Origin of the sequence: Fibrobacter sp. UWB12, from assembly GCF_900142485.1 — a bacterium.
GTDB lineage: Bacteria > Fibrobacterota > Fibrobacteria > Fibrobacterales > Fibrobacteraceae > Fibrobacter.
Window position 1 is genome coordinate 1 of record NZ_FRAZ01000005.1, and the last position, 230,686, is coordinate 230,686.

General features: G+C 45.4%; 178 protein-coding genes, 5 tRNA genes and 1 riboswitch (1 of these 184 cut by a window edge). Of the genes, 108 read left to right on the forward strand and 75 right to left on the reverse strand.

What is annotated here, in order from left to right; genetic code table 11:
- Positions 1-119: 119 nt before the first annotated feature.
- The 4 genes from BUA34_RS08455 (at position 120) to BUA34_RS08470 (ending at position 28,241) form a co-directional block, all read left to right on the forward strand.
- Complete coding sequence (locus BUA34_RS08455) at positions 120-1,388, forward strand: FISUMP domain-containing protein (protein ID WP_072828301.1); 1,269 nt, start codon at positions 120-122, stop codon at positions 1,386-1,388.
- A 124-nt stretch (positions 1,389-1,512) separates the two neighbouring features.
- Positions 1,513-23,955 carry a calcium-binding protein gene (locus BUA34_RS08460; RefSeq protein WP_072828302.1) on the forward strand — a complete coding sequence of 7,481 codons (22,443 nt, stop codon included), beginning with the start codon at positions 1,513-1,515 and terminating at the stop codon, positions 23,953-23,955.
- A gap of 134 nt (positions 23,956-24,089) precedes the next feature.
- Positions 24,090-26,252: a zinc metalloprotease gene (locus BUA34_RS08465; protein WP_072828303.1), complete on the forward strand. Its 2,163-nt coding sequence runs from the start codon at positions 24,090-24,092 to the stop codon at positions 26,250-26,252.
- 18 nt (positions 26,253-26,270) lie between these two features.
- Positions 26,271-28,241, forward strand: a complete 1,971-nt coding sequence (locus tag BUA34_RS08470) for a preprotein translocase subunit SecA (protein WP_072828304.1) — start codon at positions 26,271-26,273, stop codon at positions 28,239-28,241.
- A 98-nt stretch (positions 28,242-28,339) separates the two neighbouring features.
- On the opposite strand, the gene BUA34_RS08475 is transcribed toward BUA34_RS08470, so the two are convergent.
- From BUA34_RS08475 to nadB, 3 genes are read right to left on the reverse strand one after another with little or no spacing between them, the layout of a single operon-like run.
- A complete protein-coding gene (locus BUA34_RS08475; RefSeq protein ID WP_072828305.1) occupies positions 28,340-29,074 on the reverse strand; it encodes a CvpA family protein in 735 nt (244 codons plus the stop codon).
- 12 nt (positions 29,075-29,086) lie between these two features.
- Positions 29,087-30,136, reverse strand: a complete 1,050-nt coding sequence (locus BUA34_RS08480; protein WP_072828306.1) for a serine/threonine protein kinase — start codon at positions 30,134-30,136, stop codon at positions 29,087-29,089.
- A 22-nt stretch (positions 30,137-30,158) separates the two neighbouring features.
- Complete coding sequence (gene nadB, locus BUA34_RS08485; protein ID WP_072828309.1) at positions 30,159-31,739, reverse strand: L-aspartate oxidase; 1,581 nt, start codon at positions 31,737-31,739, stop codon at positions 30,159-30,161.
- A gap of 157 nt (positions 31,740-31,896) precedes the next feature.
- Between nadB and BUA34_RS08490 the strand changes: the two genes are divergently transcribed.
- A complete protein-coding gene (locus BUA34_RS08490) occupies positions 31,897-33,831 on the forward strand; it encodes a peptidylprolyl isomerase (RefSeq protein ID WP_072828312.1) in 1,935 nt (644 codons plus the stop codon).
- A gap of 107 nt (positions 33,832-33,938) precedes the next feature.
- Positions 33,939-34,011: transfer RNA gene (locus BUA34_RS08495), tRNA-Glu, on the forward strand.
- Positions 34,012-34,200: 189 nt separating this feature from the next.
- Here BUA34_RS08495 and BUA34_RS08500 read toward each other — a convergent pair.
- Positions 34,201-35,256: a hypothetical protein gene (locus tag BUA34_RS08500; protein WP_072828317.1), complete on the reverse strand. Its 1,056-nt coding sequence runs from the start codon at positions 35,254-35,256 to the stop codon at positions 34,201-34,203.
- 121 nt (positions 35,257-35,377) lie between these two features.
- Between BUA34_RS08500 and BUA34_RS08505 the strand changes: the two genes are divergently transcribed.
- Positions 35,378-36,076, forward strand: a complete 699-nt coding sequence (locus tag BUA34_RS08505; protein WP_072828321.1) for an OmpA family protein — start codon at positions 35,378-35,380, stop codon at positions 36,074-36,076.
- A gap of 121 nt (positions 36,077-36,197) precedes the next feature.
- Here BUA34_RS08505 and BUA34_RS08510 read toward each other — a convergent pair whose 3' ends face one another.
- Positions 36,198-37,031: a CvfB family protein gene (locus BUA34_RS08510; RefSeq protein WP_072828325.1), complete on the reverse strand. Its 834-nt coding sequence runs from the start codon at positions 37,029-37,031 to the stop codon at positions 36,198-36,200.
- A gap of 139 nt (positions 37,032-37,170) precedes the next feature.
- Positions 37,171-37,707: a DUF5662 family protein gene (locus tag BUA34_RS08515; protein ID WP_072828329.1), complete on the reverse strand. Its 537-nt coding sequence runs from the start codon at positions 37,705-37,707 to the stop codon at positions 37,171-37,173.
- Between the two features lie 337 nt (positions 37,708-38,044).
- Here BUA34_RS08515 and BUA34_RS08520 point away from each other — a divergent pair, with 337 nt between their 5' ends.
- From BUA34_RS08520 to BUA34_RS08570, 12 genes are all read left to right on the forward strand, one after another.
- Entirely contained in the window at positions 38,045-39,895 is a 1,851-nt protein-coding gene (locus BUA34_RS08520) for a BspA family leucine-rich repeat surface protein (protein WP_072828333.1), read from the forward strand.
- 609 nt (positions 39,896-40,504) lie between these two features.
- Positions 40,505-41,581 (forward strand): FRG domain-containing protein, encoded by a 1,077-nt coding sequence (locus tag BUA34_RS08525; protein WP_175545434.1) that lies wholly within the window; start codon positions 40,505-40,507, stop codon positions 41,579-41,581.
- Between the two features lie 41 nt (positions 41,582-41,622).
- On the forward strand, positions 41,623-43,233 hold the full coding sequence (locus tag BUA34_RS08530) for a zinc-ribbon domain-containing protein (protein WP_072828340.1): 1,611 nt from the start codon (positions 41,623-41,625) through the stop codon (positions 43,231-43,233).
- Between the two features lie 10 nt (positions 43,234-43,243).
- A complete protein-coding gene (locus BUA34_RS08535) occupies positions 43,244-43,525 on the forward strand; it encodes a hypothetical protein (protein WP_139255909.1) in 282 nt (93 codons plus the stop codon).
- Positions 43,526-43,540: 15 nt separating this feature from the next.
- Entirely contained in the window at positions 43,541-45,718 is a 2,178-nt protein-coding gene (locus BUA34_RS08540; RefSeq protein ID WP_072828349.1) for a zinc-ribbon domain-containing protein, read from the forward strand.
- Between the two features lie 32 nt (positions 45,719-45,750).
- A complete protein-coding gene (locus BUA34_RS08545; protein WP_072828352.1) occupies positions 45,751-46,863 on the forward strand; it encodes an AbiH family protein in 1,113 nt (370 codons plus the stop codon).
- A gap of 77 nt (positions 46,864-46,940) precedes the next feature.
- Positions 46,941-48,632 carry a BspA family leucine-rich repeat surface protein gene (locus BUA34_RS16010; protein WP_072828353.1) on the forward strand — a complete coding sequence of 564 codons (1,692 nt, stop codon included), beginning with the start codon at positions 46,941-46,943 and terminating at the stop codon, positions 48,630-48,632.
- Positions 48,633-48,828: 196 nt separating this feature from the next.
- Positions 48,829-48,960: a hypothetical protein gene (locus BUA34_RS16175; protein ID WP_256375022.1), complete on the forward strand. Its 132-nt coding sequence runs from the start codon at positions 48,829-48,831 to the stop codon at positions 48,958-48,960.
- Between the two features lie 544 nt (positions 48,961-49,504).
- Positions 49,505-50,116, forward strand: a complete 612-nt coding sequence (locus tag BUA34_RS08555) for a hypothetical protein (RefSeq protein WP_254794394.1) — start codon at positions 49,505-49,507, stop codon at positions 50,114-50,116.
- Positions 50,117-50,207: 91 nt separating this feature from the next.
- Positions 50,208-50,420, forward strand: coding sequence for a hypothetical protein (locus BUA34_RS08560; protein WP_139255910.1), 213 nt, complete (start codon positions 50,208-50,210; stop codon positions 50,418-50,420).
- Between the two features lie 207 nt (positions 50,421-50,627).
- On the forward strand, positions 50,628-51,185 hold the full coding sequence (locus tag BUA34_RS08565) for a hypothetical protein (protein WP_072828360.1): 558 nt from the start codon (positions 50,628-50,630) through the stop codon (positions 51,183-51,185).
- Positions 51,172-51,363, forward strand: a complete 192-nt coding sequence (locus tag BUA34_RS08570; protein ID WP_072828364.1) for a hypothetical protein — start codon at positions 51,172-51,174, stop codon at positions 51,361-51,363. The genes BUA34_RS08565 and BUA34_RS08570 overlap by 14 nt, the downstream gene beginning before the upstream one ends.
- Positions 51,364-51,423: 60 nt before the next feature.
- Here the strand turns inward: BUA34_RS08570 and BUA34_RS08575 are convergent, their stop codons facing one another.
- Positions 51,424-53,019 carry an ABC-F family ATP-binding cassette domain-containing protein gene (locus BUA34_RS08575; protein WP_072828368.1) on the reverse strand — a complete coding sequence of 532 codons (1,596 nt, stop codon included), beginning with the start codon at positions 53,017-53,019 and terminating at the stop codon, positions 51,424-51,426.
- 155 nt (positions 53,020-53,174) lie between these two features.
- Here BUA34_RS08575 and BUA34_RS08580 point away from each other — a divergent pair, with 155 nt between their 5' ends.
- From BUA34_RS08580 to BUA34_RS08600, 5 genes are all read left to right on the forward strand, one after another.
- Positions 53,175-53,966 carry a CAP domain-containing protein gene (locus tag BUA34_RS08580; protein ID WP_072828371.1) on the forward strand — a complete coding sequence of 264 codons (792 nt, stop codon included), beginning with the start codon at positions 53,175-53,177 and terminating at the stop codon, positions 53,964-53,966.
- Between the two features lie 77 nt (positions 53,967-54,043).
- Entirely contained in the window at positions 54,044-54,859 is an 816-nt protein-coding gene (locus tag BUA34_RS08585) for a hypothetical protein (RefSeq protein WP_072828373.1), read from the forward strand.
- Between the two features lie 9 nt (positions 54,860-54,868).
- Positions 54,869-56,557 carry a PCMD domain-containing protein gene (locus tag BUA34_RS08590; protein WP_072828375.1) on the forward strand — a complete coding sequence of 563 codons (1,689 nt, stop codon included), beginning with the start codon at positions 54,869-54,871 and terminating at the stop codon, positions 56,555-56,557.
- Positions 56,558-56,620: 63 nt separating this feature from the next.
- Positions 56,621-58,114, forward strand: coding sequence for an ABC transporter permease subunit (locus BUA34_RS08595; protein ID WP_072828378.1), 1,494 nt, complete (start codon positions 56,621-56,623; stop codon positions 58,112-58,114).
- Positions 58,104-58,850: an amino acid ABC transporter ATP-binding protein gene (locus BUA34_RS08600; RefSeq protein ID WP_072828380.1), complete on the forward strand. Its 747-nt coding sequence runs from the start codon at positions 58,104-58,106 to the stop codon at positions 58,848-58,850. Before BUA34_RS08595 ends, BUA34_RS08600 begins: the two co-directional genes overlap by 11 nt.
- Positions 58,851-59,013: 163 nt before the next feature.
- Here BUA34_RS08600 and BUA34_RS08605 read toward each other — a convergent pair whose 3' ends face one another.
- The 8 genes from BUA34_RS08605 to BUA34_RS08640 form a co-directional block, all read right to left on the reverse strand.
- Positions 59,014-59,391, reverse strand: a complete 378-nt coding sequence (locus BUA34_RS08605) for a hypothetical protein (RefSeq protein ID WP_072828382.1) — start codon at positions 59,389-59,391, stop codon at positions 59,014-59,016.
- A 66-nt stretch (positions 59,392-59,457) separates the two neighbouring features.
- Positions 59,458-60,672 carry a formylglycine-generating enzyme family protein gene (locus tag BUA34_RS08610; protein WP_072828384.1) on the reverse strand — a complete coding sequence of 405 codons (1,215 nt, stop codon included), beginning with the start codon at positions 60,670-60,672 and terminating at the stop codon, positions 59,458-59,460.
- 14 nt (positions 60,673-60,686) lie between these two features.
- Positions 60,687-61,529: a diadenylate cyclase CdaA gene (cdaA, locus tag BUA34_RS08615; protein ID WP_072828386.1), complete on the reverse strand. Its 843-nt coding sequence runs from the start codon at positions 61,527-61,529 to the stop codon at positions 60,687-60,689.
- Positions 61,516-62,430, reverse strand: a complete 915-nt coding sequence (folP, locus tag BUA34_RS08620) for a dihydropteroate synthase (protein WP_072828388.1) — start codon at positions 62,428-62,430, stop codon at positions 61,516-61,518. The genes cdaA and folP overlap by 14 nt, the downstream gene beginning before the upstream one ends.
- A gap of 8 nt (positions 62,431-62,438) precedes the next feature.
- Positions 62,439-64,538: an ATP-dependent zinc metalloprotease FtsH gene (gene ftsH / locus BUA34_RS08625; RefSeq protein ID WP_254794395.1), complete on the reverse strand. Its 2,100-nt coding sequence runs from the start codon at positions 64,536-64,538 to the stop codon at positions 62,439-62,441.
- Positions 64,525-65,835 carry a tRNA lysidine(34) synthetase gene (locus BUA34_RS08630; RefSeq protein ID WP_072828390.1) on the reverse strand — a complete coding sequence of 437 codons (1,311 nt, stop codon included), beginning with the start codon at positions 65,833-65,835 and terminating at the stop codon, positions 64,525-64,527. The genes ftsH and BUA34_RS08630 overlap by 14 nt, the downstream gene beginning before the upstream one ends.
- Positions 65,832-66,863: a hypothetical protein gene (locus BUA34_RS08635; RefSeq protein WP_072828392.1), complete on the reverse strand. Its 1,032-nt coding sequence runs from the start codon at positions 66,861-66,863 to the stop codon at positions 65,832-65,834. The genes BUA34_RS08630 and BUA34_RS08635 overlap by 4 nt, the downstream gene beginning before the upstream one ends.
- 103 nt (positions 66,864-66,966) lie before the next feature.
- On the reverse strand, positions 66,967-67,983 hold the full coding sequence (locus BUA34_RS08640) for a hypothetical protein (protein ID WP_072828394.1): 1,017 nt from the start codon (positions 67,981-67,983) through the stop codon (positions 66,967-66,969).
- Between the two features lie 59 nt (positions 67,984-68,042).
- On the opposite strand from BUA34_RS08640, the gene BUA34_RS08645 reads away from it, so the two are divergent.
- From BUA34_RS08645 to BUA34_RS08650, 3 genes are all read left to right on the forward strand, one after another.
- Positions 68,043-68,258, forward strand: a complete 216-nt coding sequence (locus BUA34_RS08645) for a hypothetical protein (RefSeq protein WP_072828396.1) — start codon at positions 68,043-68,045, stop codon at positions 68,256-68,258.
- An 86-nt stretch (positions 68,259-68,344) separates the two neighbouring features.
- On the forward strand, positions 68,345-68,656 hold the full coding sequence (locus tag BUA34_RS15620; protein WP_083579759.1) for a nuclease-related domain-containing protein: 312 nt from the start codon (positions 68,345-68,347) through the stop codon (positions 68,654-68,656).
- A 10-nt stretch (positions 68,657-68,666) separates the two neighbouring features.
- The gene (locus BUA34_RS08650; protein WP_254794396.1) at positions 68,667-69,308 is read left to right on the forward strand and encodes a topoisomerase DNA-binding C4 zinc finger domain-containing protein; all 642 of its coding nucleotides are present in this window, start codon (positions 68,667-68,669) and stop codon (positions 69,306-69,308) included.
- 74 nt (positions 69,309-69,382) lie between these two features.
- Here the strand turns inward: BUA34_RS08650 and BUA34_RS08655 are convergent, their stop codons facing one another.
- The 3 genes from BUA34_RS08655 to metK form a co-directional block, all read right to left on the reverse strand.
- Positions 69,383-70,951, reverse strand: coding sequence for a DUF4832 domain-containing protein (locus BUA34_RS08655; RefSeq protein WP_072828398.1), 1,569 nt, complete (start codon positions 70,949-70,951; stop codon positions 69,383-69,385).
- Between the two features lie 57 nt (positions 70,952-71,008).
- Entirely contained in the window at positions 71,009-71,572 is a 564-nt protein-coding gene (locus BUA34_RS08660) for a hypothetical protein (RefSeq protein ID WP_072829010.1), read from the reverse strand.
- Positions 71,573-71,648: 76 nt separating this feature from the next.
- Positions 71,649-72,842, reverse strand: coding sequence for a methionine adenosyltransferase (gene metK, locus BUA34_RS08665; RefSeq protein ID WP_072828400.1), 1,194 nt, complete (start codon positions 72,840-72,842; stop codon positions 71,649-71,651).
- A gap of 233 nt (positions 72,843-73,075) precedes the next feature.
- Here metK and BUA34_RS08670 point away from each other — a divergent pair, with 233 nt between their 5' ends.
- The 5 genes from BUA34_RS08670 to BUA34_RS08690 all read left to right on the forward strand — a co-directional run bounded on the left by BUA34_RS08670 (position 73,076) and on the right by BUA34_RS08690 (position 77,713).
- On the forward strand, positions 73,076-73,840 hold the full coding sequence (locus BUA34_RS08670) for a Nif3-like dinuclear metal center hexameric protein (protein WP_072828402.1): 765 nt from the start codon (positions 73,076-73,078) through the stop codon (positions 73,838-73,840).
- A gap of 137 nt (positions 73,841-73,977) precedes the next feature.
- Positions 73,978-74,898, forward strand: a complete 921-nt coding sequence (locus BUA34_RS08675; RefSeq protein WP_072828404.1) for a M23 family metallopeptidase — start codon at positions 73,978-73,980, stop codon at positions 74,896-74,898.
- Positions 74,899-74,946: 48 nt separating this feature from the next.
- On the forward strand, positions 74,947-76,182 hold the full coding sequence (locus BUA34_RS08680; protein ID WP_072828406.1) for a hypothetical protein: 1,236 nt from the start codon (positions 74,947-74,949) through the stop codon (positions 76,180-76,182).
- Positions 76,154-76,954: a hypothetical protein gene (locus tag BUA34_RS08685; RefSeq protein ID WP_072828408.1), complete on the forward strand. Its 801-nt coding sequence runs from the start codon at positions 76,154-76,156 to the stop codon at positions 76,952-76,954. The genes BUA34_RS08680 and BUA34_RS08685 overlap by 29 nt, the downstream gene beginning before the upstream one ends.
- Positions 76,955-76,963: 9 nt before the next feature.
- Complete coding sequence (locus BUA34_RS08690; RefSeq protein WP_254794397.1) at positions 76,964-77,713, forward strand: hypothetical protein; 750 nt, start codon at positions 76,964-76,966, stop codon at positions 77,711-77,713.
- Positions 77,714-77,875: 162 nt separating this feature from the next.
- On the opposite strand, the gene BUA34_RS08695 is transcribed toward BUA34_RS08690, so the two are convergent.
- The 7 genes from BUA34_RS08695 to BUA34_RS08725 form a co-directional block, all read right to left on the reverse strand.
- Positions 77,876-77,951, reverse strand: a tRNA-Asp gene (locus tag BUA34_RS08695).
- Between the two features lie 24 nt (positions 77,952-77,975).
- Positions 77,976-78,050 (reverse strand) — tRNA-Val (locus BUA34_RS08700).
- Between the two features lie 6 nt (positions 78,051-78,056).
- Entirely contained in the window at positions 78,057-78,248 is a 192-nt protein-coding gene (locus BUA34_RS08705; RefSeq protein ID WP_072828410.1) for a hypothetical protein, read from the reverse strand.
- A 304-nt stretch (positions 78,249-78,552) separates the two neighbouring features.
- Positions 78,553-78,628: transfer RNA gene (locus BUA34_RS08710), tRNA-Asp, on the reverse strand.
- A 168-nt stretch (positions 78,629-78,796) separates the two neighbouring features.
- Complete coding sequence (locus BUA34_RS08715) at positions 78,797-81,073, reverse strand: HD family phosphohydrolase (RefSeq protein ID WP_072828412.1); 2,277 nt, start codon at positions 81,071-81,073, stop codon at positions 78,797-78,799.
- A gap of 11 nt (positions 81,074-81,084) precedes the next feature.
- Positions 81,085-81,879 carry a PhoH family protein gene (locus tag BUA34_RS08720; protein ID WP_254794398.1) on the reverse strand — a complete coding sequence of 265 codons (795 nt, stop codon included), beginning with the start codon at positions 81,877-81,879 and terminating at the stop codon, positions 81,085-81,087.
- A gap of 148 nt (positions 81,880-82,027) precedes the next feature.
- Positions 82,028-82,381, reverse strand: a complete 354-nt coding sequence (locus tag BUA34_RS08725) for a hypothetical protein (RefSeq protein WP_072828416.1) — start codon at positions 82,379-82,381, stop codon at positions 82,028-82,030.
- An 83-nt stretch (positions 82,382-82,464) separates the two neighbouring features.
- On the opposite strand from BUA34_RS08725, the gene BUA34_RS08730 reads away from it, so the two are divergent.
- From BUA34_RS08730 to BUA34_RS08775, 10 genes are all read left to right on the forward strand, one after another.
- Positions 82,465-83,841 carry an aminopeptidase P family protein gene (locus BUA34_RS08730; protein ID WP_083579761.1) on the forward strand — a complete coding sequence of 459 codons (1,377 nt, stop codon included), beginning with the start codon at positions 82,465-82,467 and terminating at the stop codon, positions 83,839-83,841.
- A 54-nt stretch (positions 83,842-83,895) separates the two neighbouring features.
- Positions 83,896-87,321 carry an MFS transporter gene (locus BUA34_RS08735; RefSeq protein ID WP_072828418.1) on the forward strand — a complete coding sequence of 1,142 codons (3,426 nt, stop codon included), beginning with the start codon at positions 83,896-83,898 and terminating at the stop codon, positions 87,319-87,321.
- Between the two features lie 130 nt (positions 87,322-87,451).
- Positions 87,452-89,134, forward strand: coding sequence for an FISUMP domain-containing protein (locus BUA34_RS08740; RefSeq protein ID WP_139255911.1), 1,683 nt, complete (start codon positions 87,452-87,454; stop codon positions 89,132-89,134).
- A 92-nt stretch (positions 89,135-89,226) separates the two neighbouring features.
- Positions 89,227-90,147: a hypothetical protein gene (locus BUA34_RS08745; protein ID WP_072828421.1), complete on the forward strand. Its 921-nt coding sequence runs from the start codon at positions 89,227-89,229 to the stop codon at positions 90,145-90,147.
- Between the two features lie 114 nt (positions 90,148-90,261).
- On the forward strand, positions 90,262-92,556 hold the full coding sequence (locus tag BUA34_RS08750; RefSeq protein ID WP_254794399.1) for a DUF6055 domain-containing protein: 2,295 nt from the start codon (positions 90,262-90,264) through the stop codon (positions 92,554-92,556).
- Between the two features lie 96 nt (positions 92,557-92,652).
- Positions 92,653-94,122, forward strand: coding sequence for a hypothetical protein (locus tag BUA34_RS08755; protein WP_072828431.1), 1,470 nt, complete (start codon positions 92,653-92,655; stop codon positions 94,120-94,122).
- A gap of 92 nt (positions 94,123-94,214) precedes the next feature.
- The gene (locus tag BUA34_RS08760) at positions 94,215-96,182 is read left to right on the forward strand and encodes a PEGA domain-containing protein (RefSeq protein ID WP_139255912.1); all 1,968 of its coding nucleotides are present in this window, start codon (positions 94,215-94,217) and stop codon (positions 96,180-96,182) included.
- 13 nt (positions 96,183-96,195) lie between these two features.
- Positions 96,196-100,173, forward strand: coding sequence for a cadherin repeat domain-containing protein (locus BUA34_RS08765; RefSeq protein ID WP_072828435.1), 3,978 nt, complete (start codon positions 96,196-96,198; stop codon positions 100,171-100,173).
- 5 nt (positions 100,174-100,178) lie between these two features.
- Entirely contained in the window at positions 100,179-101,366 is a 1,188-nt protein-coding gene (locus BUA34_RS08770) for a hypothetical protein (protein ID WP_072828437.1), read from the forward strand.
- Positions 101,363-101,914: a TlpA disulfide reductase family protein gene (locus BUA34_RS08775; protein ID WP_072828439.1), complete on the forward strand. Its 552-nt coding sequence runs from the start codon at positions 101,363-101,365 to the stop codon at positions 101,912-101,914. Before BUA34_RS08770 ends, BUA34_RS08775 begins: the two co-directional genes overlap by 4 nt.
- A 149-nt stretch (positions 101,915-102,063) precedes the next feature.
- Here the strand turns inward: BUA34_RS08775 and BUA34_RS08780 are convergent, their stop codons facing one another.
- Positions 102,064-103,449 carry a TrpB-like pyridoxal phosphate-dependent enzyme gene (locus BUA34_RS08780; protein WP_072828441.1) on the reverse strand — a complete coding sequence of 462 codons (1,386 nt, stop codon included), beginning with the start codon at positions 103,447-103,449 and terminating at the stop codon, positions 102,064-102,066.
- Between the two features lie 155 nt (positions 103,450-103,604).
- Here BUA34_RS08780 and BUA34_RS08785 point away from each other — a divergent pair, with 155 nt between their 5' ends.
- On the forward strand, positions 103,605-104,201 hold the full coding sequence (locus tag BUA34_RS08785) for a beta/alpha barrel domain-containing protein (RefSeq protein ID WP_072828443.1): 597 nt from the start codon (positions 103,605-103,607) through the stop codon (positions 104,199-104,201).
- 100 nt (positions 104,202-104,301) lie between these two features.
- On the opposite strand, the gene BUA34_RS08790 is transcribed toward BUA34_RS08785, so the two are convergent.
- Positions 104,302-106,116 carry a glycoside hydrolase family 43 protein gene (locus BUA34_RS08790; RefSeq protein ID WP_072828445.1) on the reverse strand — a complete coding sequence of 605 codons (1,815 nt, stop codon included), beginning with the start codon at positions 106,114-106,116 and terminating at the stop codon, positions 104,302-104,304.
- Positions 106,117-106,286: 170 nt separating this feature from the next.
- On the opposite strand from BUA34_RS08790, the gene BUA34_RS08795 reads away from it, so the two are divergent.
- Positions 106,287-107,372 (forward strand): HD-GYP domain-containing protein, encoded by a 1,086-nt coding sequence (locus BUA34_RS08795; RefSeq protein ID WP_072828446.1) that lies wholly within the window; start codon positions 106,287-106,289, stop codon positions 107,370-107,372.
- On the forward strand, positions 107,369-111,352 hold the full coding sequence (locus tag BUA34_RS08800) for a response regulator (protein ID WP_072828448.1): 3,984 nt from the start codon (positions 107,369-107,371) through the stop codon (positions 111,350-111,352). Before BUA34_RS08795 ends, BUA34_RS08800 begins: the two co-directional genes overlap by 4 nt.
- A 43-nt stretch (positions 111,353-111,395) precedes the next feature.
- On the opposite strand, the gene BUA34_RS08805 is transcribed toward BUA34_RS08800, so the two are convergent.
- From BUA34_RS08805 to BUA34_RS08825, 5 genes are all read right to left on the reverse strand, one after another.
- Positions 111,396-111,632, reverse strand: coding sequence for a zinc ribbon domain-containing protein (locus tag BUA34_RS08805; RefSeq protein WP_072828450.1), 237 nt, complete (start codon positions 111,630-111,632; stop codon positions 111,396-111,398).
- Positions 111,633-111,634: 2 nt separating this feature from the next.
- Positions 111,635-112,840, reverse strand: a complete 1,206-nt coding sequence (locus BUA34_RS08810) for a hypothetical protein (RefSeq protein WP_072828452.1) — start codon at positions 112,838-112,840, stop codon at positions 111,635-111,637.
- A 108-nt stretch (positions 112,841-112,948) separates the two neighbouring features.
- Entirely contained in the window at positions 112,949-113,950 is a 1,002-nt protein-coding gene (locus tag BUA34_RS08815) for a class II fructose-bisphosphate aldolase (RefSeq protein WP_072828454.1), read from the reverse strand.
- 196 nt (positions 113,951-114,146) lie between these two features.
- On the reverse strand, positions 114,147-115,031 hold the full coding sequence (locus BUA34_RS08820; protein WP_254794401.1) for an OmpA family protein: 885 nt from the start codon (positions 115,029-115,031) through the stop codon (positions 114,147-114,149).
- A gap of 12 nt (positions 115,032-115,043) precedes the next feature.
- A complete protein-coding gene (locus BUA34_RS08825) occupies positions 115,044-115,427 on the reverse strand; it encodes a hypothetical protein (RefSeq protein WP_072828456.1) in 384 nt (127 codons plus the stop codon).
- Positions 115,428-115,569: 142 nt separating this feature from the next.
- Between BUA34_RS08825 and BUA34_RS08830 the strand changes: the two genes are divergently transcribed.
- The 3 genes from BUA34_RS08830 (at position 115,570) to BUA34_RS15895 (ending at position 118,544) form a co-directional block, all read left to right on the forward strand.
- Complete coding sequence (locus tag BUA34_RS08830; RefSeq protein ID WP_072828458.1) at positions 115,570-116,727, forward strand: RICIN domain-containing protein; 1,158 nt, start codon at positions 115,570-115,572, stop codon at positions 116,725-116,727.
- A 551-nt stretch (positions 116,728-117,278) separates the two neighbouring features.
- The gene (locus tag BUA34_RS08835; protein ID WP_175545436.1) at positions 117,279-118,310 is read left to right on the forward strand and encodes an Rpn family recombination-promoting nuclease/putative transposase; all 1,032 of its coding nucleotides are present in this window, start codon (positions 117,279-117,281) and stop codon (positions 118,308-118,310) included.
- A gap of 69 nt (positions 118,311-118,379) precedes the next feature.
- Positions 118,380-118,544 carry a hypothetical protein gene (locus tag BUA34_RS15895; protein ID WP_175545437.1) on the forward strand — a complete coding sequence of 55 codons (165 nt, stop codon included), beginning with the start codon at positions 118,380-118,382 and terminating at the stop codon, positions 118,542-118,544.
- A gap of 131 nt (positions 118,545-118,675) precedes the next feature.
- Here BUA34_RS15895 and BUA34_RS08845 read toward each other — a convergent pair whose 3' ends face one another.
- The 5 genes from BUA34_RS08845 to BUA34_RS08865 form a co-directional block, all read right to left on the reverse strand.
- Positions 118,676-118,990, reverse strand: coding sequence for a hypothetical protein (locus BUA34_RS08845; RefSeq protein WP_072828464.1), 315 nt, complete (start codon positions 118,988-118,990; stop codon positions 118,676-118,678).
- 23 nt (positions 118,991-119,013) lie between these two features.
- Positions 119,014-119,098: transfer RNA gene (locus tag BUA34_RS08850), tRNA-Ser, on the reverse strand.
- Positions 119,099-119,245: 147 nt separating this feature from the next.
- Complete coding sequence (locus BUA34_RS08855) at positions 119,246-120,940, reverse strand: M3 family oligoendopeptidase (protein WP_072828470.1); 1,695 nt, start codon at positions 120,938-120,940, stop codon at positions 119,246-119,248.
- An 18-nt stretch (positions 120,941-120,958) separates the two neighbouring features.
- The gene (locus BUA34_RS08860; protein WP_072828472.1) at positions 120,959-121,636 is read right to left on the reverse strand and encodes a hypothetical protein; all 678 of its coding nucleotides are present in this window, start codon (positions 121,634-121,636) and stop codon (positions 120,959-120,961) included.
- Positions 121,637-121,691: 55 nt separating this feature from the next.
- Complete coding sequence (locus BUA34_RS08865; protein ID WP_175545438.1) at positions 121,692-124,088, reverse strand: response regulator; 2,397 nt, start codon at positions 124,086-124,088, stop codon at positions 121,692-121,694.
- A 416-nt stretch (positions 124,089-124,504) separates the two neighbouring features.
- On the opposite strand from BUA34_RS08865, the gene BUA34_RS08870 reads away from it, so the two are divergent.
- The 4 genes from BUA34_RS08870 to BUA34_RS08885 all read left to right on the forward strand — a co-directional run bounded on the left by BUA34_RS08870 (position 124,505) and on the right by BUA34_RS08885 (position 129,571).
- A complete protein-coding gene (locus BUA34_RS08870; RefSeq protein WP_072828485.1) occupies positions 124,505-125,113 on the forward strand; it encodes a PadR family transcriptional regulator in 609 nt (202 codons plus the stop codon).
- A gap of 257 nt (positions 125,114-125,370) precedes the next feature.
- Positions 125,371-127,899 (forward strand): glycoside hydrolase family 94 protein, encoded by a 2,529-nt coding sequence (locus tag BUA34_RS08875; RefSeq protein WP_072828487.1) that lies wholly within the window; start codon positions 125,371-125,373, stop codon positions 127,897-127,899.
- A gap of 247 nt (positions 127,900-128,146) precedes the next feature.
- The gene (locus BUA34_RS08880) at positions 128,147-128,815 is read left to right on the forward strand and encodes a TonB family protein (RefSeq protein ID WP_175545439.1); all 669 of its coding nucleotides are present in this window, start codon (positions 128,147-128,149) and stop codon (positions 128,813-128,815) included.
- A 63-nt stretch (positions 128,816-128,878) separates the two neighbouring features.
- Positions 128,879-129,571, forward strand: coding sequence for a DUF2314 domain-containing protein (locus BUA34_RS08885; protein ID WP_072828491.1), 693 nt, complete (start codon positions 128,879-128,881; stop codon positions 129,569-129,571).
- 13 nt (positions 129,572-129,584) lie between these two features.
- Here the strand turns inward: BUA34_RS08885 and BUA34_RS08890 are convergent, their stop codons facing one another.
- Positions 129,585-130,877: a PAS domain-containing protein gene (locus BUA34_RS08890; RefSeq protein WP_072828493.1), complete on the reverse strand. Its 1,293-nt coding sequence runs from the start codon at positions 130,875-130,877 to the stop codon at positions 129,585-129,587.
- Between the two features lie 129 nt (positions 130,878-131,006).
- On the opposite strand from BUA34_RS08890, the gene BUA34_RS08895 reads away from it, so the two are divergent.
- A complete protein-coding gene (locus tag BUA34_RS08895; RefSeq protein ID WP_072828495.1) occupies positions 131,007-132,182 on the forward strand; it encodes a nucleotidyltransferase domain-containing protein in 1,176 nt (391 codons plus the stop codon).
- Positions 132,183-132,277: 95 nt separating this feature from the next.
- On the opposite strand, the gene BUA34_RS08900 is transcribed toward BUA34_RS08895, so the two are convergent.
- Positions 132,278-133,972, reverse strand: coding sequence for a proline--tRNA ligase (locus BUA34_RS08900; protein ID WP_072828496.1), 1,695 nt, complete (start codon positions 133,970-133,972; stop codon positions 132,278-132,280).
- Positions 133,973-134,031: 59 nt separating this feature from the next.
- On the opposite strand from BUA34_RS08900, the gene BUA34_RS08905 reads away from it, so the two are divergent.
- The 8 genes from BUA34_RS08905 to thiH all read left to right on the forward strand — a co-directional run bounded on the left by BUA34_RS08905 (position 134,032) and on the right by thiH (position 142,172).
- Positions 134,032-135,183 carry a DUF2914 domain-containing protein gene (locus BUA34_RS08905; RefSeq protein WP_072828506.1) on the forward strand — a complete coding sequence of 384 codons (1,152 nt, stop codon included), beginning with the start codon at positions 134,032-134,034 and terminating at the stop codon, positions 135,181-135,183.
- 75 nt (positions 135,184-135,258) lie between these two features.
- Positions 135,259-136,578, forward strand: a complete 1,320-nt coding sequence (locus BUA34_RS08910) for an FKBP-type peptidyl-prolyl cis-trans isomerase N-terminal domain-containing protein (protein ID WP_072828508.1) — start codon at positions 135,259-135,261, stop codon at positions 136,576-136,578.
- Positions 136,579-136,685: 107 nt separating this feature from the next.
- Positions 136,686-138,587, forward strand: a complete 1,902-nt coding sequence (gene mnmG, locus BUA34_RS08915) for a tRNA uridine-5-carboxymethylaminomethyl(34) synthesis enzyme MnmG (protein WP_072828510.1) — start codon at positions 136,686-136,688, stop codon at positions 138,585-138,587.
- Positions 138,588-138,751: 164 nt separating this feature from the next.
- Positions 138,752-139,060 (forward strand): hypothetical protein, encoded by a 309-nt coding sequence (locus tag BUA34_RS08920; RefSeq protein ID WP_072828512.1) that lies wholly within the window; start codon positions 138,752-138,754, stop codon positions 139,058-139,060.
- Positions 139,061-139,176: 116 nt separating this feature from the next.
- Positions 139,177-139,280: riboswitch (TPP riboswitch) on the forward strand.
- Positions 139,271-139,477 (forward strand): sulfur carrier protein ThiS, encoded by a 207-nt coding sequence (gene thiS / locus BUA34_RS08925; RefSeq protein ID WP_072829037.1) that lies wholly within the window; start codon positions 139,271-139,273, stop codon positions 139,475-139,477. It overlaps the preceding riboswitch by 10 nt.
- Positions 139,477-140,121: a thiamine biosynthesis protein ThiF gene (gene thiF / locus BUA34_RS08930; RefSeq protein WP_072828514.1), complete on the forward strand. Its 645-nt coding sequence runs from the start codon at positions 139,477-139,479 to the stop codon at positions 140,119-140,121. Before thiS ends, thiF begins: the two co-directional genes overlap by 1 nt.
- A gap of 16 nt (positions 140,122-140,137) precedes the next feature.
- Positions 140,138-140,908, forward strand: a complete 771-nt coding sequence (locus BUA34_RS08935; RefSeq protein WP_072828516.1) for a thiazole synthase — start codon at positions 140,138-140,140, stop codon at positions 140,906-140,908.
- 1 nt (position 140,909) lies between these two features.
- Positions 140,910-142,172, forward strand: coding sequence for a 2-iminoacetate synthase ThiH (thiH, locus tag BUA34_RS08940; RefSeq protein WP_072828518.1), 1,263 nt, complete (start codon positions 140,910-140,912; stop codon positions 142,170-142,172).
- Between the two features lie 95 nt (positions 142,173-142,267).
- On the opposite strand, the gene BUA34_RS08945 is transcribed toward thiH, so the two are convergent.
- Entirely contained in the window at positions 142,268-143,056 is a 789-nt protein-coding gene (locus BUA34_RS08945) for a type II secretion system protein (protein ID WP_072828521.1), read from the reverse strand.
- Positions 143,057-143,227: 171 nt separating this feature from the next.
- Here BUA34_RS08945 and thiE point away from each other — a divergent pair, with 171 nt between their 5' ends.
- From thiE to BUA34_RS08980, 7 genes are all read left to right on the forward strand, one after another.
- Positions 143,228-143,866, forward strand: coding sequence for a thiamine phosphate synthase (thiE, locus tag BUA34_RS08950; protein WP_072828523.1), 639 nt, complete (start codon positions 143,228-143,230; stop codon positions 143,864-143,866).
- Positions 143,867-143,972: 106 nt separating this feature from the next.
- Positions 143,973-144,797 carry a type III pantothenate kinase gene (locus tag BUA34_RS08955; RefSeq protein WP_072828525.1) on the forward strand — a complete coding sequence of 275 codons (825 nt, stop codon included), beginning with the start codon at positions 143,973-143,975 and terminating at the stop codon, positions 144,795-144,797.
- Positions 144,798-144,820: 23 nt separating this feature from the next.
- Positions 144,821-146,311 carry a hypothetical protein gene (locus BUA34_RS08960; RefSeq protein WP_072828527.1) on the forward strand — a complete coding sequence of 497 codons (1,491 nt, stop codon included), beginning with the start codon at positions 144,821-144,823 and terminating at the stop codon, positions 146,309-146,311.
- 73 nt (positions 146,312-146,384) lie between these two features.
- Positions 146,385-148,325, forward strand: a complete 1,941-nt coding sequence (locus BUA34_RS08965) for a polysaccharide biosynthesis protein (RefSeq protein WP_072828529.1) — start codon at positions 146,385-146,387, stop codon at positions 148,323-148,325.
- 54 nt (positions 148,326-148,379) lie between these two features.
- Positions 148,380-150,398, forward strand: coding sequence for an OmpA family protein (locus BUA34_RS08970; protein ID WP_072828531.1), 2,019 nt, complete (start codon positions 148,380-148,382; stop codon positions 150,396-150,398).
- Between the two features lie 123 nt (positions 150,399-150,521).
- On the forward strand, positions 150,522-152,660 hold the full coding sequence (locus tag BUA34_RS08975) for a polysaccharide biosynthesis tyrosine autokinase (RefSeq protein WP_072828533.1): 2,139 nt from the start codon (positions 150,522-150,524) through the stop codon (positions 152,658-152,660).
- A gap of 190 nt (positions 152,661-152,850) precedes the next feature.
- Positions 152,851-154,860 (forward strand): glycoside hydrolase, encoded by a 2,010-nt coding sequence (locus tag BUA34_RS08980; RefSeq protein WP_072828535.1) that lies wholly within the window; start codon positions 152,851-152,853, stop codon positions 154,858-154,860.
- Between the two features lie 15 nt (positions 154,861-154,875).
- Here the strand turns inward: BUA34_RS08980 and BUA34_RS08985 are convergent, their stop codons facing one another.
- A complete protein-coding gene (locus BUA34_RS08985; RefSeq protein ID WP_072828537.1) occupies positions 154,876-155,463 on the reverse strand; it encodes a flavodoxin family protein in 588 nt (195 codons plus the stop codon).
- 88 nt (positions 155,464-155,551) lie between these two features.
- On the opposite strand from BUA34_RS08985, the gene BUA34_RS08990 reads away from it, so the two are divergent.
- Positions 155,552-155,896 carry a hypothetical protein gene (locus tag BUA34_RS08990; RefSeq protein WP_072828539.1) on the forward strand — a complete coding sequence of 115 codons (345 nt, stop codon included), beginning with the start codon at positions 155,552-155,554 and terminating at the stop codon, positions 155,894-155,896.
- 75 nt (positions 155,897-155,971) lie between these two features.
- Here the strand turns inward: BUA34_RS08990 and dnaJ are convergent, their stop codons facing one another.
- Together dnaJ and dnaK are read right to left on the reverse strand one after the other, a co-directional pair.
- The gene (gene dnaJ / locus BUA34_RS08995) at positions 155,972-157,117 is read right to left on the reverse strand and encodes a molecular chaperone DnaJ (protein WP_072828541.1); all 1,146 of its coding nucleotides are present in this window, start codon (positions 157,115-157,117) and stop codon (positions 155,972-155,974) included.
- Between the two features lie 110 nt (positions 157,118-157,227).
- Entirely contained in the window at positions 157,228-159,129 is a 1,902-nt protein-coding gene (gene dnaK, locus BUA34_RS09000; RefSeq protein WP_072828543.1) for a molecular chaperone DnaK, read from the reverse strand.
- Between the two features lie 530 nt (positions 159,130-159,659).
- On the opposite strand from dnaK, the gene BUA34_RS09005 reads away from it, so the two are divergent.
- The 11 genes from BUA34_RS09005 (at position 159,660) to BUA34_RS09055 (ending at position 164,477) form a co-directional block, all read left to right on the forward strand.
- Positions 159,660-160,187, forward strand: a complete 528-nt coding sequence (locus BUA34_RS09005) for a hypothetical protein (protein ID WP_254794403.1) — start codon at positions 159,660-159,662, stop codon at positions 160,185-160,187.
- Between the two features lie 73 nt (positions 160,188-160,260).
- Complete coding sequence (locus tag BUA34_RS15900) at positions 160,261-160,404, forward strand: hypothetical protein (RefSeq protein WP_175545440.1); 144 nt, start codon at positions 160,261-160,263, stop codon at positions 160,402-160,404.
- A complete protein-coding gene (locus BUA34_RS09015) occupies positions 160,401-160,703 on the forward strand; it encodes a type II toxin-antitoxin system RelE/ParE family toxin (protein ID WP_072828547.1) in 303 nt (100 codons plus the stop codon). The genes BUA34_RS15900 and BUA34_RS09015 overlap by 4 nt, the downstream gene beginning before the upstream one ends.
- A gap of 126 nt (positions 160,704-160,829) precedes the next feature.
- Positions 160,830-161,321 carry a hypothetical protein gene (locus tag BUA34_RS09020; protein ID WP_139255914.1) on the forward strand — a complete coding sequence of 164 codons (492 nt, stop codon included), beginning with the start codon at positions 160,830-160,832 and terminating at the stop codon, positions 161,319-161,321.
- Positions 161,322-161,354: 33 nt separating this feature from the next.
- Positions 161,355-161,801: a hypothetical protein gene (locus BUA34_RS09025; protein WP_072828551.1), complete on the forward strand. Its 447-nt coding sequence runs from the start codon at positions 161,355-161,357 to the stop codon at positions 161,799-161,801.
- The gene (locus BUA34_RS09030) at positions 161,801-162,040 is read left to right on the forward strand and encodes a hypothetical protein (RefSeq protein ID WP_072828553.1); all 240 of its coding nucleotides are present in this window, start codon (positions 161,801-161,803) and stop codon (positions 162,038-162,040) included. Before BUA34_RS09025 ends, BUA34_RS09030 begins: the two co-directional genes overlap by 1 nt.
- Positions 162,041-162,058: 18 nt before the next feature.
- On the forward strand, positions 162,059-162,409 hold the full coding sequence (locus BUA34_RS09035) for a DUF2019 domain-containing protein (RefSeq protein WP_072828555.1): 351 nt from the start codon (positions 162,059-162,061) through the stop codon (positions 162,407-162,409).
- A gap of 11 nt (positions 162,410-162,420) precedes the next feature.
- A complete protein-coding gene (locus BUA34_RS09040; protein WP_139255915.1) occupies positions 162,421-162,828 on the forward strand; it encodes a hypothetical protein in 408 nt (135 codons plus the stop codon).
- A 68-nt stretch (positions 162,829-162,896) separates the two neighbouring features.
- Positions 162,897-163,766 carry a hypothetical protein gene (locus BUA34_RS09045; RefSeq protein ID WP_139255916.1) on the forward strand — a complete coding sequence of 290 codons (870 nt, stop codon included), beginning with the start codon at positions 162,897-162,899 and terminating at the stop codon, positions 163,764-163,766.
- Between the two features lie 154 nt (positions 163,767-163,920).
- Positions 163,921-164,049: a DUF4160 domain-containing protein gene (locus BUA34_RS16285; protein WP_083579762.1), complete on the forward strand. Its 129-nt coding sequence runs from the start codon at positions 163,921-163,923 to the stop codon at positions 164,047-164,049.
- 11 nt (positions 164,050-164,060) lie between these two features.
- Positions 164,061-164,477, forward strand: a complete 417-nt coding sequence (locus tag BUA34_RS09055; protein ID WP_072828561.1) for a DUF2442 domain-containing protein — start codon at positions 164,061-164,063, stop codon at positions 164,475-164,477.
- 63 nt (positions 164,478-164,540) lie between these two features.
- Here the strand turns inward: BUA34_RS09055 and BUA34_RS09060 are convergent, their stop codons facing one another.
- Positions 164,541-164,786, reverse strand: a complete 246-nt coding sequence (locus BUA34_RS09060) for a type II toxin-antitoxin system prevent-host-death family antitoxin (protein ID WP_072828563.1) — start codon at positions 164,784-164,786, stop codon at positions 164,541-164,543.
- Between the two features lie 164 nt (positions 164,787-164,950).
- On the opposite strand from BUA34_RS09060, the gene BUA34_RS09065 reads away from it, so the two are divergent.
- Both BUA34_RS09065 and BUA34_RS09070 read left to right on the forward strand, forming a co-directional pair.
- Positions 164,951-165,283, forward strand: coding sequence for a type II toxin-antitoxin system RelB/DinJ family antitoxin (locus BUA34_RS09065; RefSeq protein ID WP_072828565.1), 333 nt, complete (start codon positions 164,951-164,953; stop codon positions 165,281-165,283).
- On the forward strand, positions 165,280-165,690 hold the full coding sequence (locus tag BUA34_RS09070; protein ID WP_014545035.1) for a putative toxin-antitoxin system toxin component, PIN family: 411 nt from the start codon (positions 165,280-165,282) through the stop codon (positions 165,688-165,690). Before BUA34_RS09065 ends, BUA34_RS09070 begins: the two co-directional genes overlap by 4 nt.
- Positions 165,691-165,785: 95 nt before the next feature.
- Here BUA34_RS09070 and BUA34_RS09075 read toward each other — a convergent pair whose 3' ends face one another.
- Complete coding sequence (locus BUA34_RS09075) at positions 165,786-167,888, reverse strand: family 43 glycosylhydrolase (protein ID WP_072828567.1); 2,103 nt, start codon at positions 167,886-167,888, stop codon at positions 165,786-165,788.
- A gap of 259 nt (positions 167,889-168,147) precedes the next feature.
- Here BUA34_RS09075 and BUA34_RS09080 point away from each other — a divergent pair, with 259 nt between their 5' ends.
- Together BUA34_RS09080 and BUA34_RS09085 are read left to right on the forward strand one after the other, a co-directional pair.
- On the forward strand, positions 168,148-168,429 hold the full coding sequence (locus BUA34_RS09080; RefSeq protein ID WP_072828569.1) for a type II toxin-antitoxin system RelE/ParE family toxin: 282 nt from the start codon (positions 168,148-168,150) through the stop codon (positions 168,427-168,429).
- A gap of 9 nt (positions 168,430-168,438) precedes the next feature.
- Positions 168,439-168,735 (forward strand): HigA family addiction module antitoxin, encoded by a 297-nt coding sequence (locus BUA34_RS09085; RefSeq protein WP_072828571.1) that lies wholly within the window; start codon positions 168,439-168,441, stop codon positions 168,733-168,735.
- Positions 168,736-168,854: 119 nt separating this feature from the next.
- On the opposite strand, the gene grpE is transcribed toward BUA34_RS09085, so the two are convergent.
- The 4 genes from grpE to BUA34_RS09105 all read right to left on the reverse strand — a co-directional run bounded on the left by grpE (position 168,855) and on the right by BUA34_RS09105 (position 171,793).
- The gene (gene grpE, locus BUA34_RS09090) at positions 168,855-169,547 is read right to left on the reverse strand and encodes a nucleotide exchange factor GrpE (RefSeq protein WP_072828573.1); all 693 of its coding nucleotides are present in this window, start codon (positions 169,545-169,547) and stop codon (positions 168,855-168,857) included.
- A 407-nt stretch (positions 169,548-169,954) separates the two neighbouring features.
- Entirely contained in the window at positions 169,955-170,617 is a 663-nt protein-coding gene (locus BUA34_RS09095) for a hypothetical protein (protein WP_072828575.1), read from the reverse strand.
- Positions 170,601-171,173, reverse strand: a complete 573-nt coding sequence (locus tag BUA34_RS09100; RefSeq protein WP_072828577.1) for a hypothetical protein — start codon at positions 171,171-171,173, stop codon at positions 170,601-170,603. The genes BUA34_RS09095 and BUA34_RS09100 overlap by 17 nt, the downstream gene beginning before the upstream one ends.
- A 2-nt stretch (positions 171,174-171,175) precedes the next feature.
- The gene (locus tag BUA34_RS09105) at positions 171,176-171,793 is read right to left on the reverse strand and encodes a hypothetical protein (protein ID WP_072828579.1); all 618 of its coding nucleotides are present in this window, start codon (positions 171,791-171,793) and stop codon (positions 171,176-171,178) included.
- Positions 171,794-171,945: 152 nt separating this feature from the next.
- Here BUA34_RS09105 and BUA34_RS09110 point away from each other — a divergent pair, with 152 nt between their 5' ends.
- From BUA34_RS09110 to BUA34_RS09120, 3 genes are read left to right on the forward strand one after another with little or no spacing between them, the layout of a single operon-like run.
- Entirely contained in the window at positions 171,946-172,365 is a 420-nt protein-coding gene (locus tag BUA34_RS09110; protein ID WP_072828581.1) for a hypothetical protein, read from the forward strand.
- An 8-nt stretch (positions 172,366-172,373) separates the two neighbouring features.
- Positions 172,374-172,949: a flavin reductase family protein gene (locus BUA34_RS09115; protein ID WP_072828583.1), complete on the forward strand. Its 576-nt coding sequence runs from the start codon at positions 172,374-172,376 to the stop codon at positions 172,947-172,949.
- Positions 172,950-172,970: 21 nt separating this feature from the next.
- Positions 172,971-173,981: a hypothetical protein gene (locus BUA34_RS09120; protein ID WP_072828585.1), complete on the forward strand. Its 1,011-nt coding sequence runs from the start codon at positions 172,971-172,973 to the stop codon at positions 173,979-173,981.
- A gap of 114 nt (positions 173,982-174,095) precedes the next feature.
- Here the strand turns inward: BUA34_RS09120 and BUA34_RS09125 are convergent, their stop codons facing one another.
- From BUA34_RS09125 to BUA34_RS09140, 4 genes are all read right to left on the reverse strand, one after another.
- On the reverse strand, positions 174,096-175,733 hold the full coding sequence (locus BUA34_RS09125; protein ID WP_072828587.1) for a cellulase family glycosylhydrolase: 1,638 nt from the start codon (positions 175,731-175,733) through the stop codon (positions 174,096-174,098).
- A 125-nt stretch (positions 175,734-175,858) separates the two neighbouring features.
- Entirely contained in the window at positions 175,859-176,725 is an 867-nt protein-coding gene (locus tag BUA34_RS09130; RefSeq protein WP_072828589.1) for a TIGR03915 family putative DNA repair protein, read from the reverse strand.
- Positions 176,726-176,788: 63 nt separating this feature from the next.
- Positions 176,789-178,120: a putative DNA modification/repair radical SAM protein gene (locus BUA34_RS09135; protein WP_072829047.1), complete on the reverse strand. Its 1,332-nt coding sequence runs from the start codon at positions 178,118-178,120 to the stop codon at positions 176,789-176,791.
- A gap of 216 nt (positions 178,121-178,336) precedes the next feature.
- Positions 178,337-179,122, reverse strand: a complete 786-nt coding sequence (locus BUA34_RS09140; RefSeq protein ID WP_072828591.1) for a hypothetical protein — start codon at positions 179,120-179,122, stop codon at positions 178,337-178,339.
- A gap of 179 nt (positions 179,123-179,301) precedes the next feature.
- Between BUA34_RS09140 and BUA34_RS09145 the strand changes: the two genes are divergently transcribed.
- Positions 179,302-180,921, forward strand: a complete 1,620-nt coding sequence (locus BUA34_RS09145) for a glycosyl hydrolase family 8 (RefSeq protein ID WP_072828593.1) — start codon at positions 179,302-179,304, stop codon at positions 180,919-180,921.
- 215 nt (positions 180,922-181,136) lie between these two features.
- Here BUA34_RS09145 and BUA34_RS15905 read toward each other — a convergent pair whose 3' ends face one another.
- Positions 181,137-181,289 (reverse strand): hypothetical protein, encoded by a 153-nt coding sequence (locus BUA34_RS15905; RefSeq protein ID WP_175545441.1) that lies wholly within the window; start codon positions 181,287-181,289, stop codon positions 181,137-181,139.
- 11 nt (positions 181,290-181,300) lie between these two features.
- Entirely contained in the window at positions 181,301-182,950 is a 1,650-nt protein-coding gene (locus tag BUA34_RS09150) for a hypothetical protein (protein WP_072828595.1), read from the reverse strand.
- A 510-nt stretch (positions 182,951-183,460) separates the two neighbouring features.
- On the opposite strand from BUA34_RS09150, the gene carA reads away from it, so the two are divergent.
- Positions 183,461-184,591: a glutamine-hydrolyzing carbamoyl-phosphate synthase small subunit gene (gene carA / locus BUA34_RS09155; protein ID WP_072828597.1), complete on the forward strand. Its 1,131-nt coding sequence runs from the start codon at positions 183,461-183,463 to the stop codon at positions 184,589-184,591.
- Positions 184,584-187,847 carry a carbamoyl-phosphate synthase large subunit gene (gene carB, locus BUA34_RS09160; protein WP_072828599.1) on the forward strand — a complete coding sequence of 1,088 codons (3,264 nt, stop codon included), beginning with the start codon at positions 184,584-184,586 and terminating at the stop codon, positions 187,845-187,847. Before carA ends, carB begins: the two co-directional genes overlap by 8 nt.
- Positions 187,848-187,996: 149 nt before the next feature.
- Here the strand turns inward: carB and BUA34_RS09165 are convergent, their stop codons facing one another.
- A complete protein-coding gene (locus tag BUA34_RS09165; RefSeq protein ID WP_072828601.1) occupies positions 187,997-189,493 on the reverse strand; it encodes a glycoside hydrolase family 30 beta sandwich domain-containing protein in 1,497 nt (498 codons plus the stop codon).
- A 154-nt stretch (positions 189,494-189,647) separates the two neighbouring features.
- On the reverse strand, positions 189,648-190,445 hold the full coding sequence (locus tag BUA34_RS15760) for a hypothetical protein (RefSeq protein WP_139255917.1): 798 nt from the start codon (positions 190,443-190,445) through the stop codon (positions 189,648-189,650).
- 92 nt (positions 190,446-190,537) lie between these two features.
- Here BUA34_RS15760 and BUA34_RS09175 point away from each other — a divergent pair, with 92 nt between their 5' ends.
- On the forward strand, positions 190,538-191,422 hold the full coding sequence (locus tag BUA34_RS09175; RefSeq protein WP_072828605.1) for a DMT family transporter: 885 nt from the start codon (positions 190,538-190,540) through the stop codon (positions 191,420-191,422).
- 55 nt (positions 191,423-191,477) lie between these two features.
- Here the strand turns inward: BUA34_RS09175 and BUA34_RS09180 are convergent, their stop codons facing one another.
- Positions 191,478-194,426, reverse strand: coding sequence for an alkyl/aryl-sulfatase (locus tag BUA34_RS09180; protein ID WP_072828607.1), 2,949 nt, complete (start codon positions 194,424-194,426; stop codon positions 191,478-191,480).
- Positions 194,427-194,708: 282 nt separating this feature from the next.
- The gene (locus BUA34_RS09185; protein WP_072828608.1) at positions 194,709-195,188 is read right to left on the reverse strand and encodes a methyltransferase family protein; all 480 of its coding nucleotides are present in this window, start codon (positions 195,186-195,188) and stop codon (positions 194,709-194,711) included.
- A 120-nt stretch (positions 195,189-195,308) separates the two neighbouring features.
- On the opposite strand from BUA34_RS09185, the gene BUA34_RS09190 reads away from it, so the two are divergent.
- On the forward strand, positions 195,309-196,244 hold the full coding sequence (locus BUA34_RS09190) for a hypothetical protein (protein ID WP_072828610.1): 936 nt from the start codon (positions 195,309-195,311) through the stop codon (positions 196,242-196,244).
- Complete coding sequence (locus BUA34_RS09195) at positions 196,213-197,154, forward strand: hypothetical protein (RefSeq protein ID WP_072828612.1); 942 nt, start codon at positions 196,213-196,215, stop codon at positions 197,152-197,154. The genes BUA34_RS09190 and BUA34_RS09195 overlap by 32 nt, the downstream gene beginning before the upstream one ends.
- Before the next feature lie 196 nt (positions 197,155-197,350).
- Here BUA34_RS09195 and BUA34_RS09200 read toward each other — a convergent pair whose 3' ends face one another.
- Positions 197,351-199,213: a phosphoenolpyruvate carboxykinase (GTP) gene (locus BUA34_RS09200; protein WP_072828614.1), complete on the reverse strand. Its 1,863-nt coding sequence runs from the start codon at positions 199,211-199,213 to the stop codon at positions 197,351-197,353.
- Positions 199,214-199,497: 284 nt separating this feature from the next.
- Between BUA34_RS09200 and BUA34_RS09205 the strand changes: the two genes are divergently transcribed.
- A complete protein-coding gene (locus BUA34_RS09205; protein ID WP_072828616.1) occupies positions 199,498-200,556 on the forward strand; it encodes an MBL fold metallo-hydrolase in 1,059 nt (352 codons plus the stop codon).
- A 26-nt stretch (positions 200,557-200,582) separates the two neighbouring features.
- Here the strand turns inward: BUA34_RS09205 and BUA34_RS09210 are convergent, their stop codons facing one another.
- The 3 genes from BUA34_RS09210 to queC are packed head-to-tail and all read right to left on the reverse strand — an operon-like array spanning position 200,583 to position 202,256.
- Entirely contained in the window at positions 200,583-201,257 is a 675-nt protein-coding gene (locus BUA34_RS09210; RefSeq protein ID WP_072828618.1) for a 7-carboxy-7-deazaguanine synthase QueE, read from the reverse strand.
- A 14-nt stretch (positions 201,258-201,271) separates the two neighbouring features.
- Complete coding sequence (gene queD / locus BUA34_RS09215; RefSeq protein ID WP_072828620.1) at positions 201,272-201,601, reverse strand: 6-carboxytetrahydropterin synthase QueD; 330 nt, start codon at positions 201,599-201,601, stop codon at positions 201,272-201,274.
- Position 201,602: 1 nt separating this feature from the next.
- The gene (queC, locus tag BUA34_RS09220; protein WP_072828622.1) at positions 201,603-202,256 is read right to left on the reverse strand and encodes a 7-cyano-7-deazaguanine synthase QueC; all 654 of its coding nucleotides are present in this window, start codon (positions 202,254-202,256) and stop codon (positions 201,603-201,605) included.
- Between the two features lie 115 nt (positions 202,257-202,371).
- Between queC and BUA34_RS09225 the strand changes: the two genes are divergently transcribed.
- Entirely contained in the window at positions 202,372-203,463 is a 1,092-nt protein-coding gene (locus BUA34_RS09225) for an FISUMP domain-containing protein (RefSeq protein ID WP_072828624.1), read from the forward strand.
- Positions 203,464-203,541: 78 nt separating this feature from the next.
- On the opposite strand, the gene bioD is transcribed toward BUA34_RS09225, so the two are convergent.
- The 3 genes from bioD to BUA34_RS15915 are packed head-to-tail and all read right to left on the reverse strand — an operon-like array spanning position 203,542 to position 206,162.
- Positions 203,542-204,207 (reverse strand): dethiobiotin synthase, encoded by a 666-nt coding sequence (gene bioD, locus BUA34_RS09230; protein ID WP_072828626.1) that lies wholly within the window; start codon positions 204,205-204,207, stop codon positions 203,542-203,544.
- Entirely contained in the window at positions 204,204-205,409 is a 1,206-nt protein-coding gene (gene bioF / locus BUA34_RS15910) for an 8-amino-7-oxononanoate synthase (protein WP_175545442.1), read from the reverse strand. Before bioF ends, bioD begins: the two co-directional genes overlap by 4 nt.
- A 3-nt stretch (positions 205,410-205,412) precedes the next feature.
- The gene (locus BUA34_RS15915) at positions 205,413-206,162 is read right to left on the reverse strand and encodes a 6-carboxyhexanoate--CoA ligase (RefSeq protein ID WP_175545443.1); all 750 of its coding nucleotides are present in this window, start codon (positions 206,160-206,162) and stop codon (positions 205,413-205,415) included.
- A gap of 109 nt (positions 206,163-206,271) precedes the next feature.
- Between BUA34_RS15915 and BUA34_RS09240 the strand changes: the two genes are divergently transcribed.
- Entirely contained in the window at positions 206,272-207,585 is a 1,314-nt protein-coding gene (locus tag BUA34_RS09240; protein ID WP_072828638.1) for a GGDEF domain-containing protein, read from the forward strand.
- 8 nt (positions 207,586-207,593) lie between these two features.
- On the opposite strand, the gene bioA is transcribed toward BUA34_RS09240, so the two are convergent.
- Both bioA and BUA34_RS09250 read right to left on the reverse strand, forming a co-directional pair.
- Positions 207,594-208,904: an adenosylmethionine--8-amino-7-oxononanoate transaminase gene (gene bioA / locus BUA34_RS09245; protein WP_072829050.1), complete on the reverse strand. Its 1,311-nt coding sequence runs from the start codon at positions 208,902-208,904 to the stop codon at positions 207,594-207,596.
- Positions 208,905-209,039: 135 nt separating this feature from the next.
- A complete protein-coding gene (locus BUA34_RS09250; RefSeq protein ID WP_072828640.1) occupies positions 209,040-209,621 on the reverse strand; it encodes a flavodoxin family protein in 582 nt (193 codons plus the stop codon).
- A gap of 251 nt (positions 209,622-209,872) precedes the next feature.
- Between BUA34_RS09250 and BUA34_RS09255 the strand changes: the two genes are divergently transcribed.
- The 4 genes from BUA34_RS09255 (at position 209,873) to BUA34_RS09270 (ending at position 213,575) form a co-directional block, all read left to right on the forward strand.
- The gene (locus BUA34_RS09255; protein WP_072828642.1) at positions 209,873-210,925 is read left to right on the forward strand and encodes a glycoside hydrolase family 16 protein; all 1,053 of its coding nucleotides are present in this window, start codon (positions 209,873-209,875) and stop codon (positions 210,923-210,925) included.
- A gap of 188 nt (positions 210,926-211,113) precedes the next feature.
- Positions 211,114-211,593 carry a single-stranded DNA-binding protein gene (locus BUA34_RS09260; RefSeq protein ID WP_072828643.1) on the forward strand — a complete coding sequence of 160 codons (480 nt, stop codon included), beginning with the start codon at positions 211,114-211,116 and terminating at the stop codon, positions 211,591-211,593.
- A gap of 14 nt (positions 211,594-211,607) precedes the next feature.
- The gene (locus BUA34_RS09265; RefSeq protein ID WP_072828644.1) at positions 211,608-212,564 is read left to right on the forward strand and encodes a hypothetical protein; all 957 of its coding nucleotides are present in this window, start codon (positions 211,608-211,610) and stop codon (positions 212,562-212,564) included.
- 21 nt (positions 212,565-212,585) lie between these two features.
- Positions 212,586-213,575, forward strand: coding sequence for an aspartate-semialdehyde dehydrogenase (locus BUA34_RS09270; RefSeq protein WP_072828645.1), 990 nt, complete (start codon positions 212,586-212,588; stop codon positions 213,573-213,575).
- Positions 213,576-213,720: 145 nt separating this feature from the next.
- Here BUA34_RS09270 and BUA34_RS09275 read toward each other — a convergent pair whose 3' ends face one another.
- The 3 genes from BUA34_RS09275 to BUA34_RS09285 all read right to left on the reverse strand — a co-directional run bounded on the left by BUA34_RS09275 (position 213,721) and on the right by BUA34_RS09285 (position 217,222).
- The gene (locus BUA34_RS09275) at positions 213,721-214,959 is read right to left on the reverse strand and encodes a hypothetical protein (RefSeq protein WP_072828646.1); all 1,239 of its coding nucleotides are present in this window, start codon (positions 214,957-214,959) and stop codon (positions 213,721-213,723) included.
- 76 nt (positions 214,960-215,035) lie between these two features.
- On the reverse strand, positions 215,036-216,151 hold the full coding sequence (locus BUA34_RS09280; RefSeq protein WP_072828658.1) for an aminopeptidase: 1,116 nt from the start codon (positions 216,149-216,151) through the stop codon (positions 215,036-215,038).
- A gap of 102 nt (positions 216,152-216,253) precedes the next feature.
- The gene (locus BUA34_RS09285; RefSeq protein ID WP_072828660.1) at positions 216,254-217,222 is read right to left on the reverse strand and encodes an AgmX/PglI C-terminal domain-containing protein; all 969 of its coding nucleotides are present in this window, start codon (positions 217,220-217,222) and stop codon (positions 216,254-216,256) included.
- Between the two features lie 576 nt (positions 217,223-217,798).
- Here BUA34_RS09285 and alr point away from each other — a divergent pair.
- Entirely contained in the window at positions 217,799-219,022 is a 1,224-nt protein-coding gene (alr, locus tag BUA34_RS09290; protein WP_072828661.1) for an alanine racemase, read from the forward strand.
- Between the two features lie 17 nt (positions 219,023-219,039).
- The gene (locus BUA34_RS09295; protein WP_072828662.1) at positions 219,040-219,600 is read left to right on the forward strand and encodes a methylated-DNA--[protein]-cysteine S-methyltransferase; all 561 of its coding nucleotides are present in this window, start codon (positions 219,040-219,042) and stop codon (positions 219,598-219,600) included.
- 50 nt (positions 219,601-219,650) lie between these two features.
- On the opposite strand, the gene BUA34_RS09300 is transcribed toward BUA34_RS09295, so the two are convergent.
- Positions 219,651-220,064: a Rossmann-fold NAD(P)-binding domain-containing protein gene (locus BUA34_RS09300; protein ID WP_072828663.1), complete on the reverse strand. Its 414-nt coding sequence runs from the start codon at positions 220,062-220,064 to the stop codon at positions 219,651-219,653.
- Between the two features lie 316 nt (positions 220,065-220,380).
- Here BUA34_RS09300 and BUA34_RS09305 point away from each other — a divergent pair, with 316 nt between their 5' ends.
- On the forward strand, positions 220,381-222,042 hold the full coding sequence (locus BUA34_RS09305) for a diphosphate--fructose-6-phosphate 1-phosphotransferase (protein ID WP_072828666.1): 1,662 nt from the start codon (positions 220,381-220,383) through the stop codon (positions 222,040-222,042).
- Between the two features lie 216 nt (positions 222,043-222,258).
- Here the strand turns inward: BUA34_RS09305 and prfB are convergent.
- Both prfB and BUA34_RS09315 read right to left on the reverse strand, forming a co-directional pair.
- Positions 222,259-223,369 (reverse strand): peptide chain release factor 2 gene (gene prfB, locus BUA34_RS09310; protein ID WP_139255919.1). Its coding sequence is split into 2 segments (ribosomal slippage): positions 222,259-223,296 and positions 223,298-223,369, totalling 1,110 coding nucleotides; the frame shifts between segments, so codons are not numbered across the junction.
- A gap of 147 nt (positions 223,370-223,516) precedes the next feature.
- Positions 223,517-224,524 (reverse strand): peptidylprolyl isomerase, encoded by a 1,008-nt coding sequence (locus BUA34_RS09315; protein WP_072828668.1) that lies wholly within the window; start codon positions 224,522-224,524, stop codon positions 223,517-223,519.
- A gap of 159 nt (positions 224,525-224,683) precedes the next feature.
- Here BUA34_RS09315 and BUA34_RS09320 point away from each other — a divergent pair, with 159 nt between their 5' ends.
- Together BUA34_RS09320 and BUA34_RS09325 are read left to right on the forward strand one after the other, a co-directional pair.
- Positions 224,684-225,547: a carbon-nitrogen hydrolase gene (locus BUA34_RS09320; RefSeq protein ID WP_072828670.1), complete on the forward strand. Its 864-nt coding sequence runs from the start codon at positions 224,684-224,686 to the stop codon at positions 225,545-225,547.
- Positions 225,548-225,664: 117 nt separating this feature from the next.
- Positions 225,665-226,687 (forward strand): agmatine deiminase family protein, encoded by a 1,023-nt coding sequence (locus tag BUA34_RS09325; RefSeq protein WP_072828674.1) that lies wholly within the window; start codon positions 225,665-225,667, stop codon positions 226,685-226,687.
- A 115-nt stretch (positions 226,688-226,802) separates the two neighbouring features.
- Here the strand turns inward: BUA34_RS09325 and BUA34_RS09330 are convergent, their stop codons facing one another.
- Positions 226,803-227,390, reverse strand: coding sequence for a ribonuclease H1 domain-containing protein (locus BUA34_RS09330; RefSeq protein WP_072828680.1), 588 nt, complete (start codon positions 227,388-227,390; stop codon positions 226,803-226,805).
- Between the two features lie 205 nt (positions 227,391-227,595).
- Between BUA34_RS09330 and BUA34_RS09335 the strand changes: the two genes are divergently transcribed.
- The 3 genes in view from BUA34_RS09335 to BUA34_RS09345 are tightly spaced (at most 2 nt apart) and all read left to right on the forward strand, a layout consistent with a single transcriptional unit that may run on beyond the window.
- Positions 227,596-228,003 (forward strand): hypothetical protein, encoded by a 408-nt coding sequence (locus BUA34_RS09335; protein ID WP_254794406.1) that lies wholly within the window; start codon positions 227,596-227,598, stop codon positions 228,001-228,003.
- 2 nt (positions 228,004-228,005) lie between these two features.
- On the forward strand, positions 228,006-228,878 hold the full coding sequence (locus tag BUA34_RS09340; protein WP_072828682.1) for a PHP domain-containing protein: 873 nt from the start codon (positions 228,006-228,008) through the stop codon (positions 228,876-228,878).
- Positions 228,878-230,686: the 5' portion of a hypothetical protein gene (locus tag BUA34_RS09345; protein WP_254794407.1), read on the forward strand. 276 nt of this gene lie beyond the right edge of the window; the window shows 1,809 of its 2,085 coding nt (coding positions 1-1,809); its start codon is at positions 228,878-228,880; its stop codon lies off the right edge, out of view. The genes BUA34_RS09340 and BUA34_RS09345 overlap by 1 nt, the downstream gene beginning before the upstream one ends.

Genomic DNA, 230,686 nt, shown 5'->3' on the forward strand with positions numbered 1-230,686 from the left:
CCTACGGTCTCAGGGCCTCTTGAGGTGCTTAATAATAAATTTCTAATATTTATTGGGTATATGGAAGAGGTCTGCGGCATGTGCTTGTTTTGCGCCTGCTGCTGAAAAAGGAGTACAGAATGAGAAAATTTGGAATGAATAGCGTTATTGCGAGCGTAGCGAAGCAATCTCTGCTAGCTCTTTTCTTGTCCATAGCCCTCATCGCTTGTGGCGGCGATAGCGGTACGTCACCTAATAGCGAAGAAAAAGATTCTTCCAGCAGCGTCCAAAAGGATGAATCTTCTTCCTCGGTCAAGAAGCAGTCTTCATCAAGTGTGACGAAGACGTCTTCTTCAAGCAACAAGAAGGAAGTTTCTTCTTCTAGTAGTCAAAAGATTGCTTCGTCGTCTTCGACTCCTCGCAATGACGTGAAATCGTCATCCTCGAAGCGTAGCGAAGGGAATCCGTCAAGTTCTAGTCAAAAGATTACTTCCTCCTCGTCCTCGACTACTCGCAAAGACGTCTCGTCTTCGTCTGTTAAAGCCGTCTCCTCTTCATCATCTGTAAAGGCTGTATCCTCCTCGTCCTCTGTCATTCCCGCCTCGAGCGGGAATCTCCCTTCATCTTCTAGTAAAAAGGTCGAGTCTAGCTCCAGTCAAAAGACTGCTTCTTCTTCGAGTCTGAACAATGATGTATCCAGTGGTGTTGAGTATAAACCGTATGCTCATGATACATGCCTTGCTGGAAACTGGAATATTCACAAGAGTGTTTACAAACAGTTTACCGACCCACGTAATGGTCGTAGTTACTACTACTATACAGCCATTTCTTCAAAAACAGGAAGAAAAGTGACCGTCATGGCCGAAAACTTGAATATCGGTGAAATGGTTCCTGGCGAAAATGACCAGAATGACGATACGAAGATTGAACGCTATTGCTACAATAACGATACCACGAATTGTGACAAGTATGGTGGTTTGTACCAGTGGGCTGAAATGATGCAGTTGCCGAGCCGTTGCAATACAGAAAGTTGCTATAAAAAAATCAGACGAGATCATCAAGGAATTTGTCCTGAAGGATGGCGCTTGTTTACTTGGGATGATTACGAAATAATAAGAGATTATAATGACAAATATGGTGATGGAATAAAAGGCCTTCGTTCACAATGCTTCCAAGGAAAAAATACAAGTGGATTCTCCTTAATCGGAGGTGGTCTGAGAACTGAAGATGGTGTGTTTGAGGAACTAAACACATTTGCTACTTGGTTCCGTCCTGAGGAATATATGGATGATAAAGAAGTTAGGGCTCATCATACGATTATTTCGAGTCTTGTGGATGATCCTGTTAAACAAAATGGCCGTGAACTGAAGGTTAAAGGTTTTTCTGTTCGCTGTACAAAAATAGAATAGAGTCCTTATAAATATAGGGCGGATTGAATCCGCCTTTCTTGCGTTTTTCCGACATGGTGTCGGAATTTCCCTCAAAAAGTTTAATTAAAAATCGGTGTATGGATATACACCAAAGGCAATCCTTATGTCAAAAATGAACAACAACTCCCGTAAAAACTCCAAATCCTCTAAAAAAACGACAAAAAAGGCAATTCGTTCAAAATCAAGTTCTAAGAAGAATTTCAAGATTGAAAATCTCGAACCGAGATTGATGATGGATGCTTCGGCGGGATTTGATGTCGAAAAAATTGATGATAATGTTTATTCTAGTCAGTTTGAAGCGATTGCGGCTACAATTAGTACAAACGCTTCGTCTGTAATCAGTTCTTTTAGTGAATTTGATGTAACTGATGTTGGAGTGCCTAAAAAATTTAATCCTCCCATCCAACTTTTTTGTGAAGCTATTGATGATTTTGAAGTTTCCATTACAAATCAAGTAAAGGGTGCTCTTAATGGAGCTTTGCAATATTCCAAAACAAAAATTTCAGAACAAAATATAACCAATATTTCCTTATCTGAGTTTGTTGTTTTCGCTAATGAATATGTACAAAGTGAGTCCGGTAAGGATTATAAGGATATTGGTTTTGCCGTTGATGGAGAAAATGAAAGCAAGTTAATTGTAAATGTTAAGCTTTCTAATACAACGGATGTTAACGGTATCGAATTCAATTTGGGTGATATTGCTAAAATCAATGCGGCTGGTAGCCGTAATTTGTCTTCGTCTCTTGAATTCCAGGTTGCAATTGATCTAGATAAAAATTCTGATGGAAATTATCTTGAAAGTTTTGAAGACTTCAGTGTCGGAGATGTTGTTGTAAAGAAACTCAATGCTGTTGTAAAAGATTTTGGCGGTAGTGCCGAATTTATGGGTCTCACAATTCAAGAACAAGCGAATTCCGACGAAACGAGTAATGACCTTGTTTTGTCCTTTGATGACTCCGCAGAGACATCGAAGGTGACAGCTTCCGCCGATTTGGAATTTGCGCTTGCTGGAGCTGAAAGTTTGCCGTTCTCGTTTGCAGAAGGGCAAATTATGAAGGTCTCGTTAATTAATGGTAAATTTGTCGCCAACGTTCCGACGATCCAGATGAAAGAAGGCTTCTTGCTTTCTCCAAAAGTATCCGCATTGATTCCTGAAGATTCTTTTGTGAATGGCTTGAGTCTGAAAATTGATGGCAAGGATGCATCTGTAGCAGAAGCTGCTAGTAGCTTCAACGAACTCATGGGAAAATCCATGATTGCGTTGAAGGGTGCTGTCAAAAAAGAAACGATTGGTATGGGTGATGAAATTCGTACCGTTTTTAAATTAGATGCCACCGCCTTGCATGATAGCCTAAAAATTGTTGCCGGTGAAACGTACTTTAAAGAAATTGCGGTTTCGGGGAAAAATGGTGCGAGTCTTGTTGATGAAAGTATCGAATTAGCTCAGGGTACAAGTAAGGTTATTGTAACATTTACTCAATCAGCAGCATCTTTGAATGGGTTAAGAATATATTCGTTTGATCAAAATAATCTCAAAGCACAGTTGTCTTTGGGGGTTGAACTGACAATTGATATTGATGCCGAAGGAAAAGTTTCCTTTACTGGTGCTGATATTTGCAAGTTTAATTTGGATGCTTATGGAATCGAAATTCCAAATGATCAGGGTTATCCAATTAATGGAAATAAAAATGAATTGCATATTTCTAAAGAAAATGATAAGCTTGTAGGGGCGCTTAAGCTAGGTGAAAACCTTACGATGGATTCCGTATTCAAGGGCTTTTCTGCGGCGGATCTTCCTGTTTTTGAACGCTTAAGAATTCCTGTAGGCTCGAAGGAATTTACTGTCGCTGATGTTGCTTCTAAGATGGATGTGCTATGGAATTTTATTCCAGGAGCAATAAACGCAAATTTGACAGAAAATTCGTTGGACATATCGGGCTTTGCATCGTCTCTCAATTCTGCTTTAGCTGTAGATTATGCGGGCCTGGAAAAGGTCTTTAGCGCTGTTGAACTTGATGGTTCTGATTCGGCTTTGAATCTTGTTGATGGTGAAAATAATCTTGCCTTAAAGATTGTACTCAATTCGGGAATTCTGGAAAAACTTGATTTGGATCTTTTTGATTTAAATGATATCAAAATGGATACCAGCTTTGTTGTCAATGTCGTTTTGTCGAAGAAAAATGGTGTAGTCTCTTTTGCAAAAGTGTCTTTGCAAAGACTTGACATGGCAGTAAATGATCAGAGTGTAAATGCTGCGTTGTTTAATGGCGTGGATGCTGAATTAAAAGATGGAAAGTTTAATTTTGATGTTTCCGTAGTTAATGAACAAAATCGCTTGAAGGTCGAAAAGTGTATTGCAGAACTTGATTATTCTGAAATTACATTTAAATCGGGATCTTCGAATCTTTTGCATACTGGGAAGGGTAATTTCTCGTATTCTTATATTAACAGTGAATGGAATTTGCCAAGTGATGTTGTTGGTGTGATTACACACTTGGAAGAAAATTCTTTTTCCGTTGCTAATGTAATTGAAAATGCTGAAAAAGCGCCATTCTTTGAAGAAACCCTTGTTTCGAATATTGCGTCTAAGGTTGATGAATTTAGAAACGTTATTTCATTTGCGCTTCTTGGACAAATTCAAGAGACCGGTGAATCAATGGGAATATCGTATTATATCGATATTTCAGCTTTGAAAAGTAAAATCAATGATAGTGTAGATTCTTCGTTGAAGGCCAAATTCAAATCTGTAAAAATTGAATTCGAAAATTCGGAAGTAGAGGCGTTCGATATTTTTGATGATGAAGACCCCGAAGAGTACAGTATAGTTGGGTTGTTAAACGGTCCTAATTCCATTAAAGTAACTTTTGAACTTTCGCAAGAAATTTTGAATAATCTTCGTGTTTATAGTAATGTTTTTTCTAATCTGACTCTTGATACCGATATTTGTGTAAAGTTTGATGTTAATGTCGGTGATGGTGAAGGCAACTATATTAGCGATTATTCTTTGAAAACATTTAGGCTTACTGTAAAGGATTCTAATCCTACTGCTGGTACGTCAATAACGATTGATTCAACTGATGGTCTTGTTGTCTCCTATGGCAGTCATGATGGATCTTGGAGCGTGAGCGGCGTTATCTTTAATGCTCCAAAAATTTCTTTTGATTCCGCTGAAGATAAATTGGCAGAAAAATCGTATTCTGACTTGAAATTTGATGAAAACTATAGAAAAGCTGTTGATGCGGTGGAATTTCTTGAACCGGTTTCTGATTTTTGGAATACTTATGTATTCAAGGCTTTGATGTCTACCGTTAAATGGAGTGATGGAAAAAATTGTGTTGTTGATACTGGAATGTTAAAAACATCATTAGAAAAAATTTTGAATAAAGACAAAGTCAGTGCTTCAACATGGTTTTCTTCCGTAAAGATTGTCAAGGCAAATTCAAAGTTGTTTGGTTCTGAATCAAATGGATTTGATATTTGTGGCGGAACTTCTGACAGTGATGCAAAACTGACTGATAATGTTTATTTTATTGTATTTACATTCAATACAGCGAAATTGAATGAACTGAATCTATTTTCTCAATCTTTGAAAAATCTTGATGTTGATGTTTCGGTAGCTTTGAAAATAACGTTGTCGGCTGGTGAAAAAGCTCTTGGTTGTGAATCTACGTTGGAATCTGTGCTTTATGATGTAGATTTGAAAAATGTAATTCCCGAAAAATACGACCCTGAGAATGAAAAGCACACGAATGTTGGTTTGACTGGTAACGTTCAGATTCTTTGGGATGGTAATGATTGGCGTATCGAAAAGCCTGATTTTGTCTTAGATGGTGGCGTTTCTCTTAAAAATGAGCTGTCTAAGCTTGGTAATGTGGAAATTGCGGCATTGCATGATAAAAAGCTGAATATTGGTTCTAAAGAGCGCGATATTTCTGATGTTACTGAACAAGCTGAAGAATGTTGGAATTGCTTAATGGAGGTTCTGTATTCGAAGCTTGCTGAAAAGAAACAACTGATTACTACGGATGCCGGTATAAAAGAAATTACTGCTGCTTATAAAACAGCCTTGGCTGCCCGAATAAAAGATACAAGTAAGCGATTGTTTAATGATGATATTGTCGTTACAAATAATGGTGGAAAGTATACAGCTACCTTTACTTTGAAAACGAGCTCTATCAAAGCGTTGGGAATTGGTGGCGTAAATGTTGGCGATGTGTCTAATGTTACTTGTAAATTAACGTTAAGTGTTGATACAAGTGTTGAAAAGAATGCTGTTGTCGATACGGGTATTAAAAAGGATGTTGTTGTCTTTAGTAAGGCTACACTTGATGGATTTTATCTGGAATTGACAAAAACATTCACGGAAACTAAATCTATTGAGGTTGTAAAAGACAAATATAATGCTGAACTGAGTGGCGCTAAGTTCAAATTGTCGGTGTCTATGGATGGAATTGATCAGACTCCTGAGACTGATTGTAGTTTGTCATGTACATCGTATGATTTAAAGAAAAATGATTCTACTAGCGTTTATTTGTTTGCAAATGCAGGAACATTTGCTTTTGTTAATGACTCTTGGCAGCAGCCTTCTGATCTGAAGAATTATCTTACTATTGCAGATTCTGATCAATACTCTTTGAAAAAACAGATTAATTTAGCGGATAATTATCAATTGCCGTATGTTGGGGATAAGTTGTCCGTTGGTGGGAGCTCTTGTTCTGTAACTGAGATTATTGATAAGATTGATGCCATTAGAACGATAATACTGCTGGCTTTGCAAGAAGATGTTAATCAAAATAAGACGGAATTTGATTTATCTAAGGTTAAGAGCCGCATTGACAATACTGATAATTTCTTGTCATCTTTAAAATTAAATGACGTTGACTTGTTGACATTGACGTCAACAACATCGAATATAGGAATTAATGAATTAAAGAATATTGAATTTAAGCTTAATGTCGATAAGCAAAATGTTGAATTTGGTTCTGAAACATTTGCTGATACAGAAATTAATTCATCAATTTTGTTTAAAGTAGAATTTGTTACAGAAGATAATAATAGCTTGTTAAAAACGGTTTTTGCCGATTTTAAATTGGATTTTCCAGAAATAAATGCGAATACAACATCTGAGGCTTCTAACCCTGATTTGACGCTTCGTATTGAAAATGGTAATTTGAACTATTCGATAACTAAGAACGGAGTTGAGACGTCTTCTAATGTAACTCTTGATGATTATATCAATGATGTTTATATGCCTTTAGGCTTTGATTTGTTTGTTCTGAATCAAGTTGAAATACCGTATATTGATAAATTAGCTTTTTCCTTGGGTGGAAAAAATGTTGAGTTAAAGGAGATGCTTAATGCAGTTGATAATTATAGCCGAATTACACAAAACTTCTTGGATTGGGCGATAGATTTTGATCCTGAAGATCCTAGTGCTAAGGAACCTGGTATAAATCTTGAAACTATAAAAAAAGGTATTGCTAATATCAATAGCGTTATTCCTTTAGGGAATGTTGGCATTCTTATTGCGGAAAATGGTGGATATAAAGATGAAAATTTTGAAATTTTGAAAGGGAAAAATACAACTAGCAAAGATACCCTCGACTTGAAAAAGGGACAGTATAATGAGATTATATTTAAAATTTCACTTACGGGGCTTGAATGTTCAAAAAAATTGAATTTAGGCTTGTTGGAGTTAGATAAATTTGGGGTTGAATTTAATGCTTATGTAAAGTTGAAGCTGTATGTAACGACTTATGGGTGGATTATCTTTGATGGTTGCAGTCTTGATAGGCTAAATGTTGATCTATATACAAATGTTGAACGTTTAAATTTGGGGTTATTTGACGTTTCGTTTGAAAATGGTGGCGAAAAAGCTGGAAAATTAAGCTTTAAAGTTGATGTTGATCCTAATGCTGATTCTTTTAGCGGAATTCTTAAAGATAAAACGATTGGCCTAGAGTTTGATAAGGTTAAGGTTGGTAACATTGATGTTCCGTTATCGTTAAAGTCGGGCAAAAAAGAATACCTTTCTTACAACTTTGATACTAATGAATGGACTCTTCCTGAATCGATTCGAAAGTTTGCCTCATTCTCTAGCGATAATCTTATAACCAAAGTTCATACGGTGTTGGATACAACGCAGTCTGCGTTGCGTAATCTTGTAGAAAGCAAGACAAAACTTGATTTCCTTGATGGCTCTATTGAAAAGGTTGTTGATGTTGTTGATAAGGTTGAAAAAGTTGTTTATGGTGATGGTGAGAGTGGAAAAAGAGCCAATGAACTTTATGGCCTTTGTAAAGAGGTGAACGGACAGTATCAAGCCAATTTTGGTGATGTTCAGGGATTTGTTGATAAATTTAATGAATCGTGGTGCTATTTCGTTCTTGAAAAGAATCCATTGACTTATAAAGAATTGAATAAAATTTGTGCTGTGCAATATTATTATTTGGACAAAAATAATAATAATAAAGAAACTCTATATGAAGACGGTGTTGCTAAAGAAAATGGTATTTCATCTGTTCAATTTACATTTAAATTAGGCTTTGAGTTAGGACACGATTTTGGCCTTAATTTTGCAAAATCGCTTGGTGAACAATTGGCGAATATATCGACATGTGGTAGTATTCATGTCGGTGCCGACGCTAAGATGAATTTTACTTTGAAAATAGATTTTGAATCGCAGAAGAATATAACAGATGATTCATCTTTGTCTGATTTAGGCTTTGACGATTTGAAGAATGAAAAAGGAGATAAAATCAATGTAACAGCAAATGATCAGTATATCACTTATGAAACCGGCCTTACACGTTCGTTTGATGAAGATTTGTATATCAAAATTGTTAAGGAAAATAAAAGTGAATGGACTACGTTTGTTGTTGGTAATTCGAAAATTTTAGGTGAAACAGATTGGGCTTCCCAGCCTACTTCATCGGGTGTCGATATCAATTATATTTTATCGTCAAGACAAATCTATGTTACTGCAAATGAAAAATTTAACATAGAAAATGCCGCTTCGACTGGCTCGTCAACGGTTAATGTGAAAAAGACATCTTCTGGTGGAGACTCCTTTGCCGAACTGAAACTCACTGGTGCCAATCTTCAGACTGTGTTTGATGTAGATCGCAATAGTTCAGAGTGGAATTTAAAAATTATTGAAGATTGTAAAGAAATATACAATGCGGATGGAACTCTAAAAGCTGATTTGGATATTAATAATACGATCTCTATTAAGAATGATGATATTCAAAGCCTTTATAATGATAAACTTATTTTAGCGAAGAAATTGAAAGAACGCATTAATGAATATCTTAGCTTGCAGGCGGATGATGATGACGGAAATGTTACATTGTCCAATGGTACTACTAAGATTTTATTGTCTGATAAAGTTAAAAATGGCCGTTCTATCATGAATACATACGGCTTGTATGTGGTTGATGTTGATGAAGATAATCACAAAGTTATTTTTGGATGTGATTCTAGATTAATTCAATCGGGTGAAGAAAAACAATATTTGTTGTGTAGAGCAAAGCAAATAGATGCCAAAAAAGTTGACCATGTTACCTATATGCGCATTTCTGGCGAAATAAATCCGTCAATGAATACGGCTGGCATGAAGGGGGCGCTTGTTTACGAAACAGAAAAAGATACTGATAGCAATGTTGTGAATATATACTATGTCAGTTTTGATAGAAGTAAAAAATATAATGATGAGGGAATTAAGTCATTAAATAATAACTTAGATTCTTCTTTAAAGGATAAGATTGAATTTAAGAAAGTTAATGATGAAGATGAATCAATTGTTAACATAGTCAGTAAAAATGAGTCTCTGAATCAGTATATCGTAAAATATACAGATTCTATCCTTAAAATGAAAATCGGTACAAGGGAAGTCCTTGTTGATGTTGAAAAATGTTTGACGGTTGAAAATCTTGCCGAAACGATTTATAAAACGATAAAATCTTATAAAAATCTTTCTACGGATATCTCATCTGTAAGTGTTATTGATGGAAAAATTGTATTTACTGCGGAAGATAAAAGAAGTAATTTAAGCGACTCTTTGAATAGTATCACTATTGATGTTTATGAAGATAATAAAGATAGTTCTCCTACTATAGAATCGCTCAAAAGTGAGACTGGTGATTTTTGGATTGTTGATGAAGATAAACCGATTGATTTCCAAAATTGCATAACAAATGCATTGAAAGGTAAGTCATCTTTAAAAGATGTAAAGATTTCTGAACTTCTTGATGAAATTAATAATGACAGCAATTTTAGTGGTTATGTCATTAAGCTTGTCAATGACCATTTTGAAATTATAGGATCTGATAAAGATGTTTTGTTTACATTGAATTCTATTGGAACAAGCAAGGTTCTTGAATGGCTTGGCTTTACATCGGGTCAGGAATCTAAACTTGTCAATAAAGAAATGAAAATTGTCGGATCGTCCGTGATTAGTTTTGATTGGGCGAAGGCTACAAGTCTTGAAAAAATTGAACTTATAGCTAACTTGTCTCTTAAAATGGGACATTCAATTGCTCTTAAGAAAGTTTCTAATTCTAAAGATGATCGCATAACACTTTACATTGACAACGACAATGATACGAATGATTTCAAGGTAGATGGATTTATCGATGTTGATGGTAAGTTTTGCAGGATTCTCAATGTTGAAAAAATTGTTGATGCTAATGGAAATGCGAAAATAAAATCTATTGATGTTTCTCTAAATCCTATTAATGATGAAAGTAACATCGCTAATGCTTTGAAGTTGGCAACCTGGAAGAATGCTAAATATGTGGCAAGCGCCTCTGCTTCTGTTGGTTTCTTGGGCGTAGATATTATTGCAAATGGCGATGCAGGTTTGGTTGCTGAATTTGGTCTTGAAAAGGCTGATAATCCTGAGAAAGCGAGTGTTTTCGGGTATAATGTTACAACAAAATTAGATTTTGATTCTGATTATTTAAATAAATTCTCGTTACAATCTTATGCTGATGTGTTTGGTGATAGTGTTTATTTGGGTGATGCTAAAATTGGTATTGAAGCAAAAGAAGATGATATTGAAAATGAAAAGCAAATTCGTTATAAAGTTGTAAGTGAATTTAATACTAGTAGTGAAGCTTGGAAGAATATTGTTGATAAATTTAAAGATTTTTCGATTGAAAAACTTTATGCTGTTCTTGAAACATTATTACAGCGTCTTGACGATATTACTCAAAATTCGGATGTTAAGATTCCTGTTATTAATAAATCCGTAAGAGATTTGGTAAATGTCGCCAATGATTTGCGTGATATAATTGCAAGATTGCGTGCCGAAAAGGTGACGACTATTCAAAAGTTCGGTGATCTTTTAAACACATATCTTGAAGAATTCCATCTTACATCGCATACGCCGAATGAAAAACTTTTCAAATTAGAACCTGATATAGAAGGAACAGAATTTAAAGGTCTGAAACTTACATTTAATATTCAAAAGAATTTCTCGACACGTCACAGATTTAGTTTTGGTACAGGAACAAGTGGTGTTCATGGTAATATAGACTTGGATGTTTCTGGTGATTTCTGGTTTGCACTGTCTGCAAAACTTGATATTAGTGAACTTGATTTGATGCTAAACAATGATGGCTTGATGTTTGGCGCAGATATTGGCATTGCTGGCGATAAACTTCGCTTTGATTTGGGCATTAACGCTGGGGATGGTAAGGAAAATCTCCTTAGCAACTTGATTTCTGTGGGCTCTGATAAAAATGAAGCTTTTATTTATGGTAAGGTGGGTTTTGCTGGATCGTATGGCAAAACTGGTGTTGGATTGTCTAAATTTGATGATAGCTCATTCGAATATATTCTTCCTGTTGCCATTTTTGGTAAGCTCCCTGTTTATGCTTGCAATATGTCGCTTGGCGATGTGTATATTGGCAAATGCGTGAACGGCAATGTTGCGTTCAAGAATTGTAAAGATTATGCAACTGCAAAGAAAGCCGTTGAAGATGAGATGAAGGCATACTTGGATGTACACAATTCAAATAAGAGTAATAAGCTTTATGTTCTTTCTGGTAGCGGTTCTTCAGATTCTTTCGATATAGATATAAAAACAGGAACCGAAGAAAATCTGAGTGAATTGAATGATAAGTTTATTGTTGATTTCTCGGATGCTTATCAAAAGATTTCGGATCTTGCAGATTTTGCCAACATGGATTGGTTTAGCAAGATTAAACTTGCTGTTGCTGGTTTGAACAACCTGTTTGAAATGCTTGAAAGTAGCATGAACAGCAATATGGGTAGCAAGCTCAAGTCTGTGCCCGTAGTGGGTTCTGCGTTAAGTACAGGTGTTGATTTCTTGAGTGTGTTGAGAGACAACATCTTGGATCCATTCTCGAAGTTTGTCTATGAATCTACAGGTCTTACGGCTGAAATGGTTGCTAAGAAGATGAACTCGTTATTGAGTGGTTATTTGCTTAATGTCAATATTGATACTGATGATGACTACTACTTTAATTGGGGTCTGATGGACAAATCATGGACTCAGTCTGGTGAAAATGGCAAGGGTGCATGGTATCGTAGTGATAACAAGTCGGCGGAATGGTTCTTTAATTTAGGCGGAACATACGATTATGGTAAATCGATTGACTTTGATTTAGGATTCCCTGGACTTGGGCTTAAGTCGAATGCTGGATTGGATCTTTCGCTTACATGGGCGCTTGAATTTGGCTTTGGTATATCGCAAGAAAAGGGATTCTACTTTATCTTTGGCGATGGTGATGAACTTTCTGTTAAAGCCAATGCTTCTTTGAATGGTGATATTGAAGGGGCTTTAGCAGGTCTTGGACTTAAGCTGGATGTGAAACCTGAAAATAATCATTGTGCTGAAATTAAACTTGGATTTGGTGTCGATTTGAATGAATCCAAGAATCTAGAATATGATGCTGCTTCTGGGATTAATCCTAATTTAAAGGGAGATAATCCCGATGGCTTAACTGCGGATGAAATAAAGGAACGTATTGATAAAAAACAACTTTCTAATAAGAAGTATGGTATCGTTGAACTTTCGAGTGCCTTTGCAAAGCCTGAATTTGATTTCAGTGCTAGTGTAAATATTGTTGCTGGCATGACTGTTGGTGTTACGAAGGATTTGGATAGAAATACACCGAAGTTCCCGAATATTACTGGTCGTTTTGATTTTAATTGGGAAGCTGGCGCCGGAGTTAAAAAGCTTGGATTCTATGAAATCAAGCTTGACATGGGCTCCTTTATCGGAGGCGTGCTTGGACCGATTATCTCCAAGATTCAAAAGGTGATTGAACCGCTTGAACCGCTCATCGACTTCTTGACGACTCCGTTCCCTGTGCTTAAGGATTTGGGTATCAAAATTACTCCGCTTGACTTGGCCAAGAAGTATAGTAATGGTAAGTTTGATGACTCGATGGTTTATGCCATCAAGGATTTGATTGCTATTTCTAAGACGATTTCTGCCGTTAAGGGTAGTGGATTGTCAATTTCGATTGGTGATTTTGAGTTGGTAAACGGCTCTGATTCTAATGAGGATAGAAAAGCTCAATCTTTCCTTCAAGGTAAATCGTCAACCTCCTCGTTTATAGGGAAAGATGATGATTTTGATAAAAACGTAACGAAATACGCCAAGGGGTTGGATAACGATAAAATCAAAGGTGATGCTAATAATGCTTTGAAGAAGCAAGGCCTCAATATGGATGATAAAGGAGGCTGGTATTTTGTTTGGAATGACCCATCGAAAATCTTCAAACTCCTGCTTGGTGAGGATATTGACCTTGTCAAGTATACCATGCCAAAGCTCAGCTTTGATTTTGACTGGAGTACATTTGTCCGTATTTGGGGCCCGCTTGGTGCACGTATTGGCGTGAATTTCAATGCGTCTATTCAACTTTCCTTTGGTTACGATACTCTTGGAATACGCCAGTGGGTCAAGAGCGATTACAAGGACTTTGGTCGTTTAGTAAATGGTTTCTATGTAGGCGATTTGGACGATAATGGTGTTGATATCAACGAACTTTCGTTCTATGGCGGCCTTAATGCGTCTGCAGAATTGAATGCTGGTATTTCTGCTGGTGTTGGTGGCGGAGTTGGCATTAACGTTGGTTTTAACCTTTACGATCCGAATAAGGATGGTAAAGTTCGCTTGAGCGAAATGACGCAAATCATCAAACGTGATGGCTTGTTTGGCATGTTCGACGTGAATGGAAAGATTACTGCCAAACTCTATGCTTACGTGAAATTGCTCTTCTACAAAAAGAAGTGGAATATTACTGGTGATATTACGCTGTTTGAGTTTAGCTACGAACATAAAACAGCTCCGGTAATGGCTTCGAAGAACGATAATGGTGACGTTGTCGGTCATGTAGGCCCGAATGCGGGAGACCGTATTTCTACAGATAAGAATAACCCGTCGCTCAATGATGGTGATGAAATTATTTCTCTCACTATAGAGGACAGGAAAGTTTCTTGGAATGGTGATTCGGCTACTGTTGACGAAGGTAAGAAACTTATTATTGATGGCGGTGCCGGCGTTGACAAGATTACCGTGAAAGGAAACGCTAAATGTGATGTCGAAATTTTGGGTGGTGATGGCGACGATGTTATTGACCTTTCTGAATTGACTGTTGAGGATGGTTATGCTGTCATTATTTGGGGTGGCTCCGGAAATGATAAAATTTTTGGAGCGAAGGGCTTGAATATTATCTTTGGTGATACAGGTATTGCCCGTATTGAAGATGACAGAGAAGATAAAGATGATCCGAATGATGTTAAAATAACTAACCGTAAGTTTGTTGTCGATGCCGATGTTGTCGCCGATGGTGCAGGAGATGATATTATTATTGGCAATAATGATCCTGCAACAACTCGAAATATTATTGCAGGTGGTGCTGGTAGCGATAAGATTTATGGTGGTGCAGGTAAAGATATCATCTTCGGTGATGGCGGTAAGGTTGAATTTGAAATCGTAAATAAAATTGAACCCAAGAATGTTGATAATATTGAAAAAAATGATCTCGCTAAACAAAAAGAATATAAGGAACGAGCGACATCAAAAGAATATTCGTTCGTTGCAGGTAGGCCTGTTGATGGTGAAACTGTAAAAATTTCTCGTACTGATATCAGCGCTGATGGCGGTAACGATGTAATTCTCGGTGGTGCAGGCGATGACTACATTTATGGCGGTGCTGGCAATGACCATGTTGATGGGGGCGCTGGTGAAGACCGTATTTATGGTGAACGCGGCCACGATATTATGCTTGGTGGTTCTGATAAGGATTATATCTATGGTGGCTCCGGCCATGATATCATCTTTGGTGACAAGATTGAATCTGATGTTGATATTGATAAGGACTTGTTGCTTTATAAGGAGTTCTTCAGTAAAGAATTTAGAGAGGCTCAGTTTGCTGCTGATACCATAATTTCAAAGTCGGAATTCGAATTTAGTGCCAATAATAATAGTGATAAAACAGTATCGATAACTATTGATTCGAATGGTAGTGCTGGTGTTGACCATATCTATGGTGAAGAAGGCGATGACCTGATTTTCGGTGATAGCGGTACAAACGATGGTGCTGGTGATACTATAGAAGGTGGTATCGGTAACGATGTCATTGATGGCAATGGTGGTGACGATACCATTAGCGGTGGCATTGACAACGATATTATCTATGGTGGCTCTGGTAACGATACCATTGATGGCGGTGCCGGTAATGACAGCTTGTATGGCGATAATGGTATTCGTGCTTATGATAAAAAAGGCGATGCTTTTGAAGGTGCACAGATTACCTTTGGCGAAAATATTGGCCTTCTCGATAAAATTTACAAGAGCATAACGCCTAAGTCTGGTCTTAAAGATGGTAATGACAAGATTATGACTGGTCCGGGTATGGACTTTGTTGATGGTCAGGGAGGTAGTGACCAAATAATTGTCAACCTGATGGGTGAAAGCGAAACGAATTACGCAAATATTACGGATACTGGTGCAGGTGAATTTGATACGGATACACTTACCATCGAGGGTACGGAATACAACGATACGTTGCTCATGCGTACGAATAAGGACGAATCTCTTGGATTTGTAGCTTTGTTACCCGATAGAAATCTTGGTCAAAATGAGGTTGGTAACAGAAATATTGAACGAGTCAACTTTACAAATGGCATTGATGTCGTTAACTTGAATGCAAACGGCGGTGATGACAAGATTTACGTTGATGGTACTGCCAAGATGACGAATATTGATGGCGGTGCTGGTGATGATTCGTTCCAAATTGGCCAATTCTATAATTCTGAACGTGTATCTACAGGCAATCAAGGAATTAAGAAAGACGATGAGTTTAATGTAACTCAGACTCTTGGTAATGATAAGTTCTTGAGTGACGGTGTTACTAAGGATACGACTTTGAATGTCGAAGGCGGTATTGGAAATGACTCGTTTATCGCTTTGCGCAATGCTGGTGCTTTAAGTATGGCTGGTGGCAGAGGCAATGATACATTCTCTGTTTATACTTATGAAAATAAGATTGAAAATCCCAAATATGATGCAGATGATAAGGATTCTAAAGAACCTCAATATATTGGTGAAACATTTGATAGTGGCTCGATGTCTGTTGACGGCGGAGCCGGCATCGATTTGTTGAATGTAGCAGGTTCGACAGGAGACGATACTGTTATTATTACTAAACAGGGTATGCTTAGTGATTCTACCGGTGTCAAGATTGCTGGTGTCGAAACAACGAATTTTGACGCAGGTGCTGGCGATGATATGTTCTTTGTCCTTGGCAATAACAAGGGTGATTCTACCATTATCAATGGTGGACATGGAAATGACACTGTTTCTGTTGGTGGTGGCCCGGACGAATCAAAGAATTTGCGTAGTGCCGATACTGATGGTCAGAAGAATCACTTGAAATACGAAATTGTTACAACGGCAGAACAGGGTCTTAAAGAAAATCAGGTTAAGCTTGTTGATGAAAAAGTTGAAAGTGCTTTCTTGTATGATGAAGAGTATACGGTAATCGATACAAGTAACGAACCGACCGTATTCTATTCTATTGATGACAAATGCATTAAACTTGAAAATATTACGGTCAAGGAAGATGGTGAAATCAAGACATTCTATATCGGATGCTCTGGTGATTTGAAGGGGAAAACGATTTCCGTTAAGTTGACAGTTCCGATGCTTTCTTCTACGGCTTTACAGCACGGGGATAGAGGTATCCTTATTAAAAAAGTAAGTGATACAGAATTTTCGAATGAAGTGACTTTTGATTTAACAAGTAGTGGTTCTGTTGTTGCTGTTCAAGTTAAGGCTCTTTCGGATAGCTTGCTTGAAGAGGCTCTTGTATCTTCGATTACTGTGCAGAGTACTTGGAACAACGCTAAATTGAAACGCTCTGTAAATGTTATTTCGGTGAATGTTGAAGATGATGCTAAAGAGAAGAATAATGAGTATAAGAATTTGTTGACTCGAACGGATGAATTCCGCGTTCAAACGGCTGAAATTAACCTAGGCGAATTCGTTAAAGAATTTGATGGTGATATTCATGTTTATGTTCAGAATAGCGATGAAGAGTTGGCAGAGGGCGATAGTAAGGATTATACCATTAACAAAAAAGATGGCGTTTTGACTCTTAAGAATTTTGATAAATTTGAGGGTAAGAATAAAGTCTTGGTTGTCAATTATCGCTCCAATAAAATGCAATTGGACGGCTCTAAGATTCGCTTGGTTTATGACAATCTTGCTGCAACGAAGAATGGCGAAATTGTTAATGAACTGAAGTCGGTAACGTATTATAAAGATGGAGATACTAAAGGAACCAAAATAAAGTCAAAGGCTGAAGCTACAGATAAAGATGAAATCTATTATGCCCTGTATGGCGATAGCTTGGTATTCTTCTATAAGGCTAATAACCGCTTGGCTTCATTGCATGGAAAGATTGAAGTTAACGCTGATACACGAATTGTTGATGTTCCTGAAAATCGTGATTCTAAAACAGAAAATAAATTCAATAGCGATAAGTTTAAGATTGAATCTGTAAGTAATGATCATGTGATTGCGGAAAAGGGATCTGCTGCAGAAGCTGAAACGAACTTTAATACCACAAAGTTTAAGTTAAAGTATACAGGTTCTGATGAGGAATTTACAGAAGGAAAGAGTGTTTTTGTTAAAATATATGCAGAAGATGTTGTTTCTGTGAAGGATGCCACTCCTAGTAAACAGCTTCGAATTTATAAAGATAATGAATCAGATCAGGCCGAAAACTATTTAATCCTTGAATTTAATAAGGATCATTTGGAATACTCAATCACTGTTTATGCGGACAATGATAATGTAAATGAAGAATATGGCTATACAACGATTCCTGCTAATGACAAGAATCAGTACATTAGTGATATTGAAGGTAACATCTATGCATATGGTGAAGGTGCTAGCATGGAATCGGATTTTGACGATCCGGCCGTACTTCGCTATAACCATAAGTTTAAAGATGGCTCTAAGGTTGTAAATGCTTCGAAATTCAACGAGAAAAATTCCTATGATACCGGCAAAATGGGCAAGGTCTCAAGTATCGATGGTACAACAATAGTATTTGATGGTAAAAATGCTAATGGACTGAAGAAAGGTAGTACCGTTAAGTTTATCAAGGGTGATCTTGAATCTGATTGGTTCTATGTAGAGTCATACGATGAACAAACGCATACATTTACTGTTCAGGCTCCTGTTGAAGGTTTTGGCAATGGTTCTGGTGTTTATGCTTTGTTCTCGGAACCGAAGGATTACCTGTTTACGCCTGAAGCTGATAATACTGACCGCATTTTTGTGAACAATCAAATGTCTACTACGGATGCAACGACCACGTTCGAAAGTGTCGATAATGCCCCGGATTCTGTCAGATTTACAAATAAGGTTAATGATAAAGATAAGCAATGGCAGGGCGAACTCGTCGCAAATAACTTTGAATTCGGCGAGTACAACCTTGGCTCTGGTGTGGATAAGGTCGATATTTATAAGACTCATTATCGCAATGATGAGGGAACCAAGTTCCAGACCTTTACCGTTGTAAATACGGGTGATGGTGAAGACGATATAACGGTTCATAGCTATACGGAAAATTCTGATGGTCAACTTGTCATTAATGCTCAAGAAGGCGGTGATGACACGGAAGGTCGTGGCGACAAGATTAATGCTACATCAGATAAGATTACCAAAAATGGTATGATTATTTTCGGTGGCGAAGGTCGCGATAATATTGATGTAAAACAGGGCGTGATTGCATTCGGCGATAAGGGTAATATCCAGTATAAGAATGCTAAGGGTGAAATTGTTACGAATTTGGGTTATGAAGAAGTTGATGTAAATAACGGAAAGACTGGTCAAATTATTCGTACCAAAATTTCCAAGGAAAATGGTGTACTTCAAAAGCAGACCGATGGTGTAGCTCGTGGTGCAACTTCCATTAAGTCTGTTGATTACAATAATGGTAAACGAGATGTGATTCTTGCCGGTGGCCGTGACAGTATTGTTGTTGGTGGTGCCAAAGACGATTATATCTCTGTAACGGGCGGTAATAATGTTGTCCTTGGCGATAATGGTGAAATCAAGTTTGTAACCGATGAAAAAGAAAATACTACCTGGCATGAAAATGGAACCCTTCATAGCTATCGTTCGTCAGTGCAGACTATCGAAGACGAAATCGGTGAAAAGGATATAATCAATATTACTGGTAGTGATAATGTAGCTATGGGTGGTAATGGTGGTGATGAAATCACGATTTCTGCAATTGAAGGCGAAGAAAATAGTGGTAGCAATAACGTTGTTCTCGGTGATGGTGGCTTAGCTGAATTTAATTTGGATGGAACGCCGCATAAAGTTGAGACAACTAAAAATGGAACCGGTGGAGTCGATACGATTACAATCCATGGTGGCAATAACGTTGTCATGGGTGGTGCGAAGAATGATGAAATTACCATTGGTATCGAAAATAAACCTGATAGTGCTGCTAAAAATATTGTTCTTGGTGACGGCGGTAAATATGTCGAAAAGGCAACCGAAAACGTTATCAAGACGATTGATAATGACATTGGCGGTGTAGATACAATCAAAATCTATGGCGGTGATAATGTCGTCATGGGTGGCTTTGATGGCGATAAGATCTATATTGGTGCCTCTGAAAGCGTGAAGAGTGACAACAACATTGTTCTCGGTGACGGTGGCGTTGCTCACGTCAATAAGGATGGCTCGCCCAATAAGGTAAAGACGATTGAAAATGATATTGGTGGTGAAGATACCATTGAAATCTATGGCGGTAATAACGTCGTCATGGGTGGCGCAATGGATGATGAAATTACCATTGGTATCGAAAATAAACCTGATAGTGCTGCAAATAATATCGTTCTTGGCGATGGCGGTAAATTTGTCAATAATGAAACCCAAAAGGTTGTCAAGACGATAGATGATTCCATTGGCGGTGTTGATACAATCCATGTCTATGGTGGTAGCAATGTTGTCATGGGCGGTGCTGAAGGCGATGAAATATTTATCGGTACTTCGGAAAGCGTTAAGAGCGATAACAACGTAGTTCTTGGCGATGGTGGTAAGTACAATCTCAAGAAGGATGTTTCTCTCGAAATCCGCACAACCAGTAATGAAGTTGGTGGTACAGATACCATTGAAATCCATGGCGGTAAAAATACTGTTATGGGCGGCTTCAAGAATGATGATATTGATATCTTCGGTAATGATAACGTTGTTCTCGGTGATGGCGGTTCGGCAAACTACGATAAGCGCCCTGAAGTAGTCAAGGGTGATACCAATGTCAATGCCGGACTTATCAAGGTCGAAACGCAGGCTGATGAAATTGAAGTTGTTATGCCGAAGGATGATAATCCTTCTGGAAAGTCTGTCCGCCTGAACGATGATATTGATATTCATGGTGACATCAATATCGTTATGGGTGGTGTCGATGCCGATAAGATTATCATTGATGGCGCAGACAACGTTGTCGTTGGTGATGCCGGTGTCTATACTGTTCGTGAAAATTGCTTGACGGTTGAAACGAAGAGTGAACCGTTTGGTGGCCATGACATCATCACTACGGGTGACGGCAAGAATACGATTCTTGGCGGTACAGATGTTGATGAGATTACTACTGGAAACGGTAATGACATTATCGTCGGTGACGGTGGCTTGGTTATCATGGACAATGACCATAACCCGCTCATTGTGACGAACTCCGGCAAGAATGTTGCCGAAGAAAATGAGGAAACAAAGTCTGCTGGTGGTGATTTCATCATAACAGCTGGTGGTGACAACGTTATCTTCGGCGGTCTTGGCGAAGACAAGATTGATTCGGGCAATGGCGAAGATGTCGTGTTTGGCGATAACGGCTATGCGACATTCCGTGGAAATGCTGGCTTGGCAAATGATTTGCACGAAAAGTTCACTGATCTTAAGGATGTGTTTACGTTCGAAAATGCTCCTGAAGTTCGTGATTCTGCAACACTCAGCTTCAATTTCCAGGGCCCTGCCCAGTGGGGTATTGGTGCTAACGAACAGGCTGGTGTGCTAACTGAAAGTGAAAATCATCGTGTTGGCAATTGGAACAATATCAAGACTCAGTCTGGCCAAGAAGCTGGTACATACGGCAATGATGACAAGGAATTGGTCTACTTTGACGATGGTACGCGTGCAAGTGCCGTGAGCGTGACTTACGGTGCCTCTGAATCTCACCGCGTTAAGACCTCTGATGGTGCCAATATCCGCTTGCATGGTTATGATCAGTCTCAGTTTGTGACTGGCTCGAATCCGGGTGATGTAAACTTGATGAAGAGCGGTCTTGAAATTAGCGGCAATAACGCTCGCAATACGCTCTTGACGCAGATTGATGGTCTTGACCAGTATTTCACAGAATACGATGTGATTGTCTATTTGGATATGGTCCGTGAAAACTCCATGCCCGAACATAGTGTTCGTATGGTTACGTTGTTCATCGATACTTTTGATGAAGATGGTAACTGGGTGAGCAAGGAATTTGACCGCTTCTATGTCAACGATCCAGACAATAATACATTTAATGGTTCTTGGACTGTTGCAACGGGTAAGTCTGTAGAGACTGCGATTGTTTCTAACTGTGTTATCTTCAAGTCTTATACTGATGCTAATGGCGTTGTGCATACATTGAGTGGTGACCGTTTCCATGTCGAAATTACTGACCCGCTGAATGGTACGAATGGTAAGGATCGTGCTGGTATTGCTGGTATCCAAGTTTGTGGTAAGCTCCACAAGCAAGATATCGCTGCCTCTACGGATATCGATTATGGTAGCAAGGACACGATAAAAACAAGTGGCGGTAACGATATTGTTGTTGGCGGTACTGGTGGCGATGAGATTACGACTTATGGCGACGAGTATTACGGAATTAACGATTTCGATGTCGTGTTTGGCGATAATGCCAAGATTTTGCTCACTGACCGTGATAGTAAGGATTCTACGGCTTCGACGCTGACGCATGCGGAATCGATTGCTGCAACGAACTATACTGCAAATTACGACGATATTATCAATACTGGTGACGGTAACGATGTTGTCGTTGGCGGTATTGGTCATGATGATATAAATGCTGGAGCAAAAGAAAAGGCTCAGACGACGATTGATGGCGTTACGGTTACTTCGTTTAACTTCGTAAAGGAGTCTACGAACCAGTCAATGCTCATCAATGAGGGTGAATCTGCGGGCGTTGTTGTTGACAATCACTGGAAGAACGTTTACCTGCGCAATCATGAAATGCGTGACCGTGCTACAGGCAATGAAGTTGCCCCGAAAAAAGGCGCGATTACATTCGACTACACGTCCATCGCTCAATGGAGTAACAACAATCCGAGCGAACAGGAAGATCCTGCAATGGATGCTGATACTGGCAATAACAAGATGATGAAGACTCTTGTGATGGGCCAAAAGCTTGAAACGCTGTCGCTGTCGTTGCATAACTTGCCGGGATCCGAAAGCAACCCCTGCGATGTGTATGTCTATGTGGGTGGTAAGCTTGAACATGGTGATGCTTATGATTACGTCTTTGAAATCACTGGCTCCGATAATAAGAAGTTCTATTTGAACGATTGGGCGGGCAATAGCTTTGAAGGCGAATTCAAGGAAATCACATGCACGAGCTATACTCCGGACATGCTTGTTTCTGGTGTAACGCCGAGTGTTTCGATGATTGGCAACTACGTGGTATTCCGTGGAATCAAGACTGCTGAATATACGGTACAAATTCGTTGCGTACAAACTGGAGTCGGCAACCAGCAACCCAATGACATTCCGGTGTTTACGGGTGTGCAGATTGTTTCTGGTGCAAAACGTACAGGCGATATCGCAGTTGGTGGCGATCATGACAAGGACCTTGTCTTTGGTGATGATGCCATGCTTGATTTCGATCTCGATATTCCTTTTGCGGGTAACGAAAATCTATCGGATTACAAGAATCGCGTGATTTCTGCAACATCGATGAGTGTATCTGCTGATGCTGCAAGGAATGTCCGTACTGATGATGTAATTCATACAGGTATAGACCGCGATGTTGTCGTTGGCGGTGATGGTAAAGATTATATCAGAACTGGCGATGGCGATGATGTGGTTTTGGGTGATAATGCTTCGCTCAAACTCGAAAATAATAACCCGATTGGTGTGTTCCGCCCGGATGTGGAAATTGTTCTCGAAGATAATCAGTATTTCCAGGGAACGAACGAAGCATATCTCGATAATGATGGTGTGCAGGTTCAGACTATGGAACAGAAGTACTATCAGGGTAAACTTTCTGGTATTGCTTTGCAGAATACTGAAAATGGTCGTCGTGACGATATCGATGGTGAATCTGGTAAGGACCTTGTGTTTGAAGGTGAATACAATGATGCTCCGCTTTACGTGGAACAACAGCAATCTTCAAATAACTCCGGCAACAACCAGGGTAACACGAACCAAGGCGAGAACAACACCAATAACCAGGGTAACACGAACCAAGGCGAGAACAACACTGGCAACAACCAGGGTAATACGAACCAGGGTGAGAACAACACCGGCAACAACCAGGGTAACACGAACCAAGGCGAGAACAACACCAATAACCAGGGTAACACGAACCAAGGCGAGAACAATACTGGCAACAACCAGGGTAATACAAACCAAGGTGAAAATAACCAGGGTACTTCTAACAACACAAATACGGATGTGCGTGTAGAAACTATTGGTACGTTGTCTCAGATTATTGTCTTTGAAGCGGGCAAGACAATTAAGCTTGTTTGCTCGGATTATCCGCAGGGCAATCCTTACTGGACTCCGAATATCTGCATTAGAGGCAATAACAGTGGTCCTAATCAGATTCCGGAACTCGAATGGTCTTGGGATGGAAAAACTCAAGCCCATACGAACACATGTACTGATTTCCGTGTTGATATTCCTGACCATCCGAATGGAGAAAATGGCATGTACGAAATCTATGTGACGGCAAAGACTTCGGGCGAGGCTCTTCTCTATGTTGATCAGTAATAAAATGTTGTAATAAAATCATCCTCACCTTCGCAAAAAAGGTGAGGATTTTTTTGTTTAATAATGGAGGCGAATTTGCTATATTTGCTTGCAATGTTTAATAATGGAATGAGCTTGCTTTGCAAGGTTTTTAGATGATTCTAGACCAACAGCGAAAGATTTTTCATGAATCGTGGTACCGGCTTGCAGAGAGTAAAATTACTTTGCGTTCGAGTGTCCACGTTCATCGCCAAGTTTATCGTGGCGTTCTGTGGTACGTTCTTTATGAACCGTTTACAAATCAGTATTACCGTTTGCCTCAAGGGGCGTACGAATTTATTTCTAAGCTGAGTTCGCATAAAACGGTGGGCGAGGTCTGGAACGAACTTTTGAATAGCGGTGCCGAGAGCGTTCCTAGCCAGGGCGAGGTCATCGAAATGCTTTCGCAGTTGTATCAGTCGAACATGCTCTTGTACGAGGGCGTGGATGATGGTACGATGTTGTTTGACCGTAACAAGAAGAATGTTCGCAAGAAGGTGAAAGCGACTCTTTTGAATATCTTCTTTTTGAAGGTCCCTGTTTTTGATCCTGAATTTCTATTGCGTAAGCTCAAGTGGCTCATCAACATTTTGTTGAGTGTGCCGTTTGCGCTTGTGTGGCTTGCTGCGATTATCGTTGCGACAAAATATGGCATTGAAAATTTCGATACGCTCAAGGATCAGACACACGGATTTTTATCGCCGTCGAATATCGGTTGGGTGTATGTCTGTACGGTGGTTGTTAAGCTGCTCCATGAATTCGGGCATAGCGCCGTTGTGAAAAAGTATGGTGGCGAAGTTCACACGGTGGGCATCATGTTCATGCTCTTGGCTCCGCTTCCGTACATGGATGCTACTGCGAGCTGGTCTTTCCGCAAAAAATGGCAACGCGTTTTTGTGGGTGCTGGCGGCATGCTCTTTGAATTCTTTATCGCTGCGGTGGCGCTCATATTATGGGCGAATCTTGGCGGTGGAATTTTAAAGGCTCTGGCATACAATGTGTTTATCATTTGTTCCATATCGACGGTGTTGTTTAACGTGAACCCGTTGATGCGTTTTGATGGATACTACATTCTCACGGACTTGTTGGATATGCCCAATTTGCAACAACGTTCTGTTAGTCATTTGAAGTATCTGCTTGAACGTTATGTGTTCCGCAAGTACGATGCCGAAAACATTGCGGATACATGGAGCGAACGCTTTATTTACACGTTCTACGGTGTGGCGAGTGCTATTTACAGGTTCTTCTTGTTCGCAGGGCTTGTCATTGCGATTTCGGAGCATTACTTGATTTTGTCGTTCATAATGGGGACTTTGCTTTGCTTGACCATGCTTGTTATCCCGTTCGGTAAGTTTATCAAGTATATATTTGCGGGGCCCGCTCTTGCGCAGGTCCGTAGTCGAGCGATTTTATTGACGCTCCTTGTATTTTCTTCTCTTGTGGGCGTGTTGTTTTATTTGCCTGTGCCCGATACGTTTACGGCGCCGGGTGTTATCGAGGCGAGCCGTTTCGAAAACAGCATTGTGGGCGAGAGCGGTGTCGTTGTTGGCGTGAACCATATTTCTAACGATTTTGTGCATGTGGGTGATACGCTCATGGTTCTCGAAAATCCAGAGTTGACTTATAAAATCGAAGAAAAACAGGGTGAAATTAGGGAAACGAACCAAATGTACTATCAAGCCTTGGAACGTTCTCCAGAAAATATGCATCCTATAAAAATTCGGTTGAATGTTTTGAATCAAGGTTTGGATGATCTTATAGAAAGGCAGAACAGGTTGACGTTAGTGGCCGGAATGGATGGCGTCCTTAGCACGGGTGATATTCAGAATTATGTGGGGCGTCATGTCAAGAAGGGGGATTCGATTGGAATTTTGCTTGATACGACTTCGTATGATTTTGTAGCGGTCGTAAGTCAAGAAGATGTTTCACGCTTGTTTTCGGGGACTCCGCATAAGACGAGTGTTCGCTTGAACGGCGAAGCGTTTACGGAAATTTTGACGGATAAAATTCAAGTGATTCCCACGGCCCAAGATAAGCTCCCTTCGAATGCGTTAGGCTGGCATGGCGGTGGTGATATTGAAACGAAAACGAACGGTTATTCGGAGCAAACGGCTGAACCTGTTTATTTGGTGAGAACAACGCTAATGGCCGATGACAAGCGCGCTCTTATGAAACATGGCCGTTCTGGAAAAATCCGCTTTGATTTAGGAAAGAAGCCGATTGCGTTGCAGGGAATTCGCAAGGCCCGCCAGGCTTTGCAGAAGTATTACAGGCTGTAGTCTTCTAGAGTTGCTATCATGAACTTGACGGATAATTACAGGTTGACTTCGCTCAAGCGCATCAAGAAAATCCCTTCGGGGTTAGATGCGGTTGTTTATCGTTTGGTAGGAAAGTTCAAGGAACGTTCTAGTGTCCGCCGCAAGCTGCTTAGGACTGCACGAAAAATCGATGCCATGGGGAAGGAATTTGCTTCTCTTGAATCTTCTGAATTGAAAAAAAAGCTTTTTGATATTCGTGAAAAGTTTAAGCGTCCTGTAAATGATGATGTATTGGCCGAGGCTTTTGCTCTTGTGCAAGAATCTGTTTTGCGAGTTCTGGGATATCGCCCTTATGTAGAACAAATTGCAGGTGCCCTTGCTTTGTACAACGGCTATATCGCTGAGATGTCTACAGGAGAAGGTAAAACGGTAACGGCGGCAATGTGCGGTGTTATTCGCGGGTGGAGCGGTCGCCCTTGCCATGTGATTACGGCAAACGATTACCTCGCATCTCGTGACGCGCAGATTATGGGAGGCCTTTATAATTTCTGTGGCGTTTCTGTCGGTGCGGTTACCGGGACCATGAAACCGCCTGATCGACGCGCAGGCTATGCTGCCGATGTGACTTATTCTACGGCGAAAGAAGTGCTTGCGGATTTTTTGCGTGACCGTATAGCTATGGGCAAAAGCCAAAATTTTTCGAAGAGAATTTTGGATAGCTTTACTTTACAGCAAAATGCGTTTTCGGATAAACTTGTACAACGCGGACTTTTTACTGCTATTGTGGACGAAGCAGATAATGTGCTTATTGATGAAGCCGTTACTCCTTTGATTATTTCTCGTGAAAAAGAAAACAAGGGCTTTAATAGAACCTGCGAAATCGCTTTTGGACTTTCTAACAATTTGGTCCGCGATGTTGATTATAAAGTCGATATCAAGTTGCGAACGATTCGCTTCTTGGTCGATATGGATGAGCGCCTTGAAGAAATCCAAGATGAACTTGCCGAAAAAAATGGTGGAAATGGAGGCTTTTGCAGAGCTTCGTTCTTGAAGGATTTGGTGCGACAGGCTTTGATTGCTAGGGAACTCTTTTTCCTCGGACGTCAATATTTGATTGAAGAAGGCAAGGTTGTTATTGTGGACGAGTCTACCGGCCGTAAAATGCCGATGCGTTCTTGGAATGGCGGCTTGCACCAAATGATAGAGTTGAAAGAAGGTCTTGAATTGACGGGCCTTAAGGAAACCGAAGCAAGAATGAGCTTCCAGCGTTTCTTTAGACTGTATAAGCATTTCTCGGGAATGACCGGAACCGGGAAAGAAGCTTCCAATGAATTCTGGATGGTCTATGGAACGCCGGTGCTATGTATCCCGAACCATCGCAAGAATAAACGTAAAATTTATCGTCTAAAGACTTATTCCACTAAGGAAAGCAAACGCAAGGCTATTATGGATGAAGTTGTTCGTATCCATAAGTTGGGCCGACCAATTTTGATTGGTACAAAGGATATTGACGAAAGTGAAACTTTCGGACGGATGCTGTCGGAATCGGGTCTTTTTTGCAAAATTATTAATGCTGTGCGCAGTGATGACGAAGCGAATATCATTGCCGAAGCTGGGAAGGCAGGCGCAATTACCGTGGCTACAAACATGGCCGGGCGTGGTACGGATATCAAGATTCCGGCTGGTGTAAAAAAAGTTGGCGGGCTCCATGTGATTGCGACGGAATGCAACATGTCGTCACGAATTGACCGTCAGCTCTTTGGGCGTTCGGCGCGTCAGGGCGACCCGGGCAGCGCAAGCCATTATGCCAGTTTTGAAGATGAAGTGCTTCGTCGAAATTTGCCTTCGCCATTGATGACGCTCTTTCGACATGCTGGGCCATTGGCTTCTTTAGCGGTAAAGTGGGCGCAATATCGTGCTGGCCGTAAATCGTATCAAAGTCGTGTGGCTGTACAGCGCACCGATACCTGGCTTGAAGAATCGCTAGGGTTTAGCGGTGGCGATGTGTAAAACAATAATGAATGCGGCTGCGTTACTTGAAATTGCGCCGCTTGTTTCGAAATAACAATTGTCATGCCCGCCACCGTGCGGGCATCTCCCTTTTTCGGCTACTTTTTAGCAGAGCTTGAAGACGAAGCGGAATTGCTTGACTTTCCTTCTTCGAAGGTCTTTATTGCAGCGTCCTTGGCTGCAATGGCGGCATCCTTGGCTTTCTCGGCTGTTTCTGAGACTTTGGTTGCTACACTATCCGCTGCATTTTTGGCGGCGCTTTTGAGCGAATCTGCGGTCTCTTCTGTCGAGCCTTTTGCTTTGTCTGTAATCGTCTTGGTAAGTTCGCTTGCTTTTTCTTTTGCCATCTTGCGGAGGTTTACTTCGTCAGATGAAAATCCCATTGTTTCGAGCGAAGACTTGTAGACGCTGTACGAAATCGCATCGTTTCTCAATTTCTTGAGATTACCTTCGACGGGGAGCAAATGCAAAATTGTGAGCAAAATAAAGCAGGCGAGAGCCGCCTTGACGAGTCCGAATAAGAGCCCCAGAATGCGGTTGGTCTTTCCGACAATCGTGTTCTTGATAGAATCGCCGACTAAATGCCCGATAAACGTAAACAGCAGGAATGGAACCAAAAAGCCGATGCAAGTGCAAATAAGGTGAGATGCAAAGTCGCCAAAGGCGAAGTTCCTTGCGAAAAAATCACCGAAAAGACTTTGTGCAAAGTATGCTCCAAAAATCGCAGAGACCCATGCGCAAAATCTGAACACGCTGCCGAGTAGACCACGCCATAATCCGAGGGCGCCGAAAACAAGCAGGCAAGCGCTGCAAGCAATGTCTATCCAATTCATTGGACTAATCCTCTAAGTCGCAAGCTGGATGGCAATAAAAGCTGCCGTCGCAACACTCACTCCAAGTATAAATCCTATTCCATACTTAAATGTAGTTTTTTGCGGCTTCGGAGACATAACGGTATCAACGGGTTGGTCTTCGTTTACCGTATCAGCCCACTCGGCAATGTATGGCGTCATGTCGCGTGGGTATTCTTTCATGATGTCGGCAAGCTCGTTTGCTGCATCGCATGCTGAGGACGGGCGTTTGCTTGCTCGCTTGTTGAGCAACTTCAGCACGAACTTGCGGAGTGGCTTGGGAACGTCGTCCGGGAAAACTTCGAGCTTGAATTTCATCTTGAGGATGTTTTCGCGCGTTTCTTCGAAGTCCTTGCCGCGGAAAAGATTTTCGCCGATGAGCATTTCACTTGCGATGATGCCTACGCTATAGAGGTCACTTGCGTAATTGACCTTTTCTCCCATGATTTGCTCGGGGCTCATGTAGGCGGCGGTGCCGATGATGCAGCCGGTCTGCGTAAGTTCCTTGCCAATTTCGAGAGGCGTTTCGGTATGGGCGATTCCAAAGTCCAAAAGGCGTACGCGGCCGTCTTTGTCAATCATCATGTTTGCGGGCTTTAGATCGCGATGAGTGACTCCGTTGCGGTGGGCGTGGCTTAATGCACTTAAAAGTTCGTACAAGATTGTCTCGACAACCCAAATAGGCGGTCGCTTGTTCCTTAAGAGCAAGTCCTTGAGGCTTGAACCTTGTACGTATTCCATGGACATCGTATAATTGCCGTCGCTATCTTTCCAGAGGGCATACGGTTGGATGATGCTAGGATGGTTCAAGTGGGCGAGGATGCTCCCTTCTTGCAGGAACCGCTTGATATACACATCTTGCTGGTTCAAGTTCGAATGGAGTCTTTTGGCAACGACAAGTCGGTCAAGCGAAGGGTCTCTGCAAAGCCACAGACTGCCCATGGCTCCACTGTTTAGAGCTTGTATGGGTTTGTATCCGCCAATTTTGGACGGTAGTTGATCCTTTACTTTTTTCCTCGATTGTGTTGCCTTGACTTCTTCCATGCGTCCCTATATAGAAAAAGATTTATTTCTTGTCGCTCAAGTAAATGCTCTGGTGCTTTGTCTTCGGGTCCTGATTGGGGTAATCGAGGATGTAGTGAAGTCCGCGAGATTCCTTGCGACGGAGGGCTGCAATGAGGATCATCTTGGAAACCTGCAATGCGTTGAGGAATTCCAGGAAGTGCAAGTTTTCTGTTTCTTTGTTCTTGATGGCCGCATCGACATCTTTCTGGAGTTCTTCGATGACCTTGAGACCTTGGTTGAGGCCTGCCACCGTGCGCACGATGCCGCAGTGCGTCCACATCATGTCCTGGAGCATCTTCTTGCGCTTCTTCCAGTAGGCGGCCTTTGCAAAGCTGACCGATTCCTTCTTGGACTTGGATACGTTCAACTTTTCCTTGGCGATGCCGCTCTTTTCGATGTCATCGACAGCGCGGATTGCGAATACGACGCTTTCCAAGAGAGAGTTCGATGCGAGACGGTTTGCTCCATGAACGCCCGTTGCTGCGACTTCGCCGCAAGCATAAAGTCCCTTGATTTCGGTGCGAGACCAAGTATCGACGAGAACGCCGCCGCACATGTAGTGGGCTGCCGGAACGACCGGGATCCATTCCTTGGTGATATCGATGCCTGCGTCCAAGCATTTAGAATAAATGTGCGGGAAGTGGCTCTTGATATCCTTCGGGGTACGGCCGGAAAGGTCGATGTACATGTGGTCCTTGCCGAGACGCTGCATTTCGCTGTGGATGGCGCGTGCAACGATGTCGCGGGGGGCGAGGGAGTGCAGCGGGTGCACCTGGTTCATGAATTCTTCGCCCTTGTCGTTCTTGAGGATGCCGCCGAAACCGCGAACCGCTTCGGAAATGAGGAACGGCTTCTTGAACTTCGGTGCGTACAAACTCGTGGGATGGAACTGCATGAATTCAATGTCTTGAAGGGCTGCACCTGCGCGTGCTGCAATCGCCATGCCGTCGCCACAGCTGTCGGGCGGGCAAACGGTGTACTGCCAAATGCGACCTGCACCACCTGTAGAAAGGATGGTGGCCTTTGCAAAAATGCTTTCGACTTCGCCGGACTTCTGGTGGATAATCTTTGCACCGATGCAACGCTTTGCCTTGCCTTCGCCTTCGCAAATCAAGTCCTTGATGTAGCAGTTTTCAAGGTAGTCGATGTTCTTTTGCTTGTGAAGTTCGCAAAGGAGCGCGCGCATGATTTCTTTACCGGTGAGGTCTGCGGCGTGCAAAATGCGGTGGTGGCTGTGTCCGCCTTCGAGGTGGAGGTCGAATTGCGATTTATCCTCGGGCGATGGTGTGAACTCGACACCCCACTTGACGAGCTGCTTGATTGTCGCAGGGCCGCTCTTGGTGAGGATGTTGACCGGTTCTTTTTTGCAGAGGCCAGCGCCAGCTTCGAGCGTGTCTGCAATGTGAAATTCAAACTTGTCTGTTTTTTCGGTAACGGTAGCGATACCGCCCTGTGCATAGTTTGATGAGCCGTCCGGTTTTGCTCCTTTGGTTAGGATAACTACGTGGAAACCTTTTTCTGCCGCGTGGAGAGCTGCGCTCAATCCAGAAATGCCGGCACCCAGAACCAAAATATCGTACATGAGATACTCCAAAGGAATTGATGTATTTTTTATGTCCAATAAATAGAAAAAATAGGGCTTTTCGGCATTATATTTGGCTTGCAATTTCGATAAAATAAAATGCAAACATTTTTTTTTGCTATTTTTCGTGCGACAAAATTTTAATGGAGTTGTCTCTATGTTAACGTGGATTAATGAAAAAGCCAAGTGGGTAATTGTGATCTTTGCTGCCGGTATCGCCATCGGTCTTTTGGCCATGGACCGTGTTCCGGATCAGGGACGTAGCTATCCTATCGGCGTTGTCAATGATACCAAGATTTCTTACACGGACTTTGATTCTCGCGTGAAGATGATCGTGCAGAATCAGTACCAGAATCAGCACTTGGACGACGAACAGTACTCCCAGCTCCGCGCTCAGGTGTTCTCTAGCTTCGTCCGTCAGGCTCTTTTTGCTGAACAGTTCGAAAAGGCCGAACTTAACGCCTCGGTTGCAGAACTCAAGAACGAGTTCAAGCGCAATTCCGACGCTGTTCGCGGTCGTTTGGTTCAGGAAGCTCAGGCTCGCCTCTATGCTATCCAGCAGCAGGCTACCTCTCAGGAAGACTTGATGCAGCGTTCTCAGGCCTACATCGCTTCTTTGCCGAAGTTCCTCACGGATACGACTTTCAACAAGGCTGATTATGACGCTTGGATTGAAACTCCGGCTGCATACCGCTGGAGCGCAATGCTCATGCTCGAAGACGAAATGAAGAACAACACCATTCCGGCTCGTCAGCTCCAGACTTTGATTGGTGCTTCTGTTCATCCGACTGCTCTCGAAGCCAAGTGGAGTGTTGAACGTCGCTTGACGGATTACGAACTGCAGGTGGCGGTCGCCCCGAGTGCATCGTTTGTTGTGGATAGCAACTCCGTGGATAGCGTGATGGTTGCTGGCTACTTCAAGGCTCATGCAGATAGTTTCTTTGTGCAGAAGGACATTGCTCAGTTCCAGTATGTTTCCATTCCGGTCGAAGCTACTGCAGGCGACGATGCTAGCATCCGTGAATATGCAATGACTCTTTACTACCAGCTCACCGATTCTTCTTCGACAACGACGTTCGAAGACATGGCCCGCGTTTCTTCTGAAGATCCGGGTAGTGCAGAAAAGGGTGGCATCTTGAGCGATGATTTCGTTGGCCGTGGCGCTTATGTCAAGCCGTTCGAAGACGCTGCTTTCGCTCTTGATTCTGGCAAGATTTCTGAACCGGTCCGCTCTCAGTTCGGTTACCACATCATCAAGTCTTATGGTAATGTGAAGAATGCCAAGGGTGAAGTCGAAAAGGTCAAGGTTGGCCACATTCTCCTTACGGTGACTGCTTCTTCTAATACTATTGACAGCCTCGAAAAGATCCTCACGAACATCAAGAAGGATGTCGATGCTGGTTCTGACTTGCTCACCGAAGCTCAGGCTCGCGGTCTCGAAGTCAAGACTTCTGAATGGGTTTCTCGTGATGGCAACATGGCTGCCTTTGGTTACCTCAAGGGTCTCGCTTCTTTCGCATGGCCGAACGAAAACCTCCCGAAGGAAGACAGTGAAATTTCTGGCGTGCTCAGAAACAACAAGTGGGTTGTCATTGCTAAGAAGGTTGGTTCCTTCAAGGCTGGCGAACGTAGTCTCCCGCTCTACTACGATAATATCAAGGAAACTCTCCTCAAGCAGAAGGCTGCTAAGGCTGCTGAAAACTACTTGAATTCTGTTGCCGCTCAGGTGAAGGCTTACAATCCGGCTGATACCGCTGCAGCCAAGATCGAAAAGGTCGAAATCGAATCCAAGAATGCTTCTGTTGAAGGTTTCGTTCCGGGCTTTGGTTACGGCAATGCTCAGGTCGCACGCGTTGTGGGCAAGGCTAAGGTCGGTGAATGGACCGCTCCGGTTGTCGCTGAAAATGGCGCCGTGATGCTCAAGGTCGTTTCCAAGAAGGCTCCGAAGATTGAAGACGTTGAAGACGCTATCAAGCAGGATGTTGACAATGCATACCGCTTTGGCGTGATGACTGCATTCAACGACTATGTTACGAATCTCGAAGCTTCTACGCCGGTTAAGAGCAACCTCGACCTCTTCTACAGAGACTAAGGGCTTTCGCGAGAGCAATGCTCTCGAGCGCGCACAAAATCCGTCAGCAAATAAATTCAATTATTGGTTGACGGATATGGCTTAAATTGCTATAATGTGCCGCACTTGCCCCCATCGTCTAGTGGCCCAGGACTCGGGATTCTCATTCCCGCAACAGCGGTTCGAGTCCGCTTGGGGGTACTAAAAACGACCAACGAAAAGTTGGTCGTTTTTATTTTCCGCATTTCGTCATCCTGAGCGTCAGCGAAGGATCCATTATTTCTCGTATGGGTAAAATAAAAGCCAGGGTGTTTGTACCCTGGCTTTTCAAATGCTTTTCACGAATTTCGCGCAGTTTAGTTAATATGCCCGCGCGTTTTGGCGCGTTTATTACTTGATTGTGCTGGTCAAGCGGAATGCAAAACCGACATCGCTGATTTCGTTGCCGCTATAAACACTGAACTGGAGTTTGGAATTTGCGATTTTCTTGGCCCAAGCCACTGTCCATGCCCAGTTGTCGATGTTCTTGCCACCAGTGAGAGCTGCACGGTCGTTGATGTGTTCCCATTCAACGTAGAGGCTGCTCATGAGAGTATTCATGAAGCAATCCTTTTTCGGGGTGTATTCAGCACCGAGATAGAACGGATGGTAAGAGTCACCCGGCTTCATGTATTTATATTCCTGAGCGACATAGTTTTCTTCTTTACCATTGATGTGGCTGTCTTTTTGCGTATGGATATAGCCATATTCACCATAGAAACGTAAAAATTCAATCGGCTTGTAGCTCAAGTATGTTGCTATACGGTGGGTGATGTATGCCGAATTTTGCACGACGTCAACAGCGTTCACGCGGTAGGCGAGCTTAGCTTCGAGCGGGAAGTCGAACTTGAGGCCTTCTTCTAAGCGGAAGTAACCCGTGTTAGCCTTGTTGTCACGTGTGGCGAGCATGGCTGTGAAGTTGGAGTAACCTGTCTGCCAGCCGAGTTCAATAGCGTTGTGGCTGTAGTCGCGCATCCAGAGACCGCGTGCCGTGAGGTCCTTGTCGATATAGGTACCGAAGTGGGTAGACTGGGACCAGTCCGTTTTCCAGTGACCAATCTTGAGGTTCAACTTATAGGTTTCAAAATTCCACTTGTAGTTTGCCCAGTAGAGGTCGGCGAGAATCTTGTCGTAGCTCGTGGTCTTGCCGTCACCATCTTTAATCTTGTTGCCGAATTGCGGGGCAAAAATACGAAGCATCACGAGAGCATCGAAGTTTTCACTCTTGTACTGCCCACCAATGTTGGCGCGGATCCAGAGGGAACTCAAGTTGTTGTCGCGGTCTGCGATCATCTTGGTAGCTTGCATCTGGACGTTGCCTTTGAGGCTGAATTCGCCATCGGCTGCAGCGGCTGCAGAGACGAGGCCTGCAACCAAAAGTGCGCTTGTGAATTTTTTGAAGTTCATGGAATCTCCTTGTATATCGTACGGGCGCAAATCTAGAAATTTCAAAAAATATTTAAAGATAATTTGAAACTCCGTCTATCAATTTTTATTTTTGGCTCGAAAAATCAATTGGAGTACAAGAATGAGAATGATTTCACGCACCCTGCTTTCGGCGATGGTAGCCGTTTCGTTTGCTTCTGCCGGAAAGCTTGCCCCGAACAAGACTCACGCTGTTTTGAATGTGACTTACACGAACAACGAGGACGTTCCGCATGCAAAGAAGAAACTCACGTTTGTGGGGCAGAACAAGGGCAAAAAGGTGGTGATTACGACGGACGTGTATGGCGAAGCCAGTTTCCATATTCCGCGTGAAGATACTTACACGATTCTCTGCGAAAGTTTGACGGGTCCGTTCGAATGTGGCGAAACGCCTTATGTGTCGCGCACGGCAAGCACGGGTGGAATTACAGTCGTCTTTGATGATACTCGTTCTGAACTCACGGGTGTTACGTTCAAGGCTGGTAGTGCTGAACTCGTTCCGGGTTCTTTGAAAACGCTCAATGCTGCCATTGCTGGCCTCAAGCGCAATCCGAAGGCTAAAATCGAAGTGGAAGGCCATACGAGTAGCGAAGGCGGTGATGAACTGAACCAGAAACTTTCTGAAGACCGCGCCAATAGCGTCCGCGATTACATGATTGAAAATGGAATCGAAGCAGAACGCGTGACTGCTGTGGGTTATGGCCCGAGCCGCCCGAGGGAAAGCAATGCTACCGAAGCTGGGCGTCGTGCTAATCGCCGCATCGAGCTCAAGGTGCTCAACGCCGACGAAGTGAATTTCTAAAAATGAGATCTAAATAACCGAGATGCGCGGCCGTTGAGCCGCGCGAATCTTGAAAATGAAGAAAGCCGCAAATCGCGGCTTTTTTTGCTTGTATGGACGCGCCGATTATACTGCGCGATTTTTAAACCGCGCGAATTCCGTCTTCTTCGATCACGATTTTTTCTTCGCGGAAAAGTGTCCCGATAATTTTCTTGAACGTCTTTTTGGACATGCCGAATTCACGACGGATAGTTTCCGGATCGGTGTGGTCACCATAGGGGAGGAATCCGCCCGCAGCTTCGAGCTTTTGCAGAATGGCATTGGGGCTTTCGCTCTTCATCATGCCCTTGTAACCGACCGGTGTTAAGTTGAGCGTAATCTTTCCGTCGCTCGTGAAACGTTGGATGTAGCCCGGCATTGTATCGCCGATGTAGATACGTTCCATGCCCGGTGTTGTCATGATGCGGCCCGTGTAGCGGTAATCCACAAGGCAATCGACGTAATCGGGCGTGACTTCGTATGCGGCAAGCTCCACGCGCTGGCCGATGTGCAAGTCGTTCGTGTCCGGGTCGATAAAGCTCTTGATTTTTTCAGTAGCGATAATGCGTCCGCTCTTTTCGTCTTCGAGAACAAAGACTACGCAACGGTCGCCTTTCTGCAATTCGCCGAGCTGTTGCTTGAAGGGGAGGAACAAGTCCTTGTTGAGGCCCCAGTCCAAAAATGCGCCGACGCGGTTGACCTCTTTCACGGTGAGCACTGCGAATTCGCCTACTTGGGCAAGCGGCTTGTCGAGCGTTGCAATCGGGCGGTCCTCAGAGTCCGTGTAAACGAACACGTCAATGATTTCGCCTTCGACGAGCGTGAATTTGTTGCGGTTGCCGGGGAGGAGCACGCTTCCGCCAGTTTCGAGTTCCAGGTAATACCCCTGTGGCGTGATAGATTCGACGCGTGCGCGGTTAATTCTTCCAAGTTCCATAATTTGCCTTTCCGTTCAAGTGCTGCCGCGAACAATCGCGGTTCATTATTGTTATGCCCGCCTTCGAACGGGCATCTCCTTTAAATATACTTTTTTGCGCTAGTTGTCGCAAGGGCTCTCGTAGTTCGAAAGCTTAGCTTTACTCCGTCGGCAGTTCCTTGCAATGCCGCATAAACCTAAGCGTTTCTTTTTCGCCATCCGTCGCAAGTTTCTTGAGCAAGAACAGCAATTTCTTGTAAGTCGTCTCCGTCATCTTCTCGTGCGCGGTGCTTTTCGTCAAATAAAGGAGCGGCGCTTCTTGCGTGTATGTCTCCTTGTTGTACGTCTTGGAGGCGGCCACGCGGTCGCAGAACATTTCCTTGATATAGCGGTCGGGCATATCCATCGGCACGATTTTCTTGGTCTTCATATCATAATCGTACCAAAATTCAAAATGGTGCTTGTTGCGCCCCTTGTGGTGCATCCATGCGAGGCTCATGCCCGTATCGCGACGTTCTCCGTTGTTTGGCGATTCCTTGCCCGTGTAATATTTTGCACCCGGAATAAATTCGGTGGGGCTGTACTTCGATAAATCGTGTAGCAACCCCTGCAACCCGATACCCGCTTTAAAACAAAGTCTCATGACTTCGTTCTTGTGCTTGGTAATCGTGATGAAATGACGAATCGGATGGAACATGCCGGAAAATTAGCAAAAGCCGGGAATCCCGGCAATGTTTATTGCAAAATCCGATTCCCGTACTTCTTCTCGAATTCCGTCACGAGCTTGTGCGGTTCCGGGAAGTAGTGTCTGTGGGCGATACCCCATCAGGGAACAGCTCAAAATCCTTAGCTTTGTAGTTTTCGAATTCGTAAATATTCGTAAATGGAACCGACGGTATCGCCGATAATTGCTCCGATCATAAAAAAACTCTTTATTCTAATAATAGTATCGTTTAGTGCGTGCGAATTGTAAAATGAAATTTTTTTTATTTCAAAAGTGTATATTATCCCATTGGATATCCTAAGAGGTTTTTATGAACGGTAAAGTTGTTGCCCAAGACTATGTGCATCTCCGAAAACTCATTAATAAGGCTATTGAAGAAAAAGGTCCCAAGTGTGACTTGAATTTTATCGATGTATCGAACATTACTGATATGAGCTATCTTTTTCTTGGATCAGAATTCAATGGAGATATCAGTGATTGGAATGTCTCAAATGTGAGTGACATGAGCGAAATGTTTAAACGCTCTCAGTTTACAGGTGATATTAGCCGTTGGAATGTATCAAATGTTACTGATATGGGCTCTCTTTTTCTTGAATCACAATTCAATGGAGATATTAGTGGGTGGAATGTCTCAAATGTGAAAAATATGAGACGTATGTTTGAATTCTCTCAGTTTACAGGTGATATTAGCCGTTGGAACGTATCGAATGTAACTAATATGCGTTCAGTGTTTTGGAAGAGCCGTTTTAATGGAGACATCAGTCAATGGAATGTGTCGAATGTTGTAGATATGTTTTGTATGTTCTGGGATTCTTGTTTTACTGGCGATATTGGTCAATGGAATGTGTCTAAAGTAACAAATATGGATAGCATGTTTAAAGGCTCTGAATTTTCAGGTGATATTAGTTGTTGGAATGTATCCAATGTTGAAAATATGAGTGGCATGTTCAGGGAGTCTCGCTTTACAGGCGATATAGGTCAATGGGATGTGTCTAAAGTAACAAATATGAAGGGCATGTTTGAAGATTCTCTGTTTAATGGAGATATCAGTGGCTGGAATGTCTCAAATGTGAAAGATATGAGCGGTATGTTTAAAAGCTCTCGGTTTACAGGTGATATCAGTCGTTGGGACGTATCCAATGTTGAGAATATGAGCGGTATGTTTGAAAGCTCTGAATTTAATGGAGATATTAGTGGGTGGAATGTTTCTAATGTTAAGAACATGAGCAGCATGTTTGAATACTCTCGATTTACAGGAGATATCAGTCGCTGGGATGTATCTAAAGTAACAAATATGCATGGCATGTTTGAACGCTCTCGCTTTAATGGCGATATCAGTCGCTGGAACGTATTGAATGTTATTGATATGAGTAATATGTTCTATGAGTCTCGCTTTAATGGCGATATTAGTCAATGGGATGTCTCTAATGTGACGAATATGGGTCACATGTTTCAATATAGTGTATATAACGGAGATATCAGTGGGTGGAATGTATCTAAGGTAACAAATATGGAGGGCACGTTTGCGGATGCTCAATTTACTGGCAATATTAGTCACTGGGATGTATCGAACGTCACGGAAATGAACATTATGTTTGCTGGTTCTCATTTTACTGGTGATATCAGTGGATGGAATGTTTCAAATGTGAAAAGTATGTGGTGGATGTTTAAGGAATCTCAGTTTACAGGTGATATTAGTCGTTGGAATGTATCGAATGTTACTAATATGACAGGCATGTTTTTGGATTCTGCTTTTACTGGTGATATCAGTGGATGGGATGTTTCCAATGTGAAAAGTATGTGTTGGATGTTTAAGGGATCTCAGTTTACAGGTGATATTAGTCGTTGGAATGTGTCTAAAGTAACAAATATGCACGGCATGTTTGAACGCTCTCGATTTAATGGCGATATTAGTGAATGGAATATTTCTAATGTGATACATATGACGGAGATGTTTAAGGAATCTCAATTTAGAGGTGATATTAACCGGTGGGATGCATTCAAGGTGATTAACATGAGGGACATGTTTAAAGAGTCTGCTTTGGAAAAAGAAAACCGTTTGCCTACTTGGTACGCGGAAAGAGGAGAGCGTAGGAGTTTGGATTATTCACGTCCAAGCTATTGCACCTGCTGTAATTTTGATTTCAGTCGGATGTTCTAAGGCTGTTTTTAGCTCAAAATCGGCAAAAAATGATTTTTTGTAATAAAAAATTATACAACTTATGCCTTTTTCAAAAAATTAATGTTATCTTTCTAATCGTAAAATAGAGTTTTGCAGAAACTCCGGACGCTCGGTTATAAAAAATATCGAGCAAGCTCGAATTTTTTGCAACACTCGCTTGAAGAGTTTTTGCTCTTGCCCTCTAGATGAAATCTCGACAATTTCCAAAAGCGAGGACGAGGCAGACGCTCACGTAGATACGTTTTGAGCCATATTTTTTATGGCTTGTTTGGGCGTATTTCAACAAACGGTAATGATTCGTTGCCGTTTGGTTGCCCGTATTGGGGCGTGGGTCGTTTGCGTTTATCGCTTTGAGGCTGTCGAGAGCCCCGTGTAGGTAAGTGCAACGATCTGCGCCTTTTTTGTATTTCCACAAAATTTGGCATGACTCTTTTGCAGTGCAGGGGAAAACTCTGGAAATTTCATTGAAGGAGAATATATATCGCTGTATCTGCGTTTTATTCAATGAAAGATTTGAGCCTTTGCGAATGCAAAACTCACTATGCCGAAACCCGCACGGCATGGCGCGTACTTTGTGAGGTGAGAAATATGGATTTGTCAGTATTTAATACAATTGAACAAAAAAGAAATGCGTATGAATATAGACAAGCGTTTTCTTTTGAAGATGTTCAAAAAACATTACAGCAAGTCTCGACTGAAGGGGATGGAAAGACTTTCTTTCGAGGTGTCGCAGAAGGGGCTTGGAAAATTTACTCTTTTGCTCAACGCGAATGGATAACGAAAGAATTAAATTATCGCTTTGGTAGTTTTGAAGACTTTATGTCCTTGTTTCTTGAATATTCAAAGACAACCGAAAGTATTCGATTGAACCATTTCTGCAAAGTCGTTGCGGATCCAAGCGTCTTTTCTGTTCTACAACATTATGGTGCTCCAACACCATTTATTGATTGGACTTCTGATTACAATGTTGCTTTGTATTTTGCTACTCATTCTTCCAATGGAATTTGCTCTGGTTATGAAACGAACTCATTTGTTTCTGTTTATTGGATTACTCCGGGGAAAGGTGCTTATACACCAAATAATGATTTGACTCGTTTTTCTGATGTGATAAAAGAACATAAGCAAAATATGAATGCTGTCATTGAAGAAAATGGCAATATTTCTGGAAGTAATTACGCTGATGCAACATCCTATAACATATGGAAAAATGAAGTGTTTTGGATGGAAGAAACCAAAGATGAAATATTTATGCAAATTTCAAATCCTCGTTCTGATTTGCAAAGAGGATCTTTCGTATATACACCGGAAAGTGCCAAGCCTCTGAATGAGGTTTTTCTTGGAACGAAAAGCACCGATGATGATTGTACGACATCGGGAACATGTTATCTTCCGCCTAAAGCTCCAAATGATGAGTATTTCATACCCACAGCGCCACTTTGTGAAACAGGTGATTCTGTTGCAATATCATATTATCCTAAAATAAATTGTCTTGATATTCATAAATCAGTAGTTCCACAAATTCAGAAATACTTACGAGGTAGAAATGTAAATACATCATTATTGGGACTTGATTCTGATAATTGGGGAATGAACACATATAAATCTTTCTTAGAAGATTATAATCGTCCAGTAGATCCCGTTACTGCAATTCTCAGCGAAATATAAGATGATCCTAGTTTTGATGTGGTGCTAATTTAGGGATTCCTATGCCATACTGCGAAAATTGTGGAAATAAACTGTCTGATGGAGCTAACTTTTGCGAGGAATGTGGCGCAAAGGTCTATCCTGAGCTGAGTCCTTTGGATGAAAATTCTAGAGGCGAGGAATCTTCTTCTGCTGAAGATTCTATTTCCACATTTGTCAGTAATTGGCAATTGCAATGGCTGAAGGCTTCGTTGTCATCGGGGTCTTCTGAACTTGGTATCATAATGACCGACGTGTCAGCATTGGCAAATCAACTTTCTTGTTCTCCGACACAGCTGAAAAACGAAATTGCGGGTTATATCAACAAGGCCAAGATTAGAGACGTTTGCTATCATCTTCTTGATATTGGTAATAATGAAATTAGCTCAGCTAAATCAAATGATGTGCGGGGTGTTGTAGATTTACTCAAACAAATAATTCTTGTAGCGTGTCCAAAATACCTTTTTATTTTGGGCAACGAAGAGATTATCAATCTAATGTCTTGGGAGAATGAGTGTATAGATAGTGATGAAAATGTTCTTGCTGATTTACCCTATGTCACATTAGACGTGGATTCTCCGTGGAACGGTCAACAATATGATTTTTCTCAAGTTTTACGAACAGGTCGTTTGCCTAGCTATACGGGAGAAACTTTAGACGAATTTGTTAAGTATTTTGCAACGTCTTCGAGTTATTCTCTTGAATCAAAAATAGAACCATTTGGTCTTTCAGCTTTTGTTTGGCAAAAGGCCTCTAATGCGCAGTATAGAGAAATTTCACAGAATGAAGTCAAAACATCGCCAAGTATCACTTTGGCCAATGTTGGTCAAGTAATGCCTCAAAATGTAAATCTTCTTTATTTTAACCTTCACGGAAGTAATCAAACCGAATTTTGGTACGGACAACAGGGGCATAGTTACCCTGAAACATTCTCTCCTGAAATTGTTAAACAGATAAAAAATCCTTTTTTTCTTGGTGTTGAAGCTTGTTATGGAGCTAGGTACACGCAAGGATTATCTCCAAACGACAGCATTGTGCTTACGGCAATGCAAAATAGATGCCTTGCGCTTTTAGGCTCCAGTAAAATTGCTTATGGACCTTGCGAACCTCCTGGATTTTGTGCTGATATTATTATTGGTGTTTTTCTAAAGAATGTTCAAGATGGGAAAAGTGCGGGAGATGCATATTGTGAAGCTTTAACAGTATTGATGTCTGAAAAAGATCCAGACGATTCTACGATTAAGACACTGGCAGAGTTTTCGTTGTATGGAGACCCGTCAATCAAATTAGTTTGTAATACTCATCCAAAAGATGCGAGAACATTCAATAAGACTGTTTCGAGAATGATTGTTCCTATGCCTGATGTTCATCGCGCTGTGAAATCGGTATTGATCGAAAAGGATTGTAATGTGGTTAAGGCTTTTTTGCCAAAATTGGAACAATATCAAGTGAAAATGAAGACATCATTTGATATGTCGGACTATATGCAGGGGGTTGAACCAAAGTACTATAAAGTTGGTTCAAATAATTTGTATCAGGCTATTTATGAAAAGTATTCTAGCGGATGGAAATCACTGTTGAAGATTTATTTTGATGCTCAAGGGAATATTAAAAAGCAACTACTATCTAAATGAGGTCGCCACAATGGTAGTGAATAATCCTAAAATGAAAAATTTTCAATTTAGTCAAGAACAAGAAATCTTGCAAGGGACTGTCATATTCCGTCAGAACGACTGCGGTAGTAAAAGTGAACGAGTGAAACCGTTTTTGTATTGTAATAAGGATATGATTGTTCCATTATTTAAAAAAGGAGATAATCCTTTTGAAAATAATATTCTTCAAGAATATGATGGCAAGCAGGTGGAAATAATTGGCGAAGTTCGAAATGACGTTTTTGAAATAACAAACATCAAAAAGGTTTTATAAAAGAGGGAATATATTATGAAAAAATGTACACATTGTGGTGAAATGTTAAATGACTCTGCAAAATTTTGCAAAGCTTGCGGAACAAAGGTAGAATTTGTTTCTGAAAGCCTTATGTCAAATGATTCTGCAAAAGATAATTTTACTTTACTTGGTTCCTATATTCGTTGGAACGTTTTGAATGGTCAGATTGCAGTAAAAATTGATGAAAATGACTTTGCTGCTTATGGCAAGGTGAAGGGATTACAGATTCAAGATGGCGTAAAAGCTTTATTCTTTATTGAAGGAAAATTTGTTGCTGAATTAAATGCCGGTAGCTATTCTTTCAAGGAATTGGGGGTGGATGAAAATTCTCCTCACGTGGACAAACCTGGTATTGTTAGACGATTCTTAAGCAATATTGTTGGATTCTTCTCTGGTCGTAGTCGAGAACGAGCTGAAGCTGCGGGCCTTTCCTCATCGGTGAATGCAAATGTTCCTCGAGTATCGATTGTGCTTATTCGAGATACCAAATTCCCACTGTTGTTTGATTTGAAAAATATGCCTACAGCGAATTTGCAGAGTGATGTTGTTCTGCATATCTTGTGTAAGATTTCTAATGTGAACGAATTCTATCGTGCCTTACTTTTGGACAAAAAGTTCATTTGCTATGATGAATTTTCTAAGAAAATAGATTCTCTTGTGCAAACAACTTTTCGTAATGTTGTGGTAAATGTATCGCCAGAACAGGTTGTGGGTAATATGACGCTTCATAGCGAAGTATTGCGAAAAATGCAGGATGTCATGGCTCAGGTGTATCCTTTTGTGACTGTGACGGATGTTTTGGATATGAGTGCTTCTCGCGAAGATTTGAATAAAATCCGAAAACTAAAGGAAGAACTCTATGTTTCGGAGCTTGAATTAGAACAACTTACGAAACGAAATGCTTTTTTGAATCGCTTGAAAGACGAAACGAACGCGCAAACTCTTCACGATGCTCAGACTCAGATGGAGTTTGTGGATGCTATTGCGAAAATTGACGAACAGAATGAACTGAATAAGTTTGAACGCGAAAAATTTGCGACAATGCTTGCTGGACAACGCCTGTTGCATAATGCAAAGTCTGAAGAAGAAATCCAAACGGCGCTTTTGGAACTAAAGAAAAGCCAATTGCTCAGAGAAGAAGAACTTGATAATCTTGAACATAATAAGCGCCAGCGTACCGATTTACGTAATTTGAATGATGCTCAGATTCTTGCTTTGGCAACAATGAATAATGAACAAACCTTTGAACGCCAAAAAATGCTTTGGGCTTTCGAAGTTGGTCAGAAACGTCTTGAAAACGAGTTGCAGTTACGTCGTTCGCAGGATGCATACAACGATGAACGTCGTCAGAAAGATGATGATTATGTTGATGTTCGTCGTGAAAAAGATCTTGAGTTTAGTACTCGTAGACGGAACGCCGACATTGATTTGGATAAGGAAGAACAGCTTTCTCAGTTGGAAATTCTCAAACAGGCTCAGGCGATTCGTCAAGAACGTGAAGAGGCGGAACATCGTCGCCAAGAAGAATCCTTGGCTTCTGCTAGGGCGCATGAGGAAGAAATGCGCCGTATGTTCCAAACGATGTCTGTGGAACAGATTATTGCCGCAAATCCGGACCTTTCCCCTGCCGCTGCTGAAGCGATGAAGGCTAAGTTTACAGCTGAAGCTGCCGCCACTGCGGAAAAGTACAAAGCAGAAGCCGCTCATGCACAGAATGGGAAGCTTGAAGCTATGATGCAGAATGTGTTGCAGACAACTCGCGAAGATCGAGCCGCAGAAATTGAGCGTTTGATGCAGACTAATAGTACGAATAATGCCAATATGCAACAGATGATGCAGATGTTTGCCCAAATGGGTATGACGGGAATGCAGACTGCCGCTGGAGCAAATGCTTCCATCAATCGTCAAAAGGCGGAGCATCAGGCAGAGTTGGTTGATGTTTATAAGCAACAAGCCAATCAGGCTCATGCTGATGCTCAAAAAGAAAATGACCGTATGCTGGAAGGTATGCAGACAACACTTCGTGCTGTTGCAGGGATGAAAGATTCGAAAAATCAGCAGAATAATCGTCGCAAGGACGTTGAAGATTCTGTTGAACGTAAGTGTCCGAATTGCGGGGCTATTCTTGACGATGGCGCGTCCTTCTGTGAAGAATGTGGTGCTAGTGTGTGATTTAAATTAGAACACCTCAAAAGACTAAAAACATGCAAAAAATTACTAATCCATATTTCGAATTGTTGAATAAGAAAATTGCGTTGAGAAAGCAGCCTTTAAAAAATCCGGCAATGGATTATCAATCGAAATGGACTCCTAATTCGCAAATTTACGGCAAGGATGCTTGTGCCGACAATACACTGTTTGTTATCGGAAACGGCTTTGATTTATACCATGGCGCAAATACTTTTTATGCAGCCTACAAAGAATTCTTATTGTGTAATTTTCCATTGTTAGTTAGAATTTTTGACGATAATTTAAATTGGTCTGATACAGCTAAGGTGAGTCGATTCACTAAGGTGTTAGAAGATTCTGTATTTAATGATTTTGATAATAGCTGGAACAATGTTGAATATGTGCTAGGTCGCCCGAATATTCCGATTGATAGAGATTTTATCAAACAATATCAAATTTCGCCTAGTTTGTGGTCTTGGCTATTTACTTTTTTAGTTGGTTTCTGGATAAAAAATGTCGTGAACTCGGAAGAGTTTAAAAAAATACAACCCAAGCCAAATCTTCATTTTTCTCAAAAATCTTTTTACCTAAACTTTAACTATACGCCCACATTAGAAACTGTATATGGCGTGCCGCATAATGTAATAAAATACATTCATGGCTTTTATAAGGATAATTGTCTTTTGTTTGGACATTCTGACCAGGACTCGATAAAAGAAACGAGAGGAGATTTACAGGCGTTCTACAAGAATTCGTTCAAGGACGTTCATGGTAACATCGCAAAGAATGGCGCATACTTCGAAATGCTTAAATCTATCCATATTGAAAAAATATGGGTTTTAGGGCATTCTCTTAATGATGTTGATTATCCTTATTTTAAAATGGTTAAGGACTTTTTCCCTAATGCGTATTGGATTATCGCCTATTATAAAGATGAGGATTTTGAAAAAATTCAAAAAACAAGAGTGTATTCAGAAATTAGAGATGATTCCAAAGAATTGAAGTCTTGGTCTGACATTTCAATTGCATCGGAGGATGATAATCAGGATGGAAAAATTTCTTCATTAAAGGAGAAGTCAGAAGAGACAGAGACGGATCCGCTTTTGACTGCTTTAAATGAAATTCAAGATTTGGGGATGATTTTATGAAGGATTTAGAGAATCTTTAGATGTTGACTTTATTGCGTAGTAAAATTAATATGAGGCTTATTTAAATAGGTATGTAAATGAACAAGTGTTCAAATTGTGGTGCTGAGTTAGATGTCGGAGCAAAGTTTTGTATGGAATGCGGGACTCCTGTTCCGCAAGTGAAAAAATGTGCTCAATGTGGAACGGAACTGCCGCTCAAGGCGAAGTTCTGCTTTGGGTGTGGCGCTCCTCAAGATGGCTCTGTCTCTCAAACGACTGACATTAGTATGGGCGACAAGAATGTCATTGCTGGCGATGTTGTTGGACAAAAAGTGGCGGGCGACAATGTACAGAACAAAATTATGGGCAACGCCATTTACAATACGATTCAGGACGATACTAAGCGCGTGAATAGTTGCCATGTGTGCGGTAAGCACCTGACGAATGTTAATGGGCATACCTGTCCCTGTTGTGGTAATGTCGTGTGTGACGAACATTTTGATGCGAAGACTAATTTGTGCTTGAAGTGTGTCGAAGTCAAGAAACAAGATGCATTAAAACAATACGAATCGGCTTTGCTGTCAATTGGTGCAAATGGTCGAATTGATATCATTGAACGTAATAAACTTGATGTGCTTGCAAATACCTTGGGGCTTTCGAAAGCGGAAACATTGCCGCTAGAACAAAAATTCAAGCTGAAAGTTAATGTTTCGACTTTGACACGTACAGAACGGATGACATTGGAATCGGTGCAAAAAGCTTATTTTGAGGGAAAACTTGAAGATTATTTTGACGATATAAAAAAACTATTTGAATGCAATCCTAATGATGAGGAAGTTGTTAATTGGTACTTGCGTTTTGCCCGTGTATTGGAACCGGATGAAACAATAGATGTAATTGCAAAGTTGCAAGGCGAATTTTGTGAAAGTTATCTGTCGTTGGTTTGTATTTATCTCTTCAAGAAGGAGTTGCCGGAGGCTGAACTAGCTTTGAACAAAGCGAAACAGGTCTGGCCGGATGTGCCGATTGTTAAGCTTGTGGAAGTTTTGTTTCTGATAAAATTGTATCTGCAAACTGATAAGTCGGCTTTTCTTGATGAAGCTAGAGGCGCTTTGCAAAAGATTGAATCCACAAGTGATGAATATGAATCTTTTTTACTAAAAAATGAGCGAATACTATTGGCATGTCTTTGTGGCGACAAGTCTGATTGGGATGATTTTGAAAATGTGTTCTTTAAACTATTCGAAGTCCGTTTGGTGGTTGCGTCTAATAGAAATCATTTAATTCAGCTTATTGATGAAGCAATTGAAGAAAATGGCTTAGAATGTGATTTGAATTATATTGATGTTTCTAATGTTAAAGATATGAGCAAATTATTCTGTTTTGAGCCAGGTCCCCGTCACCCGGCGAAGTTCAATGACGATCAGGCGTTTAAACGATCAAAATTTAATGGTGACATCAGCCAATGGAATGTGTCAAATGTGACAGATATGAGCTTTATGTTTCTGGAATCACGATTCAATGGGGATATTAGCCAATGGAATGTGTCAAATGTGACCAATATGTACTATATGTTTGGGTTTTCCAAGTTCAAAGGCGACATCAGTAAGTGGAATGTGTCAAATGTAACAAATATGAGTATGATGTTTTGGTGGGCGCGAGAGTTTGATGGCGATATTAGTAAGTGGGATGTGTTGAATGTGACTGATGTGGGATACATGTTTTCTGGATCGAGATTAGAACAGAATGGAAAAATCCCTTATTGGTATAAGGCCACTTCTAAAAAATAATTTTTTTTTGAAAATAATTATGTCTATATGTTCAAATTGTGGTGCCGAACTTGATGTCTGAGCAAAGTTTTGTATGGAGTGCGGAACGCCTGTTCCGCAGGTAAAGAAATGCGTCTAGTGTGGGCTGAAATTGCCTCTCAAGGCAAAGTTCTGCTTTGAATGAGGACTCCCGCAGGTGGACCCGTCTTCCTTTGGCATGGGTACTAGCGTTAGCATGGGCGATAAAAACGTCATCGCAGGTGAAGTCGTTGGGCAGAAAGTGGCAGGTGATAATGTTTGCAATAAGATTTTTGGCTGTGCTACGTTTACCACAGTACAAGATATCTAGCCAATGCCGTTCCGGGGCTTTTCTTAGATGTTTCTGATGTGCAGAATCAAAAACCTCCGTAAAAGGCTACCATGTTCCGTATTAAACTCATTTTACAACGATTGTGCACCAGGTATTCTTGATAAAATTATCTAGTTTATAGATGAGACAACCATGAGGTTTTCGAAGATGACTATTATCGCCCGGTAATCACCAATGGAAACGATTCTGACAAGCATGGCGAACGCTCCGCCCATTATGCTTGCTCCGCTGTAGATCTTCGAATCAAGGATGTGGAAGATGTTAAGATTCGAAGGCTCTTGCAAAGGCCATCACCGAAGACCTTGACCCCCGTTATTTCGTCCTCCATGAAGACGTCGGTATGTCAAATGAACATCTGCACATTCAACCGAAAAGTGGCTCTTACAATAGAAACGAGGTGTGGAAATAGTCCACTAATCTGCCCAATTCCCTTTTACAAATCCTCCCAGATTAGCGATATAAATAGAGAGGAGCTGAATGACCTCTACTTCGCTTTATACAGGAGATTTGTATGGCATCGGTTTTGGGTTGTCTTGTTATCGCGGCGATCGTTATCGTCTTGGCTACTATCGCTATCCAGATTCTTATAGCGCTTTTGCCGGTTCTCCTAGTTATTGGCGGAATGTGCCTTGTGTTTTTTATTGTGGGAGGCGCAAGTGGTGGCGTGAAAGAGTTTAAAAAGGAAATCGCATATACTCAGAATACCGTTAGGGAGCACATGGTCCAATTTCGGGATGATGTCCAGCGCGATTATCATGAGGAGATGCTTTCGATGACATTACAGAAATCGGGCGTGAATTTCAATAAGCTTCGTCCTGAAATGGACAGTGCGATTTCTGTGGTCGTAAGTGTTTATCATACAGCAATGAATGACGACAAATACAAACCACTAATTACAAGCGCCAATGATTATGAGGGGCATTCTGAAAGGTCTGCTCATTATGTGGGTGCTGCACTCGACTTTAGAATCAAGGATATGGGGAGCCTTGAAACTCGTAAACAGATAGCGCAAATGGTGCGAGATAATTTGGGCAATCGTTATACAGTTCTACACGAAGATATCGGGCAGGAGAATGAACACTTGCATGTCCAACTGCGTAACGGAACATACAATCGTAATGCAGTCTGGAAGTAGAAAAAAGCTCAAATTCTACAAAACTTCGCCCTCTTGCCGACAAATTCTCGAAAAAGGTATATTAAATGGGCTGATGATGGAGGCGACGAGTATGATCGATAGAGACGAATTTAATGCGTGTGTGAGTACCGCTCGCCATGAAGGTTTAGCGGAAGGCGAAGCAAAGGGTGAAGCCCGAGGTTTTATTAAAGGCGAAGCAAAAGTGAAAGAAAGGTATGCTGCTCGTTATAAGAAGATTGCTGAATATCTTCGCTCTCATGGAGTGCCTGAGAAATTGCTGAAAGCCGCTTTTGCTATCAAGTAGTAAGTGTAAAAAAAACGATTATACTTTTTTACGGGATGAATCCATATATTTTTTTTTGTATTTACTCTTGACAGCATCTTTTTTATGATTTATATTTTTAGTGCTTTAATGTGCAGTTGATGGGCTAGCGAAAACTTTGCTTTGCTCATTATTATTACAAAATGTTAAACCTCGCCTTTTTATGCGTGTAGGCGGATGGAGTAAAAGATGAATACAAAAGTGATGACTGGTGTCGTTAGCATATGGCTTGACGAAATTGTCCCTTGTCTTAAAGATACAGAAACAGGCGAAATTAAGGAAACGGTTGTTTTTAAGATTGAAAGCCGTTCGTTTCTGAAAAAATTCACAGAACAAAATGGATGGGGAATAAATTGGATTGATGTTCCTAAGGAAGTTGAGGTCTTTGCTCTAGCTTTAAAAGAAAATAACGATATTCAGGGGCTAGTTGCTGTGAAAAAAGATGCTGATGCAAAGGCTGCTTATTTGCATTGGGCTTGCACTGCACCTCATAACAATAAAAAAATTGCAAAAAAGCCCAAATACAGTGGTGTTGGTGGTCATCTGTTTGCTGTTGCCGTTGATAAATCTATGCAATGGGGATTCGAGGGTACAGTTCATGGATTTGCCCTTAACAAAAAGCTCTTGAATCACTATATTGAAGTTTTAGGAGCTGTTTATTTGGGTGCTTTGCATCCCTATCAATTCTTTCTTGATGGCGAAGCTTCGCAAAAACTCATGGAGGTCTATACGTATGAGTGGAATTAGAAAACCAGCCGTTATTTTAGCGGATTCTATGGAAGAATATATGGCGCCTCCAAATCCGTATAAAAATCCCCCGAAAAGCAAATTAAATCTGTTGGAGTTAGGACGGTATGCAAGGCGCGTTGGGAAAACCGTTGATAAACTAACTGCCGAAGAAATTTTGCAGTTTAAGATTGGTTAGCATATCAAAAAAAATCCCTGCCACTTGCTGTGACAGGGATTTCATAAATCCAAAGTAGTTTTACTTCTTCTTCGTCTTCTTGCTTTCGAGCCATTCGTCGAAGGTAATGCTGCGGTCAACAACTCCGTTCGGCGTGAGTTCCAAAACGCGGTTTGCGACAGTTTGGACAAATTCATGGTCCTGAGAGCAGAAGATGACCGGGCCCTGGAATGATTTGAGGCCGTTGTTCAAAGCGGTGATGGCTTCCAAGTCGAGGTGTGCGGTCGGTTCGTCGAGGAGCAAGCAGTTTGCGTTCGAGAGCATCATCTTCGAAAGCATGCAGCGCACCTTTTCACCACCACTAAGCACGTTCGCGCTCTTGAGGGCTTCTTCACCGGTGAAGAGCATACGACCGAGGAATCCGCGGATGAAGGTTTCGTCCTGTTCCTTGCTGTACTGGCGCAGCCAATCCACGAGGGAGAGGTCCGTCTTGAAGTAAGCGTCGTTGTTCTTCGGGAAGTAGTTATAGCTAATCGTGTTGCCCCACTTGAGCACGCCATCCGGAGCCTTGATTTCTTCGGCAATGAGCTGGAAGAATGCCGTCTTGAGTGTGTCGTATTCACCGACGAGAGCGACCTTGTCCTGGTTGCCGAGCGAGAAGTCGAATCCCTTGCAGATAATGCCGTCGCCGCCATCAACGGTGGCGTTCTTGACTTCGAGCACAATCTTACCCGGTTCGCGGTCCATCTTGAAGTTCACCCACGGGAACTTACGGCTAGAGGCCGGCATTTCTTCGACGGTCATCTTGTCCAAAAGCTTCTTACGGCTGGTGGCTTGCTTGGCCTTAGCGGCGTTAGAAGCGAAGCGGCGGATGAACGCCTTGAGTTCTTCAATCTTTTCTTCGGCGCGGCGGTTCTGGTCCTTGCGCTGCTTCTGGGCGAGCTGGCTTGCTGCGTACCAGAATTCGTAGTTACCGCCGTAAATGTTGATCTTGCCGTAGTCGATATCGCAAGTGTGCGTGCAGACGGCGTTCAAGAAGTGACGGTCATGGCTCACCACGATCACGATGTTTTCGAAACGTTCGAGGTAGTCTTCGAGCCAGCCGACGGTTTCCAAATCAAGGTGGTTCGTCGGTTCGTCCAAGAGCAAAATGTCCGGGTTGCCAAACAAGGCTTGTGCCAAGAGCACGCGGATCTTCTGGCCGCCATCGAGTTCGGACATCAAGTTGTAGTGGAATTCTTCGGGAATACCGAGGCCCTTGAGGAGCACAGCTGCGTTGGAATCGGCTTCGTAACCGCCGATTTCGCCAAAGCGAGTTTCGATTTCCATGGCCTGCATGCCCTGTTCTTCGGTCATTTCCGGGAGCGCATAAAGTTCATCGCGCTTCTTGCTGAGTTCATAAAGTTCAGGGTAGCCCATCATCACAGTTTCGAGAACCGTGTTGTTTTCGTAGGCGAAGTGGTCCTGCTTAAGGACGGCGATACGTTCGCCCGGGTCCTTCGTGACTTCACCCGTGTTCGGTTCGAGTTCGCCCGAAAGAATCTTGAGGAATGTGGACTTGCCGGCACCGTTTGCGCCGATAACACCGTAGCAATTGCCGCGCTTGAAGGAAAGGTTTACTTCCTTGAAGAGAACGCGGCTACCATATTGAAGACTGACATTAGAAACATTAAGCATGGCGCCAAAGATAGTAAATTATGGGTCGTGATTGTAGGGGGCAAGGGCTTCTTCTGCCCGAAAAAGCTATAATTAAATAAACGAGTCATCCTGAGCGGACCCTGGAGCCGCAGGCGATAGGGGTAGTCGAAGGGTCTAAAATATTAGGGCATATTATGAAAGTTAATTTGTTTATGAAAACGGCCGGATTCGCAATCTGTGCATCGCTTGCTTTTGCATTTACGGCATGCTCCGATAATGTTTCGGTTGTGAAGTATGAATCCCATGAAGTAGAAAAACAGCCTTCTCCTTCCGAAGTAATAAATTCCTCGTCTAGCGCAAAGGGCAAGGCTAGTTCTTCATCAAAGAAATCCGAAAGTTCTTCGTCTGTTGCGCAGTCTTCTTCGGCAAAAGCATCGAGCTCCTCCTCGGCAAAAGCTTTGAGTTCATCTTCTGAAAAGAAACCTGCAAGCTCTTCTTCTGAAACACCGAAATCATCTGCAGCATCGTCTTCGTCTGCGGGCACATCGTTCTTTAGCGAAAATTGGCGTCAAACTTGCCTCGACAAAATCAACGAATACCGTGCCACAGAAAATTTGGAACCGCTTACCTTAGCTCCTGAAGAAAAGCAGACCTGCACTGACAAGCAAGCGGGTGACGACCTTGCCTCGAATAAAGCTCACGGCCACTTTGGCGCTTGCGGCGAAGGTGCTCAGAACAGCGGCCCGAATTTCAATACCTCTTGGAGAAAAACGGCTATTGAAGTGTCCGATGCTTATCTTAAGATGATGTGGGAAGACGAAAAGGCGCTTGTGACAAGCGGCGAACGTGACCCGAATAAAGACGAGGATTACTCCTACATTGGCCATTACCTCAATATGAAAGGCAACTATAAAACTGTCGCTTGTGGCATTACACTCAGCGAAGATGGCAAAAAAGGCTGGTTCAACGTAAACTTCTTTAGGTAGTAATCGTCTTTTACTGTCTAAAAATTACGCTTTTTGTAGTATTTGGTTTTTAAAATCAATTTTTTATCTTTGGGCCTATGAATATTAGGCCTATTTTTTTTGTTATTTCGCTCATTGCTGTGCATGTTCTGGCGAAAATGCCGGAAACAACGGCTTATCTTGAAACCCATCAGCCGGATGTTTCTGTTACGGATTCTACAAAATCGCCCGCGAAAAAAGGTGGACTTCTTGGTAGCCTTTTCCCTGTCGAAAAAGATGAGGCGATTCATCGCGGAAATATCCTTACAGGTGCAACGCTTTTTTTGCTCCAGGGAAATTCTGATGAAGATGCATTGAACATTCTCTTTGGTGATATTTACAAGGCTGAAGGTTATACATTTACGGCGGAGGCCTTTGGCGGATATTTTGTTCGTGATGCAATGGCTGTGGGTATGCGTGCTGGTTATAGTCGCACTTATGTCGATGTCGATTATTCGATTCTCGAAGATTTGGCCGATGTTAAGGAACGTCGCAAGTATGTGAGCAATGGCTTTTTTGTCCAGCCGTTTCTTAAAAATTATTTGAAAGTTTTTGATTCCAGAACGATTTACTTTTTTAACGAGACTTCGCTTACGGTTGAATATTCTTATGGAATTTCGCAGTCGGATGATGGCGAAGATGTCGCAAAAACTCGAAATCACGGGTGGACTTTTAAATTCGGCATCAATCCCGGGCTTTGCATTATGGTGCTTGACCGCTTGGCGTTTGAAACATCTGTTGGGCTTTTGGGCCTGAATTCGTCTTGGATAGTCGTAGAAGAAAATGGTGAACGTCGTAGTGAAGTTTCTTATAACATTGTGAATTTTAAGATAAACTTACTAGCGCTTGATTTTTCGCTAGTTTATTTCTTCTAGGAGCTTGTTATGTCGTTTAAAAATAAAGTTTTTTGGCAAATCATCGCGATGTGTTCTTGTGCCGTTTATACGCTCATTTCGTTGAATGGTTGCTCTGCAGATTACGATACTTTTGGAAAATCGGATTATTGCGTGTTGAGCGAAATAACATTTGCTGAACAAGAATCTTCGCCTGCAGTTTATTCGAATAATCATCGAATGGAATTTGATTTGGTGGCTCCGCCGGAATCGCTTGAAACATGGAATTCCGTGACGATTGATGCTATTGACATGAGTCATTTCGCTTCGCTCCATTTGGTTAAAGGTAAAGTTGAAGAATTTCCGACGGATTCGGTTGCGCTCGATTCTTTAGCGCAAAAGCTTTCTGTATCCGATGAATCCATTAAGATGGGCGAGAAAATTGCAATTCCTTCTAGCCATGTTATTTACGTTGTAATTGTTTCAGAAAGCGGCAAGAAGGCTATTTGGCAGTTGACTTTTGACATCCCGAATGTGAAACCGAAATCTTCTTCAAGCAATTCGGTTAAGTCAAGTAGCTCGGCAAAATCAAGCAGTTCAGTTCAGTCTAGTAGTTCAGTCAAGTCCAGTAGCTCGGTCGAGTCTAGCAGTTCGGTAAAGTCGACGACTCCTTCTACGTCCAGTTCTGCGGCATCTGTTGCGTCAAGCTCTTCAGCGGCAAAGTCTTCTCAACCCCCGAAAATCCTTGCGCTTTCTATTGCCGGCCAGGCGGCAGTAGTCGATGAAGAAAGCAAGTCTATTCATGTTGACGATCTCGAGTTCCGCACTGATTTGACATCGCTTGAACTTTCGGATTTGGAACTTTCGGAGGGCGCTACTGCAAATGTTAAAGTGGGCGAGTCTTACGATTTTGGCGCAGGCGTTCAAGTGACCGTCACGAATGAAAAAGACGAAAGCGAAACGTACTCCGTCAAGGCGGGCTATCAATTGCCGGGCTCCAATTTTAATTCTTGGAAAGGTGATGACGTGACCCCGGATTCTATTTGGGGTAATGCCAACACGATTTTGACGACGACGAAAAAAATTACTTCGGGTTCCTTGATTGGTGCGCAAATTCAGACCAGTTCCGTGCTCGGAAAAGTCGCAAGCGGTAGCCTTTACACGGCAGATTTCAACCCCAAGGGCGTCGGTACGCTCTCGATGGCAAATGCATCGACATGGCCTGATGGCAATGAACTCCTAGATTTCGGCAAACCGTTTGCGGCACGTCCCGAATTTATGGAAGTCAAGTTCAGTTACGAAGGCAAGGGCGATAGCTGCGACATTTATATTCTGCTCGAAAACCGTACGGGCGATATGAATATAAACCGCAAGGCCGGTGACGTGAACAAGCTGGTGGCTTCGGCTTGGTTCCGCTCTACAAAGGCTGACAATTCTGGCCGCGAAAATCCGGATGTCGTGAGCGTTTCGGAACCGGACGAAAATGGAATGCGCACGCTTCTTCTCAAACTCAAGTATGGAGAACCGCTGGCGGGTTCTCCAATTGAGAACTCTTCGACATTCAATACCGAACTTGAATCCTCGAACAAGTCTGCTGTTAACAATGGCTTAGAGCAGGGCTCGGGTGAGGAGCCGGTAACGCATATCCGCGTGGTCTTTGCCTCAAGCGCTAATGGAAACCACTATGAGGGAACAAAGGGCGCGACCCTTATCGTTGACGAAATGAGGTTGATTTATTAAATAAAACTCACAAGGGTTCCCAAACTTTCGGCTTTTAACTAACTTTAAAATTAAGGTTAAAAAATGATACGAAAGTTACTACTCCCAGTTCTCATTGCGTTTTATTCGCTGGCCTTGACCTCTTGCGATAACAAGCAGGCGGTCATCCCCAATAAGGTTCATTCCATTAGCGATCTCGGCCACAAAAAAGTGGGCGTGCAGATTGGCAACACCGCCGATATCTATGCTTCCGAATATGGTGGCGATACGGCGAAAATCGATGTCGAACGCTACACGAAACTTGCCGATGCCGTGCAGGCCTTGATGCAGGGGAAGATTGATGCGGTCATGAGCGATGACCAACCGGCCAAGGCTTTCGTGCGCCAAAATCCGTCACTTCGCATTCTCGAAGAAGTCTTCGTCGAAGAGATGTATGCGGGCGTTGTCGCAAAGGGCAACGAATCGCTGCTTGATTCTGTGAATCAGGCGATTGCGCAAATGAAGTTCGACGGCGTCTACGATTCAATTTTCAATAATTACATCAATCACACTAGCGATTATCATTACCAGAAGAAAGTGACTGAAGGTCCGAAACTTATCGTTTCGACCAATGCTCAGTTCCCTCCGTACGAATTCTACAAGGACAATAAGATTGTCGGTCTTGATATCGAAATCGTCAATTACATTGCCGATTATTTGCATCGAACTGTCGAAATTCAGGATATAGAATTCGATGCGATTATCAATGCGGTCGCATCGGGCAAGGCTGATGTCGGTTTCGCGGGCTTCACGGTTACTGAAGAACGCAAAAAGTCCATCAACTTTACGACCCCTTACACGCTTTCTAAAGTTGTCGTGATTGTCCGTGGCGACAAGGCTATTGAAAATGACGAAAGCTTTGGGGATCATTTCTACAAGAACTTTGTGAAGGAGTCTCGCTGGAAGTTTATTCTCGAAGGTCTTCGCAACACGCTTGTGATTTCGTTCTTTGCTGCTCTTCTTGGTATTTTAATAGGCTTTGTGATTGCGCAAATCCGCACGAACAATGAATTTAACGGTCGCTGGAAGGTCCTGAACTGGTTTGCAAAAGCTTACCTCGCCGTGATTCGCGGAACGCCGATGATGATCCAGTTGCTCATCATTTACTACATCGTTTTCTCGTCAGTGAACGTGAATAAGATTCTTGTGGCGATTGTCGCATTCGGTGTGAACTCCGGTGCTTATGTTTCTGAAATTATCCGTAGCGGTATCAAGGGCGTGGATCCGGGCCAGATTGAAGCGGGCCGCAGTCTCGGCCTCCGTTTCCGTACGGTGCTTTATCACATTGTCTATCCGCAGGCCTTCAAGAATTCTCTCCCTGCGCTCACGAACGAATTTATATCGCTCATCAAGGAAACTTCCATTTGCGGTTACATCGGCCTTACCGATTTGACGCGTGGCGGTGACATCATCCGCAGTATGACTTACGAAGCCATGCTCCCGCTCCTTGCTGTGGCTGCAATTTACTTTATTCTTGTCGCCGGGCTCTCGGCTTGTGTTGCAAAACTTGAAAAGAGGTTGAAGAAAAATGAACGCTAATGCTGAAACTTTAATCCAGGTCAAGGACCTTTGCAAATCTTACGGTGACAAGCAAATCCTCAAGGGCATTTCTCTTGATATCCATCGTGGAGACGTTGTTGCCATTATCGGACCTTCGGGGTGCGGCAAGTCGACGTTCTTGCGCCAGCTGAATTTGCTTGAGCAGCCAACGAGTGGCGACATTCTTTTGGATGGCAAGAGCATTTTGGCCAAGAATGTTTCGAAGCCTGAAATTCGCGAACGCGTTGGTATGGTATTCCAGCAGTTCAACCTGTTCAAGAACATGACTGCTCTCAAGAACATCATGTTTGCTCCGGTAAAGCTCGGACGCCTTTCTAAAGCCGATGCCGAAGCTCGCGCGAAAGACCTCTTGAAGCGCGTGGGACTTTTGGAACGTGCCGACCATTATCCGGCACAGCTTTCTGGCGGTCAGCAACAGCGTATTGCAATTGCTCGTGCGATGGCGATGCAGCCCGAAGCGATTCTTTTTGACGAACCGACGAGCGCTCTGGACCCCGAAATGGTGGGCGAAGTGCTCAAGATCATGAAGGATCTTGCAAAGTCTGGCATGACGATGATTGTTGTGACACACGAAATGAGCTTTGCACGCGAAGTGGCGAACCGCGTGCTCTTCTTTGCCGACGGTTACGTCAAGGAAGATGGAACGCCCGAAGAAATCTTCGACAATCCGAAAGACGCCCGCCTCAAGGAATTCCTTTCGGCACTCAAGAAATAACGTAGTGCCGCGGCACTCCCGCATTAAGTTGTTATCCCCGCCTCTGAGCGGGGACCTCCTTTAAAAAACGAGAAACCCCGGCTTTTAAACCGGGGCTTCTTGCTTTAAATTTTAGCTTTTTTGCGGTTGCGCTTTGCGCGGCATTTTGCCGACGTTTCAGCGCTTAGTTATAGCTATTTCTTGCGTCCGTTTGGGCCTTGAAAATCTTGTCGTATTCGTCCTTAGTGATTCTCATGTAACCCGTGACAATCTTGCCAGATTCGTCTTCGCCGAATTCATAGTAAGCGGAGTCGCCCTTGACGCGCATCAAGATGTCCATGTTGAGGGAATTCTTGCCACGGAGAGCGTTGTCTTCGTATTTGGCGGTAAGATCGCCATTCACGTTTCTGATGGTGAAGTCGATATTGTTTTCAGTGAAAACTTCAAAAATCATATCGGCTTCGCCTTTCCAATAACCGGTGTATACGGGTTGGTCGTCGCTGCATCCGAAGAATGCAAAAGTCGAAAGAACAAGTGCGGAGAGAATAAGTTTTGTTTTCATGGTTTTAAATTAGATTTTTTTGCGGGGGTGAGCTAGTGAAAGTGTGTAACGATGTTTTAACAAATTCTATTTGCAGCACCTGAAACCAACGCTCGGGTACTGGTTTTGCGGGTAGAAACTGAATTTGCTCTCGGAACAGCTGCTTTCGTTATTGGTATTCCATGCGCCACCTGCGACCAGGTATTTGTCGGGGTGTTGCTTGCTTGTGGAACTCGTCCATTCCCAAAGGTTTCCGTTCATGTCGTTCATGCCCCACCAACTGCGGCACTGAGTTTTGCGGCCACTTCTCTTGGCCGATTTTGTATTGGTGTTGCACTTGCTTTGCTTATAGCTATTGCCGTAAGAATATTTGAATCCGTCCTTGCCACGGCAGGCGGCTTGCCATTCTTCGATAGAGCAGAGGTGCTTGCCTTCGTTCTTGCAAATGCGGGCGGCTTCTTCCTGGCTTACCATGTCCTTGGGCGTTGCATCCGGCTGGTTCGGGTATTCGTATGCGTCAACGCAAACCGTTTTTCCGCCGACAGGGACGGGGTAGGCGTTCTTGCCACAAATATTGTCGCTTGCCATGTCGTATTTTGCTTCTTCCCAAGCGGTGCGGTTGCCGACGGAATCTTCAGCAAGGAAGAATACGGAACCGGTCTTGTTGTAGTCAATGGGTTTGCTTGCATCCTGCGGATTCAGCGTATCACCAATGGAAACAAATGTCTTGCACTTGATTTCATCGCACTTGACTTTAAGTTTGATGGGGGAGTAATAGCGACCTGCTGGGGGTGTGATTTCTGCGGTAGGCGGGACCTTGTCCGAGTTGCGGAGATTTTCGGCTTCGCGTAATTTGTCCAAGGAATCCTGCTTAGCTTTTTCGTTTTTTGCAAGGGCGTCTAGGCTATCCCTGCGAGCCTTTCTTTCGGCACGGATGCTGTCGCGCGCATGCTTGAGGCTATCCTTGTTGACCTTCGGCAAATTGGCGAGCGAATCTGCTGTGCGGAGGCTATCGGCACGGCGCAAGCTGTCTGTGATTCGTGCGTCTTCGATGGCCTTCAGGCTGTCGGCCTTAGCTTGTTCAGCACGGAGGCTGTCGAGAATTTCTTTTTGGCGCAAAGCGAGTTCTGCAAGCTTTTGTTCTTCAAGAGCCTGTTGCTTTACCTTGTTGAGCTGGCATTGTACAACGAACAAGCATACAAGTAAAAGGAACATTAAAATCAAGATGACGAGATTGCGTTTCCCGTTTTTCTTGTTTTGTTTATTTGGAGCGTTTTTGGGTGTATTGGTGTTTTTTGCCATAACTTTCCTGCATCTTAATTTTCAACAGCTTCGTTTTCGCCTTCTGTTGGTTCTTCATCAATCACTTCGTTGAAGAGGTCGTGCCAGTGGCGGAAAATTTCTGCCTTGAGTTCCTTTGGAGTGAGACCGCGTCTCAGGTTGTTTCTGTATGCGGTCGAAATTTTACCCGTTTCTTCGGAGACGATGATAATCAGGGCGTCACTTTCGGCTGCGAGAGCCTTTGCTGCGCGGTGGCGCATGCCATAGCCTGCATCACCTTCGGCATTACCTGTCGGCATCGGCAAAATACATCCAGCTGCAACAATTTCTTTGCAGTTCAGGATTACGGCACCGTCATGCAAAGCTGAGTTCGGGAAAAAGAGTGCGCGTAAAAGTCTGGAGCTGATGCGTGCATTCAAAAGCTCACCTGTGTCGGCGTAGTTCTTGAGGCCAACGCGTTTTTCAAGCACGATAAGAGCACCGGTCTTTGTCTTGGCGAGGTCTTGGACAGCACTGCAAATTTTTTGGGAAATATCGTCGAGACCACTTGCGTGGAAGAGAATATTGCGCAAATCCACCTTGCTTACGCTCTGGCCGATACGTGTAAGAGCGCTTCGAATTTCGGGCTGGAACAAAATCACGATGGCGATAATTCCGAGCGTGGCGAGGTTACTGAGCATCCAAACGAGTGTGTGGAGTTCCCACCATTGTGCGATGAGCCATGCGAGAATAAGCAAAAAGCCGCCGAAAATCATCTGTGCTGCACGCGTTCCGCGGAACAGCAAAAAGATATAGTACAGAATGACTGATATGAGGAGAACGTCCAGAATGTCAGCCATACGAACATCGATGATGCCGAATAACTTAAACAGAGTCATGGGACTTCAATGCCTCCAAATATAAAAGTGATTCTTTTGCTTCGCGCACGTCGTGAACGCGGATAACGCTTGCACCGCCGAGGGCTGCCACAATGCCTGCGGTTACCGTCGGAATCAATCTGTCGCTGGATTCGAGACCCGGCATTTTTCCGATGTAGGACTTTCTCGAAGTGCCTATCAAGACGGGGTAACCGTCCTTGAGCATAACCTCGACGGATTTCATCAAGTCTATGTTGTCTTGAACCGTCTTCCCAAAACCGATACCCGGGTCAATGCAAATGCGTTCTTTTTCTACACCTGCTTCAAGGAGCTTCTTCACCTGAGCCAATAGTTCTTCCTGAACTTCCTGCACCACGTTTGTGTATGGCTTGAAGTCTTGTTGCATTGTTCCGAAGTTTCCGCGCATGTGGTTCAGCACGACGCTAGCCTTGGTGCGGGCTACCGTGTCGATCATGTTCGGGTCCATCATGCAGGCGCTGATGTCGTTGATGATGTGCGCACCGAGCTTCATGCATTCTTCGGCGACTTTAGCCTTGACCGTATCGACCGAGATGTAGAATTTGCGGTATCCCGGATTGTCGAGGTCTTCCGAAATAGTTGCGGTCTGTGCGAGCGCTTCGACAACAGGGCAAACGCGGTCGATTTCTTCTTGCTCGCTTACATGCTCGCTTCCCGGACGGCTGCTTTCGCCACCGATATCGAGAATCACGGCACCTTGTTCAACAAGAGAAATTGCGTGTTCGTAAGCCGCTTCGGGGGTATTATGCTTGCCTCCATCAAAAAAACTGTCGGGGGTAACGTTTACGATACCCATGACAAGCGGCATCCTCGAAGCTGGAATGATGTCGTTTCCGATTTTCCAGGAGATTGCACGAGTGGATTCAAGAATAGAGTGGAGCATAATCGCGGTTACTGTTGTTCGGTTTCTTTAACGGAGTTAGTGGCTGTTTCGTTACCTGTAGCGGGAGCGGGCTGCACGTCGGTAATCGGGGCTACCGGAGGTTGGTCACCCGGATCAGGAGGTGGAGTATTTTCTTCTTCGCGCTTCTTTGCGAGTTCTTCCATGGCCTTGTACTGGCGGCTCTTCTTTGTGCCGGTGAGCTTTTCGCCCGCCATGACCTTGTCGATTTCTTCGCGGTCGAGGACTTCAAATTCAAAGAGTGCTTCGGCGAGGTCGATTAGCTTGTCCTTGTTTTCTTCAAGGAGCTTGCGGGCCGCTGCATCCATGCGCTTGATTAGGCCGTTGATGGCATTGTCAATTTTTTCGGCCATCATTTCGGACATTTCCTTCGGCTTCGAAATCTCACGACCGAGGAATACTTCGCCATCGGCGCGACTGTAGCAGACAGGTCCGATTTCTTCGTCGAATCCCCATTCCGTGACCATCTTGCGGGCAAGTTCTGTGGCGCGCTGGATATCGTTCGAAGCACCGGTGCTCTGGTGGTTGAAGAAGATGAGCTCGGCAAGGCGGCCAGACATCATAATCATGATGCGTTCTTCGGCGTATTCGCGGCTGTAGCTTACCTGGTCGCGTTCCGGCAAACTCATGGTCACGCCGAGAGCGCGTCCGCGCGGGATAATCGTAATCTTGTGGAGTGGGTCCGAGTGCTTGCAGAGCAAGGTCATGAGGGCATGGCCCGCTTCGTGGTATGCGGTGTGGCGCTTTTCTTCGTCGGTCATGAGGAGCGTGCGGCGTTCAGCACCCATGCTGAGCTTGTCGCGGGCTTCTTCAAAATCGAGCATCGTCACTTTCTTGTTGTTGAACCTTGCGGCAAGGAGCGCAGCTTCGTTCACCAAGTTTTCGAGGTCTGCACCGGCAAGTCCAGGCGTGCCCTTAGCAACAGCCTTCACATCCACATCGTCGCCGAGAGGTACCTTGCGTTTCTTTAAGTGAACTTTCAAAATTTCTTCACGGCCCTTGAGGTCGGGGAGTCCCACCACAATCTGGCGGTCAAAGCGGCCCGGACGCAAAAGCGCCTTGTCGAGCACGTCAGGACGGTTCGTGGCGGCTATCAAAATCACGCCTTCGTTAGCGGTAAAGCCGTCCATTTCCACGAGCAATTGGTTCAATGTCTGTTCGCGTTCGTCGTGACCGCCACCGAGACCAGCACCACGCTGGCGACCTACGGCATCGATTTCGTCGATGAACAAAATGCACGGAGCGTTCTTCTTGCCTGTTTCAAACAAGTCACGCACGCGGGATGCACCCACGCCAACGAACATTTCCACAAAGTCAGAACCCGACATGCTAAAGAACGGCACGCCAGCTTCGCCAGCAACAGCGCGGGCGAGGAGCGTCTTACCCGTGCCCGGAGGGCCAACGAGCAAAGCACCCTTCGGAATGCGTCCGCCGAGTTTGTCGTACTTCTTGGGGTCTTTCAAAAATTCGACAAGTTCCTGCAAGTCCTGCTTGGCTTCATCGCAGCCGGCTACATCGTTGAATGTTGTCTTCTTTTGCGAAGTCAGCTGGCGAACCTGACTCTTGCCAAACGAGAACGGGCTCTTTCCGCCACCGCCCATCTGACGGCTCATCATGATATAGAAGAATGCGATGAGCAAAATGGCCGGCAAAAATCCGATGAGCGTCTCTATCCAGGTAGTTGATTCATGAATGACCTTGACTTTTACGCCTTTGAACGTTTCCCATGTCGAAATCTGTTCGTTCGAGACCTCGAGCATGTGGCTCTTGAAATGCTTGTGCTTCGTATCGCTACTGGCGCGAGTGAACCTTGCAATGGCGCTCTGGTTCTTTTTCGCTTCGGCAATTTCTTCCGGAGTCATCTCGTAAGCGCCTTCGATAATTACGCCATCAGGAGTCTTCTGGAGCGAAAGTTCCGTAATGACCTTGGTGGAATCTCCCATCAATGCCAAAAAATCCGTACGGGTAATTTCCTTGTTGTAGTCGTTCCCGGTCTTGGGGAACAAGACAAAAAGCATGAGGAGCATGACGAGAACAATAATGAAATTTTTGTTCTTAAACGGGGATGTAGGCTTCTTAGGTTGGTTCATTATAATCCTTTTCTTTCATCTCGCAAGATACAAATTTTGCAGCGGATAGCGCGTCTTTGAACTCGCAAATCCAGACAGTATTGCGTATTTTGACGATAGATCGCTTGCGATATACGGTACGAATAGGAATTTTTACATGGGCGGGTTCCTTGGGGCCGTAGAAAAAGCCTGTTGGGAAGCGGAAACCCTTCTCTGAGAGCCACAATCGGAATAATTCGGAAAGGTCTGCATCGGCATGTGCACGCAGAACCTTGTTGAGCTTTTTCTTGTCCAGCGCAATCGTACGTATTGCATTGTCATCCCGGACTCTGTTCCGGGATCGCCACGTGTCATGCCCGGCTTGACCGGGCATCTTCTTCTCGTCTAATAAACATGGTGCAAACGCCTCGTCGCATTTCCCTATCACTTTCGCATACGCCCTGTCTGCAATCCCGGCAATTCTGCAAAGCTGTTTTATTGCCCCCGGACATTCGCTTTCCAAATTCGGCAAAAACTCGTGCCTAATCTTGTTACGAGCGAACTTCACGTCGGTATTGCTTTCGTCTTCGCACCAATCGAGATCGTGCTCACGAGCGTAGGCGAGTAATTCGCTTCGTGTGACATTTAAGAATGGACGGTAGAGATATGGGGTATGGGGTATGAGGTTGCAACCTTCTTTTCCGTTGTCATTCCCGCCTCCGAGCGGGAATCTCCCTTTTTCACTCTTGTCTTCTTGGGTGGGGGAGGCTTCGTCTAGAATGCGGACTTCTTGAATCCCGCGGAGCCCTGCGAGAGTTGTTCCGCGCTTGAGTCGCATGAACATGGTTTCCGCCTGATCCCCTGCATGATGCGCCGTCACGATGGCAATAGAGCTATGGGATATGGGGCCGCAGCCTTCGGCTGCTTTGGGGTATGAGCTATGGAGACTGTCATGCCCGACTTGATCGGGCATCTCCCTTTTGTCATCCTGAGCGGAGTGTAACGAAGTCGAAGGATCTAGAGCAATTTCGAATAGCGCTTTATATCTTGCATCTCGTGCATTTTCTTCGAGCGATCCATCGGCGCTTTTCAGTGCTTTGCCATCCAAACGTCTCAAGAAAAACGGAATGTCGTACGATTTCGCAAACTCTTCCACAAATTTTGCGTCCCTGTCTGCGGTCCCTTCGCGTAACCCGTGATGCACATGCGCAATCCCAAGCCATTCGATTCCGAGAGTCTCGCGATTCTTGATAAAATAATGCGCTAAGCAAATAGAATCAAGGCCGCCCGAAACAGCAAGCAACAGACGTTTAAAACTATGACGACAAATTAAAGTCATTTTTTAGTAGGCTTACGACGTTTGGGCTTCTTTATTTCGTCTAGTTTTATCAACGCCGTTCCTGTATCATTTGTGTTTAATGATGTTGAATCCACACCAAATGATGTAGACATTTGTGGTAGATGTTCATTACATTTCTTATCTACTTTTATAGAATCATTGAAATCAATCAAATTCAAACCGAGATTGACAATTTCCTTGGCTTTAGGAACTTGGTCTTCGTAATTTGTTGCGTTATCGAGGCTCAAATTACGAACTGTTTTTTTGTTGTAGTCAATCATGTCTACGCTAAATGTATAGCCATCCAAGACAAAGCCAATTTTGTATTCTTTTGTATAATTTTCAGCAAGTTCTTTGAATTTAAAAAGATTTGCTTTTTTGTCGTTAGGGAACAATTCCCACTGGCAACGAATTCTTTCAGTCGGTAAGACCTTTTGTGTATCACGGCTTGCGGAATCCTTTGTAGTAAATTTTGCACCGGCACAGAGCTTAACCTGCTTGCAAAAGATAATGGAATCAGCTTGGACGTCTGTAGCATTTTTTCCACGTATGGTCATAGTGTAATTGTTGTTACCCCAAGCATCTGCGTAATTGATTCTGATTGTGTAGTCGTGATTACTTTTTGCATGGTCTGGTAAGGGGCGATCTTCAACGCTTCCGAATGTTTCCCTCGAATCAATGTATTCAAAAGCTGCAAGGAACAGATAGGAACAAGCTAAAATAAAGGGGACCGATAAGCAAAGAACGATTTTATTTTCTGCAAAACGTTTCCCAATTGCAATCGTTGCCGCATACAGAATCGCGAAAATAAGGAAAATCGCAATCGTGTATGCGTATGTATAAGAGGAAAGAAATCGCAACTTGCAAATGATGATTAAGGGGATTACCCACAATAATATTTTGCAAATTTTTTTGTGCTTGTTCTTTTTATATAGCAGGGTAAGAATTAAGGCTAGAACACATGGGGCAAAAATATTCAGCCCATAATTCGCTACGTCTTCTAAAACGATTTTAAAAATTTCAAGCATATTTTACTCCTTTCCATTTCAAATCTAAAAAATAAATTTGAGTTTAAGGATGCCTTTGCGGCTAAATATGCTGTTCTATCTATGCACTAAACAGAATTGTGTTCTATTCTCGTGAGTACTGTCTCAACAATTGCTTCGTTTCTTCTGTCGGGAGTTCTTTGGCGCATTTGTTGAATTCATCATCGTTGCCTATGCTGAATCCTTCTACAGGTCCTTCTTTATAGTAAGATTGATCATCGCTTTTATCACGTGCGCTCAATAAAAATTCTGCGGTTTCTTCTTTGCACAATTTCTCGTTGATGAATCCCAATCTTTGTGTGTTTGTGCAAGTCTTTCCATTGCTGGATATCGTTGAAATGTAGTTCATCCCTGTGGCGTCGAATTTAGGAGTCGAAGTAACTTCAAAGAGCTGGTTACCGATAGAGAAGGATTGCTTTAAAAAGTCTTTGGATTCCTTCTTTATCGTATTTTCAATCATCAGCTGTTTGATGATGGCGTCGCCGATATCAAAACCAAAACTACGATTTATAATTTTTTCGATGTTAACGTCGTTTGGCTCTAAGTTGTCTGTTTCAACAGTTGTGGTAATATAAATGGAGTCTTTTGTAATTTGCATTGTTCTTGCAATTCCACTTATGCCACCGATGTATTTTGAACACTTGATTTCTGTATCTCCAAGGTTTCTTCTGCAACCGGTGACTTTCCACGTTCCATAAATATCATTGTGGTCATTGCTCAATGACAAAGTTTCATAGTTGTAGTATGTGTCAAGAAATTGTTGTTCATCGGAATCTTCAGAAACTTGCTTTTCGGTTGGTCCCATCCAAAGCGAGTCGCCAACAACCTTGTAAGTGCCTGGATCCAATGATTCTGGATATTCTTCCCAAGCAAAAGTCTTTGTGTCGGGGTGGTAATTGCAAGCGTACGTTCCTTGATAAACACGTCCCGTTGCTTCGTCGTATTTAATTGGGATGGCATATGTGTAACCTTCACCGAAATCAACATTTGACTGAACGGATGGATTTTTGTTTTGTGTGTTGTCGAGACCCGATGTCGGATTGTCATCGCTGCAAGCGACGAACATGAACATGCCAAATAAGAACGTGTAAGCTTTTTTCATATTAAATACCTTTTCTATTCAAATCGAATATATTAAATTTGATCGATAAGGAGGCTGTCATGGCTAAAAATAAAGACAAAACGTTCAGCAAGGTTGCTGAAACAGCCAAAGAAAGCGATATGATGCGCATGCGACGCATAGACGGCTCCCAAAACGGAGCCACGTTACGGACAAGAGTTGTCCGAGACAAGACAAAGTATAACAGAAATTTGAAACACAAGAAGTCCTTCGCTGATGCGGGGGACTTCCCTTTTTATGGTGAAAAATGGAACTAATATGCTAAGTTGGAATGTGCCTTTTTTTAATATTTCTTTAAATACAGTATATATTTGGAATTGAATTATTATGCAAGGAGTTTGATATGTCTATTATTGATGCTTTTTTCAACAAACGCCTAGGTCCTGTATTTTTAAAGGAAAACAGTGATGCTGAAAACTTTATTGCAAAAATGAAGACTCTTTCAGAAAGAGCTTCTGGAAGTTTAAAAAGTGAAATTGAAGAACAGATTAAGCTTGCTGAAATTGGATTACTTGGTGAAAAACAGATAATTTATGAACTAAAAAATAGCGGCTTAGATATGTATATATTGCATGATATTTATCTTGAAAAAGGTGATTTGTCTGCACAGATTGATTTTTTTGATTTGTACACGCCAACATATTTATGCAATTGAGTGTAAGAACTTGTTTGGTGATATCGAAATAGACGATAAAGGAAATTTTATTAGACGCTTTAATTTTGGAAAATTTTATAAGCGAGAAGGTTTGTATTCTCCTGTTACACAAAATGAAAGACATTTGAATGTCCTTAGAGAAGTTCGTCGTGATGCCAAAACAGGTAGTTTTCTTGGACTCGCAGAAAAAGTTTTTGATGAAAATTTTTCAAGTAATTACAAGTCTATTGTTGTTCTTGCAAATCCAAAAACAGTTTTGAACGATAAAAAAGCCCCTAAAAATATTAGAGAACATGTTATTCGTGCAGACCAATTGGTTGCTTTTATAAAAAATATGGATAATTCAAGGAATGCTGATTGGTCTGATTCTTCCATGTTGGAAACAATGCAGTATTTCTTGAATTGCAATCGACCAAATAAATCGGACTATGCAAGAAAATACGAGGACATTTATTTGATGTCCGTTATCGGTAAAATTAAGGAAGAACGTGGTGATCAAACACCTGTCGAACCTGCTAAAAATCCATCAACTGAAAAAATTTGCCCCAAGTGCGGAAAACCTTTAGTTCTGCGAACCGCTAAAAAAGGTGAAAATGCAGGTAATCAATTCTGGGGCTGTAGTGGATTTCCTAAATGCTGGTATAGAGAATAAAACGCTTCCAAACCTTAAATGGGCGAGAATTGTATAAAGTTTCGCATTTTGCGTAACGCATTTTGCGAAAAATGTTATTTTCCATTCACTTTATAGTACGCTTTGCGCACAGTTCCTGTGAAGTTTTGTGCTTCGGCGTTGTTTATGGTACGGCCTTTGAGATCTACGATTTGTGAGTTCTTGGCGCGGTTTTCGTGAACTTTGCTCGCGGCACCTTTATTCCAACGTGCGCCTGCGATTGATGTGGTTCCGTTTTCGTCGACGAGTCCTTCGATGACAGCTGCGCTTCCGTTGAGGCTTGCGTTATAGGGGATTGTCGCATTTTGCAAAAGCTTATTGCTGGTGATGGTGAGTTCGGGCGTTTCGCTGTCGGCGATAGAAATTCCTGAAATGGTATAGGTGGCTTCTTCACCGGGCAAAAGACCTTTGAGCGATTTTTCGCTGCGAATGCCTTTAATGGTCACATAGGCGTTGTGGTAGAGCGGGGCTATACCCACGTTTTTCACGCGGATTGCGGCTGAAACTTTGTTGACCGCAAATCCTGTGACTTCGAATTTGTAGCCAGCATTGGAACTTGCCTCATAGACGCGGCTCCTGGTGGCGTACTTGCCTTCAGGCGCGTCGTTGCCGATGACGTATGTCATGTGGTACTTGGCTGCGGCATCTTCCCAGGTTACTCCGTAAAGTCCGGCGGGGTTCAGAAATTCTTTTTGGTCCTTGTCTTCGTAGTAGCTGATTTCGCCGCCGGCGGGTGATGTTTTCCAGCGGTCTTTGCCCATTGTTTGCCAGTTCTTTTCGTTGTCGCCTTCGCCTTGTGAAATATCGTGCTTTTCGTGCATAAATGAATCGTCAAAAAGTCCGAAATTAAGTGCAAGCAGAGTCTTGTTCCTGGCGATAGGTGTGTATTCATCGTCTGCGGCGTCAATAGAAATGCTCCAAGGTGTTTCTTTGAATAAAGTATCAAGATGTGTCAGAAAATCTCTTTGATAGTCCTTGGATGGGAAGTTCGAGCCGAGCTTGAGTTTGGTGCCGTAGATGTGGTATTCTGCCCAGTGGCCGAAACCCGCTTGTACAAATGCGATGCGCGGGTCTTTATCGTATTTGGCGGCGAAGTCGGCGTAGAATTGTTTGTAGAACCACTGTAATGCTGTGCTGCTCCAGTCGGCATAGAATGTGGGGCCGTCACCGCCCGGATTTTCAGAGAACGTCTCCAAATAATTGCTGTTGGTAACGAAGTAATTGGGAACAGCGGTTGCGCCTTTCACGTTTTCGGTGCAGTTCGGGGCGTTCTTGATGGTTTCATTCGGGTACTCGATGCGGAACCGCACGATGGCTTGGTGCCCACGACTCTTGATATCTTCAAGTAACTTTTCGAAACTGCTCCAGTCGTAGCTAATTTTACCGCCGTATTCCCCAGTGACAACAGCACAGGGGAGGCAATATGAAAATTCTAACGAGATGGATTTTTGCAAGTCTTTCTGGCTTTTGGCTTGATCGGGCCAAAATACAATGCCTTTCATCGGTTCAAGTGTTTCAATGCTTTTGTTTAGCGCGACGGAACGCGCTGCCGCCAAAGAACTTGTTGCGCACAAACCTGTCGTGAGTGCTGCGATTACAGCGCCTTTGAAAAAAATCTCTTTCACCTAACACACTCCTTTAGGGAATAAATCCTACCTAAAGGTAAAAATAATCTGATTTAATCAAAAAAGGATGTTCAAATTCAACCCGGCGGTGGCTCCGAGAAGGTCTACGGTTGGCGTCAAGATGACTTTTGCACCATCTGTTCCGTCCTTGAGTTCGGAACGTCTGCGTTTGTAAATCTCGTAGGCATGTTCGTACGAGGCGCGTTTGCTGTTTTCGCCTGTACTAGTGACAATTGTATAAATGCTGCGGATGAGTCCGATTGTTCCGATGGCGGTGAAGGCGATGCCTCCGACTTGAAGTAATTGCCTGTGAGTCTCGGCGTATGAATTTTCTTTAGTCTGGTCCTTGTCTCTAAATGCGATGACTGTCGCAAATACCCCAAATCCGGTAACGACTCCGCTTGCGATGCCTATGGTTGTGGCGTTGCGGACTGCATCTTTTTCGGCTTGGATCAAGTTCTCGTAGTATCCGTCAAAATCGACTTGCGTGAGCGTTGCATGTTGCTCGGCTTGAACGGAATCTTTTGCAAAATAGGGAGGGCGTAAATCGCTAGACGGATTTGCGTGGGCTGAGCATAATACAGCCGCGATAAGCAAAAGTGCAAATATTCTTTGTATCATATTTCCTCCTCGAATAAAATACAAAAACAGACCGCTAAAGTGCGGTCTGCTTTGTAAAGTTTGTTCGCGATTTTTATTAAACCGCTTCAGCATCCTTCTTCAATGCTTCGGCCTTGTCTGTCTTTTCCCACGTGAAGCGAGCACCCGTGCGGCCAAAGTGGCCGAGGGCTGCGGTCTGCACGTAACCCGGCTTGCGGAGGTCGAGCATCTTTTCGATGCCGGCCGGAGAGAGGTCGAAGTTCTTAGCGACAATTTCTTCGATCTTGCGGTCGTCGATCTTGCCTGTGCCAAACGTGTTCACGAGCACAGAAACCGGCTTGGAGTAACCGATAGCGTAAGCAAGCTGGACTTCGCAACGGTAGGCGAGGCCTGCTGCAACAATGTTCTTTGCAACGTAGCGTGCTGCGTATGCTGCACTGCGGTCGACCTTGGATGGGTCCTTGCCGCTGAATGCGCCACCACCATGACGGCCCATGCCACCATAGGTATCGACGATGATCTTACGGCCTGTGAGACCGCAGTCGCCGTGCGGGCCACCGACAACGAACTTGCCGGTCGGGTTCACGAGGTAACGGGTCTTCTTGTCCAAGAGCTTGGCCGGGATGACCTTCTTGATAAGCTTTTCGATGATTTCCTTTTCAATCACGGAATGCTTGAGTTCCTTGCCGTTCACCTTTTCGTCGTGCTGAGTGGAGATAACGACGGTGTCAACGCGGACCGGCTTGTCATTTTCGTCGTATTCGACGGTGACCTGGGACTTGGCGTCCGGACGGAGCCACTTGATCTTGCCCTTTTCGCGGAGGTTCTGGATTTCTTCCATGAGCTTGTGAGCGAGGCTGATCGGAAGCGGCATGAGTTCCTTGGTTTCCTTCACGGCGTAACCGAACATCATACCCTGGTCGCCAGCACCCTGCTTGTCGTCTTCCTTGCCTTCGGCTGCCTTGGCATCAACGCCCTGGGCGATATCCGGAGACTGCTTGTCCATAGCGACGAGCACGGCGCAGCCCTTATAGTCGAACTGGAGGTCCGGGTTCACGTAGCCAATGTTCTTGATGGTGTTGCGTGCAACTTCCTGGAAATCAACAACAGCCTTGGTAGTAATTTCACCAGAGATAACGACGAGACCGGTGTTCACGAGGGTTTCGCAAGCGACGCGGCTCTTCGGGTCTTGGGCGAGGCAGGCGTCGAGGATGGAGTCGGAAATCTGGTCGGCGACCTTGTCCGGGTGACCTTTAGAAACAGATTCAGAAGTAAAAAGATAATGTGCCATTTGGGGCTCCTATAATAATTCTTTAAATTCAATCTATGCGTAAATTTAGTTAAATGCATAGATTGTGGCAACGAGAAAATAATCCGAATGGCTTTTTTACGCTCTAAAATAGGGGGGTGTGTTGTAAATTAAAATTATATATTTATATTTCCTATAGCTACTAATAGAAAGTTGGATGGCGGAGAGTAAATTCTGGCATGGTGTCAGGATGTCTTGACTAACAAGGAGCGAATATGGATTTGCCTTTTATAACTGCATGGCTTGATGACCTGCTCGACCCGAAATCTTTTAATGATTACTGTGTTAATGGTCTTTGTGTTGAAGCTAATGATAAAGTCACCAAAATCGTGACGGGCGTGAGCCTGCGCGACCAGTTGATCGATGCTGCCATAGAAGAAAAGGCGGATTGCATTATCGTTCATCATCCGAATGGCTTTTGGAAAGGCGAAAACCAGCTCCCGGTAGGGAAATTCGGGGCACGTCTTCGCAAGCTTATGAATAACGGAATTTCTTTGTTCGGCTTCCATCTGCCGCTCGATGGCCATCGTGAAATTGGAAACAATGCCGTTATCGCCAAGAATCTCGGCTTGAACCCGGTCCGTGAATTTGCGTACGAAGGCATGAGGGCTATTGGCGTGATTGCCGAATGGAATACTCCTGCAACAAGAGAAGAATTCTTGGATTGCTTGGATACTGCTTTTGAACATGGTGTGCAGAATAAATTCTTCTACGGTTCCGAACAGATTAAGCGTGTTGCCATTTGCAGTGGCGGTTGTAGCGCATCTGCGGTCAGGGAAGCTATGGAAATGAACTGCGATGCTTATGTGACCGGTAGTATCAAGGAAGATATTCCTATACTCTGCCAAGAAAACGGCGTGAACCTTGTATCTTGCGGGCACCACAGGACCGAAATCTTTGGCGTAAGCGCACTTGCTGCAAAAATCCAGGCTGAACTGAATATTCCGTCAAAGTTCATTGACTTGGATAATCCGGTTTAGAATATTTTTGTGTAAATGAAAAATAACGGGAAAAAAGGTCTAAAAAACGACAAATTGTTGCATAAACAGGACTTGTAATAAAAAAATAGGGATAAATCCTTTGAAATTTTTGTGCCATTTATTTACATTATCCCTTGATGAATTTCGTTAGGGCCTCCATACATTTCCAGAAATCGTCACGGATGTTGACCGTGAAGGTGCCTTCGTTCATTCTGCGCGGTTCGCTTTTAGCGCGAATCGTCGTTGTTGTTGGTTTTATTCTCTTCTTGGTTCAGGTCCTTTCGACCTCTGTCTACGATGGCTTTTTGAAGCACGCTTTTGCAAGTCGTCAGAAACTGAACAAGGAACTGACCCAAATCCAGAATACCGTGGATTACATTTCCAGTACGTCCAAGGACTTCTTCAAGGCCGAAAAAATGCTCCATGCTAAGCTCGGTCTGCCGCTGCCGGATGAAGCTTCCCGTAAGCTCTCGACAGGTGGCCATATCGAACCGAATGTCCAGCTTTTGCGCAATAGTTCTCCTGTGTTCGAACGTACGGCCAAGATGCACGAAGATGTCTGGCGTATTTTTGGACAGATCCAGAATAACGAAGAATCTTTTAATGCTCTGACTAAGTATATCGACCAGAGCCGCTCTGTTTTACGCTACATTCCGTCGATTTCGCCGACCACGGGGCGTTATGCATCTGCCTTTGGGCCGCGTATCCATCCGGTTACCGGTGAAAAGGGAAAGATGCATCAGGGCATCGATATCGGTAATGACCGCTGGACTCCGATTTATGCACCGGCGGATGGCGTTGTTGAAATTTCCCAGCTGAGTTCCTCTTTTGGGAATTTTGTAGTCCTGAATCATGGCAATGGTCTCAAGACCCGTTATGGACACATGCAGATGTCTGCCGTGACTCCGGGACAGTTTGTACATCGTTATCAAATTCTTGGCTATATGGGCAATACTGGACGTTCCGTCGGTCCGCACCTCCACTATGAGGTCTGGAAAAACGGTGTGCCGGTGAACCCTCTTCCTTATATTCTCCCTAACGACTATGAAGTCGACTAAATCTCGCTAGCGTTTTACGCTTAGAGGGGCGCGCCCAGGGAGGGTGTCGTGAATAATTGTTGCTGTGTGCCGGCGTTAGGCTTGGCATTTTTCTCGTGGGCTTTTTCATGTCCGCAGTTTGTTGAATTTTTCCCTGATCCTAAAAATGTTTCAGACCAGGAGGGCGAGTACGTTGAAATTCGCTTGGATGAATTTCGTGCGGATTCGCTTTTTGTGCGGTTCGAAAACAAGGAAATCTTGGCATTTGAATGGCCGGAGGCTGAGCGCTTGGTGCTGGTGCATGATTCCTCGCAGTGTCCTATGCGAAAGAATGTCGCGTGTGGCATGCTAGGGAAGGTCTCGCTCCCGAATTCTAGAGAGTCTATCTGGAAGGCTTGGTCGGGCGTGTGCATGGATTCGGTGACGGTTCCGCAGCCTAAGCCGGGTAAGGCAATTCAGCGCGTGGGTCTTACGGATGAATGGGTGTTTGTTGCTGGTACTTTTGGTGCTGGCGATCCTGAATACGAACTTGGCGTTGAAGAAGATTCGCTTTTGGCTTTGGTGAGTGAACTGGGCAAGCAGGGGCGAACGCTCCGCATGACGGAGATTCATCAATGTCCGGAAGAGCCTATGCCGGAGTGGGTGGAACTTTATAATGCGAGTGCGTATACGCTCCCGTTGCAGGAGTTCCGCTTTTGCGATCGTGGTAGCGTTTTGGGGAATGTAAATGATTCGATTCTGCCATTCCAGACATTACTGGTGAGCAAGGATACAGCGGCTTTGCGGGAGGTCCTTGGAATTCCCGATATTCACATGGTTCAGGTATCGCTAGGGTATTTGAATAACATAGAAGGCTCGCTTCGTCTCTGCTTTAGGAACGAGGTTGTCGATAGTGCTTTTTGGAACAAAGGAACGGTTTCTTGTCCGTCGGGATTCAACCCGTTGACGGGAAAGCGAGAGTTTACGCCAGGGTATCAGCCTAAAAGTGTTGGAATCGGTGGAGGTCGAACTTCGACAAATGCTTCTATAAATGTGCCTATAAATGCGCCGCTTACATATAAACTTTCTTCGAGGGTGGCTTCGAAAAAAGGTGCTGCGCTTCGTGTGCGAGTCGATTCCGAGCATGATGTGATGCTTGCATTGTTGGATTCTGCTGGGCGGCGCGTGTGGAAATCCGTTGTTTCTGCAATGTCTAACGAATGGGTCAAGGTGCCTGCACAGGAATATCTTGGAGTTGGTGTAGGCTATGTCGCTTTTTCTGTGGGGGAATACGAAGATGTCGTCGGTATTCTTGTTCGCCCTTAAACGTTTGTATGTATTTTCGGCAGTTGTTGTGATGCTTGCTGCATTGGGGTGCTTTGAGCTTTGCTATGCGGCTGAGGGGCACGCCTCGTTTGCGTCTCTCCTTGCGGGTGGGCTTTCTCCTGTTGGGCTTGGTGGTTATCATTCGACACCGGCTCGTTTTGCAGACCCGTCGTACGGGCTTTCGTATTACTGGATGGATGAAGTCGAAGAAACCTCGTGGAATATGTCGCTTGAATTTGGAAATCACGACCATCGTGTGGGAGCCTTTGTCGCGTACCTGTCTATGGATTCCTTGTACCGGAACTTGTACTCGGAACTTTCGTATGCGCGTTCGTGGAATCGTTTTGTAATCGGTGCTAGCTATGGGGTAGATATGGAATGGATTCCTGGCGGGGATTTTTGGGCGCGTCACCGTTTTAAGGGTGCTCTTGATTACCGATGGCGTGAAATCCATTTGGCAGGAATGTTGAGCGGCTATACGGATGAAGGCGTTTCGCCTATGGTCGGAGTTCATTGGATTTCGGATGAATCCATAGCTGCTTTTGCGGAATGCGATTTTGATTATTTGTACATAGGGACTGTTTTTAGATGGAAATTTGCTGAAATTAGCTCATCATACCGGTTTCCTGACTTTGCGGTGGCGTTACAGCTGTCTTTTGAAATTTCTCGTTACGGAATATCGTTTGCGCGGGGCTTTAAGCACAATTCAATAGCATGGAATGGCCTCCATGTTACGCGTTGGCTTAAAGATGAAAGGAGGAAAATTAACTAACTTTGACATATGAAAAAAGTCGTCCTTTTATTGATTGCTTTGTCTGTATTGTGTGTGGCTAAACCGGCAAAGAAGCAACCCAAAGCGAGTGCTGAAAAAGCTGTAAAAACGGAAGTGGTCGAAAAGGACGAAACCCAAGCTGCCGAAGAAAACGCTATTGCTTTGGAAACGCCTGCATCTGATTCTACTGGACAGGACGAATCAGAGATTATGGATTCGACGGTTACCATTTATATCCATCCATTTAACTTTATGGTGCCGTATTCTCATTTCTGGGGTGGCGTCAATGTACCGAATGGATTTACGGATTATCCGTTGTATTATTTGACGGTGGAATGGAAATTGATGGAAAAAATTTCCCTTATTTCGATGCCGCATTATGTGCGTGTGGACCGAAAAAGAAAAAGCGACCGCTACAAGATTCATGATATCGGTTTGCAGGAAAGTTTCCGTTTGTATGGTGTCGGTGGCAAGCGTTGGCGCTATTTCCAGGTAGGCTTCTTAGTGGATCATCTGCATATCCATTCGAACCGCGATGGTGGCTTTGATGGTTGGCTTTACGGCTTTATGCTTAATGGTGGCGTCAAGAAGGTCTTGAACGGCGGGGAAGGCTTCTTGGGGCGCTTCGCCGTGTTTCTTGACGTAGGATTAGGTTACGTCTGGACTAGTGATTTTGATGCGGACCGCAAAGATCGATTCTTTGAGATGGACAAGGGTCTTGTCATCGACGTGAACGCTGCGATAGGATTCCAGATTTAAAATCAATTAGGAATTAGGAGTCCGGAATTCGGATTTAAGTCGTCATTGCGAGCGCAGCGCGGCAATCTAAAAAAGAAGAAGCACTTCTCAAAGAGAAGTGCGGTTTTTGTTTCGCTATCGTAAAACAAACGAAAAGTCCTCTCTTTCGAGAGGACTTCTTCGCGGGATAGACGAGGCTTGAACTCGCAACCTCCGGCGTGACAGGCCGGTGCTCTAACCAAAATTGAGCTACCACCCCAAATCGTTTCCGATTCTTCGGTAGTGGACGATAACGGATTCGAACCGCTGACATTCTGCTTGTAAGGCAGACGCTCTGAACCAGCTGAGCTAATCGTCCAAATGATTACTTCTTTTCTTCCTTGCCGTTGAAGAGAATTCCAAGCGGAATAATTACAACGTAAGCAATTGTCAAAATAATCGGTGCAACCGAGAGGCTGATTGGATTATCTGCAGGACCTGTGCCCAAGCAAATGAAACCGATGACGAGTAGTAAAATGCCAATAGCTATAAGAACAAGATTCTTTTTATTTAACATTTTCTACAACCTCAAGATTACGTGCCAAATATACAAATATTAAAAGTCTTGTCAACCGAAAACGGGCTTTTTTGCAAAAAAAAATGAAATTTTTTTGAGTATGTTTTTGGGGAGTTTGGAACAAAGTGCTGACATCGCTTTTGTGCCGTGTGGAACTATGTATGGTGATCCCGTCCCCATTCGCGGATCATGACCACATAAGAGCAAAAGCTCTAAGTGGTCAAAGACATCGAGTGCGGGGTGACAGTAAGGGTGAGTGCGCACAGCAAACGAAAAGCGCTTCTCAAAGAGAAGCGCTTTTTCGCGGGATAGACGAGGCTTGAACTCGCAACCTCCGGCGTGACAGGCCGGTGCTCTAACCAAAATTGAGCTACCACCCCAGTGGTTTGTTTTTGTTTGTTAGGTCTTTCAACCGAACGACCCAAATATAAAAAGATTTAAATTAAGTGTCAAGGGTCATGTGCAAAAAAAGTGAAATTTTTTTGAAAAAAAAGATGCTCGAGAAAGTCGAGCATCTAAATCCCTAATTATGCATTTCAAATTCCGGATTATCTCTGTCCTGGGTATTTGACACGGGTATGGTATGTTCCGTCCAAACTATGCAAGAACGCTTCTTCGAGCTTTGAAAGTTCCTTTACGGACAAATTACTTTCGTTGAACTGCCCGTCCATGAATTTGTCGAGAATCGTCTTGTGGATCATGGATTCAAGAGCTTCGGAAGATGTATCTGCCATGGAGCGGCTTGTGGCTTCGATAACGTCTGCAAGCATGAGGATTGCTGTTTCCATGCTTTGTGGACGCGGGCCCTTGTAGCGGAAATCCTCTTCCTTGACTTCTTTTCCTGTTTCCTTAGCGAGTTCTTTAGCCTTGTGGTGGAAATACTGGATGAGCGTCGTGCCGTGGTGTTCCTGGATGCCGGTAGTAACAAGTTCCGGAATCTTGTATTCCTTCGCAAGCAAAATGCCTTGAGAGACGTGGCCCGTCAGGATTTTTACGGATTGGTACGGATCAAGGTTGTTGTGCGGGTTCACGCCTTGCTTCTGGTTTTCTGTGAAGTATTCCGGGCGCATTGTTTTGCCTAAATCGTGGTAGAGTGCCATGACGCGGACTAGGAGCGAATTGGCGCCAATGCTTTCGGCAACGCCTTCTGCAAGGTTTGAAACTTGAATGCTGTGGTGGAATGTGCCCGGTGCAAGTTCAGAAATGCGCTTGAGTGCAGGTCTGTTGAAGTCGGACATTTCCATGAGCGTAAGCACTGTCGTGATGCTGAATACTTTTTCGACGACGTGAATCAAGAGCACTGATGCAACTGCGGTAAAGATGATGATGTTTGCGCTTGCTGCGATGAGCGTCTGGTAGAATGTCACGAAGTTGAATCTGTTGCGGAGGAGAAGCATTATGCTGATGGATGCTGCTGCTGCAACGACACCTGCAATCATACTCCAAGCAAACTGAACACGGTAACGCATGCGGAAGAGCGGTGCGATGACTGCGATATTGACAAGAAGGCTCGTGAGCGTTGCGGCAAGGTCGTATCCGTTCAAAATTCCATAGAATCCGGCGGAGAATGTTGCAAAAGCAAGTCCCATGCGGAAATCATAGAGCACAACGGCAATCACGGGCGTAAAGGTAATGGGGTAGAGCCACATGAAGTCGATGGCATCGGGGAGGATGCTGTCGGGCCTGTTGAGTGTTCCAGAAAGGTTATGGATAATCCAGAATGCAAGGAGCTGCAATACGGTCAAGAATACAAGGCTCCACAACTGGCGCGGTGTCTTGAACATGGTGCGCGTCGGCGTGTAGAGGCAGAACATGATGAGCAGCGTAATGATAATGACAAAGACGAGCACGTTACCATAAGGAGCGGTGAGCATCTTCGAATTTTCTTCGTTCTGTTGAGCAAGCTGGAGTGCGTCAATCTTTTCGAGGATTTCCTTGGTGATGGGTGCGCCTTGTGCAACGATTTCCATGCCGCGGGGAACCATGCCCTTGATGAGCGTGACCTTGTTGCTTGCATCAAGCTTGCGGGCTTCGGTTTCTTTTTCGAGATAGAAAACGTTCGGGCTGGTAAATACGTAAAGAGCTTCGTAGAAAGCGCTCTGCAATCCCTGCTCTGTAGAGAACGAACTCTGCAATTGACCGAACGCTTCGTCGATTCGGCGCTGCATGGGTTGTATTTCGTTGATATCCAGCGTGTTTTCTTCGTTTTCCTTGATGAGAGAAATCGTCGGCTTGTTGTAAATGAGATTCTTGATTTGCTTGATGTTGTAGCTGTTGCAGAACAGGTTCACTTCGGTTTCTGTTTTTGCAAGGAGCGTGTTCGAAACACCTTTTTGCATCATCTGGTAGAATACGGACATCAACGAATCGCGTGCGACTGCGTTTGTGCTCAAGGGCTTGATAGCTGTAATCGAAAGACGCTGTTTGAGCTGGTCGTAAATGCTGGAGGCTTCCTTGATTTTCTCCTGCATGGAGGCGCTGCCATCGTCTTTGCTGGAACTGATGACGGACTGCATCTTGCCGTACTGTTCCAGTTTTTTGAGGTACTGTTCCAGTTCGCGTAACAGGCGCGTTGTTTCATCGGCGTTGAACTCGAAAATGGCATTCACCTTCTCGGCTGCACGAGCTTTTTCGTTCTGAATTTCCTGTTCTGTTTTGGGAACTTCAAACTTGAACGGAGCGACTATCGTTCTCGTACTGAGCTGGCCCAGGTGCGGGCGTTCGGCGCGGAGTGCGATATTCTTGTCGGGAAACAAGATAATGGCAATGAGGATTAAAATAACCCAGCCGATAAACAGATGAATTTTTTTCTCTTTCTTGTTCATTTAACACTCTTCTATTTTTTGAGCTCGTTCTGTTCGTAAGCTAGCAAAATGTCTTTGACTAAATGATGTCGAAGAACGTCAGTGGCGCTAAATTCGACTTCGGCGATTCCCCGGATCCCCTTGAGAATTCTCATGGCGTGTTCCAGACCGGAAACTTGCCCTTTGGCGAGGTCAATTTGGCTTGTGTCACCAGTGATGATAGCCTTGCTGTGGGGGCCGAGTCGGGTGAGGAACATCTTCATCTGGGCGGTTGTCGTGTTTTGCGCTTCGTCCAAGATAATGAATGCCCGTTTTAGAGTGCGTCCACGCATGTAGGCAAGCGGTGCGACTTCGATGGCTCCGGTCTCTTCGTAACGGCGCAACTTTTCTGTAGACAGAAGTTCGGAGAGGCTGTCGTGGATGGGGCGGAGGTAAGGCGCAATTTTTTCTTTCAGGTCGCCTGGCAAAAATCCGAGCGATTCGCCTGCTTCAACTGCTGGGCGCACAAGGCAGATGCGTTCGGCTTCACCGCGTTCGAGGCTTGCAACGGCAAGTGTTACAGCGAGGAATGTTTTACCTGTGCCGGCAGGGCCTTTCGCAAAGATGATATCGTTTGTTTCGACTGCCTTGACCAGTTCGGCCTGTGCAGGAGTCTTTGCGGAAACGCTTATCCCGAACCTGTTCCTGAAGATGGGACTGTCGGGGATGGCTTCGGTAAAGGGGGCTTCCTTGGGGCCGAGCATGCGTTCGAGCTGCTTAGCATCCAAAACTTCGCCGTTGCGCGCGGCGATTTTAAGCTGGTCGAGGACTGCTAGTATGCCTGACATGTCAGCATCTTCGAGCGGGACAATGTCGAGTCCCGGAAGTCGGGTGCGTATTTCAACGCAAAAACGGCTCTCCAGTAATCGGAAAACCGTTTCACGTTCGCCTGAAATAACTCGTTTCAGGTTGTCAGACAGCGAGTAATGCCTTATACTACTCTGCATCTGTAGAAGGTTGCTGAATCGGAAGACCAAGCTTGGTTCTTGCTTCGAAGATTTCCTTGCGGAGCTTGTGGTTGTCTTCGTTTGCTGCAGAAGCTTCGTCCTGAGTCTTCTTCAAAGTCTTTTCGTTGATGACTTCCTTGGGCGGTTCCTTCTTCACCGGTGCGGCCGGCTTTGCAGATTCAGTGTTGTCACTGTAGCCTGTATAAGAAGAGGATTCGGTGGAGGAATCGTTGCTTCCCGTATAGCCAGTGTCACCGCTGTCCGAGTTAGAAGAACCTGCGCAAGCCGTGAAAAGTGCTACAGAAAGAGAGGCGAGAACTAATTTCCATTTTTTAAGAGACATTATTTAAGCTCCATTCTAGTCTTTGATGGCTAAAATATATATAGTTGTGGCAGAAAAAATGTTAAAAAAGGTAAAAATTGACTATGCAATCACGAAAAACCGATGTTCAGGCCTATTCTCAGGTCTTTTTATCGTCTAAAAATTACGATTCCAAGAAAATTTATGCGAAAAGACGTCTGTCTTTGATGAAAAAATTGGATTCGTTCTGCGTTTTTGCAGGAATGCCTGTTGAACCAGGGGGCGAGGAAGCCTTTGTTCAAACTTGGACTCGCTTTGTGCAGGATCCGGCCTTTTTGTACATGACCGGCGTGAACCAGGCGGGGTGTTTTCTGGTTTTGGACCCGCGGAAAAGCTCTACGACACTGTTTGTACCTAAAAAAGATCCGTTCAAGGAATTCTGGAACGGTAAACGTCTCGGTTTTGTGGATGGCGAAAATGTTGTTTCTCGGTTGACGGGGATTGATGATGTTCGACCGGTTGATGATTTATGGCCGTTTGTCGAATCGCTTGCTGCGGCTTATTCGAATGGTAAGGCTGCCGTGGATCACGCTTTTGCTTTCTTCTATGAAAAATTCAAGGGCGACCACAACGAAAAGTTTATGCTTAAGATGAAAAGCGTACTCCGTCGCCATAAGATGAAGGTCAATAGCTGTGCCGACATGCACTTTGAGGACCGCTTGGTGCTAGAACCGGAACGAATTGGCGATGCCCACATGGCGCAAGAGATTACGGATGAGGCTTTCCGTGCGCTTTTGCCTGCGATGAAAAACATGAAGACAGAACGCGATGTGGCGCTCTATCTGAACTACGAAATGCAGCGCCGTGGCGATGGGGACCTTGCGTTCCCGACAATTATTGCGGGCGGCAAGAATGCCTGCTGTTTGCATTACGTGAAAAACGACGAGCCTTTGCGTGATGGTGAACTTGTGCTCTTTGACTTTGGTGTGCGGTTCGGGACTTTGCATAGCGATATCTCGCGCACAATCCCTGTAAATGGCAAGTTTGACCCACTTCAAAAAATGTTGTACGAAATCGTGATCGAGTCTGCGAAGGTGTACCAGCGCGTGGTGCGTCCGGGCGTTTCGCTCAAGGAAATAGGCATGATTTGTTGGGAGTTCATCATGATGGAACTCGACCGTCGACTCGTAAAGGGGGCGAAGGGTTCGTTCAAGTTGCTTTACGAAAAGCGCCCGCATGGGGTGAGCCACTTTATTGGCGAGCATATTCACGAAGGCGCCCCGGGCTCCCGCTCATTGGATGTGGTGCTAAAACCGGGAATGTTAATCTCTTGTGAGCCAGGACTTTACGGTGATTTTAGTGCGACAATTGATGGGGTGCGCTACCGTGAAAGTATCGGAATACGCATAGAAGATGATTTACTTATTACAAAAAGCGGATTTGAAAATATTTCGGAGCATATTCCGCGTACAGTAGAGGATATTGAGGCTCTAATGAGGTGATTTTTCTATCTTTTAGCTATATAACATTTTGCAAAAAGAATGAGGATTTTGTAAATGTGGAAAGTTAAAGGTGCTGTAAGATTCTTCTTATCTGTCCTTGCTACAGCTTTTGTTCAGGCGGGTGTATTTATTTACGCTCAAAAGATTCTCTCCGGATCGTTCTTTGCGAAAGACGGTATCATCTGGCAGAGCTTCATGCTTCAAATATTCTTCCTCGCGCCATACGTGCTGATGGTGTTCTTTGCGGGGTTCTTCACCAATAAGTTCTCGAAGAACAAGGTGATGGCGTGGTCGTCACTCGTGATGACGCTATTTGTGATAGCGCAGTCGGTCTTGGTGACTGTCGATTACCCGAGAATCGCATTCTGGCTCTCAATCGGGCTTAGCTGCGGTTTTGCAATCCATAGTGCGGCTAAGTATGCCATTGTGAAGGAAATGTTTGGAGTGCGCAGATTGAGCTATGCAAACGCTTTCCTCCAAATCTTTAGCATTGGCGGTATTATCGCGGCGTCTTGGCTTGCAATTGTCGGTGTGAACCTCATTAATCTTGACCAGCTCGTGTCTTACGAAGCTGTGCGTCGCATTACGTCCAAGTCCGTTGTGATTCCGTGGATTCTCACTGCGGTGAGCGTGCTCGGTACGGTTGCAAACTTCATGATTCCTCGCGTGAAGTACCAAGACCCGAACGTAAGCATCGATAAGGTTAAACGCCATTTGAGTCTCGGTTTCCGCGTGCCGACGCTCCGTGCTTCTATCATTGCCCTTTCGATGTTCTGGGCTTTGGCTCAGGTGTTTGTTCTTGTGTATCAGGACGTTTCCGGTTCTTCGACCGTGAACATGATGCAGGATTACATGTCGTTTGCGATTATTGGCCTTATGGTCGGTACGATTGTGGCGGCGCATTTCTCCAAGGACTTTATCGAATCAGGTTTTGTGCCTCTTGGCATGTTTGGCGCTTCGATTTGCATGTTCCTCGTGCCGTTCCTTGTGCACCCGGTTGCTCTCGTTGTGCTTTATTCTATGACCGGTTTCTTTGGCGGTCTCATCTTGGTGCCGGTGAATGCTCTCTTGCAGTATAACACGCGTCCGAATAACTCCGGTTCTGTGATTGCTCTTGCTAACTTGATCCAGGCCGTTGTGCTCGTGGTATTCCTGTTCGTGTTTACGATGTTGGTTCGCTCTACGGATATCCGTCCGCAGAACTACTTCATTGGCCTTGCTGTTATTTCTGTCGGTGTGTTTATCTGGTCGATTTACAACTTGCCGCAGGCCATGCTTCGCACGCTCCTCCGCTTTGTATTTAGCCGCTACAGAATCCGCGTGTTGAATGTGCAGAACATCCCGAACGAAGGCCCGATTCTTTTGGTCGGTAACCACCACAGCTTTATTGACTGGGCTATGGTGCAGATGGCATCGCCGCGTCCGCTTTGCATTGCAAGTAACAAGGACCATTTCGACAAATGGTATTTGCGTGCCGTGCTCAAGCGCTTGGGCATGATCCGCATCGATAGCCGCAATCCTAAGATTGCGATGGACAAGATTCACGATGCACTCCTTGCGGGTAAGGCTGTCGTGATTTTCCCGTCGGGCGAAGTGTCCAAGTCCCCGCACGTGGAACCGTTTACGATTGATTATTCCTCTGCTGTTGATGGAACGAAGGCTCAGGTGATTCCTTTCTACATCCAGGGGTTGTGGGGCAGTAACTACAGTTACAGTTCTTCGAACATGTTTGGTGCTTCTGCCGAACGTTCTGTGACGATTGCTTTTGGTAGCGCTATTCCTGCAAATACGCCACCTAACGAAATCCGTGCGATTCTCCGCCGCATTTCCATTGATGCATGGAACTACGCTGTGTCGTTCGTGCACCCGATTGCTGATAGCTGGATCCGCACTTACAAGAAATATGTGAAAAACGGCCCTGCAATTTATAGTCCGGATGGCGCACATTTCTCGGGTTACAAGTTGATGGGTGCTGTGATGGCGTTCCGCGGTTACCTCAAGAAGACGCTTGGCAAGCAAGAACGGAATGTGGGTATCATGCTTCCGCCGAGCCCTGCCGGTGTGATTGTGAACCTCGCTCTTTGGGTGTTGGGCAAGACGAACGTGAACTTGAACTATACCTCGTCTGTCGATAACGTGAAGTTCTGCTGTGAACGTGCAGAATGTTCTACTGTGATTACGAGCCGCCAGTTTGTTCAAAAGTTGAAGGGTCGTGGTAACGATTATTCGCAGATTGCTTCGGACAAGGTTCGTCTGCTTTACGCCGAAGACATGATGAAGGAAATCCCGAAGGTTAAGATTGCTGCATTCCTCGTGCTCTGCATGGTTATGCCGAGTTGGTTGATACGCTTTGTGTTCGTGAAACGCCGCTCTTTGGACGACAATGCTTGTATCGTGTTCAGCTCTGGTTCCGAAGGTACGCCGAAGGGTGTGGAACTTACGCAGCGTAACTTGATGGGTAACATCCAGCAACTCGCCTGTATTTTGAATGTGAGCCGTGGCGATGTGATGCTCTCGGAACTCCCGCTGTTCCATAGCTTTGGTCTTACGGTGACAACGCTTTTGAACCTCACGGAAGGTTGCCCGATTGTTGCTGTGGCAGACCCGACCGACGTAAAGACCATGTCTCGCGTTTGTGCCGAATTCCAGGTATCGTTCTTGATTGCAACGCCGACATTCCTCCGTGCATTTACGGTGAGCCGTTATGTGCATCCGTTGATGTTTAAGTCTGTGCGTATCATTATTGCTGGTGCCGAAGCGCTCCGTCCGGAACTTGCGAATGCATTCCGCCTCAAGTTCGGTAAGGAAATTTACGAAGGCTACGGCTGTACAGAAACGGCTCCGGTGGCGTCTGTCAATACCGAAAATACGTTGTTTGATGACTATACCACCATGCAGGTGAATAACAAGCCGGGAACCGTGGGCCCAGCTCTTCCGGGTACGCAGTTCTTGATTGTCGACCCTGAGACGAACGAAACTTTGCCGACTGGTGAAGCGGGTATGATTCTCATTGGTGGTTGCCAGGTGATGAAGGGCTATCTTCATGATCCTGATCGTACAAAGAGTGTAATTGTACAGAAGGATGGTGTCCGTTATTACCGTACTGGCGACAAGGGCTATCTCGATGAAGATGGATTCCTTACGATTGTGGACCGCTACAGCCGCTTTGCAAAGCTCGGTGGTGAAATGATTAGTCTCGGCGCCGTCGAAAAGAAGATTCAGGACACGCCGGTGTTGCAGGGGTGCGATTACGTTGTTACTGCTATCCCGGATGCCACCAAGGGCGAAAAGATTGTTCTTTTGTACCAAGGCGAAAAGGATCCGAAGGACGTGCTTTCGGAACTGCGTGCAAGCGGCATGCCGCCTTTGATGCTTCCGTCTGCTGCGTTTAACGTAGAAGTGATGCCGAAGCTTGGTTCTGGAAAGGCTGACTTTGCGACCGCAAAGAAGATGGCAAAGGAACTGGTGGAGAAGAAGTAAAAACCTTTTTTCATTCCCTCCCTGATGTGCATGGTTGATTTTCAACCATGTTTTATGAAATAGGGGAGGAATGTAAGATTGGGGATTTTGCTTTGGTGTTTATATAGTTTGGATGAAGATAAGAAGGAAAATGAAATCTCTATTAATTTTTATTTTGTTCTTTTCTTTCAATTGTTATGCTGCGTTTGTAGCTGTTTTAGAGACTATGAGTGCTCCTAATACACTTACTTTTACAGAACGTCAGTATATAACAGATAAATTACGACAAATTGCAGTGACTTCTCTTCCAAGTTATATGGGCTATACCATCATGACTCGTGAAAACATTATCGCAATGCTACCGCCTGGTAAAAAGGTTGATGATTGCGAAGGCTCTTGTCTTGTTGAAACTGGTAGAAATATCTCTGCTGATTTTATTGCTCAAGCAAGAATTAGTGTGTTTGGAAAATCATTTACGGAAACAGTGGAACTGTATGAGACCGCATCTGGTAAGTTGATGGCTAGCTTTACAGCACAAAGCCAAGATGCTGAAGGCTTGTTGAAAGAAATAGAACTTCAAGCTCCGTCACTTTTTTCTACAATTAAGAATCCTTCTAGGGCCTTTAGTGATGGAATTACCGGCTTTAAACAAGGGACTTCTTTCAGTATGAAAGGTACTCGTCAGTTTTTAATAGAGCTTTTTTCAAAACCAGAAGGAGCTATGGTAAGTGTTGATGGTCGGCCCAAATGTAAATCAACACCGTGTAATGTGCAGTTAGATGAGGGAAAACACAATATTTCATTTGCTTTTGATTTTTATCTTGATTTAGATACGTTGATCGATGTTAATAGTAATGAGCAGCGCTTGGTTGTTAATTTAATACCTAATTTTGGAACACTTGAAATTGCGCCTCGCTTAAATGGGCGTGGTGATATTGCGGACCTTTCTGTAATAATTGATAAAAAAGAGTATAGATCAAAAAAAATTCGACTTGCTATTGGGACGCATCATGTTGATTTACGTCATCATTGTTTTGAACCGGTGTCTTTTGATGTGACTGTGAAAAATGGAAGTGAATTAAAATTTGATTATGCTATGGAACCTGCTATGGGCGGACTATCGCTTTCTGCGATGGATGAAAATGGTCCCTTGTCTATGCCTGTTTTTATTGATGGAAAAATGAGGGGGAAAACTCCTTTTTTTGAATCGGTTTCAATTTGTAGTCGTGTTGAAATTGGAAACTCCAAAGATTCTGTTCCTGTGTCACTAAAGTATCATGAAACAGTTGAGTATGTGTATAATGAAAAAGAAAATGGTGCTTATAAAGATCGCGATGGTAATGCGTATAAGACAATTAAAATAGGTAATCATCGTTGGCTGGCTGAAAATCTAAAGGAAAAAATTGGAAATAGTTATTGCTATGATAAAGAAGTAAAGAATTGCCAACGTTATGGACACCTTTATAGTTGGAGCGAAGCTAAGTTGGTTTGTTCACAAGGATGGCGTCTACCAACCAAAAAAGATTTTGAAGATTTATTTAATTCTGTTGGTGGTAAACATGTGGCTGGGAAAATGCTTAAATCAACAAATTATTGGTTTGGTGATGGTGCTGGAGAGAATACGTTTGATTTTGGTGCTATACCATCGGGCTATCAAGACCATGATGGTAGTTTTGGTAGTTTAGGTAATTCGGCTTTTTTTTGGAGTTCTACAGAAAAAGGCCCCGGCTATGCGTATTTTATGAAGTTAGATGAGAATAGTGATAATGCGTATTTTGGTTATAATGGAAAATATTATAGATTTAGTGTTCGTTGTGTAAAAGATTATAATTAGAGATTTCCTAATTTAGGGCTGTAATGAAGTTGTATATTTTTGTATAAAGAGAACAAATAAGCAACATTTATTATGCGAAGGATATAAAAAACATGAATTTCTCTTTGACTCCTATACGTACCGCACGTTTGATTGCATCTCTGATTGCAATCTTTGGAATGTTCGTTTTTGCTGTGGAACGCATGCTTACAAAAGTCTGCGTTATGGCAAAAGACGGCGTGCAGATGGGGCTCAACCGTTATTCCAATTCGTTCACGGGGCGCTTTGCAGCCGAGAATTTCTCGGATGACAAAAAACTCTTGGATGTTCTCCGTCAGGCGAATGAGCTTTTCCCGATTGCAGAGAAAGTCTCGCTTGCTTTGTTCATTATTTGCCTAGTTCTCTTTATAGTGGCTGCTTTTGGTATTGCATTCCCGAAGCAGTTCTGCCATGTACTTGTGGCGATGAAGCTCCTCAAGTGGCAAGACGGGATTGTTTTGCAGGATATGAAACTCTCGGGAACTCCGTCAGAGGGACCTCGCGTTTCTGATAAACTTAAGGAACTTTGCGGAAAAATTGCCGCTGCTGCGAAAAAAGTTCAGCCGAAGTACTGGATTTTTATCGGTTGCTCGCTTGTGTTTGTGCTTGTGCTCGTCTTTGGCGTGCGCGGTTGTTCGGCTCCGAGCGTTTTCGGCGGCTCGCAGGCTGTGACCGATGATTTGAACGGACAGACTTTGTACTATATCCAGGCGCAAAAGTCGTTCTTTGCAAAGACGAATAAAATTGGCGGTCCTAAAGCTCTCCAGATGCCTGATTCCTTGATTTCGGATAATTTTACGTATCGTGTGACGGGAAGCCGTTTTACGGCAACCTTGAACAAAAAAGTTAAGGATTGTCCCGCCGGCAGCAAGTGGATGGTGAGCTCTTCGACTAAGGGCTTCTTTACGGTAGACTTGGTGTTGTATCGTCAGGCTCCCAAAGACTCCAATTGCGTGTTTATCGCTCCCGATTTCAAAAATTTGGGAAGAAAGTAGCCTCAATTGAGTTGTCCCTAGACAACAATTTGCTAGTTGATTCTTGCACATTAGAGGGCGAGAATATATATTGGTAATACCTAGAATGTTCTAGGGTTGTTGATGGGTGGTGGTATGAAATTTCCGCAGTTAATCTGTGCCGCAGCAGTGTTGGCGCTTGCCGATGTGACCTGGGTTCCGCAGTGTGAAGATAATGGCTTTTCGCTGATCCGTTCTTCAGAACATTTTGAAGTTTGCAAAAAGCCGACGAGTGACGACGGGAAGGCGAATAATGTTTCCATTCCGACATCGGATGCCGAGGGTGTACTCCAATCGCTAGAGAAGGTGTATTCGTTTTACATTGATTCGCTCGGGTGGATGCTTCCGTTCCCGAAAAGCCCGGACAGAAAACTCAAAAGCAACATTTACGTGTTCGACAACTCTGTGATGGCGGCACTTTACGGTGGCCAGGATTACGTGAAGGGACTGAATAACGAATTTGGCCCCGGCATGTGGATAGGCGTTGGTTCCCTCAAGGATTATTGGGGTACGTCGCACGAGTTCGCGCATGGTTTGCAGGGCGTTGCCGGCTGGATGGGCAACAACAGCCATTCGGGATGGTTCGCCGAGAGCCACGCGAATTGGATGGCGCACCAGTACAATCCAAATGACGCTCATTGCTCGGAATATCTGATAAATTATTCGTATTTGTATTACGGTTCGACGCGTGACCGTTATTGCAACTGGCAATTTCTGGAACATTTGAAAGAAGAGTTTGGCGGTGGCTACAAGGGAGCGCACGAAGTCAACCGCATTTGGATGGAATCAATTCGCGATGGGGAAGATGGCCGCATGGAGCAGACTCCGTTTAGCGCGATGATGATGGTCTATGGCTGGTCGCTGGAACAGTTGAATGAACAGTTTGGCAAGTTTGCGATGAAGAATGCAACGATGGAATATGCGCCAGCAAAAAAGACATTGTACAAAAAATCCTGGGGCGATTACGAGTTTGCGACTCGTCGTACACACGATGGCTGGGGTGACTTGTATCGCAGACATTCTCGCGTGACCATGCTGAATAAGATGAAGTGCGAGGATGGGAATGTCGCGGGTGGCGAGGATTGCGCGGACCGCTATATTTCGCCGAGTTACTGGGCTCCGCAGCGCTGGGGCTATAACTTGGTGCGCATATATCCGGATTCGGCGGGGAAGGTGACGGTCAAGTTCCGCGGAATTGTGCAGGATAAGCCGACTGTCAATGGTTACACTTGCTTTGGCGACAATACGGACTATTACAAGGGCAAAACTTATAAATGGTGTAATTATGCACCGGACAAATTGCCGGATCCTGCTTCGGGTTGGACGGTTGGCTTGGTGGCGGAAGGTGCTGATGGCACGCCTCGTTACAGCGAAATGAAACACGGTACAGGATTTAATCTTGAAATTCAGACGAAGGCGAATGATAAGGCATTATGGCTTGCTGTAACAGCGACTCCGACCGAAATGCAGACGATTTTGTGGGACCAGTTCTATTACAGCATTTACCGCTATCCGTACATGATTGAAGTCGTGAACGGAACGCCTGAAGGCTATACGAAAGACTTTTGGAAACCGGCTGGCTTTAATGGAACAACAGCTTCGGGTTATTCGCAACATGCAAATGGTGGTGGCTGGGTCAGTAACAAGGCTAAAGTCGCTGCTACGGCATATGTGGGGCTTGATGCCGTTGTGAATGGCGGTACAGTTTCTGGCAACGCCCGAATCGAAGATTTCGCCGTTGTAAACGGCGGCACCATCAGCGGGAACGCCGTGGTGCGCGGGCGCGCTCTTGTGACTGCGGGCACGATTAGCGATGACGCCGTGCTTGAAGAAGATGCTTGGCTTGTGAGTGGAACGATTAGTGGCAAGGCCAAGGTCGGTGCGCTCTCGCTGATTGTGAATTCAACTGTGACAGACAACGCTCAAGTTTATGGCGTGATGTGGGCTGTTTCTGGCAAAAAGTTGAGTGGAACGGCGCAATTGCGTGGCGATCTTGAAAACAATTTTTCGAAAGAGCTTTCAAAGGGAATTTTCTATGGCATGGTCGATGACGGAATGCTTGATAATGCAAATTATGGTGCAAATTTGACGACTCCGCCAACGGAAGCGACTGCAAGTATCGAAAATGCAAAGTGGTATGCGATTGCCGAAGATTCTACGCAGACGGAACCGGGGCCTACGATTGTTCGCAAGTTTAATAAAAATCGCTTAGTTCCGACGATGTCTTCGCTAAAAATGCAAGTCTTTGACTTGAACGGTAATGTTGTTTGGAAAGGCTTGGCTGCAGATGCTCTTAACGATAATGGAACGCTCAAGCCTGCCCTCCGTCAAGGAACTTATTTGCTGAAATCCAGCGCTGGCTATCGCAAGGTCGTAAAGCGGGGAAGGTGATAAATATAGATTGAAATGTTGTTTTGTAGCGGTTTTATGACCGCTATTTTTTTATTTTATTACAGAATAATAAATTTTTTTATCTGTTAAGAACATATGAAAATTCTTGCGACTGTCTTGATTCTTTTGATGTTTGGCTTTTGCAATGCTATAGTTAAAATGCCTTCTTGGAATCCTAATTGGTGGTGGAAATCTGTTCTGCAAGATACAAAATTTCCAAATTTGAGTGAAAAATTTGTAATTCCGTATGTTGGAAAACATATGATGGTTGCTGGGCGCGAGTATAGTGTTCGTGCATTTTTGGAAATGATGAACGACATCAATACTGATGTTGTATCTGTTGTGCAAGGTAATATGGAAATAAATGATAAAGTTGTAAATTTTGATTTTGCCAATATAAAAAGAAGTATGGATACCTTGAAGGTTGTCTCCGGAATTGCGAAAGGTAAAAAAATAAAATCTTTATTATCTGCAGTAAATTTAAAGGTTAAGAGAAATGGGGCTGCAGATCCGTATGTAATTGATATTTTGAAATTGCCAAAAACAAATTTGAAAGATATTCAAATTTATAGAGATAATATTTCGATTGAATATTGCTTAAAGCCTGAAAAAAGAAATGTTGCTTTTGGTGGTATAAACGAAAAAACTGTCATTAAGTCCTTTATTTCTGAAAAGGTCCGCGTGCGTGCATATGATAGTACTCTAGAGACCGAATTTGACTGTTTCCGGTTGGAATTTCCGGGTATAACTGCAAAAAGAGTGATGGAGAAAAATTTGCCGGTTCTTATGAAAGGTGAATTTTTGAAGGTCTTTATAACAAGAGGAGATGTACAAGCTAATATTGATATGTCCGATCATGAATATTGGAATAGAAGAATTTTTGCTGATTATAAATTAAGTTATATAAAAATTCCGTATTTTGATGATTTAAAAGTTTCAATGATGAAAAAAGAATTCTCAATAGAGTATATATATTATATCCTTGAAGATTATACTTTCTTTTTAAGGCATTGTGTCTACGAAAGTCTGAATCGTGGATATGATTTTATTGATTTAGCTCAATTAGAGAGTTGCTTGGAAATTCACAGCATAAAATATCCTTTGCAAGATATAGGCGTAATACATAGCGATAGTATCGGTAATAAGGATTTGGATAAAAATGATTTTATAAAAGTATTTTATTCTGAACAAATGAACAAAAATAAAAAGTTTGAGTTGAATGAAGGACGTGATGTATTACTTTTTAAATTGTCCTTAACGGATATTAAATATAGGGGAAAAAGCGATAAAATAAAGTTTAATGTTGAAGACTTTGATATTGATGCTGATGCCTATATCGCAATTGATACTGGCCCGAATTTTATGGGGTGGCGCGTGTTAGGCTCAAATAGTTTTGTTGGACTAAGCGTAAGAATGTATGCTGATGCGCCTGAATTAAATTTTGGCGTGTTTAAAGGTACACTTGATAATGGAAAGCCCAAAACGAAAGGACGGTTTACTTATTCTGTGAATATTTGGCCGTATGCGGATAATCCTGTAGATGGCCCCGTGCTTGTTTATGAATGATTACATTATGGGGGTGTTTTGGTTGGAATTTCCTTTGTGATATGTAATATTTTTTTAATTTTTGAAAAAGAAATTTAAACAGGTTGGATTCGGTGAAAAAATTTGCAATTGCATTAGTGTTCCTTTTGCTATTCCCATGTTTTGTCTTTGCCAAATACATGGCTGTGCTTGAAACGCTTTCCCCAAATGACTTGCTCACAAGGCAAGAAAAACTCTATTTGACGGACATTCTGAGAGGGCAGGCTGTTCATATTCTCCCTGCGGAACAGAACTGGACTATCATGACGCGTGAAAATATTAATGTCATGTTGCCTCCAGGAAAAACTATCGAAGAATGTGAAGGCAGTTGCCTTGCCGAAACCGGAAAAAATATCGCTGCCGATTACGTGGCTCAGGCTCGCATTTCGCAGTTTGGAAAATCTTTGGCGATTAGCGCCGAACTTTACGAAACTGCAAGCAGCAAGCTCATTGCGAGTTTTGCGGGTAAAGGCGAAACAGTCGATGATATCGAAAAAATTATCAAGGAAAGTGCGCCCTCTTTTTTCAGAAAAGCTCGTGATAATGCTTTGAACGGAGTGGGATATGTAAGCACCAACAATGCGTTCTCGTTCCAGGGTTCCAAAAAATTTATTGTCGAAGTCCAGACGGAACCTGCTGGCGCAATCCCGACATTTGACGGTAAGGCCTATCCGCAATGCACAAGTACGCCCTGCAAAATTCAGCTTGAATCAGGCGAACACAGACTCCTTGTTTCAAAAGAAAGATTTGTTGATTTGGACACGCTTATAAACGTGAACGAAAATACGCAGACCATAAAGTTGATTCTTACTCCGAACATCGGCTTTGTCGATGTAGCTCCTCAGATATCTGAGGAATTCAAAAGTATTTCACCTGTTGCAGTGACCATTAATGAAAAGAGAGCTAATCTTGGCCGGAATGAACTTGTACCGGGAGTTTATGCTGTTCGCATATCGCACATCTGTTACGATCCTATCGAACTCAATGTTGCTTTGCAAAAGGGCGAAACTAAGGAAATCACAGATACCCTGAAACGCGGTGTTGGTGCGCTCGAATTGGATGCTGTGAATAATGGCGAACCGTTGGCTTTGCCTGTAATTGTGAACGATAGCGTCATGGGCACGACGCCTTTCTCGGGCGTGGTTCCGCTTTGTTCCAAGATTGAAGTTGAGTATGATAGTGTGCGCAGGGAAGTTCCTGTCAGCGTAAAATGGCACGAGGTTGTAAAGACAACCTTCGATGTAAATAGCCAGCCTGTAATTGAACAGCCGGTGGAGGAACCGCAACAAAAAGCAGATACTGCCTATGCGAAAGTGGATAGCGTCAAGGTTCCTGCGGACACGGTCAAGGATACTACTTCGACCGCTGCGTCAGTTCCTAGTGCTAAGCGTTTCTGGGGCGGTGTTACTGCAGGCCTCATCTATAATGATTTTCATAGCACGCATTTTGGCTTGAATAATATAAAGCATAGTTCCGAATACAATGTGTCCGTGAACGGCTCCGATGATCTCCTGAGCAATTTCTGGGGAGTCGGATTCAAGGCCGGCATGAGCGGTTTGTTTATTGCTTCACCGTATTTTAGCGTGCTTGGCGAATTCACGTTAGGCCTAAGGCAAGGAACCGGTGAAACGAATCTCTCTGTGATGGTCTCCAGGAAAGATTTCGAGAGCGCCCAAAAGCAATCCGATATGAAAATTGTATATAACATAAAGCAATTGAATATCGATATTCCTGTACTCGCTCGCGTCTCGATTCCCAAAGTGCTTTACTTTGAAGCGGGCCCCATGCTTTCGTTTAATGTCTATTCAAAAAGCAAAGTAGATGTCACTGATATTTATGGAACTCAGACATTCGAACAGAACGGCGAATTCAGCGCAGTCGAATTTGACATTGCTACAGGTTTAGGTGTCACGCGCAACATCGGCAAATATATCCTCGATTTTAATTTACGATTTGTAATTGGTCTGACTCGCATCAGTGATGGCGAGGACTCCCCGAAAACATGGCAGGGGCAGTTGAACGCAACTTATTGGTTCTTGTAGGGGAGGGGTGAATATGCAGTTTTGTAAGATGAATTTTAAAGTTTTGATTTCGGTTTTGGTTGGGTTTGCTTCGTCGTTTGCTGCTGATATATCACGTCCTGCACCCCAAAACGTAGGAACAGGTATTTGGGTCCAGCAGATTGGCGATATTGTGCCGCATGCCGGTGTTAAGGGAACGATATATTATACCAAGTACGAAAATAGTGATCGTATAAAAAGTGTCGACTACATGTATGATGGTGCGGGGTATTTGCAAATAAACATCGAAAGCAAGGAAACCCTTTGTGCGTTGGAAGATGGAATCAAGGGTTCTGAAGGTATGGTACTCCACCCTGATGGAGACTTGTTGGTGGCTGGTATGGGCGAATACATTTATAAAGTAAGCCGTACTGCTAAGGAAATGGGTGAACAATGTCGTGTTGCTACATCGGAGCCCGTGTCACAACATGGTGGTTTTTGGCACTTGATGATGCAACCTGATGGAGAAAACCTTTGGGCAGCCGGTATTCCAGGGTATCTTTATCGATTCTCTACAAAGACCGATCCCGGTAACAGTAACCTTGCATCAATTGGTTATAAGGTGGAACTTGAAGCAAATGATGGTACAGATCCGGACCACAAAATGACAACCCTAATTTGGGATGGTGAAGGAACGGCTTTCTTTACATATTCTGACTATTGGGGAGGTGGCTGTTCTGTAGGTGGATATAGGGCCTGTACAGAAGAAGAACGAAAAAAAAACAGTTCGGAAAAATTTTATTTTGGTGTAATTACCGATACGACTTGGACGGAAGTGACCTCCGAAAACCAGGGCGAAATTGGTGGTGAACTTGGTGAAAATGTCATCACTAAGCTTGGAACCAAAATTTTGATTGATTCGTTGGAAGGGGCTCATGGAGGTGTCTATGACCCGTATTCCAAGACTATCTTTGTTTTCGGTGGTGCGAGAATTGTGCAGATTCAACCCTATCGTGAAGAGGGGCTTGTTAAAGCCAAGGTCGTTGCAATGATAGATATGCGCGAGGCTTTCTTTGAAGAAAGTGTAGTAAATCTTACTAAGCCGAGAACTTCAGGTGTTGGATGGCGTCTTGATCAAGGGGTTGTTGATGGCTTGGGGCATCTTTTTGTTACCTCTCATACCGGTCATTTGATTTTTGTAGACTATTCCTCTAATCCAAATAAAAGAATTGATGATAACATTTTAATTCATCTGCAGTGGATTGATAATTATCTTGATGGTTTGACTCTGTTGAATGAATCTTTGCCTGTTGAAACTTATGAGGTTTCTGAAAATATATCTTCTGGAGCACGCTTTGGTGAATTTTCCGCTTATGAAGATGATGCTTCTGGTGTGACTGCGCAATCTGTTTCAATAACAGATATGGATGATTGTACCCCTGAAACGAATTGCGCTCAAGATTTGTTTGAAATTGCATCAGCAATTGATGATAATGAAGATCCTATTTTGAACAAGTTTGTTTTTGTTACAAAGCAAAGCTTGGATTACGAAGCTTTATACAAAGCTAGTAAAGGTGATGCTGTCTTTAACATTAAATTGACCATAAAAGATGCTGAAGAAAACGAAACGGAAAAGTATGCCCGAATTAAAGTTACCGATGTAAATGAAGAACCGTACTTTACAATTACTACGGATGAAATCGAAATGGCTGAAAATACAACCGTGTCAACGGTTGCGATTACGTTTGAAGATAAGGATAAATTTGCAAATAACAATAATGAATTAGTCATTATCACTGATGATAGTGGTATCTTTGAAATAAATTCCGATGGTAAAATTCAGCTAAAGAAAGGTGCTGCACTTGATTACGAATCTAAAAATGAATACGAAATCACTGTGCGTGTGCGTGATGCCGGTGTGGATGGTGATGGAAATCTTCTTAATCCGAACCTTTATGAAGACAAAACATTTAAGATTACAGTTACCGATGTTAACGAAGAACCTGTGTTTGCTTATTCTTCATATGAATATTTTATTAGAGAGGATATAGATGTTGATGTCTCAAATCTTGTAGGTTCTGTTTCTGCTGTAGACCCAGATGCTGATGCCACGATTACTTATTCTCTTGATGGGGATGATGCAGCGTTATTTGATATTAATGCAAGTACTGGTGAAATTGTGATTAAGGATGGTACAACTTTCGATTACGAAACAAAAACTTCTTATGTTTTTGTAGTTGTTGCTTCGGATGGTAAATTTGAAGTCAGATCTCTTGTAACTGTTGAAATTGTAGACGTCAACGAAAAGCCGGTATTTGAAAAACCGTCTTATGAATTTACTGTTGAAGAAAATGCAGAGCAAACGGTTTTGGGTTCTGTTTCTGCTGTAGATCATGATGTTGATGGAACGGTTATTTATTCTCTTGTGGGTGATGAATCTGAATCGTTTGTGATTAATAAAAATACGGGTGAAATCACTACCAACGAGAACGTAACTTTCGATTACGAATCCAAGTCTTCTTATACCTTTGAAGTTGTTGCTTCTGATGAAATTCTTGAAAATCGCGTGCCTGTAACTGTTAATGTCGTTGATTTTCCTGAATCGCCAATTTTCCTGGAAGACATCACGACTGTATTCTACATTGATGAAAATGCATCTTCTGGCACAACGGTTGGAACTGTAGTTGCAACAGATGACGATTGCAAGGGTGATTTTATTGAGACCTGTGCGTTACCGACTTACATGCTTTCGCCATTTTTCGGCTACGAAGAATACGGTGATTTGTTTACCATTGGTAGTGGCGGAACGATTAAGCTAGCTAAAGATGGTGCCTTGGATTATGATGTGAAGAATGTTTATGAATATCATGTTCTTGCAACAGATGGCTCGGATGAATCACTTACATATTCTGTTGATATCACTATCAATGTTCGCAAGGTAGCGCATGAACCCGAGATTGCTGATGATGGCCATGACTCCTATAATGTTGCTGAATCTGCTGATGGTAGTAAAACATCAACAGGCTCAGAAATCGCTTGCTACGTAGTGTCGGACAAAGATCCAGGTCAAGTTGAAAATCTTTCTGCTTCGTTTACTGACTTGGGTAGTACAAAGGCCAATAATTTCTTTAAAGCAGAAATCAAAAAAGTTGGCTCCATATATAAACTTTGCCTTGTCGTGAAGGATGGCTCTAAGCTGGATTACGAAACGGTTGCGCACACCCATAAGGTCAAAATTTCTGTAGTTGATTCTGATAATAAAACAGCTTCACTTACAAAAACAATTAATATCACTGATGTGAACGAGAAACCCTCGATTTCGGGAAGCCCTACCAATTTCTTCTACGAACATGAAGGGAAGAATCATTTGGTGGGTCAGCTTTATGCTGATGATCCAGATACGTCAAAAGCGTTTACGGATAACATTTTTAAAGCCGTGGGTGGAGATACCGACTTGTTTATGATTACCGAAAATGGTTTAATCAAGACAAAACGTGATTTTGACTTTGAAAAAGAAACGCGTTTTTCGTACACTCTTGATGTCTCGTTGTACGATAGGAATACTGAAAAGTATCCGGACTACAAATCTTCTGCAAAGGTGCTGATTTCGCTTAAGAATTCACCGAATGATCCGGTGGAATCTAGCTCCAGCAAGGTTGTTTCTAGCAGCTCTGCAAAGCCTGCTTCGAGTTCTAGCAATTCTAAGCCGGCTTCCTCTAGCAGCAAAACGGTCGCTTCAAGCTCTAGCAAGAATATTGTAACGCCTGAATCAAGCGTGTCTTCGTCTAATTCCAATGCGTCTGATTATGGTATTCCGACATTCCATGTTCGAGTGGTTGCTCCGTTCGAATTTGAAATCGTTATGGATGAATCCTTGCCGAGACTTGCAAAACAATATGCCGTTATGGATATGATGGGGCATGTGATTTCTACGGGTGAGTTGAGCGACAAGGATACTCGTGTGAAGGTTTCGACGCGTGGTGCGTATGTCGTTCGAGTTGGGCTTGGCTATAAACGTGTGAATGTGAAGTGATTACCATGAAAAAAATTATATTTGCCAATATGAATTCTTTAAAGTTTCTGTTTTGTGGTGGCTTGATTTCACTTTTCGGTTGTGCGGGGAGTGACTATACTGCCAACAATAAAGTGAATGTGGGGGCGGATGAGGCTCGCGCTAGGGCCGCTCAGGCTTATGACGAAATGGAACCGGTGCCGTCATCATCTTCGCAAAAAAGCGAAGCTCAAGGTGTTGCTTCGAAAGTTGTTCTGCAGACATCGTCTGTGTCTAATGTTTCGCTTTCGGAACAGCTTCAATCTTATGCTTGCCCGAATGTAGATGATTTACGCGGTATAGGTATTGCCGATGATGCTGGTGCCGCTTTGTTGATGGCTCAAAAGGACATTGCTGCAAAAATCCAGTCTGTTGTGGTTGCTCAGACGGAACAAACTCGCCAGTCGAATGTGGATGCTGCAGGCAATGAAACTTTGGCATCTTCATTCGAGGCAAAAACGAAGGTGATTACGCGTTTGCAAAATGCCCAAGATGCAAAGGCTGTTGCTTCGTTGAACGTGGGCGGAAAAAATGGCGTAGTTGCTTGTATGCAACGCTCTGATGCCGCAAGGCCGTTTGTCAAGGAATCTTCGCTGTTGCAGGATTCTGTGGCTCTCGCCATCAAGACTTTTGAAGAACAGAAACACCCGATTGTTAAGAATAAAGCGTTTAAAAATGCTCGTGAAGTTTATGTGCGCTTGCTTGCGGTTGAGGATGTTCTTCATGGCCTTGGCGTGAAATCCGAAAAAGATATAAAGCCTGTTTTCGATGCCGCTCAGCAGAAGTATAATGACTTCCGTTCAAAATATGCTTTTTATTATCAAGAAGAAAATGGTGCGGATGAATCTGTAGAACAGCGCCGTTCTGTGTTTGAACGTATTTCGGCAAAGTATCCGGTGCGTGCGGCAGAATGTTCTGAGGGCGGACTTTTGTTAAAGCTGAATGTCTCGCCTGCACAATGTATTGAAAAAAGTCTTGGACTTTCTTGCACGGCTACGTTGACTCTGAATGGCTCGAGTTGTGATGGCGAATCTTACTTTAGCGTAAATGGTAAAGTAAAGGGAAATGGCCGCTACGACAAGAGTGAGGCTTTAGAGCGTTTGAACCAGAACATTTCGAATGGTGATTGGTTTAACGACTGGGCAAAAGAATTGAACAAGTGGAGATTGGAATGATTCGTATTTTGTTTCTTGTTGCCTTTTTGACTGCATCGCTCTCGTTTGCTGCACCGGCTTCGGATTCTGAAAAGTCGCGTAAAATTGAATTGCCAAAAACGATTTCGGATTCGTTGCCATGGTTTGCTGTTCGCGAGTTCTCGGAAAGCATGGTGCCGTTTACACGCGTGCATTTGCAAAAGCTTACCCAAAAGAGTGAACGCACTGCTCTTGTTTATTTTGCAACGTGGTGCATTCCTTGTAGAGTTGGTGTAAAGCGTTTGGTCGAAAATTATGATGAGCTCAAAAAGAATAACGTTTCCGTAGTGCTTGTCAATATTGGCGAACGTGATGAAGGGGCCATTAAAAAGTGGATACAAAAGTTGAACGCATCTGTATTCACAGTTGTAATCGACCCGTTTAAGCGCCTTACGGAAGGCTTTGGTTTGGTCAAAGAGAATGAAGAAATCAGCCTTCCGAAAACAATTGTGCTTGATTCTAAAATGAAGCCGTTATTTATGCTGAGCGAAGAAGGAGAGGACTGGCCTCAAGTTCTTTGGGCTAAGTAAAACGAAAAGTTTCGGTAATGCAAAAGCCCCGGATTAATCCGGGGCTTTTTGCTTTTTGGATTCTATCGCCTCTTCGAGGCTCCAGAATGACATGCAAGTCTGAAGTGTCACCCTGGAGGCCTTCGGCTGATAGGGTCCATTAGGATTTTTTAGCCTTCGACCTTCGGAAGCTGGGCGAGGCTCTTGGCGATGTCTTCATCCGTCGGGATGTAGTCGCTCATTTCGCCGTCGTTGAACTTCTGGTAGGCAACCATGTCGAAGTAACCCGTACCGGTGAGGCCGAACACGATGTTCTTGGCCTGGCCAGATTCCTTGCACTTGAGGGCTTCGTCGATGGTGGCGCGGATAGCGTGGCTGGATTCCGGAGCCGGGAGGATACCTTCGGTCTGTGCGAAGAGCTTGGCGGCTTCGAACACCTTGGTCTGTTCCACAGACGTTGCACGCATAAGGCCCTGATCGTAAAGTTCAGAGAGAATGCTGCTCATGCCATGGTAGCGGAGACCGCCAGCGTGGTTAGCAGACGGAATGAAGCTAGAACCGAGAGTGTACATCTTGGCGAGCGGGCAAACCTTACCGGTATCGCAGAAGTCGTAAGCGTATTTACCACGAGTGAAGCTCGGGCAGCTTGCCGGTTCCACAGCGAGAATATCGTAGTCGGCTTCGCCACGGAGCTTTTCACCGATGAACGGGCTCACGAGACCACCGAGGTTAGAACCGCCGCCAGCGCAACCGATGATGAGGTCGGCCTTCACTCCGAGTTTGTCGAGAGCGGCCTTTGTTTCAAGACCAATCACGGACTGGTGGAGGAGTACTTGGTTCAGCACGGAACCGAGAACGTAGCGGTAACCCGGCTGCTTCACGGCGGCTTCCACAGCTTCAGAAATGGCGCAACCAAGGCTACCCGTGGTGCCCGGGAATTCGGCGTTAATCTTCTTACCGATGTCGGTCGTCATGGACGGGGACGGAGTCACCTTGGCACCGTAGGTGCGCATAACTTCGCGGCGGAACGGCTTCTGTTCGTAAGAAACCTTCACCATGTAAACTTGGCAGTCCAGTCCGAAGAATGCGCTGGACATCGAAAGGGCGGTGCCCCACTGGCCAGCACCCGTTTCAGTCGTCACGCCCTTGAGACCTTGCTTCTTGGCGTAGTAGGCCTGAGCGATGGCTGAGTTGAGCTTGTGAGAACCCGAGGTGTTGTTGCCTTCGAACTTATAGTAGATGTGTGCCGGAGTGCCGAGAGCCTGTTCGAGGAAGTAGGCGCGAACGAGCGGAGACGGACGGTACATCTTGTAGAACGTGCGAATATCTTCCGGAATTTCGATGTACGGAGTGTCGTTATCGAGTTCCTGCTTGATGAGTTCGTCGCAGAAGACGGGCTGCAGGTCTTCGAACGTTACCGGCTTGCCGGTTCCCGGATTCAGGAGCGGAGCGGGCTTCTTTTTCATGTCAGCACGGACGTTGTACCATGCTTTCGGGAGTTCATCTTCTTTAAGATAAGTCTTGACCTGACCTTCGATCTTGAGCGAGTTTCTCATTTCGTTTTCCTTTTTGTTTTGTGGCCAAAATATATTAAAACCCAATTGCGGTGACAACAGAATCTTCTCAAATTAATTGAAACATAAAACGTGTTTATTGCAAAATATTCTGAATTTGAGTAACTTTAGCTTGATTCACTAAAACCCTGATATTTATGCGACTTTGGCTTATCACTTGTCCTGATAATTTTGCGGCAGAATACGATGATATCGAAGAAATGTTCCGTCGAGGGCTTACGCGCTTGATTCTTGATAAACGAGGTCGTGGCGCGAATCTTCATGCGACTCCGGACGATTACGAACGTTGGCTCTTGAGCCTGCCCATGGATTTGCGTGACCGTATTTGGGTGCGTGGAACGCCTGATTTGGCCGAACAGCTTGATGTGCGCGGCTGCGTGTGCGAAGCGCAAAGCTTGATGGGGGTGGTTCCTGAAAGCTGGAAACGCGTAAATTGTGTTGCGTTTTGCCGAAGCGTTGAACAGGTCGAAAATCTCCCGGAATGGGTTGCCGGAGCGCTCCTTGGGCCAGTTATGCAACCGCAGTCGGCGTTGGAAGTTGTGGAATCTTTAGGAACTTCTTTGAATGTAAATGCAAAGACGCCCCTCATTTTGTGGGGCGGTGTTGATACGGATTCTGTCGATGAATTCAAGAAAATGTCGCCTGCAGGCGTAGCATCCCTTGGTGGAATCTGGAATTACGCTGACCCTGTCAATGCATTTATCAAATTGAACAGAGCTGTTGCAGGTATCTAATTTTCCTGGATCCTTCGACTTCGCCCTTACTGGGCTTCGCTCAGGATGACAAGGTCGAGTAGACGGGCTTTGGGATGGCGGCTTTGCCGCAACTCAATAACTATTTCACAACATACATTCCGTTGCGCGGCTTGCCTTTAAGCCTGTTGCCGAGTAAATCGAAATAAATGCGTGTGCGGTTCAGGTGCGCGTCTTTGCGGTTTTCGCGCATGCCGCGATTGCTGATGCTTACAGGAGGAGGCTCAACGTATGGGTGGTCAGGATCATCAACGACAATCTTGATCTTGACGCTGCTCTTACAGCCTGTTTCGTTCGTGTAGGTGACTGTGTAGTAGCCGCTCTTGGTGCCATCCAGATTCTTGAGTGTATTTTCGCGGTCGGTTGACTTGAATCCGTCCGGACCTTCCCAATTCCAAATAATGCCATCCCACGGGTGCGGGCCAAGTGTAAGCGTAGCTCCTTTTGAAACTTTCAAATCGGTCGTTATAGCCCAGTTTGCATCACCGACTTTTACGTAGGGGACAATCTTTGTTGGGCTACACGGGCCTACCACTTTTTTGCCATCGCAAACACCGATGGAATCGGGAATGTCGATGACTTTTGCTTCGAAGTCCGGAGTGGGGAATGCCTTCATGAGCGCTGCCGTTTCTGCTGCGGTAAGCGGGAGGATTGTACCGTGACGTGGCGTGAATGCGCCGCTTGTCTTGGTGTTCTGCACGAATTTGAATGTATTGAGGTCCGAGCTAGACGTGAACTGGTAATGCCCATTCACGTAGCAGTCGTACATCAAGACCCAGGAATTTTGGTTGATGAGCTTGAACACTCCTGCCCCTTCGACCGCTTCGGTTGTTTGCTGCAAAGCGCCGGTTCTGTTGTACCACGTTGGCCCCTTAGTCCCATTTTCGGAGGTGAGAGTCCTTGCTTGCACCTTGCAGATGCCACCGTCGCCTTCGTTCTTGTAGAACCCGTGGTAGAGTTTGTCCACTGGGTTGTAGACGATGTCCATGTCGATGGTGGATTTGCCGCGGTCAAAGAAGTGCTTCGGGTCGCCTTCGAGGTCGGTAAAGTCTTCGTTCGCGTAGTTGAAGAACACTTGGTCGTAAGAGATGGTCCCGTCGTTAGTCAAAAGCGAATAATATACGAGCGGGCGGCCTTTGCTCCCGTCCTTGTTTTCGTAATTCTCGTCCCAGATTGTTTCTGGAGCCCAAACTCGGGTCACGTTCGCGAAGTTCTTGCCTTTGTATTTTTCCGGGAAATGCACTGTGGCGTGTTTCCAGTGGATAAGGTCGCGGGATTTCATGAGCACCATGCCGCGGTTGCTGGCCCAGCCTTCGGCACTCTTCATGTCGGTATTGACCATGTAGAACCAGCCGTCTGGTGCGCGGAGCACGTGGGGGTCGCGGAGCCCTTTCTTGATACTCACGGAGTCGGCGGCAACGACGCGTTTGCCGTTATTCATCGGGGTGAAGTTGTATCCGTCGTTACTGAGGGCGTAATAGATGTTTTCGTCGTTATTGGCGGGGAAGTAAGCGAAAAGGTAGTTGGAATAAGGCTCGAATCCGTGGATAGAAACCTTGTTCTTTACAACTTGTTTTTTATCGCTCAAGTAGTCTTGCACGGTCGCCGTGAGCGTGACTTCTTTGTTTTCGCCGACAAAACGACCGTTGATGTGCCCATCATGGGTGAGGAACAGCGTATCGCTGCTTTCCCAGGTGATTGCAAAGGATTCCCCGCCCAACTTTATCGTGTCGGGGAGGGTAAGGTCATTATAAAGGTCGTTGATTATGTTGCCAAGGGCCACGCTATCAACAGCTCGATAGAACGGAGTGATATCGACAATTTCATCGGCTTGAACAGTGCTAGCCAGAAATGCGCTAGTAAAGAGTACTTTGGTCCATCCCAAACGATTTTTCATAAAAACTCCAAATTTATACTCCTAATATACTTTCTGCTATGACGAAAATCACTAAATCATGATGTGAAACCTTTGTGAAATAATCCATAGGCCAAAATAAGTCTATTTTATGTTCTATAATGCAATAAAATGAGTTGTAATATCTGGTTTTTTGTACTTATATTTTGAATATGGAACGTTCCCGCTTGAAAATTTTAGTTGTTGATGACACCAAGACGAATATTGATGTGTTAGAGGGTATTTTATCTAATGATTATGACGTCTGTGTGGCGCTTAATGGAAAGAAAGCTATTGAACTTACGGAGAAGGTTAAGCCTGATTTAATTTTGCTCGATGTGATGATGCCTGAAATGGATGGCTACGAAACATTGAGGATTATGCGCGAAAAGAATATCTTGCAGGGTATTCCGGTTATTTTCTTGACGGCAAAGGCCGATAGCAAGAGTGAACAGATTGGGTTAGATCTCGGGGCCGTTGATTACATTACTAAGCCGTTTAACCCAGCTCTTGTGACGCTTCGAATCAAGAACCAGCTCCAGTTGAAACAACAGCGCGACCATTTGCACGAACTTGTAGATGAAAAAACTGCTGACCTGCGCAAAACGCTGAAAGTTATGCTTACAAGCCTTGGTTCTCTGGCGGAATATCGCGATCCAGAAACCGGTGAACATATCAAGCGCACCCAAATCATTGTACAGCGTGTTGCTGAAGAACTCAGCAAGAATCCTAAGTACACCAATACCATTACATCGGAATTTATCGATAACCTTGCAACGGCCGCACCGCTTCATGATATTGGCAAGGTCGGCATTCATGACCGTATTTTGCGCAAACCGGGATCCTTGACGCAGGACGAACGCGAAGTCATGATGCAACATCCGCAAATGGGCTACGACGTTTTACAAGAAGCGACCAAGGAACTTCATGATAACCCGATGGTGCGGATTGCAGCCGAAATGGCGCTAGGCCACCATGAATACTGGAATGGCGAAGGCTACCCGAACCACAAGAAAAAAGACGATATTCCTATTGGCGCACGAATCATGGCTGTTGCTGATGTTTATGATGCGCTTGTGTCGAAACGTCCGTATAAAGATCCGTATCCGCACAATGTTGCTGTAAGCGAAATTATCAAGGGCCGTGGAACCCAGTTCGATCCGGATGTTGTCGATGCCTTTTTAGCGATTGCAGACCAGTTGCCTGAAATATACGAGGAATTCAAAGACACATCTTCTTCCGAGGAATGTAGGGATTGACGCATAGTCCGTTAAATGAAAAGAAACGCCACCTCAGTTGGCGTATTTCGCTCGTTTACACCATACCGATGCTCGTATTTACCATCGTGCTGGTGTTTGTATTTTCGAACTATCTCAAGTCTACTCTTATTTCTTCTTCGTACAGTTCGTCGGAATCCAAGTTTCAGGACAAGACTGTACAGGACCTTGAATTGTTTTTCAGCCGCTTTGAAAAACAATTTAAGCCGTTGCCTTTAATTCTACAGCATACAAAAGAATCTGAAATCAAGAAGGCTTTAAAAAAGCACCAGCAGTCATCGCCTTATGTTGTCGATACGTATTACGGCAATCGTAATGGCAAGTTTGTTTCGGCTAGGGATTTTAAGCTTGACGAAGGCAAAAAAGAATTCCGCATAAAGACATGGTATTTGGAAGCTTCAAGGCACAAGGGACTTGCTATAACAGGCCCTGAAATAAACAATATGGCCAAGAAGCGAGTGCTCACGTATTCATATCCGCTTTGGGACAAGAATCGGGTTTTTATGGGAGCCGTTGCCCAAGACATTGATTTGCAAAAGGTTCGTCAATTGATGAGTGAATTTGCAAAGGTGGAAGGCGGCATTACAATGCTCGTGGGTTCCGAAAATGATAGTTTGTTTACGTATTTCCCGTACGAGACTAGTCTCCATAAAATTGTAGCGGATACGGTGGCGGGCCTTTTACACCTTGTCCAAGATGATATTCAGTTTGAAAGCTTGTCGACCGAGAATGTGACTCGTTTTGAAAAGACTGATGTCGAAAACCGTAAGTTGATTTTTATGGTCATGCCTCTGAAGGGTGTTCCTTTCTATGTGGTTCATGTGGTTCAGAAAAATAAGGTTGTCGCAAAGGTCCAGGAAAACTTATATGCGATTATCTTTGTTGTGGCTCTTGTTGTATTGGCGCTAATCTTTGTCACTTGGTTGATTGTCCGGTTCCTCTTCAAGCTGTTTATCCAGAAAGACTTGAACGAAAGTGTGAGTTCGAGTACCATGTTCGAAACGCTTTTGGGAAGCGATAACTTTAGAATTATACTGACGAACGATACGTTTGATATTCTTCATGCCAGTGCCTATTTCTCGGATTTCTTCAATAACGGTAATGATATCCGTGGCGAAATCTTGTGGAAATTCTTCCGCTCGGATCAGTTTAAGAAATTTGTCTATAAAGTTTCGAAGGGCGGCAAAATGCATGCTAGCGAACGACAGATTATTGTTCCGGTCAGAAGTTGCACGGGTGAAGATGCCTGGTGGAAGGTGATTTTCCAGTTCCTTGTCGAAGATGACGGTTCGATTCGTTATTTGTTCCTCATTTACGATGAAACTAGCGGTATTCAGAAAGATACGATTCTTGATACGATTATGCTTTCGGCAGGTAATTCAATTCTTGTGATTTTTGACAAAAATCGCAAAATCATGTATATGTCCAAGCAACTTGCCGATTACCTTGTCGTGGACTGGAAAGATGTGATTGGCCAATCGCTTGAGAATATGCCCAAATGCGGGATGCCCGAAAACGTTGTCGCATCTTTGCAAAAGGCTTTTGATGAACAGGGGGTTTGGAAAGATACGTTTATGCTCCAGACGCTCAATTCGCATACGGATACGTGGTTCCGTGGTGAAGCTTGTACGCTCAAGGTTCAGGATTCAATTGTGGGCTATATGCTTTCGATGATTGATATTTCGGAAGTTGTTGCCGCTCGTGAAATTGCAGAACGTGCAACGCAGGCCAAGAGCGAATTCCTTGCGAACATGAGTCATGAAATCCGCACGCCGATGAATGCCATTATCGGTATGGCTCACTTGATTCAAGAAACGCAGCTTGATGAACGCCAGCAAGGCTTTATCGAACGCATTAGCCATGCCGCAACATCGCTACTCGGAATCATAAATAATATTCTAGATTTTTCTAAGATCGAAGCGAACAAGCAAGACCTTGAAATTACGCAACTTGTGCTGCAAGATATTATTGGTGAAGTGGCCGCCCTGGCCGAAGTGCGTATTGCTGGGCGTCCCATCGAATTGATTGTCGATGTGGATCCTGAAATTCCTGAAGTCTTGATGGGCGACCCGTTGCGTCTATCCCAGATTTTTACGAATCTCATCAACAATGCTACCAAGTTTACTGAAAGCGGCAGCATAACTCTAAAAATAAAGCAAGAACAAGTTATTGGAAATAACGTAAAACTTTCGTTCAGCGTGATTGATACCGGTATTGGCATGACGAACGAACAGTTGCACCATCTCTTTAATGCTTTTACGCAGGCTGATGGCTCTATTACGCGTAAGTATGGTGGAACGGGTCTTGGACTTGTGATTTCGAAATCGCTTGTTGAATTGATGGGCGGCCAATTGCAAGTCGAAAGTGAATATGGAAGAGGTTCCAGATTCTTCTTTACCATTATGCTTGCAATTGCTCCTCAGGCAACGGTACCAAAATGGAAATCTGTCAATACATTCAGGAATAAGAATGTCTTGCTCATTGATGATTGCAGCAGGCTTCGCGATGTGTTGAGGCATTACCTGACCAAGTTGCGCTGTGTTGTTGAAGAAGCAGCTTCTGTCGACGAAGCTCTTGACTTGATCCAGGCGCACGAAGAAGCGGGCGAGAGTCCGTACGATCTTTTCATTGTCGATTATCAGATGCCGATTGTGAACGGAATTGATTTTGTGCAGGGCCTTCCGCTTAAAATGAGAAAAATTCCGAAAATTCTCATGCACCCGATTCACTTTGACGAGAAAAATTACCACCTTGCCGAAGAAATTGGTTATAACAGCTGCGTTGCAAAACCGTTGCAGATTAGTTCCTTGCTCAGTTCCATGCAAGAAGCGTTCGAACAAAAGCTTACCTATCAAAAGGCGGTAAAGACCGAAAAGAACAAGATTTTCTTCAAGGAAGGAAAGATTCTCCTTGTCGAAGACAACCAAATGAACCAAGAATTGGCTGTGTCGCTTTTGAACAGCGTAGGCCTTGCTACAATGGTTGCGGCTAATGGTAAAATTGCACTGGATTTGCTGAAAATTGATGCTTTTGATTTGGTGTTGATGGATATCCAGATGCCAGAAATGAACGGCCTCGATGCAACGAGGGCTATCCGCAGTCGTTCTGATGAATATTTCAAGACCGTGCCGATTATTGCTATGAGTGCAAAGGCATTCCAAAAAGACAGGGACGATTGCATTAGCGCAGGCATGAACTCCTATATTGCAAAGCCGATTGACCCGAAAATGCTTTACGCCGAACTTGCAAAGTATTTGCCGGTTGCCGATAAGATGCCGATAGCACCAAGCGAAAATGAACCTGCAACAACACCGTCAAATGCCGATGATAATATTGTTGCCATGTTCCAGAAAGTACGCAATTTCGATGCTGCAGCAGGACTTTACCACGCAAATGACAACAAGAATTTGTACTTCAAGATTATACAGGGCTTTGTGCGCGATTATAGCGGTGAAGTGCAAAGGCTGAAAAAGACTTTTGAAAATGTCGACTATGAAGAATCGACACGCATAGTGCATACGATTAAGGGACTTTGCGGAACTATCGGTTCGTATCATGTACAAACGCTTGGCGTGATGCTTGAAAATTCGTTACTCAAGAAGGAACAGAATTACAGTGAGTTCCATGCGTTTGAAAAAGCTTTGGAAGAACTGATTGATGACTTGAAAGTTGTCATGCAGAATATTGCTTCGGAACAGTCGAATTCGGCTGTGGTTATTAAACATGTTGACCCAGAAGCATCAAGCAAACTTGCGAAAGCGATTGAAGAACTCAGGCCTGCGATAGAATCTTGTTCTTTGACTACTTGTAAGCGCATTTTCGAATCGCTTGACGAAATCATGTTTACGCAGGAACAAGATACACTACTGCAAAAATTGCATAACCAAATAGACGATTATGACTTTACGACCGCTGAAACAACTCTCAAGCGCCTCGAAGAAACGTTGACATCTAGCGATTAGAATGTCATGCCCGTCTCCGAACGGGCAACTCCATCTCGTTTTATTAGAAAATCATTGTTGCGATAAATGCAAGTGCAACGATGATGGCTGCCGCTACGGCGAGCGGACTAGCCTTTTTCTTCTTTTCCCCGAATTCGTTTTCGATGATTTCATCGTAGTCGGGGAGGTCTAGGTCGCTGTATTCTGCGCCTTCTTTCCAGCCGGTGTTCTTGTCGCTCCCGCAATGGGGGCAGAATGTTGCGTTTTCTTTCAGTTCGGCGCCACAATGAGGACAAATCATGATTATTTCTCTGTTGCTTCTAGAACTTTAATTTCGCTAAACATGTCTGGGGCTTTTTCACGAATTTCTTTTTCGAGATTGTCGAGATCATCGCTCTTTGCGTTAAAACTCGATATTAAATTGCCCGTTGCCGTATGATACAGTTCTACGCCTATCGTGATTTTAGAACCATAAGTATTTATACGTGCTTGTGCAACATAATCGGCGGAAATATTTCTCCCAGTTTCAACGATACACCCTCCTTCACATTCTTCAATGGACTTGTCAGGTGGCAACATCGCTAAAATGTTTTCTCTTGTCATTATCAAATAATTTGCTTTGGTGGGTAAAACTCTTCTTGCTACTTCACGAAGAACATCTGTTAGATATAAGTTCTCGTTTTGTTTTATCACGCTATGTGAGACCGTCTCTAGAACGGCGACATATATAGTGTGACTTGGGGTTGCTTTTTTAATTTGAGTTGGAGTTGCTGGAGGTGTATTGTTTTCTATTTTGTCTTCAGATTTCGAAGATGACGATGCTGCTGTTGTTGGTGAAGATGATGATGTTATTGCAGGAGCTTTTGGTTGTTCGAAAAATTTTATAAAGTTTGCGGAGCCTTGATAACAGGTACTATTTTCGTTAGGAACTTTTATATCCGTTATTTGAACGGCTTCGCCACCAATTTGACGGCATTCTTTTGTGAACGCTTCAATCATTTCTGTTGAATCGCAAATAAATGTTTTTCCTGTATCTTCAAAATCCATAAATCCAAGAACTTGATAGTCTTGAGTGGGCTTTTCCGATTTTGAATATGTTGTAATTGCTTGTGAATCTGGAATTGGAGGGTATTCTTTTACAATTTTCTTTGAAATTTTGGCATAGCTGTCTTCTTTAATAAATTTTATAATATCCGCAGTTCCCCGGAAACAGGTTGTTCCGTCTGGCTCCAACATTTCTGTAATCATAACAGCGTCGCCACCAATGTAACGGCATGCGTCTGCAAAAGAACTTATCATTTCATAAGAGCTACATGCGAAAGTTTCCTCATCTTTATTGAAAGATGTTGAACCTATAACAAGATACTCTTGTTCAGGTTTCTCTGTTTGATTATAAATATGAACTGTTTCCGAATGTGAGGGAAGATTTCTATATCTCTTTATGGTAACCGTTGGCGTGGCGCAATTTGTAAGAATCAAGGCGCATAAAACAAAGAATATTTTTTTCATGGGCGTAAATATAAAAAAACACCCCGGAAATTCCGAGGTGCTTTTAAGCTTTTCGGTTCGGCAAGCTCACCGACCTTGAAGGTCCCTGAGCCTGTCGAAGGGCAAACATTACAGCTTGTCGTTGGAGCCGAGCACATCCACGATCTTGTGCATGTACATCTTCTTCATGTTTTCACGAGCCGGCTTGAGGTACTGGCGCGGGTCGAAGTGTTCCGGATGTTCGTCGAAATACTTACGGATAGCGGCAGTCATAGCGAGACGGCTGTCAGAGTCGATGTTGATCTTGCAGACAGCAGAGCGAGAAGCTTCGCGGAGCTGTTCTTCCGGAATACCGACTGCATCCGGGAGCTTACCGCCGTGGGCGTTGATGGTGTCAACTTCGTCCTGCGGGACAGAAGAAGAACCGTGGAGAACGATCGGGAAGCCCGGGAGCTTCTTTTCAATGGCGTGGAGCACGTCGAATGCCAGGGGAGGCGGAACGAGCTTGCCAGTCTTCGGGTCGCGAGTGCACTGTTCCGGCTTGAACTTGTATGCACCGTGGCTGGTACCGATGGAGATAGCGAGGGAGTCGCAGCCCGTACGGGTAGCGAAGTCAATCACTTCTTCCGGCTTGGTGTAGTGGGATTCTTCAGCCTGGACTTCGTCTTCCACACCGGCGAGCACGCCGAGTTCAGCTTCGACGGTCACGTCGTGAGCGTGAGCGTATTCAACAACCTTCTTGGTGAGGGCGATGTTTTCTTCGTACGGAAGAGCAGAACCGTCGATCATCACGGAAGAGAAACCGTTGTCGATGCAGTCCTTGCAGAGTTCGAAAGAGTCACCGTGGTCGAGGTGGAGCACGATCTGCGGATTTGCGCAGCCGAGTTCCTTGGCGTATTCAACAGCACCCTGAGCCATGTAGCGGAGGATGGTGCCGTTAGCGTAGTTACGAGCACCCTTAGAGACCTGCATGATCACCGGAGACTTGGTTTCAACGGCGGCCTGCACGATAGCCTGCATCTGTTCCATGGTGTTGAAGTTGAAAGCCGGGATAGCATAGCCACCCTTAACTGCCTTAGCAAACATTTCCTTGGTGTTAACCAAGCCGAGTTCCTTGTAAGAAACTGCCATTTGTTTTACCTCTTGTTTTTGATTGGCGACTTGCGCCGCCGGTTTAAAAGTTACGTGCCTAAATCTAGAAAAATATTTAAGGGTTTAGGGGTTAGGTTTTAGGTTTTAGGCAAATAATTGTGGCTTGTCACCATTTTTTAAACGCACTATGAGTGCGACTCTATTCTCCTAAGACCTGTCACCTATAACCTATAATCTACTTCACTTTCTGCGTACGGTCCGTGATAACGAGATCCACGCGGCGGTTCTTCTGGCGACCTTCCTTGGTGGAGTTGTCGGCAATCGGCATGGTCATACCAAGACCCTTGGCGGTGAGGCGTGTTTCGGCAATGCCCTGTTCCACGAGGAAGTTCATCACGTTTTCGGCACGCTGCTGAGAAAGCGTCATGTTGAATTCTTCGGAACCGGTATTGTCGGTGTTGCCTTCGATGGACACGTCAAACTGCTGGTAAACGGAGAGGATACCGGCAATCTTGGCAAGGCTTGTCATGAGGTCGGTCTTCAGGGTGGCACGGCCCACGTCGAACAAAATGTCGGACATCGAAAGGATGATACCGCGAGCGTCCTTCGTCACCTGGATCATCTGGGACTGGAGGGCGTTTAACTTGTCCATAGCTTCGTTTTTGCTGGCTTCGAGCTTGTCCTTCTGGGCCTTGATGGCCTGCTTTTCGGCTTCGAGGTCCGAAACCTTACCGCTACGTGCTTCGCCAATCTGTTCCTGGATAGCTTCGATGGTGCGGTTTGTGGCAGCGCGCTTTTCCCAGTTTTCTGCAATGTGGTTCTGGATAGCTTGGGTTTCACCCTGGAGTTTTGCAATTTCTGCGTATTTTTGGCAGTTTTCCAAGAATGTCGGAATCAGCTTGGATTCATCGTCGTCTGCATAAATCGTTTCGAGAGCATTGAGTGTGCCATAGCCTTCGGCAAGCGTAAGCTTTGCTGCGTAAGCATTGGACGGCAAATTGGTTTTTGCATTGTCGAGGGCGAGTCTGCACTGGTCAACAGGCGTAACAGAAGGTGTGTCTGCTGCAAAACTCATGGAAGCGGCGAGGGCGCCGAGTGTCAAAATCTTAATCGTCTTCATCTATGCGGCTCCTTACTTCTTGGTTTCCTTTTCGAGAATGCTCTGGTACAAGACCTTGCGTTCTTCATCGGCGCGGAGAGATTCTTCGAGTTTCTTGTCTTCGTTTTTAGCCTTTTCGTTTTCGGATTTGGCTATGGCGAGTCGCATTTCGAGTTCGCTCTGTTCTGCAAGCGCTTGGGCTTCTTCGATTTTACCGTCTTCTTTCAGGGCCTTGGCTGCGACAAGTTTAGAGTACGAGTTCGATGTCATGCTTGCATCGAGCTTGTTTTCATTGACGAGAGAGCGCGTTGCATCGGCTTGTCCAAGGGAACGGTTGATTCCGCTCTGGCTTCCCGAGCAACCGGTAAGGGCCGCAAGTGCGAGCGTTAAAGAACATGCGAATAATTTAGCCTTCATTGGGGCTTCTCCTATGATTAATAATCCGCGCTAAAATTACATTTTGGTTTATTACATAGTTCTTGCATCTGCAAAAAAACTTTTTTACTTGCTTATATATATGGAATAGAGTAAATTAAGAATGTGTATAGGAAGGGCTTTTATGGATATTTTTCAAAAAAAAACAAGTTTTATAGGAATTTTTTCCTTCCTGCTTCCGTTGTCTAGTGCTTTTGCTGGCAACGTTGAATACCATCTGAACAAATCTGCCAATCCGACTCAAGATGAACGCGAAGCTTATGCGCTAATCGAAGCCGCAATGGATTCGGCGGTTTATTTGTACAATAAATATTCTGACCTTTCAAAGCATATCGAAGTTTATTATAGCACGGGCGTTCCGACTGCAGAAGCGAGCAGTAATGGAGACCTGCGTTTTGGCAAGGATCGCAATTATATGTACGTAGGCACCGCCATGCACGAGATGGCACATACCATGGGCATGGGGACGACTTCGGAATATCAGTCGATGATGAGCGGGGGCGTTTTCAAGGGCGAAAAGGCTCAAAAGGTTATCAAGGAAATTGATGGGCCGGATGCTGTACTCAAAGGCGATAGCCAGCATTTTTGGCCGTATGGTCTCAATTACCGTAGTGAAGTCCATTCGGAACAGGACCTTATTAATCACGTGAAAATCGTGAATGCCATGTACCAGGATATTTTCAAGGAAGCGTTCTACATGCAGGGGAGGGTCGTGTCTCTCGTTGATGAAAAAACTTGCATGGGGATTACGTCATCCAATGCTCTTGAATTGATGAGCTGCGCTGATACGGCGACTTTCGTGAAAATTTATTCGGTAGGCGAGAATCCTGTTACTTACCGCATCCAGCTCGGGAACCGCGTGGTCGATATCCCGAACGAATCGACTGCGGCAGGCGTTGTCGCATCGACTTATGGTTACAACGGCGGAGCTCACCAGCGTTACGTGTTTGAAAAGGCCGGCGCGCCTAGAGCAAATATGTCGAATGTCTTTTTCCTCAAAAATTTCAAAAGCGGACTTTATTTGCAGGCCGTTGGAAAAAATGTGGTTCAGAATAAGTTTGTTCGATCTGCAAGTTCGATACCGCAGTCCGATTTCATTTGGCAAATTGTAGAAGCGGGGCAGGACTCCTCTTCAAAGGATGGGCCGGTGTCTATTGCCAAACGAAGAATTCCTAATAAAATTTCGGATGTTTCTGTGCCATCGCGTTTGTTTGATGCTCTCGGGCGTGCTGCCGGCCAAATTCGTCGCGGTGTAACGTCGAGAATCTTGAAAAGCAATTAAATCAAATTTCACTGGATACTTCGTGGCTATTCGCCACTCTGTATGACGATGACAAATCGTTCGTCATTCTGAGGGACTTCGTCCCGAAGACTACCTTAAAAAGCGAACGTTGCAGCCATGCTCGCATGGCTATAACCAAGCCAAAGAGGTTGGGGCTTAGCCCCATCCAGTTAAGTTGACTCCTTCTCTTGACTTGCACGTCATTGTGCAAGCGCATGACTGCGTCGGTTCTCTTATGCAAGTTATAAATACTTGCGCAATCGAACCTTGCACGTCATTGCGAACGATTTTCTCACGTCATTGCGAGCGTAGCGAAGCAATCTAAACATTCCGACTCTTCGGAGCTGGGATTTTTTTTTGTCATTCCCGCGAAAGCGGGAATCTCCTTTTTATACTTTTGTTTAAATAATTTTACATAAAATTTAGGAATGCAAACGATGAAAAAAGCGTGTTAATATAACGGTAGGGGATGTTCCTTTACTCGCGGTACTATGCTCCGCGCAAAAAATTTTAGAACCTGCAAACAGGATGTTTGCGAAAAGGAACAATTTATGTCTGAAAATGAAAGGAAGGATAACGGAACGCTTGAATCCGCTATTCGCGATATCGCCAAAGAATTCAACGTCATTGTCGATTCTGTGAAAGACGACAAGAGTGACTTTGTCCATGACCGTTATTTTAGGTTTGCCTTTGCTGAACCGAAGCGGATGGCGGAGCTCCTAACGCTCTTCTCGCGTCATAACCCCACGCTTAAGGCGTTCCTTGAAACTATTGATCTCAAGACACTCCGTGGATCGAAGGAAAATTTCTCTAGCGACAAACATACTGGTTCTGCAGACCTTGTTTTTGAGGCGAACCTCAAGAATGGTGGCGTTACGGGGCTTTACGTGGGGATTATCGCTGAACATAAATCTACGAACAAAGATGATGTGCTCTTGCAAATTTCGGAATATTACCATCACCTTTTCCTAGAGCGCAAGAAGGATGTGCCCGTAGTCGCGTTCATCGTCTATAACGGCGAAAAGGGCTGGAACCCGCTTGCGCAGGGCCGCTTTGAAGACTACCCCGAATACTACCGCGATATCGGCTATCCCTTTAAAGTGGAATTTCTGGATGTGGGCCACGCTATCGACGATGCTGAACTGAAGGACTTTTCTCCCATCACCCTTGTCGCTTTAACAGCAATGAGATATATTTGGGATGTCGAGAAGTTCTCCGTTTCTTTCCGCGAGGCGGCTCTGCACCTTTTGAAGATGCAAAATACCGACGAGGGGAGGGATTTCATCAAACAGTCGCTTTCGTACTTTTTCTGGAAGTGGCCTTACAAGAGCGAGGTAATCAAGATGGATAGTCCGGAAGCGTTGAAAAACAAGGGTTACGAGACGTTTGGCGAGCATTTTTTCAATGCTGGTGTCGAAAAGGGCATTGAACAAGGCTTTGTACAAGGTGTTGAAAAAGGAGTCGAGCAGGAACGCAAGAAGAACGAAATCGAAAGTGCTGCTCGCGATAAGAAAATCGAAGATTTTCTTCGTTCAAAAGGAGTGTCTGCAGAATTATTGAAAGAGGCCCTCGCCATTAAGTAGCTCTGTTTGTTTGAGATATCCTCGGTCTTGGAGCCGGGGTTTTTCCATCCCTTGCCTAGTATATTTGGGATGTCTAAGGGGAGGGATTTCATCAAACAGTTTCTTTCGTACTTTTTCTGGAAGTGGCCTTACAAGAGCGAGGCTATCAAGATGGACGCCATGGGCAATCGGGTAAACAAGGCCCGCGGTGCCTACTACGGGAAGGCCGCTTCTGCCCGTCATCCTGAACGATAGTGAAGGATGTTGATTCGTCATTCGGTCAAGTAAAACCTTGGATACTTCGTGGCTATTCGCCACTCAGTATGACGATGAAGCAAAAAAAAGACCGCTTGAAAGCGGTCTTTTTTGAAGTCTTAATTTCGAGATTAGAATGCGTCGGCTGCTGCATCGCTTGCTTCAGCAACTGCTTCTGCAGTCGGAGCAACTTCTGCAACGGAAGCCTTTACAGCTTCTTCAGTCACGTCATTAACGCCCTTTTCAACCATCGTGAGCTTATGTTCCTTGAAACGGTTCATAGCAATAGTGGTGGGCTTCTGGGTGAGCTGGATGTAACCTTGCTTGGACTGATTGTTAATGAAGCGGGCTTCATGAGCCATCATAACGACAGCACGGAAAACCGAGCCTTGACATTCTTCACTAGCATAAATATCATCAAGATAAACTCTTTGAGACTCAGCCATTAGGTACCTCGAAAAATTTTTAGAAGAGGGAGAGGGATTCGAACCCTCGTTACCGTAAGGTAAACACGCTTTCCAAGCGTGCGCCTTCAACCACTCGGCCATCCCTCCATTAGGATGTGCGCCAATTATAACTTATTTTTTTTCGTTTGTCAAGGGATTTGGGCCTAAAAATCAAAAAAAAGTGAAAATTTTTAGGTTTTTGGGGTAAAATAAAGCCCGCGTGGACGCGGGCTTGAGCATTAATTAATTTCAGGTTTATAATTTGCTCAGTTCATCCCATACGACTTGCATCAAGGGCTCCAACGTCTTGGGCGTGAAATCGAACTTGATGTTGGCCGTAGCGAACAGTTCCGGTAACGGACGACTGCTGCCCAGGCTTTCGGCCTTGAACAAATCGTCAATTGCCTTCTGCGGGTCCTTCTTGAAGTTAGCCCACACTTGCAAAGCGCCAATCTGTGCGATGCCGTATTCTATATAATAGAACGGGCATTCGAACAGGTGAAGCTGCTTTTGCCAAAGGTTTTTGCGCACGGCTTCAAGGCCACTGTAATCCACTCCGGCATCGTAGCGGTCCATGATTTCGCTCCAAATATCGCTGCGGTCTTCGGCGGTATGTTCCGGGAAGTTGTACAGACGGTGCTGGAAACTGTCGATGCTTGCGACCCACGGGAACAGCCAAATCACATCGGCGAGTTCGCCTTCGGTGCTGCGGACAATCGCTTCGTGATCGTCGCCGTAGAACGGCTTCAGATTCGACATGCCGATGAGCTCCATGCTCATGCTTGCGACTTCGGCAAATTCGGCAGGAACATCGCGGTAGGCAAAAATCGGTTGCTTTGCAAGAGCAAACTGGTGGAACGAATGTCCCGATTCGTGCAACAGCGTGTAAATGTCGCGGTCCGTATTTGCGGAATTCATGAAGATGAAGGGGAGGCGGCTTTCGTCAAAACCGATCTGGTAACCGCCGGGGGCTTTCCCTAAACGGCTATCCGGGTCGATCAACTTTTTGGCCTGCATTTCTCGCGCCCACTTGCCTGCTTGCGTGTGGATGCTTTCGAAAATGCTGTCGACTTTTTCGATGAGTTCATCACCACTTTGGTACGGCTTGAGAGGCGGTCTGTTCAGCGGGTCTACATCTAAATCCCAAGGGCGCAACTTGTCGAGCCCCATCTTCTGGGCGCGGCGCTTGTACATTTCCTTTTGCAGCGGGAGCACGAACTTTTCGATGCTCTCGTGGAAATTTTCGCAGTCAGCCGGGGTATAGTCAAAGCGATGCTTTGCAAGGAAGATATAGTCGATAAAATCCTTGCAGTGTGCATTTTTCGCAATTTGTTTTCGGATACCGAACAACTTGTCGTAAGATTTATCAAGCGCTTCCTTGTCCTTAAGGCGGCGTTCCCACATGGCTCTCCAGGCGCATTCGCGGAGGTCACGGTCGGTCTTTTCCATGTAAGCAGCGAGCTGTTGCATGGTCTTGACTTCACCGTTGAACTCGACACTCATGCCGCCTGTGATTTTCTGGTACGCCTGAATCGCTTTGTTTTCTTCGGTTTCAAGTGGAATATTGTCCGGAGAGAACAGGTCTAGCGAAACTTGAACGCCCTTGAGCCATTCGCCAAATTCATCCTTAAGGCTATCCTTTGATGGGTGCGCCATGAGCTTGCGGTTCAGCTTGTCATCGTATTCAATCATGAGAGGTTGAATATTTTCGACGAACTGTTCGTAGGCTTTTGACGCCTTCTCGTCGCGGGTATCACAAGTCATTGCTACATAACGCCGTGAACTTACTTCGCCGAGTACCGATTCGAGTTCGCTCCAATCCAAAACCCATTGGCGGAGTTTGTCTTTATTGACCGGAATATCGCGTTGCAAGAGGGAGCGATATAATCTTGATATTTCTTTTTCGTCGTCCGGATTTAAATTTTCCGGAACAAAATTGCGTTTTGTCATATATGTTTTTTTATTGTATTACTTAGCTAATTTTCCGAGCCACTTGTTCACGAGAAGATCGAACAATCTGTCGCGGACGAGGTTCTGGAGTTTTTCGACATCTTCGGGCTTTACGTCTCTCTTGATTTCGAAGTCCTGAGAAACCGGTTCACCACCTTCGGTGAGGGATACATCGATAAAGCCTGCGATGCCGTAGTACTGGATTTCTTTAAACTTGAAGATCTTTGCATCCAACGGGAATGCTGCGTTGAAGTGGAGGTCGTTGTCGCCCGGAGCAAGCCTGATGGTGTCCTTGAGAGTAAGCGGAACCGTAACGAGCGTATCGAACTTGATTTCGATTTGAAGCTTGTTGATCCACAAGGTATCCTTGCCCGTGTTGTTGGCGTTCAGGTAAACATCAAAGTTGGCGTTACCAAGATTCTTGTTGATGATGTTCTGAGACAAGTCCTTGACCAACATGATGGCTTTCGGATTCGGCAAAAAGCCGTTCATGCCGTTATTCACGAGTTCCATAACGTCATCGTAAACATCGACGTTATCAAAGGTGAGATCCTTGTATTCAATCTTTGTCTTGATGAGGACTTTAGCGGCCTGAATCTTTTTGAGAATCGAGCAACCGGTGAATGTCGTTGTCACAAGTGCTAGTGCACCAGCAATCAACAGTGATAATGTGAGGCGTGAGAATTTGGTTTTCATATTTATCTCCTTGTTTAAATTCGTTATTTATTATAAAAAATTATTTGCAACTTTGTCAGTTGGATCTAAATTCTGTGAGTGTTTGGATAAGCTTTTGTACATCGATTGGCTTTGCCAGGTGGCCGTTCATGCCTGCATCGAGGGCGTTTTTCTTGTCTTCTTCGAACGCATTTGCTGTCATGGCAATGATGGGAATGCTCGATTTTTGCGGGTCGTTTAGCGCACGGATTTCTCTGGTGGCGTCGTAACCGTTCATGTGCGGCATTTGAACGTCCATCAAGATGAGTTCGTATTGTTGCGGCGATGAATTACGGATTTTTTGGACTGCGATGTCTCCGTCTTCGGCGGTATCGACTACAATGCCGTTTTCTTCCAGAAGTTCCTGTGCTATTTCGCGATTCATTTCGTTGTCTTCGACTAGCAGTACCCGCATGCCTTTGAGCGATTGGGGTTTCACGTCAATCTTCTCGATAACGTTGGCTGTCGCTTCCTTGCTCCATTTCATGGGAATGGAGAATGTGATTTTGGTGCCTTTGCCTTTTTGCGATTCAATATCGATTGTGCCGTCCATCAAGTCGATGAGCTTTTTCACGATAGTCATGCCAAGGCCAGTTCCTTGGATGTTGCTAACGGTTGTGGACGTCTCGCGGGTGAATTCATCGAAAATATGTTTTTGGAATTCAGGCGTCATGCCGATGCCGGTGTCTTCGACAACCATGGTGTATAGGCCATAGCCTTCGCGGTCGCACTGGTGCTCGTTTACGGTGCAATTGATGCTTCCGCCTTCGAGTGTGTATTTGATGGCGTTCCCGATGATGTTGGCTGTAATTTGGTTGATGCGGTCGCTGTCGATAGAGACGAACCTGTGCTCAACGTTCGCGATTGTTGCCGTGAACCGGATTCCCTTGGATTCCGCATGCGTGCCATAAGTTGTCATGAGCGCGGTAATGACATTTTGAATGTCGCATGTTTGTTCTTTCAGAGTGATTTTCCCTGATTCGATACGCGACATTTCTAGCACTTGGTTCACTAGCGAGAGCAGTTGCTTGCCGGCAATGTCAATTTTATCCAGGTATTCCTTGACCATTTCCGGTTCGTCAAGATGTTTCTTGGCCATGGCGGTAAAGCCGGTTACCGCGTTCATCGGAGTGCGGATGTCGTGCGACATGTTAAACAGGAATGTCGTCTTGGCTTTGCTTGCTTCGCGTGCGGCTGCCAATGCGAATGAAAGCTTTTGATTCGCTTCGATTTCTTTGGATTTTTCCGCCGTGATGTTTCGGAATAAAATAATTCCCTTATAAACAACGTTTAATTTTACTTGAACAGGAATATAGGCCATCGTGAAGTATTCGGGGCATCCATCCGGTATTGTACTTCTGAATACGACGCTCGAAATTCTTTTGTGAATTTTGCGTTCCTTAATAACGGTTTCAAAGAAATGCCTGAAATCATCTCCGTTTTGCAGGTCGTCGTTTATTTGTATAAAACCTTGTTCGAGGTCGTCCAGGTTACCTTTTTTCGGAAATGGCAAGGCCATTGAGGAGAGGTCTTCATAGGTCCCGTTTTCGGCATCGACGTAAATCATTGCTCTTGCGATTTCGCTTTCTGCCTTGGCGATATAGCCGGCAAAGTAGTTTTCGCGGGATTCAACCCGCTTGATGTAGAACTGGATGAGCAATAGGTAGATTATGTAGCCCACGAATATGACGATGAGCAAAAATTGCAACATTCGGCCGGCTTTTATGCCCATGGAATAGAGGCTTTTGGCTGCTTCTGTCGGAAAGTTTGAATAAACGCAAAGTGGAACTGTTTGGAGCGGCGCGATGTAGCCATGAATTTCGTCCGTGTCGCCTTTGAACGTATAACTTGAAGGCGTGCGGGTAGTGTAGGCGCGAATTATGTTGTTCCTGTTCTCGTTATCAAATTGCGCAGTGTAAAGGAAACTCTTGAAACTGTGTCGAGTTTGGCCTTGAACCGAGGTTTGTTGAATTTTCATGGATTCAAGGGAAATAAAGCTTTTACCTTCGGTGTTGACTATTCCCGCTGAGGCGCTTGCGCCGTAGACTTTATATTCGAGGAGCCTTGTGATTGTTTTTTCATCAAATGAGGATGATAGGATGCCGACAACTTTTCCCTGAATTTGTACGGGCGCATAGAATACAATGTACGCCATGGATGAGTTTGTGGGCATCATGACGTATATACCGCTATTGCCGTTCATTCCTTCGCTAAAGAACCATTTGTCGCCGGAATAGATTGTATCGTTTGATGAAGTCCGTGTTTGACCGGTGGCGTCGGTGAAGTGCACGTGGTCGAATTGCACCATCTTTTCGAGGGCGGTGAGGTAGTCTCCGCTTAATCTGTTGCTTTCAGCATCGTCCGAGCTCAGATTTGCTAGTGCTTCGATGGATTTGACTGAGTTCGAGAAAATTTCATCGAGCTTGCTTGCCATTGCAAGTGTGATATCTTTGATATAGTCTTTATTGCGCGCCGTGACTGCTATTTTGTCTTCTTTTTGGAACGTAGAAAAAGCCGCGAGGGCCCAATAGACTACAAGAATAAGGGGAGCGAACCTTATTATCGAGTACTTTAGTCGCCTGTTTTTCTTTTTTGTTTTCTGAAAGTTTTGCACAAAGCTCCCCATACTATATCATTTCGTATCAATAGAAATATAAACTAAATATTGCGTTTATTGTTCTAAATTGCGGAAAAAATGGCAAATGGGGCTTGGGCTCTGAAGTGGTTTTTCAGATGTAAATCAATTTTTTTATGATTTTTTTGTCAAGAATAGTCTTTTCTTCGAAAATAATGTAGTTTTCTTTCGGACAATTATTCCAACTTGGAATATCGAAAAATCAAGGAATTTCAATGAACCGTTACGATCTTGTATTGCTGGGCCTCATTTTGGAGCACGAACGCAGTGGGTATGATATCATCACGGAAATTCGTGACCGTGAACTCGACCGCTGGGCGAAGATTAGCACCTCGACTGTCTATAACAGGCTCATTACGCTCGAAAAGAATGAATGCATTGTCGGTCATTCCGAACGCGACGGAAACCGCCCAGAACGTATGGTGTTCAACATTACAGATAAGGGTAGGGAAGTTCTCCGCAAGGAAGTGCTCAAGCATTTGACCGGCTTTAACGATGATCCGCGTACACTTGGTTTTGCGTTCCTTTACGGTGCCGAGAACAAGGAAGTCATCCGTACGCTCGAAGTGCATGAACGTAGACTTGTTCAGGAAATTGAAAATCTTGAAAAGATGATTGCCGAAGAACCGCGCCCGACTCTTTACCCCGAAGGCCCGTTCCTCAACTGCATGAGCCGTGACCACATTTTGGTGGAACTCAAGTATGTGCGTGCCGCTATCGGTATCTTGCGCGACCCGGTCCGCAGCCAGAAACTTGGCGGATATTTCTATATCAATTTCGGTAACCGCGATTTTGAAGATTTTAATCAGAAGAAAGAGGAATAAGGCGTGAACTCGGGGCGTTGCTCCTTTGAGGTCGCTTCGCTTTGAGGCATTAAGCGGCAAAGCCGCCCAAAAAGGATACACTGTGTGCGTGATACTTGCCTTAAAGCCTAAGACCTAAGACTTAAAACCTTTTACTTTCTTGTCTAAATTCTATATTTACCGCGAAAAAATTGTTAATGGTTCCTGAGCTACGGTCTTAACCACTAGCCACTAACCACAAATCACTTTTTAACAACCCCCTCTCTAACGGAGATAAAATGGCTACAAAAACAGTGAAGAAGAGCGCTGCAAAGAAGGCTCCGGCTAAGAAGACCGCTAAGGCTCCTGCCGCTAAGTATGGCTACTTTGATGACGCTGCAAAAGAATACGTGCTCACCACCCCGGCAACCCCGATCAAGTGGTGCAACTACGTCGGTACTCTCAATTTCGGCGGTATCGTCGATACGACCGGCGGCACTCTCGTTTGCAAAGGCGACCCGGCTCTCAACCGTATCACCAAGTACATTGCACAGATGCCGTGCTCTGACTTCAAGGCCAGCACTATTTACATCCGCGTTAAGGATGGCAAGAACTACAAGATTTTTTCCCCGTTCTACGTTCCGACACTCGTCAAGCTCGACAAGTGGGAATGCCACGTGGGTCTTTCCTACATGCGCTGGATTGCCGAAGTTTACGGCCTCCGCGTTCAGGTTACGATTTTCGTCCCGACGGGCTCCAACACTCTCCTCCAGGACATCCAGGTGACCAACATCGCCGGTGGCGCTAAGGAAGTGGACATCATCCCGGTTTATGAATTCAGCCACTTCGAAGCTGAAAAGCAGCTCACGAACGCCGACTGGGTTCCGCAGACCATGACCCTCAAGGGCCACTGGGAAAAGGACGGCCACGTCGTTTTGGAACAGTACGCTTACATGAAGCGCGACTACGCCGTGAACTATGTTACCGCAGACTGCAAGGTCGGTAGCTTCGATGGCGACCGCCGCGTGTTCCTCGGCCAGAACGAAATGGGCTCCTGGGCAAATCCGCTCAGCCTCCAGAACAAGGAACTTGCTAACAGCGAATGCGACCGTGGCGACAACATCGCAGCTCTCATGATCCACGCTGGCAAGATCGCTGCCAAGAAGACTTTCCGTACCTGCACCCAGCTCGGTCAGGAACAGAGCCTCAAGGTTGCAGCCAAGGCTATCAAGAAGTACCGCGATCTCAAGAACGTGGACAAGGCTTTCGAAGAACTCGCAAAGTTCTGGGAAAACTACCTCTCTACAATCCAGGTGAATACTCCGGATGCAGCATTCAACTCCATGGTGAACGTGCACAACCCGCGTCAGTGCCACACCACCAAGAACTGGAGCCGCTACTTGTCCCTCTACCAGTTGGGCTACGGCACCAGCCGCGGTATCGGTTACCGTGACTCCAGCCAGGACCTCATGGGCGTCATGAGCCATATGCCGGAAGAAGCTCTCGTTCTTACGAAGAACCTCCTCTCCGTGCAGCGTCCTGAAGGTAACGCCATGCACCAGTATGCTCCGCTCGCCCTCGAAGAAGATAACGGCAACGAAGCTAATGCCGGTGACTCCCGCGAAAAGAAGGGCGTGCTCGACGAAAACGGCAACCCGGCTTACGCAGACTGGTACGGTGATGACCACCTCTGGATTGTCCTCACTGTTGCTAACTACCTCAGAGAAACCGGCAAGATGGAACTCCTCGATGAGGAAATTCCGTTCTACGAAGCTGGCAAGAAGCGCGCTCAGCGTGAAAAGGGCACTGTCCTCGAACACTTGAAGCGTTCTCTCAAGTTCTCTCGCGAACACCTCGGTAAGCACGGTCTTCCGCTCCTCGGCTTTGCTGACTGGAACGACTGCATGAACCTCCCGCTCGGTGCAGAATCTACGTTCAACACAGCTTTGTACGCAAAGGCTTTGCTCGAAATGATGGGCATTGAAGAAGCTCTCGGCGACAAGGAAGCCGTTGAAATGTACAAGGGCTGGTACGAAGATGTCAAGAAGGCATTCAACGACAGCGCTTGGGACGGCAAGTGGTGGACTCGTTGGTTCGACAAGGACGGCAACGGCTACGGCGTTTCCTCTGCCAAGTACGGCAAGATTTACTGCAACGGCCAGTCTTGGCCGGTCATCTCCGGCATTGCATTCGGCGACCGCGCTGTGCAGGGCATGGACAGTTTGAACAAGCTCCTCAACACCAAGTACGGCGTGAAGAGCTCTACTCCGGGTTACCGTGGCTTTGAACCGGCTGTCGGTGGCATCTCCACCTATCCTCCTGGAGCAAAGGAAAACGGCGGTATCTTCCTCCACACGAACCCGTGGGTGATGATTGCCGAAACGATTCTCGGCCGTGGCGACAAGGCTTTCGAATACTACTGCCAGATCAACCCGGCTTCCAAGAACGGCATCCTCGACATCTTCGAATCTGAACCGTATTGCTATCCGCAGAACATCCTCGGTGACGAACACAAGCAGTTCGGTATGGGCCGTAACGCATGGCTCTCCGGCACTAGCTCTTGGACGTACCAGGCTGCAACGCAGTTCATCATCGGTATCCGTGCAAGCTTCGATGGCCTCGTTGTCGATCCTTGCATCCCGAGCGCATGGGCTGGCTTCGAAGCTACCCGTAAGTTCCGCGGTGCTACCTACCAGATCACCGTGAAGAACCCGAACCACGTCTGCAAGGGTGTGGCAAAGATGGTTGTTGACGGCAAGGAAATCGATTCCAACGTCGCACCGGTCTTTACGAAGGGTATCCACAAGGTCGAAGTCACTCTCGGCTAATTTGAATTATAACCGTCGTGATACGGCGTTACTCGCCCCCTCACGTACGCTTTGTACGCTACGGGGGCTCGCGCCTTGTCTCACTAGGTTCTAATACAAATTGATTTTTAGGTCTGCTTCAAACGAAGCAGACTTTTTGTTTTGCTCTCGTTTTGCTCTCTGCGTTTTAAAGTCCGGCTCGAAAGAGTCGGACTTTTTCTATATATAAAATATGGCGAGTTTATTTAGAAAATGCTGGAATAATTTTGTGCTTTTGGCTGTGGCGGTGCTGTGGGCAAGTTGCAGCGACGCCGATAAGAATGCGGATAAATCTCCGGAACAGGAAAAGGTTAATACGGAACAGTCCTTGGACGTGAAAAAGGAAGATTACGAGAAAACGCACAGGGACCGCGTATTAAAAATTATTGCAGATGGGGATGAATCCTTAAGGGAACTTAAGAGGAATCTTACTGGTACAACTTTACTTTATGGATGCCCTCCAGGTGAGGAATGTATAGTTCAAAGAGATGAAAATGGGGACTATACAATAAATGGAAAACCCGTAGAAAAGGAGCTAAGAATCTTTGTAGAAACACCATTTAAAGATGAATTAAAATTGGCTAGTAGCGATGATTCCGATAAGGCTTTAATTTTAAAGGCGATTCGTTCGCGTGCGCCAGGATTTCGTATTGTTTATCATAGGCATTTAAAGAAAAAGCCCGTTTTTAGTGGAACAATTGTTTTAAGGTTGAATATCAATGCAGACGGCACCGTTCAAAAAGTCCAAATAGACTCAACGACTACCGGCGATAGGGCTTTTGACGAAGATGTCCAGAAAGCGGTAAGTTACTGGAAATTTCCGAAAATGAATTCGGATGAAGTTGCAACATTCCCGATAAGATTTTATGAAGAAGAATCGTTGAAGCAGAACGATTAAAGTCCGCTTCTATCGAAGCGTGTTTTTTTGTATATATTTCGAATAAATGTAAGGAGAATCTTTATGTTTAAGCTCTTTCGTGTATTCTTTTTGCTTGTGGCGTTTTGCGTATACAGTCATGCGGCTGAGGACATGCTGTATTACATGTCGCCCGAGATGCAGAAGTTTGTCGCGCCCTATATCGAAAAATCCAAGGCGATGTTCCCTGCGGTCAAGCAGAAATACATTTCGGGTGACTATGTGCGTGAAAAGCGGAACCTGTTTGTGCAGATGAATGTCAGCGACAAGGATGGCGTCAAGGAAATGGCCTTTATACGGGTCATTTGGTGCGCAGGGAAGAAATTCCAGGGCGTCGTGGCCAATAATTTGGTCGAGGTCAAGGAAACCAAGCTGGGCGATACGGTTTCTTTTGCACAGGACCAGATTCATAACTGGGTCGTCGTGGATTCCAATCAACGGGAAGAGGGAAATTTTGTTGGGAAGGCTATTGAGGCCTTCATGTCGCAAAAAGTCGGCGTTTTTTTCGAGGTTGTGTACAAGAAGGGGCGTTTCACGGTCACATACCAGGACGCTAAGGAAGCTCAACACGGCAACAGCGTAGACGGGATTATTCCCGAGAAGGTCATTGCGAAGATTGCGGAACGCCTGAAGGCAAGTCTCGAGAAGAAAAAGCGCGAAGGCCAGAAGTTCGAGGAAGGGAAGCCGTTTTTCTCCTATGGAATCTACGATTGCCATACCGGTGCAATAGAACCTTAACTTAAAACGTATCTTATCCTGAAATTCGCATGTAGACGCACAGCACGCGGCTCACGGTATAGCCGGACTTAAGGAGCGACTTGAGCATCGGCACGACATTGATTGTGCAAATCCAGTCGCCGTCATCAAATTTTCCTTTCCAACTCTTGGGTGAACCGTTATCAAATACGTCCTTGATCATGGAATCATAATAGGGGAGGTACTTGACGGAGATGACATCTTTCAAAGATTGATTGACGGCTTCGTCTGTTTTGGCAAAGCCGGAATCTGTGGCGAACGCGTTGTTGCACCCGAGAATGGTGAAGTTGCGGTCTACCCAGAATATACCGATGTTCGGGAAGTTGAAAAGCGAGTTTATTAGAGATTCTTCGACGCCACTCTTCATGAGGAATGGAATTTCGGGAGATGTTTCGACGCGGCGGGCGGAACCCATCATCACGATGCGGTCTTCGTCGTCGGGGGCGAGGTGCCCACGGAAATCGTACCACACGAGGTTCTTTTCGCTATTCCAGCAACGTATTTTGAGCGTGCCAAAGCGTGCGTTTTCATTGGCGAGGCGATTCAGCTGGCTCTGTTCATCGAGCAAGTGGCCTTTGTCGTCGTATGCCGCTTCACCGCCTGCTTTCATCATGCATTCGTTCATCACGCGTTCGAGCAACTTGAAATCGTCTTCAGGCATGAGTGATTCTACGTCGACAACACCTCCAGAACGAGGAACATCACGATAGTCGTCGTCCATCATCGGAGTGAGCAAAAATAGCTGACGGCTTTCGAAATCGAATTTCCACAAAAAGTCGCCGGTATTGCGCAATAAAGACTTGAGCTTTGTCTCGGCTTCATCAAGGCGATGCTGGTTTTCGACGGTGTTCGATATATTCTTGATCAAGCAGATGTAACGGGATTCATCCATTGAAAGTCGCTGGTGTTTACAGCGCATTTCGAACCAAAGCATCGTTCCGTCATCGCGCTTGTACGAAAACATGAACGGCATTTCTGGGTGCTTGTCGATATCGTCAAAATAGAGCTTGAGACGAGCCCAGTCCTTGGGCGGCAAAATGTCTCTGAACAGACGGTCTTTGCTCAAGTTGTCAAAGAGCGGGTCCGACATGAACTGCGGCAGTGAACTGATAAATTCAAACTTGTCCGAAAGAACGACGATGAACTCACCCAGGTTACCCGCAAAAAGCGTGTAAAGCCGTTGCCTTTTCCAGTAGTCGAGCAACAGCAAAATGGTGACAATCAATAAAAGCAATAGCACGGTGCAGATATAGCACCAGCCCACAGACCAGTCAATAGAGTTCATCATACGTTTATAAGATAATCAATTTTACAAGGACTATGCAAGAGGGTGAAATGATTTTAAGTCAAGTTGGGTTGCTATCTGTATAATCGGGACTATATATTTCCGATTTTTTTTGTAGCTTTGGTGTTGTTAATGTTTGAAACTAAGACTTCTGCAAAAATGAATATGTTCTTTTCGTTATTGCGTTCTGCGATGACGAAAACAGTTCCTGACTGCCCGATTTCTCCAGAGAAATGGGGTAATGTGTATAGCTATGCTGTTCAACAACGAGTTGTGGGACTAGAATTTCAGGGAATTCGCTTACTGCCGGCTTCTGATCGTCCTCCTCGTCCGCTTTTTCTAAAGTGGGCTTGTGCAACGGAAACGATTCAAGGGCAAAATCAACTGTTGAATGGTGTCGCCGCTCGTTTGACGGAAATGTTTGCTGCCGAAGGTTTCCGTAGCGCCATCCTTAAGGGACCTGCTAATGCAAGACTTTATCCTGATCCGTTTGTTAGACAATGCGGTGATATCGATATTTGGGTCGAAGGCGGTCGACAAAAAGTGCTTGATTTGCTGAAACGCATGGGGTTGTTAGAAGATTTTCCCAAAATTAGCTGGTTCGATTATAAAACTTATCGTAAAGAACTTCATAAATGTTTGACCCATTTTTCACCGCATCATTTTCATTTGCATCAAAAGTTTGATGGTGTTGCGGTTGAGGTTCATTATAGGCCGGCTTCTTCAGTTTTCAATCCGTTTGCAAATAGACGATTGCAACGTTATCTGGAAAACGAAATCAAAAATATTGAACTTGTTCCGGAAGGGTTTTATGTCCCTTCTGTAAAATTTGCTTTGGTTATGCAACTAGAACATATCCATCGTCATTTTTTCGAGTCGGGTATAGGTTTAAAGCATCTCGTAGATTATTATGTGCTTTTGCAGAATGCTTCGGAAAGTGAGCGCGCTGAGGTATCTTCGGTGTTGCGTCGTTTTGGGGTGTACAGGACCGCTTCTGCTTTAATGTGGGTGTTGGAGTATATCTTTAAGCTGGATGCTCAAAAAATGATTTGTGAGCCGAACCGTAAATTGGGGATGATTTTTTTACAGGAAGTCGTTAAAGGTGGGGCTTTCGGTAGCTTTGCACCAAGGCAAAAGCGCAATGCTTTTATAAGATGGTTTGCAAGAATGCATCGTCCTTTGCAATTGTTTATGTTTGACCCGATAGAAGTATTTTGGAGCTTTATCAATAATTGGGTTGAATTTGTGCATTTGATTCCAATTCGCCTTAAGGCTCGGAAGTTCTCTTTGAAAGCGTACTGGTCTTAATTGTATAGACTTTTGGGATTTATATAAAAACACCTCTGCTGAAGCAGAGGTGTTTTTGCATCTAGATTCCAGCACAAGGCTGGAATGATGAATGACTATTCAGCGAAGTATGCCTTGGCCTTGGCGATGACGTCTTCGACCTTGACCATGGTGAACTGCTTTTCGTTGCGGAACTTCCATTCAACTTCGCCGTTCACAAGGCCCTTCTTGCCGATGGCGATACGCACCGGAGAACCCCAGAGGTCAGCGTCCTTGAACTTCACGCCCGGACGTTCGTCGCGATCGTCGACGAGCACGTCGATGCCGGCTGCTTCGAGTTCCTTCTCGAACTTCTCGGCGAGTTCCACGAGTTCGGCTTCCTTGCCGATCGGGACGATTTCGACCTGGAACGGAGCGATGGACTTGGGCCAAATCGGTCCGAAGTCATCGTGGCTGTTTTCCACGACGGATGCCATCAAGCGGCCCACGCCGATGCCGTAGCAGCCCATGATGGCGGGAGCGGTGGTCTTTTCGGCGGTGAGGAACTTAGCACCCATAGATTCAGAGAACTTGGTGCCGAGCTTGAAGATGTTACCCATTTCGATACCGCGGGTTTCCGTGAGGAGTTCGCCGCAGCAGGGGCACTTGCAGACTTCGGAAGCTTCGGCGATGTCGGCAACTTCGAACTTCGGGAAGTCGCGCTTCGGGTTGCAATGCTTGAAGTGGAAGCCTTCTTCGTTCGCGCCCGTCACGAGGTCGAAGGAATCGGCAATCGCTTCGTCCACGATGACGCGCGTATCGTGAGAATTGATTGGGGATGCAAAGCCCGGAACCATGCCGCAGGCCTTGATGAGGCTGTCTTCGGCCGGGTAGAGTTCCTTGGCCTTCAGGAGGTTGTGGAGCTTGATTTCGGAAACATCGAGATTGCCCGGAACCACGACCGTGATGAGCTTGCCTTCGAAGTCGAAGAACACGCACTTGGCAGTAGATTCTGCCGGAACGTTCAGGAACTTGGTAATTTCTTCGATGCTTTCGCTGTTCGGCGTAGCGACCTTTTCGAGGGCTGCGTTCTCGTCGCCCTTGAACGGCACGCGCTGGAACTTAGCGATTTCGCGGTTGGCCTGATAACCGCACTTCTTACAAAGGATCAAGTAGTCTTCGCCGTTCGGAGTGTCGAGCATGAATTCGTGAGCGACTTTACCGCCCATGATACCCGTATCGCTCTGCACCACCACCGGTTCAATGCCCACGCGACGATAGATGCGGAGGTAGGCGTCGTATTCTTCCTGGTAGTGACGGTCGAGGTCTTCCTGGCTGGTGTGGAAACTGTAAGCATCCTTCATCAAGAATTCGCGGACGCGGATAAGGCCGCCGCGGGCACGGGCTTCGTCACGGTACTTGGTCTTGAACTGGTAGAGCATCACCGGGAGCTGCTTGTAGCTGTTGAGCACGTAGCGCACGAGGTCGGTCATGGCTTCTTCGTGCGTCATGGCGAGCACCATGTTGTGGTTGTTGCGGTCCTTGAAGCGCAGGAGTTCTTCGCCAATGGCCTGGTAACGGCCAGATTCGCTCCAGAGTTCAGCGGTCTGCACCACCGGCAGGTCCACTTCGATACCGCCAATCTTGTTCATTTCTTCGCGAATGATGTTCACGATCTTCTGGATCACGCGGAAACCCATCGGCATCATGGAGTAGATACCGGTAGAAACGGGCTTGATATAGCCGCCGCGCATGAGGAAGATGTGGGAGGGCATGGTGGCGTCGCTCGGCGTTTCGCGGAGCGTTACGTAGAAGTACTTGGAGAGTTTCATTGTAATGACCTTTTAAAATTTTTACGGCGTAAATTTAGCTTTTTTTGTATTTTGCAGTCATGGAATTTTTAAACAGGTTGCGGGAAAAATCCGCTATTCAAAAAACGGAGAAGTTTTTTCCGGCTTTTGCTTTTTTAGGCGGATTCAGCTGGGATTCGATGACGATAGGGAGTAAGGTCTATGGTTCGGACCTTGTCTTTTTATCTTTTTATTATGTGGTCGCTCTTGTTGCAATTTACTTCATTGCTACGCGAAAAAATGTCGATTGCTGCGATAATGCAAATGAAGATGAATCAGAGTCTAAAGTTTTGCATCGCTTTTATCATAAGGTATTGTCTATCGAATGGCCGCAAAGTTGGATTGACCGATTGACTTGGCTTGTTCAGTTTTGTTTTGGAAATCTCTGTAGTGCTCTCGTTATTTGCTATTTCAAAAGTTCAGGTTCCATAGCTGCGTTTATCTTTGTGCTTGTTTTGGCGATGCTCCTCGTTGGCAATGAATTCTTGAAAAAGAAGTACGAAAACTTTGGTGTTTGCCTTGCATTTTTCTGCTTGCTTGGAACGATGTTCTTTAACTTTTTGATACCACATTTAGTTCATGGTATGGGAACATTTTGGTTCTTTTTAAGCACACTATTGTCCGTTGGAATTTGCTATTTACTTTGGATGAAATCTTTGCGTGATTTTGCTCGCAATAAATTCTTTTTGATAGCTCCCATAACGATTAGTGTTGTTTTGTCAGTATCCTATCTTGCAAATTGGATTGCTCCGGTGCCGCTTGTTTTAAAACAACAAATCGTGTGCAAAAATTTTGATCGTGAAACGTATTCGTGTGATGCCGATAATCCCGATTTTTGGCAAAGAATTGGTTTTAAGGGCTTAACCATTCACAAAGGTGAAGGGGATGAAATTTACTTTATGTCATCCGTTTATGCGCCTGCAGAACTTAAGGCCCCAATAGAGTATCGTTGGTATTACAAGGAACCATCTACAAATAAATTTAAATTAACGGATAAAATTACATCTAGTCGAATGGTTATTCGAGGGGGGCGGGATCAAGGTTACCGCAGCTATTCTCGGAAGAAAAATATCCCTATGGGGACGTATCGTGTGGAAACGGCATATAAAGATGGGGCCGTTATTGGATCAACCACGTTTAAAGTGCTCGATGGACAGCCTGAAAATGGGTTTGTCCGTGATTCACTCCGTTAAAATTATGTATATTAGAACGCGAAAATAGGGGTGGTACCACTCCTAGCGATTTTGACTTTAAGGAGTCTTTAAAAAATGAAACTGAAAAAGATTGCTCTTGGTGCTGCAGCTCTTGCTCTAATTGCTTGCGGTGAAGCACAAAAACCGATTGCTAAAACAGCAGCTATTACACCTGATTCTTCGGATGACCAAAAATTTGCATACATGCTTGGTGCTCAGTTCGGTCTTCAGAACTTCTCGAACCTTCCGTGGCAAACTGGTGAAGCTATTGACGAAGACGTTGTTGTTCAGGCTTTCCGTGATGCTTTCGGCAACATGAAGGATTCTACCATCAAGTTGCAGCTCCCGCAGGATTCTCTTGGTGCAATTAGCAGACGAATCCAGAGTGCTATGCGTGAACGTTATGTTAAGGTTCAACCGGATACGAATGTGACTAAGAACATGGACGGTGACCAGATTCGCGCTTATGTGGATTCTCTTCGTAAGGCTTTGCCGGTCAGTGCCGCTCCGGCCGTGAAGAATGAAAAGGTGACGCTCCCGGAAGTTCCTTCTGAACAGCAAAAGTTCTCTTACCTCGTTGGTTTCCAGTTCGGTAATCAGTTCTACAGCATAGGTCGTCAGTTCGATACAGAATTTGATGGTGAGTATTTTATCCTCGGTATTCGTGATGCTGGTAAGCGCGTTCGTGACACTACGTACACGATGACTGTTCCGGACGACACTTTGAAGGCTGTCGGCGACCGTTTCATGGAAAAATCGAAGAAACTTAACGAAGAAAGGATGAAAAAGGCTAAGGAAGAAGAAGAAAAGCTCAAGGCTGAAGTTGCCTCTCTCCGTGGTGATACTCTTGCAAATGGCATGCCTGCTAAGATGAACTTCAGTGTGAAGGCTTCGGGCATCACTGTCAAGGGCGAAGACCTGAGTGCATTTGCTGGCAAGCCGCTCCTCATGTTCTACTTCTCTGCAACTTGCGGTCACTGCGCTCATGCAGCTCCGCAGATTCTTGAAATTGCAAAGGAATTTGCTCCGAAGGGCCTCACGACCGTTTCTATCGCTAGCGGTGGAAACAACAAGCCGGGCATCCGTCGCTTCATTGACGATGCTAAGTTTGACGAAAACATCAGCGTTATGTGGGATGAATCTCGTCAGTTCGGTGAACTTTATAGCGATGGCTATGTTCCTAAGGTTTACCTCGTGAATCCGGATGGCACGTACAAGCAGTACGCAGCATTCGAACGCGAAAAGGATGACTTGAAGAAGGAAATCTCGGAACTCCTCCAAGGCAAGAACGTCGAATGGAAGATTGAAGTGAAGCCGGCTGCAGATACTGCAAAGGCTCCGGAAGCCAAGCAGCAACCCAAGAAGGAAGTAAAGCCGCCCAAGGCAAAGAAGTAATTCTTCTGATATAATTTTTTGGAACGCATCTCGCATCGCGGGATGCGTTCTTTTTTGTAGTGCATTTTTTTATAGCCGTATTGCCCGTTATTTTTTAAATTTGGCGCATGATTATCGCAGAATTTGATGTCGTTGTTGTCGGAGGCGGTCACGCTGGAATTGAAGCAACCCATGCTGCATGGAAAATCGGTGTCAAAACCGCCATGCTTACGATGGATTTGAACGCTATTGGTCGAATGTCTTGCAACCCTGCTGTGGGTGGTGTAGCGAAAGGCCAAATTGTTCGCGACATTGACGCTCTTGGTGGCCTCATGGGTCTTTTGACTGACAAGGCGGGTATCCAGTTCCGCATGCTCAACATGAGCAAGGGCCCTGCCGTTTGGGGGCCGCGTGCGCAATGCGATATGAAGTATTACAGCGAAGTTGCCCGCGAAACAATGGAAAGTTTGCAGGGGCTTACGCTGATTCAAGGTGAACTGGCATCGTTTGAACGCATGAACGATGGTCGCTTGGAACTCACGCTCTTGAACGGCGACCGCTACATCACGCGTGCGCTCGTCATTACGAGCGGAACGTTCCTTGCCTCCAAGATGTTTACCGGTCTTGAAACGAGCATCGGTGGGCGAGTGGGCGAACCGAGTGCAGATAAACTTTCGGAATGTTTGGCAAAGAATGGAATTCGTTTGCGTCGCTTGAAGACTGGAACGCCGAGTCGCCTCGATCCTGATTCGATTGATTTTAATGAATGTGATGTGCAACATGGCGATGATAAACCGTGGCCGATGAGTGACCGTCATTTTGACGGCGCAACTCCCGACAAGTTCTGGGGCGACCAAGTCAATAAGTTTATCCGCAATGATTGCGTTTGCTGGATTACCCGTACGAACATCAAAACGCACGATATTTTGCGTAGCGGTTTCAAGGACAGCCCGATGTTCAGCGGCCGTATCCACGGCAAGGGCCCGCGCTACTGCCCGAGTATCGAAGATAAAATCAACCGTTTTGGCGACCGCGACGGGCACCAGCTGTTCCTCGAACCGGAACAGGCTGACATCGGGCGTGTGTACATCAATGGCTTTAGTTCAAGCTTGCCGGCTGACATCCAGCTTGCTGCCATCCACACGATTCCGGGTCTTACGTGCGCAAAGGTTTTGCAAATCGGTTACGCTGTCGAATATGATTCCGTGGATGCCACGCAGCTTTATCCGACGTTTGAATGTAAGAACGTGCCTGGAATTTATTTTGCAGGCCAAGTTTGCGGCACGAGCGGTTACGAAGAAGCCGCCGGTCAGGGCCTTATGGCTGGCATCAATGCGGCCCTCAAGGTCAAGGGTGAGGAACCGTTCATTCTTGGACGCTCCGAAAGCTATCTCGGCGTGATGGTCGATGACCTTGTGAACATCTTGCTCGATGAACCATACCGCATGTTCACGAGCCGTGCCGAATACCGCTTGTTCCTTCGCAGCGACAATGCCGAGATGCGCCTCAAGGAAAAGGCTCGCAAAATTGGCATGATTAGCGACCGAGACTGGTTTGATTGGGACCGCCGCCGTAACTTCATGGCTGATCTCAAGACGAAATTTGCAGAAACGTCTGCAACACCGGAAGAAGCAAACGTCATTCTCGAAGCGGGCGGTCAGGCTCTTGCCTCCGAACGCACCCGCTGGATTAACGTGCTCCGCCGTCCGGGAATCGACCCTGAAACCTTCATTAAGGTGGCAGCTCCCGATGCCCAAATCACGCGCCGTGACCAGTGGTACATGTACGCCGAAGAGCTCTATGCCGGATTCTTCGACCGTCAGGAACGCGAAATAGACGACCAGAAGAAGATGGAAAAGGTTAAGCTTTCGCCGGACTTCGATTACATGTCCATTACGGCCATCAGTATTGAAAGCCGCCAGCGCCTCAATGCCCACAAGCCGCTTACGCTCGGGCAAGCAAGCCGCGTGCCTGGAGTGCGCCCCGCCGATATCACAGTCCTCGCGCATTGGATTGAATCTAGAACCTAGTCAATAGTCATTGGTCAATAGTTGATGATGCCTCAAAAGGTACGGCTATTTGGCTAACGACTACTGACTAATAACTAAGGACCATAGCGTGTTCACTTGCAATTTCATAGTTTTTTACTATCTTTGCGCCCGTCAACTTAAACAATTTTCCAAGAGGTATATTTATGGCAGAAGAAGCAGAAGTCAAATCCACAGAAGAAGTTAAGCCTCAGGAAACAAAATCCCAAGAAAAATCTCAAGTAAAGAAGGCTCCGTCCAAGAAAAAGCGCCCGTTCAACGGTAAGCGCAAGGGCGCTGCTCCTGCTGCTGCAAAGAAGCCGGCTGTCTTTAGTGATTCCCTGGAAGACCGTTTCCCCAACCTCGCTGCAAAGCTCAAGAAGTCCATCGAAGATGGTATCAAGCAGAAGATCAAGGACGCTCAGAACGATCCGAAGGTCAAGGCCGCCTCTAAGAAATTTGCTAAGGATAAGTAATCTTACTTCTCAAAATCTTTTGAAATGCTCCGCTACTCCGCGGGGCATTTTTGCTTTTGGAAATAGCGCGGCAACCGCCCTAATTACTTGCCAAATACCCCTTCAATAGTTAATTTTATCATGTTTACGGGAGCTCGTACAACGGGCTGAGAGGAAGTTGAAAACTTCGACCGAACCTGATTTGGATAATGCCAACGTAGGGAGGTTCATTTGAACTCGAATCCAGTCAAAATCAACGGTGAAGATGTCGCGGCAGCAGGCATGACCATTGCCGAATATTTGGTATCTGCAAATTACGATACAAAGCGCATAGCCGTTGAACGCAATCTGGAAATTGTCCCCAAGGCGAAATATGCTGAAGTCGTCCTCGAAGCGGGGGATGTCGTCGAAGTTGTGAATTTTGTTGGAGGCGGGTGATGGCCTGCGATAAAATCCCGAGCAGGGAAGAGTTCCGACGCGCACTCGTACAAAAGCAAGGCGAAGATATCGTTCAAAAACTGGAACAGGCCACAGTTGCAATTTGTGGTGCTGGTGGACTCGGCTCTAATGTTGCCATAAATCTTGCTCGTGCAGGTATCAAGAAGCTTATTCTTGTGGATTTTGACCGTGTTGAAGTGACGAACCTGCAGCGCCAGCAGTACAAGGCATCTCAAGTCGGAAAACCCAAAGCGCTCGCTCTCGTCAAGAACTTGAAAGAAATTGCACCATACGTGGAAGTCGAAGCGTACGACGAAAAAATCACAGAGGCGAATGTAGATAAGTTTGTTGCAAACGCAGACGTTGTATGCGAAGCGTTCGACAATCCCGAAGCAAAATCGATGCTTGTAAACGCCGTGCTTGAAAAGTATCCGCAAAAGTATCTCGTAGCGGCCTCTGGTATGGCGGGCACAGACGATGCAAATTCCATCAAGACGCGTAAGATTACAAAACGTTTTTATCTCTGTGGCGATGGCAAAAGCGATGTGGCTGAAGGGCTTGCGCTTTTAGCTCCGCGAGTTCAAATTTGCGCAGCGCATGAGGCGCTCACGATTATCCGGATTATTGCCGGTCTAGAAGTTTAACATAAAGGACATGCAAATGAATTCTGACAAACTTGTTATTGGCGGTCATGAATTTGATTCTCGTTTTATTCTCGGTTCTGGAAAGTATTCCCTCAAACTCATTGAAGCGGCTGTAAAAGATGCTGGCGCTCAAATTGTAACGCTTGCCGTTCGTCGTGCAAATACGAAGGAACACGAAAACATCCTCGACTACATCCCGAAAAACGTCACGCTTTTGCCGAACACGTCGGGCGCTCGCAATGCCGAAGAAGCTGTCCGCATTGCAAGACTTTCCCGTGAACTCGGTTGCGGCGACTTCGTGAAAATCGAAATCATGCGCGATACCAAGTATTTGCTCCCGGACAATGCCGAAACCATCAAGGCTACCGAAACGCTTGCGAAGGAAGGCTTTGTGGTGATGCCTTACATGTACCCGGATTTGAACGTGGCTCGTGACCTCGTGAATGCCGGTGCTGCCGCCGTGATGCCGCTGGCATCGCCGATTGGTTCGAACAAGGGACTTTGCACAAAAGACTTTATCCAAATTTTGATTGACGAAATCGAGCTCCCGATTATCGTGGATGCGGGAATCGGTAAACCGTCCGAAGCTTGTGCCGCCATGGAAATGGGCGCCGCCGCCATCATGGCAAATACCGCTCTTGCAACCGCAGGCGACCTTACGCAAATGGCAACCGCATTCAAACTTGCCATTGAAGCCGGCCGCAAGGCTTACCTTGCTGGGCTTGGCCGTGTGCTTTCTCGTGGCGCATCTGCATCTGACCCGCTTACAGGATTCTTGAGGGATTAAGATGGCAGAACGCAAAGACAACAATTACTTTTTTGATTCTGGAAATCTCTCGCCGGCGGCTCTAGAACGCAAGCACAGAATCGAAACAGACCCGTCTGTCCGCACGGACATCATGGAATATCTGCCGGGAATGGAAGTGATTCACTCCGACATCCGCGACAAAGTTCTTGATGCATTCGAAAGTTACGACGCTTCCAAGTACACCGCTCGCGATGTGAAATTTGCGTTGCAGCATGATACTTGCACTATCGAAGATTTCAAGGCTTTGCTTTCTCCGGCGGCTGCTCCGTTCCTCGAAGAAATGGCCGCCAAGGCAAAGATTGAGACGGGTCGCCATTTCGGCAACAACGTTTATCTCTTTACGCCGCTTTACATCGCAAACTACTGCGAAAACTACTGCGTCTATTGCGGTTTCAACTGCTACAATCACATTAAGCGTATGCAGTTGAACATGGAACAGATTGAGCACGAGATGAAGGTCATCGCCGATAGCGGCATGGAAGAAGTCTTGTTGCTCACTGGCGAAAGTCGCGCTAAGAGCAGTGTCGAATACATCGGTGAAGCTTGCAAGCTTGCCCGCAAGTACTTCAAGCTCGTGGGTGTCGAAGTCTACCCGGTGAATGTCGATGAATACAAGTACTTGCACGAATGTGGCGTCGATTACGTGACCGTGTTCCAGGAAACGTATGATCGTAAGCGCTATGAACAGCTTCATTTGCTCGGTCACAAGCGTGTATTCCCGTACCGCTTTGATTCTCAGGAACGCGCTCTCATGGGTGGCATGCGCGGTTGCGGATTCTCGGCACTTCTCGGACTTTCGGATTTCCGCCGTGATGCACTCGCCAGCGCTCTGCACGTTTACTACTTGCAAAAGAAGTATCCGCATGCCGAAATGAGCCTCAGCTGCCCGCGTTTACGCCCGATTGTGAATAACGAAAAAATCAGTCCGCTCGATGTCCATGAACGTGAACTTTGCCAAGTGCTTTGCGCTTACCGCATCTTCCTCCCGTTCGTGGGCATCACAGTATCTAGCCGCGAAAGCAAGGAATTCCGCAATGGCATCGTGAAAATCGCCGCCACGAAGATTTCCGCAGGCGTCTCTACCGGCATTGGCGACCACGAAAGCAAATACAGTGGTCACGATGATGGGGAAGGCGGTGACGAACAGTTCGAAATCAATGACGGCCGCAGCATCGACAAGATGTACGCCGACATGAGCAGCGAAGGTATGCAACCCGTGCTGAACGACTATCTCTACGTGTAATGAGCCTTCGGCGCAGTTACTATTAGGTTCAGGCTTTCGCAATTACAAGAAAACGCCTCGGAAAAATCCGGGGCGTTTTGTTAATTCATTTTAAATTACTTGCTCTTTGCGCAACCTTTGCGGCCGTATGTAGAGAAGCATGTTCCATATTTCGACCTGTAAGCTGTATTCCAGCTGCCTTCGTGTGGAAGAATGTAAACTTCAACGGAGAAACCTGGATTGTCAGGGTCGGACCAACGGAGGCTCACAGTGAAACGTTCGTTGTCGTTTTCCTTCTTGCCTGCATTAAGTGCCTTACTTTGGAATATTGTTCTCTTGGGTGCTGTTCGGTAGTATGTGGAGGAGCCTTTTTTCCATGGAATCGATGTATATGTATCGCCTCCATTTTTAACGTTGGCATCTCCGCCCTTTTTATATCGGTCGGCGATAATGTCGGCAACGCCGTCAAAGTTTGCGTCTTTCAATGCCCAATAGAAAGTTCCATCTTGGCCAATTAATTCGCTAACATTGTACTTTGTATTAGCTTTATCATGACGTCCCTGAATGTTTATGGAATACCTATCATGCAATTCGATTACGAAAAGGGCAGCTCCTTGATCGGATGAAAGACCTTCATTTAGTCTATTAATTAGAGTATTCTTGTTCGTTGGATTGTTTATAGCTTCTGATGGTTCGTAGTATGTCATTGCATCCATGTCCTCAATAAGCGCTAAGTTGATAGCGTTTCTGAGGTCATAGAGCTTCATAAGGTCGATTTTCTCACGAGCCTTTTCTCCGGCACCAAACATCTTTGGCATAGCTACGGTGGAGAGAATGCTCATAATAGCGAGAACCACCATAAGCTCCATGAGGGTTATACCCCTCTTTGAATTTATAGTTCTCATAATATCGCTCCATATTTTATGGCAATAGCCTTTTTCTCAAAGATATAAAATGTTTAAAGATTTGCGACATGTTTTTGCAAGAAAAATGTAAATTTCGTGAGAAAAAGCACAATTTTCCATACTTTAAATGGCTTTATTCCAAAGCGGAGTATTTTTTCTACCTTTAAAAACATGAAAAATCTTGATACAACGCTTTATTTCATTACAGATAGTACTAGTGTTCCTGCTGAAAAATTTTTGCCTACTGTAGAGGCTGCATGCAAAGGCGGGGCTACGCTTATTCAATTGCGCGAAAAGAACCGCTCGACGCGCGAATACATGGAACTTGCGACTGCGACTCATGAGGTGACCAAGCGTTATGGAATTCCGCTGATAATCGATGACCGCGTTGATGTCGCTTTGGCTATCGGGGCCGAAGGCGTGCACGTGGGGCAGACGGATATGCCGGTGGCGCTGGCGCGTCGATTGATGGGGGCAGATAAAATAATTGGAGCCACGACGAAGACTGTTCCGCAGGCTCTTGAAGCGTATGAGCAAGGAGCCGATTACCTGGGCGTGGGGGCGATTTATCCGACAACGACTAAGGTCGTTACGATTCTTACGAGTGTAGATACGCTCAAGGCTATTGTGAAGGCTGTTCCCATCAAGGTTAATGCTATTGGCGGGCTGAACAAGGATAATATTGATGTCCTCAAGGGGTCTGGCATTTCTGGCATTTGCGCTGTTTCGGCAATTATGAAAGCCGCCGATCCGGAAAAAGCGACACGAGAATTGAAGCAGGCTTTTTTTAAACTAGTCAATAGTCATTAGTCTTTAGTTATTAGTTTTTAATTTGGCAGCTATGCTGCGATTATAAAAACCAATGACCAATAACCATCAACCAATAACTAATTGATTATTACTATCTTTTACCGCGATGAAAAAGAATTTAAAGAATACTTTGTCGTTCGTTGTCGATGTGGGCAACTCACATACGGTACTTGGTATATTCAAGGGCGACAAGGTTGTTGATCATTGGAGACTTACAACTCGCAAGGAAACCACTTCGGACGAAGTGATGAACCGCGTGGGTGGCCTTATTCATTTTTCGAAAATCAAGCCCGAATCTGTGACGCATGTGGGACTTTCGACTGTGGTCCCTTCGCTTGAACGTCCGTGGGTCAAGGCTTTGCAAACCCTTCTCAAGCGCCCTGTGCAAGTGGTGAGTTCCTCAAACTGCCTCAATTGCCCGATTGCGTACCCGAACCCGAGCACGCTTGGTGCAGACCGTCTTTGCAATATCATTGCGCTCAAGGAACGCGGATTGACGGATGCTATTGTCATTGACATGGGAACTGCCACGACCTTTGATGTAATGAAGGATGGCGGGTTTGCCGGTGGTATCATTATTCCTGGTATCAGCGCAAGCCTCGATGTGCTTACGGAAAAAGCGGCTCGTCTTTTGCCGGTCAGCATTGAATGGCCAAAGCATCTTATCGCAAATAACACGGATGATGCAATCCGAGCGGGTCTCCTGTTTGGATTTATGGCAGAACTCGAAACGCTCGTTGCAAAAATTAAGCAGGAAATGGGGAAGAAAGATGTTCCTGTTTTTGCAACTGGTGGTTGGGGTAGAACCATTGTCGGGCATACAAAGATTATCGATACTTACGATCCTTACTTGACTCTTGATGGTGTCCGCCTTGTGGCGCTTCACGGTGATTCCGCAGCCGAAGTCATCGACAAGGATGCCGAGGAATAGGAACTAGGTTCGTTGAGGGAGAAATGAAAGCTTTTTTAATTGGTCTTGCTTTAGCAACGATGGTTTATGCCGAAATCGGTTCTTCGCCGGTTATCGGTTCTGAGCGTACCCGCAACTTGCGAGGGCTGGATTACGCCCCGATGCTTTTTGAATACCATCGTCAGACGGTGGGCGAGGGACGACATTTTTTCACTTATCCGCGCCGCGATACGACGTTCCGAAAGGATTTTTACAAGAATCATAAGAATGCGATGGCTTTTTTTGAAAACGATAGCAACTCCTCTCACCGGTTTGCGATTGCGGTTTCTCCGATTTTGGGAATTGATTACAAGTCTTCGTCGGTAGTTGGCGATACGATATGGCCGTCGATTGATGGCGGACTTTTCATCCGCGGTTTTGCGGACTCTCTTGATTTTGACCTTGATGCTAGAATTTATGCCGAAGGTCATTCTGCAAAAAAGCCTAAAAGCTATGACTATGAAGTTTTCGATGTGCAATCGAAAGACAATGGCGATGGCGGAATTGATTATGTGAGTTTTGCCCGCTATCGTGCTCACTTTGCGTTCAATTACGCTTGGGCACGCCTCCAATTAGCTCGTGATGTTTTGCACTGGGGCCCTGGTTACTACAACAACCTTTCGCTTAACCAGTTCGCGCTTCCGTATAACATGCTTTCGTTGGACTTGACGTTTGGTCCGTTGCGCATTTACACTATCTATGCCGACCTTCGTGTGGACTCATGGAGTTATAGCATGGATAATTTGAATGACCGCAATCTTTACGCGCATCGCTATGAACTTGCTTTCAAGAACGTAACATTCGGTATTTCTGAATTGCAGGTCCTTTATAATGAGAACAAGCCGTGGCTCTTTGTGCCGGTAGCTCCGCTTTTTATTGAAAAGGGAAATTACTCTGAACATGTGAATAATGGCGCACTCGCATTCGACTTCAACGTGCAATTGTTCAAGATGGCTCGTGTCTACGGTGAATTCTTCCTCGACGATATGGAGTCTCCGTATGCTGTTTACCAGAACCGTTATAGCAATAACCGCTGGGCCGCCATGTTTGGTTTCCAGATTGCTCGCGATATGGAAGTGAAAGGCAAGGCTTTGCAGTTGGGGACTATCGCCGAAATTGCACGTGTGGAACCATTTACTTATTGCCATTACGATACGGCTCAGGCGCAGATTGCGCACCTTGGTCTTCCGCTGGGCAACCCGAATGGCCCAAATTCTCTTGCCATAGACTGGACCCTTTATAGCCGCCTTTTCTGGAATGCTTCGGCAAGGTTTTTCTTTAGTCTCCATAATAAGTGGCTTTGGAAGGGAATTGATTATGGTAGCAATATTGACGACCCTTACAAGACGAAGAGAAAGAAGTTCATTAATAATGCACCTTTGCAATACACGATTGCACCGTCGTTTAGCTATAGTGGACAATATGCTTCTTTTGAACTGGAACTTCTTTTTGGGGAAAATAGGGGTGTTTTCTCGAGAGCTACATTCCATTGGTAATTATTTGTAGCTATCTTGTTAACGGGATTTATGAAGCATTTAAACTTGCTTAAATAATTAAAGAGAGTTGGGTATGTCCAAAATAATGGGATTATTCTCAAATTTTAGAGTTCGCAAGCGCGTTTTGGCTCTTGCGGATGCTTTTATCGTTGTTGTTGCTGGACTTTTTGCAAACTTTCCTTTACCTTTGTATGCGAAAGCGATTGACCGCGCCGATCAATTTGCGATTTTCTTTTTAAGTGTTATTCTTTGCTTTAGCGCCCTGTTGTTCTATGGTGCCTATAATAAGCTTTGGCGCTACCTCAACCGGTATGATTACCTGAGTTGCATCAAGGGTATATTCTCTGGTCTTGTTGCTACACACTTTTTCTTTTATTTAGTCAGGGGCGAACTGTATTGGGAATTCGCTTTGGTTCAGGCCCTTATTGCAAGCTTGGGCGTTTGTTTTTTCCGTTACATGTTCCGCAATGCGTTTATTTCTCTTGTTGAATTTGGACATCGTGATGCTTTGAAGAAACGGACCATGATTATCGGTGCGGGAAACGCTACAAAGCTCTTGCTCAACGAAATCAGGAATAGTTCCGATGAAGCCGAGAAGGGGCTTGCGACATCGTCTGCATCCCAGATTAATCCGGTTTGCCTCATCGATGACGATCGCTATAAAATCGGCAAGCCGTTTGAAGGAGTGCTTGTCGCCGGCGGTACAAGCGAGATTCCGAAAATTGCAAAGCAAGAAAATATTGAGCAGATTCTGTTTTCTATCCCGAGTTGCCCGCCCAAAGATCGTCAAGTGATTATGGATTTGTGTGGTAAGACCGGACTTCCGGTTAAAGTCCTTCCGTTTGTCGGTTCTCTTTTGCAACCTGCTAATGAAGGAGAGGCTACTAATTTCGTCACTCAGATTCGTGATATCAAGGTCGAGGACCTGCTAGGGCGTGAACCCATCAAGTTCGATAACAAGGACATTCTTGCCTATATCGAAAACAAGGTTTGTATGGTGACTGGCGGTGGTGGTAGCATCGGTAGTGAACTTGTTCGTCAAATTGCAAAGTATAAGCCAAAACAAATTATCATCGTCGATATTTACGAAAATAATGCTTATGATATCCAGCAAGAATTGCTGATGGAATATGGAACGTCGCTCAATCTCGTGACTCTGATTGCTAGCGTTCGTGACTACTTCCGCTTGAGCAAAATTTACAAGACGTATCATCCGGATGTCGTATTCCATGCCGCAGCCCATAAGCATGTGCCGCTGATGGAAAACAATCCGATGGAAGCCATTAAGAATAACGTTGTTGGAACGTTCAACGTGGCTACCCTTGCCATGTTCAACAATGTCAAGAAGTTCGTGATGATCAGTACGGATAAGGCCGTGAATCCGACAAATGTCATGGGAGCTTCCAAGCGTTGCTGCGAAATGATTGTTCGTTTCATGTCTATGCAGAAAGACAGCAATACTGAATTTGTCGTGACTCGCTTTGGTAACGTTCTTGGCTCTAATGGCAGTGTAATTCCGCTATTCAAGCGTCAAATTGAGCAGGGCAAGCCGGTTACTGTGACGCATCCGGAAATTATCCGCTACTTCATGACTATTCCTGAAGCGGTGAGTCTTGTGCTCGAAGCCGCAAGTATTGCCCATGGTGGCGAAATCTTTGTGCTTGATATGGGTATGCCGGTCAAGATTGTAACGCTTGCCGAAAACTTGATTCGTATGTACGGTAAGGTGCCGTATAAAGATGTGCCTATCAAGTTTACGGGACTGCGCCCTGGTGAAAAAATTAAGGAAGAGCTTTTGATGAATGAAGAAGGTCTGAAAAAGACTAAGAACAAGCTAATCTTCATCGGAAAGCAAATCGATATCGATACATCAAAGTTTATTAACGAGTTGTGGAAACTTAAGTGTGCTGCTTCTGAAAATAATGATGAAATAGCCATTCGTGCATTGCATGAAATTGTTCCTACGTTTACGACTCCTGAACAGTTCAATAGCACTGTTTTGAAGGGGGCGTAATCTAAGGAATGGGAGAATCTTAACACTTTCAAACGTCAATAAGAGGGATGAACTATGAAAAAGGTCGTTTCGTTAGCCTTACTTGCTACAACACTAGCCTTTTCACAGGCTGGAATCATGGGTGGATCTGAGGGGTTCCACCAAATCAATGCGAAAACTCTTGGCCAGTGGATGTTTAACATCGGTACTGGGGGAAACATCGCTTTTGGTTCCTGGGCATTGTCCCGTGGCGGAATCTTTGAAGTGAAGACAGGTAAGAACACCTATAAGCGTTATTCATTCAATGACGTTGACTACTCGCAGGCTGGAAACTTCTTTGTGAGTGTCGGTCTTCTTGACTTTTTAGATATCGGTCTTTCTCTCCCGGTTTACTATGAACATGCCAATTCCAAGGGACCTACCGGTGCTATGGGACCTAGCGGGTATGCGAACATGTGGACCACTAGTCGCGGCGATTTAGACATCTTTACAAAGATTGGTCTCCCGTTTGCTTCGGCAGGTGTTTTCAGTTCTGCCATTATGCTTGACCTCTATGCTCCGACGGGTGAAAAATCTGCCGGTGTACGTCCTCGCCATGTTTGGTACTTGAATTCTCGTGGATATACGCATCCGTTTACAGCCAATGATTGGGTCATGGGTGCAGGTCTTGCTTTGACGTTTGATTTTACCAAGATTGGGGCTCCGATTACTTGGAACCTTGCTGCTAGCTATGTTTATCCTCTTGATCATAGCGAAGTCAATACCCTTGTTTATAGTTCCGGTGTGAACTGGAATGCGCTTTCTTGGTTGACTCCGTTTGTTGAATTCTCTGCCGAAATGCGTTTGCAGAGTAAAGGTCAATACAAATTTGACCCGATGGTTGACCCGATGCTCCTGACCCCGGGTTTGCGCTTCCATCTCCCGTACAATGTTGAATTTGCTATTGGCCTCGAAGTCGCAATACGTGCCTTTGTTGAGGGCTTTGATCATTTTGCTGATATTTATGCTGGCGATGACCATATGATTTACTATTTAGGTGAACATAATGTGAAGGCCAGATATGCTTATGCAAGCACTCCGTTTATTTCTGGAGCCGCTCTCTTGAGTATCGCTATTGATGCAAAGGGTTCGCCTAAGGATTCTGATGGTGATGGTGTTTCTGATGACAACGACAAGTGCGCCCGTACTCCGGCGGGAACGAAGGTTGATGCCGAAGGATGCCCGATTGAAGATCTAGAAAAGCTTGCTGCTCGCGAAAGAGCAATTGCCGATTCCCTTGCTCGAGTCGATTCCGATAATGATGGTATTCCTGATGTGGTCGACAAGTGCCCGAATACGGTTGCGGGTATTTCTGTGGATTCTATTGGCTGCATGCTTGATTTTGACAAGGACGGTGTCGCCGATAATTACGACAAGTGCCCGAATACTCCGGCCAGCGTTCCTGTTAACTTAAATGGTTGCCCGATGGACTTTGACAATGACGGCGTTCCTGACTACCTCGACAAATGTCCGAATACTGCTGCCAATATGGAAGTCGACTCCACGGGTTGTGTATTCGATACGGATCGCGACGGTATTCCGGATTACAAGGACAAGTGCCCGGGTACTCCGTCTGGCCATGCTGTTGACTCTCTTGGTTGCTTGCCTGATTTTGACAAGGATGGCGTTGCCGATTTCTTTGACAAGTGCCCCAATACACTCCCTGGTGTTCGAGTAGACGAAAAGGGATGCCCGCTCAATAAAAAAGAAGACCTTGACCAGCTCAAGAAGGGTATCCAGTTCAAGACGGGGTCCAAGAAACTTACCAAGAGTAGCTATAGCACCCTCAATGATATCGTTGCTCTTATGAACAGAATTCCTGAAGCGAATCTTGAAGTTCAGGGACACACCGATAACAGGGGCTCCAATGCAAAGAACTTGAAGCTCTCTCAAACACGTGCGAAGGTGGTGGTGGACTACCTTGTCAAGAGGGGTATTGACCGCGACCGTTTGCGCGCTGTCGGTTATGGTTCCGAAAAACCGATTGCCGACAATGACGATGCCGATGGGCGTGCTCAAAATCGTCGCGTGGAACTTCTTCCATTTGCAAAATAGGTTACGAGTTCTTGGGGGATAGGATAATTTTGTAACAATAAAAACCATTTGACTTAACAAAACTAAAATAAATGCTAAATTTGTCGCGACATTTTGGTTGCTTTGTCAAATGAAGGAAAAATAATGCCTGAGAACGAAGATAAAAAGGTTGTAGGTCAATCGTCGCAGAATGCCGACACGATTACGCTGCTTGAAGCGATTCAAATCCTTTGGGGTAAGAAATTTACTCTGTTCTTTTTCGTCCTGTTCGGTGCCGTCATTGGTGTTTGCATTGCCTATTGGCTTCGTCCGCAATATACTAGCGACGTTTTGCTCCAGATCGATGTTAAGGGTAGCAAGGCTGGTAAAGCCATGGGTGAGATGGGTGCACTTCTCGATGCTGCAAGCCCTGCAGATGCTGAAATTGAACTCATCAAGAGCCGTATGGTGTTGAGCTATGTGGTTGATGCAGAACGCATGTGCTTTAATGCTACTCCAATCGGTGTTGTCGACCGCTTTACGCATAAAGAAGGTCGAATGGACTTGGATTCCCTCTATATTCCGGAAATTGCTCGCGGTGAAAAATGGAAGGCTCAAGTTATCGGCACTGATTCTTACGAGGTCCTTGATCCGGAAGAACGAGTCATTCTGAAGGGTCGAGTTGGCGATATGTACAGGGCTCCGTATGCAGGCGATACGTTGAACATTCACGTTTCGAAGATGCTTGCTAAACCGGGACAGATGTTCGTTCTTTCTCAGTCTGACGATCTTACGACGATTGAATCTCTCAAGAAAAAACTCAGCGTCAAGGAAAAGGGCAAGCAGACCGGTATAATCGAAGCTAGCTATAGCCATCGCTATCCGGATAAGGCTGCTTCCATTTTGAATTCTATTGCAAAGACCTACTTGCGCCAGAATGTCGAAATGAAGAGTGCCGAAGCTGCCAAGACTCTTGAATTCTTGGAAAAGCAGTTGCCGGGTGTTAAGGCAAAGCTTGATAGCGCCGAAAAGGTCTTGGCCGACTACCGCTTCCGTATTGGTTCTGTGGACGTGACGGGTGAAACTCAGGCTCACTTGCAAAAAGAAGCAGACTTGCAGAAGCAGTTGTTGCAATTGGAACAGCAGCGTCAAGCCGCAACTCGTCTTTTCAAGGAAGAACACCCCAATGTTCAGACGATTGTTAAACAGCAAAATAAACTTAAGGCCGAACTTTCGAAGTTGAAGAAGAACGCCGAAAGAATGCCGTTGACACAGCAGGAAGTTCTTCGCTTGAAGGAAGACGTTGCCGTCAATAACGAAGTCTATACCAACATGCTGAATAACATCCAACAGCTGCGTGTGGTCCGCGCTGGTGAAGTGGGCAACGTGCGTATTGTGGACTTCGCTCGCATGAGCATGCGCCCGAGCAAGCCCAAGAAGGTGAATATCATCATTTGCTCGGTCGCTGCTTCGTTCATGATTGGCGTTCTCTTGGTGTTCTTGATGCGCATGATTCAGAATGGTGTTCGCAGTTCCTCTGAAATTGAACGCGAAACCAATACGAGCGTTTTGGCTAAGATTCCGCAACATCACGATTCTGGAGTATCTCGCAAGTCTCATAGGAAGTTCGTTGTCCAGGAATGTCCGAACGATACTGTTAGCGAATCTATCCGCTCTGTCTTGACTGCAATTGACTTCTCCTATACCGAAAATAGTGATCATCAGATTATCATGATTACCGGTATTGTTCCAGGTGTCGGTAAGAGCTTTGTTTCGACAAACCTTGCTGCTGCTTATGGACTTGTCGGAAAGAAGGTGCTTTACATCGATGCTGACATGCGTAAGGCAACCTGCCGTTTCACGAACGTTGGTCTAACGGATGTGCTCTTGGGTAAGAAGACTTTTGAAGAAGCTGTATTCAAAACTTGCGGTGTTGATGGTCTTGAACTCTTGGAATCCGGTAAGTACAAGTCCGTGGCATTCGAAATTTTGCGTGGTGGACGTTTCAAGAATCTTGTTGAAGAACTTCGTCCGCATTACGACAAGATTATCATCGATACGCCTCCGTTCAGCCTTGTTGCCGATACGTATATGATTTGCCCGTTGGCCGACCTCACTCTTATCGTGTTGCATTATGGTCGCCATTCCATGGAAGCAATCCAGGAAGCTTTGCAGAACTTGAACCGCTATAGCGATAAGCCGAAGGCCTTCATTATGAACCACTGCGAACACAGATCTGGTTACGGTTATGGCTATTATGGTCAATATGGCTATTATGGCAAATCCAAGAAGGACAAGTCGTAAAAAAGAACGTAATTATTCCGATTTTTGTAGGGATAACGACGATTTAATGAATTTGATGCTCGACTTCGGTCGGGCATCTTTTGTATTGATGGACAATTATTCCATATCTTTTGATTATTCTGTATCCGCTTTTCGCAAAAATAATTGATTTTTAGAGAGTATTAAACCACATCGTTACGGGGTTGAGATTGTGAAGTGTAAATGGATATGGATGGTGGCAGCAAGTCTCGCTTGCGGAACCGCTAATGCGCAAACCAAAGTGGTTGTAGATCCTGGCAAAAGGTACCAGCAATTCGAGGGCTGGGGAACAAGCCTTTGTTGGTGGGCTGAACTTGTTGGCGCTTGGAGCGAATCGAATTACTCAAAACTTTTGGACGTTATCGCGGACCCGGTTTCCGGCCTCGGTTATAATATCTTCCGTTACAATATTGGCGGTGGAGACCGGCCCGGACATAACCATTTGACCAAGGGCAATGGGGGCGCTGCTGTTCCCGGTTACAAGCCGACTGAAAATGGCGATTATGACTGGACTGCCGACCCGTACCAGCGCAATGTGCTTTTCGGGCTCGCTCAAAGAGTCAAGGATCCTATTTTTGAAGCCTTCTCGAATTCCCCACCATGGTGGATGACGAACAGCGGTTGCGTTGCGGGTGGCGTTAATGGTGCGGACAATCTCAAGTCCGATTACTTTGACGACTTTGCTGATTATCTTTCGGAGGTGGCCAAGCACTTTAAGCAGGAATGGGGAATTACGTTCCGCACGATCGAGCCGTTCAATGAACCGAGTGCAGGCTGGTGGAATGCAAATGGCGAACAGGAAGGTTGTGGCTTTAAGAACAAACAGTCCGAAATGATTGTGGAACTGGGTAGGGCTCTTAAGAAAAAGGGGCTGTTTCCGGAGACTTCGGTCAGTGCTGCTGATGAATCGAACATTGGTGATGCATTGAACCGTTTTAACAGCTACAGCGACGAAGCCCGCTCGTACATGTTCCAAATCAATACGCATAGCTATTCGGGCTATGATTCTCGCGGAAGTCTTTACAATGCGGCCTTCGCCGCCGATAAACGCGTGTGGCAATCCGAATCTGGACCGCTCCACCGCAGTGGTAATCTCGATATTACGCTTTGGATGGCGGACGTCATTTTGCATGACCTCCGCGATATGCATGCCAGCGCTTGGGTCGATTGGCAGCTTTCGGACCCTGGCGAAAACTGGCGCACTATCGCAGTTGATCATAAAACTCAGACGTTCTCGTTCGCCCCGCGCTTTTACATGCATGCGGCTTTCAGCCGTGTGATTCGGCCGGGTTCCCGCTTTATCGATAGCGACAATAGCAATACGCTCGCCGCCATCCGTGACGACGGCTCGCTCGTTCTTGTCGCCTTGAATACAAACTCTAGAGATGCTAAATACACATTCGATTTGAGCAAATTTGATTCTATCGGCAATAAAGTCAAGGTCAACCGCTTTACGCTCCCTGCTGCACTCAAGGCCGATTCCGATATTGACGTTTCAGACAAGTCTTTTACAGTCACTGTCGCGACACAATCCATTGTAACGATGGTTATTGAAAATGCGACAGGCGGTGTCTGTGTCCCGAGCGAAATTATCCCTTACACCAAAGTTCAGGACGGCGGTTGGTACGAAAAGACCGAACTTAAAGTGAATCCGGGGGATTCGCTTGTGATTGGCCCGCATCCGTGGGACGGTGGTCGTTGGACTTGGAAGGGCCCGAATGACTTTTATTACCTGGGACGCGAAGTTCGCTTCAAGGATTTGCAATGGCAAAGCAGCGGCATTTACACGGGAACGTATATCAATCCTTATGGCTGCGAAAGCTCCGTCGACATTAAGGTTATCGTTGATGATCCGGAACATCCTTATGTTGAACCGGAAAATCCCGATTCTGGCAGTGTAAAGATTGCACCGAAAGTTGCACAAAGGATTGTAGGGAAGGTCTTTGTTAAGAAAATCGGGGGCGATTTACTAGTGGCTGCCGCAGGGAATGTTTCGGGAATTGCCTCACAATCCGGAAATGCTCCGCTACAGCTCACGATTCACGATTTGCAAGGAACGCTTCTGATGCGCAGACAAATCAACGGAATGGCCACGATTCCGGTTGAGCAGTTCTCGCTAAAGCCTTACGTTGTGAAAATCAACAGCGCTGGTAAAAATCTTTATCAGAAAATTTTTAGATAGGCTTTTGAATTTAAACTAAGCGGCGCAATGTAATTTGCTTGCAATTTTACGGCATTTTGCATTTTCTCGTGAAGATATGCCTTCGCCATTGAGTGTGCCGCTTTTTTGAATCACGCCACTAATCTTGAATCCGCTCCAGCAAAGGACTTCTTTGAGCGCGCGCACGGTTCCTAACGATTGCTTGAATATCAAATTGAATGGCCAACGTGTGGAGCATGTCGTTACGAGAATTGCCTTTTTGCCGTTTAACAGAGGGCGAGGCACGCCTTGTTCGCTATGATCCATTAAACCATAGACCCACCTATCGAATAACGTTTTGAGTTGACCAGTCATGTTGCCCCAATAACAGGGCGACCCCACAATCAGTCCATCACATTGCTGCACCAATCGCAAAATGACTTTGGCGTCATCTTCGGGCATTACGCAATCGTGGGCGTTTCGGCATTTCATACAACCTACGCAAGGGCGGAATTGTAATTTGCAAACATCGACATAGTTCACGATATCTCCGCTTGCCAACAGCTCGTTGCGCATAACATTCAACATTTGGCTGATATTGCTGTTGGGACGTGGGCTTGCGTTTAAAATGACGAATTTTTTCATGTGGCCTCCAAAATACTTTTCATTAATTGAAACACTTGAAGGGTGAAAAACTGTCACCTGTTTTTTTGAAAAATGTATATTAAAAGAAATGATTATAGAAAAACGCAAAGTTAAAAATGGGGTAGAGCTGCGCCCGGAAACCAAGATGCGAATGGCAACGCTTCTCGGCGTGTCCGCTGCACTTGTCATGTCATCATGTGCATCGACGCAGACAAAGGTAGAAGAAAACTCTCCTGAAATCAGTGTGAAAAAAATTGCGGAGCCAATGGATTCGACAACAATCGCCGTTCCGACAACCAACGCAGATTCAACTTCAATCCAAGATTCTGTCGACTGGAATCCAGGCCCTTTAGGCGGTATCGTTCGTCTTCCTACAATTACTAATGGAGATGTGTTAGATGAAGTTTTGGAAAATTTAGAAGAATTGGAATAACAAAAACCCCGAACGATTTGATCGTTCGGGAAATTTTTTTTGATCCTTCGGCTTCGCTCAGGATGACACAAAAACTTACTTAAAAAGATTCTTCATCTTTTCGAGGAAGGATTCTTCTTGGGCGGTTTCCTTGTCCTTGCGGAGTTCAGCGAGCTTCTGGTAAAGCTCCTTCTCTTCGCGAGAGATATCCTTCGGAATGTCCACGCCAATTTGCACGTAGAGACTTCCACGGTCGCCCTGTTTCTTGAGAGGCCACAAGCCCTGATCGCGCAGACGGAGAACGCTGCCAGCCTGAGTGCCGGCCGCAATCTTGATCTTCACTTCGCCACCGTCCAGCGTCGGAATTCGTTGCGTACCGCCAAGGACCAGCTTGTGGACCGGCACCTTGATTTCGCAGTGTAAATCGTCGCCTTCGCGGGTGTAGAAGTCGTCGGGCTTTTCGGCAATGACCGCCAGCAAGTCGCCGCAGGCACCGCCGCGAGGCCCGCAGTTGCCTTCGCCACGCAGGTTCAGGTACTGGCCCTCGGCAACGCCCGCCGGAATCTTGATGGAAATCTCTTCCGTTTCCTGCACACGGCCTTCGCCATGGCAGTTGCTACACGGTTTCGCGATAACTTCACCCGTACCGTTACAGGTGGGGCAGGCGCTCTCGGTAATCATCTGGAAAAATCCGCCTGTAGAGCGGCGCACACGACCCGTTCCATGACAGGTGCTGCATTCCTTGATGTCCTGGCCACCCTTACCGTTACATTCCGTACAAGGCGTGTAGCGTTTCAGGCGAACCTTCTTGGTGCAGCCTTCGAAGATTTCCTTGTAGCTGAGCGCCACCTTGATCTGCAAGTCGTTCCCGCGGGGAGGCCCGGCCTTGCGTGAGCTCCTGCGGCCACCGCCGCCAAAACCACCGAATCCGCCACCGAAAATATCGCCGAAGTTCGCAAAGATATCCTCGACCGAGAATCCCTGGCCGCCGAATCCGCCGCCACCAAAGCCGCCACCAGGGGCGTTGAAGCCGAACTGGTCATACTGCTTACGCTTCTCGGGGTTGCTGAGCACGTCGTAGGCCTCGGCAGCCTCCTTGAACTTCTCTTCGGCTTCCTTGTCGCCCGGGTTCTTGTCCGGGTGGTACTTGATGGCAAGTTTCTTGTAGGCGTGCTTGATCTCGTCAGCACTCGCGTCCTTGCCGACGCCTAGAACTTCGTAATAATCTCTTTTTTCAGCCATTTTTGCGCTCGCTCATTTTACGCAAAAAGGATTGCTCCCTAAAAGAGAGCCAATCCTTTCTGTATGAGGCCGATAACCGGCGACACACCGATTACCTGCCGTACGCTTAATTAGTCAACCACTTCCGCGTCGACGACTTCCGGACCGTCGCCCTTCTTGTCGTTCTTCGGCTGTTCAGAAGCACCCGGCTGCGGACCCGGCTGGGCCTGGTTTGCACCGGCGGCCTGAGCCATGGAGCTGATCATGCCCTGGAGCTTGTCCATAGCGGCCTTGATCTCTTCCTTGGTGCCGTTGTCCTTCTTGGCCTTGATGTCGTCGATGGCAGCCTGCAGCTGGCTCTTGGTGTCGGCCGGCAACTTGTCGCCAAATTCCTTGAGCTGGCCTTCGGCCTGGTAAGCCATCTGTTCGGCCTGGTTCTTGATGTCCACCAGTTCGCGCTGTTCCTTGTCCTTGGCAGCGTTGGCTTCGGCATCCTTCACCATCTTGTTGATTTCGTCTTCAGACAAGCCGCTGGAAGAAGTAATCTTGATGGACTGTTCCTTGCCTGTTTCCTTGTCCTTGGCAGACACGTGCACAATGCCGTTAGCGTCGATATCGAAGGTCACTTCGATCTGCGGCACGCCACGCGGCTTCTTCGGGAGGTCGGTCAGGTCGAACTTGCCAAGCGTACGGTTGTCGCGGGCAAATTCGCGTTCGCCCTGGAGCACGTGAATCGTCACGGCAGGCTGGTTGTCTTCGGCGGTAGAGAACACCTGGCTCTTCTTGGTCGGAATCGTGGTGTTACGGTCGATGAGCTTGGTCATCACGCCACCGAGAGTTTCGATACCCAGAGAAAGCGGGGTCACGTCGAGGAGCAACACGTCCTTCACGGAGGAGTCGCCGCTAAGCACGGCACCCTGGACGGCGGCACCGATAGCCACCACTTCGTCCGGGTTCACAGTCTTGTTCGGTTCCTTGCCGAAGAACTTCTTCACGGCTTCCTGCACGGCCGGAATACGGGTAGAACCACCGACCAGGATCACTTCGTCGATTTCGCTCAAAGAAAGACCGGAGTCCTTGATAGCCTTGCGGCAGGGTTCCATGGAGCGTTCCACCAGGTGGGCGGTCAGCTGGTCAAACTTTGCACGGCTGAGCGTAAGGTCCAAGTGTTTCGGACCCGAGGCGTCGGCAGTGATGAAGGGGAGGTTGATGTTCGTAGAAGTCGTGGCAGAAAGGTCGATCTTCGCCTTTTCCGCGGCGTCTTTCAAACGCTGCAGGGCCATCTTGTCCTTCTTCAGGTCGATGCCCGGATTGTCCTTCTTGAACTCGTCGTTGATCCAGTCGATGATGACTTCGTCGAAGTTGTCACCGCCGAGCATCGTATCGCCGTTGGTGGCCTTCACGCTGAACATGCCGTCGTCGATTTCGAGGATAGAGATATCGAACGTACCGCCACCGAGGTCATACACGGCGACCTTTTCGCTCTTCTTGGAGTCAAGACCATAGGCGAGGGCTGCTGCCGTCGGTTCGTTCACGATACGCAGCACTTCGAGGCCAGCAATCTTGCCGGCATCCTTCGTAGCCTGACGCTGGGAGTCGTTAAAGTAGGCGGGAACCGTAATCACGGCCTGCGTCACCGGCTGGCCGAGGTAGTCTTCGGCAATCTTCTTCATGGTCTGGAGAACCATGGCCGAAATCTCGGGAGGAGCAAACTGCTTGTCGTCCACCTGCACGCGCACCGGGTCGGAACCCGTACCGACGAGCTTGTACGGCATGTTCTTTTCGGCAGCGGAGCATTCGCCAGCCGTACGACCCATGAAACGCTTGATAGAATAAATCGTCTTTTCCGGGTTCGTGATTGCCTGGCGCTTTGCAACGTGACCCACGAGACGTTCACCGTTCTTGCCGAAAGCGACAATAGACGGCGTGGTGCGGAAACCTTCTGCATTGGCGATGACGACCGGCTTGCCACCTTCCATCACGGCAACGCAGCTGTTTGTCGTACCCAAGTCAATACCAATAATCTTACCCATGATTTTATCTCCTATTTTAAATTCTTGATCCCCAGTGTTTTTGTTTGAGTGGGGAGTTTTTTTCGCCGATACATTAGCAAAAGCCGTGCCAATCCCGAAAAGCGCCCTTTTCGTTTCGTTCTGAAACGTTTTTTAGGCGGAAATCAGGCGAAAATAGGGTTGTTTCAAAAAAGAACGCCCCACGACGTCATCCTGACGACCGCTGGGAGGAAGGATCCAGCAATGTCTTGAATAGGGGGGAGGAATCCCCCTGCCTTCAGCAGCATCGTCATGGCGGCCTTGAGTGGCCATCTCCTCGCATCTTCCGTCACCCCCTCTGCGTGGCTCGGAACTTTAGTTCCGTTTACTTTCCTATCCTAAAGGCTCAGCCACTGATGCAACTAACACATTCGTAAAAATTTTTAATTTCGTCACGAATGTAGTTGGGTGCTCGCCTAAGGGGACACCCCTTAAAAACCCCGAATTGTCATGTCGAAGAAATTTTCATTCAGCTGTTATTTTTTGACATCACTGAAATTTATATTATGAATATGGAAATTAAGATCAATATAAATATCAATAACGATATTGAATGCAATGTAAAAAACGTTGTTGAAGATGATTGCAAGATGCCCTCATCCAAGCGCAATATTGCTATTCTTTGTGTTGTAATTCCATTTCTTCTTTTCTTGACTGGTATATCGTCCCCTTTTTGGACAGATAATTACATTCTTTATGTTTTTTGTTTGTTGCCATTTTATACCTATATGGTCATAATTAAATTTTTAGTAAACTCTGAATGGCAGCTTGATTATGTATCTGAAAAGAAATTCTATGCTGCACAATCGTGTTTTGTAGGGATATCTGTTCCAACAGTGATATCTATACTTGGTGGATTTTTCGGTTTTACCGATTATGATGCTCTGTATCATGGAACTTGTGTGATACTAGCATTTAATATTCCGGCATCTTTTATTGTCACATTTTTAATTGGTTATGAATATTCATGTTTATACGAATTAAAAAAAGAGCAAGAATGGCTTTTTTCTATATGTAGGTTTGGCTGCAATAAAAAATGACATGTTTTTGGCACAGTTTTTTGGAATTTTAAATGTATTGCATTTATGTGATCAAATATGTATGTTGAATAATATGTGCAAGATTGAAAATGCCGCCAAATGGTCAAAAGAACGCCTTGATGCGGAACTTGAAAAGGGCTACAACGACATGCTGCAAGGCCGCACCCGCCCAGCCGCGATGGTCCTTTCCGACGTCAAGAAGAAATACAATGTATGAATTTTGAAGTCCACTTTTCTTCCGTGGCACAGGCAGACATCGATCAAATCTTTGATTATATCAGCATAACGCTTTATTCGCCTATCGCGGCCAAGAATCTAATGGCAAAATTTCAGGAATCGGTAAACACGTTGTCCGATTTTCTCGACGCCTTTGCCTTATGTCAAGATGAGCCTTGGTTTTTGCGTGAAGTACGCACAATACCAGTCGGGAATTACCGCCTATTTTATCATGTCAATCATGACATGCAGAAAGTCGTTATATTGCGCGTCTTCTATTGCAGACAAGAAGCGAAATAGTCATAAAGCGTATTTGAAAAAATTTTCCGGGCGGAATAGTTTATATTTATAAACAGGATGTTTTTTTGAAGGTCTGAATTTATGGATTATGTCATTATGAGGCCACGCCTTGTGTGGCGACTGCTTATGGGATGGGGTTTGGGCTTTGGTGGCTTGTTCTGGATTTTATTTGGTGGCGGCTTTGCAAATTTGCAAGCGGAAAATGGATTTTTTCCTTATCTAGCAATTCCTGTACTCATTGTGCTTTTCTTATTTTTGGCATGTCAATATTTTGTTGTGACGAAGGATGGGCTTCAACGAGGTTTGACGCTTGGATACGTGATAAATTTTTTCCCAAAACAACGTCCTATTCCATGGGATAATTATGAATATATTCAAGTCTTTTTCGTTATTCCTTTTTATGATATTCATGCTTTTAAGGAACAACCAACGTATCATAATTGGTGTTCTTTTTGGTTCATATCAAATTTTCTAGACCTTATAATATTCATCAACAAAGAAATTCCGCATAATAAAATGGATCCCGAATATAGAGAAAGATTTAGACAACTCGCAAAAAAATACCGCAAGTTAAAAAAGAAACACAGAATATTATATTGGATTTTGAATAATGTCTGAAGCATTGAGCATAATCAGAATGACGGACGAAAAATGACAAACCTGTTTAAATCAGCCAACTTGTTGAACATCATTTTTTCAATCGTTTCAATAACGATGTGTTTTTTCCTGTTTCTGTTCTTGAAATCGAATGGCTTTGTTGCGGCGGATGTTTTTGATATGCAAGGCAACCCAGATATTGTTTATAGTAGGGATTTAATGAGTGCTGGGTCTGATGACGATGGCGTGGTTTGGCCAATGATGTTTTTCAGAGTGATTTTTATCTTGGTCACTTTGCTGAACTTGAAAAAGAGACGGTTAATCTTTTTCATTCTGCCATTTATCTTCGATATAATCTGCTTGTGCCTGATTTCTGATACATCAAGCGTGGGCAGGACCATCGCCCATAATGGAATGTTTCTCGCTTGGTTCTTGACGTGGATTGCTAGTTTTATGGCGTGTTTTATTGTTCTTTTGAAGAATATGGAAGGGGAATCCTGATGAAGAAAGAGTACATGTTTATCGCGGGGCTTTATACCCTTATTCAATCTATTGTGGTTGGAATTTTTATGGTGCATGCGGCCATTACCAACAATCCGCAGGGAGAATTTTATACGGAATCAGGTGTTGTTTGGGGTGAAATAGCGACTGTTTTTGCGTCTTGGTTTGTTGGAAATGTTGCTTTTTGTTCGGTGATATTCGCACTTGTTTTCTTTATAAAGTATATTACAAGAAAATGAATAGGCCTACAGTTGATTATGAATGAAACAAACAAGAAATGGATAAGCGAATATGCGCGACTTTCTAATTTGTATGGTTGTGCAATAGAAGCAGGAAATCATAAACAAGCAAATAAGGCTTATGATAAATTGATGGAAGCCTATCGGCAAATCAAGGCTCAGGGCGCATTGACCAGCGAAGATTTCCATGAATTACTTTTCGCCCCGTCTATGGGCACTAGGCTCTGGGCCGCAACGCATTATCTTGCAATTTCCAGTGAAGAGGCTGAAAAAGTTTTGTCTGCACTAGGTGAAGTCCCGAATAGCTTATTGGCGGTTTCTGCAAAAATCACTCTTGAAGAGTGGGGAAAAGGTAATTTAATTTTATAATGGAAATGCTGATGTCGAAAGAAATTCGCCATATTCAACGGAAGTGGATCAGAATCCTTTTTCTGCTTGTGCCGTTGTGTCTTGTCGTGTTGTTCGGGTGTACGCACGAAGAAGACTATGTGGGTATATATGCATGTAAACATGAGTATGGAGCGGAAACGATTACGCTTTATCCCGACCACTCCTTTTTACAAATATACGCAGATAGCAATGGTCTTGATTCAAATGAGGGTAGATGGCGTGTTGAATCGGATTTCTTGGTTCTTGATGGTTGGGTTTTGTTTAAAGCGCCGATTCAAAGCGAAGATATGAAATCACGACTTTCTGAAGGGAAAAAGAAGTTTGTTTTTACTCATATAGTAGATAATTGCATTATTATTGAAGAAGATCTTCCTGAGTTCAATCCTTGTAAAAAATAATCCTATATTAACTCTATGCTCCGCATTTCATCCCAATAAAACGTTTCAAGAATCTAACCAGAATCCTTATGAAATTAATTACATGCAAAATAACTGTTGTCATGACGATTTTGGCATTCGTCTGTTATGCATATTCAGAGGATGACGCTTGGGATGAAACGTTTCCTGTTTATGTGAATATCACAAAAAAGTATATGAACGTTGGTGCCATGGGCGGTCATTTGCCAGATGTTTTCTATACAATGCAATTGGACCGTTACGGCTCCCGCTACGTTTCTCTTGATAAGGAAAACGAGGGTGATCCCGGTCGCATCGTGTGGGCCTTGTACACTGAAAAAAACGGCATGTTGGACAGCGCGATTGAGGATGAAAGCGGCAAATTGTACAAGTCGGTTGGCGGTGGGATCGGCGGTAGGATCCCGCCCTCATTAAAAGAAAAACTAAAGCTCCGCGATTCGGAAAATGTTGTTGTCGCCCCTTTGTCTGCTTTTGACGAAATTGCAGTTGATTTGAAGAGCCTCGATGGGAATGGTTGTCCATTGTGCGAGCGAGGCAAAATTACTTTTGTCTTGGAACTCGATAGTGATAGAAAAAGTTTTATTCGACGCCTTCAGTCCTATGAACCTTTATTCCAACAGGCACACGAAGCAGGATTCTCGGTCATTAATTTTGCTTTAATTTGCGACGAAATCTCTTGTGGTGATTTGTCACTCTTTTTGGAGATGTTTCAATCAGTCGGTTTGGAACCGCCACCACCTCCCCAAAAGAGAAAACTTTTCCAACCGTCCAGCAACGGCGGTAATGTATTAAGACTTTTGAAACAAAATGTTCCGCCCAAGTTGAACTCGGACGTTTTAGGCAAAAAGAATATCGACAAAGATATTGATAAAGTCCTAAAGGATATAGAGAAACTCGGAACAACTAAGAATTTCCGGTGAAGAGGCTGAAAAAGTTTTGTCTGCCTAGGTGAAGTCCCGAATAGCTTATTGGCCGTATCTGCGAAAATCACTCTTGAAGAGTGGGGAAAAGGGGAATATATCATACTAATCAATCAACCTATTGACGGTTATTAAATAATAACCTATATTTATTATGCCAAAGATATTTGAAGCAGAAGGATTCTCGTTTTTCTTCTATATGAATGAGCACGAGCCGGTGCATGTTCATGTGAGAAAACAAGGAAAAATAGCGAAATTCGAGATTGTTAATGGAGGGCCTTGACGAGTAATCTTATGAGTGAAATTACAGAAAATGACGTAAAAAGAGTTTGGGTGGAAAAAGACGCTATATGTGTCGAATTGAAAGACGGACGCATTGGCAAGGAACTTATCCGCGATTACGAACCGCTTAGAAACGCGACAAGAGAACAGCTGGAAAATTGCCGAGTTGATCTCGACGGAGTTTGGTTTGACGATCTAGACGAGGGTTTGGCTCTCTCCGGATTCTTCGCACCAAAGAAAATGAACCCCGTAGGACGAGTTTTCTGGCTCTTTCCTGAACTAAATGCGGCTGCATTTGCCCGCAGACTAGGTATTCCGCAACCGTTATTTGCCGCCTATGTGAACGGAACAAAGAAACCTTCTGCAGCCCGTCGTAAAAAAATCGACGAGGAATTTCACCGAATCGGCCGTGAACTGATGAAAGTATAAAAAATACGCTTTGATTGAATCCAAATCCTCGGAGGCCTTTGGCGAAAAAATGATGACGGGCATCTACACATCGTATTTCTTTCGCACATCCGCAGCGGAAAGCCAGCCACCCTGTTCGGCAGATCGTTCTCCCTCGGTAAGAGCCTTCTGGAGCTTCAAAGCCGCTATCATCCGTTCGTATTCTTTGATGTCTATGACAACATAGCAACCCCGACCATTCTTGGTCAGGAACACGGGAGATTCTTCGGACACGTTCTGAAGAACTTCATTGTAATTTCGTAAATCAGACACTGGTAAAATGCAGGGCATAAACAACCTCCATTTTAATAATATATAATTTTAAGTAAAATTACAAGTAAAAAATTAAGATAAATTGATTAAAAATCCTCCACGAGGGAGGATCCTTTGAGCTCATTATTTAGGTTGCATTTCGGTGTGTTTTTATATATATTTAGAGAAAAGAGGTTACTTTTATGTCGCAAACCACCTTTAGCATCAGAATGGATGACAAACTGAAAAAAGACTTTGATAAGCTTTGTGAAGAGTTTGGCATGTCGATGACCACGGCGATAAATGTCTTCGCTCGTGCCGTTGTGCGCGAGAAGAGGATTCCCTTCGAGGTTTCATCCACAAAGGCTCCCGCCTATGCCGCCGACAGGCGCGTTTTCTACAATGCAAGTCCAGTTGCGAGCCGTATGTCGATGGTAATGCGCCAGCTTTCTGCCGAGGCAGAAAGAGCTGGGGCCGCCGATATGACTCTAGACGAAATCAATGCCGAAATTGATGCAGCCAGGAGCGGCCGATGAAGTTTTATGCGGTCATTGACACGAATGTCATTGTTTCCGCTTTGCTGAAATGGAACTCTGTTCCTGGAGTCGTATTGCAGGCAGTTTTCAATGGATTTGTTGTTCCTGTATACAATGATGAAATTCTGAATGAGTATCGCAATGTTTTGAATAGGCCGAAATTCGGTTTTTCTTCAGAGTTGATTTCAGAAACCATATCCCAGATAGAATCCTTGGGTGTTATGGAAAATGCTTTGGAAACTGTTGCAGAAGCCATGCCCGATCCCAAGGACATTGTCTTTTATTCCATTGCGCTTTCTCATGGCAAAACCGCCGAAACGCATCTTGTAACGGGGAACGTCAAGCATTTTCCTGCAAATCCGATTGTCGTCACGCCGCGACAGATGTTGGACATTCTGTGCATGTAGTTAATTCGCCACAGAAATTGCATTAAACTTTGACACTAAAAATCCCCGGCCTCGTGAGTGAGGTCGGGGCATTTTAAATGCGGGGGAGGTTGGGCTTATTCCCCGACTTGCAATTTCAGGGTCTTTCCAGCAGGATTCCGGACGACGTAGACTCCGCACCCAAAGCCGGCCGTCTTGAGTCCGGCTTTGATATCTGTCAGCGATGCTCCGGCATTTAAGCGGACTTTACCAAGCATGTTGCCCATCAGGTCAAACACCCTGTAGGAGCCCGCAACTCTCGCGAATGCGCCCGCGGATCCGGCGGCGATTTTCGGCTTTATGCCCGTGGTGCCATTGCGCTTGTCCATAATATCGCCATCAATTTTACCGAAGGCAATCCAGTCGAGGTTCACGTAATCGCTTGTTATTAGGACTTTGAGCACGTGTTCGCCTTTGGCGAGTTCCTTGGTTGTTTTGCCTTTGTACGTAGCGTATGTATCGAAGTCATCGGTTCCAGAAAGCGAGAGTGTATCGGTGATGGGTTCATTGTCCATGAAGAATCGTACGCTTGCGCTTTCCATGCCTGTTGCGTAAGAAAGTTCGAAGGGGAGGGTTCCGCTAGTTTCGACGTTCACGGTGTATTCCAGCCATTCACCCTTCTGCGTGTAGCCCACGGCAAATCCGTCGCCGTTCTTCACGATATCCACGCGGTCTTCGCGATATTCCTTGCCTTGGTTTTCGGTGTCCATGTCATAGTAGGCCTTGCCGGCACCGCCCACGTCATAGTTTTCGAAGTCGATGAAGTTTGCGGGGCCTTCAACGCTTGCACCTACGGCTGGTACATCACACTTGGCTTCTGCATCTTTGATTTTTTCCTTGCAGAACGGGCTTTGCGGAATAGCGGTCTTGCTATCCTCGAATTCCCAGTAGTCCGCCTCGAAATCGCCCGCGAACACGAAGAACACGTCGTGCTTGCCGACCGCACCGGTCAGCGGAACTGTTACGAGGCCGTCTGCGGAAAATTCCGCCTTGCCGATGATTTCGCCGTTCACCTTGTCCAGACGGACGGTGATGCTCGAAGCCTTCTTGACACTCAGAACGGATGCCGAGAAGCTTTCCGCGCCCGCGTCGCCGAATTCCACGCCGCTAATCTTGGTGTATTTTCCTTCGGAAAGGTTGGTGATGACCGTATTGCCGGCAGCGCCGCTCTTACGGACCCTCACGTCTTCGCCCCACGACATGGTTTCCGCTTCCACGCGCTTGTACGGGTCGAAATCTTCCAGCTGGGCCACGCCATTGTCCGGCCAATAATCAATTTTTTGAATAGTGCCGTCGGCGTTGTACTTCATTTCGGAAAGGCCGACAGAACGACGCTCCTTGTGTTGGAATTTCTGGCCCATCTTCTCGGACTTGTAACGCCAAAGTTCGTAATTCAGGCCGAAAACGTAGGATTTTCCCTTGAAATCGATGATACCCGGGTGGTTTCCGTTACTGCGCGAAGAATGCGGCATAATGTCGCCCTTGTAGGTCCAGGGGCCAGTAATCTTGTCACTCATGGCATACCCGATACCTTCCGCACAGCAGGTCGATGCGAAAGTCATGTAGTAATTGTTGCCATGCTTGTAAACCCAGGGGCCTTCCTGGTAATCCTTGATTTTGGGGTAGGTGACGATGGATCCCTGAGTACTAATCATGTCCTTGTTCAACTTGATCATGTACAATTCGGGGTTGCCCCAGTACATGTAAGCCTGGCCGTCGTCGTCAATCCAGACGGTAGGGTCGATATCGTTCCAGTGCTCGCGCTGCCAGACCAGGGCCTTGTTCAAAGGTTCCTTGAAGGGGCCGTAAGGGTTGTCCGCCACCAAGACGGAAATGCCATTGCCGTGAATGGGGACGTACATGAACCACTTGCCGTCGCGCTCTATGACCTGTTCTGCCCAGGCCCCGTTGGTTTTAGAGGACCACTTGATGTCGCCCAGGCTCGCTACGGCACCGTGACTGGTCCAGTTGACCATGTCCGTAGAAGTGTGCAGCAACCAGTCGTACATCATGAACCCGTCGGCATTGTCCTCGTCGTGGGTCGTGTACAGGTAAACCGTATCCCCATGGACATAGGGCGCCGGGTCCGCCGTATAGTTCGTCGTGATTACAATTTTCTGAGCGAAACCCGTACAAGCCAAGGCCAATACGGAAGAAATGATTAGGTTTTTACCAAACATCTTGATCTCCATTCCTTGTTAATTCCTACACCCAATAACAAAGATATATCTGAAAATGTTTGCGGATAAGCGCTCACGCAAATCTCTATTGTCATTTTATCAAAAGGGAAGGATTGTAAAAAACATTTACCCAATAAAAATTGAGACAAAAGCCTTAAAAAAGCGTGTATATAAGTAGGGTGCAAACTATGTTTAGACATTCTATTCCAAAATAAATACACCTACTTGACGTATACACATGAAAAAGGTATATTAGACTATGATAAAAAGCTTTGCAGATAAAGACTCAGAGCTCATCTATAACCAGGAATTTTCAAGGCGATTGCCAAACACGATTCAAAAGGTTGCTTTAAGAAAATTAATGATGATAGATAATGCCAAATGTCTTGATGATTTACGTATTCCGCCAAACAATCGTTTGGAACAGTTACATGGAGATAGAATTGGGCAATACTCTATTCGCATAAATGACCAATGGCGTATATGTTTTAGAATGTATGATGGTCACTTTTACAATGTTGAAATTGTAGACTACCACTAGGAGTTAGTTATGAACAAGCATATTGAAACACCGACTATCGGAGAAATATTGAACGAAGAATTTTTGATTCCTATGAGGTTGTCCGCTTACAAGGTCGCTCAGGCTATAAATGTTCCCATTTCTAGGATTCAAGATATTCTTCATGACCGTAGAAGGATTACTGTCGATACGTCTTTAAGATTAGCCAAGTTCTTTGGAGTATCTGATGATTATTTCATCTCGCTACAAGACGATATTGATATTCGCAATCTAAAAATTGAATTGGCAGAGGAACTTGAGAAAATCAAAACTTTTGTTCCTGCATAATAGAAAAGCCCGCTCACGGGGGAGTGGCGGGCAAAAAAGTGTGAGTGCATAGATCCTTCGACTACGCTACGCTTCGCTCAGGATGACACGGAGCCTGTCCTGAGCCTGTCGAATTGGTGTTACTTTCCGGAGGAGACGATGACTTTTGCTGTCTTCAAGATTTTGTTCTTGAGCTTGTAACCCTTCTGGAAAACGGTGACAACATGACCTTCCGGAATCGTTTCGGAGGGCTGCTGCATCAGAGCTTCGTGGAGGTTCGGGTCAAATTCCTTGCCTGTCGGGTCAATCTGTTCAAGTCCTGCGTCCGTGAGAACCTTGGCGAACTGGTTGTAAATCATCTGCATGCCTTTTTCGAAGGCTTCGAGATCTTTTGCCTTGTTTTCGCTGGCGAAAGCGCGTTCAAAATTATCCTGGACTTCGGAGAGCTTTTCGAGGAGCTTGCCATTGGCTGTTTCGATGAGTTCGAGCTGTTCCTTGGCGTTACGGCGGCGGAAGTTGTCGAATTCGGCCATTAAACGCAAGTTGCGGTCGTTGGCATCGGCGAGCTGCTGTTTCAAAATTTCTTCGGCGGAAGGTGCTGCGGGCTGTTCTTCAGCCTTGGCGGCTTCATCAGCCTTTGCATCGGCAGTTGCTTCGGCATCGGCCTTCGGAGTTTCTTCAGCAGCCTCATTATTACCGGTTGGTGAGCTTGCCGAACCATCGGCTTCCAGATTCATTGCTTCTTGAGCTGCCTTGAGCACGTCTTGTTCAAATTGTGCACGTTCTTCTGCGGTCGGTTCTGCGTTCTGTTCCGGATTCTTTTCTTCAGCCATGATAATAAAATTCCTTTAAAATTGCCCGTGGGGCGGGTGTTTTACATTTTCGACTAATTTTCGTGCCAAAGTTAGCAAATTTTGTGCCAACGGACAAACCATAAAAACCGTTTAAATGTGAAACTAGCCCGCCTCTCCTCTCGTTTGAAGGTTTCCGATAATGCGGATTATGTAAACTAAAGTCACTTTTGAGATTTTTCTTTTGTTAAATAGATATTTATCATAAGTTGTACATTTTCATCAAGGTGTTTTAGTGTTTTTTCGGTATTTCTAAATGTAGAAGCCAAAGACCATAAAGTGAAACAAATTGATGAAATTCAAAAAACTACGGCAATTTCCCATAAAAAAATAATTTAACTCCTTTTTTTTTCTCAAAAATATAAGAATAAATGCAAAAATTTCATTAATTATTCAAGTTCATCAATGATATTGGGGCGGTTTTGTTCATTCATATAATTCGAATTACATATACCTCTTAAAAACGCCATTGCAAAATTGCAATCGGTTTGAAAATACATTCCGCCAAGGTTGCGTAAATCATATCCGCTAAAGTCATCATTGAACGAAAATGCTATGGAATTATTATTGCATGCAACATTCTGTTTTTTCGGATCGCTTTTGTGTTTGGCGCATAAATCGTTAATTTTTTCGTCGTCATAATCGGTGAAAATTTTTTTAACAGTCGCTATACCATTTTCAATGTTCAAGATAAATTGATATTTTTTATTTAGACTTAACATGTTTAAATGAACTTTCTCTTTGTCATATTGGACATCGCATGAGAAAACGTCTGGCCAACTACAGCCACAACCACAATCTGTTTTAACATAATAGTTCTCTTTCATATCAAACAAAACTGAGTCGAAAACGTAATTTTTTATGCGTTCAAAAATAATGGAAGAGTCTAACAACTCTGCAGAACTTGAACTGATCTCCCCCGCCGGCGAGACGTGTTCTTCGAGCAGGCTTTCGGACTGCGGCACGGTTGATTTGCACGCCGCAAGGAACGCAATGGCGATTATGGGTAAAATTTTAAGGTGTTTCATATGTTCTTCAATTAAATTCTTCATAAAATCTGAAAACTTCTAAATTTAAATCAGGTAAATAATCATCTTCATTTTTGCTTTGACTGTTTTGGATATAACTACACTGTTTTTGAGTGGAAAATGCTTTTTTTTGACAATGAGCATATAATTGATTTGCAATATCTTTCAAATCTTCATCGCTGATCAGTTCACCTATTGTGTATGTTATAACATTGCCTGTACATTTAACATTTTTCTTTGTTGAATCGTTTTTGTAATTGGAGCATATTTTTGTGAATTTGTCGTTTCCAAAGTATATGAATTCTTCGCTTACGGCGGTTTTTTCATTGGTAATTGTAAGTAAAATTAAGTGCATCCCATGATGATGTTCGTAAGCGATTCTTTTGCTTAGTTGAAATTTTTTTTCTTGAAATTCGATAGAGCAAGATGAAATTTCGGGGTCGAAACAACTACTATCACCAATAGCTTTTTGATAATCAGCAAAGCAAATGTCTATCAAATTTTTTGCAACCAAATCCGTTGATTTGCACGCCGCAAGGAACGCAATGGCGATTATGGGTAAAATTTTAAGGAATCTCATTTTTAGTTTTCATCAGATCGCTGTCCGCAATAACTGTGGTTGAATGTTAGCAGCCACTGAACACATTGACAATATAATTCATCCTCGAGATTCTTTAAATCGATATCGTTAAAGTTATCTTTTAAGGTGTAAATGATGGTTTTATTGACGCATTTGACATCTTTTACTTTTTTATCATTTTGATGCAGTTGGCAAAACTCCGCCAAATCAGCATCGTTGTGGTGGCTTGTAAATTTTTCTTGGACCGTTGCAATTCCGTTAGCAATATTTACTGTTGTTTTTACTTTTTTTTCTTCAGATAACACTTTTAGCTGGATTTTATCATCTTTAAGAAGAACCTTACAGGATGAAACGTCATGATCGAATCCACATCCTGATATATTTTTATCTGTTAATAACACTGGGAATATGGCTTGTTCTAAAGAATCTTTTGCGGCCTTAAGTTTCAAATCTTTTGGCCTATTTTCGCAATTGTGCGATTGGTATTCTTTAGCAAAAGCTTGAAATGCTGAATCTAAATTTAGATTGTCATTGTCAGGCTCGGTTTCAGCATACGAGAACGACCGGCTCGCCGCTAGTAGCGCAATAACGATTATAGGTAAAATTTTAAGAATTTTCATAAATTTGTTAAGGACAATGTACAAAAATTGTCTTTTATATGGTATTCAGAGTTTATTTCTGTTGTAAATTATTGCAATATTAGTTTTGGTGATAGAACTTATTTCTTGTCAAGTTTTATATTTTATTAAAGATTACCTTTAGAAGGAGTATTATGCTCAAAAAAGCTTTTTTAATTTCTGCTACGGCTGCTCTTGTTTTTTCGGCTTGTGGCTCTGATAATTCCGCCTCGACTTCGGGTTCGGGGCCGCAAGTGCTTAGTTGTTCTGCCAATGCAATTTCGGATGATACGTTTATTATGGAAGTTGTGACTGAAAACGTTACAATGACTACAACAACGACAATTGCTGGTAATTTAGCGAATATCGAATACGACCTCTCTTATGCTCCTCAAGTGCCTGCGGCATACGTGCAACAAGATTGTGACGATAACAAGAAAGAAGCGGAAGAAAAAAATGCCCAGATTATTTGCAGTGACCATTCTATAATCATTAAAGAAGTTCAACCGGCCGATATCAGTTTTGAAGATGCTTTGAAGAGCGCAGAAAATTCTTGCAGGCAGATGATTCATTAAGAGGTCCTATGCGTAAAGATTTTGGCAAAAAAGCTATCATTACTCCCCTACCCGTACTTATCATCGCGACTTACAACGAAGATGGCACGCCGAATGCCATGAATGCGGCTTGGGGCGGCCAGCGTGAAGAAGACGAAATTTCAATTTGTTTGGGTACTGACCACAAAACGACCGAAAATATCAAGGCCCGTAAAGCTTTTACGGTAAGTTTTGGCACACGCGAAACAGCAACGATTTCTGACTTTTTCGGTGTGGTGAGCGGCAAGAAAATGCCGAACAAGGTCGAAAAGGCCGGTGTGCACGTAATCAAGAGCGCTCATGTCGATGCTCCGATGTTTGAGGAATTTCCGCTGACGCTTGAATGTGAGCTCAAGGAATGTAGCCCAGATTTTGACGGCAGTACCTATATCGTGGGTAGAGTTGTGAACACCAGTGCCGATGAGAGTGTGCTTGGCGCAGACGGCAAGGTGGATCTTGGGAAGGTCGAACCGATTTCTTATGACTCCGCGGCGCATGCCTATCGCATTGTTGGCGAAAAGGTTGGCAAGGCGTTCAGCGATGGTCTGAAAATCGCAAAGGGTTGATTTTAAAAAAAAGGAGATTTTATGGTTAAAAAGTTATTGTCAACATCTGCTGTTGCTGCATTGGTGTTTGCGGCTTGCTCGACAGAAGATCCTGTTGCCCCGGCTCCGGAGTATCTCACGAATTCGTCTTCTTCGATTCAGGGGTATCAAGGAGGGCTGTATAGTAGTTCTGATTTTTATTCTAGCAGCTCAACAGTCCATGTGAACGATCCGAATTTTATGGACGAGAATGTTGTATTTTCAAATAATGAATGTTATGTGACATCGAATGCTGCAGATCAATCGATTGTACTTAACATGACCTATGCGGGTGAAGGCTATACTAGAACTTCGATGACTCTACTTCCTGGTAATAAGGTCGAAATGGAATCGACTGTTTTTTACGATGGTAGTATTTCGGATGCTAAAGTAAAACAGTATTGCGAAGAAGCGAAGGAAGAAGCTCTTGCTGAAGGTGCGACTGTGGTTTGTGCGAAGCGCTCTGTAACGGCCAAGCAAACGAAACCGACTAATGGGGAAACTTTTGAAGAAGTCGTTAAGGAATCTCAGGAAATGTGTGATCTTTGGAAGATGATGTTCCCTGAAAGTTCCAGCTCTGCGCAAATCCTTATCTCGGGAAGTTCAAGTTCCTCGCTGTACATTCCTCCGAAAACAGAAAACGGCAAGGCTACGTGTGAGGTCGTAGAAGATAATGAATCGACCTTCCAGATGGTTATTGTCGATCCGGATTCTGTAACGATGACAATGACAGCAACGAATACTAATGGACTTTTCTCTTTAAATGCTGTTGCTGTTTTTGCGCCAAATGTTCCTCAGAGCACGATTGACAAAGAATGTGCCGAAGCAAAGGCCGAAGCCGCAGAAGAAGAAGATGGCGAAGCCGTAGTAACTTGCAATGGAAATGTAATTACGGAAACAGAATCTATGTTTGTTGGGCAAAATATCTTGAACCTGATTGCGCCAACGTTGATTGCCGTATGCGACAAGATTCAAGAAACAGGCGCTATTCCTGAAGATGATGAAGTATTTTAACGGTTGATAAATGCAAAAAAAGCCGCGCAGTCCAGAAGGATTGCGCGGCTTTTTTTTACTAGAAATAATTGTTCCTATCGCCTTCGGCTCCAGGATGACAACAGGGAAATCGTTTTATCCCAGGTCCTTGATGACCATGATGCCGCTGCGTTCAATCTTGGGATACTGGCGCATGCCTTCCCCACCCTTGCCCTTGTCGAGAATATCGAGCAAAGTGCCGTTGGTCGAGTAGAGGTGTAATTCCCACGGACCATTCGGGGCGTTGAAGTAGCCGGAATTCTTTTGCACGTTGCGCTGGAACGTTCTGTTGAGGCGATCGGCAACGCTGCGGGCATGAACAAGCGACACGTCGGCGAGATTCCAAGAAATAGGCACGCCACCCATGTCGAAGATAAGCACTGCATCCACGTCGGTTTCTTCCTTCATCGTGAATTTCCAGCTGAAGTTCTGCCAGCTAGTGCTCAAGTCAAGAATTCGGCCGTTAGCATACGGTGTGTATGTTTCGCAGTCTTTCTTGATGTTCACGTTGAGCGTACGGGGCTTGTCGGCCTTGGCGCGCATGCTAAAGATGTACGTGACGCCCTTGTGGAGCGCGAAATGCTGCTTGAACTGGAGGTTCCAGGAATCCTTGCCGCCTTTCTTGATGTCGAAATGGACAACTCCATCCTTGACGGTGACTTCGCCCTTGCCTCCCCAGAAGTCGGTGGTCCAACCGCTGAGAGGTTCTTCGGCGCTAAAGTCGCCATTTTCAATGATGTTCGTGCCGGTTCCCTGAGAGCCGGTCGTAAAGTCCTTGTTCTGGATGAAATTCGGAATGACACTGGTGTTCTGGATGCCAAGAGAGCTATCAACTGCAATTTCCTTGCCCCAGCCTACAAGCGTATTGTAGGAGCCGTGCACGGTCATGTCCATTTCCGGACTGTCGAAGTTACCCGGTCCCCAGCTCCATGCCAGCCAACCGATATTCAATCGTTCACATTCCGACATGATGTACTTGTACGGAATTTCTCGCACGCCACCGGCTGCAACCGGTGCAAATTCGCCGACAATGAGCGGAATTTTGCGCTTGATGGATTCTTCGAGCGTTCCCTTGATGCGGTCCTTGACCGTTTCGTAACCCGAAGCAACCGGATTATGGCGTTCGGTCGGCCACCACATGTGAATCGAAAAAATCAAGTTGTGTTCTGGGTCTGCCTGCAAAAGTTTAGGACCGACGTTCAAAAGGTTTTTCTCGTTCTGGCCCCATTCGTCGGCATCGATCATGATAGGTACGCGTACACCGGATGCACGGAGCTTGGTCACGATGATGTTGTAGGCATTGAAAAATTCATCGGCGCTTTGCGGCTTGTCGCCCGGTTCGTTACCGATGTTCAAAATCAAGTATTCCTGATGATTGTAAATCATCTGGAGTGTTTCTTCGCGGAGCCAAAATTCAAGAGCATCGCTCAAACGGTCCCAATTACCGGTCGTGTCATGGATTTCTGGAATCGGAATCATTCCGTTTGCAATGCAAAGCGAAATTATGTTATCAAGGTCGCTGATACGGCCGCGGGTATTCCAAACAATTCTCACACAGTTTGCGCCGGTCTTGGCAATCTCGGGGATTGTCTTGCCTTCGCGATCAGTCCAAATAAACATGTGGTTTACACCACGGAGGACAACCTTTTCGTTGTCCTTGCTATACAGAAAAGAATCTTGAACGAAAAAGCCCGGTTTAACAGAAGAGCCGTTCATATCTTTTATTTTCTCCATAAATTCATCAATCCAATATAAATATACAACTAAATGTTTTTTTAGAGCCAAATTTTTTTTCGCATATATAAAAAATTCAGCGCTTGATTCTGTAAGGTATAAGCAATTTTTATGCCATTACAGGCCTAATTGGATTGTTTAAGCATCAATGATGCGACGGCATTGGATTTTGCGATTGTGGACGGGAGTTGCAACCTCGATTCTCCCCTATTTTCAAGGGTTTGGTTCGGTAGAGAACGCTCCGGAAGGTGCTTCCAATAGCGGACTGGCAAGCAACGCCGAAGAAGGCGCGGGTTGAGCCGTTCCTTTATCGCCATTGTATCGTAATACGATTTCCACATGCGAGTGAATTCGTCTGGAGGCGCATGCGCGGAAATGTAACTTGGGTCGGGTACTGTTACAAAATGTGTTTTGTAGTTCTCGTAGTACACGCCAAACCCGCGTTTGACATCGATAATTGCCCAAGTGCCGTTGGGATAGCGGCATCGGAAATGCCCGATAATCATTTCGAGAATATCGTACTTGGGTTCGATTTCGGCAATGTACATTCCATCGGGAGCCTTGTTGAAACGCACCATCCCGTACATGTTGTCCATTTCTCGACGGACGGAGCGCGCAATCGTAATGAGCGGAATCATTTCAAGGCTCGAAGGATTGCGACCGTAATTCGGGTCGAGGCCAGCAAAAAGCTTGCGCAAGTACGCTAGGATGTTCATTTCGATTCCCGCATCTTCGGAACGGAAACATGTTTCGAGCAAGTTCAGTACGTCCTTGCTAGCCGCGTTTGTAATGGCGCGCTTGAGCCTTCTGGCGGATTCTTCGGATGTTTCGATGTGAAACGGCTGTGCAAAAAGGTCGGACGAAACTTCGTGTTCGGCTTCGTAAGTTCGTTCGGCCACAAAGCTTGTGACATCGAGATGTTGGCGGTAAATCTCGAAGATCGCGCTCAAGAAACCGTCGAATGTAGAATCGTAATGAATGGCGATGGACATAATTTTGATGCGAGACTTAACGGGATCCTTTGCGCATTCGCGTTCAGGATGACGATATTAGGGTTAGTTGTTTGCGATTGGCAATGTCTGGGGTGATTGTGCGGCTTTCGGTAGTGGCGTCGCGGTTGGCTGATAGGTTGCCGGCGATGGTAACGCTGCGGGCATGGTGTCGAACAAATCCAATTGATCGGATTTGGGCTTGCCTGCAATAAGCAACGGGCGAATCATTTCCGGGTAAAGTTTATGGAGCTCACGAGGAACTTCGTTGTTGTAAATGAAATACTTTGCGCGCTTGAGAACCACTCCCATTTTCTTTAAATGTTCAAGCCTGATTTTATTGTAGCGCCTACCGCTTACAATGAGCTGCGCCGATCTTACCCCGATTCCTGGAACTCGCAAAATCATTTCGTAATCGGCGGTTTGCAAATCGACAGGAAAACATTCTGGATGTCGCAATGCCCACATAACTTTCGGATCCAAATCCGGGTCCAGAAATGGGTTCTTTTCATCCAAGATTTCGTTGTATTCGAACTTGTAAAAACGCATGAGCCAATCGGCTTGATACAGTCTGTGTTCGCGTAAAAGCGGTGGCTTTGTCGTGATGACTGGCAAGCGTTTGTCGGCGTTGATGGGAACATAGCCCGAGAAATAAACGCGCTTCATTTGTTGTTGCTTGTAAAAACCAGCCGAAAGTGTGAGAATCTGGAAGTCTGTCTCCCCCGATGCCCCGACAATCATTTGCGTGCTCTGCCCTGCCGGTAAAAACTTTGGAGAATATTTGGATTTATCGGCTTTGTATTCCAGTTTGCGTTCTGCCAGAAAGTTCATGGGACGGTAAATGGATGCAAAATTCTTTTCGGGCGCGAGGTATTGCAATTGCTTGTCGGAAGGAATTTCGATATTCACGCTGCTGCGGTCGGCATAAAGCCCTGCTTCGAACAGCAATCGTGAACTTGCGCCGGGAATCGCTTTCAAGTGAATGTAACCGCCAAAATGGTGCACAAGACGCAGTTCTTTTGCGACCTTGATCAAAAGTTCCATCGTGTAGTCGGGCGTGCCGATGACTGCTGAACTCAAGAAAAGCCCTTCGATGTAATTGCGGCGGTAAAATTCTAGCGTGAGGTTGATGAGTTCTTTCGGGGTAAATGTCGCTCGCGGGATATCGTTACTCCGCCGGTTGACGCAATAGGCGCAATCGTATTTGCATGCATTGCTGAAAAGCACTTTCAATAGCGAAATGCAGCGCCCGTCAGCGCTCCATGTGTGGCAAATGCCCGAACTGTGCCCGCAGCCCATTCCGCCTTTGGGCGAGTTGCGCTTGGAACCGCTCGATGAACACGAAACATCGTATTTGGCGGCATCGCCTAGAATGTTCAGTTTTTCGCGTATGTCCATTTTTTGCCTTTTCACGATTGCGAAAACAGAGGTGCCGTGCATTATTTTACGATACACTTGTTTACTTGCTTTTCTGTTCACTAAATATAATAATAACTGCACAAAAAAGCAATTTTTTGGTTTGTTTTTTATAAAAAAAGTTGAATATTGCGAATTTGGATTAACAAAAAAGGCCTGCTTTGTGGCAGGTCTTAGAGAAAATTGTTTGTGTTGAATTTAAAAATTGAATCTGGCACTGAAACTAGTTGACAATTGCATATCTGTTCTGTCCCAACTTATATTGGTTTGGGTATAGATTGCGGTTGACAATCCTATTTGGGCATTAAAAGACACTATATCGTTGATTGTGTAACTTGCACCGATGTATGGACATACATCAATTGTTTTGCCAGGGTAAGAAGATTCATAGCCGTTATCTGTAAATGCTCCAAGGGGAACGGCTGTGCCTATACCGATGTATGGATTGAATTGCGGTGTAACCATGAAATTCAATTCTGCAGATGCATCTACACTCAATGGAGCTACTCTATGTTCTCCTTTTGTGGATGCGGAAAAGCCGATATGGGAACCAAAGTTAAGCAGTTGGTTTATTGGCGTATAGTATTCTACCCCAACATTAAATAACCATGCGTTTTTTTCGACCAAAGATTCGTCCCCGACAGGAATTGAAACCGCTGCGTAAACGTTCATTGTGGGGATAATATGGTAACGAACTGAAAAGGAGGGCTGTGCAAAACCATTAATATTTGCATCTTCGCCATCAAAGTGTACAAAAATCCAATATGGAACACTAAGAGCAAGTTCCAAGTCTGGAATTACAGTGTAGCGAACGGAAGCTCCCATTGTTAAACGGCTATAATCCAAATTGTCATCTACTTTTTTTGTGAAGGTTGTTCCGATTCCGGCTTGGCCTTTATGGTTCTCGAGAACTTGAAAAAAGTTCCAATCGGCAAAGGAGGCGCTAGCGGCGAGAACGCTTGCGAGGATGATTTTTTTGAACATGTTAAATTTCCTTTGTTGTAAATGATTTGCAATTTGTTTTCTCCGGCAAAGTACAAAAAATGTTTTTCCCAAAAAACATAAATTGCAATTATTTTTTCTCTTTGTTGTAATGGCTTACACTAGTATTTTTCCTCAAAGTGTTAAAAATTTTCGAAAAAAGGTAATTTTGGGACATGAATATGAAAAAAACTATCTTCTCTCTCTCTTTAGCTTTGCTGCTCGGCCCGTCTGTGGTCTCTGCAGCTGATGTCACAGGCAATTTCTTTGACGCTGATGGCGCTTACTACGGCCCGGACTGCGATAAAGAAAAAAACTACTCCGGCGCTTACTACACCGGTAACTACGAAAGCCCGTTCAAGACCGTTTTGGGCAAGACCGACGAAGAAATCCAGGAAAAAATGGATCAGTTGTGGAACCACTATTTTAAGGGTGACAACAATTCCAAGGTCTATTACGACAAGGGCAACGAAGCTTACATTCTCGACGTGAACAACAGAGACGTCCGTTCCGAAGGTATGTCTTACGGTATGATGATTGCCGTGCAGACCGGCCACAAGGAAGAATTCGACAAACTTTGGAACTGGGCCAAGAACCACATGTGGCACAAGGGCGGTGGCTGGGATGGCTACTTCGCTTGGCAGCGCAACGAAAGCGGTTCCGGTGGTGACGATAACTGCGCTCCGGACGGCGAAATGTACTTTATGATGTCGCTACTTTTTGCAGCGAACCGCTGGAATGACAGCAAGTACATGGACGATGCCCAGTACATCTTGAAGAAAATGTGGGACAACGGCCAGCATAGCCTTTTCAACCCGCAACATTACGTTATCACGTTCCAGCCGCAAGGCAACGAGAACAACTTCTCCGACCCGTCTTACGACTTGCCGGCCTATGTCGATCTTTTCGCTCGCTGGTCCACCTCCAATCAGGATAAGTGGAGCAAGGCTGCAAAGGCAACGCGCGATCACTTGTACAAATCCTCCAACACGAAGTCCGGCTTGTTCTCGGATTACAACAACTTCGACGGTACTCCGCACGGCGTAAGCTATAACGGCAATGCTGAAAAGTACATGTACGACGCAATGCGCTGCGCAATGAACTTCGGTATGGACTATTACCTCTTCGGTGCTGATTCTGCTCGCCAAGAAGAAATGGCCCGCCGCATCATCGACTTCTTCGAAAGAGACAACTACAAGCACGCACGTTTCAACTGGGACGGCTCCAACCCGCAGGAACAGTACACGCTTGGCGAAACCGGCGCAAATGCCGTGGCTGCAATGGCTTTGATGAACGATTCAAAGTATAATGACGCCGTCAAGAAGAATCTCAAGATGGCTTGGGATGCAAGCCTCATGACCGGTCAGTATCGCTACTACGATGGCTTGGTGCACTACCTTGCCATGCTCCACTTGAGCGGCACGTTCAAGATTTGGAAGCCGAAGCCGGAAGTTACGGAAAAGGATGTCACTGCTAACGAACACAATGGCGTCAAGATTGAAAAGGACACGACGTTCTATTCTTTCGAATCTTGCAAACTCTACAAGGTGAATGCAAAGCCGGAAGGCAACGTTGGTATTGCTAAGTCCGTTAAGATGAATAACGGTGTCAGAGTTTGGTCGACTAACAATGCGATTGTTATCGAAAATGCTCCAGCAGGCAGCAAGTTTGCTGTTACCGATGTCAATGGTCGCGTGCTCAAGGCTTCTAAGACGACTTCTGCAATGCAGGAAATCCGCCTTGGTGGCAGAGGTAACTTCCTCGTCATGGTTGGCGACAAGACCTATAAAGTTGTGAAATAGTAATTACTATAGCGTATTAAAAAACAGGACGAACATTTTGTTCGTCCTGTTTTTTGTTAATTGCTAGCGGGAATTATCCGTGATGAGCTTTTTCGAATGGAACCATTCCTATTCCATGATGAATAGGTGGAGTTGGGTCATAGTTGCTATCTTGCAGTAAGTTTGACTGTCGCTCTAATTCGACAATCTTCAAACTTGGAGGTGCATAATTTTTTTTAATCTTCAAGTACGGCTTCAATATCATCATCGTTACAGGAATTGCAGTCTATAATACAGGAACCATCCAGCAGGGGTGCTTCTTGCTTAAATTCTAGCACGGTCATCTGAGGTTTAATATAGCTTGTTTTTTGTTCGATAGTGTTATTCATTGCACACTCCCCTATTGCTTAATGACCTTTTTGCCGTAATAGACTCCACGGACCTTTGAATATGCGTTTACCTTACGACCCTTGATGTCGTAGTTCGGCAACATTGTGAATTCACCTGTGCGGGTGTTCATGCGTGCCATGAACGTTGTTTTTTCGCCATTTTCGGTTTCGTCGACAAACTCAGCATCGATCGTTTCGGGGATGTTGCTTATGCTATATTGGGCCGAATTTTGGCCTAAAACAGCCTGTGGTTGTGGGCATTGGAGCTTTACGTTGCTATCACTTTTTTTAAGGTAAGCGCGGAAGGGATATGCAAATGGGTAATCTGTTGAATTTTCTTTAATCGCAATTTTCCCGAATTTACCTTTTGCAATTTGAGCTTCGTTACTACCCGCAAAAGCGTAAGCCAAGCCAAGTTCTGTATCACCAGGTTCCCATACCTTATAGGAATAAACTCCGATAAAGCTCCATTTACCTTCTGAAACTGATGTTGTTAGGTCATTAGGTGCTTGGAAAGTTGCTTTTCCATCATTCAAATTGAATTGCAGCTTGTCTTCTTCAGTCAAGACTGCATAGGGTGTGTTTGCTTGTGGAAGATTGCCTGCGCCGATGTTTTTAAGCGTTGCCTTCCATGCACAAGCATCACTCTTTTGAACAACTTCTTGTAAGTAATAGAACTTAGCGTTGATGGTTGAACCTGATGGTAGGCTGAATGGCAATACGACTGTTGATGGAACCCCTGCCGTAAAAGTACGATTGTAGTCGATAGATACGACTTCCGTTCCCTGAGGTATATTGGTTGTTGTACCTGAGTAATTGCCGTTGATAATTGCACGTTTGGTGTCGTCACCATTTGTTATGATTTGCACAAAGTAATCGGGAGTGAGTGTTTTGCCTTTAATGGCATTATTGATATCTGCGGTGCTGCTGGAATAGGTCCCGTTACTCTCGTCCTTAAGTATAAGTCCTTCGGCGATATTCAGGGCCCCATGAGTGGTAGAGTCGGAATTTGCATAGAAGCTGTTGGCCCAGTTGATATTGATGTTTCCGGTTTCGGACTTTATACCAACGTATACGGGTTTCGTGCTTGTGCTTGTACAAGTTGTAGAAACGTAGCCACCATAAATTTCAATATTGTTTTGGGCCCAGATAGCGTCTTTGGCATTGGAGGTTACAGTAACATGACCACCGTAGATTTGAATGTCTCCATATGCACTCAAACCTCTACCATATTGAGTACCTGTGTTGTTTAGAATCAATGAACCCGTTTGGTTTTTCTGCCCGAAGAATTTAATATTGCCACTGCTCGTTTTACTCCCCACTCCAATAGGATGATTATCGTCACTTTGGCTGTTGAAATTAATAGTGAATTTAGCCTTATCTGCAATAATGAATATCACATTACTTGCGGTAAGATGAATGATCCCTGTATAGGTCAATTCTTCATTAACCGCAATGCACTCAGAATGAGTGTTAATTTGATTTTGGTGATCGTTGAGGTACTTTTGATCTAGCAGTAAACAGTTTGATGCTATTTTTGACGAACCATTTTCGCCAATATAGTTGGCTGTGACTTCCGTTCCCCACCCGTTTACCGTCATGAACAGGGCTATAGGCAGAGCGTACTCTAGTTTTGTTGTAATTTGTCTTTGCAATTTCATTTTCCCTTCTTCCTTTAAATTTGAAAATTCGTCTATAGAAAAACGTCTGGAATCAATCGAGTCGCAAAAACAAAATTGCAGACATCTCCCCGTCCCTGTTGTACTTATGAAAAAGATATAAAATTGTTATGAAATTTGTATAATTTTATTAAAAATTGACAAAAAAACGCTCCGAAAACAGTCTGCGAATTAATCCCATATACATGTATTTTACATTTCTTTTCCGAACGCCAAAAGTGTTTTACAAAAATTGAATAATACCTTGAAATTTTTCGAAAATAATGGATTGTCGCGGGCCTGTCATTTTACTATAATTTCACGCCGATGAAAAGAATGGAACTTGTTGACTTCGAGCTCGCCTTCAAGCAAGCAGCCTCGACCCACAAAAAGGTCGGTTGGGTTTCAGTTTTTGACAAGACTATTCATTTTTTTAAGAGTTTTAATTTTAAGGCAAAGGCATTTAGCTTTTGCCTTTCTTTTTACCCCAACAACTGTGACGTAAGGTAAATCATGAACGAAAAATTTCAATGGAAAGCAAAGCGCGAGCGCAAGGCTTTTATAGCCTTGGCTGACGGAGCCGTATTCCACGGTTACGCCTTTGGCGAAAAGAAAGATACCGTTGGCGAAGCCGTGTTCAACACCGGTATGGCGGGCTACAAGCAGATTTTGACCGACCCGTCTTACGCTGGCCAGTTTGTCGTTTTCACCACGGCCGAAGTTGGCGCTTACGCTACGAACTTTGAAAAGTCCGAATCCCGTCAGGTTTTCTTGAACGGAATTGTCGTGAATTCCCTCGACTGGGTTTCCAAGGAACTGAACGAAGAATCGCTTCATGATTACATGCTCGCCCAGAAAAAGGCAGGCATTGCAGGCGTTGATACTCGCGCCCTCACGCTCCACCTCCGCACACACGGCGCCCAGAAAGCTTACCTCCACGTCGAAGACACGGAAATGACCGAAGCCGAAGCTATCGCAAAGGCAAAGGCTTGGGAAGGCCTCGACGGTCAGGATTATGCGAGCAAGGTGAGCGACCCGAACGGCTACGAATTCAATAACGAAGGCAAGTACCACATTGTCGCTCTCGATTTCGGTATCAAGACGAACATCTTGAGAAACCTCGCCGCACAGGACATGCGCATCACAGTTATGCCGATTGGCACGAGCTACGAAAAGATCATGGAACAGAAGCCGGATGGCGTGTTCCTCTCCAACGGCCCTGCCGACCCGAACAGCCTCCCGCAGGTTTACAACATGGTCAAGCAGCTCCTCGGCAAGATCCCTCTCATGGGTATCTGCCTTGGTAACCAGCTCCTCGGCCTTGCTCTCGGTGCTAAGGTTTCCAAGCTCAAGTTCGGCCACCACGGCTGCAACCATCCAGTCAAGAACCTCTTGACGGGCGCTGTCGAAATCACGTCACAGAACCACAACTACGCCATTGACGAAACGTCTCTCCCCGCCGATGTCGAAGTCACGCACATCAACCTGAACGACAACACGGTCGAAGGCATCCGCCACAAAAAGTTCCCGGCATTCAGCGTGCAGTACCATCCGGAATCTGCCCCGGGTCCGAACGATTCCATGTACTTGTTCGAAGAATTTAAGAAGATGATTGAAGATTTCAAGGGAGGCAAGAATGCCTAAGCGTACCGACATCAAGAAGATTATGCTCATCGGTTCTGGCCCGATTGTGATTGGCCAGGGCTGCGAATTCGACTACTCCGGCGTGCAGGCTTGTAAGGTGCTCCGTCGTGAAGGTTACGAAGTGGTGCTCGTGAACTCCAACCCGGCAACCATCATGACTGACCCGGAAATGGCTGACCGTACCTACATCGAACCGCTGAGCGTCGATATTCTCCACGAAATCATCCGTCGCGAACGCCCCGATGCATTGCTCCCGACTCTCGGTGGCCAGACCGCCTTGAACCTCGCCATGGAACTCAACGAACGCGGCATTTTGGACCGCTACCAGGTGGAACTCATCGGTGCTAAAGCCGAATCCATCCAGCGCGCCGAAGACCGTCACCTGTTCAAGGAAGCCATGCTCAAGATCGGTCTTGACCTCCCCCGCTCCGGTTCGGCACACTCCATGAGCGAAGCTACCGCTATCGCCCACACCATCGGCAGCTGGCCGCTCATCATCCGTCCGGGCTTTACGCTTGGTGGTACTGGTGGCGGTATCGCCCACAACGAAGAAGAATTCGAAACCATCGTGAACCGCGGTCTTGACGCCTCGCTCAACAACGAAGTGCTTATCGAAGAATCGCTCCTCGGCTGGAAAGAATTCGAAATGGAAGTCATGCGCGATAAGAAGGGCAATGCCGTTATCGTCTGCTCCATCGAAAACCTGGACCCCATGGGCGTGCACACCGGCGACTCCATCACTGTCGCCCCGATCCAGAGCCTTGATGACCGCGCTTACCAGGCCATGCGTGACGACTCCCTGAAGGTCATGGAAGCTATCGGCGTGGAAACCGGCGGATCCAACGTTCAGTGGGCTATCGAACCGAAGACCGGTCGCCGCATCATCATCGAAATGAACCCGCGTGTGTCTCGTTCTTCTGCTCTTGCATCTAAGGCAACGGGCTTCCCCATCGCAAAGATTGCAGCACTTCTCGCTGTGGGTTACACGCTTGACGAACTCCGCAACGACATCACGCAATCGACCCCGAGCTGCTTTGAACCGGCTCTCGACTACGTTGTCGTGAAGGTTCCGCGCTTCACATTCGAAAAGTTCCCGAAGGCAGATTCCACGCTCGGCACACAGATGAAGTCTGTGGGCGAAGCCATGGCCATCGGTACGAACTTCAAGCAGGCCATGCAGAAGGCTCTCCGCTCTCTCGAAACGGGATTCGGCGGATTCGGTGCCTGCGCCAAGTGCGAAAAGTTCAAGGAATACGATGACGAAACGCTCGCCAAGGAAGTCGCACGCCCGAGTGCAGAGCGCATCTTCGTGGTCTACGAAGCATTCCGCCGCGGTTGGGACATCGAAAAGCTTTACGATGTGACCAGAATCGACCGTTACTTCTTGCGTCACCTCGAAGAACTCGCCTGCTTCGAAGACGAAATCACGGCTGCAGGTTCTCTCGAAAACCTCGCCAAGGATAAGGCTCTCTTCCGCCAGGCCAAGGAATTCGGCTTCAGCGATATCCAGATCGGTTACCTCTTCCACAAGACTCCGGAAGAAGTCATGGCAGTGCGTAAGCAGATTGGCCTCGTTCCGAGCTACTACTCCGTCGATACTTGCGCCGGCGAATTCGAAGCTATTACTCCTTACTACTATAGCTGCTACGCCGACAATACCGAACCGGTCCGCGAAATTCCGGGTCACCAGAGCAAAAAACGCATCATGGTGCTTGGCGGCGGTCCGAACAGAATCGGCCAGGGCATTGAATTTGACTACTGCTGCTGCCACGCTGCATTTACGCTCCGCAAGCACGGCTTCGAAGTCATCATGGTGAACAGTAACCCCGAAACGGTTTCTACCGACTACGATACTTCGGACAAGCTCTATTTTGAACCGCTTACGCTCGAAGACGTGATGGGCATTTACGAACGCGAAAAGTGCGCGGGCGTGATTGTTCAGTTCGGTGGTCAGACTCCGCTGAACCTCGCCATGCGCCTCAAGAAGGCTGGTGCAAATGTCATCGGTACAAGCCCCGAAGACATCGACCTCGCCGAAGACCGCGACTTCTTCAAGCAGCTCGTCACCAAGATTGGCATCAAGCAGGCTGAAAGCGGCATTGCACACAACGTGGAAGAAGCCCTCGCCATTGTCGATAAGATCGGTTACCCTGTTCTTGTGCGCCCGAGTTTCGTTCTCGGTGGCCGCGGCATGGTGATTGTTTACAAGGAAAAGTACCTCCGCAAGTTCGTGGAAGAAGCTGCCGCCATTGGCGAAGGCAAGCCGATCCTCATTGACCGCTTCCTCGAAGACGCAACCGAACTCGATGTGGACTGCATCAGCGACGGCAAGCACACCGTTATCGGTGCTATCATGGAACACGTGGAACCCGCAGGCATCCACTCCGGCGACTCCGCTAGCGTTATCCCGCCGATGACCCTCTCCAAGGAAATTCAGGACAAGGTTCGTGAATTCGCTAAGGAATTTGCCAAGGAACTCCATGTTGTTGGTCTCATGAACATGCAGCTCGCCGTCAAGGATGGCGAACTCTACATGATCGAAGTGAACCCGCGTGCATCCCGCACCGTTCCGTTCGTGTCCAAGTCCATCGGTGTTCCGCTTGCAAGCTATGCAACACGCTGCATGACCGGCGAATCTCTCGAACAGATCGGCTTCACCGACGAAGTCCACGTGCCTTACGTGAGCGTTAAGGAAGCCGTGTTCCCGTTCGTCAAGTTCCCGGGCGTCGACATCACGCTTTCTCCGGAAATGAAGTCCACCGGTGAAGTCATGAGCCTCGATCGTGACCGCGGACTCGCTTACCTCAAGAGCCAGCTGGCATCGGGCAACAAGGTCCCGAGCCAAGGCAACATCTTCGTCTCGCTCAAGGACGAAGACAAGCAGAAGGCAGTTCCGCTCATCAAGCGCCTCGTGGACATGGGCTACCAGATTTACGCCACCCGCGGCACCTCCACGATGCTCTACAACGAAGGCATCAAGACCCGCGCCGTGTTCCGCATCTCCCGTGGCCGCCCGAACCTGCTCGACCTTATCCACGATAAGGAAGTGCAGTGGATCGTGAACACCACCGAAACTGGCGCAGAAGCCATGGTCGACGAAATCCAGATGCGCTCCAAGGCTGTCGTCTCGGGCATTCCTATCACGACGACCATCGCCGCCCTCACCTCTACTGTGGAAGGCCTCATGGACAAGCACGACTTCGGAAGATTCGAGGTCTGCAGCCTCCAAGAGTACCACAGACATGTGAAGAAGTAAGTGAGTTATTAGGGGAAGGTCCCTGAGCTTGTCGAAGGGCCCCCCACCCTAATTGTCATTCCGGCCTCCGAGCCGGAATCACCTTTCAGAACTTTAAACGCAGACTCTTTTGAGCCTGCGTTTTTTAATTTCCGTCTTTCTCTCTAGATCTATCTCAACACCACTCGTTGCGTTTTGGCATTGCCGCATTTGACCATATAAATGCCGCGGCTTAAGCCCGCGCTTGTCATGGCGTTGCGGAGTTCGCCGATGTGTTCCGCTTGGAATTCACCGATAAACGTGCCAATCGGGCTAAATACTTTATATGAGCTTTGACGGCTTTGGGGTACAGAAATCCTGCTGAAAGCAATTGCTTCTGTTGAATCCTTGGGTGGTTCCACCTTTGGCTCTTGCCACAGAATGAATTCGACGGTCGTTGCACTGCGTGCTGGGACGCTGTAACTGCACTTTGTATCGTCAACCTTGACTTCGCTTCCTTCCTTGAGGTTGTTCTTGTCGTCGGTGACGTAGGGCTTGAAGCTTCCAATTTTTGTGTTTCCGAAGTCAAAGTCCGCCTTGAATTCCTCATTATTGGAATTGAGAATGACGACTGCGATTTTCGTCTTGAGGGAGTCGCGGTAGGCTGTGACCTTTACATCTCTTTCGGGATTTTTTGTGGCATCAATTCTCCAGGAGCCGGGGCGTGCAAAGCGGCTGTAGTTTCCCATGACCCAGAGTCGTTTGGTGGGTTCCAAGTTGTCGGGGCTCCCTTGTCCTTGCGGCCAAAGCGCTCCGTTGCCGCAGCTGGGTTCGCTGCAAGAATAAATCCACCAAAAATGCCAAGCGTTCATGTTCGAAATGGTAAGGGCGTCGTGAATCATGTTTGCAACGCGGAGCGCGCTTCCCATGCCAACGTCTTCCCTATTGCTTCCGAGATCGTAGACTTCAGTTTCCCAGAATTCCTTGCCGGCTTCGTGGATTTCAGGGTAAGCGGCTGGGTCTCCGCCGTATTCGTGCGTTCCAAAAATGTCCGTGTATTTCAAGGCGGCGGGATTGTTGAAGAATGCTTTTTTGTAATTGGGGAATCCGTACCAGTTGATGGCTTCGGTGCCAATAATTTTGATGCCCGTGGTATCAAGGGTGGGGCCAAGATAGTCGCCGACCCAACGTGCCAATTCATCGGGTTCGTAGTGGTTGTCGCCGGTGCCGTCGGGCTCATTTTGTGACGAAATCGCGTATAAGTTTACGCCTGCCTTTCGCATGTCTTGCGTAAACTTTAAGATGGTGTTGGCCCAGTCCTGCGCATGATTGAAATCCAGGTGTTTTTTGTCGCCATCGTAATTTACAGTGTATTTGGATGTCCATGGGGCTGCCCAAACTTTGACACCGTATTCACTCGCCTTTTTTGCAATACTTGTTTCGGAGGTGGAGCCATCCGGAGCAATACGGATGCGGTGCAGCGTAAGCCCCGCGCCGCTGGTGGAATCCCAAAGAAAGGCGGCGTTTTTGTCGGTGATGGAGCCCGCCCATGCCGATGCGGCACCAAAGCCGCTGATGCGCTGGTATTCCTTGCCCATGTCAACATTTATCGTTGCAGCCCCGGCAATGGTGCCCAAAAATGCGATGGAACTCGCAAAAAGAGAAAATCTCTTCATTGAAATCGTCATATAGCCTCCCAATTCAACTGTACATAATGTAAAGTAAACTGGAAAATTCACTTTTGATAAGGCTAAAAATGAATTCGTTTTGATAAAATGACAACGATAATGGCTTTATGGCGTCAATTTGCTAATTTGGGACTCAATGTTTGAAGGCTCTCGCCTACTGAACTTCAAAAACCTTATCTTCAAATTTGAAATAAGAGAAGTCTTTTTCAGAAGCGGGAATGTCGATACGATGTTTGCTATAGCATTTGCATGTTTCTGCCGATCGGATGTCTGTAAGTTTTAAGGACAACGTATCGCCAGAACGTTCGAATGAAAAGCCTGCGTCGATGGAACAATAATCTTGTTTCCAGAATTCGACTTTGAAGGAACCGTGATCGTCAATCAACTTGGCTTTTTTTATTTCATTCCCAAGTCCCTGTTTTGCAAGATCAATAGCTTGCAAACATTCTTCTATCAAAATGGAAGGCTCTTTCGGCTTGCTCTCGATCGCTTTAATTGAATCCATGTTGACTCGAACAGGGGGATAGCAAGAGACTGTCATATATATTGGCGGAGGACAAATGCCTTCCTGTAAGCGATGGTATGTTTCTTGACCATTTTCGATGTAAATAGTATCAACGCAGCAGGCCGCAGGATTATAGTTACCACCATCTGGCCAAGAACTGCTCATTCTCGGGAAAAAAACGGATGAAGACGATATGCCTTTTTCACTGGATGATGATTTTTGAGAATCGCTTGACTGCGGAATTGTGCTTTCACTTGATGTTGGGTTTGCACTTTCACTAGAGGAGGTTGTTGTGTTTGGTGATGGAGGTGCTCCTGCGCTAGACGATAAAGTCGCATAATCATCACGTGTAGAAGATACCGCGTTCGGGGCTTCTTCGGAACAAGCCGATATCATAATTGTAAAGCCTGCCAAAAATCCCAAAGCAACCAATATCTTGGTCTTCATATTTCCTCCTTACTTTGTAGTACTATATTCAATATACATTTTTTTGGGGAATAAAGACTGATATGAAAAGTTTATACTAGATTTGATGTGCTATGAATAAACTGCTTGATCGAAAAATAGGACCACTTTTAATAATTATTGCCGCTAGCTTTTGGGGATGCATGGGCATTTTTGTCCGAACGCTTAGCGACTTTGGCTTTAGCGCCATCCAGATTGTCTCCATAAGAATTACGCTTGCTGCATTGTTCTTTTCTTTGATTTTGTTTATCAAGAACCGCGCGGGCTTCAAAATTTCCTTGCGGGATATTCCGCTATTCTTGGGACTTGGCGTCGGGAGCATTTTGTTCTTTACGGTCTGTTACTTTTCTGCCATAACGATTATGCCTCTTTCTACGGCGGCAATACTTTTGTACACCTCGCCCATTTGGATTATGTTGATGTCGGCGGTGCTTTTTCACGAAAAGATAAACCGTCAAAAAATCATTGCACTCGCCTTGGCATTTGCCGGCTGCGTTCTGGTTTCGGGTATTTCCGGTGATGGAATTACAGCTGTCGGTTTGTTGCTCGGTATCGGCTCAGGTGTCGGATATGGGCTTTATAGCATCTTGGGTACGATTGCGTTGCGTAAATATTCCCCCTACACCGTCACCACATATACGTTTTTGATTGCTGCAATCGGTTCTTGGTTTATTTGCCGTCCGGCAGAGGCTCTCTCCATTTTCTCCAAAGCAACTAATTTTAGCGGACTTGTTTTGTTGTGCTTTCTGACGGCTCTTGTTACCGCCGTTATTCCGTTCCTTTTATACACGCTTGGACTCCGCTGTGTTGAAGCGAGCAAGGCCGGCATTCTTGCGACTGTCGAGCCTATGGTCGCAACAATTGTCGGTATTGCATATTTTTCCGAATCTTTGACGCTGTTGTCCGGACTTGGTATTTTCCTTATTCTTTCGGCAGTCGTGATTTTGAATAAACGTTAAAAGACCGTAGCTCATAAAACTACGGTCTAAGAATAATTGCTAGAAATTATATCAACTATTTTCGATAGACGAGTCTACCGGTGACGAACATTTCTTCACCAGATTGGTAGAAAGTCTCTACAATTGCGTTCTTATCGATTTTTGAAACATCGATAACGGCAGAATCGTTTTGGATTACGTCATTCAATTCAACGTTGTTGCATTGGAGCCTGTTGTGTGATGCATTATGAACCGTGATAGATCTTTTATCGTCCGCGACGGACTCCAAGAAGAAATTTTTCCCGGTAGATTTAATTTCGCACGAAAGCTCTTTATAGCGCTTGTAGAGTTCCTTGAAGAAATCTGCAACATTGAGAGACTGCTTTGAAGATTCTTTGGTATCATTGTTCAGATAGCGCCATGCTTCAAAGTCGTCATCTTCAAGAGAAATGTTGGTTTTAGAATTGCAAAGATAATAATCGGCAACATACGTTTCGAGCAAGACGATACTTTGTTTCAACTTTGCAAAAGATTCTTCATCAAAGTTGTTCCCTTTATAGCCGTAATCATTCTTTAAATAGCTACGGTACAAGTATCTATAAAGTGCGTACAAGGTATAGAATAATTCGTACTGCATAAACTTGCCGTCATTTCCAATTCCCATGCTTTTGTCACCTGGAATAAAGAAATCGCCGTCAAGAATGACATGAGTGTCCTCTTTTAACAGTTTGTAGTAATCGTTCCAGCTTTGCTTATCTTCTTCAGAAAGAACAAGAACTGGTGTTTTTTTATTGAACTTTCCGACATATTTTTCAAGCAACAAAATGCAATCGCTTACTTCCTTTTTCAAATCAATTGGATTATCGCCGCTAGCCTTCACTTCGCTATCATGCCTGCCAATTATATCGAAATATTTGAAGCGCTTGTAACTTGCGACATTGATCAATGCGTTTGATATATCGCGAAGGATGTTGTTTTCAACACTGTACTTACCGATTGCGACACTCTTGAGTTCATCAAAGGAGACATTAATTTTATTATCAGACTTATTGTATTCTTCTTCAGTGATTTCGTAATAGAGAATTGCGCCGTTCTTAACGACAAAAGCAAAATAAGTATAAATGCCGTTTTTCAAGACTGCAAGGGTACTATCGCAATTGAACTTGGCCGCCAATTCACCGTCAAAGAAAATCGATATATAATCTAGCAGCGTTTCTGGAGGCATTTGTGCCAACTGATCAGACTTCACTTGATCTGGCTGAAGTTTTTTGTTGACGAGTTCATAAGCCGCGCTCAGGTATGCGTTGCGCCAAGTTCCCGATTCGCACTGGGCTCCAAGTTGTCGCAACGCTGTAGCGCAAAGATTCCTGACTTTGTCAGAGATATCATCGCAGTCGCCAGAAAGAATCATCTGGTTCGACATGTAAGCGGCGGTCCAATAATTTCCTTTGGCGATATCTTCGTCAATCATGGACAACATCTTTTCACGGCTACCGGCCATTACATAACGAAGTGTTTCCTTGGCCAACTGTTCTGGCGGAAGTTCCTGAAGGTGTATTGGGTTGGCGTCGTACCAGCCAAGATATTTTTGATACACGGCTTTTGCATTATGTACAGGCGTTCCGTAGAATGGCTTGAGCGTCCAATTTTTTTGCATGCCCCTCGGTAATACGAGCATGTCCGCTACTTCATTCATCTTGTAGCCCATGTTCATATAAAGGAGTGCTTGGTCATGAATGTACTTGTAAATGGACGCTGTTTCGATAATGAAGTCGCGTATATTAACTGTAGGAACATCGTTTTCAGTTGTGCCGTTTTTCCAGTGAGGCCAGTTATGACTCTGGAAAATAACATTAGTTTTATTGCCATATTTAACGGCTGCTTCCATCAAGAAATGCGACCAAGCCTTGGCATCACGGATTTCTGCACCACGAAGGGTATAAAGGTTGTGTAGTGTACCAGAGCAGTTTTCGGCGAGCCATAAAGCTTGATAATCTTGAATGTAATTGTTCATTTCGGCCGGTGCTTCTGTTCCCGGAGTTAACTGGAACTCGACTTTAATTTCGTCAAGTTGCAATGTAACGTTTTCCAAAATTTCAATTGTTGGCCTACCTACTGCGGATGGTTTTCCGGTAGACTGCCCTTGCCCAATGCCGATACTGATTTCTCCGCAAAGATCGTTTTCATCCATCGGCTTGATAAAACTTCCGTATTGATAAGAAGCTCGCCTGCCCATGGCATTGCCCAAGTAAACGTTTTCGCTGACGGCGTGGTCGTAAAAACCTGCGGGCGCAAGGATAAAACAGTTGGCGACTTTTTTTACGTCATCCTTGGATTCTTTGGCATTTTCGGTGTTTTTCCCATCATCTTCATCATCGCTATTTTCGATGATTTTCCCATTATTGTCAGGATTCTTGGGATCGATAAAGTAATCCATAACGGTTTCCATACCGCCATAATGGTCAATGTGGGAATGGCTGATAATCATACCGACGATGGAACCGCTAAGCGAATAATCAGAGTACGTTTTTTTCAAATATGCTTCGAAAAGATCCATCGCAACTTTTGTGCACTCGTTGCTCATCAAAGTGTCAAAGACAATCCAGCGCGGGTCTCCCCCACTTGGGTTACTCCTTACAAATGTAAGGTTGGACATGTCATAGCCACGGACTTGGTAAATTTTACCCGGCAAAACTTCAAATACGCCAGACAAATGGTTGCTTGCACCGTTTTCCCAAAGGTTCGGATGAACGCACAAATGTTTATTGGCATCCATGCTATCTTCGGGAGTATATGCGTTTCCTAAAAATGTGTAATTCTTTTGAGACCAAACGCCTGTGATATCGGGAAATTTTTCCGAGCAGCATTTGCATTTTGCCGTGTTGTATTCGGAAGAACGTTTGTTTCCATCTCCGAGACCGCTACGCAGTGCTTCATAGTGATTTTTGATACGTGTAAATGCACTTGATTCAAATTTTTTATTAACAGATGCTTGCGGATCAACGCTAGGTGTGTTGTCTGTCATGTTTTTCCTTTTATAAGTGAAATTGAACTTTTGTTATTAATTACTACCACAAACATACAATAAAGTTACAACAATAAAATAAAATCGTCAATATACATTGTTTTGAATATTTTCTTTTGTTTTTAAACGATTTTGAATAGTTTGTAAAAAATTATAAAAGAAGTTATCTTCACAAAAAGAAAGATTATAATATTTTAAATATGCCCAATATGATTTATTATAAAAAAAGAAACGAGACATTGTTCTATCTCGTTTCTTCTATTAAATGAAATTTTTTTGAAATTAAAATCTTCTGCGGATTTTGCAGAAATCTTCGTATTCCTTGCCGAAATCGCGGCGGAGGCGTCGTTCTTCGCTAAAGACCTGCACCATCATAATAGCGACAAATGCTGCATACACGAGCAAAGCTTGCCAATGCCACAGCCATACTAATGCGCCAATGAGGTAAACGAACGTGCCTGTAAGCATCGGGTTTCTATTCAGGCGATACGGGCCGTCAGTCATCAGGTGGCTAGTGCGCGGAGCAACTTCATGTCCGAAAGCGTCCATCGGATTGCCTTTCCCACGACGTTTCATGTAAATGATAGTCCAGATGCTTAAAGCAAGCCCCGCGAGTATAACCACAACAGCGATTATTCCCCGAGCGGCGTCAATCGGTAACAAATCCGGCATTCCCGAGGCTAGCCACATCAACGTCGGAATTAGCCCTACAAAAAGCACTCCGCCAAGAACATAGCCAATAATTTCGCGTAACAGTTTCATATAACCCTCCTGTCAAAACACTTGCGATAAAATATAAAAGAATTCCTGTTGAGATGATGTATCATTTTGTATATTTTATCCAAATGAGGCTTTTCCTTTATAGGTGAAGGAGGATTTATAATGAAAAATGCTCGTAAATTGGTTGCTCTTGGTGTATTTTGTTTGACATATTCTTTAATGTCTTGTTCTGATGGTCATCACGTAAGTGATGCTACAGGCGAAAGTAGTCTCCCCAGCTCCAGCAGTGAAGAAGACGAGTATTTCTTTATAGATAGCACTCTTCACGTAGATGTGCAGCGGTATCGAGCACTTAATTTCAACAAAGATACAACCTTCTGGGGCGCTTCTGACTGCGAGATTGAAGATTCGACTTTTTCTTGCAATCATGTCGAACGACACGAGTTCTCTTATGGAATTCGGGACGATTTTTATGATGATTTTTTTGGCGATAAAACCAAAAAACGTTCCGGTTACAGAGATACCATTTACGATACGACCTATACGGATATAAACTTTGGAAAAAACGCGCTAGTCCACTATACTCCGGTTGCAGAAATTCCTGAATTCGATAGAGAGGCTGTTGCAAAAGCTCTTTCCAAGCTCTCCGGCGAGCGTTGCTCACAAATCTTTGAACTTAGATCCAATTACAGTCTTAAGGCTATTGGGCTTCCGGGATTTTCATGGAAGAATGAAGATGATGTGATGTTTGGGTATGATGCGTACGTTGATAGGGATGATTCTGGTCAAGAGAAATGCTCCGTTCAAAGCGCCCGTATTCAGTACACCATGAGTTCTCATTATTCTGTTGTCTATAGAAGATCTCTTCCCGAAGAACTTGACGACAATACTCTTCAATTTTTCAATGGTACTCTTACAACATTCCAAGATACGACAATTTCTTGGAAGTTGGTGTACACAGACCAATACCGTCGTGCGGATACTTTGGACATAACCACTAAATTTGAATACGATGACTCCGATTCTTTAAGAATAAAGATTTATGGTTTTTATGATGGAGCATGTTATGATGCCATCAAGCCATCTAATTGTAAATAACGAAATGAAGTTGTCTTGTAAATTCACGTCTGTATTCTTAATTGGCTTAACATTTTGTCTTTTTGCGTGTACAAATGACGAAATCGGTGGCAACAGAGCGAAGCCCGTAAAAGAGATTTCCCTTGAAAATTACGCTTCGATTGCAGATAGCACGCTACACAAGAACGTGAAGATGTACCGAGCACTCAATTTTAATGGCGATACAACGGAATGGAACGAATCGGATTGCAACATAAAAGATACCAGTTTTAGCTGTTACCACGAAACTTGCGTCGGATGTTATACGGTAAAAATTTGCCGTGATGCCAACAACAAACGTATAAAATGTCCAAGCTATAAAGACACCATTTACGATACCACTTACAAGAACATAAACTTTGGCGAAAACGTGCTTGTCAATTACATTCCCATTGCAAAAATACCAAAATTCAATCGGGATACAGTACAAAAAGTTTTGTCTACTCTAAACGGCCACGCATGTGCTCAATTTTTTGAATTCACTTCCAATTATTACCTTGAACACATCGGTCTACCTGAAGGTTTTACATTTGAAAAAAGAGATTTATTCCCCTTTGGTTTTGAAGCAACAAGTCGCTCAGGAAAATGCAGTGTTGGTGCAGCCAATGTACAATACACTCCTAATAATGATAATCCTAAAAGCGTAGTCCGCAGACTTCCTGAAAAAGTTGATCGGGTAACCTATCAATTTTTCAATGGATCCATGAAATCATATCGCGATACGACTATCACTTGGAAACTCGTCTATAAGGACCAATACGGTCGCGGCGACACGCTCGATATAACGACAAAGTTCAAAGTTGACGAATCTAAAGCCGATACTACAAAATCGTATTTCGGCAGAAGAGAATATGGCTGTTATGACGCTTTAGATTCTAAACGCTGTAAATAGATTCCCGTCTTACTTCGAGAACCTTCCCCACTGCGTGGGTCTGAATAACGTTTTACAAACAAAACACCCTTGCGACTTTCATCGCAAGGGCATTTTTAAAGGAAAATTCTGTTAAGAATTATGCCTGGCGCTCTTACGAGCGCAAGCCTGTTGGCTCGGTCATGGACAAGCGAGCTTGTCCGCGACTCTCGCCTTATTAGGCTTTGTTCAAACGATCCTGGATCATGTCGATGATTTCAGAGAGTTCCTTCGGGAGGTGCTTGCCGAACTTCGGATAGTGATTTTCCTTAACGTCAGCGAGTTCCTTCTTCCAGCCTTCCACGTCAACCTTCGTGATCTGCGGGAGAGTTTCCTTATAGTAGTCAGCGAGACCATCAGTATTGATGGCGCCTTCCTTCGGCATGTAACCGATCGGAGTTTCGACAGCGTTGTCAACACCGTTGCAGCGGTCGAAGATCCAAGCGAGCACGCGGCTGTTGTCGCCGTAACCCGGCCACATGAAGCCACCCGGAAGCTTTTCGTTGTTGGCATCCTTGCGGAACCAGTTCACGTAGAAGATCTTCGGAAGCTTGTCTTCAGTGGACTTCTGACCGATTTCGATCCAGTGCTTGAAGTAGTCACCCATGTTATAGCCGCAGAACGGGAGGATTGCGAACGGGTCGCGACGGATCTTACCGACCTGAGAGGCGTCAATCGTAGAGGCAGCCGTGATTTCGGAACCAACGATGGAGCCGAGGAACACGCCATGGTTCCAGCTGAGGGACTGGTGGACCAGAGGAATGGTGGACGGACGACGGCCACCGAAGAGGATTGCAGAGATAGGCACGCCTGCCGGATCTTCCCATTCCTTAGCAATGCACGGGCACTGCTTAGCCGGAGCGGTGAAGCGAGCATTCGGGTGAGCCATTTCTTCGCCCTTAGGAGCCTTGTCCTTCGGGAGAGCGTCACGGGTCTTGCCCTTCCAGTCAACGAGCTTGCCCTTAGCCGGGTAGCCGATGCCTTCCCACCACACGTCGCCGTCTTCAGTGAGAGCGCAGTTCGTGTAAATCGTGTTCTTTTCAGCAGAAACAAGAGCGTTCTTGTTGGATTCTGCAGAAGTACCCGGGGCAACGCCGAAGAAGCCAGCTTCCGGGTTGATAGCATAGAGACGGCCATCCTTGCCAAACTTCATCCATGCAATGTCGTCACCGATGGTTTCGACCTTCCAGCCCGGGATAGTCGGGATGAGCATGGCGAGGTTCGTCTTACCGCAAGCAGACGGGAATGCGCCAGTCACGTACTTGACTTCGCCCTTCGGGTTGGTGAGCTTGAGGATGAGCATGTGTTCAGCGAGCCAGCCTTCGTCGCGAGCGAGAACGGTAGCAATGCGGAGAGCAAAGCACTTCTTGCCGAGGAGGGCGTTTCCACCGTAACCAGAACCGTAGGACCAAATGAGGCGTTCTTCCGGGAACTGCGTGATGTACTTGTATTCAACGTCAGCGCACGGCCAGATGCCGTTGTCGCTTTCGCATTCGCGGAGCGGCTTACCAACGGAGTGGAGGCACGGAACGAAGTCAGCGTTCGGGTCAGCATTGAAGATATCGAGAACCTTCTTGCCAGCGCGAGTCATGATGTCCATGTTGAGAACGACGTATTCGGAGTCAGTGACTTCGATACCGTTCTTGGAGATCGGGGAGCCGAGCGGGCCCATGCAGAACGGGATCACGTACATGGTACGGCCGTGCATACAACCCTTGTAGAGCTTACGCATCGTCTGCTTGAGTTCAGACGGGTCGATCCAGTGGTTGGTCGGACCTGCATCTTCTTCCTTGACGGAGGAGATGAACGTACGGGATTCGACGCGAGCCACGTCAGACGGAAGAGAACGGAACAAGTAGCAGTTTTCCTTCTTAGCAAGCTTCGTTGCGAGGCCGGCCTTGACGCACTTCTGCATGAGGGCATCATATTCTTCCTGGGTACCGTCAACGACGACGACGTTGTCCGGTTCGCACATGGCAATCATTTCATTCACCCAAGTACTGATTTTCGGGTGCTTGATATCGTTAAGAGTAAGACTCATTATGAGCTCCTATTGGTTTAACGTGTTAGATTTCGAGATATTTCGAACGCGCTACAAGATAGCAAAAAATATGGGTATTGGTCAATGAATTTTAGCGATTAGTAGGCGGTAGGAAGTAGGCAGTAGGAAGAAAATGGAAAGATTCAACCTAAACATTAAACCTGTCATGCCCGCCTTCGAGCGGGCACCACCCTTTCAAGAACGGCTTCACCTTTTAACACAATGTAAACCTGCACATCTGGATAGAATTTTTACAGAAAAACAATTATATATTATTACCGGTTATGATTACAACGATTATTTTAACAGTCCTTTTTCTTTTGGGCGATGCAGGCGTTCTGTTCCTAAGCCAAGATAGCTTTGGCAAGCTACCGCAAGGCAAGCGCCTCGAACGCGTCAAAAAATCCCCGCATTACGATGGCAAGCAGTTCGTGAACGACGAAGAAACGGAATTCATGACGGGCAACAAGAGTACGCTCACTGTCTGGCGTGAATTTATGTTCAACAAAAAGAAGAACACCGTCCCCGACACCGCCATTCACGCCATCAAGACGGATTTAAGAAAGCTCCCGAATGACAAGGATTGGATTGTTTGGTTCGGACATTCGTCGTACCTTTTGAACCTTTCTGGCAAGAAAATCTTGGTGGACCCGGTGTTTTACAAGGGCTCCCCCGTCAAGTTTGCCAATAAGATGTTCAAGGGCACGGACATTTACAAGCCTGCCGACATGCCGGATATTGATTACCTGGTTATTACTCACGACCATTGGGATCACTTGGATTACGAGACCGTCACGGAGTTGGAACCGCGCGTCAAGAAGGTCATAACCGCACTTGGCGTAGGCTCGCATTTGGAATACTGGCACTACCCCATAAGCAAACTTATTGAGCTTGACTGGTGGGAAAAAGCGCAGCTTGGCGACAGCACCCGCGTTACGGCAACGCCTGCAAGGCATTTTTCGGGTCGCGATTTGCACAAGAACAAGACGTTCTGGGCTTCGTTCGTCTATGAATCGCCCAAACGTACAATTTGGATAGGCGGGGACGGCGGCTACGGTTCGCACTACTCAAAAATCAAGGCGAACTTCCCGAACATCGATTTAGGGATTCTTGAAAACGGGCAATACAATCCGGATTGGGCGCAAGTCCATACGATGCCGCAATATTTAGGCCGTGAAATGTCGGAGCTTGGCGCGAAGCGTTATTTGACAGTTCACCATTCCAAGTTCTGCCTGAGCAAGCATCCGTATTACGAGCCGCTCGAAAATGCGAAAAAGGCCGCCAAGGAATCTGGCAAGCCTTTGCTCATGCCGCTAATCGGCGAAGTTATTTATCTCGATTAGCAATCGCTTTGCAAGAAGCGTCCGCATTACACCCCGCGCATGTCGGGGTCCCACACGATTTTGTGAAGTTGCACTTGGAACCGAGCGTTGTTTTGCGTCATGACCTTGCTACCCACCATCCAATTGACAATTTGCTCGTTGGTGAGTTCGCCCCATACCGGCGAAATAAAAATGTGCGGCATATTATCTGGAGATGTTAACGAGAGTCGCGCGACAACGCCTTCCGCTTCCTGCAAGTCTTCGACACTCCCGACAACGAACTTGAGCACGTCATTTTTGCCGAGCGTCGCGATGTTTTCCATCTTCATTCGCGCTGACATGCCGCTGCTTTTGCATTTCCAGTCCATCGTGTAGAACAGCCCCGGTAACTGCCATTTGCAAGGGATTGTGCCGTTTGTTTCGATGTTGACTTCAAAGCCTGCTTCACTGAATGCAGTAAGCAACTCGCCCACGCCTTCGTGAATCAGCGGTTCGCCACCCGTGAGCGTGACGCATTTGACACCGGATTCACTTCGATACGCTTCAACCGCCGCAATAACCTCTCCCACGCTCATCTGCTTAAAGTCGGGACCTTCGACCGCATACATCGAATCGCAATAGCTACAGCGCAAGTTGCAGCCGTGCAGACGCACGAACACCGCCGCCTGCCCCATGCGAATCCCTTCGCCCTCGATACTCTTAAATACTTCGCAAACTTTCATAAGAGCCCGCGCCCTTACACTTCGTACTCGACGGTATTGCCTTCGCTTTCCTGGACCTGCACCTTGTAGCAATGCGGCACCTGTTCGCAAATCCAGCGGGCCATGTTCTCCGCCGTCGGATTAAAGTCCACCACATCGTTCAAGAACTGGTGATCGAGCTTGCCCTTCACAATTTCCTTGATGCGCGAGAAATCGACCACCATGCCGTTCTCGTCGAGCGTTTCGGACTGGCAGAACACCGTGATAATCCAGTTATGGCCATGCAGACCGCGGCACTTGCTTTCGTACGGGAGCGAGAGCTTGTGAGCCCCAGAAATTTCAATACGCTTGATAACTCTGTACATATTACGCCTCGTATTCCGTTGTGTCGTTGATGCCCGCTTCGGTGAGAGCCGCCTTGCGTTCCAGGCAGGTTGCGCACTTGCCGCAATGGACACGGCCGCCCTTGTAGCAAGACCAAGTTTCGCTGTAATCCAAGCCAAGAGCCTTACCCTTGCGAGCGATATCCGCCTTGGAAATGTTCGTGTACGGAGCATCAATCGTGATGTTTGCGTATGTACCCGCTGAAATCGCAGCCGACATGTTCTTCACGAATTCTTCGCGGCAGTCCGGGTAAATCGCATGGTCGCCAAAGTGGTTTGCCATCATCACGCGCTTGAGGTCACGGCTTTCGGCAAGCCCTGCCGCCACAGAAAGCATAATGCCATTGCGGAACGGCACCACCGTCGATTTCATGTTCTCGTCGGCGTACGAGCCTTCAGGGATGGCATCTGCACCCGAAAGGAGCGACGACGTAAAGTAATCATGCATGAACTTGAGCGGAATCGTAATGTGCGGAATCCCAAGCTTTTCGCAATGCATGCGTGCAAAAGGAATTTCTTTGTCGTTGTGGTTGCTGCCGTAATCAAACGAAACGGCAAGCGCAATATCCGCGGCGCGGTCGTAGAGCAAGGTCACACTGTCCATTCCACCGGACAAGACCAGCAAAGCGTCTTTCATAAAATCTCCTAGTTTTGTTTAAAGTCAGGATGGGTCTCGAACTGACTAACGTCAAAGATAGAAATTTTGCTAAATTGTTTCAATAAAAAAGTTGGGTATATGGACGAGGTTTAGAATGAGAAATTTCAAGTATAGCATTATTGCGTCCATTATCTTATCCATTGCCCTTGCCGCTTGTGGCGGCGACAGCGGTACTTCCCCTTCTGATGTCATCCCGGACCCCGTTCCGGGATCGCCATCTAGTTCCAGCGTTAAGAAGTTGTCATCGTCTAGTGTCATCCAGAGCGGCGATAGCCGCGAAGGATCCAGTAACAGTAAGCAATCTAGTAGCAGTTCTTCGAAAGAATCCTCTTCTTCAGCGAAGGCAACGTCCTCTTCATCGTCTGCAAAAATTGCATCCTCTTCTTCTGTCTTGGCCTCAAGCTCAAGTAAAAAAGTTGAGTCTAGCTCTAGTCAAAAGATTTCTTCATCTTCGAGTCTAAACAATGACGTATCTAGTGGTATTGGGTATAAACCATATGCTCATGATACATGCCTTGCAGGAAACTGGAACGTTCATAAAAATGATTATAAGACTTTTACCGATACGCGTAATGGTCGCAGTTATTACTACTATACCGCAGTTTCATCAAAAACTGGAAAATCTGTAACTGTTATGGCTGAAAATTTAAATATCGGTGAAATGGTTTCTGGTGAAAATGACCAAAATGATGATGCAAAAATTGAACGCTATTGCTATTACAACGACACAACCTATTGTGATCGATTTGGTGGGCTTTACCAATGGGCGGAAATGATGCAACTACCGAGTCGTTGCAATACCGAAAGTTGCACGGATTTAATACAAGAAAAACATCGAGGAATATGCCCTGAAGGTTGGCGACTTTTTACATGGGATGATTATGTAATTATACGCCAATACGAAGATAAATATGATGAGGGAATAAGCGGTTTGCGTTCTCAATGTTTTAATGGAACTAATACAAGTGGATTTTCTTTGATTGGTGCGGGGTATAGAACTGAAAAAGGAGCATTTGAATCATTAGCAAATTTTGCTATTTGGAATTATCCGCAAGAATATGGCGGCACCTCATTGACAATTGTTAATTCAGCACTTGTTTCGAAGTTGGGTGAAGAATCTCCTGCTAAAAATTCAGCAGGCTCGAAATTGGAAGGCGTATCTATTCGTTGCGTAAAGCTAGAATAGTTTCCTTATAAAAATATTAAGGCGGATTGTATCCGCCTTCCTTGCGTTATTCCGACATGGTGTCGGAATATCCTAACATTAAAACGTATCGACGCCTAAATCGGTGTCGCCTTCCTTGACTTTTGCAAGAATTTCAAGCCCTGTCAAGTCCTGCATCATGCGGATATTGTCGTCTTCCATTTCAAAATTGCCGCTACAGCCGTAACGGTTCACGATAATTCCACGGATATCTAGGCCGCGACTACGAGCGTATTCTATAGTGAGCACGCAAGCGTTGATGGAGCCGAGCGCAGCCGTCGTTACGATAAGCAGCGGAAGCTTGAGCGTCTTGATGATATCTTCGAGGAAGATTTTCTGGTCATCATAGCGGATGGGGCAAATGATTCCCCCGCTACCTTCGGCAAAGATGAATTCGTGGCGGGAACAGGCTGCGTTAAAGTCAGCCTGAACGTTCGAGAGCTCAACGGGATTGCCTTCTTTTTGTGCGGCCAGATGCGGTGAAACAGCCTCTTTGTAAACGTAACTGACGAGCTGTTCTTGCGTGTCCGGGAGATTTGCAATGCGCTTGACATAATCGGCATCGCCCGCAATCAACTTGCCATCACGGAGTTCAGCGCCACTAAGAGCCGCCTTGTAATAGCCCGCGTCAATGCCGGAATCGCGCCATTTTTTCACCAAAAGACCCGTGATAAAAGTTTTACCGACATCCGTACCCGTCGCCGTAACGAAATAACCTTTGCTCATATCGCCTCCGCAATTTTAGCTGCAGCAAATTCAAGTTCTTCTTTTGTATGTGTTGCCATGAGGCTCGCGCGTAAGCGGGCCTGCCCTTTTGCAACCGTCGGATAACGGATTGCAGGAATCAAGACGCCCTCATTCTGGAGTGTTTCCGAAATCCGCAAAGCCTTCGCCTCATCCCCAATGATAATCGGGATAATCGCCGAATCCGTCTGCGGAACTTGCAACCCATGCAAGCGCAATGCATCGCAAAAGAATTTCACGTTGTCACGCAATTGCTGAACACGTTCCGGATGCGCGTCAATGAACTGCAAATTGCGGAGTGCAGCCGCCGCTACCGCAGGGGCCATCGCTGTCGTGAAAATGAAACTGCGAGACTTGTTTTTCAAGAATTCAATCAACTGCTTGGAACCGGCGACAAAGCCGCCTTCGGCGGCCACGGCCTTGCTCAAAGTTCCGACGGTCACATCGGCATGTTCACAATTGTAATGTTCCGCAAGCCCGCGCCCCGTGCGCCCAAGGACGCCCGTGGCATGCGCCTCGTCAATCATCAAAAGGCAATCGCGAGCACGAGCAATGCGCAAAAGCTCCGGCAAGTTTGCCAAATCGCCATCCATGCTGAAAACAGCATCCGTCACAATAAGACCACGGAAATTCGAAACCGCGTTTTTCGCGAGCTTTTCACGTGCGCAGAATTCAGCCTTAGCAGCTTCAATCGCGCGTTCCAAATCCGCCATGTCATTGTGCTTGTACACAAAGCATTTTGCACGCGAAAGACGAATACCATCAATGATGCTTGCGTGGTTCAGTTCGTCGCTGAAAATAAAATCGTTCTTGCCGCACAACGCAGAAATCGTTCCCACGTTCGCCATGTAGCCCGTGTTGAACGCGATAGCCGCCTCTTCGCCTTTGAACTTTGCAATAAATTCTTCAAGTTCGTCGTGGGGAGTCTTGTTGCCGGTCGTGAGGCGAGCGCCACCGCTACCGGTACCCCATTCAAGGACCGCATCCGCCATCGCCTGCTTGAGTTCAGGAACGTTCGCCAAATCCAAGTAAGAATTCGAAGCGAGCAAAACCGTATCCTTACCCGCAATCGTTACATGCGAAGCTTCTGGCGACGAGATGTGACGCAACGTGCGGTACGTATTGTTCGCACGCGCCGCTTCAAGCGCATCTTTCGTGAAAATGTCTAAAATTCGTTCGTTCATTTTTTACTTCTGAATTTCCACGAGTACTTTCTTTTTCTGCAAGTACTCGATGCATTCTTCGGCGGATGCTTTTCGAGAATCAAACAAGAAAATGCGGCCCCCGTTTTCGTCGCCCATTTCCTTCATCTTCATAATGCGCACATAGCCGAGTTCCTTGCTCGCGACATAGCCCGTCACATAATTCGGATCATCGCTCACGCAGAATTCCGCCACCATTCCCGGAGCATTCGCCACCTTGGTCGCAAGCACAATCGCTTCGTTAAAATGGTTCTTGCATCCATCGACTTCGCTCGAATGGAGCGCATCCATATACGTTGCTCGCACGCCTCGGGCCTGATCGGGTTCCAGGCGGTTTCCCGTCGCAATGTCGTAAAGCATCGCCCCGCGCATCGGGAACGTCGCGCGCAGAAGGTCCTGCAATTTTTCGCGCAGTCCACAACCGGAGCCCATCAGCGGCGTAATCAAGCCAAACGCTTTCTCCAAGCCTTCCTGCCACGTTTCCACATCCACTCGCGTTACAGGGAGCGATTTCAAGACCTGAATATCGCTTTCGTGAACCTTTTCAATTTTCACATTGATAAAATCCGGGTCGCCCTTGGAATGATTCATCGCACGGCGCACCATTGCCGTACACACAGCTTCCACGGAATCGCGCCCAACAATACGTTCAGCACCGGAAATATGCTGTTCATGGGAGTTTTCGCCTTCGCCAACATGCTGCGAGGCTCGCATTTTTAAACTGTAGTAATCCATAAGAGCCTTCTTTTACGCGCCACAATTTAGAAAAAAGGTCTTATCGTTTTCATTGAAATGAATATATTTTTACTAGTAACGGGAGTAATGACTTTTCTTGGTAATTGATATGGGTGATTACAAAAAGTTTATCGCGGACTTTCCTGTGGACTCTGCGGAGTTTTTCACAGCTATAACTTACGCCACAACTGAACTGTACATTTCGATGCATGTACTTGATCTTGAGAATAACACAGCGTTTCCAATCAAGACCAACGAATTCATCGATAAGTTCATGAAATGCGGTAGCACCCTACAAGAAAGTATTACCAATATCATGGTGAACCTTGCATGCCCGGAAAGCGTTTCAACCATCAAGAATTTTACGATTCTTTCAACATTGTCGGAACGCATGAAGAATGCAAATGTTATTTCCGAAATTTTTCACGGAAAAATTCACGGTTGGAGTAAGGCGATGTTTGTACGCGTTGGTGATGACAAGCCACTACGTCGAGTCCTGTACGTTGTCGAAAACGTGAATGCGCAAATGACAAAGCTGGAACAAGAGAAAGAGCTCTTGGAGCAGAACCGCAAGCAGCAAAATATGATCAATGCGCTTATGGACGGATTCGCCTCCGTTGTTTGTGTCGATTTTGCAACTGAAAAAGTGGAATTTTTCCGCGCTAGCGATCGAATCAAAAGTGCAATTGGTTTTATGAAAGAACCGCCTCCGTTCAAGGCTCTTGTTGATAAACTTATCAATACGGCTGTTCTCGAAGAAGATCGGGATAATCTCTGGAAAGTGGCTGAAGAGTCCTATATTAAAGAACACTTGCAAGTTGGTAATAGTTTGTCACAAATATTTCACAACGAACTCGGTCAGTATATTGAAATGAAGGTTGTGCGAACAGGTGAAGAAACAACTGTATTCGGTTTTACCGATAAACATAACGAAATCACGGAAATAAACGATAAAATCTACAAGGATTCGTTGACGCAAGTGATGAACCGTAAGTATTTTGATGATAAACTAGCTCCATGTAATTTTCAAGCCGTTGTTATGGCTGATATTGATTTTTTCAAAGAAGTCAATGACAATTACGGCCACCAGTGTGGTGATGCTGCCCTTGCCGCTGTTGCGTCAATACTGAGCTCATCTGTTCGTAGTTCGGATTGCGTAGTACGTTATGGTGGCGACGAATTTTTAATCTCGTTCAAGGGTATCGCCCCTGAAGTGTTGAAAAATAGGCTTGAGCAGATGCGTGCTAAGGCCGAAAAAATTAAACTGCAAGATTACCCGAATGTACAGCTAACGATGAGCTTTGGTGGAACATACGGAGACGGAACTGTTTCAGACATGCTCTCTTTTGCAGACGAGGCGCTTTACGTGTCAAAGAAAAAACGGAACTGCGTTACCTTAGTTCCGTTTGAAGAAAAAAATTAAAGTTGTATTTATTCGTGGAATTCGTCTTCGCCATCCACAATTGGCGCGGGTTCGCATTCTCCAATCATCTTAATCGCTTCGCAAATGCGGTCCACTTCAGCATCGCTCGTGATGAACGGCGGCATCGTATAGACGTAATTGCAGAACGGACGTAACCACACGCCTGTTTCTTTGATGACTTTCAGAATATCGTCTGCACTTGGCTTTGCCTTGAGTTCCAAAACGCCAATTGCACCGAGCACACGCACGTCTGCCGCATTTTCGAGCGAACGTAGCGGTTCCAAATTCGCCTTCAAGCGTTTTTCAATCCGAGCCACACTTGATGCATAATCGCGACTTTCAAACAGCGAAAGCGAAGCAATCCCAGCCGCACACGCAAGCGGGTTTGCCATGTATGTCGGGCCATGCATAAATGCCGGGATCTTGCTATTCGTAATCGTGTCAGCGACCTTCTCGGATGCAACACAAGCGGCCATCGTAATCGAGCCTCCCGTGAGCGCCTTGCCGATACACATTATATCCGGCTTTATACCAGCATGAATCATCGCAAATCGCGGGCCCGTGCGGTAAAATCCCGAAGCGATTTCATCCAAAATAAGCAAGATGCCATAGCGGTCGCAAAGTTCACGGAGGCGCTTGAGGTAACCCGCATTGTAAAGCCACATGCCATTTCCGCCCTGAAAAACTGGCTCGCAAATGACCGCCGCAATTTCATCTTTATGCTCTTCGACAACGCGTTCCATCGATGCAAAATCGCTATCGTCCCAAGCGCTATCAAAACGGCAATTCGGGCGTTCTGCAAAGTAATGATGCGGCATGATTCCGCGGAAAAGCACATGCATACCGTCAGGATCGCTCAAAGCCATTGCGCCTGCCGTATCGCCGTGGTAGCCGCCCTTCAAGGCGACCAACTTACAGCGCTCCGGGCGGGAGAGCGAATGCTGGTACTGCACCGCCATCTTGGCGGCGCATTCCACGGCGATGCTTCCTGAATCAGCAAAGAAAATCTTGTTCAAGCCTTCGGGCAAGAAGTTCACTAACTTTTCGCCAAGTTCAATTGCAGGCTCGTGCGTAAAACCGCCGAACATCACGTGGCACATTTTTTCGCTTTGCTTGCGAATCGCTTCAACAATTTCAGGAGCGTTATGCCCGTGAGCCATGCACCACCAGCTCGATACGGCATCAATCAGTTTCAATCCGTCGGCTGTTTCAATCGTCGTTCCATGAGCCGACTTTGCAAGGAATCTTGCGGGAGTGTTTTTCAGCGCAGCATACGGGTGCCACAAATGCTCGCTGTCGAAATTCAATAGCGTATTCATTTGAAGCGCAATATAGAAAATTGCGCGGTGTTTTTCTATCAAAAAAGGAGATGCCCCATCAAGTGGGGCATGACAAATTGCGGACATGATAGGTCGCGCGCATTTTTCAATGGCACTCCTCGGCGGCATCATATATTATCGAATGAAATTGGTGTAGACTTTCTGCTTGGCGCTTGGCTGTGTCACGCCAGCCTGCTTGCCTGCATCGATGCTCTTGAGGAGCCACGCCATATTGCGGCCAAGTTCCTTCATGATTTGCACGCCTTCTTCATCTTTCAGCACATCTTCTGGCTTTGAACCGTGAACCATGTTCCAGTAGCGCGAAGTCACCAAAGGCTGCTGAGCGTAAGTCGGATACTTGTTGAGCACATCAAGAGAAGCCGTTGTGCCTGCGCGGCGAGCCGAAACCACATTTGCAGCCGGCTTGAACAAAAGATTTGCCTCGGCAACACCGTAAAGGCGGTCGAGGAACATCAACATTTCACCGCTCGGAGAAGCGTAATAAACCGGAGAGCCGTAAACGACGCCGTCCGCCGATTCCAAAAGTTCCTTGGCTTCATGAACAACTTCATTGACTTCGCCATTGAGCACTCGCCCACCGACAAAAACGATTTTCGTTTCAATCCCTGCGGTCTTCAGTTCATTGGCGACAATGTTGAGTGCGGTATAAGTGCAGCCATTTTCGCGACGGCTGCCGTTAAACAAGATAACTTTCATTTGCACCTCCGTTTATGACACTAAAAATATAATCATTGCTGTATGTTCAATACAATATAACGTATTATCTAAAAAAGTATTTACATAAAAATCGATACAGTTGATACGAATTTCTTTATCAAATCATTTAGAAACGTTGGTTGAACATCTAAACTAACTTATTTTTTGACCAGTGAGATAGGATGATTTGGTCGGTGCATGGGATGTTTTGGTGTGTGGGATGTTTTTACTGAATTCTCTTTGGAGGAATAATGAATATTAAGAAAACTGCAGTCAAGAGCGCTCTCGCCGTAGCAGCTGCCGCGGCTGCTCTTACGACCCATGTTAGCGCAAAGGATTTTAGCGGAGCCGAACTCTACACGTTAGAGGAAGTTCAATACGGTAAGTTTGAAGCCCGTATGAAAATGGCCGCTGCTTCTGGAACCGTGAGCTCTATGTTCCTTTACCAGAACGGTTCCGAAATCGCTGATGGAAGGCCGTGGGTTGAAGTCGATATTGAAGTTCTTGGCAAGAATCCGGGCAGTTTCCAATCCAATATCATTACCGGTAAGGCTGGCTCTCAGATAACAAGCGAAAAGCACCATGCTGTTAGCCCCGCCGCCGATCAGGCATTCCACACCTACGCTCTCGAATGGACTCCGAATTACGTCCGTTGGACTGTCGACGGCAAGGAAGTCCGCAAGACGGAAGGCGGCCAGGTTTCCAACCTCACGGGAACACAGGGACTCCGTTTTAACCTTTGGTCGTCCGAAAGTGCTGCTTGGGTAGGCCAATTCGACGAATCCAAGCTTCCGCTTTTCCAGTTCATCAACTGGGTGAAGGTTTACAAGTACACTCCGGGCCAGGGCGAAGGCGGCAGCGACTTTACGCTCGACTGGACCGACAATTTCGACACGTTCGATGGCTCCCGCTGGGGCAAGGGTGACTGGACTTTCGATGGCAACCGTGTGGACCTCACCGACAAGAATATTTATTCCAGAGATGGCATGTTGATTCTTGCCCTCACCCGCAAAGGTCAGGAAAGCTTCAATGGTCAGGTGCCGAAAGACGATGAACCCGCTCCGAAATCTTCTAGCAGCACTCCGGCAAGTTCTTCCTCTAGCGCTCCTGCTTCTTCGAGCAGTGTCGCCTCTTCCAGCAGTCAGCAGATTATTCCGCCGAGTTCTTCTAGCGCGACGAACGCCATCCACGGAATCCGCACCACTCCTACGGTCTCCAAGGATCGTCGCAGCCTCGTGAACGCCAAGGGTGCTAAGGTATCCCCGAACGGACACAAGCGTTATCGCGTGAACTTTGAATACTAATTGTGGCTGTTTCTCTTTATAATTCTCTTTATCGCAAAGGCCATGTGGTTCAGACCACATGGTTTTTTGTTAAATCCACAAAAATGAATGGAATTTCGCCATTTTTTTTGTTTTTTGACATAAAACTGTCAAGATTCTTTTTGTATTTTTGATTGCGAAAATTCAAAAAATTAAAATAGGATAATAATATGGCTTATTTGAATAAGGTTATGCTCATCGGTAATATTGGCAAGGATCCTGAAGTTCGTGTCAATCCTAATGGTGGTCGTAAGCGTGTTTCTTTTTCTCTTGCAACTTCTCGCCGCTATCGCGATAACAATGGCGAACAGAAAGAACAGACTGATTGGCACAACATTATTGGCTGGGGCAAAATAGCAGATATCGTTGAACAGCTTGGCATTCGCAAGGGCATGAGCCTTTATGTGGAAGGTTCCCTCACCAACCGTAGCTGGACCGACCAGACTAGCGGTCAGAAGCGTTATGTTACTGAAATCAATATGGACACGTTCCAGCTCCTCACACCGCGTGGTCAGGGTGGCGCTCCGGCAGCAGGTGGTTTCAGCCAGGCTAACAGCTACCAGTCCAACAGCTTTAACGGCATGCAGCAGAATAGCGCTCCTGCTTATGATGCTGGCATGGCCGAAGAAGACGTCGATCTTCCGTTCTAAATCAAGACTTCTGAATGAATCAGGGAATTGCAGAATTAACGCTTATCTATGTGTTGCCGCTTGGAATATCGTTTGTAACGCTATTCGCAACGACAACGACTTTTGGGCGTAATACGAAAGTCGTCGGAGCTATTCTTTCGACTCTGACGATTGTAATAGACTGCTTGTTCTATTTCGTGAAAAATACCATCATCGTCCAAAATGTCGAAGGTGGTATTTTGCTGTCGTTCTTTTTGCTTTTTCTGTTCAGTATTCTTTGCATGGTGCAAACCGAAGAATGGTCTACCCGTGCTCAGTTCTTGTTCTTCTCGATGTGCATGCTGACAGGCTGTATCGGAACGGCGTGCTTTGAACGCCCGACCTTGGTTCTCACATCATCTTATTCTCCGACTGAACTTGTTACGCATAATAAAAAGTACGAGGATTACATTTCGTCTTTTGATAATGCGTACAACGAACACAAGAATCAAAGGAATGATACTGCTGTCACACAAAAGGTCAACAGGCATTCGGATGCCGACGATGATGATATTGAAATCAATCCTGAAGTGATGGATCGTCTTGATACTTATGCAGACAAGGCGGAATCCATTATCGACAAGATGTTCGATATCATTCATTCTGTGAATTCGTTCGAACCGATGGAACCTAATGCATCCGAAATGGAACGCGAAAAGCGTAGCCAGCAAGCGCTTGCTATCAATAATAAGGCTACATCATTGAACCGCAAGGCTATTGGAATTTTCCATCCGCTTGAAGCTCGTGAAGCTCATACTGAACTCGTTCAGGCTGCAGAAACAATCCGTAGTGCCGCACATGCTATGTATTCCTATTGCCTCCTCGAAGATCCGGAGGAAGCTTCGAAAAAATACACGCAGGCCCGCGACTTGACGGTGATAGCGAAAAGACATATCGACAAGTTTAACAAGACCATTCAAATTTTAAAAACGAACAATCAACCTCAACAATAAGAAAAAACAAAGGTTAAATCTATGATTCGTAACGTAGCGATCATGGGCGCCACCGGCGCAGTAGGTCAGGAACTCCTCAAGATTCTTGAACAACGTAACTTTCCGCTTCAGAACTTGAAGCTCCTCGCCTCCGAACGCAGTGTCGGTCGCGAATATGAATTCAAGGGCGAAAAGCTCAAAGTCGAACTCACTTGCAAGGATGCATTCAAGGGCGTTGACCTCGTGCTCTCTTCTGCTGGTGCAAGCGTTTCCAAGGAATTTGCTCCTATCGCTGTTGACGCAGGCGCAGTCGTCGTCGACAACACGAGCTTCTTCCGCATGGACCCGAACGTTCCGCTCGTTGTGCCGGAAGTGAACCCGGAAGACATCAAGCTCCACAAGGGCATCATCGCTAACCCGAACTGCACGACCATCATGATGGTTGTCGCTCTCAAGCCGATCAATGACTTGAGCAAGATCAAGACTATCCATGTTTCTTCTTACCAGAGCGCAAGCGGTGCTGGTGCAACGGGTATGGCCGAACTCAAGCAGCAGTACCAGGAAATCGTTGAAGGCAAGCCGGTTACCGTGAAGAAGTTCGCACACCAGCTCGCATACAACCTCATTCCGCACATCGACGTGTTCACCGACAACGGCTACACGAAGGAAGAAATGAAGATGTTCAACGAAACGCAGAAGATCATGCACAGCGACGTTCGCTGCGCTGCTACTTGCGTCCGCGTTTCTGCTCTCCGCTGCCACTCCGAAGCCATCAGCTTCGAAACTGAACGCGCACTCTCTGTTGAAGAAGTTCGCAACGCTATCAAGAACGGCGAAGGCCTCCAGCTCTGCGACGATCCGGCAAACAATGTCTATCCGATGCCGCTCAACCTCATGGGCACGGACGACGTTTACGTCGGTCGTATCCGCAAGGACCTCGCTTGCGATAACGGCATGAACATCTGGATTGTTGGCGACCAGATCCGCAAGGGTGCTGCTCTCAACGCTGTTCAGATCGCAGAACGCCTCTAATTGCGATTGCACCCCAGCCAAAGACTGGGGATCGCTTTAAAAAAAATAACGCCTCCCATTCGGGAGGCGTCTTTGTTTTAATTATGAGGAGATTCCCTCCCGGAACGGAGTCCGGGATGACAGGCGGGAATGACAATCCTAGCAATTAGAAGCGGACCATTGCGCTGAAGTCGATGAACGTGCCATCTGCCTGGAAGAAGTTGCCAATGCCCGTGAAGAGCTTTTGACCAAGGCCCATTTCAACAGCAAGGAAATCCTTGTACTGATAACGGAAACCGATAGAAGCGTTAACTGCATCCATCACATCCATCATGCGGTTCGTGTCCGTATCGGTGTTCTTCATGTACTGGAATGCAACCCAGTCATAACCGACTTCACCATAGAACATGAAGTTCTTTTCTTCGCCTACGAAAACTTCACCAAGCATGCTCGGCTGGAGAACAGCGGTAAGGGTGTAGAGTTCCACCGGATCATCATAGTTTCTGTAAGAAACGATTGCTGCTGCGCCAATGAGGACGCGTGCATTCTCGTTTTCAAGAACAGAAAGACCACCGCGGATGTACGGAGCGATGTCCCAGTAAGATGCCGGATCACCTGGTTTCTGGACTTCGCCATCAACTTCTGTTTCGTTGTTGAAGCTGACAAATCTTGCACCAAGTGTCCAGGTGAAGTTCTTTGCTGTCGGAGCGTTTGTCAAACTCAAGTTAATCGTGAGGCTGTCAAAACGGTCTTCTGTTTCTGCACCGAGATCCGGGTCAGCATGGGTCTGAGTCTTTGTTGTGAGCCAGTCGACATCAGCGGCAACGTTCATGCCCAAGAAGCTCTTGGCAATTGCTGCTGCCCAGTCATCACCACCATAGGTCTTGCTGACAACACCGGCATCATTGCTGACTCTTTCACGGCCAAGGCCGGCTCTGATATAGAAACCAAAGCCCGGAACGGCATAACCGAGTGTGAGGCGGCCCAACTGGGTGTCATCATACGGAGCTTTTGAAATATCGAAAGCCGTGAAGAAAGAACCGAGAGAAACAATGCCGAGCTTGTTGGTCGGTTCAATGTAGAAGAACTTGCGGTTGGCAAACAAGTTCGGGTACTTGAGCAACAAGTCCGTGTTGTTTGCGGCAGCCATGTTGCTGTTTCTGTTGTAAGACTTGCCGTGCAGAATAGCGTTAAAAGAAGAACGCTTGGATTCCTTCGGAATTTCCGGAGCGACAAACGGTACTGGAGCTGTCAGGCTTTCAGAAGCGGCTGCCTGTTCTTCCTGTTGCTGGAGCTGCTGTTCGCTCATGGACTGAGCTGCAGGTGTAGAATCGAAAGAACCGTCTTGAGCAAAGGCGAGACCGAAGCCAACTAGACCAATGCCAAACATCGTTTTAAAATTCATAGTCTTTCCTTGTAATAAGATTTTTTGAATTGTGTGACAAAAATATAATTAATCTTTTTAATCACACATTTACGACTTAACCTAAATTCTCCGGATTCAAGCACTTAAGTTCATCGACCACAAAAAGTCCGTCCTTGCGGATGAGCTTGTCGTCGAACCAAATTTCGCCACCGCCGTATTCCGGACGCATGATAAGTACCAAATCCCAATGGATGGCAGACTTGTTTCCGTTCGGGGCATCTTCGTAGCACATTCCCGGAGTAAAGTGGATGGAGCCTGCAATCTTTTCGTCGAACAATATGTCGCACATTGGAGAACGCACAAACGGGTTGAAGCCAATCGCAAATTCACCCACGTAACGAGCTCCCTCGTCTGTATCGAAGATGGCGTTCAGGCTCTTGTTGTCGCCCGTTTCGCAGGTGGCTTCGACAATCTTGCCTTGCTTGAATACAAGGCGGATGTTGCTGAAGTGCTTGCCTTCGTAGAGCGTCGGCGTGTTGTAGTGGATAACGCCTTCGATACTCCCCTGCACCGGTGCCGTGTAGACTTCGCCATCCGGGATATTCATGTTGCCGCAGCATGGTACTGCCGGGATATCCTTGATGCTGAATGTGATGTCGGTATCTTGAGCCACAAGACGCACCTTGTCCGTTTTGTTCATGAGGTCTACTAAAGCCTGGGCGGCGCGCTGCATCTTCGGATAATCCGCAAGGCAAGCCTTGAAGTAAAAGTCTTCGAAAGCTTCCGTGCTCATCTTTGCGCCCTGAGCCATCGAAGGGTTCGGCCAGCGGAGTACGCACCAACGCGTATTGTTCACGCGGTAGTTCAAAACATCTTGCGTGATGGTTCTGTAAGCAAACATTTTCTTATCGTCGATATCGCAGTTTTCCATCGCGTTGTTCATTGCGCGGATAGAAAGATAAGCCTGCATCTGCTTCATTTCGTTCATTGCAAGCTCGGCAGAAAGTTTCATCTGTTCTTCGGAAGCCGAGCGGATGACTTCACGGCGTACGCGGCTATTATAGTTGTGGACAAAAGCATTGCCGCCAACCTTAGCGACAGCCTTGATAAGTTCGGTCGAAAGTTCGTCCGGCGTATCGGTTGTTTCGATTAAAATATTTTCGCCAGCCTTAAGTGCAATGGCGTTGTTGATTAAGTTTTCTGCAAGTTGCGTAATGCGAGGATCTTTCATAATTTTTTCCCATAAATTAAAATCACCGAAAGTCGGTGACAGGAATCACCGACTTAAATTTAAAAATCTATTCGTCTTTATTCTACTCCAATAACCATTTCATTACTCCGTAAAGGTAAATGGAATCGTCACTGTTGTATTGCCAGATTTAACCTTGCCGAAAGTCCAACCACTCACGGCTTTTTTGACTTCATTATCGAATTCAGGATATCCCGTCGTTGACCCCACCACAGCCATGCTGATGATTTCGCCACCCGGTGCTATCGTGAACTTCAATGTGACCTTGCCTTGGAATCCTGGTTTCTTCTTCAAGTGCTTATTGTAAATATGGCGAAGTCCAGGAGTACGCTGACGCACGACTTTCATGATATCGGATGCCGAGCGAGATCCGCCACCGGCACCCATATCGATTTGGTTTGGTTTAGGCGTAGTAATATTGCCTTTTAAACCGGATGGTGCAAAACGGGTTCCAGATCCGCTGAAAAGACCTCCGAGACCATCTTTGATTCCACCAGATCCACCTGCGGCAATGCCGGGGTTAAATTCGGTGTTCACTGTGCCACGTCGATTGCCTATCCTTGTTGTTCCAGATTTCATCAAGACGTTTACATGAGTAAGTACCTTGTTGACATCGCTAGCGAACTTTTGATTCATCAAATCATAGGCCTGGAGGCCTGCTTTATTCGTTCGTATAGCAAGTTCCTTAAGGACTCCTCGATTCAATGCGGCCTTGGGATCTCCCGGACCTTTGGGCTTCCCGCCTCCAGCATCTTCTTTCTTTCCCATTTTTTTATTGGAATCATCTTTAGATCTGCGATTTGTTTGTGTCTTTGGTTTTGGTTCCTGCTTTTTTTCCTCCTTAATTGGATCGAGTTTCACGGATACGTCCATATCTACTCTCGGTGTCGTATCAAAGATAACGTCATCGATTATACGTTCATACGTAGTTGCCCAAAAGCCAAGAGCTAACGCGACAATCAGCGATGCACTTGCGATGCGCACCATCTTCTTGTCGGAATCTGGCATCAAGGATGCGATGAACGCGTCTTGTTTTTTATTTGTCGTTTTCATGATTTTATCCTCCCTTTCTCAAGGAAATTGGATGTTTATGTTTTTTTGGTATCAGCAAAGCAACTACTCCGTGAGCGGAGCATTTGATTTGCCGAATGGCAACATTTCGTAACAGGACTTTTAAGGCAAGCCCTTTAATCGAACTGTTACGCGAAACGCTTACGTGTTTTCAATACGCAACTTTATTGCGCATTTATCACGTTGTTGTACATCAATGTCAGAATAGTCGGTGTCACAAAATAAGGGAAATTACTTTGTATAAAACCACTTACTTTATTTTAATTGATTAAAAGTAAGAAACAACCCAAACCCTTATCACACCCATAAAGTACCAATAAAAAATTCAAGAAAACAGCGCAAAATAGTAAAGAAAATTTCATACGATGAATTGTAAACTCAGATAAAATAAGGCTTTGCGCGTGGTTATTGGGCTTGCACGCGATTTTGATTTTTTTCACACGCTTTGTTTTTTACAAAACTTAGCCCAGTATAATTTATTCCAATTTGGATTGAGTATGGCCTTTTTTAAGGGGTGTCTCAGCCATTTTCTTAAAACTTGACTATATTATTGTTACCATGAAACTTTTATCTAATCCTCCTGACTTAAATAAAATCGCGCGCCCGAACTGGATTGAGATCAATTTAGACGCCCTTTGTGAAAATATCAAGTTTATCAGAAGCCAAATTCCTGCTTCGACCAAGATTTTACTACCTGTCAAGGCCGACTCTTATGGCCACGGAAGCCTCGCCTGCTCTTTTGCCGCTAAATTCGGCGGTGCCGACTACCTTGGTGTAGCCCACATCAGCGAAGGCATGCTACTCCGCCAGTACGGCATGGACTTGCCTATTCTCGTACTTGGCCCTTGCACTCCTGCAGACTTTGCTTACTTTGTCGAATTCCAGCTCACGGCTGCTATTACCGACATCCGCACTGCAATGGCTTTCGACCAGTTCCTTGGTGAAACGGGAACGACCTGCAAGGCTCATCTCGCCATTGACACGGGCATGAACCGTTACGGTTTTGATGCCGAAGACTTTAACAACATCCGCGCGGCGCTTTCTCTCAAGCACCTCAAGTTCGAGGGAATGTTCACGCATCTTGCTACGGCTGACATGCCGGGGAATCCCAAGACCGAAGTGCAAATCCAGCGATTCTCTCGCCTTGTCGACGTTCTTGAAGCTGAAGGACTTCGCCCGGAAATTTGCCACTGCTCCAGTTCTGCAGGCACGCTTACGCACCCCGAAAGCCACTTCGACATGGTTCGTCCGGGCCTTGCGCTCTATGGCTACAACTGCATGGGTGCAGCACCTTCCCCATGGCCCATCAAGCCTGTCATGAAGATTAAATCTACCATCCGCCACGTGCACGACGTGAAGCCTGGTGAAACGGTGAGCTACGGTGGTTACTGGGCTGCCCAACAGCTTACACGCATTGCGACCATCGCAATCGGTTACGGCGACGGTTACCTCCGTGGCGAATACAACAAGGGATTCGTCTTTATCCGTGGACAGCTCTGCCCGATTCTCGGACGTGTGTGCATGGATGCGACGATGGTCGACGTAAGCCACATTCCCGATGTGCAAGTTGGTGAAACTGTTGATGTTGTCAATGGTGAACTCGACTTCCGCATCTCGATGGAAAGCGTTGCCGATGAGCATCACACGATTCCGTACGAACTAACAAGCCGTGTGGCTCGTCGCTTGTACCGCAAGTACTACTGGAAAAACCGCCTTGTGCGTTGGGATTACCTCAAGGAAGAATTCGGTGTACAAGAATACAAGGAATACCCCTTGCGCTAGGAGAAATACCGCATGGTATGAAGTTTGATGACCCGAAATTCACAAAGATAAGCCACCGGAACGTCTGGGGTGAATGGACCTTTGTCTTTGAAGGATCAAATCTTTGTGGTCTAAAATTTCGGGAAAATTCAGACGAAGTAAAAGCGACTCCGAGTAACGTGCAGGCATGTGCGTATGCAGGCCCTGATTCGGAGTTGCAAATAAGCAACCGCGTTCGTAGCGCCTACCGCAAAGCCGTGAACGAACTTAATTTGTATCTCGCAGGTAAAATCTGCGAGTTTTCTATACCCATAAAAATCTACGGCACCGACTTCCAGAAAAAAGTTCTTGAGGTCACACGACAAATTCCTTACGGCAAAACTTGGACTTACAAACAAGTTGCACAAGCCGTAAATCATCCACGAGCAGTTCGCGCTGTCGGAAATGTTCTGCACAATAATCCGATTCAAGTCATCATCCCCTGCCACCGCGTGATTGATAGTCGCGGTCGCCTGAGCGGTTATGCGCTTGGCGTCGGCCTAAAAAGAAGGCTCCTCTGCATGGAGGGTGCCTTACCAAATGAGCTAATGCTGGAATAACAAAATAGGCGGCTCAAAGGCCGCCATCTTTATAAATTCTTTCGTCTAATTTATGCGCATTGCAGTGCACCGAGCATGTCATAGACCTGAGCTTCGATACTCAAAAGTTCCATGTCGTAATTCGGTGCCCACTCAAGAATAGGTACGTTGTTGTTTTGCGCGTATTCGCGGAAAAGACTTTTGTCTCCTACGGAATGGCTCAAGAGCACCGGGCAAGTATTGTTATGAACGTTCAAGCCTTCAATGAGCTTGTCAGATTTAAATCCATAGGATAAATTGAATACGAAGTCGGCGTTGGCGCAAGCCTCGTCGATGACTTCCTTGTCAGATTCGGCGTCGCATGCAAAAATTTCCCCAATTTCGATATTTCCGATGGCGTTGAAAACTCCATCTTTGATATCCTTTAGCGTGGACAACAGCCCATGACCCAAAATGGTATCTGATCCCCAAATTAAAACATTCATACACTCACCTTCTTATTTTATTTATTTTGTAACAAGAATAGTAATTGGTTATTACTTTTTTGTTACGCGACGCATATATAGTAAAATTTACTCTAATTTGGAATAAAGAGTTAAAAAAAATATACAGAAATTTGACTTTTATCACATTTTGTAAAGGAATTTCTCTGGATTCTTCGACTTCGCCCATGTGGGCTCCGCTCAGAATGACGTGTTTTCTTTAGTTTTTTGCCACAAGCCTCTCGTCTAATTTTCTATATTTACGCCGGATTTTAACCAAAAACCCGCTTTTTTGCGGGATTAACAAAAGGAATAAACAATGTCCGAAAATCTCTCTGTACTGACCAAGGCCCGTCAGGCCTATCAGCCGAAGCTCCCGGTCTCCCTCAAGAATGGTGCCCTGAGCGTGAAGATTAACAAGGGTGCAGCTACCGAATCCGTTAGCGACCAGGCCAAGATCAAGGAACTCTTCCCGAACACCTACGGTCTTCCGGTTGTTCAGTTCGAAGCAGCCGAAGCCAAGGCTGGCAAGGCTCTCCGCATGGGCGTGGTTCTCTCTGGTGGCCAGGCTCCGGGTGGACATAACGTTATCGCCGGTATCTACGACGGCATCAAGTCCGTTTCCAAGGATTCCGTCCTTTTCGGTTTCCTCGGCGGTCCGAGCGGTCTCGAAAACGGCAAGTACATTGAAATTGACGACGCCAAGATGGACGCCTATCGCAACGCCGGTGGCTTCGACATGATCCAGTCTGGCCGTACCAAGCTCGAAACTGAAGAACAGTTCAACAAGTGCATCGCTGTTGCTAACAAGCTCGACCTCGACGCTATCGTTATCATCGGTGGTGACGACTCCAACACGAACGCTGCTGTTCTCGGTGAATACTTCCAGTCCAAGGGCGTCAAGACCTGCGTTTGCGGTTGCCCGAAGACCATCGACGGTGACTTGAAGAACGAATTCATCGAAACCTCTTTCGGTTTCGACACCGCTGTGAAGACCTACTCTGAACTCATCGGCAACATCATGCGCGATGCTAACTCCGCTCAGAAGTACTGGCACTTCATCAAGCTCATGGGCCGCTCTGCTTCCCATATCGCTCTCGAAGCCGCTCTCCAGACCCACCCGAACATCTGCCTTATCTCTGAAGAAGTCAAGGCTAAGCAGATGAAGCTCAAGGACGTGATCAACCAGGTTGCTGACGTTGTTTACGCTCGTGCAGCTCAGGGCAAGAACTTCGGTGTCGCCCTCATTCCGGAAGGCCTTCTCGAATTCATCCCGGACGTTGGCGTCCTTATCTCTGAACTTTCTGAAGCTCTCGCCCACCACGAAGCCGAAGTCGAAGGTCTCGACACGGCCGCTAAGGTCGAAAAGCTCTGCGCATGGGTCAGCGCTGAATCCGCTGAAGTCCTCAAGAGCCTCCCGGCTGGCATCCAGGCCCAGCTCATGCTCGAACGCGACAGCCATGGCAACGTTCAGGTTTCCCTCATCGAAACCGAAAAGCTCATCATCGAAATGGTCAAGAAGGAACTCAAGAACCGTGGTGACTTCAAGGGCAAGTTCTCTGCTCTCAACCACTTCTTCGGTTACGAAGGCCGTTGCGCAGCTCCGTCCAACTTCGACGCTGACTACTGCTACAGCCTCGGCTTTGCAGCCTCTGTTCTCGCTCTCAATGGCATGAACGGTTACATGAGCTCTGTCCGCAACGTCACCAAGGGTATCGAAAACTGGGTCGCTGGCGGCCTTCCGATCACCATGATGATGAACATCGAACGCCGTCACGGTGCCGACAAGCCGGTTATCCGCAAGGCTCTCGTTGAACTCGAAGGCCCGATGAGCGCTCCGTTCAAGTACTTCGCTGCTCGCCGCGACGAATGGGCTAAGACTGAATCCTACACCTACCCGGGTCCGATCCAGTACTGGGGTCCGAGCGAAGTTTGCGACATCACGAACTTCACGATCAAGCTCGAACGCGGTGCAATGTAATTTAGGCTTTCATCCCGGACTCTGTTCCGGGAGCGCCAATTTGTATAACGCAAAAAAGAGAAGCTCCACAGAGCTTCTCTTTTTTTATTTCAAGGATGATGACCGCGCTCAGTGGCGGGCATGACAATCTTGCAAAAATGGCGGGCAAAGCCCGCCACTTTAATCAATTTAACTGGATACTTCCCCTTATAGGGTCAGGATGACGAAGGCAATGCGTTATCCTTTGTTCGCCTCGCTTGTGCTTAGCAGATAAGCGTCGATGAACGGCTTGATTTTTCCATCGAGCACGCCTGCGGTATCCGATGTTTCTACGCCAGTGCGCAAGTCCTTTACCATCTGGTACGGCTGCAACACGTAGCTACGGATCTGGCTACCCCATTCAACCTTCTTCTTCTCGGCCATGCGTGCATCGCGCTTTGCTTCTTCTTCCAAGCGATAGTGTTCAGCGACCATGGTCTTGAGCATTTTATAGCAGGTTTCACGGTTCTGAATCTGGCTACGTTCCGTCTGGCAGCTCGCCATGATGCCTGTCGGCAAGTGGGTCATACGCACTGCGGAATCCGTCTTGTTGATGTACTGACCACCGGCACCACTACTGCGGTACGTGTCCACGCGCACTTCGGACATGTCGAGGTCGAATTCCACGTCTTCGTGTTCGGGGTACAGATAAACGGCCGTAAAGCTTGTATGGCGGCGAGCATTGGCATCGAACGGGCTGATGCGCACCAAGCGATGGACGCCAATTTCAGAACGAAGTAATCCGTATGCGTTTTCGCAAGTGACTTCAATCGTTGCACTCTTGAGGCCAGCATCTTCTGCTTCCTGGAAATCCACCACCTTGAAGTCCATGTTTTCGCGTTCAAAGAAATGCGTGTACATGCGGAAAAGCATCAAGGCCCAGTCCTGGGATTCCGTGCCGCCAGCACCCGGATGGATAGACATGAGGCATGCGCAGGCATCGTCCGGACCATTCAACATCTTCTTGAATTCCATCGCTTCGACTCTAGACTTGAGGTCTGCAATGTCGGATTCAAGTGTCGCGGTGAGGTCGGCGGATTCCTCGTCCTTGCTCATTTCGTAGAGTTCAGCGAGGTCGTCGCATGTCTGGGAAACTTCTTTCCAGGAGTCAATAAGTCCCTTGAGGTTCCCAATCTTTTTCATCATTGCTTGCGCCTTATCCTGATCGTTCCACAGGTTCGGGTCGCTGGAATCCTTTTCAAGGACGTAGAGTTCTTCGGTCTTTGCTTCTAAGTCAAAGATACCCCCAGAGTTTATCAATGCGTGCACGCAATTCGATAAGCCCGGTGTGAGTTGTATTGAATGCCATATAAACCTCTAATATCAGCTAATTAAAAAAGAAATGTCATCCTGAGTGCTGAACCGTAGGTTCGAAATCGAAGGATCCAAAAGATCTCTGGGTTCTTCGACTTCGCTACGCTTCGCTCAGAATGACACGTACAAACAATTCGTGCTATTACTTAGCAGCGCCGATAGCCTGAGGCGGTTCGTACTTCTTGTCGAGGTACTGCACCTTGTAGGTCTTGCCAAGTTCGTCGAGGTAAGCCTTGAGCTTGGCCTGGCGTTCCTGTTCAGCCTGCACGCGGAGGATGTAGTCAATCTGGTGTCTGTAGCTTTCGAACTTACCATCGTTCTTTTCGGTAAGCATGAAGATAGAAACGCCGTCATTGTCGGTGATGACTTCAGAAATTTCACCAACCTTGATCTTGCCGACAGCCTTGGCGAAGTTTGCACCCTTGGACTTGGCGATAAACTTGTTCATGATACCACCGGTCTTCTTGGCTTCCTTGTCATCGCTATAGATAGCAGCGAGCTGAGCAAATGTTGCCTTCTTGGAGCGAACCTGTGCTGCAAGACCCTTCAACATGTCCTTAGCGTCGTTGATTTCCTGAGCGCTCTTACCCTTGGTAGAGATAAAGATGCGAGCACCGCTAATCGTATCGTTGATAGCAACCTTGGACTTGTTGAGCTGCCAGAATGCTTCGAGATCCTTTTCGGTCGGATCCTTCGGGTACGGAACCTTCTTAACGAGGATTTCTTCGCTCTTGAGCTGGTCTTCAATCTTTTCCTTGAACTGCTTCATCGTCGTGTTAGACTTCTTGAGTTCTTTCTGGAAAGCGTCTTCGCTCGGGAACTGCTTCTTGAAGAGGTTGGTCAAGCTGTCGACTCTGGCCGGAGCGACCTTAATACCCATCTTCTTGGCTTCGAGCTTGATGAGTTCCTGACCCACGAGATTGTCAACAACCGCATAGCGAAGTTGAGTCATCATTTCGTCGGTCAACTTCTGACCCGGAGCCTGCTGCTGACCGAGCATGGTTGCAAGGCTATCAATCTTACCACCAGAAATACCAGTCTTTTCGACGCGAATAACGTCGAGACTCTTAGAATTCACCAACTGAGCAGAGGCAATGCCGGCAGTAAGGAGCACGGCAGCAGCACCACGAGAAATAAGTTTAAGAGACATTATTTATCCTTTTATAAAAAATTCAAGGGTTTTAAAATTCAAGGGTTAATATAGAAAACTTACAACGCGCGAGCGTATCATCAATGTGATTTTACGCAAACAAAACAATGTTCTTACAAAAAATTGCAGATAGTGCTTGTTTTTTCTAAATTGTTTTACATGAAAAAGATAAAAGTATATACATTGCAAGGTAAATGGACTGGGGACTTTGATTCCAACAACAAGTGGTACAAGGACGAAGCCCTCAAGCTCAAGGGTAAAGATATCGATCTTTTAGTTCTTCCGGAGCTGTTCCACACTCCGTATTTTCCGTTCGAGGAAAACGCGGACTTTTTTGACCTTGCTATCGAAAAGGATCACCCGATTGTCGCAGAATGGCAAGAAATTGCCAAGGAACTGAACGCTGTTGTCGTGTTCCCGTTCTTCGAAAAACGTGCTCGCGGCATCTATCACAATTCGGCATTCGTGTTCGAACGCGACGGAAGCATTGCAGGGCTTTACCGCAAGAGCCACATTCCCGATGATCCGGCCTTTTACGAAAAGTATTACTTTATTCCGGGCGACACCGGATTTGAACCGATTAAGACAAGCGCAGGTACGCTTGGCGTGCTCATTTGCTGGGACCAGTGGTTCCCCGAAGCAGCTCGTATCATGAGTTTGAAGGGTGCTGATGTGCTTATTTATCCGACCGCTATTGGTTGGATGGATTCCGAGCCGAAGGAAATCTACCCGCGTCAGCAAGATAGCTGGATGACGGTCATGCGTGGCCATGCCATTGCAAACCGCACGTTCGTGATTGCTGCAAACCGCTCGGGCGTTGAAGGACACCTCACGTTCTGGGGTACAAGTTTTGTCGCTGCACCGGATGGATACATCTTGCAAAAGTGCGAGCCGGAATTCTTGGGTGCAAGCTATGTCGAACTCGACCTTGCCGAAACCGAAGAAAATCGCCGCTGGTGGCCGCATTTCCGCGACAGACGCGTGGACTTGTACAAAGACATTTTGAAGATTTGGGCTGATTAGTTGTTAGCCGTTAGTCATTAGCTATTAGTAAAAAAAGGCAGCAAAGCTGCAATTATAAGACTAAGGACCATTGACTAATGACTATTGACCAAAGATTTAATATAAAGGATTTTTTCCATGACGAAAAATTCAATTCGTTACCCGGCGGAATGGGAAAAGCAGAGCGCCACATGGCTTGCTTTCCCGCACAACAAGACGAACTGGTATGGTGAACGCGGCATCAACATCCGCAAGTTTTATGTAGAACTTATCCGTAACATCACGGAATTCCAGCCGGTAAATCTTCTGCTCCCTGCCAAGAACTTTTTGACCGACGAAGAAAAGGCGGCTCTCGCCAATCGCCCGTTCCCGGTGAACTTCATCGTCATCAAGACGAACGATATCTGGATTCGCGACTATGGTCCGTTCTTTATGAAGAAGGGCAACAAAAAAGTCGTCACCGAAACGCAATTTAACGCTTGGGGCGCCAAGTTCCCGCCATGGGGACTCGACAACGCCATCCCGCAGAAGATTGCCGAAAAGCAAAAACTCCCGCTCAACGAAAGCGTCCCGTTCATCTTTGAAGGCGGCGCTATTGAAGTCAACGGTGACGGTCTCGGAATTACGACCGAAGATTGCCTTGTCGGCAAGAACCGCAATGACGAAAAGGACTTGAAAAAGGTCGTGAAATCTCTTTGCAAGGCCTTCGGCCTCAAGGAATTGCTCGTGCTCCCGCACGGATTGCATGGAGACCACACGGACGGCCACATCGATAACGTTGCTCGCTTTGTCGAAAAAGACCGAGTTGTCATGTGCATGACGGACAACAAGCGCTCCCCCAACTATGCGATTTTGACTGAAGCCAAGCAGTTCATCGAAAGTTGGCTCAAGAGCCACTACGAGAGCGCCAAGGTCGATACGCTCCCGCTCCCGCCGCAGCGCGTGCTTGATGACGGCCAAATTCTTCCGGCATCGTACATGAACTACATCTACGTGAACGGTGGACTTATCTTCCCGAAATACAAGTGCCCGAACGATGCTAAGGCCAAGAAGTATTTCGAGAGCGTATACCCAGATCGCAAGGTGATAGGCATTGATTGCCGCACTGTGATTGAAGAAGGCGGCAGCCTCCACTGCATGAGCAAGCACGAAGCAGATTAGGGATTAGGCTTTAGGTATTAGGTTTTTAGGAAGAAAAACGAGGCTTCGCCTCCCTTATTTTGATGCACGAAGTGCATGATACTTATGCTAAGACCTATCCCCTAAAACCTATAACCTATTTACCCTTCCTTGCTTTTGCGATTGCTTCTTTTGCAAGTTTATCTACAAGTTCATTCCATTTGACGCCGGTATGGGCGGCGACCTTTTCAAACTGAATGCGGTGCAAGTACGGCTTGGCCGCTTTTACGTACAATTGGGCGATGTTGCTCTTGGCTTGCCATTCACCTTTTGCCCAGCGTGCAATACCTTCGTAGTCATGACAAATGACGCCGTTCATGTCGTGCGCATCTAGCCATTTCATGGCTTGGAACGAAGCCATCACTTCCCCATCGATATTGCGGCTTTCTGCATCAAATGCAGTAATTCCTGAACCACGTGCAAGTTCCTTGTCGTCTTCAGTTACAACAAATGCCCAACCGGCAGGTCCAAAACCTGGCGAAAAAGAACCATCGACAAATACTCGAATCCCATCGGGCGCTGGGGCCTCCATTCCGTCGAGCCAAGCCTGAGCCTCCTCGCGGGAACCGAAGGATTTGAACAAAACACCTTTAACCCCGTGGGTCAGTTTTTCACATTCGGTCCACGTGGTTACGATTTTCTTTTCATTTTCGCTTTTTATTGCATAGAACTTCTGTTTAGGCATGGCGCAAATTTATATATTTTTTTCGAAATAAAAAATAGGAGCCTCTTTGTTTTCTTCGCAGTACTTTGCCGACGACAAGCGATATTTCGCAATGCGCTTTCTTTGTAAGCCATTACTGTATCGTTGGTTTTTGCGTAAGGCGGGGCCAGTCAAGAATACAAAGGCATTTTCGTTTCCAAAGTCATTGCAAGAGCACGAAAAAACTGTGTTCTTTTTGCCAGAGGACAAAAAAATCGCAAAGGTCATTTTGGACGAACTTCCTGAAGTAAGTTTCCAATCCATTTTGTTTATTGCCCACGGCGATTTAGAAATCCTTTTAGCAAAGAAAAAAGCTATTGCCTCTTACTATACCGATAAAGGTTGCCGTTATGGGGAGTCTATTTTTGAAAAACTCGAATATCAAATAAAGACTTTTGCTCCCCATGCTTGTGTCTATTTAGGTCCTTACAAACCGCAATTTTTATACCTCGCTTTAGTAAGTGGTGCTAATCTTCGCGTTGGATTCGATTGCATTCGTGAATATCCATTCTTAAACATCAGTTTGCGTACGCTCAAGACAATTTCGCCTGCAAGGATGATGGCTCGCTATTTTTCAAAGGATAACGAGGACTAGCCATGCAAAAGATGTTTTCGACAATCATCACTGAAAATGGCGGCTATGCCGACTTGCACATGCATACCAAGCTTTCGGACGGGACTCTCTCGGTCGACGAACTGTTGATGCTTTGCAAGCGCAAAGGACTTCGCTGCATTTCTATCACGGATCACGATAACCTCGATAGCTATAAACTTGCCGAAGAACCCGCCAAGGAAATAGGGCTCGAAATCATTCCGGGAATTGAAATTTCTGCGGTATGGCAGGGCAAGGACATCCATATTTTGGGATACTTCTGCGACCCGACGAACCTCGCCCTGAACATGGAACTGGAAGACTTTGCGAAGCAGCGTATTGCCCGTGTAAAAGCGATTATCAAGAAGCTGAACGCGCTAGGCATCGGCATCACGTTCGAAAAAGTCCATTCGTATTGCAAAGGTAAAATCATCGGTCGTCCGCATATTGCCATGTCTCTTGTCGATGAGGAATACATTTCGAACTTCTCCGAAGCATTCACGAAATACCTTGGGGATGGCTGCATTGCATTCGTCGAAAAGAAGGGACTTAACCCACAAGAAACGATTCGCTTGATCGAAAATGCTGGCGGCATTGCCGTACTCGCCCACCCGTACAAGTCGGGGCTCAGTGACCAGTTCATCGAGAATATGGTGGAATGGGGAATTCAGGGCATGGAAGTCTACAGCCCCGCACAGAAAGGTGCTGTTGGCCGTAAATACAAAGAGATGGCCCAAAAGTTTGGACTTGTGGGTACAGGCGGTTCTGATTTCCATACAGAAAGCGGAACCTATCCCCCTGGTTGCATGAAAATGCCATACACCGTTGTACAGGCACTTCGAGAAAGGCGCGAAAAATCGCGTGCAGAATGGTTCTAATGAATCGCGGAATTTTTTTAATTGCTGTTTTGTCAGCGCTTGTTTCAAGCGTTTTTGCTGATGTTATCCATGCAAAGAAGAGTGTTCTTCCGACCCCGCAAGATTCCGTTTTTGAAACGGTAAACGCACCCGATCCGGCACCCAGGGAAACTGATGCCGCTCGTTGGGTAATCCCTTTGCGTGAAGTCATGCAACGAACATACGACGTTTCGGGGCAAAAATCCGAATGGGTGCTGGGGACGTCCATCCTTGGCAGTCCGGAACTCCCGGCAAGGTCTCTTGGTATAGGAACGCTCAGCAAGCGCTATCCGAGCAAGCTTGCTGGTATTTACACGACCCGTTTAAGCTACGATGCATCGACGCTTGCGCTCAATGGCGAAAATGGAATTCTCTTTGAAGAACGCCATGGTATTCCGGTCGATACGCCGATTACCGATGTAAATTGGGAACGTAGTGCATTCGAAGGCAACGCCCTTCGCCTTGAGTTCCGCCGCCTTATTACCGATTCGGTTACGCTTGATCTTGGCGTATCAAGCCATTCGAATTTGCTTTCTAAGTCCTACGAGTACCAACCGGTGACTCATTCTCCGTACTTTGCTTTGGGGCGTGACTCTACGCAAATCCCGTTTGGCGGTCGAAACATTGCAATGAACAGCATGCACCTTCAGCCGATTGTTACATGGCGTTTCGGTTACGGAAAGGCGTTTGTTAAGATAAATTATTTAAGTCTCGACAATGCAGACAATTCGACACATAAGGTTTTGCTCGATACGCTCGATCCGACTGTACGAAATTTCCAAACAGACCCTTACAGAATCATTATCGAAACTCGCACTTATGGTGGCGGTGTTGAATTCTACCCCATCAAGAACTTGACTCTTGGTACCGAATTTCATTACGGCAATCACGAAATCGAAATGCGCAATCTTCCGAAGATTACGAAGCGATTAGATACTACCTATAGTGAAACTGGACTGCGCACCGTCAACACGACTTATTTTGACACGAGTAAAGTTCGCAATTTTGAAACGATTCTCGGAAACTTCGATATTCGCTACAATATGTTCTTGAACCCGAGGCTCCGTTTTGAATATGAATTTGTAAATACCGATGAAACGGGCAATGAAGAGATTAAACAGACGTACTACCAGGACCGCGAAATAGGCTATGCCGAAGTCTCGGATACGCTTTTCGGAAAGGTTCTTTTCCGCGCACAGGCGGGCATGCAGCGCAACAGTTCTGTTTTAGATACGGTAGAATTTGCACCTGCTTTTTCACTTGACGGAACATATCTCCTCCCCCACGATCTTTTGCTGAACGCATCGTACCGCCACGATAACAAGTTCCCCGATGTAACACAACTCAGGCTTACCGAAACAGGCCGTGTCGCTTTCCCGAATGAAAATCTGAAATATGAAGTTCGCGACCGCGCAACAGCGACTATTTCTTGGAAAAAACGTGATGTCTTTTATGGACTTGGGCTCCGCTACGAACATGCCAATAACTTGATTAAACCCAGGTGGGCTGTAAACGGAGGTCTGGACTCTACGTATGAAACTTCAACGTATATCGTGAACTACGAAACAATGGAAACGAGAGATACAACGTATGCCAAAGTTGCTGATTCCGTTGAGTCCGCTTTTCGTTACGAAAATCTGGACCATGCACATACGCTTGACTGGTTAATGCAAGTGGGCTTCCGCCTTGGTAACTGGAAATTCTACTTTGAACGCGGTCAAAAAATCACGCGAACAAGACTTATTGATACACCGTCCCTTTATTATAAGGGCAGCATCCATTGGCAGAAC

Bases quoted from the DNA above. Each gene is read 5' to 3' on its own strand.
- BUA34_RS08455 (WP_072828301.1), top strand. From the start codon at position 120: ATGAGAAAATTTGGAATGAATAGCGTTATTGCGAGCGTAGCGAAGCAA.
- BUA34_RS08460 (WP_072828302.1), top strand. From the start codon at position 1,513: ATGTCAAAAATGAACAACAACTCCCGTAAAAACTCCAAATCCTCTAAA.
- BUA34_RS08465 (WP_072828303.1), top strand. From the start codon at position 24,090: ATGATTCTAGACCAACAGCGAAAGATTTTTCATGAATCGTGGTACCGG.
- BUA34_RS08470 (WP_072828304.1), top strand. From the start codon at position 26,271: ATGAACTTGACGGATAATTACAGGTTGACTTCGCTCAAGCGCATCAAG.
- BUA34_RS08475 (WP_072828305.1), bottom strand. From the start codon at position 29,074: ATGAATTGGATAGACATTGCTTGCAGCGCTTGCCTGCTTGTTTTCGGC.
- BUA34_RS08480 (WP_072828306.1), bottom strand. From the start codon at position 30,136: ATGGAAGAAGTCAAGGCAACACAATCGAGGAAAAAAGTAAAGGATCAA.
- nadB (WP_072828309.1), bottom strand. From the start codon at position 31,739: ATGTACGATATTTTGGTTCTGGGTGCCGGCATTTCTGGATTGAGCGCA.
- BUA34_RS08490 (WP_072828312.1), top strand. From the start codon at position 31,897: ATGTTAACGTGGATTAATGAAAAAGCCAAGTGGGTAATTGTGATCTTT.
- BUA34_RS08500 (WP_072828317.1), bottom strand. From the start codon at position 35,256: ATGAACTTCAAAAAATTCACAAGCGCACTTTTGGTTGCAGGCCTCGTC.
- BUA34_RS08505 (WP_072828321.1), top strand. From the start codon at position 35,378: ATGAGAATGATTTCACGCACCCTGCTTTCGGCGATGGTAGCCGTTTCG.
- BUA34_RS08510 (WP_072828325.1), bottom strand. From the start codon at position 37,031: ATGGAACTTGGAAGAATTAACCGCGCACGCGTCGAATCTATCACGCCA.
- BUA34_RS08515 (WP_072828329.1), bottom strand. From the start codon at position 37,707: ATGTTCCATCCGATTCGTCATTTCATCACGATTACCAAGCACAAGAAC.
- BUA34_RS08520 (WP_072828333.1), top strand. From the start codon at position 38,045: ATGAACGGTAAAGTTGTTGCCCAAGACTATGTGCATCTCCGAAAACTC.
- BUA34_RS08525 (WP_175545434.1), top strand. From the start codon at position 40,505: ATGGATTTGTCAGTATTTAATACAATTGAACAAAAAAGAAATGCGTAT.
- BUA34_RS08530 (WP_072828340.1), top strand. From the start codon at position 41,623: ATGCCATACTGCGAAAATTGTGGAAATAAACTGTCTGATGGAGCTAAC.
- BUA34_RS08535 (WP_139255909.1), top strand. From the start codon at position 43,244: ATGGTAGTGAATAATCCTAAAATGAAAAATTTTCAATTTAGTCAAGAA.
- BUA34_RS08540 (WP_072828349.1), top strand. From the start codon at position 43,541: ATGAAAAAATGTACACATTGTGGTGAAATGTTAAATGACTCTGCAAAA.
- BUA34_RS08545 (WP_072828352.1), top strand. From the start codon at position 45,751: ATGCAAAAAATTACTAATCCATATTTCGAATTGTTGAATAAGAAAATT.
- BUA34_RS16010 (WP_072828353.1), top strand. From the start codon at position 46,941: ATGAACAAGTGTTCAAATTGTGGTGCTGAGTTAGATGTCGGAGCAAAG.
- BUA34_RS16175 (WP_256375022.1), top strand. From the start codon at position 48,829: ATGGGTACTAGCGTTAGCATGGGCGATAAAAACGTCATCGCAGGTGAA.
- BUA34_RS08560 (WP_139255910.1), top strand. From the start codon at position 50,208: ATGATCGATAGAGACGAATTTAATGCGTGTGTGAGTACCGCTCGCCAT.
- BUA34_RS08565 (WP_072828360.1), top strand. From the start codon at position 50,628: ATGAATACAAAAGTGATGACTGGTGTCGTTAGCATATGGCTTGACGAA.
- BUA34_RS08570 (WP_072828364.1), top strand. From the start codon at position 51,172: ATGAGTGGAATTAGAAAACCAGCCGTTATTTTAGCGGATTCTATGGAA.
- BUA34_RS08575 (WP_072828368.1), bottom strand. From the start codon at position 53,019: ATGCTTAATGTTTCTAATGTCAGTCTTCAATATGGTAGCCGCGTTCTC.
- BUA34_RS08580 (WP_072828371.1), top strand. From the start codon at position 53,175: ATGAAAGTTAATTTGTTTATGAAAACGGCCGGATTCGCAATCTGTGCA.
- BUA34_RS08585 (WP_072828373.1), top strand. From the start codon at position 54,044: ATGAATATTAGGCCTATTTTTTTTGTTATTTCGCTCATTGCTGTGCAT.
- BUA34_RS08590 (WP_072828375.1), top strand. From the start codon at position 54,869: ATGTCGTTTAAAAATAAAGTTTTTTGGCAAATCATCGCGATGTGTTCT.
- BUA34_RS08595 (WP_072828378.1), top strand. From the start codon at position 56,621: ATGATACGAAAGTTACTACTCCCAGTTCTCATTGCGTTTTATTCGCTG.
- BUA34_RS08600 (WP_072828380.1), top strand. From the start codon at position 58,104: ATGAACGCTAATGCTGAAACTTTAATCCAGGTCAAGGACCTTTGCAAA.
- BUA34_RS08605 (WP_072828382.1), bottom strand. From the start codon at position 59,391: ATGAAAACAAAACTTATTCTCTCCGCACTTGTTCTTTCGACTTTTGCA.
- BUA34_RS08610 (WP_072828384.1), bottom strand. From the start codon at position 60,672: ATGGCAAAAAACACCAATACACCCAAAAACGCTCCAAATAAACAAAAC.
- cdaA (WP_072828386.1), bottom strand. From the start codon at position 61,529: ATGACTCTGTTTAAGTTATTCGGCATCATCGATGTTCGTATGGCTGAC.
- folP (WP_072828388.1), bottom strand. From the start codon at position 62,430: ATGCTCCACTCTATTCTTGAATCCACTCGTGCAATCTCCTGGAAAATC.
- ftsH (WP_254794395.1), bottom strand. From the start codon at position 64,538: ATGAACCAACCTAAGAAGCCTACATCCCCGTTTAAGAACAAAAATTTC.
- BUA34_RS08630 (WP_072828390.1), bottom strand. From the start codon at position 65,835: ATGACTTTAATTTGTCGTCATAGTTTTAAACGTCTGTTGCTTGCTGTT.
- BUA34_RS08635 (WP_072828392.1), bottom strand. From the start codon at position 66,863: ATGCTTGAAATTTTTAAAATCGTTTTAGAAGACGTAGCGAATTATGGG.
- BUA34_RS08640 (WP_072828394.1), bottom strand. From the start codon at position 67,983: ATGAAAAAAGCTTACACGTTCTTATTTGGCATGTTCATGTTCGTCGCT.
- BUA34_RS08645 (WP_072828396.1), top strand. From the start codon at position 68,043: ATGGCTAAAAATAAAGACAAAACGTTCAGCAAGGTTGCTGAAACAGCC.
- BUA34_RS15620 (WP_083579759.1), top strand. From the start codon at position 68,345: ATGTCTATTATTGATGCTTTTTTCAACAAACGCCTAGGTCCTGTATTT.
- BUA34_RS08660 (WP_072829010.1), bottom strand. From the start codon at position 71,572: ATGATACAAAGAATATTTGCACTTTTGCTTATCGCGGCTGTATTATGC.
- metK (WP_072828400.1), bottom strand. From the start codon at position 72,842: ATGGCACATTATCTTTTTACTTCTGAATCTGTTTCTAAAGGTCACCCG.
- BUA34_RS08670 (WP_072828402.1), top strand. From the start codon at position 73,076: ATGGATTTGCCTTTTATAACTGCATGGCTTGATGACCTGCTCGACCCG.
- BUA34_RS08675 (WP_072828404.1), top strand. From the start codon at position 73,978: ATGAATTTCGTTAGGGCCTCCATACATTTCCAGAAATCGTCACGGATG.
- BUA34_RS08685 (WP_072828408.1), top strand. From the start codon at position 76,154: ATGTCGTCGGTATTCTTGTTCGCCCTTAAACGTTTGTATGTATTTTCG.
- BUA34_RS08690 (WP_254794397.1), top strand. From the start codon at position 76,964: ATGAAAAAAGTCGTCCTTTTATTGATTGCTTTGTCTGTATTGTGTGTG.
- BUA34_RS08705 (WP_072828410.1), bottom strand. From the start codon at position 78,248: ATGTTAAATAAAAAGAATCTTGTTCTTATAGCTATTGGCATTTTACTA.
- BUA34_RS08715 (WP_072828412.1), bottom strand. From the start codon at position 81,073: ATGAACAAGAAAGAGAAAAAAATTCATCTGTTTATCGGCTGGGTTATT.
- BUA34_RS08720 (WP_254794398.1), bottom strand. From the start codon at position 81,879: ATGTCAGGCATACTAGCAGTCCTCGACCAGCTTAAAATCGCCGCGCGC.
- BUA34_RS08725 (WP_072828416.1), bottom strand. From the start codon at position 82,381: ATGTCTCTTAAAAAATGGAAATTAGTTCTCGCCTCTCTTTCTGTAGCA.
- BUA34_RS08730 (WP_083579761.1), top strand. From the start codon at position 82,465: ATGCAATCACGAAAAACCGATGTTCAGGCCTATTCTCAGGTCTTTTTA.
- BUA34_RS08735 (WP_072828418.1), top strand. From the start codon at position 83,896: ATGTGGAAAGTTAAAGGTGCTGTAAGATTCTTCTTATCTGTCCTTGCT.
- BUA34_RS08740 (WP_139255911.1), top strand. From the start codon at position 87,452: ATGAAATCTCTATTAATTTTTATTTTGTTCTTTTCTTTCAATTGTTAT.
- BUA34_RS08745 (WP_072828421.1), top strand. From the start codon at position 89,227: ATGAATTTCTCTTTGACTCCTATACGTACCGCACGTTTGATTGCATCT.
- BUA34_RS08750 (WP_254794399.1), top strand. From the start codon at position 90,262: ATGAAATTTCCGCAGTTAATCTGTGCCGCAGCAGTGTTGGCGCTTGCC.
- BUA34_RS08755 (WP_072828431.1), top strand. From the start codon at position 92,653: ATGAAAATTCTTGCGACTGTCTTGATTCTTTTGATGTTTGGCTTTTGC.
- BUA34_RS08765 (WP_072828435.1), top strand. From the start codon at position 96,196: ATGCAGTTTTGTAAGATGAATTTTAAAGTTTTGATTTCGGTTTTGGTT.
- BUA34_RS08770 (WP_072828437.1), top strand. From the start codon at position 100,179: ATGAAAAAAATTATATTTGCCAATATGAATTCTTTAAAGTTTCTGTTT.
- BUA34_RS08775 (WP_072828439.1), top strand. From the start codon at position 101,363: ATGATTCGTATTTTGTTTCTTGTTGCCTTTTTGACTGCATCGCTCTCG.
- BUA34_RS08780 (WP_072828441.1), bottom strand. From the start codon at position 103,449: ATGAGAAACTCGCTCAAGATCGAAGGTCAGGTCAAGACTTATCTTAAA.
- BUA34_RS08785 (WP_072828443.1), top strand. From the start codon at position 103,605: ATGCGACTTTGGCTTATCACTTGTCCTGATAATTTTGCGGCAGAATAC.
- BUA34_RS08790 (WP_072828445.1), bottom strand. From the start codon at position 106,116: ATGAAAAATCGTTTGGGATGGACCAAAGTACTCTTTACTAGCGCATTT.
- BUA34_RS08795 (WP_072828446.1), top strand. From the start codon at position 106,287: ATGGAACGTTCCCGCTTGAAAATTTTAGTTGTTGATGACACCAAGACG.
- BUA34_RS08805 (WP_072828450.1), bottom strand. From the start codon at position 111,632: ATGATTTGTCCTCATTGTGGCGCCGAACTGAAAGAAAACGCAACATTC.
- BUA34_RS08810 (WP_072828452.1), bottom strand. From the start codon at position 112,840: ATGAAAAAAATATTCTTTGTTTTATGCGCCTTGATTCTTACAAATTGC.
- BUA34_RS08815 (WP_072828454.1), bottom strand. From the start codon at position 113,950: ATGGCAGTTTCTTACAAGGAACTCGGCTTGGTTAACACCAAGGAAATG.
- BUA34_RS08820 (WP_254794401.1), bottom strand. From the start codon at position 115,031: ATGAAGACGATTAAGATTTTGACACTCGGCGCCCTCGCCGCTTCCATG.
- BUA34_RS08825 (WP_072828456.1), bottom strand. From the start codon at position 115,427: ATGAAGGCTAAATTATTCGCATGTTCTTTAACGCTCGCACTTGCGGCC.
- BUA34_RS08830 (WP_072828458.1), top strand. From the start codon at position 115,570: ATGGATATTTTTCAAAAAAAAACAAGTTTTATAGGAATTTTTTCCTTC.
- BUA34_RS08835 (WP_175545436.1), top strand. From the start codon at position 117,279: ATGTCTGAAAATGAAAGGAAGGATAACGGAACGCTTGAATCCGCTATT.
- BUA34_RS15895 (WP_175545437.1), top strand. From the start codon at position 118,380: ATGTCTAAGGGGAGGGATTTCATCAAACAGTTTCTTTCGTACTTTTTC.
- BUA34_RS08845 (WP_072828464.1), bottom strand. From the start codon at position 118,990: ATGGCTGAGTCTCAAAGAGTTTATCTTGATGATATTTATGCTAGTGAA.
- BUA34_RS08855 (WP_072828470.1), bottom strand. From the start codon at position 120,940: ATGACAAAACGCAATTTTGTTCCGGAAAATTTAAATCCGGACGACGAA.
- BUA34_RS08860 (WP_072828472.1), bottom strand. From the start codon at position 121,636: ATGAAAACCAAATTCTCACGCCTCACATTATCACTGTTGATTGCTGGT.
- BUA34_RS08865 (WP_175545438.1), bottom strand. From the start codon at position 124,088: ATGGCAAGCAAGCTCGATGAAATTTTCTCGAACTCAGTCAAATCCATC.
- BUA34_RS08870 (WP_072828485.1), top strand. From the start codon at position 124,505: ATGAACCGTTACGATCTTGTATTGCTGGGCCTCATTTTGGAGCACGAA.
- BUA34_RS08875 (WP_072828487.1), top strand. From the start codon at position 125,371: ATGGCTACAAAAACAGTGAAGAAGAGCGCTGCAAAGAAGGCTCCGGCT.
- BUA34_RS08885 (WP_072828491.1), top strand. From the start codon at position 128,879: ATGTTTAAGCTCTTTCGTGTATTCTTTTTGCTTGTGGCGTTTTGCGTA.
- BUA34_RS08890 (WP_072828493.1), bottom strand. From the start codon at position 130,877: ATGATGAACTCTATTGACTGGTCTGTGGGCTGGTGCTATATCTGCACC.
- BUA34_RS08895 (WP_072828495.1), top strand. From the start codon at position 131,007: ATGTTTGAAACTAAGACTTCTGCAAAAATGAATATGTTCTTTTCGTTA.
- BUA34_RS08900 (WP_072828496.1), bottom strand. From the start codon at position 133,972: ATGAAACTCTCCAAGTACTTCTACGTAACGCTCCGCGAAACGCCGAGC.
- BUA34_RS08905 (WP_072828506.1), top strand. From the start codon at position 134,032: ATGGAATTTTTAAACAGGTTGCGGGAAAAATCCGCTATTCAAAAAACG.
- BUA34_RS08910 (WP_072828508.1), top strand. From the start codon at position 135,259: ATGAAACTGAAAAAGATTGCTCTTGGTGCTGCAGCTCTTGCTCTAATT.
- mnmG (WP_072828510.1), top strand. From the start codon at position 136,686: ATGATTATCGCAGAATTTGATGTCGTTGTTGTCGGAGGCGGTCACGCT.
- BUA34_RS08920 (WP_072828512.1), top strand. From the start codon at position 138,752: ATGGCAGAAGAAGCAGAAGTCAAATCCACAGAAGAAGTTAAGCCTCAG.
- thiF (WP_072828514.1), top strand. From the start codon at position 139,477: ATGGCCTGCGATAAAATCCCGAGCAGGGAAGAGTTCCGACGCGCACTC.
- BUA34_RS08935 (WP_072828516.1), top strand. From the start codon at position 140,138: ATGAATTCTGACAAACTTGTTATTGGCGGTCATGAATTTGATTCTCGT.
- thiH (WP_072828518.1), top strand. From the start codon at position 140,910: ATGGCAGAACGCAAAGACAACAATTACTTTTTTGATTCTGGAAATCTC.
- BUA34_RS08945 (WP_072828521.1), bottom strand. From the start codon at position 143,056: ATGAGAACTATAAATTCAAAGAGGGGTATAACCCTCATGGAGCTTATG.
- thiE (WP_072828523.1), top strand. From the start codon at position 143,228: ATGAAAAATCTTGATACAACGCTTTATTTCATTACAGATAGTACTAGT.
- BUA34_RS08955 (WP_072828525.1), top strand. From the start codon at position 143,973: ATGAAAAAGAATTTAAAGAATACTTTGTCGTTCGTTGTCGATGTGGGC.
- BUA34_RS08960 (WP_072828527.1), top strand. From the start codon at position 144,821: ATGAAAGCTTTTTTAATTGGTCTTGCTTTAGCAACGATGGTTTATGCC.
- BUA34_RS08965 (WP_072828529.1), top strand. From the start codon at position 146,385: ATGTCCAAAATAATGGGATTATTCTCAAATTTTAGAGTTCGCAAGCGC.
- BUA34_RS08970 (WP_072828531.1), top strand. From the start codon at position 148,380: ATGAAAAAGGTCGTTTCGTTAGCCTTACTTGCTACAACACTAGCCTTT.
- BUA34_RS08975 (WP_072828533.1), top strand. From the start codon at position 150,522: ATGCCTGAGAACGAAGATAAAAAGGTTGTAGGTCAATCGTCGCAGAAT.
- BUA34_RS08985 (WP_072828537.1), bottom strand. From the start codon at position 155,463: ATGAAAAAATTCGTCATTTTAAACGCAAGCCCACGTCCCAACAGCAAT.
- BUA34_RS08990 (WP_072828539.1), top strand. From the start codon at position 155,552: ATGATTATAGAAAAACGCAAAGTTAAAAATGGGGTAGAGCTGCGCCCG.
- dnaJ (WP_072828541.1), bottom strand. From the start codon at position 157,117: ATGGCTGAAAAAAGAGATTATTACGAAGTTCTAGGCGTCGGCAAGGAC.
- dnaK (WP_072828543.1), bottom strand. From the start codon at position 159,129: ATGGGTAAGATTATTGGTATTGACTTGGGTACGACAAACAGCTGCGTT.
- BUA34_RS09005 (WP_254794403.1), top strand. From the start codon at position 159,660: ATGGAAATTAAGATCAATATAAATATCAATAACGATATTGAATGCAAT.
- BUA34_RS15900 (WP_175545440.1), top strand. From the start codon at position 160,261: ATGTGCAAGATTGAAAATGCCGCCAAATGGTCAAAAGAACGCCTTGAT.
- BUA34_RS09015 (WP_072828547.1), top strand. From the start codon at position 160,401: ATGAATTTTGAAGTCCACTTTTCTTCCGTGGCACAGGCAGACATCGAT.
- BUA34_RS09020 (WP_139255914.1), top strand. From the start codon at position 160,830: ATGGGATGGGGTTTGGGCTTTGGTGGCTTGTTCTGGATTTTATTTGGT.
- BUA34_RS09025 (WP_072828551.1), top strand. From the start codon at position 161,355: ATGACAAACCTGTTTAAATCAGCCAACTTGTTGAACATCATTTTTTCA.
- BUA34_RS09030 (WP_072828553.1), top strand. From the start codon at position 161,801: ATGAAGAAAGAGTACATGTTTATCGCGGGGCTTTATACCCTTATTCAA.
- BUA34_RS09035 (WP_072828555.1), top strand. From the start codon at position 162,059: ATGAATGAAACAAACAAGAAATGGATAAGCGAATATGCGCGACTTTCT.
- BUA34_RS09040 (WP_139255915.1), top strand. From the start codon at position 162,421: ATGTCGAAAGAAATTCGCCATATTCAACGGAAGTGGATCAGAATCCTT.
- BUA34_RS09045 (WP_139255916.1), top strand. From the start codon at position 162,897: ATGAAATTAATTACATGCAAAATAACTGTTGTCATGACGATTTTGGCA.
- BUA34_RS16285 (WP_083579762.1), top strand. From the start codon at position 163,921: ATGCCAAAGATATTTGAAGCAGAAGGATTCTCGTTTTTCTTCTATATG.
- BUA34_RS09055 (WP_072828561.1), top strand. From the start codon at position 164,061: ATGAGTGAAATTACAGAAAATGACGTAAAAAGAGTTTGGGTGGAAAAA.
- BUA34_RS09060 (WP_072828563.1), bottom strand. From the start codon at position 164,786: ATGCCCTGCATTTTACCAGTGTCTGATTTACGAAATTACAATGAAGTT.
- BUA34_RS09065 (WP_072828565.1), top strand. From the start codon at position 164,951: ATGTCGCAAACCACCTTTAGCATCAGAATGGATGACAAACTGAAAAAA.
- BUA34_RS09070 (WP_014545035.1), top strand. From the start codon at position 165,280: ATGAAGTTTTATGCGGTCATTGACACGAATGTCATTGTTTCCGCTTTG.
- BUA34_RS09075 (WP_072828567.1), bottom strand. From the start codon at position 167,888: ATGTTTGGTAAAAACCTAATCATTTCTTCCGTATTGGCCTTGGCTTGT.
- BUA34_RS09080 (WP_072828569.1), top strand. From the start codon at position 168,148: ATGATAAAAAGCTTTGCAGATAAAGACTCAGAGCTCATCTATAACCAG.
- BUA34_RS09085 (WP_072828571.1), top strand. From the start codon at position 168,439: ATGAACAAGCATATTGAAACACCGACTATCGGAGAAATATTGAACGAA.
- grpE (WP_072828573.1), bottom strand. From the start codon at position 169,547: ATGGCTGAAGAAAAGAATCCGGAACAGAACGCAGAACCGACCGCAGAA.
- BUA34_RS09095 (WP_072828575.1), bottom strand. From the start codon at position 170,617: ATGAAGAATTTAATTGAAGAACATATGAAACACCTTAAAATTTTACCC.
- BUA34_RS09100 (WP_072828577.1), bottom strand. From the start codon at position 171,173: ATGAGATTCCTTAAAATTTTACCCATAATCGCCATTGCGTTCCTTGCG.
- BUA34_RS09105 (WP_072828579.1), bottom strand. From the start codon at position 171,793: ATGAAAATTCTTAAAATTTTACCTATAATCGTTATTGCGCTACTAGCG.
- BUA34_RS09110 (WP_072828581.1), top strand. From the start codon at position 171,946: ATGCTCAAAAAAGCTTTTTTAATTTCTGCTACGGCTGCTCTTGTTTTT.
- BUA34_RS09115 (WP_072828583.1), top strand. From the start codon at position 172,374: ATGCGTAAAGATTTTGGCAAAAAAGCTATCATTACTCCCCTACCCGTA.
- BUA34_RS09120 (WP_072828585.1), top strand. From the start codon at position 172,971: ATGGTTAAAAAGTTATTGTCAACATCTGCTGTTGCTGCATTGGTGTTT.
- BUA34_RS09125 (WP_072828587.1), bottom strand. From the start codon at position 175,733: ATGGAGAAAATAAAAGATATGAACGGCTCTTCTGTTAAACCGGGCTTT.
- BUA34_RS09130 (WP_072828589.1), bottom strand. From the start codon at position 176,725: ATGTCCATCGCCATTCATTACGATTCTACATTCGACGGTTTCTTGAGC.
- BUA34_RS09135 (WP_072829047.1), bottom strand. From the start codon at position 178,120: ATGGACATACGCGAAAAACTGAACATTCTAGGCGATGCCGCCAAATAC.
- BUA34_RS09140 (WP_072828591.1), bottom strand. From the start codon at position 179,122: ATGTTCAAAAAAATCATCCTCGCAAGCGTTCTCGCCGCTAGCGCCTCC.
- BUA34_RS09145 (WP_072828593.1), top strand. From the start codon at position 179,302: ATGAAAAAAACTATCTTCTCTCTCTCTTTAGCTTTGCTGCTCGGCCCG.
- BUA34_RS15905 (WP_175545441.1), bottom strand. From the start codon at position 181,289: ATGAATAACACTATCGAACAAAAAACAAGCTATATTAAACCTCAGATG.
- BUA34_RS09150 (WP_072828595.1), bottom strand. From the start codon at position 182,950: ATGAAATTGCAAAGACAAATTACAACAAAACTAGAGTACGCTCTGCCT.
- carA (WP_072828597.1), top strand. From the start codon at position 183,461: ATGAACGAAAAATTTCAATGGAAAGCAAAGCGCGAGCGCAAGGCTTTT.
- carB (WP_072828599.1), top strand. From the start codon at position 184,584: ATGCCTAAGCGTACCGACATCAAGAAGATTATGCTCATCGGTTCTGGC.
- BUA34_RS09165 (WP_072828601.1), bottom strand. From the start codon at position 189,493: ATGACGATTTCAATGAAGAGATTTTCTCTTTTTGCGAGTTCCATCGCA.
- BUA34_RS15760 (WP_139255917.1), bottom strand. From the start codon at position 190,445: ATGAAGACCAAGATATTGGTTGCTTTGGGATTTTTGGCAGGCTTTACA.
- BUA34_RS09175 (WP_072828605.1), top strand. From the start codon at position 190,538: ATGAATAAACTGCTTGATCGAAAAATAGGACCACTTTTAATAATTATT.
- BUA34_RS09180 (WP_072828607.1), bottom strand. From the start codon at position 194,426: ATGACAGACAACACACCTAGCGTTGATCCGCAAGCATCTGTTAATAAA.
- BUA34_RS09185 (WP_072828608.1), bottom strand. From the start codon at position 195,188: ATGAAACTGTTACGCGAAATTATTGGCTATGTTCTTGGCGGAGTGCTT.
- BUA34_RS09190 (WP_072828610.1), top strand. From the start codon at position 195,309: ATGAAAAATGCTCGTAAATTGGTTGCTCTTGGTGTATTTTGTTTGACA.
- BUA34_RS09195 (WP_072828612.1), top strand. From the start codon at position 196,213: ATGATGCCATCAAGCCATCTAATTGTAAATAACGAAATGAAGTTGTCT.
- BUA34_RS09200 (WP_072828614.1), bottom strand. From the start codon at position 199,213: ATGAGTCTTACTCTTAACGATATCAAGCACCCGAAAATCAGTACTTGG.
- BUA34_RS09205 (WP_072828616.1), top strand. From the start codon at position 199,498: ATGATTACAACGATTATTTTAACAGTCCTTTTTCTTTTGGGCGATGCA.
- BUA34_RS09210 (WP_072828618.1), bottom strand. From the start codon at position 201,257: ATGAAAGTTTGCGAAGTATTTAAGAGTATCGAGGGCGAAGGGATTCGC.
- queD (WP_072828620.1), bottom strand. From the start codon at position 201,601: ATGTACAGAGTTATCAAGCGTATTGAAATTTCTGGGGCTCACAAGCTC.
- queC (WP_072828622.1), bottom strand. From the start codon at position 202,256: ATGAAAGACGCTTTGCTGGTCTTGTCCGGTGGAATGGACAGTGTGACC.
- BUA34_RS09225 (WP_072828624.1), top strand. From the start codon at position 202,372: ATGAGAAATTTCAAGTATAGCATTATTGCGTCCATTATCTTATCCATT.
- bioD (WP_072828626.1), bottom strand. From the start codon at position 204,207: ATGAGCAAAGGTTATTTCGTTACGGCGACGGGTACGGATGTCGGTAAA.
- bioF (WP_175545442.1), bottom strand. From the start codon at position 205,409: ATGAACGAACGAATTTTAGACATTTTCACGAAAGATGCGCTTGAAGCG.
- BUA34_RS15915 (WP_175545443.1), bottom strand. From the start codon at position 206,162: ATGGATTACTACAGTTTAAAAATGCGAGCCTCGCAGCATGTTGGCGAA.
- BUA34_RS09240 (WP_072828638.1), top strand. From the start codon at position 206,272: ATGGGTGATTACAAAAAGTTTATCGCGGACTTTCCTGTGGACTCTGCG.
- bioA (WP_072829050.1), bottom strand. From the start codon at position 208,904: ATGAATACGCTATTGAATTTCGACAGCGAGCATTTGTGGCACCCGTAT.
- BUA34_RS09250 (WP_072828640.1), bottom strand. From the start codon at position 209,621: ATGAAAGTTATCTTGTTTAACGGCAGCCGTCGCGAAAATGGCTGCACT.
- BUA34_RS09255 (WP_072828642.1), top strand. From the start codon at position 209,873: ATGAATATTAAGAAAACTGCAGTCAAGAGCGCTCTCGCCGTAGCAGCT.
- BUA34_RS09260 (WP_072828643.1), top strand. From the start codon at position 211,114: ATGGCTTATTTGAATAAGGTTATGCTCATCGGTAATATTGGCAAGGAT.
- BUA34_RS09265 (WP_072828644.1), top strand. From the start codon at position 211,608: ATGAATCAGGGAATTGCAGAATTAACGCTTATCTATGTGTTGCCGCTT.
- BUA34_RS09270 (WP_072828645.1), top strand. From the start codon at position 212,586: ATGATTCGTAACGTAGCGATCATGGGCGCCACCGGCGCAGTAGGTCAG.
- BUA34_RS09275 (WP_072828646.1), bottom strand. From the start codon at position 214,959: ATGAATTTTAAAACGATGTTTGGCATTGGTCTAGTTGGCTTCGGTCTC.
- BUA34_RS09280 (WP_072828658.1), bottom strand. From the start codon at position 216,151: ATGAAAGATCCTCGCATTACGCAACTTGCAGAAAACTTAATCAACAAC.
- BUA34_RS09285 (WP_072828660.1), bottom strand. From the start codon at position 217,222: ATGAAAACGACAAATAAAAAACAAGACGCGTTCATCGCATCCTTGATG.
- alr (WP_072828661.1), top strand. From the start codon at position 217,799: ATGAAACTTTTATCTAATCCTCCTGACTTAAATAAAATCGCGCGCCCG.
- BUA34_RS09295 (WP_072828662.1), top strand. From the start codon at position 219,040: ATGAAGTTTGATGACCCGAAATTCACAAAGATAAGCCACCGGAACGTC.
- BUA34_RS09300 (WP_072828663.1), bottom strand. From the start codon at position 220,064: ATGAATGTTTTAATTTGGGGATCAGATACCATTTTGGGTCATGGGCTG.
- BUA34_RS09305 (WP_072828666.1), top strand. From the start codon at position 220,381: ATGTCCGAAAATCTCTCTGTACTGACCAAGGCCCGTCAGGCCTATCAG.
- BUA34_RS09315 (WP_072828668.1), bottom strand. From the start codon at position 224,524: ATGTCTCTTAAACTTATTTCTCGTGGTGCTGCTGCCGTGCTCCTTACT.
- BUA34_RS09320 (WP_072828670.1), top strand. From the start codon at position 224,684: ATGAAAAAGATAAAAGTATATACATTGCAAGGTAAATGGACTGGGGAC.
- BUA34_RS09325 (WP_072828674.1), top strand. From the start codon at position 225,665: ATGACGAAAAATTCAATTCGTTACCCGGCGGAATGGGAAAAGCAGAGC.
- BUA34_RS09330 (WP_072828680.1), bottom strand. From the start codon at position 227,390: ATGCCTAAACAGAAGTTCTATGCAATAAAAAGCGAAAATGAAAAGAAA.
- BUA34_RS09340 (WP_072828682.1), top strand. From the start codon at position 228,006: ATGCAAAAGATGTTTTCGACAATCATCACTGAAAATGGCGGCTATGCC.